The 230,686-nt window shown below is 36.5% G+C and carries 214 protein-coding genes, 7 tRNA genes and 2 pseudogenes (1 of these 223 cut by a window edge); 133 read left to right on the top strand and 90 right to left on the bottom strand.

Translation table 11 applies throughout. The features are described from left to right. The first annotated feature begins 23 nt into the window (after positions 1-23). The 3 genes from tnpA (GWJ01_RS14870) (at position 24) to drt3b (ending at position 4,830) form a co-directional block, all read left to right on the top strand. The gene (gene tnpA, locus GWJ01_RS14870; protein WP_161711248.1) at positions 24-479 is read left to right on the top strand and encodes an IS200/IS605 family transposase; all 456 of its coding nucleotides are present in this window, start codon (positions 24-26) and stop codon (positions 477-479) included. A 972-nt stretch (positions 480-1,451) separates the two neighbouring features. After that, positions 1,452-2,798, top strand: a complete 1,347-nt coding sequence (gene drt3a / locus GWJ01_RS14875; RefSeq protein ID WP_161711249.1) for an antiviral reverse transcriptase Drt3a — start codon at positions 1,452-1,454, stop codon at positions 2,796-2,798. After that, positions 2,791-4,830, top strand: a complete 2,040-nt coding sequence (drt3b, locus tag GWJ01_RS14880; RefSeq protein ID WP_161711250.1) for an antiviral reverse transcriptase Drt3b — start codon at positions 2,791-2,793, stop codon at positions 4,828-4,830. Before drt3a ends, drt3b begins: the two co-directional genes overlap by 8 nt. A gap of 561 nt (positions 4,831-5,391) precedes the next feature. On the opposite strand, the gene GWJ01_RS14885 is transcribed toward drt3b, so the two are convergent. Then, on the bottom strand, positions 5,392-6,015 hold the full coding sequence (locus GWJ01_RS14885; RefSeq protein WP_202611237.1) for an XRE family transcriptional regulator: 624 nt from the start codon (positions 6,013-6,015) through the stop codon (positions 5,392-5,394). A gap of 347 nt (positions 6,016-6,362) precedes the next feature. Beyond that, the gene (locus GWJ01_RS14890; RefSeq protein ID WP_109401738.1) at positions 6,363-6,716 is read right to left on the bottom strand and encodes a hypothetical protein; all 354 of its coding nucleotides are present in this window, start codon (positions 6,714-6,716) and stop codon (positions 6,363-6,365) included. A gap of 147 nt (positions 6,717-6,863) precedes the next feature. Here GWJ01_RS14890 and GWJ01_RS14895 point away from each other — a divergent pair, with 147 nt between their 5' ends. Together GWJ01_RS14895 and GWJ01_RS14900 are read left to right on the top strand one after the other, a co-directional pair. Next, the gene (locus tag GWJ01_RS14895) at positions 6,864-7,643 is read left to right on the top strand and encodes a nucleotidyltransferase domain-containing protein (protein ID WP_109401739.1); all 780 of its coding nucleotides are present in this window, start codon (positions 6,864-6,866) and stop codon (positions 7,641-7,643) included. After that, positions 7,627-8,679 carry a DNA polymerase beta superfamily protein gene (locus GWJ01_RS14900; protein ID WP_109393961.1) on the top strand — a complete coding sequence of 351 codons (1,053 nt, stop codon included), beginning with the start codon at positions 7,627-7,629 and terminating at the stop codon, positions 8,677-8,679. The genes GWJ01_RS14895 and GWJ01_RS14900 overlap by 17 nt, the downstream gene beginning before the upstream one ends. 128 nt (positions 8,680-8,807) lie before the next feature. On the opposite strand, the gene sra is transcribed toward GWJ01_RS14900, so the two are convergent. Together sra and cutA are read right to left on the bottom strand one after the other, a co-directional pair. Then, positions 8,808-9,041 carry a stationary-phase-induced ribosome-associated protein gene (gene sra, locus GWJ01_RS14905; protein ID WP_109393960.1) on the bottom strand — a complete coding sequence of 78 codons (234 nt, stop codon included), beginning with the start codon at positions 9,039-9,041 and terminating at the stop codon, positions 8,808-8,810. A 390-nt stretch (positions 9,042-9,431) separates the two neighbouring features. After that, on the bottom strand, positions 9,432-9,740 hold the full coding sequence (cutA, locus tag GWJ01_RS14910; protein ID WP_109393959.1) for a divalent-cation tolerance protein CutA: 309 nt from the start codon (positions 9,738-9,740) through the stop codon (positions 9,432-9,434). A gap of 371 nt (positions 9,741-10,111) precedes the next feature. On the opposite strand from cutA, the gene GWJ01_RS14915 reads away from it, so the two are divergent. The 4 genes from GWJ01_RS14915 to GWJ01_RS14930 all read left to right on the top strand — a co-directional run bounded on the left by GWJ01_RS14915 (position 10,112) and on the right by GWJ01_RS14930 (position 13,600). Next, the gene (locus GWJ01_RS14915; RefSeq protein WP_109393958.1) at positions 10,112-11,095 is read left to right on the top strand and encodes a sugar-binding transcriptional regulator; all 984 of its coding nucleotides are present in this window, start codon (positions 10,112-10,114) and stop codon (positions 11,093-11,095) included. A gap of 253 nt (positions 11,096-11,348) precedes the next feature. Continuing rightward, positions 11,349-12,104, top strand: a complete 756-nt coding sequence (gene modA / locus GWJ01_RS14920) for a molybdate ABC transporter substrate-binding protein (protein ID WP_161711251.1) — start codon at positions 11,349-11,351, stop codon at positions 12,102-12,104. A gap of 99 nt (positions 12,105-12,203) precedes the next feature. Continuing rightward, positions 12,204-12,980 carry an ABC transporter permease gene (locus tag GWJ01_RS14925; RefSeq protein ID WP_109401741.1) on the top strand — a complete coding sequence of 259 codons (777 nt, stop codon included), beginning with the start codon at positions 12,204-12,206 and terminating at the stop codon, positions 12,978-12,980. After that, entirely contained in the window at positions 12,974-13,600 is a 627-nt protein-coding gene (locus GWJ01_RS14930) for an ABC transporter ATP-binding protein (RefSeq protein WP_109401742.1), read from the top strand. The genes GWJ01_RS14925 and GWJ01_RS14930 overlap by 7 nt, the downstream gene beginning before the upstream one ends. A gap of 21 nt (positions 13,601-13,621) precedes the next feature. On the opposite strand, the gene GWJ01_RS14935 is transcribed toward GWJ01_RS14930, so the two are convergent. Together GWJ01_RS14935 and GWJ01_RS14940 are read right to left on the bottom strand one after the other, a co-directional pair. Continuing rightward, complete coding sequence (locus GWJ01_RS14935; protein WP_109401743.1) at positions 13,622-14,314, bottom strand: XRE family transcriptional regulator; 693 nt, start codon at positions 14,312-14,314, stop codon at positions 13,622-13,624. A gap of 110 nt (positions 14,315-14,424) precedes the next feature. Further along, positions 14,425-14,682, bottom strand: a complete 258-nt coding sequence (locus GWJ01_RS14940; protein ID WP_006532995.1) for a hypothetical protein — start codon at positions 14,680-14,682, stop codon at positions 14,425-14,427. Positions 14,683-15,518: 836 nt separating this feature from the next. Between GWJ01_RS14940 and GWJ01_RS14945 the strand changes: the two genes are divergently transcribed. Together GWJ01_RS14945 and GWJ01_RS14950 are read left to right on the top strand one after the other, a co-directional pair. Then, positions 15,519-15,926 (top strand): DUF4878 domain-containing protein, encoded by a 408-nt coding sequence (locus GWJ01_RS14945; RefSeq protein ID WP_109393953.1) that lies wholly within the window; start codon positions 15,519-15,521, stop codon positions 15,924-15,926. Next, entirely contained in the window at positions 15,905-16,486 is a 582-nt protein-coding gene (locus GWJ01_RS14950) for a YiiX/YebB-like N1pC/P60 family cysteine hydrolase (protein WP_109393952.1), read from the top strand. The genes GWJ01_RS14945 and GWJ01_RS14950 overlap by 22 nt, the downstream gene beginning before the upstream one ends. Before the next feature lie 67 nt (positions 16,487-16,553). Here GWJ01_RS14950 and GWJ01_RS14955 read toward each other — a convergent pair whose 3' ends face one another. Further along, entirely contained in the window at positions 16,554-17,342 is a 789-nt protein-coding gene (locus GWJ01_RS14955) for a glucose 1-dehydrogenase (RefSeq protein WP_161711252.1), read from the bottom strand. Positions 17,343-17,594: 252 nt separating this feature from the next. Between GWJ01_RS14955 and GWJ01_RS14960 the strand changes: the two genes are divergently transcribed. Then, on the top strand, positions 17,595-18,299 hold the full coding sequence (locus GWJ01_RS14960; protein ID WP_161711253.1) for an RNA ligase family protein: 705 nt from the start codon (positions 17,595-17,597) through the stop codon (positions 18,297-18,299). Then, positions 18,296-19,432: an AAA family ATPase gene (locus GWJ01_RS14965; protein WP_109393949.1), complete on the top strand. Its 1,137-nt coding sequence runs from the start codon at positions 18,296-18,298 to the stop codon at positions 19,430-19,432. The genes GWJ01_RS14960 and GWJ01_RS14965 overlap by 4 nt, the downstream gene beginning before the upstream one ends. 142 nt (positions 19,433-19,574) lie before the next feature. Here GWJ01_RS14965 and GWJ01_RS14970 read toward each other — a convergent pair whose 3' ends face one another. Then, positions 19,575-20,066, bottom strand: coding sequence for a DUF4822 domain-containing protein (locus tag GWJ01_RS14970; protein ID WP_109393948.1), 492 nt, complete (start codon positions 20,064-20,066; stop codon positions 19,575-19,577). A gap of 957 nt (positions 20,067-21,023) precedes the next feature. Here GWJ01_RS14970 and GWJ01_RS14975 point away from each other — a divergent pair. The 4 genes from GWJ01_RS14975 (at position 21,024) to GWJ01_RS14990 (ending at position 25,138) form a co-directional block, all read left to right on the top strand. After that, positions 21,024-22,244, top strand: coding sequence for a PfkB family carbohydrate kinase (locus tag GWJ01_RS14975; protein ID WP_109393947.1), 1,221 nt, complete (start codon positions 21,024-21,026; stop codon positions 22,242-22,244). A 27-nt stretch (positions 22,245-22,271) separates the two neighbouring features. Further along, complete coding sequence (locus tag GWJ01_RS14980) at positions 22,272-23,009, top strand: glutamine amidotransferase (protein WP_109393946.1); 738 nt, start codon at positions 22,272-22,274, stop codon at positions 23,007-23,009. Between the two features lie 130 nt (positions 23,010-23,139). Beyond that, entirely contained in the window at positions 23,140-24,096 is a 957-nt protein-coding gene (locus GWJ01_RS14985) for a DMT family transporter (protein WP_098942535.1), read from the top strand. 10 nt (positions 24,097-24,106) lie between these two features. Then, positions 24,107-25,138: a methylphosphonate esterase gene (locus GWJ01_RS14990; protein WP_109401745.1), complete on the top strand. Its 1,032-nt coding sequence runs from the start codon at positions 24,107-24,109 to the stop codon at positions 25,136-25,138. A 110-nt stretch (positions 25,139-25,248) separates the two neighbouring features. On the opposite strand, the gene glpX is transcribed toward GWJ01_RS14990, so the two are convergent. After that, on the bottom strand, positions 25,249-26,229 hold the full coding sequence (gene glpX / locus GWJ01_RS14995) for a class II fructose-bisphosphatase (RefSeq protein ID WP_109401746.1): 981 nt from the start codon (positions 26,227-26,229) through the stop codon (positions 25,249-25,251). Between the two features lie 206 nt (positions 26,230-26,435). On the opposite strand from glpX, the gene GWJ01_RS15000 reads away from it, so the two are divergent. The 13 genes from GWJ01_RS15000 (at position 26,436) to GWJ01_RS15060 (ending at position 38,807) form a co-directional block, all read left to right on the top strand. Then, entirely contained in the window at positions 26,436-29,510 is a 3,075-nt protein-coding gene (locus GWJ01_RS15000; protein ID WP_161711254.1) for a DUF2339 domain-containing protein, read from the top strand. A gap of 96 nt (positions 29,511-29,606) precedes the next feature. Next, positions 29,607-30,011: a GFA family protein gene (locus GWJ01_RS15005; RefSeq protein WP_109393942.1), complete on the top strand. Its 405-nt coding sequence runs from the start codon at positions 29,607-29,609 to the stop codon at positions 30,009-30,011. 305 nt (positions 30,012-30,316) lie between these two features. Beyond that, a complete protein-coding gene (locus GWJ01_RS15010) occupies positions 30,317-30,880 on the top strand; it encodes a LuxR C-terminal-related transcriptional regulator (protein ID WP_231040173.1) in 564 nt (187 codons plus the stop codon). Then, on the top strand, positions 30,864-32,696 hold the full coding sequence (gene uvrC, locus GWJ01_RS15015; RefSeq protein ID WP_109401748.1) for an excinuclease ABC subunit UvrC: 1,833 nt from the start codon (positions 30,864-30,866) through the stop codon (positions 32,694-32,696). The genes GWJ01_RS15010 and uvrC overlap by 17 nt, the downstream gene beginning before the upstream one ends. A gap of 55 nt (positions 32,697-32,751) precedes the next feature. Next, entirely contained in the window at positions 32,752-33,300 is a 549-nt protein-coding gene (gene pgsA / locus GWJ01_RS15020; protein ID WP_075674025.1) for a CDP-diacylglycerol--glycerol-3-phosphate 3-phosphatidyltransferase, read from the top strand. 141 nt (positions 33,301-33,441) lie between these two features. After that, a tRNA-Gly gene (locus tag GWJ01_RS15025) sits at positions 33,442-33,517 on the top strand. Between the two features lie 25 nt (positions 33,518-33,542). After that, positions 33,543-33,616, top strand: a tRNA-Cys gene (locus GWJ01_RS15030). 5 nt (positions 33,617-33,621) lie between these two features. Then, a tRNA-Leu gene (locus tag GWJ01_RS15035) sits at positions 33,622-33,708 on the top strand. Positions 33,709-33,833: 125 nt separating this feature from the next. Beyond that, positions 33,834-33,920 (top strand) — tRNA-Leu (locus tag GWJ01_RS15040). A 167-nt stretch (positions 33,921-34,087) separates the two neighbouring features. Continuing rightward, positions 34,088-34,174: transfer RNA gene (locus GWJ01_RS15045), tRNA-Leu, on the top strand. 153 nt (positions 34,175-34,327) lie between these two features. Next, the gene (gene tnpA / locus GWJ01_RS15050) at positions 34,328-34,765 is read left to right on the top strand and encodes an IS200/IS605 family transposase (protein ID WP_161711255.1); all 438 of its coding nucleotides are present in this window, start codon (positions 34,328-34,330) and stop codon (positions 34,763-34,765) included. Between the two features lie 768 nt (positions 34,766-35,533). Beyond that, a complete protein-coding gene (locus GWJ01_RS15055) occupies positions 35,534-35,944 on the top strand; it encodes a (deoxy)nucleoside triphosphate pyrophosphohydrolase (RefSeq protein WP_099660541.1) in 411 nt (136 codons plus the stop codon). Beyond that, a complete protein-coding gene (locus GWJ01_RS15060) occupies positions 35,937-38,807 on the top strand; it encodes a DUF3427 domain-containing protein (RefSeq protein WP_161711256.1) in 2,871 nt (956 codons plus the stop codon). Before GWJ01_RS15055 ends, GWJ01_RS15060 begins: the two co-directional genes overlap by 8 nt. A 191-nt stretch (positions 38,808-38,998) precedes the next feature. Here the strand turns inward: GWJ01_RS15060 and GWJ01_RS15065 are convergent, their stop codons facing one another. The 3 genes from GWJ01_RS15065 to copM all read right to left on the bottom strand — a co-directional run bounded on the left by GWJ01_RS15065 (position 38,999) and on the right by copM (position 41,861). Continuing rightward, entirely contained in the window at positions 38,999-40,168 is a 1,170-nt protein-coding gene (locus tag GWJ01_RS15065; RefSeq protein ID WP_109401751.1) for an iron-containing alcohol dehydrogenase, read from the bottom strand. Positions 40,169-40,410: 242 nt separating this feature from the next. Next, positions 40,411-41,322, bottom strand: coding sequence for an AraC family transcriptional regulator (locus GWJ01_RS15070; protein WP_161711257.1), 912 nt, complete (start codon positions 41,320-41,322; stop codon positions 40,411-40,413). Positions 41,323-41,489: 167 nt separating this feature from the next. Next, the gene (gene copM / locus GWJ01_RS15075; protein WP_109393937.1) at positions 41,490-41,861 is read right to left on the bottom strand and encodes a CopM family metallochaperone; all 372 of its coding nucleotides are present in this window, start codon (positions 41,859-41,861) and stop codon (positions 41,490-41,492) included. Positions 41,862-42,147: 286 nt separating this feature from the next. Here copM and GWJ01_RS15080 point away from each other — a divergent pair, with 286 nt between their 5' ends. The 3 genes from GWJ01_RS15080 to GWJ01_RS15090 all read left to right on the top strand — a co-directional run bounded on the left by GWJ01_RS15080 (position 42,148) and on the right by GWJ01_RS15090 (position 45,257). Further along, complete coding sequence (locus GWJ01_RS15080; protein WP_227003123.1) at positions 42,148-42,933, top strand: class I SAM-dependent methyltransferase; 786 nt, start codon at positions 42,148-42,150, stop codon at positions 42,931-42,933. Between the two features lie 215 nt (positions 42,934-43,148). Continuing rightward, entirely contained in the window at positions 43,149-43,568 is a 420-nt protein-coding gene (locus GWJ01_RS15085; protein ID WP_109393936.1) for a hypothetical protein, read from the top strand. Positions 43,569-44,027: 459 nt separating this feature from the next. Then, entirely contained in the window at positions 44,028-45,257 is a 1,230-nt protein-coding gene (locus GWJ01_RS15090; protein ID WP_161711258.1) for a sugar transporter, read from the top strand. Positions 45,258-45,321: 64 nt separating this feature from the next. Here GWJ01_RS15090 and GWJ01_RS18980 read toward each other — a convergent pair whose 3' ends face one another. Together GWJ01_RS18980 and GWJ01_RS15100 are read right to left on the bottom strand one after the other, a co-directional pair. Continuing rightward, a complete protein-coding gene (locus tag GWJ01_RS18980; protein WP_161711259.1) occupies positions 45,322-47,361 on the bottom strand; it encodes a GmrSD restriction endonuclease domain-containing protein in 2,040 nt (679 codons plus the stop codon). After that, positions 47,358-48,770: a DUF262 domain-containing protein gene (locus GWJ01_RS15100; protein WP_109401794.1), complete on the bottom strand. Its 1,413-nt coding sequence runs from the start codon at positions 48,768-48,770 to the stop codon at positions 47,358-47,360. The genes GWJ01_RS18980 and GWJ01_RS15100 overlap by 4 nt, the downstream gene beginning before the upstream one ends. A 242-nt stretch (positions 48,771-49,012) precedes the next feature. Between GWJ01_RS15100 and GWJ01_RS15105 the strand changes: the two genes are divergently transcribed. Beyond that, positions 49,013-49,345, top strand: coding sequence for an SMR family transporter (locus tag GWJ01_RS15105; protein WP_109393934.1), 333 nt, complete (start codon positions 49,013-49,015; stop codon positions 49,343-49,345). A 33-nt stretch (positions 49,346-49,378) separates the two neighbouring features. Next, positions 49,379-49,687 (top strand): putative hemolysin, encoded by a 309-nt coding sequence (locus GWJ01_RS15110; RefSeq protein WP_109393933.1) that lies wholly within the window; start codon positions 49,379-49,381, stop codon positions 49,685-49,687. An 84-nt stretch (positions 49,688-49,771) separates the two neighbouring features. Here GWJ01_RS15110 and dsbB read toward each other — a convergent pair whose 3' ends face one another. Both dsbB and nhaB read right to left on the bottom strand, forming a co-directional pair. Next, positions 49,772-50,296: a disulfide bond formation protein DsbB gene (dsbB, locus tag GWJ01_RS15115; RefSeq protein WP_109393932.1), complete on the bottom strand. Its 525-nt coding sequence runs from the start codon at positions 50,294-50,296 to the stop codon at positions 49,772-49,774. A 178-nt stretch (positions 50,297-50,474) separates the two neighbouring features. Further along, entirely contained in the window at positions 50,475-52,019 is a 1,545-nt protein-coding gene (gene nhaB / locus GWJ01_RS15120; protein WP_109393931.1) for a sodium/proton antiporter NhaB, read from the bottom strand. Positions 52,020-52,252: 233 nt separating this feature from the next. Here nhaB and fadR point away from each other — a divergent pair, with 233 nt between their 5' ends. The 5 genes from fadR to GWJ01_RS15145 all read left to right on the top strand — a co-directional run bounded on the left by fadR (position 52,253) and on the right by GWJ01_RS15145 (position 59,078). Continuing rightward, positions 52,253-52,972, top strand: coding sequence for a fatty acid metabolism transcriptional regulator FadR (gene fadR / locus GWJ01_RS15125; protein WP_109393930.1), 720 nt, complete (start codon positions 52,253-52,255; stop codon positions 52,970-52,972). 476 nt (positions 52,973-53,448) lie between these two features. Continuing rightward, complete coding sequence (locus tag GWJ01_RS15130; RefSeq protein WP_109393929.1) at positions 53,449-54,753, top strand: D-amino acid dehydrogenase; 1,305 nt, start codon at positions 53,449-53,451, stop codon at positions 54,751-54,753. Between the two features lie 13 nt (positions 54,754-54,766). Next, entirely contained in the window at positions 54,767-55,879 is a 1,113-nt protein-coding gene (gene alr, locus GWJ01_RS15135; protein ID WP_109401755.1) for an alanine racemase, read from the top strand. A gap of 49 nt (positions 55,880-55,928) precedes the next feature. Continuing rightward, positions 55,929-58,232: a carbamoyltransferase HypF gene (hypF, locus tag GWJ01_RS15140; protein WP_161711260.1), complete on the top strand. Its 2,304-nt coding sequence runs from the start codon at positions 55,929-55,931 to the stop codon at positions 58,230-58,232. 93 nt (positions 58,233-58,325) lie between these two features. Then, positions 58,326-59,078, top strand: a complete 753-nt coding sequence (locus GWJ01_RS15145; protein WP_109393926.1) for a MipA/OmpV family protein — start codon at positions 58,326-58,328, stop codon at positions 59,076-59,078. A 99-nt stretch (positions 59,079-59,177) separates the two neighbouring features. On the opposite strand, the gene GWJ01_RS15150 is transcribed toward GWJ01_RS15145, so the two are convergent. Together GWJ01_RS15150 and gapA are read right to left on the bottom strand one after the other, a co-directional pair. After that, positions 59,178-60,062, bottom strand: a complete 885-nt coding sequence (locus tag GWJ01_RS15150) for a D-hexose-6-phosphate mutarotase (protein WP_075673880.1) — start codon at positions 60,060-60,062, stop codon at positions 59,178-59,180. Positions 60,063-60,176: 114 nt separating this feature from the next. Next, positions 60,177-61,172: a glyceraldehyde-3-phosphate dehydrogenase gene (gapA, locus tag GWJ01_RS15155; protein WP_023581959.1), complete on the bottom strand. Its 996-nt coding sequence runs from the start codon at positions 61,170-61,172 to the stop codon at positions 60,177-60,179. 343 nt (positions 61,173-61,515) lie between these two features. Between gapA and msrB the strand changes: the two genes are divergently transcribed. Then, on the top strand, positions 61,516-61,953 hold the full coding sequence (msrB, locus tag GWJ01_RS15160) for a peptide-methionine (R)-S-oxide reductase MsrB (protein ID WP_161711261.1): 438 nt from the start codon (positions 61,516-61,518) through the stop codon (positions 61,951-61,953). An 81-nt stretch (positions 61,954-62,034) separates the two neighbouring features. Continuing rightward, on the top strand, positions 62,035-62,316 hold the full coding sequence (locus GWJ01_RS15165) for a YeaC family protein (RefSeq protein ID WP_109393924.1): 282 nt from the start codon (positions 62,035-62,037) through the stop codon (positions 62,314-62,316). A 108-nt stretch (positions 62,317-62,424) separates the two neighbouring features. On the opposite strand, the gene pncA is transcribed toward GWJ01_RS15165, so the two are convergent. The 3 genes from pncA to sppA form a co-directional block, all read right to left on the bottom strand. Further along, the gene (pncA, locus tag GWJ01_RS15170) at positions 62,425-63,069 is read right to left on the bottom strand and encodes a bifunctional nicotinamidase/pyrazinamidase (protein WP_109401758.1); all 645 of its coding nucleotides are present in this window, start codon (positions 63,067-63,069) and stop codon (positions 62,425-62,427) included. A 22-nt stretch (positions 63,070-63,091) separates the two neighbouring features. Next, positions 63,092-64,114, bottom strand: coding sequence for an asparaginase (gene ansA, locus GWJ01_RS15175; RefSeq protein WP_161711262.1), 1,023 nt, complete (start codon positions 64,112-64,114; stop codon positions 63,092-63,094). A gap of 244 nt (positions 64,115-64,358) precedes the next feature. After that, positions 64,359-66,215: a signal peptide peptidase SppA gene (sppA, locus tag GWJ01_RS15180; protein ID WP_109393921.1), complete on the bottom strand. Its 1,857-nt coding sequence runs from the start codon at positions 66,213-66,215 to the stop codon at positions 64,359-64,361. A 543-nt stretch (positions 66,216-66,758) separates the two neighbouring features. Here sppA and GWJ01_RS15185 point away from each other — a divergent pair. Genes GWJ01_RS15185 through GWJ01_RS15195 form a run of 3 tightly spaced genes read left to right on the top strand, consistent with a single transcriptional unit; the run spans position 66,759 to position 70,335 of the window. Next, positions 66,759-67,310: an NAD(P)H nitroreductase gene (locus tag GWJ01_RS15185; protein WP_023581966.1), complete on the top strand. Its 552-nt coding sequence runs from the start codon at positions 66,759-66,761 to the stop codon at positions 67,308-67,310. Positions 67,311-67,325: 15 nt separating this feature from the next. Then, positions 67,326-68,369 carry a selenide, water dikinase SelD gene (gene selD, locus GWJ01_RS15190; protein WP_109393920.1) on the top strand — a complete coding sequence of 348 codons (1,044 nt, stop codon included), beginning with the start codon at positions 67,326-67,328 and terminating at the stop codon, positions 68,367-68,369. A 4-nt stretch (positions 68,370-68,373) separates the two neighbouring features. Further along, a complete protein-coding gene (locus GWJ01_RS15195; RefSeq protein ID WP_109401761.1) occupies positions 68,374-70,335 on the top strand; it encodes a DNA topoisomerase III in 1,962 nt (653 codons plus the stop codon). Between the two features lie 68 nt (positions 70,336-70,403). Here the strand turns inward: GWJ01_RS15195 and xthA are convergent, their stop codons facing one another. Then, the gene (gene xthA, locus GWJ01_RS15200; protein WP_161711263.1) at positions 70,404-71,210 is read right to left on the bottom strand and encodes an exodeoxyribonuclease III; all 807 of its coding nucleotides are present in this window, start codon (positions 71,208-71,210) and stop codon (positions 70,404-70,406) included. 447 nt (positions 71,211-71,657) lie between these two features. Between xthA and GWJ01_RS15205 the strand changes: the two genes are divergently transcribed. Continuing rightward, the gene (locus GWJ01_RS15205; protein WP_109393917.1) at positions 71,658-72,521 is read left to right on the top strand and encodes a helix-turn-helix domain-containing protein; all 864 of its coding nucleotides are present in this window, start codon (positions 71,658-71,660) and stop codon (positions 72,519-72,521) included. A gap of 33 nt (positions 72,522-72,554) precedes the next feature. On the opposite strand, the gene GWJ01_RS15210 is transcribed toward GWJ01_RS15205, so the two are convergent. The 3 genes from GWJ01_RS15210 to GWJ01_RS15220 all read right to left on the bottom strand — a co-directional run bounded on the left by GWJ01_RS15210 (position 72,555) and on the right by GWJ01_RS15220 (position 74,255). Next, positions 72,555-72,639 (bottom strand) — tRNA-Tyr (locus tag GWJ01_RS15210). A gap of 255 nt (positions 72,640-72,894) precedes the next feature. Further along, a complete protein-coding gene (gene purU / locus GWJ01_RS15215) occupies positions 72,895-73,743 on the bottom strand; it encodes a formyltetrahydrofolate deformylase (RefSeq protein ID WP_109393916.1) in 849 nt (282 codons plus the stop codon). Between the two features lie 38 nt (positions 73,744-73,781). Then, entirely contained in the window at positions 73,782-74,255 is a 474-nt protein-coding gene (locus GWJ01_RS15220; RefSeq protein WP_109401762.1) for a YchJ family protein, read from the bottom strand. A 149-nt stretch (positions 74,256-74,404) separates the two neighbouring features. On the opposite strand from GWJ01_RS15220, the gene rssB reads away from it, so the two are divergent. The 3 genes from rssB (at position 74,405) to GWJ01_RS15235 (ending at position 77,776) form a co-directional block, all read left to right on the top strand. Then, a complete protein-coding gene (rssB, locus tag GWJ01_RS15225) occupies positions 74,405-75,424 on the top strand; it encodes a two-component system response regulator RssB (protein ID WP_109393914.1) in 1,020 nt (339 codons plus the stop codon). A 181-nt stretch (positions 75,425-75,605) separates the two neighbouring features. Further along, entirely contained in the window at positions 75,606-76,514 is a 909-nt protein-coding gene (galU, locus tag GWJ01_RS15230; protein ID WP_098942564.1) for a UTP--glucose-1-phosphate uridylyltransferase GalU, read from the top strand. A gap of 254 nt (positions 76,515-76,768) precedes the next feature. Beyond that, positions 76,769-77,776, top strand: coding sequence for an NAD-dependent epimerase (locus tag GWJ01_RS15235; RefSeq protein WP_109393913.1), 1,008 nt, complete (start codon positions 76,769-76,771; stop codon positions 77,774-77,776). Positions 77,777-78,007: 231 nt separating this feature from the next. Here GWJ01_RS15235 and hns read toward each other — a convergent pair whose 3' ends face one another. Next, entirely contained in the window at positions 78,008-78,412 is a 405-nt protein-coding gene (hns, locus tag GWJ01_RS15240; RefSeq protein WP_109393912.1) for a histone-like nucleoid-structuring protein H-NS, read from the bottom strand. 509 nt (positions 78,413-78,921) lie between these two features. Between hns and GWJ01_RS15245 the strand changes: the two genes are divergently transcribed. Then, a complete protein-coding gene (locus GWJ01_RS15245) occupies positions 78,922-79,518 on the top strand; it encodes a thymidine kinase (RefSeq protein WP_023581977.1) in 597 nt (198 codons plus the stop codon). Positions 79,519-80,744: 1,226 nt separating this feature from the next. Here GWJ01_RS15245 and adhE read toward each other — a convergent pair. Then, a complete protein-coding gene (gene adhE, locus GWJ01_RS15250) occupies positions 80,745-83,411 on the bottom strand; it encodes a bifunctional acetaldehyde-CoA/alcohol dehydrogenase (protein WP_075673957.1) in 2,667 nt (888 codons plus the stop codon). A gap of 514 nt (positions 83,412-83,925) precedes the next feature. Here adhE and GWJ01_RS15255 point away from each other — a divergent pair. After that, complete coding sequence (locus GWJ01_RS15255) at positions 83,926-84,570, top strand: YchE family NAAT transporter (RefSeq protein WP_109393910.1); 645 nt, start codon at positions 83,926-83,928, stop codon at positions 84,568-84,570. 111 nt (positions 84,571-84,681) lie between these two features. Here GWJ01_RS15255 and GWJ01_RS15260 read toward each other — a convergent pair whose 3' ends face one another. The 5 genes from GWJ01_RS15260 to GWJ01_RS15280 form a co-directional block, all read right to left on the bottom strand. Continuing rightward, positions 84,682-85,398 (bottom strand): ABC transporter ATP-binding protein, encoded by a 717-nt coding sequence (locus GWJ01_RS15260; RefSeq protein WP_193528586.1) that lies wholly within the window; start codon positions 85,396-85,398, stop codon positions 84,682-84,684. Further along, positions 85,385-86,221 carry an ABC transporter ATP-binding protein gene (locus tag GWJ01_RS15265; protein ID WP_109393908.1) on the bottom strand — a complete coding sequence of 279 codons (837 nt, stop codon included), beginning with the start codon at positions 86,219-86,221 and terminating at the stop codon, positions 85,385-85,387. Before GWJ01_RS15265 ends, GWJ01_RS15260 begins: the two co-directional genes overlap by 14 nt. Continuing rightward, positions 86,214-87,044 carry an ABC transporter permease gene (locus tag GWJ01_RS15270; RefSeq protein ID WP_109393907.1) on the bottom strand — a complete coding sequence of 277 codons (831 nt, stop codon included), beginning with the start codon at positions 87,042-87,044 and terminating at the stop codon, positions 86,214-86,216. Before GWJ01_RS15270 ends, GWJ01_RS15265 begins: the two co-directional genes overlap by 8 nt. Continuing rightward, on the bottom strand, positions 87,044-88,087 hold the full coding sequence (locus GWJ01_RS15275; protein WP_109393906.1) for an ABC transporter permease: 1,044 nt from the start codon (positions 88,085-88,087) through the stop codon (positions 87,044-87,046). The genes GWJ01_RS15270 and GWJ01_RS15275 overlap by 1 nt, the downstream gene beginning before the upstream one ends. Before the next feature lie 77 nt (positions 88,088-88,164). Continuing rightward, on the bottom strand, positions 88,165-89,730 hold the full coding sequence (locus GWJ01_RS15280; protein ID WP_109393905.1) for an ABC transporter substrate-binding protein: 1,566 nt from the start codon (positions 89,728-89,730) through the stop codon (positions 88,165-88,167). A 328-nt stretch (positions 89,731-90,058) separates the two neighbouring features. Here GWJ01_RS15280 and nirB point away from each other — a divergent pair, with 328 nt between their 5' ends. The 10 genes and pseudogenes from nirB to GWJ01_RS15330 all read left to right on the top strand — a co-directional run bounded on the left by nirB (position 90,059) and on the right by GWJ01_RS15330 (position 103,568). Then, the gene (nirB, locus tag GWJ01_RS15285; RefSeq protein WP_109393904.1) at positions 90,059-92,605 is read left to right on the top strand and encodes a nitrite reductase large subunit NirB; all 2,547 of its coding nucleotides are present in this window, start codon (positions 90,059-90,061) and stop codon (positions 92,603-92,605) included. Further along, on the top strand, positions 92,602-92,946 hold the full coding sequence (nirD, locus tag GWJ01_RS15290) for a nitrite reductase small subunit NirD (protein WP_075673950.1): 345 nt from the start codon (positions 92,602-92,604) through the stop codon (positions 92,944-92,946). Before nirB ends, nirD begins: the two co-directional genes overlap by 4 nt. A 14-nt stretch (positions 92,947-92,960) precedes the next feature. Further along, on the top strand, positions 92,961-94,343 hold the full coding sequence (cysG, locus tag GWJ01_RS15295; RefSeq protein WP_109401764.1) for a siroheme synthase CysG: 1,383 nt from the start codon (positions 92,961-92,963) through the stop codon (positions 94,341-94,343). A 651-nt stretch (positions 94,344-94,994) separates the two neighbouring features. Then, a complete protein-coding gene (locus tag GWJ01_RS15300; RefSeq protein WP_161711264.1) occupies positions 94,995-96,632 on the top strand; it encodes an ABC transporter substrate-binding protein in 1,638 nt (545 codons plus the stop codon). A 271-nt stretch (positions 96,633-96,903) separates the two neighbouring features. Further along, a complete protein-coding gene (gene oppA, locus GWJ01_RS15305) occupies positions 96,904-98,541 on the top strand; it encodes an oligopeptide ABC transporter substrate-binding protein OppA (RefSeq protein ID WP_109401766.1) in 1,638 nt (545 codons plus the stop codon). 79 nt (positions 98,542-98,620) lie between these two features. Beyond that, complete coding sequence (oppB, locus tag GWJ01_RS15310; RefSeq protein WP_069368989.1) at positions 98,621-99,541, top strand: oligopeptide ABC transporter permease OppB; 921 nt, start codon at positions 98,621-98,623, stop codon at positions 99,539-99,541. 18 nt (positions 99,542-99,559) lie between these two features. Further along, positions 99,560-100,468, top strand: coding sequence for an oligopeptide ABC transporter permease OppC (gene oppC / locus GWJ01_RS15315; protein WP_109401767.1), 909 nt, complete (start codon positions 99,560-99,562; stop codon positions 100,466-100,468). A gap of 10 nt (positions 100,469-100,478) precedes the next feature. Beyond that, a complete protein-coding gene (locus GWJ01_RS15320) occupies positions 100,479-101,465 on the top strand; it encodes an ABC transporter ATP-binding protein (RefSeq protein ID WP_075673767.1) in 987 nt (328 codons plus the stop codon). Next, complete coding sequence (gene oppF / locus GWJ01_RS15325) at positions 101,462-102,469, top strand: murein tripeptide/oligopeptide ABC transporter ATP binding protein OppF (protein WP_161711265.1); 1,008 nt, start codon at positions 101,462-101,464, stop codon at positions 102,467-102,469. Before GWJ01_RS15320 ends, oppF begins: the two co-directional genes overlap by 4 nt. Positions 102,470-102,668: 199 nt before the next feature. Beyond that, positions 102,669-103,568 (top strand): annotated as a pseudogene (locus GWJ01_RS15330) (endonuclease/exonuclease/phosphatase family protein). 82 nt (positions 103,569-103,650) lie between these two features. Here the strand turns inward: GWJ01_RS15330 and GWJ01_RS15335 are convergent. After that, positions 103,651-104,808 (bottom strand): pyridoxal phosphate-dependent aminotransferase, encoded by a 1,158-nt coding sequence (locus GWJ01_RS15335; RefSeq protein WP_109401769.1) that lies wholly within the window; start codon positions 104,806-104,808, stop codon positions 103,651-103,653. Positions 104,809-104,967: 159 nt separating this feature from the next. Next, the gene (locus GWJ01_RS15340) at positions 104,968-105,846 is read right to left on the bottom strand and encodes a LysR family transcriptional regulator (protein WP_161711266.1); all 879 of its coding nucleotides are present in this window, start codon (positions 105,844-105,846) and stop codon (positions 104,968-104,970) included. Between the two features lie 205 nt (positions 105,847-106,051). Here GWJ01_RS15340 and GWJ01_RS15345 point away from each other — a divergent pair, with 205 nt between their 5' ends. Continuing rightward, on the top strand, positions 106,052-106,666 hold the full coding sequence (locus GWJ01_RS15345; RefSeq protein WP_109401770.1) for a LysE family translocator: 615 nt from the start codon (positions 106,052-106,054) through the stop codon (positions 106,664-106,666). 62 nt (positions 106,667-106,728) lie between these two features. On the opposite strand, the gene GWJ01_RS15350 is transcribed toward GWJ01_RS15345, so the two are convergent. Continuing rightward, positions 106,729-108,771, bottom strand: coding sequence for a choline transporter (locus tag GWJ01_RS15350; RefSeq protein ID WP_075673776.1), 2,043 nt, complete (start codon positions 108,769-108,771; stop codon positions 106,729-106,731). A 209-nt stretch (positions 108,772-108,980) separates the two neighbouring features. Between GWJ01_RS15350 and betI the strand changes: the two genes are divergently transcribed. From betI to GWJ01_RS15390, 8 genes are all read left to right on the top strand, one after another. After that, entirely contained in the window at positions 108,981-109,583 is a 603-nt protein-coding gene (gene betI / locus GWJ01_RS15355) for a transcriptional regulator BetI (RefSeq protein ID WP_109401772.1), read from the top strand. Between the two features lie 24 nt (positions 109,584-109,607). Beyond that, positions 109,608-111,083 (top strand): betaine-aldehyde dehydrogenase, encoded by a 1,476-nt coding sequence (gene betB, locus GWJ01_RS15360; protein ID WP_109401773.1) that lies wholly within the window; start codon positions 109,608-109,610, stop codon positions 111,081-111,083. 39 nt (positions 111,084-111,122) lie between these two features. After that, positions 111,123-112,802 carry a choline dehydrogenase gene (gene betA / locus GWJ01_RS15365; RefSeq protein ID WP_161711267.1) on the top strand — a complete coding sequence of 560 codons (1,680 nt, stop codon included), beginning with the start codon at positions 111,123-111,125 and terminating at the stop codon, positions 112,800-112,802. A gap of 365 nt (positions 112,803-113,167) precedes the next feature. Beyond that, positions 113,168-114,418 carry a cytosine permease gene (codB, locus tag GWJ01_RS15370; RefSeq protein WP_109393892.1) on the top strand — a complete coding sequence of 417 codons (1,251 nt, stop codon included), beginning with the start codon at positions 113,168-113,170 and terminating at the stop codon, positions 114,416-114,418. After that, on the top strand, positions 114,408-115,685 hold the full coding sequence (locus GWJ01_RS15375; protein WP_109393891.1) for a cytosine deaminase: 1,278 nt from the start codon (positions 114,408-114,410) through the stop codon (positions 115,683-115,685). Before codB ends, GWJ01_RS15375 begins: the two co-directional genes overlap by 11 nt. Before the next feature lie 320 nt (positions 115,686-116,005). Continuing rightward, complete coding sequence (locus GWJ01_RS15380) at positions 116,006-116,758, top strand: DUF3944 domain-containing protein (protein ID WP_109394038.1); 753 nt, start codon at positions 116,006-116,008, stop codon at positions 116,756-116,758. 192 nt (positions 116,759-116,950) lie between these two features. Further along, positions 116,951-117,169: a hypothetical protein gene (locus GWJ01_RS15385; RefSeq protein ID WP_036912865.1), complete on the top strand. Its 219-nt coding sequence runs from the start codon at positions 116,951-116,953 to the stop codon at positions 117,167-117,169. Positions 117,170-117,171: 2 nt separating this feature from the next. After that, positions 117,172-117,516, top strand: a complete 345-nt coding sequence (locus GWJ01_RS15390; RefSeq protein WP_109393890.1) for a low molecular weight protein tyrosine phosphatase family protein — start codon at positions 117,172-117,174, stop codon at positions 117,514-117,516. Between the two features lie 103 nt (positions 117,517-117,619). Here the strand turns inward: GWJ01_RS15390 and GWJ01_RS15395 are convergent, their stop codons facing one another. The 4 genes from GWJ01_RS15395 to GWJ01_RS15410 all read right to left on the bottom strand — a co-directional run bounded on the left by GWJ01_RS15395 (position 117,620) and on the right by GWJ01_RS15410 (position 120,711). Next, complete coding sequence (locus GWJ01_RS15395) at positions 117,620-118,084, bottom strand: HIT family protein (protein ID WP_109393889.1); 465 nt, start codon at positions 118,082-118,084, stop codon at positions 117,620-117,622. 110 nt (positions 118,085-118,194) lie between these two features. Next, on the bottom strand, positions 118,195-119,172 hold the full coding sequence (hemB, locus tag GWJ01_RS15400) for a porphobilinogen synthase (RefSeq protein ID WP_072064069.1): 978 nt from the start codon (positions 119,170-119,172) through the stop codon (positions 118,195-118,197). A 242-nt stretch (positions 119,173-119,414) separates the two neighbouring features. Further along, a complete protein-coding gene (locus GWJ01_RS15405) occupies positions 119,415-119,777 on the bottom strand; it encodes a hypothetical protein (protein WP_109393888.1) in 363 nt (120 codons plus the stop codon). A 712-nt stretch (positions 119,778-120,489) separates the two neighbouring features. Further along, the gene (locus GWJ01_RS15410) at positions 120,490-120,711 is read right to left on the bottom strand and encodes a DUF2594 family protein (RefSeq protein ID WP_006536484.1); all 222 of its coding nucleotides are present in this window, start codon (positions 120,709-120,711) and stop codon (positions 120,490-120,492) included. A 278-nt stretch (positions 120,712-120,989) separates the two neighbouring features. On the opposite strand from GWJ01_RS15410, the gene GWJ01_RS15415 reads away from it, so the two are divergent. The 7 genes from GWJ01_RS15415 to GWJ01_RS15445 all read left to right on the top strand — a co-directional run bounded on the left by GWJ01_RS15415 (position 120,990) and on the right by GWJ01_RS15445 (position 125,599). Further along, on the top strand, positions 120,990-121,874 hold the full coding sequence (locus GWJ01_RS15415; protein ID WP_109393887.1) for an NAD(P)H-hydrate dehydratase: 885 nt from the start codon (positions 120,990-120,992) through the stop codon (positions 121,872-121,874). A gap of 141 nt (positions 121,875-122,015) precedes the next feature. Continuing rightward, positions 122,016-122,444 carry a universal stress protein gene (locus GWJ01_RS15420; protein ID WP_036912874.1) on the top strand — a complete coding sequence of 143 codons (429 nt, stop codon included), beginning with the start codon at positions 122,016-122,018 and terminating at the stop codon, positions 122,442-122,444. Between the two features lie 118 nt (positions 122,445-122,562). Continuing rightward, positions 122,563-122,901 carry a hypothetical protein gene (locus GWJ01_RS15425; RefSeq protein ID WP_075674296.1) on the top strand — a complete coding sequence of 113 codons (339 nt, stop codon included), beginning with the start codon at positions 122,563-122,565 and terminating at the stop codon, positions 122,899-122,901. Positions 122,902-122,967: 66 nt separating this feature from the next. Next, entirely contained in the window at positions 122,968-123,405 is a 438-nt protein-coding gene (locus GWJ01_RS15430) for a universal stress protein (protein ID WP_098942597.1), read from the top strand. A gap of 209 nt (positions 123,406-123,614) precedes the next feature. Further along, complete coding sequence (locus tag GWJ01_RS15435; RefSeq protein ID WP_109401775.1) at positions 123,615-124,028, top strand: hypothetical protein; 414 nt, start codon at positions 123,615-123,617, stop codon at positions 124,026-124,028. 303 nt (positions 124,029-124,331) lie between these two features. Next, a complete protein-coding gene (locus GWJ01_RS15440) occupies positions 124,332-125,135 on the top strand; it encodes a threonine/serine ThrE exporter family protein (RefSeq protein WP_109393883.1) in 804 nt (267 codons plus the stop codon). Beyond that, positions 125,126-125,599: a threonine/serine exporter gene (locus GWJ01_RS15445; RefSeq protein WP_109394037.1), complete on the top strand. Its 474-nt coding sequence runs from the start codon at positions 125,126-125,128 to the stop codon at positions 125,597-125,599. Before GWJ01_RS15440 ends, GWJ01_RS15445 begins: the two co-directional genes overlap by 10 nt. A gap of 4 nt (positions 125,600-125,603) precedes the next feature. Here the strand turns inward: GWJ01_RS15445 and GWJ01_RS15450 are convergent, their stop codons facing one another. Beyond that, on the bottom strand, positions 125,604-125,786 hold the full coding sequence (locus GWJ01_RS15450; protein WP_036912881.1) for a hypothetical protein: 183 nt from the start codon (positions 125,784-125,786) through the stop codon (positions 125,604-125,606). Positions 125,787-126,039: 253 nt separating this feature from the next. Between GWJ01_RS15450 and GWJ01_RS15455 the strand changes: the two genes are divergently transcribed. Continuing rightward, positions 126,040-127,023: an endonuclease gene (locus tag GWJ01_RS15455; protein ID WP_109401776.1), complete on the top strand. Its 984-nt coding sequence runs from the start codon at positions 126,040-126,042 to the stop codon at positions 127,021-127,023. Positions 127,024-127,038: 15 nt separating this feature from the next. On the opposite strand, the gene GWJ01_RS15460 is transcribed toward GWJ01_RS15455, so the two are convergent. Continuing rightward, positions 127,039-127,482, bottom strand: coding sequence for a methyltransferase family protein (locus tag GWJ01_RS15460; protein ID WP_100160255.1), 444 nt, complete (start codon positions 127,480-127,482; stop codon positions 127,039-127,041). A gap of 352 nt (positions 127,483-127,834) precedes the next feature. Between GWJ01_RS15460 and phoH the strand changes: the two genes are divergently transcribed. Further along, positions 127,835-128,620, top strand: coding sequence for a phosphate starvation-inducible protein PhoH (phoH, locus tag GWJ01_RS15465; RefSeq protein ID WP_109393881.1), 786 nt, complete (start codon positions 127,835-127,837; stop codon positions 128,618-128,620). A 100-nt stretch (positions 128,621-128,720) separates the two neighbouring features. Here phoH and GWJ01_RS15470 read toward each other — a convergent pair whose 3' ends face one another. From GWJ01_RS15470 to GWJ01_RS15490, 5 genes are all read right to left on the bottom strand, one after another. Further along, positions 128,721-129,566: a siderophore-interacting protein gene (locus GWJ01_RS15470; RefSeq protein WP_109393880.1), complete on the bottom strand. Its 846-nt coding sequence runs from the start codon at positions 129,564-129,566 to the stop codon at positions 128,721-128,723. Positions 129,567-129,958: 392 nt separating this feature from the next. Further along, positions 129,959-130,342 (bottom strand): DUF805 domain-containing protein, encoded by a 384-nt coding sequence (locus GWJ01_RS15475; protein ID WP_006536506.1) that lies wholly within the window; start codon positions 130,340-130,342, stop codon positions 129,959-129,961. 670 nt (positions 130,343-131,012) lie between these two features. Then, positions 131,013-131,174 (bottom strand): DUF2474 domain-containing protein, encoded by a 162-nt coding sequence (locus GWJ01_RS15480; RefSeq protein ID WP_161711268.1) that lies wholly within the window; start codon positions 131,172-131,174, stop codon positions 131,013-131,015. Next, a complete protein-coding gene (gene cydB, locus GWJ01_RS15485; RefSeq protein WP_161711269.1) occupies positions 131,155-132,162 on the bottom strand; it encodes a cytochrome d ubiquinol oxidase subunit II in 1,008 nt (335 codons plus the stop codon). Before cydB ends, GWJ01_RS15480 begins: the two co-directional genes overlap by 20 nt. After that, positions 132,152-133,486, bottom strand: a complete 1,335-nt coding sequence (locus GWJ01_RS15490) for a cytochrome ubiquinol oxidase subunit I (protein ID WP_109393878.1) — start codon at positions 133,484-133,486, stop codon at positions 132,152-132,154. Before GWJ01_RS15490 ends, cydB begins: the two co-directional genes overlap by 11 nt. 137 nt (positions 133,487-133,623) lie before the next feature. Between GWJ01_RS15490 and GWJ01_RS15495 the strand changes: the two genes are divergently transcribed. Both GWJ01_RS15495 and GWJ01_RS15500 read left to right on the top strand, forming a co-directional pair. Further along, entirely contained in the window at positions 133,624-135,039 is a 1,416-nt protein-coding gene (locus tag GWJ01_RS15495; RefSeq protein WP_109393877.1) for an aminotransferase-like domain-containing protein, read from the top strand. Between the two features lie 114 nt (positions 135,040-135,153). Next, entirely contained in the window at positions 135,154-135,723 is a 570-nt protein-coding gene (locus GWJ01_RS15500) for a HutD/Ves family protein (RefSeq protein WP_109393876.1), read from the top strand. A 56-nt stretch (positions 135,724-135,779) separates the two neighbouring features. Here GWJ01_RS15500 and GWJ01_RS15505 read toward each other — a convergent pair whose 3' ends face one another. Then, positions 135,780-136,391: a LysE family translocator gene (locus GWJ01_RS15505; protein WP_109393875.1), complete on the bottom strand. Its 612-nt coding sequence runs from the start codon at positions 136,389-136,391 to the stop codon at positions 135,780-135,782. A gap of 161 nt (positions 136,392-136,552) precedes the next feature. On the opposite strand from GWJ01_RS15505, the gene GWJ01_RS15510 reads away from it, so the two are divergent. After that, the gene (locus tag GWJ01_RS15510) at positions 136,553-137,017 is read left to right on the top strand and encodes an Lrp/AsnC family transcriptional regulator (protein ID WP_023582027.1); all 465 of its coding nucleotides are present in this window, start codon (positions 136,553-136,555) and stop codon (positions 137,015-137,017) included. A 103-nt stretch (positions 137,018-137,120) separates the two neighbouring features. Here the strand turns inward: GWJ01_RS15510 and GWJ01_RS15515 are convergent, their stop codons facing one another. Continuing rightward, positions 137,121-137,345: a hypothetical protein gene (locus GWJ01_RS15515; protein ID WP_109393874.1), complete on the bottom strand. Its 225-nt coding sequence runs from the start codon at positions 137,343-137,345 to the stop codon at positions 137,121-137,123. A 181-nt stretch (positions 137,346-137,526) separates the two neighbouring features. Next, positions 137,527-138,423, bottom strand: a complete 897-nt coding sequence (gene bla, locus GWJ01_RS15520) for a class A beta-lactamase (protein WP_109401795.1) — start codon at positions 138,421-138,423, stop codon at positions 137,527-137,529. 171 nt (positions 138,424-138,594) lie between these two features. On the opposite strand from bla, the gene GWJ01_RS15525 reads away from it, so the two are divergent. Beyond that, positions 138,595-139,473, top strand: a complete 879-nt coding sequence (locus GWJ01_RS15525; RefSeq protein ID WP_109394035.1) for a LysR substrate-binding domain-containing protein — start codon at positions 138,595-138,597, stop codon at positions 139,471-139,473. 70 nt (positions 139,474-139,543) lie between these two features. On the opposite strand, the gene lhgO is transcribed toward GWJ01_RS15525, so the two are convergent. The 12 genes from lhgO to budA all read right to left on the bottom strand — a co-directional run bounded on the left by lhgO (position 139,544) and on the right by budA (position 151,854). Next, complete coding sequence (gene lhgO, locus GWJ01_RS15530) at positions 139,544-140,746, bottom strand: L-2-hydroxyglutarate oxidase (protein WP_109393873.1); 1,203 nt, start codon at positions 140,744-140,746, stop codon at positions 139,544-139,546. Between the two features lie 15 nt (positions 140,747-140,761). Then, positions 140,762-141,475, bottom strand: a complete 714-nt coding sequence (locus GWJ01_RS15535; RefSeq protein WP_109393872.1) for a FadR/GntR family transcriptional regulator — start codon at positions 141,473-141,475, stop codon at positions 140,762-140,764. Further along, entirely contained in the window at positions 141,476-143,443 is a 1,968-nt protein-coding gene (locus GWJ01_RS15540) for a TRAP transporter permease (protein ID WP_109393871.1), read from the bottom strand. It lies immediately after the preceding gene. 12 nt (positions 143,444-143,455) lie between these two features. Continuing rightward, positions 143,456-144,490, bottom strand: coding sequence for a TAXI family TRAP transporter solute-binding subunit (locus GWJ01_RS15545; RefSeq protein WP_161711270.1), 1,035 nt, complete (start codon positions 144,488-144,490; stop codon positions 143,456-143,458). Between the two features lie 413 nt (positions 144,491-144,903). Further along, complete coding sequence (locus GWJ01_RS15550) at positions 144,904-145,416, bottom strand: DedA family protein (RefSeq protein ID WP_161711271.1); 513 nt, start codon at positions 145,414-145,416, stop codon at positions 144,904-144,906. A gap of 68 nt (positions 145,417-145,484) precedes the next feature. Continuing rightward, positions 145,485-146,306: an energy-coupling factor ABC transporter ATP-binding protein gene (locus GWJ01_RS15555; protein WP_161711272.1), complete on the bottom strand. Its 822-nt coding sequence runs from the start codon at positions 146,304-146,306 to the stop codon at positions 145,485-145,487. Continuing rightward, complete coding sequence (locus GWJ01_RS15560; RefSeq protein ID WP_161711273.1) at positions 146,290-147,135, bottom strand: energy-coupling factor ABC transporter ATP-binding protein; 846 nt, start codon at positions 147,133-147,135, stop codon at positions 146,290-146,292. Before GWJ01_RS15560 ends, GWJ01_RS15555 begins: the two co-directional genes overlap by 17 nt. Beyond that, the gene (locus GWJ01_RS15565; protein WP_167392445.1) at positions 147,126-147,830 is read right to left on the bottom strand and encodes an energy-coupling factor transporter transmembrane component T; all 705 of its coding nucleotides are present in this window, start codon (positions 147,828-147,830) and stop codon (positions 147,126-147,128) included. The genes GWJ01_RS15560 and GWJ01_RS15565 overlap by 10 nt, the downstream gene beginning before the upstream one ends. 2 nt (positions 147,831-147,832) lie before the next feature. Beyond that, positions 147,833-148,414, bottom strand: a complete 582-nt coding sequence (locus GWJ01_RS15570) for an ECF transporter S component (RefSeq protein ID WP_098942621.1) — start codon at positions 148,412-148,414, stop codon at positions 147,833-147,835. A 76-nt stretch (positions 148,415-148,490) separates the two neighbouring features. Beyond that, positions 148,491-148,919: a PPC domain-containing DNA-binding protein gene (locus GWJ01_RS15575; protein WP_075670997.1), complete on the bottom strand. Its 429-nt coding sequence runs from the start codon at positions 148,917-148,919 to the stop codon at positions 148,491-148,493. Between the two features lie 360 nt (positions 148,920-149,279). Beyond that, entirely contained in the window at positions 149,280-150,959 is a 1,680-nt protein-coding gene (gene alsS, locus GWJ01_RS15580) for an acetolactate synthase AlsS (RefSeq protein ID WP_109393866.1), read from the bottom strand. Between the two features lie 67 nt (positions 150,960-151,026). Then, on the bottom strand, positions 151,027-151,854 hold the full coding sequence (budA, locus tag GWJ01_RS15585) for an acetolactate decarboxylase (protein WP_109393865.1): 828 nt from the start codon (positions 151,852-151,854) through the stop codon (positions 151,027-151,029). Positions 151,855-152,219: 365 nt separating this feature from the next. Here budA and GWJ01_RS15590 point away from each other — a divergent pair, with 365 nt between their 5' ends. Beyond that, positions 152,220-153,161: a hypothetical protein gene (locus GWJ01_RS15590; protein WP_161711274.1), complete on the top strand. Its 942-nt coding sequence runs from the start codon at positions 152,220-152,222 to the stop codon at positions 153,159-153,161. 123 nt (positions 153,162-153,284) lie between these two features. Here the strand turns inward: GWJ01_RS15590 and ychF are convergent, their stop codons facing one another. Both ychF and pth read right to left on the bottom strand, forming a co-directional pair. After that, on the bottom strand, positions 153,285-154,376 hold the full coding sequence (gene ychF, locus GWJ01_RS15595) for a redox-regulated ATPase YchF (protein ID WP_072064039.1): 1,092 nt from the start codon (positions 154,374-154,376) through the stop codon (positions 153,285-153,287). Between the two features lie 184 nt (positions 154,377-154,560). Next, positions 154,561-155,145, bottom strand: a complete 585-nt coding sequence (gene pth, locus GWJ01_RS15600; protein ID WP_109393863.1) for an aminoacyl-tRNA hydrolase — start codon at positions 155,143-155,145, stop codon at positions 154,561-154,563. Positions 155,146-155,502: 357 nt separating this feature from the next. Between pth and ychH the strand changes: the two genes are divergently transcribed. Next, complete coding sequence (ychH, locus tag GWJ01_RS15605; RefSeq protein WP_109393862.1) at positions 155,503-155,781, top strand: stress-induced protein YchH; 279 nt, start codon at positions 155,503-155,505, stop codon at positions 155,779-155,781. 236 nt (positions 155,782-156,017) lie between these two features. Here ychH and prs read toward each other — a convergent pair whose 3' ends face one another. The 3 genes from prs to lolB form a co-directional block, all read right to left on the bottom strand. After that, complete coding sequence (gene prs, locus GWJ01_RS15610) at positions 156,018-156,965, bottom strand: ribose-phosphate diphosphokinase (protein ID WP_036912921.1); 948 nt, start codon at positions 156,963-156,965, stop codon at positions 156,018-156,020. Positions 156,966-157,052: 87 nt separating this feature from the next. Continuing rightward, positions 157,053-157,928 (bottom strand): 4-(cytidine 5'-diphospho)-2-C-methyl-D-erythritol kinase, encoded by an 876-nt coding sequence (ispE, locus tag GWJ01_RS15615; protein ID WP_109393861.1) that lies wholly within the window; start codon positions 157,926-157,928, stop codon positions 157,053-157,055. Beyond that, the gene (gene lolB / locus GWJ01_RS15620) at positions 157,925-158,563 is read right to left on the bottom strand and encodes a lipoprotein insertase outer membrane protein LolB (RefSeq protein ID WP_109393860.1); all 639 of its coding nucleotides are present in this window, start codon (positions 158,561-158,563) and stop codon (positions 157,925-157,927) included. The genes ispE and lolB overlap by 4 nt, the downstream gene beginning before the upstream one ends. 240 nt (positions 158,564-158,803) lie before the next feature. Here lolB and hemA point away from each other — a divergent pair, with 240 nt between their 5' ends. The 6 genes from hemA to GWJ01_RS15650 are packed head-to-tail and all read left to right on the top strand — an operon-like array spanning position 158,804 to position 164,661. Further along, on the top strand, positions 158,804-160,066 hold the full coding sequence (gene hemA, locus GWJ01_RS15625) for a glutamyl-tRNA reductase (RefSeq protein ID WP_109393859.1): 1,263 nt from the start codon (positions 158,804-158,806) through the stop codon (positions 160,064-160,066). Positions 160,067-160,094: 28 nt separating this feature from the next. After that, positions 160,095-161,177, top strand: coding sequence for a peptide chain release factor 1 (gene prfA, locus GWJ01_RS15630; RefSeq protein ID WP_161711275.1), 1,083 nt, complete (start codon positions 160,095-160,097; stop codon positions 161,175-161,177). Further along, positions 161,177-162,025: a peptide chain release factor N(5)-glutamine methyltransferase gene (gene prmC, locus GWJ01_RS15635; RefSeq protein WP_109393857.1), complete on the top strand. Its 849-nt coding sequence runs from the start codon at positions 161,177-161,179 to the stop codon at positions 162,023-162,025. The genes prfA and prmC overlap by 1 nt, the downstream gene beginning before the upstream one ends. Continuing rightward, entirely contained in the window at positions 162,009-162,818 is an 810-nt protein-coding gene (gene sirB1 / locus GWJ01_RS15640) for an invasion regulator SirB1 (protein ID WP_167392447.1), read from the top strand. The genes prmC and sirB1 overlap by 17 nt, the downstream gene beginning before the upstream one ends. A 57-nt stretch (positions 162,819-162,875) precedes the next feature. Next, complete coding sequence (gene kdsA / locus GWJ01_RS15645) at positions 162,876-163,730, top strand: 3-deoxy-8-phosphooctulonate synthase (protein ID WP_109393855.1); 855 nt, start codon at positions 162,876-162,878, stop codon at positions 163,728-163,730. Between the two features lie 7 nt (positions 163,731-163,737). Beyond that, positions 163,738-164,661, top strand: coding sequence for a TIGR01212 family radical SAM protein (locus GWJ01_RS15650; protein WP_109393854.1), 924 nt, complete (start codon positions 163,738-163,740; stop codon positions 164,659-164,661). Positions 164,662-164,806: 145 nt separating this feature from the next. Here GWJ01_RS15650 and dauA read toward each other — a convergent pair whose 3' ends face one another. Beyond that, positions 164,807-166,507 carry a C4-dicarboxylic acid transporter DauA gene (gene dauA / locus GWJ01_RS15655; RefSeq protein ID WP_109393853.1) on the bottom strand — a complete coding sequence of 567 codons (1,701 nt, stop codon included), beginning with the start codon at positions 166,505-166,507 and terminating at the stop codon, positions 164,807-164,809. 581 nt (positions 166,508-167,088) lie between these two features. Beyond that, a tRNA-Ser gene (locus GWJ01_RS15660) sits at positions 167,089-167,176 on the bottom strand. A 316-nt stretch (positions 167,177-167,492) separates the two neighbouring features. On the opposite strand from GWJ01_RS15660, the gene ghrA reads away from it, so the two are divergent. The 7 genes from ghrA (at position 167,493) to GWJ01_RS15695 (ending at position 173,023) form a co-directional block, all read left to right on the top strand. Next, positions 167,493-168,434, top strand: a complete 942-nt coding sequence (gene ghrA / locus GWJ01_RS15665; RefSeq protein WP_109393852.1) for a glyoxylate/hydroxypyruvate reductase GhrA — start codon at positions 167,493-167,495, stop codon at positions 168,432-168,434. A 254-nt stretch (positions 168,435-168,688) separates the two neighbouring features. Continuing rightward, positions 168,689-169,366, top strand: a complete 678-nt coding sequence (locus tag GWJ01_RS15670) for a hypothetical protein (protein WP_161711276.1) — start codon at positions 168,689-168,691, stop codon at positions 169,364-169,366. Further along, complete coding sequence (locus tag GWJ01_RS15675; protein ID WP_161711277.1) at positions 169,338-170,144, top strand: hypothetical protein; 807 nt, start codon at positions 169,338-169,340, stop codon at positions 170,142-170,144. Before GWJ01_RS15670 ends, GWJ01_RS15675 begins: the two co-directional genes overlap by 29 nt. Next, positions 170,116-170,436, top strand: a complete 321-nt coding sequence (locus GWJ01_RS15680) for a hypothetical protein (RefSeq protein WP_161711278.1) — start codon at positions 170,116-170,118, stop codon at positions 170,434-170,436. The genes GWJ01_RS15675 and GWJ01_RS15680 overlap by 29 nt, the downstream gene beginning before the upstream one ends. 337 nt (positions 170,437-170,773) lie before the next feature. Continuing rightward, positions 170,774-171,340: a hypothetical protein gene (locus GWJ01_RS15685; RefSeq protein ID WP_161711279.1), complete on the top strand. Its 567-nt coding sequence runs from the start codon at positions 170,774-170,776 to the stop codon at positions 171,338-171,340. Between the two features lie 245 nt (positions 171,341-171,585). Then, positions 171,586-172,194 carry a 2OG-Fe(II) oxygenase gene (locus tag GWJ01_RS15690; RefSeq protein ID WP_109402363.1) on the top strand — a complete coding sequence of 203 codons (609 nt, stop codon included), beginning with the start codon at positions 171,586-171,588 and terminating at the stop codon, positions 172,192-172,194. A 256-nt stretch (positions 172,195-172,450) separates the two neighbouring features. Beyond that, a complete protein-coding gene (locus tag GWJ01_RS15695) occupies positions 172,451-173,023 on the top strand; it encodes a TorD/DmsD family molecular chaperone (RefSeq protein WP_109402362.1) in 573 nt (190 codons plus the stop codon). A 118-nt stretch (positions 173,024-173,141) separates the two neighbouring features. Here the strand turns inward: GWJ01_RS15695 and GWJ01_RS15700 are convergent, their stop codons facing one another. Together GWJ01_RS15700 and mdtH are read right to left on the bottom strand one after the other, a co-directional pair. Continuing rightward, positions 173,142-173,696, bottom strand: a complete 555-nt coding sequence (locus GWJ01_RS15700) for a lipoprotein (protein WP_109393849.1) — start codon at positions 173,694-173,696, stop codon at positions 173,142-173,144. A 42-nt stretch (positions 173,697-173,738) separates the two neighbouring features. Beyond that, positions 173,739-174,941 (bottom strand): multidrug efflux MFS transporter MdtH, encoded by a 1,203-nt coding sequence (gene mdtH, locus GWJ01_RS15705; RefSeq protein ID WP_109393848.1) that lies wholly within the window; start codon positions 174,939-174,941, stop codon positions 173,739-173,741. Positions 174,942-175,138: 197 nt separating this feature from the next. Here mdtH and rimJ point away from each other — a divergent pair, with 197 nt between their 5' ends. The 4 genes from rimJ to GWJ01_RS15725 all read left to right on the top strand — a co-directional run bounded on the left by rimJ (position 175,139) and on the right by GWJ01_RS15725 (position 180,132). Further along, the gene (gene rimJ, locus GWJ01_RS15710; RefSeq protein WP_109402361.1) at positions 175,139-175,720 is read left to right on the top strand and encodes a ribosomal protein S5-alanine N-acetyltransferase; all 582 of its coding nucleotides are present in this window, start codon (positions 175,139-175,141) and stop codon (positions 175,718-175,720) included. Positions 175,721-176,565: 845 nt separating this feature from the next. Further along, positions 176,566-177,162, top strand: a complete 597-nt coding sequence (locus GWJ01_RS15715; RefSeq protein ID WP_109402360.1) for a TetR/AcrR family transcriptional regulator — start codon at positions 176,566-176,568, stop codon at positions 177,160-177,162. A 144-nt stretch (positions 177,163-177,306) separates the two neighbouring features. Then, positions 177,307-178,842 carry a murein biosynthesis integral membrane protein MurJ gene (gene murJ, locus GWJ01_RS15720; RefSeq protein ID WP_109402359.1) on the top strand — a complete coding sequence of 512 codons (1,536 nt, stop codon included), beginning with the start codon at positions 177,307-177,309 and terminating at the stop codon, positions 178,840-178,842. A 1,017-nt stretch (positions 178,843-179,859) separates the two neighbouring features. Next, entirely contained in the window at positions 179,860-180,132 is a 273-nt protein-coding gene (locus tag GWJ01_RS15725) for a hypothetical protein (protein ID WP_109393844.1), read from the top strand. 141 nt (positions 180,133-180,273) lie between these two features. On the opposite strand, the gene argS is transcribed toward GWJ01_RS15725, so the two are convergent. Beyond that, positions 180,274-182,004, bottom strand: a complete 1,731-nt coding sequence (gene argS, locus GWJ01_RS15730; protein WP_109393843.1) for an arginine--tRNA ligase — start codon at positions 182,002-182,004, stop codon at positions 180,274-180,276. 172 nt (positions 182,005-182,176) lie between these two features. On the opposite strand from argS, the gene GWJ01_RS15735 reads away from it, so the two are divergent. After that, positions 182,177-182,731: a VOC family protein gene (locus tag GWJ01_RS15735; protein ID WP_109402358.1), complete on the top strand. Its 555-nt coding sequence runs from the start codon at positions 182,177-182,179 to the stop codon at positions 182,729-182,731. 156 nt (positions 182,732-182,887) lie between these two features. Next, positions 182,888-183,640: a copper homeostasis protein CutC gene (cutC, locus tag GWJ01_RS15740; protein WP_109402357.1), complete on the top strand. Its 753-nt coding sequence runs from the start codon at positions 182,888-182,890 to the stop codon at positions 183,638-183,640. Between the two features lie 48 nt (positions 183,641-183,688). Here the strand turns inward: cutC and GWJ01_RS15745 are convergent, their stop codons facing one another. The 4 genes from GWJ01_RS15745 to GWJ01_RS15760 form a co-directional block, all read right to left on the bottom strand. Next, the gene (locus tag GWJ01_RS15745; protein WP_109402356.1) at positions 183,689-185,263 is read right to left on the bottom strand and encodes an ATP-binding cassette domain-containing protein; all 1,575 of its coding nucleotides are present in this window, start codon (positions 185,261-185,263) and stop codon (positions 183,689-183,691) included. Between the two features lie 609 nt (positions 185,264-185,872). Then, entirely contained in the window at positions 185,873-186,847 is a 975-nt protein-coding gene (gene cmoB, locus GWJ01_RS15750; RefSeq protein WP_109393839.1) for a tRNA 5-methoxyuridine(34)/uridine 5-oxyacetic acid(34) synthase CmoB, read from the bottom strand. Next, a complete protein-coding gene (gene cmoA, locus GWJ01_RS15755) occupies positions 186,847-187,599 on the bottom strand; it encodes a carboxy-S-adenosyl-L-methionine synthase CmoA (protein WP_075671144.1) in 753 nt (250 codons plus the stop codon). Before cmoA ends, cmoB begins: the two co-directional genes overlap by 1 nt. A gap of 187 nt (positions 187,600-187,786) precedes the next feature. After that, a complete protein-coding gene (locus tag GWJ01_RS15760; protein ID WP_075671057.1) occupies positions 187,787-188,185 on the bottom strand; it encodes an MAPEG family protein in 399 nt (132 codons plus the stop codon). Between the two features lie 266 nt (positions 188,186-188,451). Between GWJ01_RS15760 and aspS the strand changes: the two genes are divergently transcribed. Genes aspS through GWJ01_RS15775 form a run of 3 tightly spaced genes read left to right on the top strand, consistent with a single transcriptional unit; the run spans position 188,452 to position 191,457 of the window. Further along, the gene (aspS, locus tag GWJ01_RS15765) at positions 188,452-190,236 is read left to right on the top strand and encodes an aspartate--tRNA ligase (RefSeq protein ID WP_161711280.1); all 1,785 of its coding nucleotides are present in this window, start codon (positions 188,452-188,454) and stop codon (positions 190,234-190,236) included. Positions 190,237-190,239: 3 nt separating this feature from the next. Further along, positions 190,240-190,674, top strand: a complete 435-nt coding sequence (gene nudB, locus GWJ01_RS15770) for a dihydroneopterin triphosphate diphosphatase (protein WP_161711281.1) — start codon at positions 190,240-190,242, stop codon at positions 190,672-190,674. 27 nt (positions 190,675-190,701) lie between these two features. Next, on the top strand, positions 190,702-191,457 hold the full coding sequence (locus tag GWJ01_RS15775) for a YebC/PmpR family DNA-binding transcriptional regulator (RefSeq protein WP_023582074.1): 756 nt from the start codon (positions 190,702-190,704) through the stop codon (positions 191,455-191,457). 5 nt (positions 191,458-191,462) lie between these two features. On the opposite strand, the gene GWJ01_RS18950 is transcribed toward GWJ01_RS15775, so the two are convergent. Then, positions 191,463-191,591: a hypothetical protein gene (locus GWJ01_RS18950; protein ID WP_261245050.1), complete on the bottom strand. Its 129-nt coding sequence runs from the start codon at positions 191,589-191,591 to the stop codon at positions 191,463-191,465. On the opposite strand from GWJ01_RS18950, the gene ruvC reads away from it, so the two are divergent. The 4 genes from ruvC to GWJ01_RS15795 all read left to right on the top strand — a co-directional run bounded on the left by ruvC (position 191,581) and on the right by GWJ01_RS15795 (position 194,360). Continuing rightward, entirely contained in the window at positions 191,581-192,102 is a 522-nt protein-coding gene (gene ruvC / locus GWJ01_RS15780) for a crossover junction endodeoxyribonuclease RuvC (protein WP_006536599.1), read from the top strand. The two genes, GWJ01_RS18950 and ruvC, sit on opposite strands and share 11 nt — an antisense overlap. A 103-nt stretch (positions 192,103-192,205) precedes the next feature. Beyond that, complete coding sequence (gene ruvA, locus GWJ01_RS15785) at positions 192,206-192,826, top strand: Holliday junction branch migration protein RuvA (protein WP_075671063.1); 621 nt, start codon at positions 192,206-192,208, stop codon at positions 192,824-192,826. Positions 192,827-192,838: 12 nt separating this feature from the next. Then, positions 192,839-193,849 (top strand): Holliday junction branch migration DNA helicase RuvB, encoded by a 1,011-nt coding sequence (ruvB, locus tag GWJ01_RS15790; protein WP_109393837.1) that lies wholly within the window; start codon positions 192,839-192,841, stop codon positions 193,847-193,849. A 34-nt stretch (positions 193,850-193,883) separates the two neighbouring features. Beyond that, entirely contained in the window at positions 193,884-194,360 is a 477-nt protein-coding gene (locus GWJ01_RS15795) for a macro domain-containing protein (protein WP_161711282.1), read from the top strand. Positions 194,361-194,457: 97 nt separating this feature from the next. Here the strand turns inward: GWJ01_RS15795 and znuB are convergent, their stop codons facing one another. Together znuB and znuC are read right to left on the bottom strand one after the other, a co-directional pair. Further along, positions 194,458-195,243 (bottom strand): zinc ABC transporter permease subunit ZnuB, encoded by a 786-nt coding sequence (znuB, locus tag GWJ01_RS15800; RefSeq protein WP_075671069.1) that lies wholly within the window; start codon positions 195,241-195,243, stop codon positions 194,458-194,460. Beyond that, positions 195,236-195,961 (bottom strand): zinc ABC transporter ATP-binding protein ZnuC, encoded by a 726-nt coding sequence (gene znuC / locus GWJ01_RS15805; RefSeq protein WP_161711283.1) that lies wholly within the window; start codon positions 195,959-195,961, stop codon positions 195,236-195,238. The genes znuB and znuC overlap by 8 nt, the downstream gene beginning before the upstream one ends. Before the next feature lie 74 nt (positions 195,962-196,035). On the opposite strand from znuC, the gene znuA reads away from it, so the two are divergent. The 3 genes from znuA (at position 196,036) to lpxM (ending at position 199,398) form a co-directional block, all read left to right on the top strand. Beyond that, complete coding sequence (gene znuA, locus GWJ01_RS15810; protein ID WP_161711284.1) at positions 196,036-196,980, top strand: zinc ABC transporter substrate-binding protein ZnuA; 945 nt, start codon at positions 196,036-196,038, stop codon at positions 196,978-196,980. Positions 196,981-196,992: 12 nt separating this feature from the next. Further along, positions 196,993-198,318, top strand: a complete 1,326-nt coding sequence (gene mepM, locus GWJ01_RS15815) for a murein DD-endopeptidase MepM (protein ID WP_099660353.1) — start codon at positions 196,993-196,995, stop codon at positions 198,316-198,318. Between the two features lie 105 nt (positions 198,319-198,423). Further along, positions 198,424-199,398 (top strand): lauroyl-Kdo(2)-lipid IV(A) myristoyltransferase, encoded by a 975-nt coding sequence (lpxM, locus tag GWJ01_RS15820; RefSeq protein WP_109393834.1) that lies wholly within the window; start codon positions 198,424-198,426, stop codon positions 199,396-199,398. Between the two features lie 85 nt (positions 199,399-199,483). Here lpxM and pyk read toward each other — a convergent pair whose 3' ends face one another. Together pyk and GWJ01_RS15830 are read right to left on the bottom strand one after the other, a co-directional pair. Beyond that, entirely contained in the window at positions 199,484-200,926 is a 1,443-nt protein-coding gene (pyk, locus tag GWJ01_RS15825; protein WP_161711285.1) for a pyruvate kinase, read from the bottom strand. A 230-nt stretch (positions 200,927-201,156) separates the two neighbouring features. Then, entirely contained in the window at positions 201,157-201,999 is an 843-nt protein-coding gene (locus GWJ01_RS15830) for a MurR/RpiR family transcriptional regulator (protein WP_109393833.1), read from the bottom strand. A 351-nt stretch (positions 202,000-202,350) separates the two neighbouring features. Here GWJ01_RS15830 and zwf point away from each other — a divergent pair, with 351 nt between their 5' ends. From zwf to GWJ01_RS15850, 4 genes are all read left to right on the top strand, one after another. Beyond that, the gene (gene zwf, locus GWJ01_RS15835; RefSeq protein ID WP_088495462.1) at positions 202,351-203,826 is read left to right on the top strand and encodes a glucose-6-phosphate dehydrogenase; all 1,476 of its coding nucleotides are present in this window, start codon (positions 202,351-202,353) and stop codon (positions 203,824-203,826) included. A gap of 574 nt (positions 203,827-204,400) precedes the next feature. Further along, positions 204,401-204,841: a multidrug/spermidine efflux SMR transporter subunit MdtJ gene (gene mdtJ / locus GWJ01_RS15840; RefSeq protein ID WP_075671146.1), complete on the top strand. Its 441-nt coding sequence runs from the start codon at positions 204,401-204,403 to the stop codon at positions 204,839-204,841. Between the two features lie 2 nt (positions 204,842-204,843). Then, entirely contained in the window at positions 204,844-205,176 is a 333-nt protein-coding gene (gene mdtI, locus GWJ01_RS15845; RefSeq protein ID WP_023582084.1) for a multidrug/spermidine efflux SMR transporter subunit MdtI, read from the top strand. Between the two features lie 438 nt (positions 205,177-205,614). Continuing rightward, complete coding sequence (locus tag GWJ01_RS15850; protein WP_227003166.1) at positions 205,615-206,487, top strand: SDR family oxidoreductase; 873 nt, start codon at positions 205,615-205,617, stop codon at positions 206,485-206,487. Positions 206,488-206,506: 19 nt separating this feature from the next. Here the strand turns inward: GWJ01_RS15850 and GWJ01_RS15855 are convergent, their stop codons facing one another. Further along, on the bottom strand, positions 206,507-206,851 hold the full coding sequence (locus tag GWJ01_RS15855) for a RidA family protein (protein WP_098942664.1): 345 nt from the start codon (positions 206,849-206,851) through the stop codon (positions 206,507-206,509). An 85-nt stretch (positions 206,852-206,936) separates the two neighbouring features. On the opposite strand from GWJ01_RS15855, the gene GWJ01_RS15860 reads away from it, so the two are divergent. From GWJ01_RS15860 to rnd, 5 genes are all read left to right on the top strand, one after another. Then, positions 206,937-208,880: an ATP-dependent DNA helicase gene (locus tag GWJ01_RS15860; RefSeq protein WP_109402354.1), complete on the top strand. Its 1,944-nt coding sequence runs from the start codon at positions 206,937-206,939 to the stop codon at positions 208,878-208,880. A 92-nt stretch (positions 208,881-208,972) separates the two neighbouring features. Continuing rightward, complete coding sequence (gene tsaB / locus GWJ01_RS15865) at positions 208,973-209,674, top strand: tRNA (adenosine(37)-N6)-threonylcarbamoyltransferase complex dimerization subunit type 1 TsaB (RefSeq protein ID WP_109393831.1); 702 nt, start codon at positions 208,973-208,975, stop codon at positions 209,672-209,674. 87 nt (positions 209,675-209,761) lie between these two features. After that, on the top strand, positions 209,762-210,358 hold the full coding sequence (locus GWJ01_RS15870; protein WP_109393830.1) for a Slp family lipoprotein: 597 nt from the start codon (positions 209,762-209,764) through the stop codon (positions 210,356-210,358). A 302-nt stretch (positions 210,359-210,660) separates the two neighbouring features. After that, positions 210,661-212,349, top strand: a complete 1,689-nt coding sequence (fadD, locus tag GWJ01_RS15875; RefSeq protein ID WP_109393829.1) for a long-chain-fatty-acid--CoA ligase FadD — start codon at positions 210,661-210,663, stop codon at positions 212,347-212,349. Positions 212,350-212,448: 99 nt separating this feature from the next. Further along, positions 212,449-213,567, top strand: a complete 1,119-nt coding sequence (gene rnd / locus GWJ01_RS15880; protein ID WP_109402353.1) for a ribonuclease D — start codon at positions 212,449-212,451, stop codon at positions 213,565-213,567. Positions 213,568-213,940: 373 nt separating this feature from the next. On the opposite strand, the gene minE is transcribed toward rnd, so the two are convergent. From minE to minC, 3 genes are read right to left on the bottom strand one after another with little or no spacing between them, the layout of a single operon-like run. Continuing rightward, on the bottom strand, positions 213,941-214,210 hold the full coding sequence (minE, locus tag GWJ01_RS15885; protein WP_023582089.1) for a cell division topological specificity factor MinE: 270 nt from the start codon (positions 214,208-214,210) through the stop codon (positions 213,941-213,943). Positions 214,211-214,213: 3 nt separating this feature from the next. Further along, the gene (minD, locus tag GWJ01_RS15890; RefSeq protein ID WP_099660358.1) at positions 214,214-215,026 is read right to left on the bottom strand and encodes a septum site-determining protein MinD; all 813 of its coding nucleotides are present in this window, start codon (positions 215,024-215,026) and stop codon (positions 214,214-214,216) included. A 22-nt stretch (positions 215,027-215,048) separates the two neighbouring features. Further along, complete coding sequence (minC, locus tag GWJ01_RS15895) at positions 215,049-215,750, bottom strand: septum site-determining protein MinC (RefSeq protein ID WP_109393827.1); 702 nt, start codon at positions 215,748-215,750, stop codon at positions 215,049-215,051. A gap of 133 nt (positions 215,751-215,883) precedes the next feature. Here minC and GWJ01_RS15900 point away from each other — a divergent pair, with 133 nt between their 5' ends. The 6 genes from GWJ01_RS15900 to GWJ01_RS15925 all read left to right on the top strand — a co-directional run bounded on the left by GWJ01_RS15900 (position 215,884) and on the right by GWJ01_RS15925 (position 220,305). Continuing rightward, a complete protein-coding gene (locus tag GWJ01_RS15900; protein WP_109402368.1) occupies positions 215,884-216,171 on the top strand; it encodes a YcgL domain-containing protein in 288 nt (95 codons plus the stop codon). A gap of 24 nt (positions 216,172-216,195) precedes the next feature. After that, positions 216,196-217,323: a lytic murein transglycosylase gene (locus GWJ01_RS15905; RefSeq protein WP_109393826.1), complete on the top strand. Its 1,128-nt coding sequence runs from the start codon at positions 216,196-216,198 to the stop codon at positions 217,321-217,323. A 54-nt stretch (positions 217,324-217,377) separates the two neighbouring features. Then, complete coding sequence (locus tag GWJ01_RS15910; RefSeq protein WP_109402352.1) at positions 217,378-218,034, top strand: fumarylacetoacetate hydrolase family protein; 657 nt, start codon at positions 217,378-217,380, stop codon at positions 218,032-218,034. A 36-nt stretch (positions 218,035-218,070) separates the two neighbouring features. After that, on the top strand, positions 218,071-218,514 hold the full coding sequence (locus GWJ01_RS15915; protein ID WP_109393824.1) for a YcgN family cysteine cluster protein: 444 nt from the start codon (positions 218,071-218,073) through the stop codon (positions 218,512-218,514). Positions 218,515-218,572: 58 nt separating this feature from the next. Then, on the top strand, positions 218,573-219,049 hold the full coding sequence (locus GWJ01_RS15920) for a DUF6392 family protein (protein WP_109402351.1): 477 nt from the start codon (positions 218,573-218,575) through the stop codon (positions 219,047-219,049). 524 nt (positions 219,050-219,573) lie between these two features. After that, positions 219,574-220,305, top strand: a complete 732-nt coding sequence (locus GWJ01_RS15925; RefSeq protein WP_227003169.1) for a DNA/RNA non-specific endonuclease — start codon at positions 219,574-219,576, stop codon at positions 220,303-220,305. A gap of 82 nt (positions 220,306-220,387) precedes the next feature. On the opposite strand, the gene fetB is transcribed toward GWJ01_RS15925, so the two are convergent. From fetB to GWJ01_RS18955, 5 genes are all read right to left on the bottom strand, one after another. Continuing rightward, a complete protein-coding gene (fetB, locus tag GWJ01_RS15930) occupies positions 220,388-221,161 on the bottom strand; it encodes an iron efflux ABC transporter permease subunit FetB (RefSeq protein WP_109393821.1) in 774 nt (257 codons plus the stop codon). A 50-nt stretch (positions 221,162-221,211) separates the two neighbouring features. Beyond that, complete coding sequence (fetA, locus tag GWJ01_RS15935) at positions 221,212-221,862, bottom strand: iron efflux ABC transporter ATP-binding subunit FetA (protein ID WP_161711286.1); 651 nt, start codon at positions 221,860-221,862, stop codon at positions 221,212-221,214. A gap of 161 nt (positions 221,863-222,023) precedes the next feature. Continuing rightward, on the bottom strand, positions 222,024-222,227 hold the full coding sequence (locus GWJ01_RS15940; RefSeq protein ID WP_109402349.1) for an EamA family transporter: 204 nt from the start codon (positions 222,225-222,227) through the stop codon (positions 222,024-222,026). After that, positions 222,205-223,137, bottom strand: a complete 933-nt coding sequence (locus GWJ01_RS15945; RefSeq protein WP_161711287.1) for an acyl-CoA thioester hydrolase/BAAT C-terminal domain-containing protein — start codon at positions 223,135-223,137, stop codon at positions 222,205-222,207. The genes GWJ01_RS15940 and GWJ01_RS15945 overlap by 23 nt, the downstream gene beginning before the upstream one ends. 181 nt (positions 223,138-223,318) lie before the next feature. Next, positions 223,319-224,233 carry a helix-turn-helix domain-containing protein gene (locus tag GWJ01_RS18955; RefSeq protein WP_109393817.1) on the bottom strand — a complete coding sequence of 305 codons (915 nt, stop codon included), beginning with the start codon at positions 224,231-224,233 and terminating at the stop codon, positions 223,319-223,321. Between the two features lie 90 nt (positions 224,234-224,323). Here GWJ01_RS18955 and GWJ01_RS15955 point away from each other — a divergent pair, with 90 nt between their 5' ends. The 3 genes from GWJ01_RS15955 to GWJ01_RS15965 all read left to right on the top strand — a co-directional run bounded on the left by GWJ01_RS15955 (position 224,324) and on the right by GWJ01_RS15965 (position 227,605). Next, the gene (locus GWJ01_RS15955; protein ID WP_109393816.1) at positions 224,324-224,944 is read left to right on the top strand and encodes a TetR family transcriptional regulator; all 621 of its coding nucleotides are present in this window, start codon (positions 224,324-224,326) and stop codon (positions 224,942-224,944) included. Positions 224,945-225,009: 65 nt separating this feature from the next. Continuing rightward, positions 225,010-225,486, top strand: coding sequence for an NUDIX hydrolase (locus GWJ01_RS15960; protein WP_098942684.1), 477 nt, complete (start codon positions 225,010-225,012; stop codon positions 225,484-225,486). Positions 225,487-226,006: 520 nt separating this feature from the next. Beyond that, positions 226,007-227,605, top strand: coding sequence for a methyl-accepting chemotaxis protein (locus GWJ01_RS15965; protein WP_109393814.1), 1,599 nt, complete (start codon positions 226,007-226,009; stop codon positions 227,603-227,605). A gap of 89 nt (positions 227,606-227,694) precedes the next feature. On the opposite strand, the gene GWJ01_RS15970 is transcribed toward GWJ01_RS15965, so the two are convergent. Beyond that, positions 227,695-228,693, bottom strand: a complete 999-nt coding sequence (locus GWJ01_RS15970) for a 2-hydroxyacid dehydrogenase (RefSeq protein ID WP_109393813.1) — start codon at positions 228,691-228,693, stop codon at positions 227,695-227,697. 149 nt (positions 228,694-228,842) lie between these two features. Here GWJ01_RS15970 and GWJ01_RS15975 point away from each other — a divergent pair. Further along, positions 228,843-230,686 (top strand): annotated as a pseudogene (locus GWJ01_RS15975) (YdbH family protein); it runs 793 nt beyond the window's last position.

Consider the following 230,686-nt stretch of genomic DNA (forward strand, 5'->3'; position numbering starts at 1 on the left):
AACTTAAATAAGGAAAGGTGTTTATGGGCATTAAAGCACAAAGCTCAGCACATACAAAGTGGCCGTGTAAATACCATATCGTCTTTTCGCCGAAATATAGACGGAAAGTGATTTTTAATAAAATTTGTTCAAGTATAGGTGAAATCCTTCGAGACCTTTGTAAATATAAAGGTGTGGAAATAATCGAAGGGCACCTTATGCCAGATCATGTTCATATGTTAGTGAGTATTCCACCGAAGATATGCGTATCAAGCTTCATGGGATATTTGAAAGATAAAAGTTCGTTGATGATCTTTGATAGACATGCCAATCTCAAATATAAATTTGGCAACAGAAAGTTTTGGGCGGAAGGGTTCTATGTCACAACAGTTGGACTCAATGAAGCCACAATTCAAAAGTATATCAGAGAGCAAGAAAAGTCGAATTTAATCTCGGATAAATTGAGCAATAAAGAATATGAAAACCCCTTCAAGGGGTAAGCCAAAGTAGCAAAGACACTGAGCTTGAACGAAGAGAAAGTAGCGTCATTTAGGCGCAGTCGGTAACAAGCCCTTATAGGGCAAGAGCAAACCACCCACTTTACGGGTGGTTATGATTTTCGGCTGAGTTTGTGCGCTTTATCCTAACGTTTGGTTTCTTTTTCTGGTTACTCAGACTTTGCGACGTCAATTATTGATTTATTAGAACGCTCGATACTCAAGCCGGTAGCCTTTCGAGAGACTTAACCCCTTCAGATCTTGTTCGATATTATTGTAAATGCTGGTAACTCCTACAGCATCACAAGCCGATAGATAATTTGTCTATCTTCTTAATCAGACTGGCAACAGTAGCGGCGATTCTGTCGAGGTTGACTCCTTCCACCAAGCTTCCGGCCAATCTTCTAGCTATGGAGTATCCTCTGACGGAAGAGTTCCTAGTGGTGTTGGGCACAATCCGCCAGATGACAAGAAGGTAAGGCAAAAGGTGATGAACAATGAAGTAAAACGAATAATGAAGACACACTATCAAAGTGTACTGCCAGCCAGAGGAAAAGGGGCAGATCTTAGCGTAGGTAAAATGAGCTGGTATAAGTACTGCACGCTACTCACGCGAAGTCGGTCAGGGGGATCTATCTTTGGCATGATGAGGTGGTTCAGGGATTTGTCCAAATCAACGGCGACCTTGGTCACTTAGGTGGCCTATTGAAGCTATGGCTGACAGATGGCATACGTACAGCTGGAAAGATCATGGACAAAATTGTTATACCGAAGAGATGAACCATAACAGGTTGATTCAGAGCAGGTAGCCACTGTTCGTCTTTTTAACGTTAAACCAAAGAAGAATCTACCGTTGGATTTATGCCAGTATATTGATTACTGTAACGAGAATGATAAAGTAGTATACAGGTATAAATCTTTATGTTTAGTTCCATATTTATTTAGTGGGCTAGGAATGGAGTAAGGTGATCGATTATGGAACAGTCTTTTTCAGTTAAAAACTTCCGGAGTATTTATGATCTTGATATAAAAAACCGAGGAGATTTAGAGCGCGAATACTTCGAAAAAGCATATACAGAAAGATTGAAAACTAGAGATTTAAAGAAGTTTAAATATCGCATTTTATCAAGATTTAAAAAAGGTGTGATAACAAAAGAACGCTATGAGAAAAGAGTAGAATTAATCCGGAAATTGTTGGAGATTAGAAAGGGTAGATACAATAGTTTTGTAAATGATGAAATTGAAAATATTTGCAATAAGGTAAATAGGAAGGGATATAATCTTCCATTATCAAAGCTACCCATTCAGATTGCTGGTAAAGATGTATTTACAATTGGGAAAAGCGTGGAGGGGGTATTCGTTACAAGGCATTTACATAATATAATAAGAAGTACTTATAATATAAAGCAATCGCATCGTAACTTAATCGTTAGTAGAGTTAAAAGTATTTGTTTGGATAAAAGTCCTAAATATATTGTTAAAGCTGACGTAAAAGATTTTTACGAAAGTATTGAGCATGATCTAATTATAAAAAAACTGCACGCATCCACAAAGCTGTCTGTATTGCCTAAGAGAATACTTACTCAGCTTCTTAGATCATATGCTAAATTGGCGGGGTGTAATAAAGGGCTTCCAAGAGGTGTTGGTTTAAGTGCCTATTTATCAGAAGTATATATGCAAGACTTGGATGATGAGCTGGTGAATAATCCGGATTTAACTTTTTATTCTCGTTACGTTGATGATTTAATATTGATATACTCCCCAGATGTTATAAAGGATAATTCTTATTATCTTCAAGTTGTAGATGAAGCTGTTGGTAGGAAGAAATTAAAATTAAATAATAAAACAAAAGAAATTGATCTGACAGTGGATAAAGCTCAAGAGTTTGAATATCTGGGGTATAGGTTTTTATTTAAAGGTAAAGATATAACGATCCGGATTAGCAGTAAAAGGGTTGATAAATACAAAGATCGTATCAATCAGGCTTTCGATAACTATTTTAAAAAGTGCAAATATAATCCTGATAAAAAAGCTGACCTTCTAATAGATAAAATTCGGTTTTTAACTGGAAATACTCGGCTTTTGCATGCCAAAAGCAAAGCGTTTACTGGCGTCTATTTTAATAACATGTATATAAATGGCATTAGTGATCTGGAAGAGATTGATAAGCATTTGAAAAATAAGTTGCTAGCAATAACAGATCAGAGATTATATAGGCGCCTGAATAAATTTTCTTTTGTTGAGGGATTTGAAAATAAAGTATTCAGAAGTTTTACTACTGCTGACTTGAAAAATATAACTAAAGGATGGAAGGATGCCTAAGAAAACATTATCGATCAATTTCCCAATTGAGAGAGTAGTCCTTTCAGACCTGCTTCCATATGAGGTTCCAATAACATTTTCGAATAGGCATTTTTATAACTTCATAGTAGATAATCAAGTTAAGTATTCGAATGATTATTTTTACTGGAAGAAAAAAGATACCGCTTTTGATAGCCTTGTTATGCTGTTGCTTGGTCTGCCTAAAAGTAAGCAGGTTCAGAACTTTGAGAAAGAAGGTATCAAGTACAGCAAAGTTAGTGCAAAGAAGATAAACCCTTTTACTATACCTTTCACATTTAATATATCACACAAAGCGGATCAGTACAGACATTTATCTTTAATCCATCCACGGTCACAAGTTTTTGCTGTAGAATTTTACAAGAACAATAAAGATTTGATCACTTATTATTGCAATAAAAGTCAGTTTAGTCTCAGGTCGGCGAAGCGAGTTGCTGGTTGTACATATGTAGATAAGAAGTCACTTATTGAGCAGTTTGATACTGATGGTGAAGTAATAGAGGTTGAAGGCGAGAATTACGAAAATTTGAAATCGTTTTTTGTATACGATAAATATAGTAGTATCTTTAATTTTTACGAATCTGATGAATATCATGATTGCGAGGGAAGGTATAGTTTTTTATCAAAGCTTGATATCTCGAATTGTTTTGATTCTATTTATACCCACTCGATAGCTTGGGCTGTATACAGTAAAGAATATGCCAAAAATAATCTTAGCCAAACTAAATCAACTTTTCCAAATGCTTTTGATAGTTTGATGCAGCAACTTAACTATAATGAGACAAATGGAATTGTAATTGGTCCTGAACTGTCTAGAATATTTGCCGAAATTATACTTCAAGCTATTGATAATGATATTGCCTCAGACTTGGAGGGAAAGAGTGTTTTCTTTGGGGTTGACTACCATATATTTAGGTATGTTGATGATTTCTTTGTTTTTTATAATGACCAAGAGGTTTTCTCTAAAATAAAGTCTTCAATTAGCCTTTGTTTGACAAAATACAAGCTTAACCTGAATAAAAGTAAAGAATACTTTTTTGATAGGCCTGTGATAACGCCTATCACAATAGCAAAAAAGAAAATTGCTGATCTTTTGTCAGATAAGCTGAAATATAATATAGAATATATAGAGGGAACTAAGGAAATTGAGAAAGCTAGTTTGTATTTCAGAAAGTCAAGTTTAATTACAGACTTTAAATCTATCCTCCATACGTCAGATGTTTTATATGGGGATATACTCAACTACACCCTTTCTATATTAGAGAAAAAAGTAAGAAAGATCTTGCTTGTTTATACTAAGGTTCCCGAAGGTGAAAATGTTGATAAACAACTTGTAAGTGCGCTAGTTAGTTTAATTGAATTTTCATTCTTCATATATTCAATGTCTCCAAAAGTTAATGGAACCATTAAGCTCTGTAGAATTATGCAGCAGATTATTCTGTTTGTTAATGATCGCACTCTGGGGATTGAATATCGTGATGTAATATTCCGTTCTATATTTAATGGCTCTTGTTCTGTATTGGAAGACATAAAGGTAGGGAATGAAACTCCAGTTGAGACATTGTACTTGCTTGTTTTAATGCGTCAGCTAGGTAAGTTCTATTGGCTTGATGAATTTTCCTTGTGCAAATATTTTGGGATTGTAAAAAACTCTGAGGGCATTAATGTTGAAAAAGATTTAAACTACTTCTCCATTGTTGTTTTGTTGTTTTATATAGAGAATAAAAAACGGTATGATTTTTTAAAAGAACCAATTGAAGAATACGTTTTGCAAAAATATGCACAAAAAAATTCGATAATAAACATTGATAGTGAAATCACACACATGACACTTGATTTGATTGCGTGTCCATATGTGAGTGATAAACTCAAAGATGAAATTTTAGAAAAAAGTAATGTCCCTAAGGCGTGTCGAAAAAAAGTTATCAGCTATTGCTCGACTTGGTTTACTAAGTGGTCGGAGTACAATTTCGCTAAAGAGCTAGACGCTAAAGTGAGTCAAGATGTATACTGAAAAAAGCGCATCGTGCGACTTAATGGCTGTTTGCAGCTCACACACCAGCGCGCATGGGTAGACATTGTCCTACGCATGGAGATGTATACTTGAGCGGTCCGCATGAGCCGCTCGGTCTCGGCAGTTCTACCAGAAGTGAGGCGAGGCGAAAGCTAAGTCGCATGGAGGGGGGCTGCCTAGACTCTCTTATATAACCTTTGCTTGTATGACACATAGCTCAGATAAACCTTCCCTCCTTGATTTTGGCTCTGATAGAAAAGAAGCTAAGGTGCACACGCTAACCCATGAAGAGATCGTTCAATTACGGCAGGACATGGCCGAATCCTCTGCTTGGGTCAGGGTAGAACTTAAACGCCGACGAGTAGCGAAAAATCAAAAAAATTCTGAGTATGGTATAGATGAAGGTATCAAGTAAAGTTACCCTTATAACTAACTGTTATTTATTGGTAATATCCACTCATTGATATTAGAGTGGGATAAAATACCGCTTATCAGCAATAGTTGATAAAGGTTAAAAAACCAAGAGCCATCAGTAAGTTACTGGTGGCTTTTTTGTATATTTTATTCATTAGTGATAGGATTATTTTTATAAATAATAAATTCAATAAAGTTTTGAATTGATATTTGTTCACTTAAAGGTAATTTAGAATAGGCTTTTCTATCGTAATTAATAGCACTTTTATCGTTCTTAGGTATTAATAATTCATAAGCATGACGACCCATTGCTTTAGCTATGGCATCAATACTTTCAGCCGTGCCACTTGCTTCACAATTAATAATGCGGTTAACCGTTGACTGTGCAAGACCTGAGTCAATGGAGAGTTTAACTGTTGATTTTATTCCATCGTTTAACATGAATGTTGTGACGTTATCTGAGAGTATTTTGCTAATTTCTGTCGGAATGTATTCTTCTTTTTCTGATCCAGCATGACCTTCTTTCAAATGATCTACATCCATCCAATATTTACTAATTTTAGTCACGTATTCAATTTTTCGTGACATGGGATCGGTAAGTTCACGATGGCTTTTTAAATCTTTTGATGATAGATAACGAGAAATCATGCTTGGTGCCACACCTAATGCATCAGCAAGTCTTTTTTGTTTACCTTTATAATGATGTTCAAGAATATAAATTAAATTGTTTTTTCTGATTTCTGCAATACTTCTTATATCATCTGTGTTCATAGAAAACCCCAATAGATAAAAAATCATAAATAGATATTATATGGGGTAACATTACCATTTTAGCTATTTTTATCTATTGTGTTTTGAATGAACCGTGATTAAATTCATTAGCATGAATTCTTATTCCTAATAACCTTCCTTAATTCTTTTTTTATATCCTCTTCAAACCATGTACTATTATCAATAATAACTATACCTTCAGTTTTATCCGCTAAAATAATTTCTGTGTTAATATCTCTCTTATTTAATAATATCTGTATATGTTGTAAATAGCGGCGTTTACCAGTAAACCAATTTCTATTAATGGTGAGTAAATTAATGGTATCGGTATATTCGTATCCTAACCATTATTTTAAATTAAGTAATGCGATTTTGTTTTCCTTAGAAAAGGTAGGGCGAAGAAGATAAAACTGACTGCCAGCAGCTTTGGCATCGTAGATATCTTGCAGAAAATCCTCGACACTTTCCCCACTGCCAACGATATTAATTTTACCCGTAAAGGTATTCACTAAATAAGCATTTACACCAATATAACAATGCTCTAGTTGATTATAAATAACATAACGCTCAGAGTTACAACGGATTATCCAAAAGTCTTGCTTAGGCGATAACTCACAAAAATAAATAGCAAACCGCTCACCACAAGGTGATGAATGGCAGTGATTAAGAACGATATCTTGTGCTTGTTGTGAGGTTATCATTTTAATTTATAAATCACCTAATTACACATGGGTAAAATGAGAATTTGACTAAGTTTGTCTTGGCTTATGTCTGTGTTATAACCATAGAATATTAGCGTTGAGATGTAAATTAGTGAAAAAAGTCACAAATAAGGAGATAAGGACATCATGCATAATGAGATATTAAAAAAATTACCGCAAATAGAACAAGAGCATCAAGTTAAATTACTTTATGTTGCGGAAAGCGGTAGCCGAGCTTGGGGATTTGCCTCAACAGACAGTGATTATGACGTGAGAGGTATTTTTATACGTCCTCGCAATGCCTATCTTTCTATCGATAAACCTAAAGAAACCTTTGAATGGATAGAAAACAGTTGGTTTGATGTTGGTGCTTGGGATATTACCAAAGCATTGCATTTATTACGTAAATCGAACTGTATATTATTAGAGTGGCTCCAATCACCGATAATTTATCAACAATATCCTAATGTCCAAAAAGAGTTATTTGAGCTTGCAAAACTCTATTTTCAGCCTAAGGTGATTGTTCATCATTACCGAGGAATTGCTAAAGTTGTGAGCGGAAATTCTTCTGAAAATAATGCAAAAAATGAAATTAGCGCAGAACCAATAAAGTTAAAAAAATGGTTTTATATGCTACGTTCTCTTTTATCTGCTTATTGGACAGTAAAAACAAGTGATATTCCACCAATGGAATTGGATAAGCTGATAAAGATTTTAACTGTTGAAGAACAAAAAGCCATCAAAGAGCTAGTAGAATTTAAATCAGATAAAGATGAGCATTTTACTTGGATCCCAACAGATGCGATGCAATATTTAGTGATTTCTTTATGGCAAGAGACAAATGTTCAATTGGTAAAAAGAACAGTGCCAGATAATGATATTTTAAATAATTGGTTTAGGAAAAAATTAGATGAAACTGACCATTGAAGATATAAAACCTTACCTTTTATTTGAAAGTATCGCTGGAAGTCGTTCTCATAACCTTGCGACGGAAACATCAGATACGGATATTAAAGGCATATTTTATCTTCCTAAAGATCTTTTTTATGGGTTGGAATACACGCCACAAGTCAGCAATGAAACCAATGATATCGTTTATTATGAACTAGGACGATTTATAGAACTATTGTGTGCATCTAATCCTAATATCTTAGAACTACTTAATTCACCTGAAGATATGGTTATTTATCGGCATCCTTTAATGTCATTAATAAAACCAGAATGGTTTCTATCTAAAACTTGCGTTCAAACATTTGTGCACTATGCACAGGGTCAGATTAAAAAAGCGCAAGGGTTAAACAAAAAAATCGTCAATCCGGTCGAAAAAAAATTAAAAACTATTCTCGACTTTTGTTATGTGATTGAAGACGGAAAAACAATTTTAATCAATACTTGGTTAGAGAATCGACATTGGAAACAAGAACATATTGGATTAACAAAACTTGCCCATGCTCAAGATATTTATGCAATTTATTATGATGATAAAGCGACTTATCAAGGAATAATAAAAAAAGAAAGTGCTAATGATGTATTGCTAAGTAGTATTTCTAAAATAGCAAAACTAGAAGGTTATCTTAGTTTTAATAAAGAAGGTTATAGCGCATATCGAAAACAATATCATGAATATTGGCAGTGGGTTGAGCAACGTAATAATGTTCGTTACCAACAAAATATCGATCATGGGCGAAGTTACGACAGTAAAAATATGATGCATACCTTTAGATTACTCTATATTGCATTAGGGATCGCACAAGAAGGAAAAGTGAAGGTTTGGTGTGATAACCGAGATGAGTTATTAGCAATTAAAGCTGGTCAGTTTAGCTATGATGAATTATTAGAACGTAGTAAAACTCTTATCAAGAATATTGAGAATGCATTTCAACTAAGCACATTGCCTGATGAAATTGAGCCTTCAATCGCAGAAGTTGTACTTATAAATATAAGAAAAGAGCTTTATAAATAGTGGAAAAATAAACTAGCCTAGAATACTAATATCCCTTACGTAATGTAAGGGATATGCTATTTTTAATATTTTAAGTATATAAACTGAATACAAAAATATTTATCAAATAGTGTTGACGTATAACTATATTAATTGGTTGCAAGATACTCTGGATAAGCATCTACTAACTTCATATAGACACGTTTGTGCTCTGCTTTCTTTCTGAAATCCTGTTTTAAACAGACTTTAGCTGCGTTTTTTAACTCAGCAGGTATATTTTCAGCGTTTGTAGAGGCAATAATGGAAAAACGCACTTTCCTTTTAGACCGACTTAAATTATAAGGTAAACCTAAAATACGTCTTGCGACTCTGTTTGTTTTCACAACTCACTCCTTTTTGCATTTAATTTAGAGAAAGCCTGTTTATTATAACAGAAAATAAAAAGAATAAGATGTTGGTAAGTTTATTAATTTAGCATTAAAAGCTATTTAGCCTATATATATTTAAAATATACTCATGCCAACAAAATTAATAATCTTCGGTTTATTATTTAATTAACCATCTGTATTATTATTGGCTGAAATCAAAATTATTTTTATTGTAAAGTATATTTAAAATACCTGTATTATTTTAAATAAGAAATTTAATTTAACATTTACAAAGAGTTATTTGTCTAATAATTGAGATGATATAAGATAATTTTATTTACAACTTATTATCATTTTTTTGAAAAAATATTAGAAAAGAGGTCTCACTAGAAATTTAACATTGTTTTAATTCAAGGATGTCTGGATCCAATTAATATAACCTTTAAAACCATTTTCAATCGGTACTATAATTACTTCAGGAGTATCGTAAGGATGTATTTCGACAAGAGTATCAATTAAGTTTTGCTGTTTGCTCTTTTCAGATTTTATCATCATAAGTATTTCATTATCTTCAATAATTTCATTATTCCAATGATAAATAGATTTGACTTGAGGGATTAAACTTACACAAGCGGCAAGTTTCGCATTGATGAGGTAGTGAGCAATTTCATTAGCGATTTTTTCATTTGGTGCCGTGGAGTATGCAATTATCATTATTTTTCCTGTTAAAATTAATTTGATTTTTCATAGCAACAATAAGGATTGGGTGATTTTAATTTTATCAAAATAAAACTTTTTAAAACTTAAAGCTAATATTTTTATTTTTAGCAAAATAAAACAGCATTTTCAAAAAAAACTTTCTCGATATGAACTGTTTACGGCATTATTAAGGGCTTTTTACGTATTATAAGGTTCTTGTAGTAAAGAAAAATATCAGGGTGCCGATATTATTAGTAGATTAATGAAATGTATCTATTTGTGTTATAAGGCTTAATTTTGCCAAAGACATTTTTATCTTCAATAATATCTCTAATATAAAATAAATTAATTAGTCATAAGATTTATAAAAATTTGTGGGGTTTAAAATGGATAATAATTCGCTAAAAAACGCGAGTTTATTTGATAATGATCCCGTTCTCTATGCTGCATGGCTTTACTATCAGGACGGACTCAGCCAAAGTGAAGTTGCAAATATAATGGGTGTTTCTCGTGTCACTGTAGTGAAATATTTGCATCTAGCTAGAGAAAAAGGATTCGTAAATATTAACTTGGATTCATCAGTATTTTCTACGATTGATTATGCCATAAGAATAAAAGCAAAATTCGATCTTAATAATGTGCTTATTTTACCTGATGAAGAAAAGAATAAATCGCAACATACTTTAAATATGAACAGAGAAAGATTAGCGAAAGCAGGAGCGATGTATCTTTCTCAGATAATTAATGACGATGATATTTTAGGTGTTGCTTGGGGACGAACAATTTATAAATTGGGTAATTATCTTCCACCCAAGTCATTAAAAAATATTACAGTACTACAAATGATAGGTGCAGTGGCACCACAGCCGGATTTTAAAACAACAGAAGCAGCCGCGTTAATCGCAAACAAGTTATCAGGCTGCAGTATTAATTTACATGTACCTGCGGTGGTATCTAGTGCACGCCTAGCAATGGAACTTCAAGCGGAGCCTATTATTAGGCGTAATTTTTCAGCACTAAATCAGTGTAATAAAGCTCTGTTTGTTGTGGGTAATACATGTGATGACAATCCTCTGATTACAACAGGGGTTTTAACGAGCAGTGAAATGGCTCAATATCGCGATTTGGGTGCTGTGGGTGTAATTTGTGGGCGTTTTTATGATGCGCAAGGCAATCCTTTAGTTTCTGATATTGATCTTAGGATTATGGGCATAAGCCTTGCTCAGTTAAGACAAATAGCACAGCGACTTTTTATTGCAGGTGGCGTGGAAAATATTCAAGCAACAATAGGGGCGATAAAAGGAGGTTACGCCACTGATATTGTGATTGATGAAGTGACAGCATTGGCATTATTAGAGCTAGATAATTAGCAATAAAATCCTCGTGAAAGCGAGGATTTGTCGGCAAACCGCTAGTTTAATATCTACTTATCTCTGATAAAAATAAAATATTTGAAGCATTTATTTTGAGTAGTTTCTTTTGTAAAGCTTACACATAAAGAAAAAGATAAAAATGATAAGTTGTTAACATTTTTCTTTTTTTTTATATGGGTCTCTTGCCTTAAACAGTTATATCATTCATTATATAAAAAATTATATAGCGATAATTAGGGTCTCCACTTTTATGAAATGCCAATTGCTTGCTGGTTTAGGACTAGCATTAGGATTAATTTGTCATAATACATTTGCAGCCAAGCTTCATCTTTATGCTGGAGCTGGGTTAAAACAACCCGTAGAGCAAGTTGTAAGTGTATTTGAAAAAGAGACAGGAAATAAAGTCACTATTGAATATGGCGGTTCAGGTCAAATATTAACACGCTTTAATTTAACTAAGCAGGGGGATTTATTCTTTCCTGGTTCACAAGATTATGTTGAAAAGTTAGATAAAGAAGGACAAGTCGTTAATCAGTATTCTATTGTTCGTCATATTCCAGTTATTGCTGTGCGTAAAGATAAAGCGGGTGATATTAAAACACTAGAAGATCTTGCTAATAGCTCATTAAAACTAGGAATGGGTGATGCTAAAGCTATCGCACTAGGAAAAAGTGGCGAGCAACTCATTGATGCGTCAGGTCAAGGTGATAAATTACGTAATAAGGTTGTTGTGCGCACAGCAACGATTAAACAATTGCTTATATATTTATTAAATGGGGAAGTGGATGCCGCCATTATTGGATATGCAGATGCAATGAAAAACCAAGATAAACTTGTTTTACTTCCAGTTCCTGAAGGCAGTCCAGAAGAAGTGGCAACACTTGCTGTTTTAAAAACATCAGCAAGCCCAAAAGAAGCACAATTACTTGCTGATTATTTTACGCGTGCTGAAGGGATAAAGGCTTTTACTGATTATGGTTTTCTTCCTGTAATTTTGAAACCATAGATTTTTTCTCACATAAATTGTGTTTTTTCGCCACCAACTCACTGGTGGCTTTTTTCATTATTACAGCAAAATAAATATCTATCTTAAAAAGGAAATAACGTGTTTCGATGGGCATTAATTCCACTTTTTTTGTTGTTATTTCTGATCTTAGGATCGCTAATTGCACTAATATGCCAGCTTTCTTATGTTGAATTGAGGCAAGTTATTACTGATCCTGAATTCCATTTTGCTATTGGTATGTCACTTAGTACAGCGTTAACTTCTTTATGTCTGGCTATTATCCTAGGTGTGCCAGCAGCATGGGCGATGGCAAGAATTCCTTTTAAAGGACATCGTTTTATTGATGCATTATTAGATTTACCCTTGGTGACTCCTCCATTAGTTATCGGTATCGGATTATTATTATTGTTAGGAAATCAAGGGCCTTTAACAGGAGTTTTCCCTGAATTATCTCGCTCTCTCTTTTCACCATTGGGTATTATTATTGCCCAAACTTATGTCGCTAGCGCGATTATTATGAGAAATAGTCTCTCTGCTTTTAAATCTGTTGATCCTGCTTATATTCAAACTGCACAAAATCTAGGATTAACGCCAACAAAAACATTTTTCCTGATTGAGATCCCTCTATGTTGGCCAGCTTTAATGAGTGGAAGTATCATTGCATTTTCTAGAGCTTTAGGTGAATTTGGCGCTACATTAATGTTAGCTGGTGCAACAAGATTAAAAACAGAAACGTTACCTATGGCAATTTATTTAAATATCGCCAGCGGAGACTTCACTCTGGCAATAGGTTGTGCACTTGTTCTTATCGCTATCGCGATTACTTTACTATTTGCGTTACATCGTTTGCAGCGAGAAAGGAAAAGATCATGCTAGAAATTCGTTCATTAACAACGGGTATATTAAAAGATGTTTCGCTGAACGTAGAGAAAGGAACATGCTTAGGAATAAGTGGTACATCTGGAAGTGGTAAAACAACGCTTTTAAATGCGATTGCTGGATATACATCATACTCTGGTGATATCTATCTTGCAGATAAAAATATAAATAAACAACCAGTGTGGTTACGTTCTTGTCGATATTTAAATCAACGGCTTTATTTATTTCCGTTTATGACGGTGACACAAAATTTATGGCTAGCACAATATGGTGCAAAACAGAAACGAAGCAAGGAGAGAGAAACGGCGATATTAGAACAAATGGGAATTGCGCATCTCGCGGCACGTTATCCTCATCAAATATCAGGAGGGGAGCAACAACGCGTCGCATTGGCTAGAGCTCTTATTAGCCAACCCAAACTTTTACTACTGGATGAACCTTTTTCGAGTTTGGATTGGGAAACACGTTATCAGCTTTGGGATTTAATTGTTTCCTTAAAATCTAAGGAAATAACGATGATCATGGTTACTCATGAGCCTCGTGAAATCAGAGCACTAGCAGATAAAACGGTTTTATTATCTAAAGGACAAGTTGTTATTGAAAATTCTATACTATGAAATTATTGCCTTGCTTATTGATTACCATGCCATTACTGACCAATGGATAATACGGCCCATAATTTTTACAGAATCAGTTTCCGCAGATTCATCAGGAAACTCGTCTTTATTATAGCTACGTATAATCAATTTACCGCCCGGTTGACGGTAGAGCAGCTTTATTCTAAATAAGGCATCTTGTTCGATAGCATAAATGCCACCATCAACAATGCGTGTGTTACCTGTATCAACCGTAACTGTTGAGCCATTTGGAATAACAGGTGACATACTATCGCCATAAACAGAAAAGCAAATAACGTTCTGAGAAGATGCGCCATAACGGCGTAATGTGCTTTTTGAAAATCTCAATTTATATCCATTATGATCTTCGTTAGTACAACAACCGTCACCCGCTGCGAGTTCGATACTTTTAAAATAGGGAATTTCCACTTCATCAGTACCTAAAGGGGTATTACTGTCCCATTCACTTACTGGTTGCCATTCATCCTCTGGTGGAATTTCAGAATTCACATTGGGTTGTTCTTTACCTTCGAGTAGCCAAGCTAAATCACAATTTAATGCTTTTGCTAATTCAGGTAAAAAACGGGGACGTTTAGTTTTACCACTTTCTAGCTGTTCTATGGATTGCTGCGTTGTGCTTGCTAAAGTAGCAAGTTCTGATTGTGTTAAACCTAACGCAATGCGTTTATCTTTGGTACGTTTCGCAATAGACATTAGTGACTCCTAATACGTGTCCTTACATATTCAAGTACAAAGAGTATATCGTAAAAAGAAAACAAATTAAATTGTATTTTATCTTAATCATAAAATTAAGAATAAATTAATTACTTAATTTTGAAAACATCGTCTGCACTATCTGGTGGGGTGAGATAAGGGTTTTCATCAGTAACTTCAGGATCTCTCAAGACTTCTCCACAGAAAATAATAAGGTCCGGTCTTTTTTGTTTTAAGTAGTTAAGCCGTGTTGTGCATTCGTCTTTAGTATAAATTGTTTCTGTAACAGGAACTGCATCACAAGAATCATTTCCACATGGACTTACCAACAACACATAACCGACCAGCATGAGCTGTGAAGTAAACATAAAATATCCTTTTAACTATTCATGTTTGGTCATCAAAATCAGACCGCTAGATTACCTATTTGTTGATAAAAAAGCAGTTTCTATTTGTCTTAAATAGCATTAATGATGCAAAAAGGTGTATGTGATCACAATTTTTCTAGTGTTTGTTTGTATTTTTTTGCAATGTGTTATAGGCGAAAGACCCAAATATTAGGCAATAACATGCTATGATATATTGTGAAAACAAATAGAATTGTTTTTTAGTCTGTTTGGTTGTTGTAATATTGTTATTTGTAATATTAAATTGATATTCTCTATGAAATATTAATTTAAATGATGTTTGTTAATTAGATAAATTAAGATGAAATACATTATATTTAGTAAAAATTAAAGTGGTTACAGCAATAAATAGAGAATAATTTTATTTTAAGGTTATTACAAAAATAATAAAATTTATTCTTATTAACACTTGCTCTTAATTATATTCATTAAAATGAAAGTAAAAAGTCAAAAAGTAGAGATGAATTCTTTATTATCTATTGATTATAAAGGATAAAAAATAAATTACTTTCATTGTGTAACTAGTAAGTTCTCTGTGATAAATAGAGTTACTCTTTTTATAATATGTTGCAAAACTAATTAAACTTCATTTAATCGTCCCTCACAAATAGTGAGTGATATAAAAATATGCCGAAATCTATTTTTATCACGTATAATTTATCGATAAGAAAGGCGAAGTTAGCTCTCTTTATTAAATTAATTTTAAATAATGTATTTGCTACCTTATATTCTAATATGGAAAATATTTTATATAAGATTTTTTTGGCCAAAATAACTTTTTATGATGATGGTGAATTATGTTAAAGAAAATTGTAGGTTCTCTGTTTTTAATATTTACAGTCATGGCATTATCAGCTTGTGGTGATAAAACGGATGATCCAGGGCAGGCAGCAGTTGCATTTGTTGAAGCAGTTGCTGAAGGGAATGGGGATAAAGTCATTTCATTAATTCACTTAGGTGATATGGAAGGAGATCCAAGAGCTGAACAATTTAATAGCAAATTTAAAATGATTGTAGAAGAGACTGGAAAACAAGTTAAAAAGCAAGGTGGCTTGAGTAAAGTTGAAGTTATCAGTATTGAATACAGTGAAGATAAAAATAGTGCAATTGTGACATTAAAAACTGTATTAAAAGATGGTGTGGAAAAAAATCAAGCACAAGAGATGATTAATGTCGATGGTAAATGGAAAGTTGCCATCAAGTGATTGTTCGCACTTTTAATATTTTCGCTTTATTCTTAGTGGGTGCATTTTATGCACTCGCTTTGCCTCATGACTTAAAGAACGGTGATTTGGTTTTTCGGGATGGGGATGAAGTTATTAGTGAGATAATTAAACAAGTTGATAAAAGCGGGTTTAGCCACGTAGGTATGCTGTGGATCTCTGATAACGGCATTCAAGTGATCCATTCAACACCCAGTGAACATAATAATATAAAAGATGGTGTTACTGTGGATAGTCTTGAATTTTTCATTACTCGAGCAAAGCTTAATTCAGTTCGTTTTTACCAAGTAAAAGGAAGTAAAGAAGCAAGAGAGATTGCAGTGCAAACTGCATTAGAACGAGTGGGTGAAAATTTTAGTATTTACCCGAAGCAAGGTGTTTATTGTACAGAATTAGTTGCTGATGCGTGGCTAAAGGCGGGAGTATCTATTTCAACAGGAACTCAAAAATTAGATATGCCATTTATTTCAGATATTTCTTTTATTCTTCCTGAAAATTTAATCAACTCTGAAAATGTTTTTATTTATTTAGAAAAAGAATAAATCATCACACCCCCACTTCTTAGTCATTTTAATAACCAAAAAGTGGGTGTTTTATTACTCGTTAGTCTTAACCCTTACCGCCTTGAAAAGAAGAGTAAAGGGTCATTCCACCATCAATAAAAATGGTCTGTCCTGTAATATAGGTTGATTGTTCTGATGCTAACCATGCGGCAACGTTAGCAACCATTTCTGGTTCAGCTGCATATCTCATCGGGATCATATTTTCTAATTCTTCACGAAGAGTATCGTCTTGCATTTTTTCTTGATTGATAGGCGTATTTATTGCTCCTGGGCCAATCGAATTAATTCTAATGCCGTGGCTTGCATATTCAAGAGCAAGAGATTGAGTCAGCATTCTTACACCACCTTTACTTGCGGCATAACTTGCAAATGTTGGCCAAGGGATAATCTCATGAACAGACGACATATTAATGATATTGCCTTGAATGTTATTTTCTACAAAATATTTTAATGCAGAGCGGGCAGTGAGAAAATAGCTTGTTAAATTTACATCGATAATTTTACGCCAGTCAGCTAAATCAACAGCGTGAGAAGGTGTTTGTGTTTCAATACCTGCGTTATTAATAAGAAGATCTAGCTTACCAAAATGGTTTATAGCGCAATAAATAAGATTATGAGCAATATCCTCGTTACTAATGTCACCCCCAAAAATAATTGCTTTACCTGAATTTAATTTATTTAAATTAGTTGCAAGGCATTGGGCCTCTTTTTCATTAGAATGATAATTAATTACGACATTCATTCCTTCAGCGATTAATCGAGATACAACAGCAGCACCAATACCTCTTGATGAACCTGTAACAACAGCTACTTTTCCTTGGAGATCGTTGTACATGTTTCCTCCGATATTTGATGTTAAAATTAGGCAAAAAAGTAATATAAGAGATAAAAAAGTTATTTATCTAGCACTCTATTCAGCTTGAGGTTAATATAACCATCTCCTTATTTTCTCTCTCTCTTTATTGTAGGTTGTTATTATGTAATACGCATTAAGGCACTGAAGGAATAGTGCAAATACAGAAAAATTGACTTACCGAATTTCTCTTTAAATTTGGTAGACCTTCTGTTACTTAATGAGTATTAAATCATGAATAATCAATCACAAAAATATGATAGAACCTATCACTATCCTTTTTCACCAGGCACAACAAATGACGATCGTATAAATGCGCAATGGTGGCAGGATATTTGCCAAATAAAACAACTTATCCATACAGAAAAACTGGATGGAGAAAATAATTGCCTAAATAAATGGGGGGTTTTTGCTCGCTCGCATGCAGCCCCGACTCAATCAGCGTGGACATCTCAATTACGTCAACGTTGGCAAATGATGAAAAACGATTTAGGTGAGTTAGATATTTTCGGTGAAAATCTATATGCCATTCATTCTATTGAATATACACACTTAGAAGAATATTTTTATGTGTTTGCAGTTCGTTATAAAGATAAATGGCTAAGTTGGGAAGAAGTGCAGTTTTATGCTTCTCTCTTTGATCTGCCAATAGTACCAGAAATTAAACTGCCTGAATGTCAGGATAAAACTGATTTTGAAAATATGATTGTTTCACAAGCCCAACAGGCAAGTTTTTTTGAATCACAAGATGTTTTAACGCAAAAACCAAGCCCAATGGAGGGTATTGTTACACGAGATGCTCAGTCGTTTTCTTTAGATGATTTTTCACATCGTGTTTTTAAATATGTTAGAAAAGACCATGTTAAAACAGATGTTCATTGGAAAAAAAATTGGCGACGAGCCCCTTTAATTTGGGAAAAAACACAGGAGCCTCAATGATGCTTCATAAGAAATTACATACTGAAATGTCATGGGAACACCTCTGTGAACTGTATGATGAAATTAGTGATATGGCAGGTGTTATGCAGGATCCTATTCATCATGCAGAAGGTGATGTGGCGATACATACACAAAGAGTAATCAATTCAGTTAAATCATTGCCAGAATATGAAACGTTAACTGAAAGAGAACAGCAAATTTTATGGATCTCGGCACTTCTTCATGATGTAGAAAAGCGTTCTACAACACGAGAAGAAGAGGGACGAATTGTTTCACCGGGTCATGCACGTAAAGGTGAATTGACAACGCGTCTTTTTCTATATGAAAAAGTGCCTTTAAATTTTGCAGATAGAGAGCAGATCGCGGCTTTAGTTCGTTTTCACGGATTACCGCTATGGGTGATGGATAAACCTGATCCTAAAAAAGCGCTGCTTGCTGCATCATTAAGAGTAGATTGTTATTTATTGGCATTATTGGCTAAAGCTGATGTTTTAGGGCGAGATTGTGAAGATAAGAAGGCACTTTTTGATAAAATTGCGCTATTTACACTTTATTGCGAAGAGTTAAATTGTTGGCGTAGAGTCGCTCCATTTACTTCAGATGATGCTCGTTTTCACTATTTTTATACAGAGAATAGTACTGATTGCAATTATGAGCCTTATCCGGAAAAAGGAAGTGAGGTTACGGTGTTATGTGGATTACCGGGTATGGGAAAAGATACCTTTATTCGCCAACATTGTGCTGATATTCCGATTGTGAGTTTAGATGATCTCCGTCGCCAGCATAATATTAAACCTGATAATAGAGATGCTAATGGTTGGATAGCTCAGCAAGCAAAAGAACAAGCCCGTATTTATTTACGAGAGCATAAACCTTTTGTTTGGAATGCCACCAATATTACGCGAAAAATGCGAGATCAGCTTATCTCTTTATTTTATCGCTATAATGCTAAAGTCACCTTGGTTTATATTGAAGTTCCTTATGCGCAATGGCAGAGGCAAAATAATGCACGAAATGAAGCTGTGCCAGTTAAAGTAATGGAACGCATGTTGAGTAAATTGGAAGTACCCACACCAGAAGAAGCGCATAAAGTGATTTATTGGATTGAAGGGCAATCTCAGACCATACTTTAATAATTTGATTAATTTCAGTGAAATGACAAGTAGGTTATAAAAATAAAGTGAGGGTTACTTATAAAAATAAGCAACCCTTTTTTATTTATTAAGCAGGACTAATTTAGTAGGGTTAATTTGCAGGTAAAACAACGCATTAAATTTATTTTTTAACGTGATGAATAATATCAAAATAGGTATTACGATCATCCGCATTTGGATAAATACGATAGGTATACTCGTCATTTTTAACCGTGATATTTTCTACATCTCGGGTGAAGAGCGTTTTGCCTTCAGTATCTTTCGCAACTAAGGTACGTATTTTTCCATCATCTGAGATTGACCAGTCACCTTGCATTTTTTGTTTACCTTCAGGTGTAAACATAATAAACGTGCCATTAGGGTAGTATTCAGCAAGGCCAAAATAATTGGTTACTTGCGCATTATCTGCAGTTGTTTTATTACCTTTTTCATCGATAGCATCTGTCGTTACCCAGACTTTTTCTATCATGATTTTTTCATAATCATTAAGCTCTTTTTGAGCCTGAATAACACCTTGAGTTTGAATATTGGTAGATGGTGTTGAACTCTCTGCAGCGAAAAGAGAAAAGCTAGCGCTTAATAATGAGATTGCGATAAGTGATTTTATTTTCATTGATATATCCTTATTTTATATTGTGCTTTTGTCAGGTATTTATGTTGTGTCTGACGGTATGAATAAATTTAAGTCTAAAATAGGCAAAGTGCGAGGAAAGAAGTATGTCTAAATGTTTCTGATAAAAAGACTTTTTGACAAAAACAAATAGTTTAAAATATCGATATATTTATTTTTATTGACATTATTATCTGCATTTATTCTTATTCTAGATGTAATTACTGTGAATAAAGTGGTTAAAAAAACAAATCATATTTATAGATGGTATAGAAAATAGATAAAAACCATTCTTGATTTACAATATGAACTCAAAGATTGACTTACATGTGAACTAAATAGACAAAGGTGATGACTTTTTTATCTAACTAAATGTTACTTAGATCACAAAAATGAAAGATGAAAAATGAGTATGTTTTAAGCATTGCTTTTGCATTACTTAAGTAATTTACGTCCTTTGTCAAAAGGGTATCGTTTTCTTTGGTGTTTAATGATTAGAATTCCTTTATGGTAAATTCTGACTAAAAATCAGAGATGATAAAAATAATTAATGCATTGCTCGATTCAATTAGATTGTGTTTTATTTAAGCATTATTACGATTACTTTACAGAAATATAAAGTGATTTTTTTGTAATGTCTTATTTATAAAAGTAAATTTTATTCTTGTATGTGGAAATTTAATATTATTTCCTGAGGATAGGTAAAAAGTAATATTAAATTTATTTATACTAAATAAGTTAAGGTTACGTTATTTAATAACTCTATTTTTTATAAAAAATGAATAAATCTCAAATTTATTTATTAAATAATCTTACGGTTTTCATTGTTTATTTCTGTTTCTTTTTGTTTTTTATTTTTGTATTTCTGCTTTTTTTTGCTTTTAATAAATAACATATGATTGTAATCACAATCCAATAACAACTAATAAACTAAAGTTGTTGCCATAGAGGTAACATTAAATGAAAGCAGAACGTCATAAGAAAATAATTAATCTGATCAAAGGTAATGGTGCAGTAAAAGTTTCTGTTTTGGCTAAAGAACTTAATGTTACCAAAGAAACAATACGATCAGATTTAAATACACTAGCAGAAAAGGGAATTATAAAAAGATGCCATGGTGGCGCTTTTATAGAATTTGAAACATTAGACAAAGTAGCTAAGAAAGAAATTATACAATTTCTAGAATGTAATGATCAAATTGATAAAAACGATTTAGCAAACAAGACGGCAATAAATAAGGTGTGCGTACTGGGTTCATTTAATGTTGATATGATTAGCTATCTTCCTAGATTGCCAGAAGCCGGGGAATCCTTATTATCGAATAAATTTATCTTCTCACCAGGAGGTAAAGGCTGTAACCAAGCACTGGCTGCGAGTTATGCTGATGCGCAGGTACATTTTATTACTAAGATAGGCACTGATCAATTTAGTGATTATGCAGTTAATTTTATATCGTCATCAAGAATAAAAACATCAACGATATATCAAACTGAAAATTACCAAACAGGAACAGCTTCTATTTTTGTTTCGGAAGAGAGTGGGGAGAATATTATTTCTATTTACTCTGGTTCTAATATGGATATTTCTGCTGATGAAGTAAAAATACAGAAAGATAAAATTATTGATGCAGATATAATTTTACTACAATTAGAAACAAATATTGAAGCATTAAAGGAAATTATTGCTATTGGAAATGAGAATAATATTCCTATTATTCTTAATCCAGCACCTTATAACAAAATAGTTAATGAATTACTTCCAATGATAGATGTATTAACACCTAATGAAACGGAAGCGAGTTTATTATCTGGAATAGAAGTACTTGATTTAGAGTCCGCAAAAAATGCTGCGGTTTCTATTTATCAGCAAGGCGTAAATAAGGTGGTTATTACGCTGGGTAGTAAAGGTTCGTTAGCTTATGACGGATATAAGTATATTTACTCGCCGGCATATCCGGCAGTTGTAAAAAATACAGCAGGGGCAGGTGATGCTTTTAATGGTGCGCTCGCTGCCTCGTTGGCAAAAGGAAAGCAGTTTTCTTATGCGTTACGCTATGCATCAGCTTTTTCATCATTAGCTGTTGAGACGAGTAATGCTTCAGAAATGCCTGAAGATATTAATGTCATGCATCGCATCAATCAAACAACATATTCACAGATTGTCACCCAATCCCCTGAATAAATAATCTTTTTTGAAAGAGGAATAAAAATGAAAATCTTATTTATTGGTGAGTCATGGCATATTCATATGATCCACTCCAAAGGCTACGACAGTTTCACTTCCAGCAAATATGAAGAAGGTTCAACGTTCTTATTAAGTTGCTTAAGAGAAAAGGGTGTTGAAGTTGATTATATGCCTGCTCATACCGTTCAGGTTGCATTCCCACAAACGGCTGAAGCATTAGCTAAATACGATGTCATTGTCATTAGTGACATTGGTGCAAATACGTTCCTTCTGCAAAACGATACTTTCTATAACATGAAAGTTATTCCTAACGCATTAGGGTTAATTAAAGAGTTTGTAGTTAATGGCGGTGGTTTATTAATGATTGGTGGTTACCTGTCATTTATGGGTATTGAAGCTAAAGCAAACTACAAAAACACATTACTTGCAGAAGTTCTGCCTGTCGAAATGCTGGATGGTGACGATCGTGTTGAAGCGCCTGAAGGTGTATTTGCAAGTGCTGTGAATGCTCAGCATGCATCAGTAAAAGGTTTTGGTGAATGGCCTATGTTCCTTGGCTATAACAAAGTTTCAGCTAAAGAGAATACAGAGACGGTATTGAATATTGGCGAAGATCCATTGTTGGTATTTGGTCAATTTGAAAAAGGGAAAACGGGCTGCTTTATGAGTGACTGTTCTCCTCACTGGGGTAGTAAAGAATTCTTAGCATGGCCTCATTATGCAGATATGTGGGTCAACATTCTTAAACAAATTGCCCGTTAATTTGCATTAAGAATAACTGTCATAAAAAGTAAAAAAGCGCAGAGTTGCCGCTCTGCGCTAATAAAAAACCGATTACTTGAAAAATAAAAAAAGAAATCACTCATAGCCAATAATCCAAAAGGAACATCTTATGAGTACAAAAAATTTATCAACACCATTGCTGATGTTAGCAACTGTGTTAGCAGGTATGCTATCACCAATGCAGTCTGCGGTGAATGGGCAGTTAGGGCATGTTTTAAAAGATGGTAACGCGAGCGCAGTTATTTCTTTTGCCAGTGGTTTAGTGGTGATGTTTTTTATCATCATGTCGAAAAAACAGTATCGCCAGCAATTTGCTTCAATTCCAAGTTTAATTAAAACGCGCAAAATTCCATTATGGAACTGGTTTGCAGGTCTTTGTGGTGCAATGGTTGTTTTCTCTGAAGGGGCTTCTGCAAGCGCATTAGGGATCGCAACATTCCAAACAGCATTAATCTCAGCACTCTTATTATCAGGCTTATTGTGTGACCGCTTTGGTGTTGGTGTTGATGAGAAAAAATATTTCACGCCATATCGTGTATTAGGTGCAGTATTAGCCGTTGTTGCAACTTTATTTGTGGTTTCTCCACAATGGCACTCAACCTCATTTATCTATCTAGCAATCTTACCTTTCCTCGCAGGTTTATTAGCCGGTTGGCAGCCAGCAGGTAACTCTAAAGTTGCAGAAGCAACCGGTTCTATGATGGTGTCTATTACTTGGAACTTTATTGTTGGCTTCACTGTTTTAACCATTGCTCTTATTGTTCGTATGGCATTAGGCCATATCACTCTTGAATTACCAGGTACTTGGTGGATGTATTTAGGTGGTCCTTTAGGACTCATGTCTATCGCATTAATGGCTATTTTAGTTCGTGGTTTAGGCTTGCTGATGTTAGGAGTTGCTTCAACAGCGGGTCAATTATTAGGTTCTGTATTAATTGACTTATTATTACCTTCATTAGGCAATACCGTTTATTTAGTGACAATCATCGGTACATTATTTGCGCTAGTAGGTGCGATTGTAACCACAATCCCTGAATTCAGAGCCACTAAGTCAGTAAAAGCGTAGGAGTATCGTAATGAAAGGTTATATTCAAACCGTAACTGGCCCCGTGAAAAAAGAAGATATGGGGCTAACATTGCCCCATGAACACCTCTTTAATGATCTCTCAGGTGTTGTTGATGAACCTTTTTATGAATTCTCGCACGTGTTAGTTGATAAAAAAGTGAGTGCAGATATTCAGTGGGGGCTTAAATACGATCCATATTGCTGCTGCGATAATATGGATAAGAAACCAATCGAAGATGTTATTTTTGAATTAAATAACTTCAAAGAGTTAGGTGGAAGAACAATTGTTGATGCAACTGGCTCTTCATCTATTGGACGTGATATTAGAAAACTAAGACAAGTTGCAGAGATAACAGGCATTAACGTTGTGGCTTCTTCCGGGCTTTATATTGAGAAGTTTGAAGGAAAACGACTAGCTGATGATATTGATGCAATGGCAAAAATCATTGATGATGAATTGAATGTAGGTATCGATGGTACTGACATTCGTGCAGGTATGATTGGTGAAATTGGTGTTTCTCCCTTCTTTACTGATGGTGAGAAAAATAGCTTAAGAGCAGCTGCTATTGCACAAAATAGTAATCCTCATGCATCGATGAATATTCATATGCCGGGTTGGCAGCGTCGTGGTGATGAAGTTTTAGATATTCTATTAACTGAAATGGGATGTAATCCCGCTAAGATTTCATTGGCACACTCTGATCCATCAGGCAAAGATATTGATTATCAATGCAAAATGTTAGATCGTGGTGTTTGGCTTGAGTTCGATATGATTGGCCTCGATATCTCTTTCCCTAAAGAAGGGGCTGCACCAAGTGTTATGGATACCGTAGAAGCTGTCGCAAGCTTAATTGAAAGAGGTTATGGTAGCCAAATCGTATTAAGCCATGATGTGTTCTTAAAACAGATGTGGGCAAAAAATGGGGGAAATGGTTGGGGATTTGTTCCTAATGTATTCCTTTCATTATTGGCTCAGCGTGGCATTGATAAATCTATTATCAAAAAATTATGTGTTGAGAATCCAGCCAATTTATTGGCTTAAATCTGAAGTGAATAAATAACAATAAATATACCCCTTGAAATAAATTTAGCGGCACTTTAATCGAGTACCGCTTTTTTTATGTCTCAAGGAAAGAAAGACAAATTGAGGTATTAACGTAAATGGTAATTCTCAATATAACGTAATGAATGTGTTGAACCATTAATCACTAAAGAGTGTGTTTGTAGGTATTGGGTTTGTTGATTAACACCCGATAAGAAATCACCAGCAGTAATTGCGGTTGCTGCAAACATAACATCTTGGTTACGTACTAATGTGTCTAATGACAATTTGGTATTTACATCAGTCCCCATTTTATGACAACGAGCAATTTCAGAGACGGCATATTCTCTATTTTCTGCACTGTTTCCTTTTGCGATATCACGAGTAATTAAACGTGCTTGCATATCACCGCCTAATGCCTTAGCAATCGCAGCACTAATAACACCTTCAGGTGCTCCACCAATGCCGTACATAACATCAATACTGTTATTAGGCATTGTGGCATATAAAGAGGCTAAAACATCACCATCAGGAAGTGTAATAACATTAATGCCTTTAGCGCGTAGGTCTTTAATAATATCGTGGTGACGTGGTTTATCTAAAATAGCGAGAGTTAATTGCTCAATAGATTTATTTAATGTTTGTGCAATAGCATCAAGGTTATATTCAAGACAATGGTTAAGGTCAATCACGCCGGCAGCTTGCTTACCAACAATTAATTTTTCCATATACATGTCGGGAGCTTGTAAAAAACTGCCTTCAAAGCCAGCAGCTAAAATTGCTAGGGAATTATTTTCACCTGTTGCTACCATACGAGTACCGTCAATTGGGTCAACAGCAATTTCTATTTTATCGCCTTTCCCATTACCGACTTTTTCGCCAATATAAAGCATAGGTGCTTCATCTATTTCACCTTCACCAATGACAATTTCACCATTGATATTTAGGCTATTCAAACGTTCACGCATAGCACTGACAGCGGCATCATCTGCTGCATTTTTATTTTGTTTTCCAATCCAAGGCATTGCTGCAATAGCTGCAGCTTCTGTTACAGAAGCGATAGCGTTAGTTAATTCGTCATTTAATTTCATATTATGAGTGTGTTTTGCGATATAAATGGAAGATTAAGATAGGTTACCGATCATACCTTTTTTTCGAAATTATGTGCTAGGTTTAAATCAAGAGTTCTCGAAATAGGTTATTTAGGAATAAACTAAGATAAATCTGTGAAAATTAAAGTATAACTAAGGTTAAGAGATTAAAACCATATGATGCTTAATGCAAAAGGATTAGGTTTATGGACGACTTTTTGGTGCTCATCGTTACAATATTTGTCGTGGTGTCTTTGTATTGGCAATACCACTCTTATACAAATAGCAATTCATTGCTGTATCGAATTAAACAGCTTGAAGAAAAACTTATTGAGCAACAAGAGAAATTATTTAAGTTATTAAATAAAGACAAAACTGTGGATATTCTCACAGAGTGTGACGCTCAGAAAAGCGAAGTTAAGGATTTATCTCATGATATAAAAAGAGAGCCTCAACCAACAGTTTCAACCGATTCAACTTATCAACCCAAAACCGTTGACCCTAAAACAGTTGAACCTACTAAGACAACAGAGCATGTGCAAAATAAGGCGGAGAGCAAAGAAACGCCAGCATATCAACGCGCACAAGCATCACAAGAAACGGCATTTAATAAAGTTTCTCCTAAAGAAGAAAAACCAGTTGTTCAATCTTCTATGGTTAATGATATTAACCTTGAAAACAAACAATCTAATAAGACAGAAATATCAACAGTTCCTACACCTAAAGAGCCTGAATCTTATCAACCTAAGGTAGCAACGAGTCGTTTTGCTCATCATTATCAAAAAGAAGCGAAACAAACATCTATTGAACCTGTATCAGAACCACGTGTGGAAAATAGAGCAAATGTGGCAAGTGCTAGCCTTGCGGGATCTGAAACAGGTCATTTAAAAAGTGCTACACCTCAATCAAATAGACCAGCATCGCAATATAGACCTGCTTTAAATTCTCGCCCAAAACGTCAACAGAAATCGATTTTGGGACTTATTTGGAATTGGGTAGTAACAGGAAATCCGCTGGCTAAAATAGGGATGTTATTGCTCTTTTTTGGTCTGTCTTATTTACTTAAATACAGTATTGAGAATGAGCTTATCTCAGCATCAACACGCTTAATGATGGCTGGAACAGGATGCTTGGCCTTATTAGGTATTGGCTGGTGGCTTAGAAAGAAAAACTTGATATATGCATTAATTTTGCAAGGTGGTGGCATTGGTGGGTTTTATATTACTATTTTTGCCGCAACTAAAATTTATGATTTTATTCCTATTGGTATTGCTCTCGCGATTATGGTGTTTATCTGCTTGGTCAGTGTAAGTTTGGCAGTTATTCATCGAGCCATTAGTTTAGCCATATTAGCCTCGCTTGGCGGTTATTTAGCACCTGTTTTATTGTCTACTGGTGATAACAATTATGTTGGGTTGTTTAGCTATTATCTTATCCTTTCAATTGGCATTCTTATTATCAGTCATTGGCAAGTTTGGCGTTTATTAAATCTTATTGGTTTTGCTTTTACTTTTGGTATTGGTTTTATATGGGCGATACCTAATTACACTCATGCCGATTATTTACCTTGCCAGCTATTTTTAATTGCAAATTGGTTGATTTTTGGTGTTGCAACGGAGCTTTCAACATTAAAAAACAAACTGAAACTTAATATTTCTTTTGATGCCACATTACTATTTGGTACACCATTAATTGGTTTTATCTTCCAACATCAATTAGCTTCAGAATGGGAATATGGCGTTGCTATTGCTTCATCGCTTTGTGGATTAGCATATTTCGCACTAAGTTGGTTTGTGCTTAAGCGTTATCGTGAAGAGGGTAAATTGCTGGCGATTGCCTTCTTTATGCTCTCTGCTACTTTTGCCACTTTAGCTGTACCATTTGCATTCTCTGCTGAATGGACATCGATTGTATGGGCTATTGAAGGGGTGATGATCCTTGCATTTTCTGTTTTACAGCAGCAAAAGAAACCCGCTATTGCAGGGACTCTTTTAGTTGCAGTTTCCTTTATTTTATTGTTCAACATGCCTGTTACCTTGTTAGGTGATTGGCTAATGATCGTAATACAAGTAATCGCTGTATTTGCTGTTGCAGTACTGTGGTATCGAGCTAAGTTTACTAATATTGATAATCAAACTATTGGATATGTAGCACTATTTATCTCTGTTGTAAGTTGGGGATATAGCGTTTTACTTTTACAAGAGTATGGCGAATATTGGCTCTATCCAGAGGTAAAATCCATTACCTTTGCATTTATTCTTATTAGCTGTTGGGGCATGTTCTTTGCGGGTAAGAAAACCCTATTTTCTGAGTTGGCAAGTTGCTCTATTTTATTATGGCCAATGTCAGCACTTATTATGTTGGTCTACATCTATCTCGCAGGTTCGCTAATTGATAATTGGTTAAGTGCGATTATCTGGATTGCAATTTTTGCAAGTGGTTTCTACTTGCTTAAAGTAAATACGTTATTGCCGAAACAAAGGATCAATAAAGCGTTGATCCATATTATGCATCTTGTCTTTATTGGTATTTTCTTATTTACTGAAATTATTTGGTTGCTGGATGTTACGTACCTTTATGTGAGCTTACATTTTGCAAGCGTTATTCTTGCTATAAGTTTATTTATTGCAATAAGCTATATGTTAGCAATGGGAGTTAATTGGATAAAAGAGTACCAAAATACTTATTGGTTAGTTACTTTACCGGCTTTAGGATTACTGGCACTTTCTTTAATCTTTGCGAACTTTAATAACGGTACTGAAGGTGGAATTAAATTTATTCCATTATTTAACTTGATGGATCTAATGGGTATTGTTGGAATATGGGTTGGCTATAAATTTATTTCAGTAATAAAACAGTCACCTAAGTATCAAGCATTATTGCAAAATAACTTACCGGTATTTAATTACATTATTCCTGCTATGATTTTCTGGTGGGCAAACGGTATTTTATTAAGAGGGTTAGTCTTTGCAACAGATATTGATTGGTCGAGTTATGCAATCATTAATTCCAAAGTGATCCAAACAGTATTAGCCATTATTTGGGCGATTACGGCATTAGTGACTATGGTAATGGCGACACGTAAGAAGTCACGCTCACAATGGTTTATTGGTGGTGTACTATTGGCTGTGGTTATCGCTAAACTCTTCCTAATTGATACATCATTAAGTAGTGGATTGCTGAGAGCATTGGCCTTTATTGGTGTTGCAATATTGATTTTATTAATCGGGTATTTCTCACCATTACCGCCGAAAAAACAAACTAACAATACAAGTGTGTAAGTCATGTTTTAGCTTGTGTTGTGTTTATTTTATTAATTAAATCATGCATATAATCTTAAATGGTTAGTGCATGATTTAACGAAAAGGAGAGTTATAATGCATCAAGGTCAATGTTTATGCGGTAAAGTTAAACTATCGACAGCACAAGATATATCTGCGCTCAGTGTTTGTCATTGTAGTATGTGTTTGCGTTGGAATGGTGGTCCTGGTTTTTCAATTGATTGTAAATCAGATTTGAGGATTGAAGGTGAAGAAAATATAACACGCTATGATTCATCTTTATGGGGAGAACGAGCATTTTGTAAGCATTGTGGCTCTCATCTTTTTTATCATTTAAAAGAAACCAATACTTACTATGCATCAGCAGGATTATTCCCTGATGCAAAAGAAAGTAAACTAACAATACAAATTTATATAGATAGCAAACCTCTTTATTATAATTTTGTAGAAAAAACACCAATGCTAACAGAGCAAGAGATTATTAGTATGTTTAATAAATAATATTTTAATTTATTAGTTTTTTGGATTTTTTATTCTTTTAAGACTCTTTTCTATATGAGTCTTTTCTTATGATTTTATTAAATAAATATTAATTAATGCTAAGGAAGAGGTAGGTTGCTATTTTTTATTATAGTATGCTCTTTTCTTTAAAATTTATAACAAGTTAATCTAATTTTTTTGTTATGTTTTGATTTAAAAGGAGAGTGTTATTGATAAATACATTGATAATAAGTCGAGTTGAAATATTTAGCTTGGGAATAAAAACACTTCTTAGTCAGATTAAAAAAATCAATATCCGAAAGGTGATGAATGATGAAAGTGATGCATTTCGTTATTGTCGACAATTTTCGGTTAATCTTATTATTATTTATTCAGCACCTTCAGTATCATTAATTGATTCTATAAAAAGAATAAAGCGATCATCTTTATCAATTAAAATTATTGTTATTTCACCAAAAACAGACTCTATATTATCAATAACGCTTCTTCAATTAGGTATTGAAGGCTTTATTGTCGTTGATACTTCTTGTGAAAATATTCTGCAAGCTATTCGGCAAGTTTGTATCGGTCAACGATATATAAGCCAAGAGTTAGCTATGGAAATCGCACTCACAAAATTACAGCAAGAATTAAATCCGTTACATCATCTATCTGAACGAGAATTGCAAATTATGTCGATGATCATCAGAGGAAAAAAAATCGCACAAATTGCAAGAGAGCTGAATATTAATACAAAAACAGTAAATAGCTATCGTTATCGAATGTTTAGTAAACTTAAAATCTCAGGTGATGTAGAATTAACACATATAGCAATACGTTATGGGTTAATTGAGATAGAGAGTCATTTACAAAGTGGAAGACAAATTTGACGCCAAAGCATTCTTAAGCCGAGTCACAAATAAACCGGGTGTTTATCGGATGTATGATGCGACAGACACAGTAATTTATGTTGGCAAAGCTAAAGATCTGAAAAAAAGGCTTTCGAGCTATTTCCGCACACAAGTAAATAGCCGTAAGACCGAAGCTTTAGTGAAGTGCATCACCAATATTGATGTCACGATCACCCATACAGAAACAGAAGCTTTATTGCTTGAACATAGCTACATCCAGCGTTATCAACCTCGCTATAATGTGTTGTTACGCGATGATAAATCCTATCCTTATATCTATTTAAGTGGTGATAAACACCCTAGACTTGCTAGTTACCGCGGTGCAAAACATGCTAAAGGGGAATATTTTGGGCCTTTTCCTAACTCCTTTGCAGTGAGAGAAACATTGGCATTAATGCAAAAATTGTTTCCTATTCGTCAATGCGAAGACAGTGTGTATCGCAATCGTTCAAGGCCTTGTTTGCAATATCAAATTGGGCGCTGTCTTGCACCTTGTGTAAAAGGCTATGTTTCTGATGAAGAATATGCCCAACAAGTTAATTATGTGCGGCTTTTTCTTTCAGGTGATGATTCGCAAGTTATTGACGGATTGGTTAAACGTATGGAAGAAGCAAGCCAAGATCTACGTTTTGAAGAGGCGGCTCGCATTCGTGATCAAATCCAAGCGGTAAGGCAAGTGACTGAAAAACAATTTGTCGCCAATATTGGTGATGATCTTGATGTGATCAGTGTCGCTTTTAATGGTGCGATTGCTTGTGTTTATGTGCTCTTTTTCCGTCAAGGTAAAGTGTTAGGAAGTCGGAGCTATTTTCCTAAAGTCCCCGCAAATACCTCAATTGATGAAGTTGTTCAGACTTTTATTGGCCAATTTTATTTACAAGGTAGTGCAATTCGAACTTTACCAACTGAAATCTTGCTTGATTTTAATTTAGAAGATAAAGCCATTCTTTCTGAGTCAATTTCTTCAATAGCGGGGCGAAAAATTCAAATTCAAACAAAACCGCGTGGTGATAGAGCTCGTTATTTAAAATTAGCCAGAACAAATGCAGCAACAGCATTGGCTTCAAAACAAGTCGAACAATCGACAATTTCACAACGTTATACCTCGTTGATGTCTCTTCTTGGTATGAAAGAGATAAAACGAATGGAATGTTTTGATATTAGTCACACTATGGGAGAGCAAACTGTGGCTTCATGTGTAGTATTTGACATGAATGGCCCATTAAAATCTGAATATAGGCGCTATAATATCAGTGGTATTACTCCTGGTGATGATTATGCGGCGATGAATCAGGTGCTCACTCGACGTTATGGTAAATCATTAGAAGAGACTAAGGTTCCAGATATTATCTTTATCGATGGTGGTAAAGGGCAATTAGCACAAGCAATAGAGGTATTTGATTCTCTTGATGTTGATTGGGACAAATCACACCCGAAATTAATAGGTGTCGCAAAAGGGAGTGATCGTAAAGCAGGGCTTGAAACCTTGTTTTTTGTGCCTGAAGGTGAAGGAATGGCATTACCTTCTGATTCACCTGCGTTGCATTTGATCCAACATATTCGTGATGAATCGCATCGTCATGCAATAACGGGACATCGTCAGCGTAGAGCAAAAGTGAAAAATACCAGTTCGTTAGAATCTATTGAAGGTGTAGGGCCTAAGCGCCGTCAAATGTTGTTGAAATATATGGGAGGGCTACAAGCTTTGCGAGACGCAAGTGTTGAAGAAATTGCGAAAGTCCCCACAATTTCGACTGCATTAGCAGAAAAAATTTTTAATGCGTTGAAACACTAAGTGTATTGATGCACCATATTAATAACTCTCACTTTTCTAGGTCGTGTAGAACGCTATGCAACTAAATATCCCAACTTGGCTAACTCTATTTCGTGTCGCACTAATCCCATTCTTTGTTTTGGTGTTTTATTTACCATTCAAAGATGCTCCATTAGTTTGCGCTATTATTTTTATGGTAGCAGCTGCAACTGACTGGTTTGATGGTTTTTTAGCACGTAGATGGAAACAAACTACTCGCTTCGGGGCTTTTCTTGACCCAGTAGCGGATAAAGTAATGGTTGCAACAGCACTTGTTTTAATTACTGAATACTATCATGAGTGGTGGATAACCTTACCCGCAGCAACCATGATTGCTCGTGAAATTATCATCTCTTCACTAAGAGAATGGATGGCTGAATTAGGAAAGCGTAATAGTGTTGCAGTTTCTTGGATAGGAAAAGTGAAGACGACCGCACAAATGGGTTCACTGGTTGTGTTATTATGGCGTCCTACTGTTGAAGCGGAGTGGTTTGGATTCGCTTTATTATATATTGCAACCGTGCTGACATTCTGGTCAATGTTTCAATATTTGAGCGCTGCATGGTCAGATTTGCGTGAAGGTTGATCGAAATGACTGAAAATTCACCGAACAGTCAAAAAGATGCAAATATAGTGTTGACTAGATTCAGGAAATCAGTAGAATGCAACGCATCGAAAGGCACAACGGTTTACGGAAATAAATAAGTAAATCAGCAAGTTCGGTAAAGCGGGAATAGCTCAGTTGGTAGAGCACAACCTTGCCAAGGTTGGGGTCGCGAGTTCGAGTCTCGTTTCCCGCTCCAATCTCTAATGAGATTGAGTAGTTGAGGCGCGTTGGCAGAGTGGTCATGCAGCGGATTGCAAATCCGTGTACCTCGGTTCGATTCCGGGACGCGCCTCCATTAATGCCCAGGTGGTGAAATCGGTAGACACAAGGGATTTAAAATCCCTCGGCTGTAAGGCTGTGCGGGTTCAAGTCCCGCCCTGGGCACCAACTCTTCTAGATGAGAGTTTGGTGCAAAAAAGTCCATTATCAATGGCATTGGGAAATAAGTAATAAGTCGTCCATACCAGTATTTATCTTAGTAATAAGAATTTACGGGCGCACCACAGAATTTAGCCCAGGTGGTGAAATCGGTAGACACAAGGGATTTAAAATCCCTCGGCTGTAAGGCTGTGCGGGTTCAAGTCCCGCCCTGGGCACCATACAAATAGCGGACCTTAACTTAGGTCCGTTTTTTCTTCCACTAGCGACCAAGTTGGTGAGAGAAGAGCAAAAACTAAAGTTAGTTTAGAAGTAAATGCTTAAAATTTATTTGTTATCTATCTTGTTTGATAAACGGGTATTAAGCGTAACAAGTAAATACAATTTAGCCCAGGTGGTGAAATCGGTAGACACAAGGGATTTAAAATCCCTCGGCTGTAAGGCTGTGCGGGTTCAAGTCCCGCCCTGGGCACCATATAAAAAACGGACCTCAATGAGGTCCGTTTTTTTATTGTCAGCCTTAAACCACCTCCTAAGGAGGTGGTGATTGACCCTGTGAGGCTATAGCCTGAAGGAAACCCATGTTAAAAAACTATCTCTTACTCACCACAAGTAAAGAGGAAATAACATGGGTTTATACAGAAGTTCATCACATGTGTATTGGCGTTGCAAATATCATCTAGTTTGGACACCTAAATATCGTTATAAGATATTGAAAGATAAAGTAGGAAAAGAGCTTTATAGAACAATTTATATTCTCTGCAATATGAAAGACTGTGAAGTATTGGAGCTAAATGTTCAGCCAGACCATGTACATTTAGTTGTAATGATCCCACCTAAACTATCAATATCAACACTAATGGGAGTCCTGAAAGGACGTAGTGCGATAAGGTTATATAATCGATTTCCGCATATACGTAAGAAACTTTGGGGTAATCATTTTTGGGCTAGGGGATATTTTGCTGATACGGTGGGGGTTAATGAAGCCATCATTAGGCGTTATGTAAGGCATCAGGATAAAGTTGATCAAGAGCTCGACCAACAAATGGAATTGTTGGAGGATTAATAAAGAATATAGCCCCCTTATAGGGGGCCCAATTTAAAGCCACCTCTTTTAGAGGTGGTATTTTACTTATGGATAATATTTTTCTCTTCATATTGGCACGGCAAAAACTTTAACCGTATCAATCGATAAGCTGATAAAAAGTGATATTTAATACTATCTTGAGCAACATGTTTGGATGGTCAATCAAACATGGTTAGCTCTGTTTAAAGTCTATCAGATATGGCTTGGTTGCTATACCAAAGTAAATTAAATTCTTTATCCATAATAATCACTTCTACCGGGTAAGCCATTTACACCTTCAATTATTCTTATTCTGGATATTTATTAGCTGCTTAGTTAAAAGTAGCATCATTTGATGAGTATCGAGTAAGCGTCAGAGTATTTCATTCGACTCCTTATTAGCAATATCCCAAACTATTATTTCTATTTGGATCCTGCATTTTTGAACCGTGTCTGTTGTCCTTGCATCCATCAGATATTCATCGGTGATCTTAGAGAAAATAAGATACAAGAGTGAGATGGGTAAATAGTTCGAATGACCCGAAGGAATAGCATAAAAAAGAAATCGGAGTGGATTAGAAAATCTTACACAACTATCAGAGCGATCAATGATCCTTACTTGTTTGAAATTAAGCCATTGACCATTTTTGTTGTTTAAAAAATTATTTTCAATAATTTTCAAAAAGAGATGAATATAAGGAATATATGGTAAATAAATGTATATACTGAGGGTATTCAAATAAATGTTGTATTAGGTATTCCAGATTTATGACTAAAAAAACTATTTATGTTGTTGCAGCTGCAATGTATAACGAAAAAAATGAAATATTTTGTGCCTTAAGATCTCAAAAAATGAGCTTACCAGGATTATGGGAATTCCCTGGAGGTAAAATCGAACCCGGTGAAACTCCTGAAGAGGCACTTAAACGAGAAATTCAAGAAGAATTAGGATGTGAAATACTGGTACAAGCACATATCGATACTCATTTACACGAATATGAAAATATAAATGTTAATTTAAGTGTTTATAAGTCAGTTCTTCAAAGTGGAAAGATTCAATTATACGAACATGAAAAAGGAATGTGGACTCCTATTTCTGAGCTACTAACTTTAAATTGGGCCCCCGCTGATATCTCTGCTGTTGAAAAAATCTTAAAAGAAGAGAGTCGCAATGCATAAAGATTTTAAGCAGTCTATTTTACACAGCTTTGTAGATCATCAGATACAAGCGAAAGATCACCTTAAAGCTGAGGTTTTTACAAATCAAAGTTATGATGATCAATTGTTGTCAGGCATTATTGATCGATTAAAAAATGTAAAATCATTTGATATTGCGGTCGCTTTTGTGACTAAATCGGGCTTATCTCTACTTAAAACAATCTTGTCAGATTTGTCTCTTAGAGGAATTACTGGCCGACTTCTAACATCAGATTATTTAACATTTAACCATCCTGATACATTTAAAGAATTACTAAAAATCTCTAATTTAGAAGTGAAGATTTCGACAAAACAGGGATTCCATGCCAAAGGCTATTTTTTTCATTATGAAAATTACTCAACTACAATTATTGGTAGCTCAAATCTAACGGCAAATGCATTAAAGATAAATTATGAATGGAATCTCGCTATTACGAGCTATCAAGATGGTGATATCTACAAAAAATTACGAGATATATTTGAAGATGAGTGGGGAGCTAGTGAGTTATTAGATTTGGTTTTTATCAATAAATATACGATTGAATATCAGAAAAATAACAAGCTATACCAGCAAGATAACTCAATATCTGAAGTAGTTAATACAGACATAATTAAACCAAATAAAATGCAGCAAGATGCTTTGCTAAATCTTAAGGCTTTAAGAGATCAAGATAAAAAAAAAGCGCTTATTATTTCTGCTACCGGAAGTGGTAAAACATATTTATCTGCCTTTGAAATACAAAATGCTAAACCCAAGAGAATGCTGTTTCTGGCACACAGAGAACAAATTTTATTAAAGGCATCCGAAAGTTTTAAAAAAATTATTCCCGCCTCATCAGAGATTGAATATGGTATTTTTTCGGGCAATCAAAAAAATTTAAACGCTAATTATCTTTTTGCGACAATACAAACTTTGTCACAGACAGAATACTTAGATAAGTTTTCAGCTGATCATTTTGATTATATTATTATTGATGAAGTCCATAAAGTTGGTGCTACTTCATATCAAAAAATTTTAGATTATTTTAAACCGAAATTTTTACTTGGTATGACTGCTACGCCAGAAAGAACAGATGGATTTAATATTTTTGAAATGTTTAACTACAACGTTGCATATGAGATCCGCTTGAAAGACGCATTAGAAATGGATTTAGTTGCGCCTTTTCATTATTTTGGCGTGGTGGATTATGAGCTTAATGGCGAATTAATTGATAATTTATCCAATCTGAAACATTTAGTTAGTGACGAGCGAGTCGATTTTCTAATTGAAAAAATAGAATATTATGGGTATTCAGGTGATTCACCCAAAGGTTTAATATTTTGTCGTTCACTAGATGAAGCAAGAGATCTTTCAGATGAATTCAATAATAGAAGTTATAGAACTGTAGCATTGTCGGGAGAAGATCCACAGGAATATAGAGCACACACTATTAAGCGGCTTGAGGTTGGAGAAATTCAGTATATTTTTGTTGTGGATATATTTAATGAAGGCATTGATATTCAATGTTTAAATCAAGTGATTATGATGAGACAAACGGAATCAAGCATCATATTCATTCAGCAACTAGGTAGAGGATTGCGCAAATTTCCAACTAAAGAATATCTAGTTGTTATTGATTTTATAGGGAATTATCAGAAGAACTATTTGATCCCAATAGCCTTGATGGGTGATAACTCATTGAATAAAGAAACTATCAGACGAGCAGCTATTGATCCTGGTAATTTGTATGGTTTGAGTAATATTAGCTTTGAAAAAATAGCACAGGAGAGAGTGCTTAAGGCTATTTCTTCCGTCAAACTTGATAGTGTTCGATCCATCAAAAAGGCTTACATTGATTTAAAAAACCGTATAGGCCGTATCCCATTATTGTTGGATTTTATTACCAATAATAGTGTAGATCCTAGTGTTATAGCCAGTTCATATAAAACATATGATGACTTTATTGCCTCAATGGAAGGACAACCCATAAAAACTTTTGGGGTATATGCGGATGCCGTTTTGTTGTTCTTAATGAGGGAGTTATTAAATGGTAAACGCTTACATGAAGTTTTATTATTAGAAACTTTATATATCCAATCTACATTATTACATGCTAATTATTTAAAAGTTTTAGATGATAATCAAGTTAGTTATACAGTAGAAACTATAATTTCTGTCCAAAGAATATTGAATTATGATTTTTGGGGAGAGATTGAACGAAAAAGGTATGGTGGATCTTCTTTAGTTATTTATGATGAGGCATCAGAAAATTATATTCTGGCATCAGAAATAAAAAATCTATTAGAATGTAATCAAGAGTTTAAAAATCGCTTCTTAGATATTATAAATGTAGCAAAAGCGAAAAATAAAAAATACTTTTCATCTACACCATTAAAACTGTATGAGCGTTACAGTAGAAAAGATATATGTCGATTATTAAATTGGCATAAGGACGAATCAAGTACTATTTATGGATATCGCCTTAAACATAACACACTGCCTATTTTCACAACTTATCAAAAAACGGAAGATTTGAATTCCAAGGTGCATTATGAAGATAAGATATTAAGTCCAGATCTTATCAAATGGTATAGTAAGTCTAAGCAAACACGAAATTCAGGACCAATGCTTGAAATATTTCAATCTCAAAAAGATAAAACAGCTGTAATACATTTTTTTATTAAAAAAGATGATTCTGAAGGTACAGAATTTTATTATTTAGGCCCAGCTGATATCGTTGAAGATTCGATTATGGATGAGCAAGCAACAGAGATCGATGGAGGAAAAACACACTCTATTGTATCAATGCATTTGCGTTTACATTATTCGATAGAATTAAGTTTGTATCATTATTTAATTGCCTAAAGAGGCTTTTATTTTGTTTAAAAAGAGTACTAGCTGACACTTACTGGGCTATATCTTAAATTACTGTGAATATAGCTATGTTAATAAGCTCAGTGTTTTAGAGCCGTACAAAATATACTCGACAAGTTTTCTTTGGGAACCATATAAAAAACGGACCTCAATGAGGTCCGTTTTTTTATATCTGCTTAATATTAGAAACAAGCTTCCAAAATATCGAGGACATCTTTAGTGGTTAGCTTTTTATAGCCTCTACCAATAATTGTGGTTGATTGTGCAATCTCAGGAAGCATCTCTCTTGTTGCACCTAAGTCTTCTAATGAAGTCACAATACCGCACTCTTTTGTGAAATGTTCTAGTGCATCAATACCTTCAAGTGCAATTTGATCTTGTGTTTTTCCCTCTGCGGAAATTCCCCATACTTGAGTTGCAAATCGTACAAATTTCTCAATACCAAACTTATAGATAAAACGATAATAAGGTAGAGAAATTGCAGCAAGTCCCATTCCATGTGCACAGTCTGTATAAGCCCCTAATTGATGCTCAATCATATGGACTTGCCAATCTTGTGTTTTTGATAATCCTGTGAGGGTATTTAGTGCAAGTGTTGCATTCCACATAAGATTACTTCTTGCTTCGTAATCACTTGGATTTTTAAGTGCGATACGTAAATTATCAATCGAAGATTTTAATAAACTTTCAATTAAGTAATCTGTTGTGTTTGCACCTTGATCAGAAAAATATTGCTCCATCAAGTGCGACATCGTGTCAAAAACACCACTTACCATCTGATACTGAGAAACAGAAAACGTATATTCTGGATTTAAAATCGAAAATTTAGGGAATACATTTGCAGGAAATACACGTCCAATTTTATATTTAGTCTCTTCATGGGTAATGACTGAGCCACCATTCATTTCAGAGCCTGTGCCTACCATGGTAAGAATTGATGCGACAGGGACAATTTTATTGGTCACATCTTGATATTCAACCCAGTATTTTTGAAAAGGATCTTCATCTTCACAATAGGCTGAAATGGAAATGCCTTTTGCACAATCAATAACAGAGCCACCACCGACGGCTAAAATTAAGCTGACGTTATGCTCACGAACTAATTGAGCGCCTTCCATCATTTTTGCATAAGTTGGATTAGGCATCACACCTGATAACTCAACCACTTTTTTTCCTGCATGTTTGAGTATTGCAATCACTTCATCATAAAGGCCATTAGATTTGATTGCATTACGACCGTACATCAGCATGATGGTTTCACCATAATGTGATAATTCATCATTTAATTTAGCAAGAGAGTTCTTACCAAAATGAATAGTTGTCGGGTTGTAGTAAGTAAAATCGAGTTGCATTTTGATATCCTATTGCAATATTAATTTGATAGCTATCTCATTGAAGTATAGTTTGTTCTTTTAACTTCAAGAAATATTGGTCTATTTTTGTTTAATAGAGATGCTATCGCTTCTACATTGAGATATGAATGTCCGATCTTCTTAGTCTCTTGCCTAATTTTCCAAAAGATAAAAGAGTGATAATAAATAATATAAATAGGTAAAAAAGATAAAACGATTGGACTTATAAAAAGTGGTTGTATTCAAATATTGTTAGATTCTTTGAGCATCTTAATATCGGTTGCTGGAGGTGATCCAAATAATCGACTATATTCACGACTAAATTGAGAAGGGCTTTCATAACCAACTCGGAAAGTGGTTGTTATTGCACCTAGATTTTCAGTTAACATCAATCGACGGGCTTCACTGAGTCGTAATTTTTTTTGGAATTGAAGCGGAGTCATTGATGTCATTGTTTTAAAATGAGTATAAAAAGCAGATTTACTCATTCCTGAACATGAAGCCAATTCATTGATGTTTAATGGTTTTATATAATTACTTTTTAGCCAATCAATCGCTTTAGCAATTTGATGACTATGGCTACCTGCTGTGACAATTTGATTCAATCGCTCACCTTGCTCGGTAATCAGTAGACGATAGAAAATTTCACGTTTTATACCAGAAGCAAGGATTTTAATACTATCAGGCTCATCAAGAAGAGTGAGTAAGCGAATAAACGCATTGACTAAAGGTTCTGATAATTCACCAACAGCAATGCCTTTTGGGGTATTCGAATCTGAGCTAAATGTTAATTCACTATCAACGATAAGTTGTGATATTTGTTGCAGATCTAACTCCATAACTAGCCCTAAAAACGGTTTCTCGTCGCTGGCTCTCATAATATTTGCCATAACAGGGAGTTCTATTGAAGAAATTAAAAAATGGTTGGCATCGTAAATAAAGCTTTCTTCTCCTAAGATCACTCTCTTTTCGCCCTGGGCAATTAAACAGATCCCTGATTTATGAGTATGGCTGGTAATTGGTGTAGGAGAAGTCCAGTGTGTTAGTGTTAATCCCGGAATTTGAGTTTCAAATTGATTAGTATTGTGAGTCCATTTTTTAATTTGCATGGCTAGCTTTTGAGTTAATGACGCCATGTTTTCTAATTTATTCATATGGGCTCCATACGGGATAAAGCGATTAATGTTGCGATAGTTATAAAATTATAATGTATGAGATGAATATTAGAAAATTATTTGATTTATCTTTAATAAGAAATTTGGAAGGTAAACATTAAAAAAAAGACAGGCTGCGCCTAATAAATCACAGCCTTATAAATTTATTATTTATCGGTTCTATTTTTTTCTAACCATTTTTGCATTTGTTCTATTTCAGGGCCTTGCGCATCAATAATAGCTTGAGCTAGTTTACGCATTTCAGGATCAGTACCATATTTCAACTCAATTTTAGCCATATCAATAGCGCCTAAATGGTGGGCTATCATGCCATCAGCAAAAGCAACATCTGCATTATCAGTATTCATTCCTTTTGCCATATCAGCATGCATTTTATTCATGGAATCATTGAGTTCCTTTTGCATTGGTGAGCTGTTATGAGGTGTATCCATATTCATGGTCATATGTGTATTATTTGCCATTGCACCAAAAGAGATAGCACTCATTAAAATAACCGCAGCAGGTAAAATCTTTTTCATAACAGTTTCCTTTAATTTATCGTGAAATTGTTATCACTCTAAAGATTCCCCCTAGGGGAAGGTCAATGTTGTTATTCAAAGTTTAATATTCTTTACCTTTAATGACGTAATTACAAAAATAGTCTTTTAACATATTTTATTTCAATTGGTTATATATCAATATCTAATTTATACCTCTTTGCAGGCTCGGAATTTCTTTATAAAAAAAGAAAATTAATGATAACTATTCCCATTAAAGCTATTTTGCTATAAAGTTGTATTAATAATGCAACTTTAAGGTGGCTATATGGATAATCAAATTACAACGCAATCTATGTCTCAAGAACCATCAAAAGCAGGGCATACCTTTTTAGCGAGTTTAGGGAAAACACGTTTAAGACCGGGCGGTGTAGAGGCATCTGATTGGTTAATTAATAATGCACATTTTACATCATCAAGCCATGTTCTTGAGATTGCTTGCAATATGGCGACAACTTCGATCGAGATTGCCAAGAAATACGGTTGTCATATCATTGCTATCGATATGGATGATAATGCTTTGTCTCATGCGAAAAAAAATGTCGATAGTGCTCAATTATCACATTTGATCCAATTAACAAAAGCCAATGCGTTATCTTTGCCTTTTCCTGATAATACTTTTGATATTGTGATAAATGAAGCGATGCTGACAATGTATGCAGATAAAGCCAAAGCAAAACTAGTTAAAGAGTATTACCGCGTTTTAAAACCAGGTGGCTTATTATTAACCCACGATATTATGAAGAAAAATGATGAGGTTAATAGAAACAACTTAATCGATGTAGTGAAATCAAATGTAGCACCTATGTTTCTGCAAGAGTGGCACGACTTATTTATTAATGTTGGTTTTTCAGAAGTAAAAATAAAATCAGGTAATATGAGTTTAATGTCACCTATTGGTTTCATTCGTGATGAAGGATTATTTAGGACTGCAAAAATAATTAAGAATGGGGTGATAAAAAAGAGAAATAGATCACGATTCTTATCAATGTTCCGTTTTTTTAGAGAGAATCGACATGTTTTAAATTATATTGCATGTTGTTCTAAAAAATAATTTAATCAAGAAAAATTTATATATTAATTAATGGCACCTAAGTAAAACTAGGTGCTTGTTTTCTTTTATAAATAAGAATAAATAGAACTGTATACCTCCGTAATAAAATGTAAAAAATAAAAAGAATCGTAATCCAGATTGAACCCAATTTATTTTGACTATATATATTAAAAAAGAAATATTAAAATAGAAATAATTTATATGTGGAGTTTAATATGAAACAGATACTTATTATTGCTGGGGGGATATTGTCGCTGACTATTATACTGGCTATTCTTGTTGCTATTTTAATTGTTTCTGTCATTAAAGAAAATACTGCTGAGTTTTGGAATGAAAGCCGCGAAGTGATTGAAAGTTCGTCATCTACCGTACGTGAAACTGTTTCTAGCGTAGATGCAAAACGCGATACGCTTATGGCTATTTATCAATCTAAAAATAACAATGGAAGCTGTCAGCAGTTAGCTGAAAAGCTAAATGATGTTGAAAAAGCACTTTCTAATGGAAATTTAACGTTACCACGATCTGCAAAAGAACAAATTTCGACTGTCAAAAATGCTTTCGATGGTTCAACATCATCTACGAAAAATATTGCTTGCGAACAGGCACTTCAAGTTATTAATGACTTGAGTCAGTAATCTCAATATCCTTTCTATTTTTATTTATCTTTTGTCCAACAGTAAGATTATTTCTGACTATTAAATTAATATCTCTTAACTTAATTCAATGAATATGCGATATATTTTTCTTGAAAAGAGCATATTTTTACTCTTCAACCTAAAATAGTGATAGGTCATTTATATCTATAATCTCTCTATTAGAAGATTATGTTAACGTTAAAAAGAAGTTGCGGAGGGGATTCAAAATCATGATATGAGATGCTAAAATTGATAGCTGATTCGCTTTAGCAATGAGATTTAGTGATGATTTGGTTTATTTTTTGTTTCTAATAAAATGCATTTTTATCTTTATGTTATTTTTTTATTTTCAATATAATAAATCCATTTTAACTCAAGTAAGAAAAGTAAATCAGACAAAAGCTTCTGTAAAAAGCATGGCATATATATCAATATAATTTAAGAAAACATCGATTAATTATGAATATAGCAGCATCAAATATAACTGAAGTTAGCCGTCAAACAGCGTGGATCAGAGTAATAATATTATCATTTGCAGCTTTCGTTTTTAATACAACAGAATTTGTTCCGGTTGCACTGTTAAGTGATATTTCTGAAAGCTTCGGCATGGTTCCAGCTCAAACAGGTTTAATGATCACAATATATGCTTGGGTTGTTGCTTTAATGTCTTTGCCTTTAATGATAATGACAAGCAAAATTGAGCGACGTAAGCTACTTATTATTTTATTTATTCTCTTTATTTTAAGTCATATTTTATCTGGTATAGCATGGGACTTTAAATCGTTGATAGCAGGGCGTATAGGTGTTGCGTTTTCTCATGCCGTATTCTGGTCTATTACTGCATCACTGGCTATTAGAGTCGCGCCTGCGGGTAAACGAGCTCAAGCATTAGGTTTATTAGCGACAGGAACTGCATTAGCAACTGTACTTGGTTTGCCTTTAGGTCGCGTTGTTGGACAATGGTTAGGATGGCGTGCAACATTTATGGGAATTGGTGTTTTAGCTTTAATTACCATGTTTGCATTAATGCGCTATTTACCTTTATTACCAAGTGAGCATTCGGGATCATTAAAAAGTGTGCCCGTGTTATTAAAACGTGGACCATTAATGGGTATTTTTCTGTTAACCGTAATCGCGGTTACTGCACACTTTACCGCTTATAGTTATATAGAGCCTTTTGTTGTTGATATTGCCAATTTAGATCAAAACTTTGCCACCTTGGTTTTACTTATTTTTGGTGGTGCAGGTATTGTGGGAAGTATTTTATTTAGTCGTTATAGTACCAAAATGCCAACATCATTCTTGTTCTTTGCCTTAATTTTGCTGACATTCTGTTTAAGCTTATTAATGATGAGTAGCCAAAGTTTAATGACATTTATTGCACTGATTATATTTTGGGGCATCGGCTTTATGTGCATTTGTCTTGGAATGCAAGTCAAAGTGATTGATTTAGCCCCTGATGCAACAGATATCGCCATGTCCATTTACTCGGGTATTTTTAATATTGGTATCGGTGCTGGAGCACTGATTGGTAATCAAGTTATCTTACATGCCGGCATGACAAACATCGGCTATGCAGGAACAATATTAAGTGTTATCGCTGTGGTTTGGTGTGGTTTTATCTTTAATCGCTATCGTGTTTCCATGGGCGGAAAGCCTCGTCAAAAAAATCAGCTTCATCAACACTAAATAAGTATTTCCACGATATAAAGGCATCTATTCAATATGAAAGATGCCTTTTTTATTAATAAATTTATATATCTAGCGATGAGATTAGTGTGGATTTCATTTCGTTATAGTGTGAGTCTAAGCTATCATAATTCCAAACTTTTTCTTTCATCATTAAGTATTGTTTAATACTGTCAATATCATTGTTATGATAATAACTTTGTTTTGCTTCAAACATGAGATTACTTAATCGTGAGTTTTTACTATGACTAATTAAACATAAGTTGCCGAAACTATTTAGCTTATTTGTTTCCCATTTTTCATACCCATTCATAGGGGTTTGTGGGTAATAGTGTTCAACAGAACTTCGAAATGTAAATTCAAATTTTTTTATGGCGTCATCGCTACTATAATATTTTTTCCATAATAGATAATCTAAGTAATTGAATATAAGATTATGTGCTATTTTTCCATAAGATAAGCGGTTTTCTAGATGTTTGATTTCTTTATTGGGCAAGTTTTCACATAAGTTGCTGAAATATTTTTTATTCTTATCAATGTTCTTTTCTATTTCACTTTCAGAAGAATAAATTATTTTTTGATAAGAGAGAGTGCTAGGTACTAACCAAAGATCAAAAACGAATCTATTTGTCATCTTTTCTAAATAAGTTAAATAGAGCTCTCCTTGTACCTTATGGGTATTATAAAGCCAATTTAATGCACCATTGAGCCAATATTTATATGCTTGTGTAGGGGTCGACACATGAAGTGCAGAAAGTATCATTATAAGTGAATGATGGGTCATATCATTGTGATCTTCTTTACCATGAGTATTAGCATAATAATGCGTTTTGCTAGTACTTTTACGATAAGTTTTTAAACTCCAGCTATCTTTATTTTCAATATATTCTCGTTTAATAATCCATTGGTCAAAAAGATATTTACATTTTAATAATGACCAAATAAAATTTCTTACATTATTGATGATATTTTCATCACTTGAATTTATTTCCGAGGGTTTCAAAAGAAATTGATCAAAAAAATCTAAAAGTCGTTTATCATCTAATGCAATTTTTTCATCTTTAGTGACAATATTAAGAACATGGATTAGAAAGTTCGGAAATGAAATAACTGAATGGAAACGTTCAGAGCCTTCACTATTAGGAGAGTTTTGTTTATTTTCTTTGATAAAAGGTAATTGGATTAATTCAGTTAAATTGAATTTTTTTGATGTGTTATCATTAGTATCGATTTTTTCATTATTCTCATTATCAGTCGATGCATTTTCTAAAGATTGAATAAATGAATTTATATCTGATGGTAATAAATTATCCCAATTTTCACCGAATATATGTTGGCGTTGCGTAGAGTCAAAACCAGATTGAATGTAACTATTCATATCAGCACAAGCATTCCAAACTAGATCTAATGCTAATTTACTATATTTTTTATCTTTTTCATTTTTTATTCTATCAAGGATACTTAATAACTTAGCTTTCAAAATTTCATGTTTTTCTAATTGTTCTCCTCGATTATTCATCACTTCAAAATAGTGATTTAAATCAGTTTGTGCAGGCACTTCAACCCGAAGAATTTGTACTTTGTTGATGAGGTAATCAGTAAATTTTTCTAAACTTACACTCCGCTCGTTAAGGATTTTAATAAGAGAATCATTAATTATTTTATAACCATTTACAATAGCATTATTGATAGGAAAAATATTTCCTGCCTTTAAATCGTCACTATTTTTCTTTAAATTAAAAAGGCTATTAATGGTGTTTTTTGAACTCTCTCGACACTCAAATTCAATATTAGGTGAAAAGTAAAAGCCTTTGTTTTTTAATTCTTTTTGTATCCAAATCATTAATAGTGATAATGTCGTTAAACGTTGTTGACCATCAATAACTTCATAGATTTCTTTTTTATTATGTTGTTCATGCTTAAAAACAACAAGAGTACCAATATGATAATAATTAGCATTTTTATGTTGTAGGTAATCTAATATATCATTGATTAATTGTGATATTTCGCCTTTTTCCCAAGAGTAATTACGCTGATACATAGGGATCATGTAATGAGCATGTTGGAGTAGATCTTTAACAGAAAGAGAAATAGGTTGGCTCACGACATATACCTCATTTTCTTAAATAACGCTTCAATAGAATTTGTCTTACTAGAATAATTTTTTTCTACAATAGGTAAGTAAAATTGTAAAAAATCTGTGGGCTCAATTGAGTTTCTCAATAATTTAAAAAGATTTTTTTTTAGTACATAATTATCCATACTGGCTAATGGTAATACTTGATAATTTAAGCGTAAGCTGTAAGCCCATATAAAGATCTTTTCAATGGCCTCAGAAATTTGTTCAATACCGAATTTGTCATAATAGTAGAGTAGTAGGCAATTAAACATCGTTCGAACATAACTATCACCAATACGATGTCTTGCATTATAAGTGTTAATCGTGGTTAAAATATTTTTAGCATTTTCTGTAAGATGCACTTTATCCATAACTGAAGTGCTTTTTAAATGAGGTAATAGCATTTGATAATAGCTAATCATTTCAAAAAAACGACGACCATTAATAATTTTTTGTTCAAGTTGAAATGGATACATCATCGATTGGTGATCAATTTTTCTTGTGTAGTGAGCATTATAATCATCAACAACATGATGTATCATTTGAAGAGCTTTAACACAGGGATAAGAATGGCTTTTTTCTAGATTAACACCTTTAAATAAGCCTATATCGTTTTTAGTAAACTCACGAGCAGATTCCCCATTTATCCATTTTTTTATTCGATAAAGGTATTCTCCAAATAAGTTACTTAATGTTTCACTATTACTATTTTCCCATAAATGTACGGTATGTTCTTTTAACACACTATCCTCAGTATTAAATTCACGTAAATGAAATGCCTTTAGAAGATCATGAGGAACAAGATCTCGTCCTCGAGCATTTTGTGAATCAAAGAATTGGAACGCTTCTGAGATATTATCAATAGTTACTTGAACTAATTCACAATTATTCAATAAAAAAACAATTTGTTCTTTACCAAATGTGGGACGATTAATATGTTGACAAATAAGTTGGTAGTTAATCTGAATATTGTATTGAGAAATCTTATTATCAAAAATAGGATTAAAAATAACTTTATCTAATTCTAAAAGTTGTTTTTTTAGTTTTTTATCGATTTCATTGTTGTCATTGAATAAATTGGTCTCTAATCGTTCGTAGATAAATGCTTTAATTATCAGTATTAAAGTAATAATTCTTTGCTGTCCATCGACAATATCGTCTATTATTTTTTCATTTAAGCAATGTCGATGAATTACTAATGTACCAATTCGCCAAGCCTCCTTATCTTGATGATGAAATAAATCAATAAAAAATTGTTCAACATGCTGTGTTGTCCATTTATAGGGGCGTTGGTAATCAGGGATGGAGAGATGGGGATTGAGTAAGATGTTCTGTATTTTTGTAATCTCAGGCTTTATTTTAAATACATTATTAGAAGATGTTTGTAAATTCATGGTTTTTAATTTAGATAAAAATATTTTTATAAGATGAAAATTTAAATTATACAATAATTATAAATTGTACCTAATTTAGATAGATGAGGGTATAGAAATCATTCAAAATAAGTCATTGTACTTAGTGCTAAATCTAAATAATCCTCAAATAAGCGGATTGAGTCTTAGATTGCATGAACTGTTTGAGGATAGCTTGTGATAGAATTCACAAAATTGACTTTGTATAGGATTAAGACGAAAAAATGAATGGATTAACTTACCTAATATTGGCAATTATATCGGAAGTGATTGCGACAACAATGCTAAAAGCTTCTGATGGTTTTAGCCGATTATATCCATCTATTGTGGTCGTCATTGGTTACTGTCTTTCTTTTTGGGCACTTTCTCAAGTGGTAAGAGTTATGCCATTAGGTATTGCTTATGCAATATGGAGTGGGTTAGGGATAGTTTTAGTTTCTGTTGCGGCGGTGTTTCTCTATCAACAAAAACTTGATTTACCTGCCATTGTTGGTATGACTTTAATTATTGCTGGTGTTTTAGTTATAAATCTACTTTCAAAAAGTGCTTCACACTAATAGGAATAACTGGAAGAAATTAAGGTGTCTTTGATGCAAAAGAAATTTAAAACGGCTTGTTATCTGTTTATGTTAACTAGCTTTGCTTTTATTGCAGGATGCAGTAATTCAGCGCAGACACAATCTTCATCTACACAAGTGGTTAGTAAAAGTCGAACAATACCGACAACCAGCCTTGATATTCCCTTAGATGAATCAGCCAAGGCAACTTGTGTCTTTTCAGGTGGCGTGCCTTCTTTAAACTATGAATTACATGGTGGTCAGACACCTGTGTGTCAATTTGCTAATGGTAAGCGTTGTAGTGAACAAGCTTTAATTGATGGGGTTTGTATTCCTGGTTAAAGCTTATTTTGGGTTGAATGTTTAATCATCAATTTTCTATTATTAAAATAGCCCTTAGTTTATCGCTAAGGGCTATTTTCTTTTTTATTCTTTTGTTTTAAAAGAACTTGTTATTTGGCTCATTAATACTAATAAACCTACAACAAAATAAGCTGAGAAAATAATAAGCATCCATTGTGGCATTTCTAAAGTTAAGAATTGCCATTGGCTGACAGAGCAATCACCAGTTGCTTGGAATACAGAAGGGAACCAATCTTGCAGAGCAAACCAAGAGGGTAAAGTGACAAAAAAGTCACAGGTTGCAAAAGGTGATGGATTCAGAATAAGTTGTGTATGCTCCCAAGAAAGTTCAATTCCTCGGTATGCAGAATAAATCCATAAGAAACCACCTGCCATTCGCATAAGTGCCATTTTAGGTGCAGTCGCCCCAATCAATGCGGCAACTAATATTCCCAACACCGCGATACGTTGATAGACGCACATTACACAAGGCATTAATTCCATTCCGTACTGAAAATACAATGCAGCGCCTTCAAGACCTATTGCTGTTAATGCAAGCAACAGCCATGAAAAACGGCTTTGTGACCAGTGACGAAGAGAAGTCAGCATAATAATATCCATTTAAATATTAAATAAAATAAGTGTATATTCTGCCCAAAAATCAAGCACAAAAAAAGTTGAAACCTGTTATTTCACAAATATTTACATTCAAGCTTCTTTTAAAGAAGAAAATAGGACTTTCATCAAATAAAAGTCCTATTAATGTGGTGTAACTGTGGATCTATTGTTATGGAATAGCAACTAAACCAATTTCATAGAACCAATGTGTTGCAGGAACAAGCCAAAACTCAACAGCCAGTAAACCAAGTAATGTCATTACAATCGTGTATGGCAGTGCCATTATTACCATTCGGCCATATGATAAACGGATGAGCGGTGATAGTGCTGATGTTAATAAGAACAGGAATGCAGCTTGACCATTTGGGGTCGCAACAGAAGGTAAGTTTGTACCTGTATTAATAGCAACACCAATATGTTCATATTGTGATTGGCTAATTAATCCATCTTGCAATGCGGTTAAAGCTTCACTGATATAAACCGTACCTACAAACACGTTATCAGAAATAGCAGATAGTAGACCATTAAAGAGGTAAAAAAGGGATAGTTGTGAGGATTCTGAAGCTTGAAGAACAAACTGAATAATAGGGCCAAATAACTGTTGGTCAATAATAACGGCAACGATAGAGAAGAATACGGTCAATAATGCAGTAAAAGGTAAGGCTTCTTCAAATGCTTTACCAAGAGCATGTTCTTCTGTGATCCCACAAAATGCAGTGGCAAGAATAATAACAGATAAACCGATAATACCGACTTCTGCTAAATGGAGCGCTAAAGCAACAATCAACCAAATACCAATTAATGCTTGGATCATTAGTTGAGCTTTTTCTTGAGATGTACGTTTTTCACTGTTTTTTCTGTCGTATTCAGTTAGAACTTTACGAACTAAATCAGGCAATTCAGCGCCATAACCAAAGAGCTTAAAGCGTTCTACTAAGTAGCACACTGCAAGACCAGCAAAGAAAACAGGAATAGTGACAGGTGACATTCTGATGAAGAAGGTCACAAAATCCCATTCTAAATGTTTTGCAATAATCAGGTTTTGTGGTTCACCTACCATGGTCATTACGCCACCTAACGCAGTACCGATACCGGCATGCATCATTAAGCTACGTAAAAAGGCACGGAATTGTTCTAAAGTTTGTTTTTTTTCTGCGGTATCAATAAATCTATCATTACTTAATTCTGCACCTGATTGATTAGAGGCAAAATTATGATAAATAGAGTAGAAACCGAGAGAGACACTGATTACAACCGCGATTACAGTTAAAGCATCTAAAAAGGCAGATAAAAAGGCACTTGCAAAGCAAAAGGCAATAGATAACATTCGTTTAGAACGAATGGATAACAGCAGTTTAGTAAAAGCAAACAGCAATAATTGCTTCATAAAATAGATACCTGCAACCATAAAGACAAGAAGCAAAATCACTTCAAGGTTGTTGGCAATTTCATGACCAATCTGTTTTGGGCTAGTCATACCAATGATGACAGCCTCAATGGCAAGTAATCCTCCGGGTTGTAATGGGTAACACTTTAGCGCCATAGCTAGTGTAAAAATAAATTCTACAACTAATAGCCAACCGGCGACAAAAGGGTCAACAAAGAAAAAAATCAGTGGGTTGATAATTAAAAAAATAAGAATAGCAAGCTTATACCAATCTGGGGAATTTCCCATAAAGTTCTTTAGTAGTGCTTGTCTTATACTCATATCCATTAGGTTTCTCATCCTCCAAATAGAGATTTTAAGCGCAATGATACGCAATTGAACCATAGTACGCGCTAATCGCTGTGAAATTAAGCGCATTAGTAATAATAAATTGATAAAACTACATCAAGTTTTATGATGCCATTCACTATTTAATGATGGTTGAGCTATATCAAAATTACGCATTCTGATATTATCTTTTTCATTATTAGCAGAAAAATCGCTTCGGAAGAAATAAAAATATGGTTATTAAGGCTCAAAGCCCCGCAGGTTTTGCGGAAGAGTATATTGTTGAAAGCATCTGGAATAATCGTTTTCCTCCTGGATCTATTCTTCCAGCGGAACGTGAGCTCTCTGAATTAATTGGTGTTACAAGAACCACATTAAGAGAAGTGTTACAACGCCTTGCTCGTGATGGTTGGTTAACTATTCAACACGGAAAACCAACGAAGGTAAACAATTTCTGGGAAACATCTGGCCTTAATATCCTTGAAACAGTTGCTCGTCTTGATCATGATCGAGTACCACAGTTAATAGATAATTTATTGGCTGTCAGAACCAATATTTCAGCTATTTTTATACGGACAGCATTTAGAAATAGCCCTGAAAAATGTATTGAAGTTTTAAACCATGAGCTTACCACTGAAAATAGCGCTGATGAGTTTAGTGAACTGGATTACAACATTTTCCGTGGATTAGCGTTTGCGTCAGGTAATCCAATTTATGGTCTTATCTTAAATGGTTTAAAAGGGCTTTATACGCGCGTAGGTCGTTATTATTTCTCAAATATTCAAGCCAAAGAACTCGCGTTAGCATTCTATAAAAAACTGGCTACATTATGTGAGCAAAAAGATGTCGAGCATGTCATGGAATGCGTTCGCCAATATGGTAAAGACAGTGGTATTATCTGGCAAAGTTTACAGTCACCACTACCTAGTGATCTAGAAGAAGTAAAACGCTAATTACGATTGTTGCTTTATCACAATAGAAAAAACCAGTATTCATATAATTTGTGATACTGGTTTTTTTATGCTTTTAAAAAGCGAAAAAGTGTCATTTTTTAGGCAATGCTTTAAATAGGTTATTTTTAGTAAAAAGAGTAACCAAAGTGAGTTAATTAAAGATTTATCATCTTAAATTAAGTCTATTATTGGGTTTTAATAAAATCTCAATTTTATCTTCTTACATCTTAAACTCTTTTCAATTTTAAATAATTTACTAATCAATATTATTATAATTTATGGTGATAATTATATCTTGTTGATTTCATGCGTTAATTCAATAATTATTTTTGAAAATTACTTGTCGAATAGCAATCAAATGTGACTCAACTCTAAAATTTGCTTTTTTATTGGTCTAGATGATTATTCTATATTGGCTTTTTGTGTATGGAATATTATTCTTATGTTATATCAATGTAAATTATTGGAGTCTTGCCATGAAAGTGATCATCTTAGGTGGCGGCGTTATTGGTGTAACAAGTGCGTGGTATCTTGTGCAACAAGGCCATGAAGTCGTTGTTGTTGATAGACAAAGCAGTGCAGCAGAAGAGACTAGTGCAGGTAATGCAGGCCAGATATCTCCAGGGTATGCAACGCCTTGGGGAGCACCAGGTATTCCATTAAAAGCAGTTAAATGGATGTTCCAAAAGCACGCACCATTAGCAATTAAACCTGATGGCTCACTTTTCCAGTTACGTTGGATGTGGCAAATGTTACGTAATTGTGATGCGTCACATTACACCATGAATAAAAGTCGTATGGTGCGTATTGCTGAATATAGCCGTGATTGTATTCGCCAGTTACGCCAAGATACTGGTATTGAATATGAAGGGCGTCAAGGTGGCACTCTGCAACTTTTTCGCGATCAAAAGCAATTTGATAATGCAGCCAATGATATTGCTGTATTAAAGCAAGAGGGTGTTGCTTATGAATTGTTAACTGCGGATCAATTAAAATTAGCAGAGCCAGCTCTTGAGCATGTTAGTCACAAATTGACAGGTGGTTTACGTTTACCGAATGATGAAACGGGTGATTGCCAAACTTTTACGAAAAAACTCGCTAAAATGGCAGAGGATGCCGGTGTTACGTTCCTATTTAACAAAGAAATCAAACATTTGTTATTTGATGGTGATAAAGTAGCGGGTGTTCAATGCCATGATGGATTATTAACAGCCGATCACTATGTTGTTGCCATGGGTTCTTACTCAACAGAGTTTTTGAAAAACAAAGTCGCCATTCCAGTTTATCCTCTTAAAGGTTATTCACTTACGATGCCGATTATTGATGCATCAAGAGCACCAACATCCACTATTTTAGATGAAACCTATAAAATTGCAGTAACACGTTTTGATGAACGAATTCGTGTCGGTGGAATGGCGGAGGTCGTTGGTTTTAATCTGGACATTTTAAAATCGCGCTGTGAAACATTAAAAATGGTTGTACAAGATCTCTATCAAGGTGGCGGTGATATTGAAAAAGCCACATTTTGGACGGGTTTAAGACCTATGACGCCTGATGGTACGCCTATTGTAGGGCCTACGGCTTATCGTAATTTATCTTTAAATACAGGGCACGGCACATTAGGTTGGACAATGGCATGCGGCTCTGGCCAATTATTGGCTGATTTAATTTCAGGAAACAAACCTGCTATTGCTGCTGATGATTTATCTGTGTTTCGGTATATCGATGGCTTTAATACTAAATTGCTCTTACCGGGGCAAAAACTTGATGCAGCTTATTAATTGAGGAAAAACCATGTCCAGACCCACAAAAGTAACCATTAACCTCGATGCATTAAGCCATAATCTGTCTGTTATTAAAGAGAGAGTCAAGGGCAGCAAAGTGTGGTCTGTTGTGAAAGCAGATGCTTATGGACATGGATTATCCTGTGTTTGGCCTGCATTAAGTCATACCGATGGCTTTGCATTAATTGAGCTAGACAAAGCTGTCATGCTAAGAGAGCAGGGGTGGGTAGGGCCTATCCTTTTGCTGGAAGGTTTTTTTAAGCCAGAAGATGTTTATTTATTAGAACGTTATTCCTTAACGACAACAATTCATTCTGATTGGCAATTTGATGCTATAGAAAATGCACAATTAGAAAGGCCCATTAATATCTATCTTAAGCTTAACAGTGGAATGAATCGGCTAGGCTACCGACCTGACACTTATAAGCAAGCAATTGCTCGTGCAAAAAGTATCAAAAATATTGGTTCTATTATTCAAATGTCGCATTTTGCTAATGCAGATACGGGATTGAATATGGATGTACAAAAGGCCGCTATTAATCAGGCAATGGTAAATGAATTACCTCGGTGTTTGGCAAATTCAGCCGCAACACTGTTTGATCCTGAAACTTATCAAGATTGGGTGCGCCCGGGCATTATTTTATATGGTGTTTCGCCTTCAGGTGTTTGGCAAGATATTGCTGATTTCGATTTACAACCCGTAATGACATTTAATAGTGAGATATTAGCTATTCAACAAGTCAAAAAAGGTGAGCAAATAGGCTATGGTAGCCGATATACTGCTGAGCGTGATATGCGGATCGCTGTTGTTGCCTGTGGTTATGCTGATGGTTATCCAAGACATGCGCCAGACGGTACACCCGTTATTGTTAATGGGCATAAAACACAATTGGTCGGGCGTATTTCTATGGATATGCTAACCGTTGATGTAACGGATTTTCCTGATGTGAGTTACGGTAGTCCGGTTGAATTATGGGGAGAGCAATTGCCTGTTGATGATGTCGCAACGGCATGTGGCACTATTGGTTACGAATTATTGTGTGCAATTGCACCAAGAGTGACTGTTGAAGTGATGATAAATCTACCTAATTCCACTTTTTCTGATCTAAATGAAAGTTGTTGATAATCACTAAACTAGAATAAGCTTAAATTTATTTTGATTTGGTGATCCTATGAGTAACGGCATTGCATTGCGTGTGAAAGGAAAGGTTCAAGGCGTTGGATTTCGCCCATTTGTTTGGCAACTAGCCCATCGTTTTGGTTTATTAGGGCAAGTAAGTAATGATAGTTTAGGTGTATTGGTACATTTAACCCCTTCACCTAAAAATGCGCTCTTTATCGAAGCATTAAAAGCAGAATGCCCCCCACTAGCACGCATTGAACGAATAGAAGAATCGCCCTATCAATGGGAACAGCTACCCACAGACTTTATTATTGTAAAAAGTGGTGGTGGCGAAATGGATACACAAGTTGTTCCTGATGCAACAACTTGCCAAGCTTGTATTAATGAATTGTTTGATCCTCAAAATCGTCGTTATCATTATCCTTTTATCAACTGCACACATTGTGGCCCTCGTTTTACTATCATAAAAAAAATGCCTTACGATAGGCCTTTTACTTCAATGTCTGAGTTTCCATTCTGTCCTGAATGTAAACATGAATATGAAGATCCCGCAGATAGACGGTTTCATGCTCAGCCTAATGCATGTCCTGTCTGTGGACCCCATATCTGGCTTGAAGATAATCAGAGTAAAGAGCTAGCAACAAAAGAGCTCGCATTAACTCAAACTTGTGAAGCATTACTTGCTGGAAAGATTATTGCCGTTAAAGGTATTGGTGGTTTTCATTTAGTATGTGATGCACGCAATAATGAGAGTGTTGCATTATTACGAGAGCGCAAATATCGACCTGCGAAGCCTCTCGCTGTGATGCTCACAGGAATTGATCAAATTAAAGCAGATAAGCAAGAACCAGATTTTCTTTCAACTGCTATCCAAGCGTTGCAAAGCACTGCTGCCCCAATTGTATTAATCCCCAAAACAGTTGCACCTAAACTTGCGGAGCTTATTGCGCCAGGATTAACTGAAATTGGTGTTATGTTGCCAGCCAATCCATTGCAACATCTATTAGCGCATGGCACAAATATTCCACTTGTTATGACATCAGGCAATACGTCAGGTCATACGCCGGCATTAAGTAACGAAGATGCCTTAATGCAATTGAAAGATATTGCAGATTTATTCTTAATGCACAATAGAGAGATCATACAAAGAGCTGATGATTCACTTGTTCGCATTGAGGGTAAAAAGAGTGTGATGATCAGACGATCTCGAGGTTATGTCCCAGATGCGATTTCATTACCTGAAGATTTTGGAGAACAACCCTCAGTACTCGCGATGGGGGGTGATCTCAAAAATGTATTTTGCCTATTACGCCAACATCAAGCCATTATGGGGCCTCATTTAGGGGATCTTGATGATTTAAGTGTGCGACAGCAGTTGATAAAATCGTTGGCTCTCTTTCAGCAAATTTATCGTTTTACGCCTAAAGCGATTGTGGTAGATGCACATCCTAACTACATTAGTCATCAACTGGGTAAACAATTTGCTCAAGAGCAAAATATTCCTCTTATTGAAGTTTTTCACCATCATGCGCATATTGTTTCTTGTCTAGCTGAACATGGTCATACACACCAACAAGGTGCTGTCATTGGTATTGCGCTTGATGGATTAGGCTTTGGACAAGATGGCACGTTATGGGGAGGGGAGTGTCTGCTGGTGGACTATCAAAAATCAGAGCGGATTGGTGGGCTTCCTGCTGTTGCGATGCCAGGAGGTAATCTTGCCTCTATTCAACCTTGGCGAAACTGGTTCGCACATTTAGCTACTTTTTCTGAAGATTGGCAAGGTAGTGTAATCGCCCAAATGGTGCCTAGCAATGATTTGCAGATATTAAGTAAGGCTGTAGAGCGTGGCTTAAATTCACCTAAAGCCTCTTCTTGTGGACGTTTTTTTGATGCGGTTTCAGCATCATTAGGATTAGCCCCTAAAGAGATAAGTTGGGAAGGTGAAGCGGCTTGCTATCTACAAACAGCAGCATTAGCGTGCCATCAAGAAAAACAGGCAGAAATAATTAAGCAATATGGGCATCTAATGCCGGTAAAAAATAGTGTGCTTGATTTGTCGGTTTTTTGGTCTCTTTGGGAAAGTGTAGCGCTGAATGTCAGTGAAAAAGCATGGTTATTTCATTATCTATTAGCTGAAGGTTTAGGCGATATTGCATTGCAATATGCAGATAAATACCAGATTGACACCATTGTACTGACGGGTGGTGTGTTAAATAATACATTACTCAAACATCTGTTTAAGAAAAAGTTAAACAATAAAAAAGTAATTGCCCCTATGATGTTACCAGCTGGAGACGGTGGTATTGCATTAGGGCAAGCGCTGATTGCTACACATTTAATGCATAACTAAAATGATATAGGTAAAATAATACCAGTTTTAGTTATTTGTGACTGAAATAGGTTTTTGGTTGCTACTTTATTAATGACAATATGGAAAATCATCGTGAGTAATAAGAAGATTATCATTTCTTTAGCCGTTATCGCAGGGCTTAGTACACCAGTAGCATTTGCTGGCGAATGGTCAATAGGTGGTTCAGTCTTAGCGCAAGTCACTCCTTATAAAGGGGCTAAATCAAAAGATTATTTATTACCAGTACCACAAGTTAACTACCAGTCAGAAAACTTTTATTTCGCAACGTTAGCTGCGGGATATTACCTGTGGAATACACCTAAAGATCAACTTTCTGTTGATTTGCACTATTATCCTCAGGCTTATAAACCAAGTGATAGTGACGATGAGCAAATGAAAAAACTGAATCGTCGTCGTGACACCATGATGGGTGGCTTTACTTATAAACACCACGAATCATGGGGTAGCTTAAGAGCAATCGTATCGGGTGATATGTTAGGAAAAAGTAACGGTATTATCGCTGATGCTGCTTATTTATATCCTTTCGAATTCGGTAACTGGTCTTTACAACCGGGTGCTGGTGTTGTTTGGGAAAATAAAAAGCAAAACCGTTATGCTTATGGAATTAGTCATGCAGAATCACAACGCAGTGGTTTAGCAGAATATACGCCAAATGATAGCTGGAGACCTTATGTTGAAATCTCCGCTAATTATAAATTTGCTGAAAAATGGAATTTCTTTGCAATGGGCCGTGTTGACCATTTACCAAGTGAAGTGAAAGACAGCCCAATGGTGAATAAATCTGTTACTGCGATTGTGTGGACAGGTGTGACTTACACATTCTAATTAGCAGAAATTTGGTTAGAATTTAGTGAGATTAATGATGATAAAAAAGCTTCGATTTAAATTCGAAGCTTTTTTATTGTGTAAGATGCCAGCAATACTTTATTTTTCAGCAATATTCTTACGAACACGGACTACCAAAGATAAACGGCCGGGATGAACGTTATCTGGTTTTAATGGCTGGTGGATACGTGCGGTTTCTACACAAGCCATTTTACGATAACCACCAGAACTCATATCTTTCATTGAACTTGCAAGCTCTGCGCCGGGGTTCCAACACACGACATCACTATGGTGATAATGATGAACTTCAATTGTGCGATCCCAACCATCATCATGAATGAGATTAAAATCATCAGGCTCCGTATAAAGCCTGTCAGTGCGTCCATTAAAGCGTAATGAGGTTTCATCAGTGTAAACCTCTTTATCTGCCACTGTGTCAATGTAGTGGCCTCCTAGGCCGGTTACAGAGACATTATCGATATCACTCACATTAAAATAAGAGTGAAGAGCAGCTGTCGCTTCATAATCACCATAAGATTCTAATTCAACCTCACAGGTTGCTCCTAATTTAAAACGAGCAATAACAGTAAAGGGATGAGGCCAATATTTTTGCGTTTGTTGACTCTCTTTTAATGTCATGGTGATGAGGACACCATCATCTTGTTCTGTATGAGCACTAAATTCCCAAGGAAGAATACGTGCAAATCCATGACTTGGTGTACCTGCTGAAGCAAACCAAGGCCAGCAAATAGGGATACCACCACGAATGGCTACACCTGGAGTGAAGAGAGAGGCTTCACTTACCCAAAATACAGGATGTTCTTGTGCAGGTTGCCAAGCAATTAAATGTGCGCCTTGAAGGCTGATAGCTGCGCGTACTTTAGGATGTGAAATAACAAGGATAGGAAGTTCGCCTAATTGCCGACGACTTAAGTAAGGTGATATCTGTTCAATAATCGGCAAAGAAAAAATTTTCTCATTCATTATCTTATGACCTTATGTCACTGACTATTTCAATACAATAAACTGACTGGCTAAAAAATAAAAGAGCCACCGAAAAGGTGGCTCTAAAAGAAATCGTGACTTTCTAAACTCTAATTATTTAGAGATATGAGAAATCAGATCCAGAACTTTGTTTGAATAACCAACTTCGTTATCGTACCAAGCAACTAATTTAACAAAGTTGTCATTCAGAGCGATACCTGCTTTAGCATCAAATACTGAAGTCAGAACTTCGCCGTTGAAGTCAGTTGAAACAACTGCATCTTCAGTGTAACCCAGAACGCCTTTCAGTTCGCCTTCAGCTGCAGCTTTGATAGCGTCACAGATTTGAGCGTAAGTTGCTGGTTTTTCCAGACGTGCAGTCAGGTCAACAACAGAAACGTTAGGAGTAGGAACACGGAAAGACATACCAGTCAGTTTGCCGTTCAGTTCAGGGATAACTTTACCTACAGCCTTAGCAGCACCAGTTGATGATGGGATGATGTTCTGAGAAGCACCACGACCACCACGCCAGTCTTTTGCAGATGGACCATCAACAGTACGTTGAGTTGCAGTTGTAGCGTGAACAGTAGTCATCAGACCTTCAACGATACCGAAGTTGTCGTTGATAACTTTAGCTAAAGGCGCTAAGCAGTTAGTAGTACAAGATGCGTTAGAAACGATATCTTGGCCTGCGTATGATTTATGGTTTACGCCCATTACGAACATTGGAGTGCTGTCTTTTGAAGGACCAGTCAGAACAACTTTTTTCGCGCCAGCTTGGATGTGTTTACGAGCAGTTTCGTCAGTTAAGAACAGACCAGTTGCTTCTGCAACAACGTCAGCACCGACTTCGTTCCATTTCAGATTTGCTGGATCTCTTTCTGAAGTTACGCGGATGGTTTTACCATTAACAACGAGGTGGCCATCTTTTACTTCAACAGTACCGTTGAAACGGCCATGAGTTGAATCGTATTTCAGCATGTATGCCATGTAGTCTGCGTCTAACAGATCGTTAATACCTACGATTTCGATATCTGAACGTTCTTGAGCAGCACGGAAAACGATGCGGCCGATACGACCAAAACCATTAATACCTACTTTGATAGTCATATGTATTCCACCAGCTTTAATTTAGTGAATTAAAAAGTTGCTTCTAAAGTTACCAAAACCGCGCCAATCGTCAAGCGGAATCGTGTCAATAATTGCAAAAAATCAATTAAAAAAACACTTTTCGCTTAAGGATTGGTCGTTTTAGCCAAATGTTACGCTGTGTATTATCGGGATCAACGCCGATAAATGAAGTTACCTTTGCTCCGTTATGTGAAATTCATCACATTTCAAAAACTAAAGATTACTCTTGATGATTTTAGACTATATTTTTCAGATTTGTTGTTAAATCTTTGTTATTATTCACTGTTGTTTTAAAAAGCATTTTTCTGGGCAAGAGGTCGATATGGCAGATAATGAAAAGAAAGTGAATATTTCAAGCAATAACAATCACCTTGATTTATCAACACTCAACGAAATGCAACGTTATGTGACGCAACAGCAAGGCACAGAACCTCCGTTTAGTGGTAAATTATTACACAATCGTCAAACAGGGATTTATCACTGTTTATGTTGTTCGGCTCCTTTGTTTTATTCAGAGACGAAATTTGATGCAGGGTGTGGTTGGCCTAGCTTTTACCAACCCGTTAGTGATAATGTAATTCGCTATATTGATGATTTTTCTCATAATATGAAAAGAACTGAAATACGTTGCCAGCAATGTGATGCACATTTAGGCCATGTTTTTAATGATGGCCCAGCCCCTACAGGGGAGCGTTATTGTGTTAATTCAGCATCTCTTTCATTTACGAATAGTGAAACAGGCGAAAAACAAGTCGGTTAATCCAGTTAAATTAACAAAATAACAACAATGGAAAAAACGATTCAGCCATTTCAAGAGATTATTTAGCTTATGGAGCAATCAATGGAAGTTAATGAACTTATTTCGATGGTAACCCCTGAAATTTACCAACGTATTTCAACCGCAGTTGAACTAGGTAAATGGCCTGATGGCGTTACATTGACTGATGAGCAAAAAGAACATTGCATGCAGATTGTTTTATTATGGCAGGCGAAAAATAACCATACACCTGAGCATATGACAGTGGGAACTAATGGGCAAATTACCATGAAGAGCAAACAAGAATTAAAAGCTCAGTTTCAATCTGAACGTTTAGCAACACTAACACCAATGGATGATGACTAAAACGTGTATTGAATGGATAGAATAGAGATAAAAAAGGGTTAATTATTAACCAGACTGGTTGGCAATTAACCTTTTTTTTGTTTTATGAAGATGAAGAAAATAACGAACCTATTGATTGTTACGATTAAGCCAATGTGCTGAATCAATTAATACCGCACCTTTTGCCCGCATCTCTTCTAGTGCTTTTTCGCTATCATCATCTTGAATATTTACGCCGCGACAACCATCTGTAATCACCGTCACTTGATAACCTAACTGTAAAGCATCCAGTACCGTATATTTAACGCAATAATCCGTAGCAATTCCTAAAATATAAAGATGTTTTATATTCAGTGTTTGCAAAAGAGTATGTAAGCCCGTCTGATATTCATGGTCGTTATCAAAAAAGGCACTATAACTATCAATAAGGCGATTTTGCCCTTTGTAAATAATATGGTTTATTAGTGCTTGGTTTAATTCAGGGTGAAATGCAGCACCATAAGAATTTTGTACACAATGCACAGGCCACCATACTTGTGGTAATCCATTAAGCGTTCCAATTTCCCCTACAACAGTGTCTGAATTTTCAGCAAAGCTAAGATGATCGGCTGGGTGCCAATCTAAACTGGCAATAATGGGATTTTTAGATAGCTTAAAATCATGAATAAGTTGGTTGGCTGTTTGTATCACTATATCGCTTTCATTAACAGCTAATGCACCACCAGTACAAAAGTCGTTTTGTATATCAACCAATAACAGTGCGGAATTTTTCACCAATTTTACCTTTAGATTAAGCTTAGTTGTTATCGTCTAATGTCATTTCACCGCGAAGGTTTTGTTGCATTAGTCGGCAGATCTCAGTGTAATTATATTGTTGGCTAAGGAGATAATGCAGTTTAGTTAATGTTGCTTCAAATGTCATATCAAAGCCACTGATCACACCCACTTCCGCTAATGCTTGACCTGTTGCATAACCTTCCATATTCACTCGACCAGAAATACATTGCGTAAGGTTGATAACAACAATTCCACGCTCAGTTGCTTCACGTAGGGTTGAGAGTAGGGCAGGATGCGATGGCGCATTACCGACACCATAAGAGCGCAAAATTAAGGCTTTTACAGGTTGCATCAGGATATTTTTAACAACTTCATCTGAAAGACCTGGATAAATGGTGACAACGCCGATCGGCTGAGGTGTAATATTATGTGCAATAAATTCCCCTTTCCCTTTTGGAAATGAGTTAATTTTAAATTGTTTAATATTAATACCCGCTTCTAACAGTGGGGCGCTATTTGGTGATGCAAAGGCGTTAAAACCATCTGCATGCGCTTTTACTGTGCGGTTTCCACGATACAGCGTATTATTAAAAAATAGCGCCACTTCATTAATTGGGTGATGTGCTGCGAGGTAAAGCGCATTTAATAGGTTTGTTTGCCCGTCAGAACGTAAGGCTTCTAAAGGAATTTGAGAGCCAGTAACGATAATTGGTTTGCTAAGATTCTCAAACATAAAAGAGAGTGCTGATGCGGTAAATGCCATGGTATCTGTACCATGAAGAATAACGAACCCATCATAGTTGTGATAATTTTCATTAATATCATCAGCAATGGATTGCCAATCTTCTGGTGTGATATTTGAAGAATCAATTAAAGGAAGGTGCTCTTTGATTGTGAAATCAGGCATCTCCTCACGGTGGAATTCTGGCATTTTAGCTAATTGGCGTTGTAAATGTCCTGATACAGGAATATAGCCATGTTCAGAATGTTGCATACCAATAGTACCGCCAGTATAAACAACGTAGATTGATTTCTTTTGCATCAGAAAAAGCACTCTTATTAAGCTGTGAGAAATACCTGATTATAGGGGGTTTGCAGAATAAAAAAAGGAAAGGATGCTAAAAAAAGAAAATGGAGACTGACTAATATCTACTTTAAATCATTGTGTTAAAAATAGTTTGAATATAGACGAACAAAAATCATTCATCAGAATATCATTCTATCAAAAGCCAGAAAAAAGAGAGAAATACACCTGCTCAGTGTGAACAGGTGTATCAGTGGAAAGACTATTGAATATCACCACAAGATAAACAATACGCATAGCGATTTAGCGGATCGTTCATATTGCGATAAAACTCTGTCTGTGTTTTAACTTCTTTTAAAACAGGCGCAGGAATATAAGCTTGTAACGGATCAGGAAGAAGTGCTTTTGCGTTAGACGACAAGCTCATTATGATCTGCTCTGACAGGCTTAGTTCTGGTTTCATCCAATCAATAACAGGTTGGTCAATTTTTGCCATTTTAGCAACGGCATCAATAGCATCATCAAAATCACCAAACTCATCGACTAAACCCACATTCTTTGCATCTATTCCTACCCACACTCGGCCTTGAGCAATGCGATCAATTTGAGCGGGTGTTTTTTTACGAGATTCTGCTACTAAATTAAGAAACGTTTTATAGCCACTTTCGATATTGAGCTGTAAAAGCTCTGCAAATTCTTCAGGTAGTTTATTTGTGACAGATAATCCGGCTAATGGTGATGTTGTGACACCATCAGTATAAACACCAATAGACTCTAAGCTATTTTCGAAAGTATTAATAACGCCAAAAATACCAATCGAGCCAGTTAATGTTGATGGGCTAGCAATAATCTTACTCGCAGGAGTTGAGATCCAATACCCACCTGATGCAGCTAAACCACCCATTGAAACAACCACATATTTTTTCTGTTGCTTAAAGGCAGCAACTTCACTACGTATTTGCTCTGATGCAGACACACTACCACCAGGGCTATTTACACGTAATACAAGTGCCTTAATATTTGGATCTAAACGTGCTTGACGAATTTGATTAGCAATGGTTGACCCTCCCGCAGAGCCCGGGATACTTTCACCATCAATAATGGCACCTTGAACAACGACTACGGCAATATTACCTTCATCACTTGCAGGTAATGATGAGGTTAGCGTATCGGCATAATCATAAATGCTGATATTGTTAAATTGCTGGTTCTCTTTATCCCACTGAAAGGTTTCTGTCATATCTGCTTCAAATTGAGCGTATGAGCTTACAGAATCCACTAATTTACGATTTAGTGCATAAGTTGCGTTATTCCCATCTGCATTACGTAGCTGTGCAATCATCTCTTTTGCGCCAGGGAAAACATCTTCTGTGGTAATGCTACGGTTTTCTGCAACTTGGGTTAAATATGTAGACCATAGTGCATTAACTAAACGTAATGACGCATCTCGAGATTCAGCAGACATGTCATTACGCATTAATGGCTCAACCGCAGATTTATACGTTCCGACACGGAAAATATGAGTACTAATTTTTAAGTTTTCTAACAGTGTTTTGTAATAGAGATTTTGAAAGCCATAACCATAAACACCCACAGCACCCTGAGGGGTGAGATAAATTTTATCTGCATAAGAGGCGAGATAATATTGTGGCTGACTGTAATAGCCACTCACTGCAAAAATCGGTTTACCTGTCTTTTTAAATTCATTAAGTGCTTTACCAATATAATTTAGCGAGGGCTGATCTGCGCCTGCAAATTCATCAAGTTTAAGCACCATACCTTTAATTTTCGGATCTTGAGAGGCTAGGCGTAGCGTATCGACAACTTCAAATAATGAATTTTCTTGAAGCTGGCTACTAGAAACACCTAAAAGCTCCCGTCCAACTTCTCCTAAAGGATTTTGGGTTGCAGTTTGGTCAACAATCACACCTTTCAGATCAACAAGAAGGGCACCTTCATAATCCACTGGTTTTTGTGCTTCTTTGCTAATTAAGAAAATACCAATGACCATAAAGAGAAGGAAAAAGAAAATAACGTTTAAGATTAATTTCCTGATAAAGTTAATGGCTTGCCAACTGAATTTTAATATTGCGCCGATTAACTCCATAATTTTATTCATATTATCTCCACATCATGTAAAGCTAAATTTTAATCCTAAACAGTCATGCTAGAATTATTAGTAAGCAGGCTACATCCACATAATCTCATACTATTAAAACAAAAAATGTTGTTAGCAATAGAGAGAATAGCAATAACAATGAAGGAATATTCTAATATAGCTCTTATTGAATGTCTGTCATTGATTTTTAGGAAACCACTAATGATAAATTTTGCTTAAGATGTTATTAAGTAAACACTTATCTTACGTAAAAATAGCTAAATAATTTCACACAAAAAGGCATCAAAGTAATATAGGAATTCATCGAATTAAAAAGAAAGTAGGATCAAAATAAGCTTAAATTAACTTAGTAAGCCAAGATTAATCATTTTATGAACAGTAAATTACGATTAAATAACCACACAGCTGATTTTTAGAAAAATTCCCGCCTAAATCTATGGATGGTGGTAATATAACAGTTTGTTATACTGCGAATTGATAAGAACTGTCCATCCCCATAAGAATGGGATCTTGCTAAAATAAAATGCTGACAGGAGAATAAAAATGGATGCATTAACACTGCTTTTGAACCGCCGTTCAGCTTCTCGACTGACTACTCCAGCCCCTGATAGTGAAGCCCTCAATACTATTTTACAAGCCGGTATGCGCGCACCTGATCATGGTGCACTTAAGCCTTGGCATTTTGTTGTGATGCAAAATGAAGGCATAGAGCGTTTTAGCCAATTACTGCATAAAGCCGCGGTTGTGGGTAATTTAGGGCCAGAAGTTGAAGAAAAAGCAAAAAATGCACCTTTTCGTGCCCCATTAATCATCACTGTTATTGCGAAAGTGAAAGATCATCCAAAGGTTCCTGAATGGGAGCAAGTTGTCGCTGCTGGTTGTAGTGTTCAAGCAATGCAAATGGCGGCGGTTGCTCAAGGATTTGGGGGAATTTGGCGTTCAGGTTCTTGGACTCATGATGCAGTGGTAAGAGAAGGACTTGGCTGTGGTGAACACGACCAGATTATTGGTTTTCTTTATTTAGGCACGCCAGCCCTGAAAGCGCCAATGACGGTTTCTCCTGCTGACTTAACTGATTTTGTGACTTATTTTTAAAAAGGATGGCATGTTATGTCTGAAGCAATTCGTTTAACACAGTACAGTCATGGTGCAGGTTGTGGTTGTAAGATCTCACCAAAAGTTTTAGAAACCATTTTACATAGCGAACAAGCTAAATTTCATGATCCTCATTTACTCGTAGGTAATGAAACCAAAGATGATGCTGCTGTTTATGATTTAGGAAATGGTACAGGTATTATCAGCACTACTGATTTCTTTATGCCAATCGTTGATAACCCTTATGATTTTGGGCGTATCGCTGCAACAAATGCAATCAGTGATATCTTCGCGATGGGTGGTAAACCTATTATGGCGATTGCTATTTTAGGTTGGCCTATTGATAAACTAGCACCTGAAATCGCGCGCGAAGTGATTGAGGGCGGCCGAGCCGCTTGCCAAGAAGCAGGAATTTCACTAGCTGGTGGTCACTCAATTGATGCACCAGAACCTATTTTTGGCCTTGCAGTAACAGGTGTTGTGCCTGTCAGCAAAGTGAAGAAAAATAGTGAAGCTAAAGCTGGGTGCCAGCTCTTTTTAACGAAACCTTTGGGTATTGGTGTATTAACAACCGCTGAGAAGAAAGGTCTGTTAAAACCAGAGCACCAAGGTTTAGCGACAGAAATTATGTGCCGCATGAATAAAGCCGGTTCTGATTTTTCTGATATCGAAGGCGTCACTGCAATGACTGACGTTACAGGATTTGGTTTATTAGGGCATTTAAGTGAAATTTGTGACGGCTCTGGTGTACAAGCCACTATTCATTTCTCACAAGTACCAAGATTACCAGAAGTAGAGTCTTATATTGAACAAGGCTGTGTTCCGGGTGGTACTGGGCGTAACTTTGAAAGTTATGGTCATTTAATTGGTGAGATCACTGAAATGCAACGTAAATTACTCTGTGATCCGCAAACATCAGGTGGTTTATTATTAGCAGTATTGCCTGAAGCGGTTGAACAAGTGAAAGAGGTTGCCTCACGTTTTGATATCGAATTAACTTCTATTGGTGAGCTAACAGCGCCAGTAGCTGGAAAAGCGTTGATTGAAGTGATTAACTAACGTAATGAGATTATTTATTGCAGAAAAACCCAGCCTTGCTCGTGCTATTGCTGATGTATTGCCAAAACCTCATAAAAGGGGCGATGGTTTTATTCTTTGTGGTGATAACCAGTATGTGACGTGGTGTGTTGGTCACTTACTTGAACAAGCTGAGCCGGATGCATACGACCCGCGGTACGCCCGCTGGTCGTTAGATGATTTGCCTATTATTCCTGAAAAATGGCAACTCAAGCCCCGAGCTGATGTTAAAAAGCAGCTAGAAACTATCAAAACACTACTTAAGCAGGCAAAAGAAGTGATCCACGCGGGAGATCCCGATCGTGAAGGTCAGCTTCTAGTCGATGAAGTGCTTAACTATTTAAATATCAGCGAAGACCAAAGAAAACAGGCGCGTCGTTGCTTAATTAATGACTTAAACCCAGCGGCAGTGACGCGTGCTATTGATAAGCTACGTTATAACCATGAGTTTGTACCATTGTGTGTATCGGCTTTGGCACGAGCAAGAGCAGACTGGCTTTATGGTATTAACATGACTCGAGCCTATACGCTTTTAGGTCAACGCAATGGTTATCAAGGTGTATTGTCCGTGGGGCGAGTACAAACACCCGTATTAGGCTTAGTGGTTCGTCGTGATGAAGAAATTGAAAATTTTGTGCCTAAAGATTTCTTTGAAGTTAAAGCTCATGTTGTAACACCTGCCGATGAACGCTTTACCGCGATTTGGCAGCCAAGCGAGCACTGTGAACCTTGGCAAGATGAAGAAGGGCGATTATTAAATCGTAAGCTTGCAGAGCATGTTGTTGAGCGAATTAAAGATAAACCTGCCAATGTAACGGATTATCAAGATAAGCAAGAATCTGAAATAGCACCGCTTCCTTTTTCGCTTTCCGCATTACAAATTGAAGCCGCAAAACGCTTTGGTTTAAGCGCACAGCAAGTCTTAGATACATGCCAAAGACTATATGAAACGCATAAATTAATCACTTATCCGCGTTCTGACAGTCGTTATTTGCCTGATGAGCATTTTGCTGGTCGCCATGCTGTTATTAATGCGATTAGCACACATGATGCAAGCCTATTACCGCAAGATACCTTAGATATTGATAAAAAGAATCGTTGCTGGGATGACAAAAAAGTTGATGCCCACCATGCAATTATTCCAACGGCAAAAACAGGTAATATCTCATTAAGTGAAAATGAGAAAAATATTTATTATCTCGTGGCTCGCCAATATCTAATGCAATTTATGCCTGATGCTGTTTATCGTAAATGCGTTATTGAACTTGATATTGAGAATGGCAAATTTATCGCTAAAGCGCGTTTTTTAGCGCAAACAGGATGGCGAATATTATTAGGTGCGAAAGAGCAAGATGCCGAAAATGATGGTTCTGCATTGCCAGTAGTGGCGAAAGGTGATGAGTTGCTGTGTGAAAAGGGAGAGATTGTTGAAAAGCAAACGCAGCCACCAAGACCTTTTACTGATGCGACATTGCTTTCTGCTATGACAGGAATTGCGCGCTTTGTTCAAGATAAAGAACTTAAGAAAATCCTAAGAGCGACGGATGGATTAGGTACTGAAGCGACAAGGGCGGGAATTATTGAGCTGTTATTTAAGCGAGGCTTTTTGCAAAAGAAAGGACGAGCCATTAACTCAACTCCAGCAGGTAGAGCATTAATTCATGTATTGCCAGATATGGCAACTTTACCGGATATGACTGCACATTGGGAATCGATACTCACGCAAATTAGTGAGAAGCAATTTAAATATCAAGATTTTATGATGCCATTAAATAACACCTTGATAGAGTTGATTACTCAAGCGAAACGTCGCCCGAATATTCAAGCTTTCAGAAATCTTCCCGCACCGGCGCATAATAAAAAGCGTAAGGCTGCAACTAAAGGAAGTAACAAAGCAGGCGCTACAAAAAATAAAGCGCAGAATAAAGCAGCAACAACGGATTATTAAGCACAAATAAAAAGCACTTCCTGCGTTATCTCAGGTAAGTGCTTTTATTGAATTAAAATTTAATTTAATTATATTTTAAATTCAGCCCAAACTGGCGCGTGATCAGAGGGTTTTTCCATTCCTCGGATCTCGTAATCAATTCCTGTTGAAATACAATTATCCGCTAAGTCGCGACTTGCTAGAAGTAAGTCAATACGTAAGCCTCGATTATCATCGAATCCTTTAGAACGATAATCAAACCACGAGAATTTATCATCAGTTTCAGGATGTTGTTGGCGGAATGTATCTGTTAATCCCCACCCCATTAATGTTGCCAGCCATTCCCGCTCTTCTGGTAGAAAAGAACATTTGCCTGTTTTTAACCAGCGCTTCATATTATTTTCGCCAATACCAATGTCTTTATCTGTTGGGCTGATATTTAAATCACCCATAATAAGCACTGGAGAGGTCGGTTTTAAGCTGGTGGTTAGGTAATTTTGCAGATCAGCATAGAATTTTTCTTTTGCCGGGAATTTAGTTTCATGATCACGGCTCTCACCTTGAGGAAAATAGCCGTTCATGACCGTTAATAAACCCGCTGGTGTTTCTATATCAGCCATGATCATTCGGCGCTGAGCATCGTCATCATCACCCGGAAAGCCTTTACGCACTGCAACGGGCTTCTCTTTTGTGAGTAAAGCAACGCCATAATGCCCTTTTTGACCATGATAGAAAACGTGATACCCCAAAGCACCCACTGTATCTAATGGAAACATATCATCATGAACTTTCGTTTCTTGAAGTCCAATAACATCCGGCTGATTTTTTTCTATGATAGCTTCAAGTTGGTGAGGACGAGCGCGTAAACCATTAATATTGAAAGAGACAAATTTCATGTGACTGTAACCATTTATATATTGAATAATAGGATGTCTTATACTAGCAGGATCATAAAATGAATGTAAGCAAATCACTGAAATGATGGCACGGCTTATCAAGAGAAAGATAAAATTAGATAAAAATAAAAGTCATTAAATAGACTGTGTTAATTTAATAAAAATAATTAATTGCATAACAAAAAATATTAATTAAACAAACTAGAAACATAAACTAATCTTTGATAGAAGAATATAAGTATTATTATTCTTTATATGTGAAGAATGATGACATAATAAAAATAATATTGTAGTTATAAATTGCATTCATTAAAAGGAGGTAAAGGAATATTTATATAAAACTGCTTTTATATAAATTTAAATTTTAAATTAATTAATCACTATTTTATTTACATTAAATGAATTGATGAAATTATTTTATTCTACACAGCAAAGGAATGGTGAATTATGTTTTTTTCTCGTAAGTTAGAAGCCTTTATGGCTGTAGTCGAAAATGGCTCGTTAAGTAAAGCCGCACGCGTGATGAATCGCACGACACCCCCCGTCGCTAAATCTATCAAAGACTTTGAGGCCGTATTAGGAAAGCGTTTATTTAAGCGAGAGAAGTTCGGTATGAGTTTAACTCAAGAAGGACTTGAGCTTTATAATGATTTGAAATCGCTTTATCTTCAGGAGAAAGAGATAACTAAAAAACATATCTCGGGGATCATAAACAATAGCATTCATGTTTATTATGATTGGGGGAAAAGTCAGTATTTAACTCAGTTTTATCAGGCAGCAAATAAAAATTATTCCCATATAAATATCATGCGATTTTCAAAAGAAAATTTTGAAGAAATACCCGACTATGATGGTAATACATTAATATTAAGCTCTGAGAAAATTATTAGTGAAAAATTTAGCCTTCTTCATAAAATAGAAAATAAACACTTAGGTATTTGTTGTCAAAAAATACTTGTGAATAGTGTGAATAATAATATTGATAGGCTTTTAAGTGAAAATATTTGGTTATGTGATCCGGCATTATACAAGACAACTAAGATAAAAAAATTAGAGAGCGAAATCGGGAATAGAGGGAAAACCGTGTGTGTCAGAATAATGGATGATCTTAATTGCTGTTTACGTTTTATTCAAACACATCATTCTCTTTTATTAACTGACGAAAACCCATTGAAAAATGAGTACGAAGCAGACTTATGTTTTATACCATTAACGAAACCTGAAATACGGTATAGCTGTTATATCTATAAATCTAAGTATCATTCAAGTGTATTGAATCGATTTTTGGATTTAATTGATAAAATGGAATAAAAAGAATTTTTATAGAGTAAAGCTAAGAGGAGATGGTGGTGGGAGAAGGATTCGAACCTTCGAAGTCTGTGACGGCAGATTTACAGTCTGCTCCCTTTGGCCGCTTGGGTATCCCACCAACATTAAATTGTTTTGCTGTCCGTGACAGCGGGCGCAATAATACCAAATACCTGAGATCTGTAAAGCGCTATTTTGCTAAAAATCTACTGACTGATGTAAAAATGTTCGTATTGTTCAAGCTTTATGCGCTATCGTATTGATTTTAAGCAATATGATCTATGTTAATAAGGGGGGAAAAATAAACCGCGATATGCTTTATATCGCGGTTTACATTTAGATAGCCGTAATGTGTACGTTATTAGTGACAGAAAACTTATAAAATGATGGTTCTGTTACCGTAAACGAAAACTCGTTGTGAAAATACCCAATATAAAGCATGGCTAAGAACATTCTTTTCAACATCTCGACCCGCTCTCATCATATCTTCAGCAGAAAACGTATGGTCAACATTAATCACGTTTTGAGTGATGATTGGACCTTCATCTAAATTATCATTTACGTAGTGTGCTGTTGCACCAATGATTTTAACACCGCGCTCATAAGCCTGATGGTAAGGACGGGCACCAATAAAGGCCGGTAAGAAAGAGTGGTGAATATTGATAATTTGATTTGGGAAATTTTGTACAAATGCAGGTGTTAATACACGCATATATTTTGCGAGTACAACATAATCAGGTTTGTATTGATTAATTTGTGCAATTAATTTTTCATCATGCTGATCACGAGTTAAGCCTTCATGGCTAACAAGATGGAAGGGAATACCAAATTGTTCTACTAAATGTTTTAACGTGTCGTGGTTACCAATGACGGCGGCAATTTCAACATCCAAATCACCAAATGCACTTTTCATTAATAAGTCACCCAAGCAGTGTGCTTCTTTTGTCACCATAATGACAATGCGACGACGGCCTGCGGTATTTAATTCGCGTTTTGAGCCTTGTGGTAAAGCATCATCTAAATCCGCAAGAAAGGTTTCATCATTAAAGATACCTTCCAGCTCGGTGCGCATAAAAAAGCGACCTGTACGATGATCAACAAATTCACTATTTTGAACAATATTTAATTGATGTTTGTAGCAAATATTCGTGATTTTAGCGATAAGTCCTTTTGCATCAGGGCAAATAGTACGCAGTATTTTTTTTTGAGTATTTTGGTGTTGCATGTATGGATAAATCCTTTCTTTTACTTCTGTGTTTGCAGTTATTTGATGTTATTTTCACAACATTTTTTGTATTTACGTCCTGAGCCACAAAGGCAGGGATCGTTTCGTCCCACTTTCGGTTTCACACCGTCAATATAAAACCAACAGTCATCTATTTTTAGAAAACGAGAGCGTTCATGTAAGTACCGTTTATCATCGGCATTTCTTTCAATAAAGCAAGCCGAGAATTCAACATATGCCTCATTTTTATTTGTGCTCGCTTGCGATGAGATAATATTGAGTCCAAGCCATTGTGTATTTGGAAAGCCTGAAACTAATTCATCATGCAGGGAGGCAACACGGCAAGAAGGATGCCACGTCTTTATTAAGTAATCAGCATTATGTTTAACGAACGCGCTATAACGCGAACGCATCAATGCTTCTGCTGTAGGAGCGTTTTTTTGACCTAAATGGTAAGGCTCACAGCAATCAGAGTAGAGTAATTGGCTATTGCAGGGGCATAAACTCGACAAAATAATGTCCTAACTCACGTTATCAGTATGACGATTTCCCATAGATTGAAAAAAGTAACGATTGGGAATAATTAACGTCAATGTTGAATTAAACTGATAATGTAGCGCTAATTAATCAGCATGTGAAACGATAGTTACCGGAGTCACCAATGAACAAAGCCTTAGTAGGTAAAAAAATCTTAATAATTGATGATGAGGTCGTTTTTCGCACAATGTTGACGGAATATTTCTCACATGAGAAGGCTTGTGTCTATACAACAGATAATGGTAGCCAAGCATTATCTTTATTAGAGGAAGGATTGCTCCCTGATCTTATTTTATGTGATATCCGTATGCCGGTAATGAATGGACCCACTTTTTTGTGTCATCTTGAACAACGAAAACTGGCTATTCCTGTTATTGCTATTTCATGTACAGATAATATGGCTGAAATAGATGATATGTTGCGTTTAGGGGCACAAGAGATTTTCCTTAAGCCAATAACACATCTTGATAAATTAAAACAAAAAGTTATTGAAGTATTATGCCCTGGCTTTTTTGAATCAGTATTAATAGAAGGTATACATTTAGAGCCACTTTGGAATAGCTTACGAAAAGATACCCATTATATTCAGTCGTTCATAAAACAGATGCAACCTCAGGTTAAGCAAGTTGTTGCGGGATATTGTGTTAATTATCGTCAATTAAATGATATCGCTAAAATGGGGTTATTATTTGATATTGCGGCTTTATCAGAAGATCAAATTATTTTCTATTGTGTCGATATTTCTAGAGATGATGAAAATGGGCTTTTAGTCGCTTTACTCTTACGAGTTGTTTTTAATGATGTATTAAAATCATCAGAAAAAGTACGATCTTTACCAAGTATGTATAATATGTTGAATAAGCTAAATAAAATGCTTAATGAGATTGGGGTAAAAGGACAATTTCCTATTATACTCGGTTATTATCATACTCAGAAAAAAAATATACTATTAGCATCAGCAGGTTTAAAAGCTGAAATAAAAACAGAAAGTAAAAAATTTGAATTAAATAGTGGTGTCCCCTTAGGTACATTGCAACTTTTATATATTAATCAAGTAAAATGTGAGGGAACAAATTGGCAATGCAAAATTTGGGATAACACAAATCAGATAAGATTAATGTTTTCTCCTATCTATAAAAGTTAAATTTAGATTAAATAAAAAACAGAATATCGTGCATATATTAAACATAAATGAAGAACTATCTCAATTAACGGATAGGCCTCTGTTTATCCTTAGATATTAGCTGGTATACTCTGGCGATTATTTTTTAATTGTACCCATTCATATTTGAAAGTAGAACGGTACGAATTGCAGGAGAAGTATAATGTCATCAGCAGTGCGTAAAGTTAGAAAAGCGGTGATCCCTGTTGCAGGATTAGGAACGAGAATGCTACCTGCAACCAAGGCAATTCCAAAAGAGATGTTGCCAGTGGTTGATAAGCCTCTTATTCAATATGTAGTGAATGAATGTATTGCAGCTGGTATTAATGAAATTGTGCTTGTCACACATTCATCTAAAAATTCAATTGAAAACCATTTTGATACGAGTTTTGAATTAGAAGCGATTTTAGAAAAACGCGTTAAACGTCAGTTATTAGAAGAAGTACAAGGTATTTGTCCAAGCCATGTCACGATTATGCAAACTCGTCAGGGAATAGCAAAAGGATTAGGCCATGCTATTTTATGTGCTAAGCCACTAATTGGTGATGAACCTTTCGCTGTTATCCTGCCTGATGTTATTTTAGATAGATACAGTGCGGATTTAACAAAAGTTAACTTAAAAGAGATGCTTTCTCACTTTGAACGTTCAGGCGCAAGTCAAATCCTTGTTGAACCTGTTCCTGAAGATGAAGTCTCTAATTATGGTATTGTTGATTGCATGGGCGAAAATTTATGCCCAGGTGATAGCAAACCAATTACTCGTGTTGTTGAAAAGCCTAAGAAAGAAGAAGCACCTTCGAATTTATCTATCGTAGGGCGTTATGTGTTATCTGAAAGTATTTGGCCTCTATTAGCGAAAACCGCACCGGGTGCCGGAGATGAAATTCAGTTAACTGATGCGATCGCAATGCTGATTGAAAAAGAAGCTGTTGAAGCTTATCACCTACAAGGGAAAAGCCACGATTGTGGTAATAAACTAGGATATATGAAAGCTTTCGTAGAGTACGGAATACAGCACGAAGAGTTTGGCGAAGATTTTGCACAATGGCTAAAATCATTAAAGATACAGTGAGATAAAGCCTATTAATAATCATTTATATGGTTAATTTCATTGTATAATTTCCGTAAATGCATGTTGCGTATTTTATGGGAAAAGCTAGATAAAGCGGTTGTAAGAGATTAAGGTATGGCTCAATACATTTAGTATTGAGCCATGTTGATTTTGTAATGCATGACGATGTTAAGCGTTATGATGTTTAATCAAGGTGATATTAAGCATGATAACGTTGACATAAAAATAAATTATTGGGTTATTTGAGTGATAATATGAAAATATTGGTAACAGGTGCTGCGGGTTTTATTGGCTATCATATGAGTCAGCGTTTAATCGAAATGGGTTATCATGTTGTTGGAATAGATAACTTGAATGACTATTATGATGTGCGCTTAAAAGAAGCTCGATTAGCTAAATTACAACAGCTAGAAAATTTCCATTTTGAGAAACTTGATATCGTTGACTCAGCAAAAGTGGCTCAATTATTTGCATCACACCAATTTGACCGAGTTATTCATTTAGCAGCTCAACCAGGAGTTCGCTACTCGATTGAAAATCCAATGGCATATATTGATGCGAATATCGTTGGTCATATTAATATATTAGAAGGATGTCGCCATAATAAAGTTGGACATCTTATCTACTCATCTTCAAGCTCTGTTTATGGTTTAAATCAGAAACAGCCTTTCTCAACAGAAGATAGTGTTGATCATCCTGTTTCATTATATGCTGCAACAAAGAAAGCCAATGAGTTAATGTCTCATAGCTATTCACATCTATATCAATTACCAACAACTGGATTACGTTTCTTCACAGTATATGGCCCTTGGGGCCGCCCTGATATGGCATTATTTAAGTTCACTAAAGCAATGTTAGCGGGTGAACCTATTGATGTTTATAACGGTGGAAATATGACGCGTGATTTCACTTATGTTGATGATATTGTGGGATCAGTGGTTCGATTAGTTAATGTTGTACCAGAAGCAGATGAAAACTGGACAGTAGAGAAAGGTGAAACATCTTCAAGTTCTGCACCTTATAAAATCTATAATGTGGGTAATGGGCAACCAACTAAATTGATGGCATTTATTGAAGCAATAGAAAAATCACTCAATATTAAAGCTAAATTGAATTTAATGCCGATGCAAGACGGTGATGTTCTTTCTACTTGTGCTGATTGCCAAGATTTGTCTGAGACAATCGGTTTTTCACCGAATACAGCAGTAGAATATGGCGTAAAACAGTTTGTTGATTGGTATTTAAGTTATTATAAAAATTAATAACATTAGTTTAATTAAATCAAAGAAAAAAGGAGCTATAAAAGCTCCTTTTTCATTATAAATAAAAATAAATAACGAAGTTATTACATTTTTTATTTTTGCTTACCTACATCTAATACAAACAACATCAGCACATATTAAAATTAAACGCTTGTTTAATTAAATGAAGTAAACAAGAAAATACCCTTTTAAATAATTAAAAGGGTATTTCAAATAGAGTATTGACTTAAATTACAGCAGGAAATCGTCTAATGATTTGCCTTCTTCATCAATAGCACGTTTGATTACAGCTGGTGTACGACCTTGGCCTGTCCAAGTTTTAGTATCACCATTATCATCAACGTAAGAGTATTTAGCTGGGCGAGCGGCGCGTTTAGCACGGCCAGTTTTATTAACAGCACTTGCTTCAAGTAAGTCTGTTGGATCAATACCGGCTTCTTCTAACATTTCGCGGTATTTTTGTAATTTCTGAACACGTTCTTCTTCAGCTGCTTTTTCTAATGAGAATTCTTCACGACGCTCATTAACGACAACTTCGAGTTTCTCCAGCATTTCTTCTAAAGTTTCTAAAGAAGTTTCTCTTGCTTGTGCGCGGAGAGTACGGATGTTATTTAATATTTTTAAAGATTCGCTCATTTTCCTGGTCTCAAATAAATGTTGTTGGCTGATGTAATACTAATAATAGATTGCTATTTAAATTTCTGCAATACCTAAATACAAACCTTACGTAAAATTTCTTTTTTTTAAACTAATATCTCAACGAAAAAAATAATAAAAGTAGAGGTATCTTTAGTCAATAAAGGAAATATTAGTAAGGAAATGCATCTTTTAACTGATGATAGCGCTAATGCTAAAGAATAGAAAGCTTTGTTCATTTTTTTATAATAACGGACTTTTTTCTAAAAATGGAATCGGACTAACTTTCATACTTTAATAAAGGTATATCAAGGTGTGTTTTAATATGTTAAGTACTTATTAAAGCTATTTATTTTTTAAGCAAAAATTAGCATTAACAACGAACTTCATCTTTCGATGGTATATCTAGAATAGAAATAAAGGTAATAAATACTTGTTATGGATAACTTGTAGATTGTTTATGTTAGACTGTCGCTCGTGAAAATAAACACTATTTAAGGAGAGAGCTGATGGCTCAGCTTTACTTTTATTATTCAGCCATGAATGCTGGAAAATCAACATCTTTATTGCAATCCTCTTATAACTATAATGAACGAGGAATGCGCACATTGATTTTCACTGCTGCTATTGATACACGCTTTGCAAAGGGAAAGATTAGCTCAAGAATAGGATTAAGTGCGGATGCATTACTCTTTAGTGATGATATGAATATTCGTGACGTTATTGTTGCTGAGCATAACAAACAGCCTATTCATTGTGTATTGATTGATGAGTGCCAATTTTTAAGTAAGGCACATGTCGAACAACTTTGTGAAATAACGGATACCTATGATATTCCCGTTCTTACATATGGGCTAAGAACGGATTTTAGAGGTGAGTTATTTACAGGTAGTGCTTATTTATTAGCATGGGCTGATAAGCTTGTAGAACTTAAAACAGTATGTTACTGCGGTAGAAAGGCGAATAAAGTATTACGCTTAGATGATAAAGGAAATGTACTAAGTGATGGTGCTCAAGTTGAAATTGGTGGAAATGAAAAATATGTTTCAGTTTGCCGTAAGCATTATACGCAGGCAACACTAAAAGGGTGTATTGAACAAGAGTAGCCTTTTCATTTTCCCTCTTTTACTAATTTGCTGGGGCGAAAGAGGGGATGAAATAATAATTTAAATAAAGAGTTATATTACGTAATACTAAAAAATGTTTATATTTTTTTAAATTTTAGCCAATTTATTGGCTTTTTTTATATCAAATTGCGGTGAGTTTGATTTTCTTCTGTAAAGATATGTTGTTTTTTTTATGGGGAAATTTATTTATTTCATCGATTTCATTATCATTAATCAAAAAAGACATAATCAAATATACGTAAGGTGTTTGTTTTGTGATGTCGATATTGTTTTTTACAAATGATAAGAGAGAGAGACATTTGATGCATTTATATTATTCATAGTTTAATAAAATTGAATAAAGATAGTCATGAAATACTAAGAAATATTTCTTTTATCTATGGTTGGTATAATGAAACATTTATATCGAATTTTATAGATGTCGATTATGAGGTGCTTAAGTTGTTATTGAAGAAATAAAATACTTCACTTTATGCTTGTTAATACGGATAAATAGGCTACTTTTATACTCCTAAAGGAGTAACTTCTAAGTGGAATGCACAAATAGCGACCTTTATTACGTTATTACTTTAGCAGACTCAAACTAACAAACCTCATTTTGATAATATTTTATTGAAACTATGTTTCTTATAAACTCAAGATAGTTAGAGATATAAAATATTTATATTTCTTTATTTTGAGCACTAATTAATAATCAATGTGATTAAGTCTATTTATTTTTTATCAGATAAGAATAAAAGTACGATTGCAAATCGTAACGTGAACACGATGGTTTCAAATAACATTTCGTTATAGTCATTTTATGAGGGAAATAAGGTAAGAGTGAAATAATTATACCAACTAATGAAAGAGGAGAAGAGTTTGATACGCTCTGTAATCACTCATAAGGCACTTTCTATAACGTGGTAATGCAATGATGCAACTTAAGAGATAAGTTGCTCAGTGCCTTTTTTAGAGCCAATTATAAACATACAAAGAAAGGCACTATTTTTATAGTAAAAATAAAACTCACTAATTAAGTATAAATACTTATGATTTATGACTAAATAGTGACTTATTGTGACTTGTTTCTCAATCTTAAAAATCAGTAGCAAAATGTATATAGATAAGTAAGAAGCATAAAAACACCCAGCCATAAGACTGGGTGTTTATTTAAGAACAAATAACCGAAATATTGAGGATCACACTAACACAGCGTGTTTCGATTATTTTTTACTGCTTTTTTTAGCAGGTTTTGTCTCTTCTTTCACTTCAACAACGGGATGTTCATTAAATTCACGACCGTAGTAAGAATCTAATAACAGTTGTTTTAATTCAGAGATCAGTGGGTAACGTGGGTTAGCACCAGTACACTGATCGTCAAACGCATCTTCAGATAATTTATCAACTCTTGCTAAGAAATCACTTTCTTGAACACCAGCTTCACGAATAGAAGATGGAATTCCTAATGAAGATTTCATTTCTTCTAACCAAGCTAACAATTTCTCAATCTTAGCAGCAGTACGATCACCCGGTGCTGAAAGTTCTAAGTGGTCAGCAATTTCTGCATAACGACGACGTGCTTGAGGGCGATCGTATTGGCTAAATGCCGTTTGTTTAGTTGGGTTGTCATTAGCGTTATAACGAATAACGTTTGAAATTAATAACGCATTAGCTAAACCATGAGGAATATGGAACTCAGAGCCTAATTTATGCGCCATTGAGTGACAAACACCCAAGAATGCGTTTGCAAAAGCGATACCAGCAATAGTTGCCGCATTATGAACACGCTCACGAGCAACAGGGTTTTTAGCACCTTCATGATAACTTGCTGGCAGATATTCTTTCAGTAATTTTAATGCTTGCAGTGCTTGTCCGTCAGAATATTCGTTCGCTAATACAGAAACATAAGCTTCTAATGCGTGAGTTACAGCATCTAAACCACCAAATGCACACAGAGATTTAGGCATATTCATAACAAGGTTTGCATCAACGATAGCCATATCTGGTGTTAATGCATAGTCTGCTAATGGGTATTTCTGACCTGTTTCATCATCAGTTACTACTGCAAATGGTGTTACTTCAGAACCAGTACCTGATGTTGTGGTGATAGCAACCATTTGTGCTTTCACACCCATTTTCGGGAATTTGTAAATACGTTTACGGATATCCATAAAGCGTAATGCTAATTCTTCAAAGTGAGTTTCTGGATGCTCATACATAACCCACATGATTTTTGCAGCATCCATTGGTGAACCACCACCTAATGCGATGATCACATCAGGTTTAAAGCTGTTCATCTGTTCTGCACCTTTACGCACAACGCTTAATGTTGGATCGGCTTCAACTTCAAAGAAGACTTCTGTTTCAACACCAAATTTTTTCAGTACACGAGTGACTTCATCAACATAACCATTGTTGAATAAGAAACCATCGGTCACGATAAAGGCACGTTTTTTACCATCAGTCGCAATCTCTTCCAGTGCGATAGGTAAACAACCACGGCGGAAGTAAATAGATTTAGGAAGTTTATGCCACAACATATTTTCTGCTCTTTTCGCCACGGTTTTGGTGTTGATAAGGTGTTTTGGCCCTACGTTTTCAGAAATGGAGTTACCACCCCATGAACCACAACCTAATGTTAGAGAAGGAGCAAGTTTAAAGTTATATAAGTCACCAATACCACCTTGAGATGCTGGAGTATTGATTAAAATACGAGATGTTTTCATCTTGTCGCCGAAATAGGCAACATGTTCAGGGCAGTTATCTTGATCTGTATATAAGCAAGAAGTATGACCGATACCACCCATCTCAACTAATTTTTCAGCTTTTAACACTGCATCTTCAAATGATTGAGCATGATACATTGCTAATAGTGGAGATAATTTCTCGTGAGCAAACGGCTCAGCTTCGGTTGTTTCTTTTACTTCACCAATTAAAATTTTGGTATTTACTGGTACTTCAATGCCGGCCATTTCAGCAATTTTTGTTGCAGGTTGACCCACAATAGCTGCGTTTAAGTTACCATCTTTTAAGATGATATCTTGAACAGCTTTTAATTCTTTACCTGTCAGCATGTAACCGCCGTGGGTAGAGAAACGCTCACGAACTTGTTTATAAATGCTGTCAACAACGATAACAGATTGCTCTGACGCACAAATTACGCCGTTATCGAAAGTTTTAGACATTAAGATTGAAGCCACTGCACGTTTGATATCAGCAGAGTCATCAATAACAACTGGCGTATTACCTGCGCCAACACCAATAGCTGGTTTACCAGAACTATACGCTGCTTTAACCATGCCTGGACCACCTGTCGCTAAGATCAGGTTAATATCATCATGGTGCATTAATGCGTTAGATAGAGCGACTGAAGGCTCATCAATCCAACCAATAATATCTTTTGGTGCGCCTGCTGCAATAGCTGCATTTAAGACGATTTCAGCAGCACGGTTTGTCGCTTCTTTTGCACGAGGGTGTGGAGAGAAGATAATACCATTACGTGTTTTTAAGCTAATTAATGCTTTAAAAATCGCAGTAGAAGTTGGGTTAGTTGTTGGTACGATACCACAGATGATCCCAATAGGTTCAGCAATGGTAATTGTGCCGTAAGTCAGATCTTCAGATAAGATCCCGCAGGTTTTTTCGTCTTTATACGCATTGTAGATATACTCAGAAGCAAAGTGGTTTTTAATCACTTTATCTTCAACGATACCCATACCAGACTCTTTAACAGCCAATTTTGCAAGGGGAATACGGGCATCAGCGGCAGCTAATGCAGCAGCACGGAAAATAGCATCAACTTGTTCTTGAGAGAAGTTAGCAAATTCACGTTGAGCTTTTTTTACACGAGCAACCAAATCATTGAGTTCAGTAACGTTAGTTACAGACATAAAGAGACTCCTGATAAAATGTTAAATTTTTTAAGCAAATTAGCCGTTTTCATCATAACTAATAAGAATAGCCTAGATAGATGATAATGTGCTTATTTCAGTAATAATTATTAGAGGGCATAATTTGCTTAAAAAACTTAAAAAAAACAATAATAAAGGCAAATATATTTTCGAAGTAACTCTCTTTCTTCGAATGATAACAGCTTACCATCTTTCTAATTAATTAACGTGATATATGTCACAAAAATAGCAAGCTGACACCTTTCAGCATGGCTATTTGTGAGAATGATTCTCATATGCAATAAATGTTCAACGATTTTTTTGTCGTACAGTTTATTTCGATATAAAATTAAACCTCTAGGTTTTGATCTATTTACAAGAGAATATTTTAGGTAAAAACTTGTTAACTAATAGAATTAACTGGTTTATTGATTTAAAGTAACGCGCATTTTTTGGAGTTACTCTATCTTTTATAGAATAATTCGCATGTTTATTAGCCAAGAAGGGGCTTTTCATGGGGTCACTGCTGGATTTATCCGGTTATATTAAATTTTTTGTCGGTCTTTTTGCGATTGTAAACCCAATTGGTATTTTGCCTGTCTTTATCAGTATGACGAGTTATCAAACTGATGCAGGGCGTAACAAAACAAACTTAATTGCGAATGGCTCCGTTGCAATTATTTTAGTTTCTTCTCTGTTAATCGGTGATTCTATACTGAGTGTTTTCGGTATTTCTATCGACTCGTTTCGTATAGCAGGGGGAATGCTGATTGTTACTATTGCGATGACCATGATAAATGGACGTTTAGGAGAAGATAAACAAAACAATCAGGAACGAAACGAATCCGCAGTACGTAGTAGTGTTGCTGTTGTGCCTTTAGCATTACCATTAATGGCAGGACCCGGAGCAATCAGTTCTTGTATTGTGTGGAGTTCTCGCTGGGAAGGTTTTACTAACTTTTTAGGATTAGCCGCAACCAGCATCTTTTTTGCATTTTGTTGTTGGTTGCTGTTTCGCAGCGCAACACTATTAGTGAAATATTTAGGGCAAACTGGCATTAATGTAGTTACTCGTATAATGGGCTTATTATTAATGTCGTTAGGTATTGAATTTATTGTGACCGGATTACGTTCTATTTTCCCGGGCTTATTAGTTTAAACACAGCGCAGAACAATAAAAAACGGTACGATTAAACAGTAATATTAAAAACGAGCAGTATTAATAACGTAATGCTGCTCGGCTCCTTTCTTTTATCTATTCTCTTTTATCTCAATCAATACGATGTATCCCTTTTGATAACGCATCTCGATCATAATGTTGTGTTAATTCACCATTTTCCATTAATGCAGCTCGATCCGACATATGTGCGATAACATCTGCATCATGACTGACGAGTAAATAAGTCATGTTATGCTGTTTTTTTAGTGTGTTAAGCAGATTTAAAATCTCGGCTTGCACTGACATATCTAGCGCTGAAGTTGGTTCATCTAAAAGTAATAGTTGAGGTTGCAATAAAAGGGCTCTTGCAATGGCGACACGTTGACGTTGCCCACCCGAAAGTTGGTGTGGATAACGACTCGTCACATCGGCAGGTAAACCAACTTGGGCTAATGCTTGTTCAATTGTCTCTTTATCAAAAGGAATTTGGTGGATTTTTAAAGGCTCAGAGAACGCTCGCTCAATACGGTGTTGGGGGTGTAAAGAGGCGTAGGGATCTTGAAATACCATTTGTATATTACGGCGCAAAGTCCCTTGAAAACGTTGTTGAGGTTTAATTGTTTGTCCTAAAAGCGATATCTCACCTTGCCAATTCGGTAATAACCCTGCGATCACACGCAAAACAGTCGATTTGCCACAGCCAGAACGGCCAATCAAGCTAAAGGTTTCGCCTTGTTGAACATGTAGATTGATCCCTTTTACAACGTGCTTTGCTTGTTTACCTTGTTTGAATTGAACGTGTAAATCATGAATATCAATTAGCATGATGTAGCCCCTTAAAATTAAGCGTTCTATCTAGTACTGGCAATTGAGTGCCATAAGTGCTTGCATTAGGTCTACATGTCCAAAGTGTACGAGTATAAGGATGTGAAGCAGTCGGTAGCGCTTTAGCATCAAGTTCATCAACTTGTTCGCCTTGATACATCACCATGACGCGCTCACAATATTCAGCAACAAGGGGTAAATCATGGCTAATCAGTAATAAACCCATATTACGCTGTTCACACTGAATAGTGATCAGTTCAAGGATTTGATGACGTAACTGAGCATCCAGTGCAGATGTCGGTTCATCGGCAATTAAAATAGTAGGGTTATTAATTAGCGCAATCGCTATCATTGCTCGTTGTCCCATACCACCTGATAATTCACCAGGATAACGATAAATATTCTGTTCAGGTAAGCCGACAGACAGCAGGGTATCGATGATAAGTTGACGCCTATCTTGACGTGAAAGTTTTTGATGTTGTTTTACGGTTTCTTCTACTTGCTGATAAATGGTTTTTACAGGATTTAATGCATAGCGAGGATCTTGTAATACCATTGAAATCGTATTTCCGCGGATGTTATTCCATTGGCGAGATGAAAAATCTAATAGATTATTTCCTTGTAAGTTCAGTATCTCTGCACTGACTTTTCCCGGATGACGAACAAGCCCCATTAATGCACGAGCGGTCATTGATTTGCCAGAGCCAGATTCACCAACAATCGCCAAACGCTCTTGCCCCAAAGTAAAAGAGATATTATTGACAACTCTTGCCTTTGGAAAATCGATGCAGAGGTTGTTTACCTCAATTAATGGTGTTTTATTCATGGGTATCTCCCAATACATCACGTAATCCATCACCTAATAAATTAAATGCCAGACTGCTGATTAAAATTGCCGTACCCGGAATAGCTGCAATCCACCATTGATCAAAAATAACGGGCATACCTTCTGCGATCATCGCTCCCCATTCCGCCATTGGTGGGCGTGCACCTAATCCAAGGAAGCCCAATCCGGCTGCTGCGAGAATAATTACGGCTAAGTTAAGTGCTAAACGCACAATGGCTGAAGGTAAACATAGTGGTAAGATATGTCCCCATAACAGTCGAAGACCTTTAATACCCATCATTTCGGCAGCAGCAAGATAATCGCTATTGCGTAAATGTTGAATTTCACTACGAGATTGTCGTGCATAAGCCGGCCATGCAGTTAAAGCCAGTGCTAACGCGCCATTTAGCAGGCCAGGTCCTAACATTGCGACAAAGGCGAAGGCGAGAATAAGAGAAGGCATCGACATTACAATATCAGTGAATCGCATTAAAATACGCTCAGTCCAACCACCGTAATACCCAGATAAAATCCCAATTAATAATCCTAAAGGTAGCGTAATAAGCGCCACCAGCCCCACTAAGCCTAGCATTGGGCGAGTACCATAAATAAGTCGAGAAAGAATATCTCGCCCATAATTATCTGTCCCTAGCCAATGTTCAGCATTGGGTGCTAATAAACGTTGGGCAGCATGTTGCCAATTCGGATCGTAAGGGGCTAACCAAGGTGCAAAAATAGCAATAATTAACAGTAAAATGAGCAACGATAAACCGATAAATGCAGAAGGCGAACGCGCTATTTTTCTTAAAAATGGAGATGACATTAGCGGAGCCTCGGATCAGTCAAACGAATAACGATATCGGTCATATTATTGATAAAGACAAAGCATAAGCCGATAACTAAAGTACCGCCCATAATGGCTGTGGTATCACCTGCAAAAAGTGCTGTTGTGAGATATCGACCAATTCCCGGCCAAGAAAAGACCGTTTCTGTTAATACGGCACCTTCTAACATACCAGTATAAGATAAGGCGATAATGGTCATTAAAACACCACGAATATTAGGCAGTACGTGATAAAAAAGAATACGTAATTCACCAATACCTTTTGCTCTTGCTAACGTGACATACTCTTTATTCATTTCGTTTAAACAGGCTGAACGAGTTAAGCGAGTAATAGAAGCAAGGGCAAAATAAGCTAATAAAGAAACTGGTAAAATAAGGTGTGATAACGCATTAAAAAAAGCATCTTTATCGCCAGCTAATAACGTATCAATTAGTGCAAAACCCGTTACGGGTTCAATGGTGAATTGATAAATATCGTCTAATCGCCCGGGGCCTGCTGTCCATTGTAAGGTGGCATAGAAAAGCAATAGCAAAATCAAACCTAGCCAGAAAATAGGAACAGAGCTACCTAATAACGTCAAAATTCGCAAAATAAAATCGAACGGTGTTCCCACAAAACGCGCACATAAAACGCCAAATAAAATACCAAGGCTGGCACCAATCAGTAATGCAACAGTTGCTAATTCCAATGTGGCGGGAAAAGTCGCTAACAAATCATCAAGAACAGGTTGACCTGTTGATGTTGCTGTACCTAAATGCCCTTGTAACAGCGCTTCTACATAATGAAAAAACTGCATGTAGATAGGTAAATCTAGTCCTAATTCATGTCTTACTTGGTTATAGGTTTCGAGGCTTGCGTGATCACCAACAATTTGTAAGACAGGATCGACAGGTGAAAGAGCTGAAAGCGTAAAAGTGATGACAAGAAGTCCTAAAAGAGTCAGCACCAGAGTCAATATTCCTTGAGCAAAGGTAATTAACTGATCTTTTAGACGAATAGGTAACGTCATAGCAGTATTCATACAGCAATAGCCTAGTGAAATGGCAAAAAATAGACCATCCACAGTAACATGGCTGTGGATGGTTTCAGGAAAAAATATTACTTAGTTACTTTGTCATAATAGACCATATCTGCATTTAGACCTTGCGCATAACCGTTAACGTTATCGCGCATGACTATCTGGTTTTTGCCTTGGTCAATAAACACATAAGGTGAACTACGCTGTAACTCTTTTTGCATTTCAGTATAGAGCGATTGGCGTTTTACTTTGTCCGCTTCATTAAGTGCAGATAATGTCTGCTGACTTAACTCAGGAATTTTCCAGCCATTTAACCAAGCAACAGTATTGGATTGTCCATCATTATAAGCGAAGGCACTGGCATTTGAGTGCGCATCAAAATAATCAGGGATCCAAAAACGAATGGCTGCTTGATGCTGTTTAGCGCGTACACGGCTATACACTTGGCTACCTGCTGCGGGCAATAAATCAACTTGTACACCCGCTTGAGCAAAGCTTGCTTGAATGGATTGCGCCACAGTGATGTAAGGAACTTTGTTCTCAACATCTAATGTAAAGCGTGCATTGGTAATACCCGCTTTGGCTAAAATTGCTTTGGCTTTTTCGGGATCAAAAGTAAAAGGATTATCTTTTAATGCACCCGGTAAGCCTATTGGTAAGAAGCTTTGATGAATAAAGTACTGACCACGCATTAAATCTTCAGTAATGCCTTTGTAGTCAATTAAATAACGAGATGCTTCCCAAAATGCGGGGTTACTCAGCGCTGGGTTTCCACTGGCGGTATTAAAAGCCATATAAACTTGCTCAGCAGAAGGAATATCTAAAATTTTGATACCAGTTTTGCCCGCTAAAGCTGCAGTTTGATCGGTACCTAAGTCACGCGCAATATCCGCATCACCTTTTTCAATTAATAAACGACGAGATGCCGGATCGGGCACGTTTTTAATAATAATATTGGCTATTTTAGGCGCACCAGTTGGCGAGAGTGGGTTAGCTTCTAACACAATAGCTTGACGTGGTTGATAAGCACGCATTTTGTATGCGCCACTTCCTGCTGAGTTCATCTTCAGCCAGCTATTCCCAAAGTCATTATTTTTAACATGAGCGGAAACCAGTTTTTCATCAACAATAGACGCAATTGGAGTTGAAAGGATATTTAGCACAACATCAGGGCTGACATCCGCTGTCCAACGCACTTCTAATTCATTATCACTGACCTTTTTCAGCAGTGAATTAATGTTATCAGTTTTCCAACCCAGCACATTTAGAATAAAAGCAGGTGATTTGTTCATGGTGATCGCACGCTGATAAGAGAAGATAATATCTTCAGGACGTACAGCGTTACCAGATGCAAATTTTGCATCTGGCTTAATTTTAAATACGATCGTTTTTTGTTCAGGGTTCGCTTGCCAGCTTTCAACTAAAATCGGTTCATTAATTTCTGGATTATCACGATTAGGTTGAACAATACGTTGATATAAACTAGGCACAGTTTGAATACTGGATAGTTCATTACTTTCAGCAGGATCAAGGCTGACAATATCATCAAGCCCTTGTACCACAATTAATGTATTAGCAGGTGTTGCTGCAAATGCCGGTACGGAAAGGGCACCCACAACGAATAATGATAATAATTTTGCTTTCATGAGACGCTCCCTGAAACGGTGTAGCCAAAATCGTTATGTCAATAACTTATTAGTTATTACTTTGTGAAATTAACTTAGGCAAAACGTGACCAATGCGCAAAGTTTTAATTACGCTTACATATAACTCTTCGTTATAAGTGGCTAAAATTAATTATGGTAGAAGAATAATTAACCGCAAGAACATGATGATGAAATACTCCTTTAGTAGTAACTCATTGACTATTAAGTTGTAGTAGCTGAATTGATTAAGCTGTATTTGATATCCATCAATATCTCTTATGAGTAGTTTCGTATTTTAGCCTTAGAAATCTTTAAATCTGAGGCAAAAATGAGCAAGAAAACACTCGCAATCATCGGTAACGGTATGGTGGGACACCGTTATATCGAAGAGTTGATTGATAAAGGTGGCAATGAAGAATTTAATATTGTTGTCTTTTGTGAAGAACCTCGCGTTGCATATGATAGAGTCCATCTCTCCTCTTACTTTTCACATCACACCGCTGAAGAGCTCTCCTTAGTTAAACAAGGTTATTATGAAAAATACCAAATAGAGGTATTAATTGGTGAGCGCGTGATAACCATTAATCGTGACGAAAAAGTGGTACACACTAATACCGGACGTTGTGTCAGTTACGATAAATTAGTGATGGCAACAGGCTCTTATCCGTGGGTTCCTCCAATTAAGGGAAATAACTCGCCGGACTGTTTTGTCTATCGAACTATTGAAGATTTAAACGCTATCGAATCTTGCGCACGTATTAGTCGTAAAGGGGCGGTGATTGGTGGTGGGTTGTTAGGTTTAGAAGCAGCCGGTGCGTTAAAAAGCTTAGGTATTGAAACTCACGTCATCGAGTTTGCTCCAACCTTAATGGCAGAGCAGCTGGATACATTAGGTGGTGAGCAACTTAAACGAAAAATAGAGCGTATGGGTGTAAAAGTGCATACCTCTAAAAACACCCAAGAAATATTATCAACTGGGGAAAGTGCGCGTAAAACACTGCAATTCGCGGATGGTACTTTTCTTGAAGTTGATTTTATTGTGTTTTCCACAGGTATTCGCCCGAAAGATAAGTTAGCTCGTCAGTGTGATTTAGATATTGCCCCACGAGGCGGCATTGTTATTAATGATTATTGCCAAACAACAGATCCTGATATTTATGCTATTGGTGAATGTGCATCTTGGCAAAATAAAACCTTCGGTTTAGTGGCGCCTGGCTACAAAATGGCACAAGTTGCGGTCGATAATTTATTAGGCCATCACTCTGTTTTTCAGGGTGCTGATTTAAGTGCAAAATTAAAACTTCTTGGTGTCGATGTCGGCGGTATTGGTGATGCTCATGGGCAACAAGCAGGGTGTCGTAGCTATATTTATCTGGACGAAGGCAAAGAAATCTATAAACGCCTGATTGTTAGTGAAGATAATAAATATCTATTAGGTGCTGTATTAGTGGGTGATACCGAAGATTATGGCAATCTTTTACAACTATCACTCAATACCATTGAATTGCCAGAGCACCCAGACTCTTTGATTTTACCTTCACATGCTGGAAGTAAGCCGGCAATAGGTGTTGATTCACTACCCGAAACCGCACAAATCTGCTCTTGTTTTGATGTTACAAAAGGCGACATTATTCAAGCAATTGAACAAGGTTGTCATACAGTCGCTGCAATTAAGGCAGAAACCAAAGCGGGTACAGGATGTGGTGGCTGTATTCCTCTTGTGACTCAAGTCTTAAATGCAGAATTAGCCAAACAAGGTATCGAAGTTAATCACCATCTTTGTGAGCATTTCCACTATTCTCGCCAAGAGCTTTATCATCTTATTCGTGTAGAAGGACTGAAAAGCTTTGATGAGTTATTGAAAAAACACGGTCAAGGCTATGGTTGTGAAGTGTGTAAACCAACCGTCGGTTCATTGCTTGCTTCATGTTGGAATGATTATATCTTGCGTGATGATTTAGTTTCTCTGCAAGATACTAACGATAACTTCCTTGCGAATATGCAAAAAGATGGGACTTATTCCATCATTCCTCGCTCTCCTGGTGGTGAAATTACCCCCGCAGGCATTATTGCTATTGGGCAAATCGCTCAAGAATACAATTTGTATACCAAAATTACGGGATCGCAACGAATGGCGATGTTCGGTGCGCACAAACAGGATTTACCCGCTATTTGGGAAAAACTGATAGCGGCGGGTTTTGAAACTGGTCATGCCTATGCGAAAGCACTGCGAATGGTAAAAACATGTGTAGGCAGCAGTTGGTGTCGTTTCGGTGTTGGTGACAGTGTCGGTTTGGGCGTTGCACTAGAGCATCGTTATAAAGGCATTAGAACACCTCATAAGATGAAATTTGGTGTCTCGGGCTGTACTCGTGAATGTTCTGAAGCACAAGGAAAAGATGTCGGTATTATCGCCACAGATAAAGGCTGGAACCTCTATTTCGGTGGAAATGGTGGTATGAAACCACGACATGGAGATCTCTTTGCTTCCGATCTTGATGAAGAAACCTTAGTGCATTATATCGACCGTTTTATGATGTTCTATATTCGTACTGCCGATAAGTTACAACGCACTTCAGTGTGGTTAGATAATTTAGAAGGCGGTATTGAATATTTACGTGATGTCATAATTAACGACAAATTAGGTTTAAATGCACAACTGGAAAAAGAACTTAAAACCTTACAAGAACGCGTTGCTTGTGAATGGAAAGAAACAGTTGATTCTCCAAAAGCATTAAAACGGTTTGCCCACTTTATTAATAATCCAATGCCTGATCCAACAGTGCAAACAGTAAAAGAACGATTTCAGCATCGTCCCGCACGTTTACATGAACGTATTGATATCAAACAGATCACTGAGGAGGCGCAATCATGAGCCAATGGATAGCTGTTTGCCAATTAGATGATATTACTCCGGGAACGGGTGTTTGTGCGCTGGTGGAACAAGATCACGTTGCCATATTTCGTCCTTATTCTGATGCGCGTTTATATGCGTTAAGCAATATAGATCCCTTTGCACATTCGAGTGTTCTATCACGAGGATTGATTGCTGAACATGAAAATGAGCTGTATATCGTCAGTCCGCTAAAAAAACAGCATTTTCGTTTAACGGATGGTTTTTGCCTTGAAGATGAGAATTTCTCGATCACTCATTTTGATATCAAGGTTGAAGGTAACACCGTTAGCGTGCGTAGTCGTAATAAGTCATCACAATAAATAGGGGAACGGATATGGATTACTTTCCAATATTCTGTCAGCTAAAAGATAAACCTTGTTTATTAGTAGGAGGTGGTGAGATTGCTGAACGTAAAGCGAGATTGCTGATGGAGGCAGGCGCCATTATTTCTGTTGTTGCCCCTTCATTTACTGGGCAATTTATGCAGTGGCATACAGAGCAAAAACTAAATTGCATCACAGGAATATTTAATGAGGCTCATTTGTCTGGTAAATGGCTTGTTATTGCTGCAACAGATAGCGAGCAAGTGAATCAACAGGTTTTTCAAACAGCAACAGAAAAACAGATATTTTGTAATGTGGTTGATTCACCAGAGCAAGCTAGTTTTATTATGCCTTCTGTTATCGATCGCTCTCCTATCGTGGTGGCAATTTCATCGGGCGGAAAAGCACCTGTACTCGCTCGTATTTTGCGAGAAAAAATTGAGCAGTTACTCCCTAATTATCTTGGTGCACTAGCACAACTTGCCGGAAAGTTACGAGAGCAAATAAAACAACGTTTTTCATCGATGAGTGCCAGACGTTATTTTTGGGAGCAATTTTTCGAGGATAAATCATTACAAGCTGAAATAGAAGCGCAAAGAGATGACGGTATTGAGCGACGTATTAGCGCACTGTTATCTGAAAATCAGCAACCTCAAGGCAGCGTTGTTTTAGTCGGAGCAGGACCGGGTGATGCTGGGTTAATGACCATTAAAGGTTTGCAGCAGTGCCAGCAAGCTGACGTGGTGGTTTACGATAGGCTAGTGTCTGATGAAGTAATGGCATTAGTTCGTAGAGATGCACAACGTATTTATGTTGGTAAGCAAGCGGGATTTCACTGCGTTCCTCAAGACGAAATCAATCAAATCTTAATCAAAGAAGCCATAGCAGGAAAACGAGTGGTGAGATTAAAAGGGGGCGATCCCTTTATTTTTGGCCGAGGCAGTGAAGAACTAGAAGCTTTGATTGAACATCAGATCCCATTTTCTGTGATCCCCGGAATTACGGCTGCATCAGGTTGTACGACTTATGCGGGTATTCCTTTAACGCATCGAGATTATGCACAAAGTGTTCGCTTTATTACGGGGCATGGGAAAGGATTAAATGAAGCACAGTGGCAATGTATTGCACAAAAAAATCAGACCTTAGTGTTTTATATGGGATTAAGTAAAGCCCATTATATTCAGCAAATGCTACTTAGCCAAAACATGTGCGCGACTATGCCTGTCGCCATTATCGAAAAGGGGACGTTAACAACACAAAAAGTGATTGTTGGTCAATTACGTCAACTGGCAGAGATGGCAGAAACAATGGAAAGCCCAGCACTGATTATCGTGGGAGAGGTCGTCTCATTGAATGAGAAGCTACAATGGTTTCAATCAAAGTCAGCTCAATAGCTGAAAAAAATTGAAGTTATAATTTTAAAATTAAAAACCTCTTTAATATTCGAGATGTATATTAAAGAGGTTTTTTTATCTAACTCATAGAAATATAAATGAAAAATTTTTTATTTTTATTTCTATTAAACATTTAGATTAAATTTTAAAAATAAACAATAAAAGTGAATATTTAATAATCTATAAATATTTTTAGATTAGAATTGTTATTCAGCCTAAAGATGAATTTATTATTATTTGTAATTAATTTCAAAGAGAAACTCTTTACAAATAAAGCATCATAAAATTCTGCTAGTCAGTTAAAAGCCATCCTAATTATATTAATTTTGTGAGCTAAGTAGGTTTTCTATCTATAAAACTTGCATGATGTTAATTTAATGTTTATTTGTTGTTTTGCCTCTCTTGATATGTATTTTTTATTTTCTCAAGATAGAACGCTAGAGGGCTCAATAAAGTTAAGTGATAAGAATACCGCATTAATTGACAAAATTTACGATAAGTGTAAAAAAGAAGTGTGTTGTTATCATTTTTATCTCGTTAATATCAGCAAATATCTAAGAGCCATAAATATTACAATCAAAATTTAACAACGATACTTATCGTTAATTGATCGGCCCCGCTATAAATTATTGTTTATTAGGAGAGGTACCCATGAAAAATAAAGTTACGTTAAAAACAGTGTTTCCACTCAGTATTATGTCACTTGTCTTTACCTCCTTTTTTTCTCATGCCGTCACTCTTCCTGAAGGTACTATTCTGGCAAAACAACAGAATATTGTGATTAATAACGGAACTGAAGTTTCATCACTTGATCCACATAAAGTAGAAGGTGCACCAGAAACTAATATTATTTTAAATTTATTAGAAGGGCTGACTTATGTTGGGCCGAATGGTGAAAGTATGCCGGGCGTTGCACAACGCTGGGAAACTGATGATAACAAAGTGTGGACATTCTATTTGCGAGAAGATGCAAAATGGAGTGATGGTTCTCCAGTTACAGCTGAAGATTTTGTTTATAGCTGGCGTCGAGTGGTAGATCCTAAAACAGGTTCACCTTATGCCAGCTATCTCGAATATGCTTATGTTGAAAATATTACAGATATTCTTAGTGGCAAAAAATCCCCTGAAACATTAGGTGTGAAAGCGATTGATCCTCATACTTTTCAGGTGAGTTTAACAAAGCCAATTCCTTATTTAATCGATATGATCAGCCATACGCCATTAAAGCCCGTTAAAAAAGAGATTGTTGAAAAATATGGCGTGAATTGGACTCGCCCTGAAAACTTCGTTGGCAATGGTGCTTATGTTATTGAAAATTGGGTTGTAAATGAAAAGGTGACTTTAAAGCGTAATCCACTTTATTGGGATAATAAAAATACCATTATTGAACAAGCCATATTTTTACCAATAAGCTCGGAAACTAGTGATGTTAATCGCTATCGCAGTGGTGAAATCGATATCACTAATAGCGCTATTCCTCCTGTTCTTTATAGAAAAATGAAGCAAGAGCAACCTGAAAATTTACATGTCACACCGTATTTATGTACTTTCTATTATGAATTAAATAATCAAAAAGCGCCTTTTGATGATCCGCGAGTTCGAGAAGCGGTAAAGCTTACTCTTGATAGAGAAGTGATTGCCGAAAAAATAATGGGGCAAGGACAAATACCTGCTTACTCTTTTACACCTTCTTTTATTGGTAACGGTAATTTTAAAGCTCCTAAATGGGCTTATTGGACGCAACAACAACGTAATGAAAGGGCGCGTGAATTATTAAAAGAAGCGGGGTTTAATAGTCAAAATCCGTTGACTTTCACATTGCTCTACAATACTTCAGATCAAAATAAACAGCAGGCAATAGCGGCCGCATCAATGTGGAAAAAAAGTATTGGTGCAAATGTAACGTTGCAAAATCAAGAATGGAAAACGGCATTAGAAAACCGTAATCAAGGAAATTACCAAGTTGCAAGAGCAACATGGTGCGCAGATTACAATGAACCTACCTCATTTTTAAACTCGTTTCTTTCCACCAGCAGTCTAAATACCGTTTTTTATGAAAATAAAGATTACGACGATGCATTAAATAATGCCTCAATTGCTGTTGATAAAGGGGCACGTCATCAACTCTATCAACGGGCTGAAGCCTTGCTAGACAAGGATTCGGCGATAGTGCCTGTTTATTATCGTGTCAGTGTTAGATTAGTTAGTCCCAAAGTAGGCGGATTTACAGGTAAAGACCCCTTTGATTATACGGACTTAAAGCGCTATTTTATAAAGGCAGATAACTAAAACTGGTAAATTATCGATATTCTATAGTTATGTGCGATTTTGAATCATTAAAAGTGATTTAAAAAGTAGTAACACAATAAAAAGCTACACAAAAAAGCTACCGGCATAAAAAATTATAATGCTATCAGGCAATTAAGCACTGATAGTAAATAAGCAAGATTGATTTATTTTTTGTAAAAACAATAAGTTGTGTAAACCGTTCTAAAACACAACTGAACATCACAGAATGGTTGTCTAACAACCAACTCACTAACTGGGAGTATTTTATAAGATGAGTAATTTAACTAAAAAGAGTGCGTTGGCGATTGCTATAAGCGCAATCTTTGGATTATCAGCATTAACAGCTAATGCTGCTGTTGTTCCTGATGGAGTAAAATTAGCTGAAAAACAAGTACTTGTACGTAATAACGGCTCTGAACCACAATCGCTTGATCCTCATAAAATCGAAGGTGTTCCTGAATCTGCATTAGCGCGTGATCTTTTCGAAGGCGTGACGATTGTTGGTCCAGATGGTGAAATTTTACCGGGCTCTGCAACTAGCTGGGAAAATAAAGACTTTACTGTTTGGACATTCAAAATTCGTGAAGGTGCTAAATGGTCAAATGGTGAACCTGTTACAGCACAAGATTTCGTCTATAGCTGGCAACGTTTAGCTGATCCTAATACGGCATCTCCTTATGAAAGCTATCTGCAATATGCGCATATCGTAAATATCGACGATATTATTGCCGGTAAGAAAAAAGCCACAGAATTAGGTGTTAAGGCATTAGATAACAACACATTAGAAGTCACTTTATCTGAAGCGGTGCCTTATTTACCAAAATTATTAGCTCACTCCTCCATGTCGCCAGTAAACCAAAGAGTCATTGAAAAATTTGGGGAAAAATGGACGCAACCTGCTAACTTCGTCGGCAATGGTGCTTATAATTTAAAAGACTGGACAGTCAACGAACGTATTGTTTTAGAACGTAGCCCAACTTATTGGGATAACAAAAGTACCGTTATTGACCAAGTCACTTTTTTACCTATTTCATCAGAAGTCACTGACGTAAACCGCTATCGTGCGGGTGAAATTGATATGACATACAGCAATTTACCGATCGAATTTTTCCAAAAGCTGAAAAAAGAGATCCCAGATGAATTGCGTATAAGCCCATATTTATGTACTTATTATTATGAAATTAATAATGAGAAAGCACCGTTTAATGATCCGCGTGTTCGTGAAGCACTTAAGCTTTCAATGGATAGAGATATCATCACTTATAAAGTGAAAAACCAAGGTGATATTCCAGCTTACGGCTTTACCCCTCCATTCACAGACGGTATTAAAGAGAGTAAACCAGAGTGGTTTGCGACTTGGACTCAAGAACAACGTAATGAAAAAGCACGCCAATTATTAGAAGAAGCAGGCTATAACAAAGCAAATCCACTGAAATTTAAGCTTCTGTACAATACATCCGACTTACATAAAAAAGTCGCGATCGCCGCTTCTTCAATTTGGAAGAAAAACTTAGGTGCAGAAGTGTCTCTTGAGAACCAAGAGTGGAAGACATTCTTAGATACACGTCACCAAGGAACTTATGATGTTGCACGCGCTGGCTGGTGTGCGGATTATAACGAACCTTCTTCATTCTTGAACATGATGTTGTCTTACAGCAGTAACAACACCGTTCACTATAAAAACACAGAATTTGACGCATTGATCAAAGAGTCTTTACGTGTGAAATCTGATGATGAACGTGCCGCTATTTATCAAAAAGCGGAAGGCGTATTAGATAAAGATTCGGCTATTGTTCCACTTTACTACTATGTAAACACCCGTTTAGTTAAACCTTATGTGGGTGGTTATTCAGGTAAAGATCCATTAGATAATTTACATACTAAAGACTTGTACATTATTGCTAAGTAATCGGGCGAGACCTTGTCTTTTTTAAGGCAAGGTCTTTTTATCGTCACGCCTGAATAGGTTTGTGTTATAGGAACGGGCAATGCTCAAATTTATTTTTCGTCGCTTTTTAGAAGCGATACCGACTCTATTTATTCTAATAACGATTTCGTTTTTTATGATGCGCTTAGCACCCGGCAGCCCTTTTACAGGGGAAAGGAAACTTCCACCGGAGGTTATGGCAAACATTGAAGCGAAATATCACTTAAACGATCCCATTTATAAACAATACTTCGATTATTTAATTCAATTGTCGAAAGGGGATTTAGGGCCTTCTTTTAAATATAAAGACTACAGTGTAAACACCTTAGTCGGTAAAGCATTCCCTGTTTCAGCTAAATTAGGGCTGTCGGCATTTATTTTTGCTGTCATTTTGGGTGTGGGGGCAGGCGTGATAGCAGCACTGAATCAAAACACCAAATGGGATTATACCGTCATGACTTTTGCCATGACGGGGGTTGTAATACCGAGTTTCGTTGTCGCACCACTGCTAGTTCTTATTTTCGCTATCTCGCTAAGGTGGCTACCGGCTGGTGGTTGGAATGGCGGTGCGGTGCAATATATGTTGCTACCGATGATTGCGCTGTCGCTTTCTTATATCGCCAGTATCTCGCGTATTACCCGTAGTTCAATGATTGAAGTGTTACATTCAAACTTTATCAGAACGGCAAAAGCGAAAGGCTTGCCGATGAAAAGAATTGTACTACGTCATGCTTTAAAACCTGCGTTGCTACCTGTTATCTCTTATATGGGGCCTGCATTCGTCGGTATTATTACGGGCTCAATGGTTATTGAAACCATCTTTGGATTGCCGGGTATTGGACAATTATTCGTTAATGGTGCTTTAAACCGTGATTACTCATTGGTATTAAGCTTAACCATTATCGTAGGTGCATTAACGATTTTCTTTAATGCGATTGTCGATATTTTATATGCCGTTATTGATCCGAAAATTCGTTATTAATAGACACTGGAGCGCGTTATGTTATCACTGAAGGAAAACAGCGAAGCTCTGGGGAATTTCTCGGAGCAGCTAGATATTGAAGGCCGTAGTTTATGGCAAGACGCTCGTCGTCGTTTTATGCACAATAAAGCGGCTATCACGAGCCTTGTATTACTTTTCTTTATTTTATTATTTGTTATTTTTGCCCCAATGTTATCGCCCTTTGTTTACGACGATACTGATTGGGAAATGATGTCAATAGCACCTGATTTTGCCTCTTCTCACTATTTTGGTACTGACTCATCTGGGCGTGACTTATTAGTCCGTGTTGCGATTGGTGGGCGTATTTCATTAATGGTCGGTATCGCCGCCGCCTTTGTTGCTGTTATTGTGGGTACGCTGTATGGCGCAATGGCAGGTTATATTGGTGGGCGTGTTGACTCCGTGATGATGCGTTTACTGGAAATCTTAAACTCATTCCCATTTATGTTCTTTGTTATCTTATTGGTGACATTTTTTGGTCAAAATATCTTACTGATTTTCGTTGCGATTGGGATGGTATCTTGGCTGGATATGGCACGTATTGTAAGAGGACAAACCTTAAGTCTAAAACGTAAAGAGTTTATTGAAGCCGCATTAGTCTGTGGTGTGTCATCACGCAATATTGTGTTAAGACATATTGTACCTAACGTATTAGGTGTGGTGGTGGTTTATGCCTCTCTATTAGTGCCTAGTATGATTTTATTTGAATCCTTCTTAAGCTTCTTAGGTTTAGGAACACAAGAGCCACTAAGTAGTTGGGGCGCACTATTAAGTGATGGTGCAAACTCAATGGAAGTTTCTCCTTGGCTGTTACTTTTCCCGGCTTCGTTCTTAGTTGTCACACTGTTTTGCTTTAACTTTATCGGTGACGGCTTACGTGACGCATTAGACCCGAAAGATCGTTAAGGAGAACAAAATGACAAATTCAACAAGTAAGTCGTTATTAAGTGTTAAAGATCTCTGTGTGACTTTTGGTACACCGGATGGAGATGTTACTGCCGTTAATAAACTCAATTTTGAATTAGCTGCAGGTGAAACCTTAGGGATCGTCGGTGAATCGGGTTCAGGTAAATCGCAAACAGCTTTCGCATTGATGGGATTATTAGCGAAAAATGGTCGCACAGCGGGTAGTGCTAATTTTAATGGCCGTGAGATCTTAAATCTTCGTCAGAGCGAATTAAATAAAATGCGCGCTGAAGAAATATCCATGATATTCCAAGATCCAATGACTTCATTAAATCCCTATATGAAAGTCGGTGCACAGCTTATTGAAGTCTTAATGCTACATAAAGGCATGAGTAAAAATGATGCTTATGCAGAATCTGTGCGTATGTTAGATGCCGTAAAAATGCCTGAAGCTCATAAACGTATGAGCATGTATCCTCATGAGTTTTCAGGTGGTATGCGTCAACGTGTCATGATCGCGATGGCATTGCTTTGTAAGCCAAAACTTTTAATTGCAGATGAACCCACAACGGCACTCGATGTGACGGTTCAAGCACAAATCATGACCTTACTCAATGAGCTTAAGAATGATTTAAACACCGCGATTATTATGATCACCCATGACTTGGGCGTGGTTGCAGGGATTTGCGATAAAGTATTGGTGATGTATGCAGGGCGTACTATGGAGTACGGTAAAGCGCGTGATATCTTCTATCAACCTTCACATCCGTACTCTATCGGCTTATTACAGGCGGTTCCGCGTTTAGACGGTGAAGATGAGCGACTCGCTACCATTCCCGGTAATCCTCCTAACTTATTGCGTTTACCAAAAGGCTGCCCATTCCAACCTCGTTGCCAGTATGCAACAGAGCAATGCTTAACGAGTGAACCTCAATTAGAGCAATTTGCACAAGGGCGATTACGTGCCTGTTTTAAAGCAGTGGAGGAATTGGTATGACTCAAGCCACATTACAAGATAGAAAAGTTATTCTTGAAGTGAATGACTTAAAAGTTTATTTCGATGTTCAAGATAATAAACAGTGGTTTTGGCAACCTAAAAAAAGCCTCAAAGCCGTTGATGGTGTCACACTGCGTTTATATGAAGGTGAAACACTCGGCGTTGTTGGTGAATCTGGTTGTGGTAAATCGACATTTGCTCGAGCCATTATTGGATTAGTCAAAGCCTCTGGCGGTACAGTCACTTGGTTAGGTAATGATTTACTGGGAATGGGAAATAAACAATGGCGCGATATTCGCCAAGATATCCAGATGATTTTCCAAGATCCGCTGGCTTCTCTAAACCCAAGAATGACGATTGGCGATATCATTGCCGAACCGCTTAAAACTTATCATCCTAAAATGAAACAGGTTGAAGTTGTTGAAAAAGTGAAAGCAATGATGATGCGAGTCGGATTATTGCCAAACTTAATCAACCGTTACCCTCACGAATTCTCAGGTGGGCAATGCCAGCGTATCGGTATTGCGCGTGCGTTAATTTTAGAACCCAAATTAGTGATTTGTGATGAACCTGTTTCAGCATTAGACGTATCAATTCAGGCTCAAGTGGTTAACTTGCTGAAAGATATTCAAAAAGAGATGGGATTATCGTTAATCTTCATTGCGCACGATCTGGCAGTGGTAAAACATATTTCAGATCGTGTGTTGGTGATGTATTTAGGACATGCAGTGGAGTTAGGAACCTATGATAAAGTTTATCATCATCCATTACATCCTTATACTAAAGCGTTGATGTCAGCAGTGCCTATTCCTGATCCCGATAAAGAACGTAATAAGCATATCGATTTATTAGAGGGGGAATTACCTTCACCGATTAATCCACCATCAGGCTGTATATTCCGTACACGTTGTCCGATGGCTGATGAAGAATGTGCAAAAACACGTCCTTTACTAGAAGGGAGCTTCCGCCACGCAGTCTCTTGCTTAAAAGTGGATCCGCTTTAAGACTTCATTTATTTAAATTGAGTGACTAATGCCTGATATTTATCAGGCATTTTTTATGGGTAAAAGATAAAAATTTAATATTAGGTTGATTTTTTGCATCTCGAAATAACTTTGTGGATTGTATCACTGCGTCATATTTTCAGTGTGATAGTTTATTGTTGATCATCCATTAGCATTCTGTTTATTTTTCGGGGAAATTATGAAAAAAAGTGCAATATCTATCCTAGTTAGCACGGGTGTATTATTGTCATCAATGGCAGTAGCAAACACCACAGGCTCAGAAATCCTTGCTGTACAATCAGGCGGTACACCTAATAAGGTGTATCAAAATAATAAACCGACACTGAAAGTAGCTACCTATAATATTGGTAAAAATGAAGTTTCAGCGGATGTCACCAATTTTGATAAGCTAAACTAAGCAATCAAAAATATCGATGCCGATGTTATTGTTGTCACTGAAGTTGATAATAAAACAGCACGTAGTAAAAATATTAACCAGCTGGAAGAGTTAGCAAAAGCCAATAATATGCAGTTTGCTTTTGGCAAAGCGCTCGATTTTGATGGTGGGCAATATGGTGTTGGCATTTTATCAAAATACAAAATTGATAAATCACAGGTCGTTAATCTGCCTTCAGGGAATGCAGAACAACGTATTGTTTTATTATCGCAAATTACTAAACCAGGGTTTGATTCACCGATTATTATTATGGGAACACACCTTGATTGGCAAAAAGATCCCACTATTCGTATTGGTCAAGTAAGACATATCCTAGATGCTGCAATTGGCGATACAGAGACAGGCTTTGATAATATTTCAACATCAATAAAAATATTGGCGGGTGATTTTAACTCTACAGCCAATGAACAACCAATCCAAGAAATTAACTATTTTTGGAATCCTGTTGAAAAACCAAATAGCGACAAACGTACATGGCCAGCAATTAATCCAGCCATAGATATTGACCATATCTTTACGTTTAAAGGACAAGTTTGGGATATCAAAAATATGACAATCCCACAAGATTCAGCAACATTTAAATGGTCAGATGCGAGTGATCATCTTCCTGTTATTGCTGAGTTAGAATTACAAGAACAGTAATAAATAACGGTAATAAAAACGCCCTTGATATTATTTTCAAGGGCGTTATTTCATCAACCAATAAAATAAGCGTTAAATCAGATCAAATCCAACCTTTAGCCCTAAAGGTTTTTAATGTAGCTACAAAATAACGCATCTCTTCTGGGGTCCCTAACGTTAAACGGCTCCAACCAAAAGTAGGCGGAAATTCGCGGCCCACCATAATATTCGCGTCTTTCATTCTATTTTGATAGGTTTTTACATCACCTTTAACTTTATGAAAAATAAAGTTTGCATGAGATGGTGCATATTCAATATTGAGCTCTTTTAATACATCCACAACCATCTGACGTGAAACATCAATCGACTTACGGCTATATTCCACATAAGCTTTATCTTTTAGTGAGGCTAATGCGGCAACTGCACCTGCAGTATTAGTATTATCAATAGAAACAAAGGCATCAATTTGTGAGATTACTTCTGGGACGGCAACGCCATAACCTACACGCAGTCCTGCTAAAGCATAAATTTTAGAGAAAGTACGGGTCACAATCAGGTTTTTATAACCTTCCGCTACTAATGTAATAGCACTGATAAATTCAGGTGTTGAAACAAACTCAGCATAAGCTTCATCAATAATAAAAAAGACATTCTCTTTTGCTGATTTTACCCAATTCGATAAATCTGCACTAGGAGTTAACATTGCGGTTGGGTTATTCGGATTGCACAAATACACCATGCTAATACCATCAAACTCTTGCGCTTTTTTCTGCATAGTTGCCAAATCGAAAGCTAGAGTATTATCAACAGGCACTTTAACGATTTTTACACCTAAAGGTTCTGCATAAAGTTCGGCATAATTAAATGTTGGATCAGGAACAATAAGTTGAACTGATTTACCTTCTTTTTGTGCTTTATTTGCCACAAATTGAACTGCTACTTGAATTGTTTCAGATGAACCGTTTCCCAAGGTGATATGTTTATCTGAAAGTTTAAATTCTTTCCCTAATTCGCTAATTAATTTGCTACGCGCCTCATCTGGATATCTAAATGCATTGGGTAAAGCATCAATAATGGCTTTTTGAGCGTTAGGCGACATGCCTAATGAGTTTTCATTGAAATTAAGCAGTAACGGATTTTCTGCATTAAATACTAATTTATTTTTTAGTACTTCATTGGCATAAGCTGAACTCACAAAAGAACTTAATGATAATCCGCCAATAACAAGGCTTGATGATGTTAAGAATGAACGACGATTCATGTTATGTTTCCCAAGTAAATTATTCTATGTTTTATTAGTTCTCATAGATTACTAAAAAAATGATAGAAGTAAATAAATATGATAGAAAAATAATTATTTATTCACTTTGTTTTCATGGGAGTAAACGGGTAGCTGAGTGTTTTTGAGATAAGAATAGAATTATCCCTGTGATCTTTCAGTCTCTATTGCGCATTTTTCCGCTTCAGCAATGATCCAGTTTTTAAACTTATCTTGCTTTGAGTCAGGCATGATTTCACTTGGAGAGAGCAAGTAGTAGCTTGAGTTATCTTTAACAAAGCCATGTGTAGCGATAAGCTGTTGATCTTTTAATTCATCTTGCACCATAAGAAAAGAGGCGATGGTCGTACCTAATCCAGCAAGAGTAGCCTGAATAGCAAGATAAAAATGCTCATATTGGCTGGTATGAGTATAAGTAGATTGTTGCATACCTGAATATTGATACCAATCTTGCCAAGCTTGAGGGCGAGAGAGCGCTGTTAATTGCTTATCTGAATAATGGATATTATTAGGCTTTACGACAGCACCAATTCGCTCATCACATATTTTTGTTGCATAAATATTCTTATGCCATAAGAAATCATTCCGCCGAAATGCTAAATCGACACCTTCTTTATTGAAATCAATCGCACCACCCGCGGCAACTAAATGCAACGTGATTTCAGGGTGTAATGCATAAAAGTGAGATAAGCGAGGAATAAGCCATTTCATCGCAATAGTGGGTTCACAAGAAACCGCTAACACCGGATTATTTAAAGGGGAGCGCAGATGCGAGACAGTTTCTTCTAGCTGTTCAAAAATTGAAGAAGTTGTTTTATATAAATATCGACCCGCTTCATTTAAATAAACTGCGCGATTGCGCCGTTCAAATAAAGGAATACCTAATTCATCTTCTAATAATCGTATTTGGCGACTTACTGCGCTGTGAGTGACATGAAGTTGTTCCGCTGCATTAACAAAACTACCTGTTTGAGTGGCACTATTAAAAAAACGCAATGATGTTAAAGAGGGTGTTTTCATAAAGATAAGCGATAAAGTTGAGTTGTAAAAATAGACGATGAAAAGTCACAGATATACTGCAAGATAAATCGCTTTTTATTTTTAGTCAAGACAGCAAAATAGGGTAATTGGTGGTGAGTTAAATAGGTTTTTATTAAAAGAAGAACATATTTTATGTCACTTTTTATTACTTATTATTGATTCAAAAGTGAGAGTGAGAAGAACAATGAGTGAACTAATTGCTGTGGCGATGATTACAATATTGGCGGTTATTAGCCCGGGGCCAGATTTTGCTATGGTGACAAAAAATAGTTATTCCTATGGTGTAAGAGTAGGATTAATGACGGCAATTGGTATTGCGATTGGAGTACAAGTGCATGTTTTTTACACCGTATTTGGTATCTCTTTTATTATTATGGGATCACCAACGCTCTTTTTTATTATGAAATTATTAGGTGTTGGATATTTAATTTATCTTGGGGTTAAATCGTTAACGAATAAAACACAATTGACCATTGAGAATGCGGTCAATTTAGCACCCAATATGTTTCAAGCATTACGTGTTGGTTTTTTTACTAATGCTTTAAATCCTAAAACGATGTTGTTTGTTATTGCACTTTATACGCAAGTTGCCAACTTAAGTAATCCACTTTGGATAAATCTTTCTTATGGTATGTTTATCTCTGTTGCTCATTGGGTTTGGTTTAGTTGTGTTGCGTTATTTTTTTCTACGCCTTTATTACGCACAAAAATACTTTCAAATCAAAAAGTGGCAGATAAAATTATTGGTGTATTATTAATCCTTTTGGGTATTGGGTTGTTGTTTATTTCAGTGAAGTAGAAAATTAAACAAATAAAAAGGAGATCAAATAATGATCTCCTTTCTTTATTTTAAGTGAGGATTTAATTTGATTCAGGGAACGTTAATGTTGCCCCTGGTGCTTCACGACTAAGATGAATAAAATTTAGGTGCTTTTCATATTGATCTAAAATATCTGTAATGACCTGCTCTTTGGTGTAATCCATTAAGTCATTTCCTTGGGAGCCTTCCCATAAATAAGTCTCTAAACGGTAATAATCTGATTTACCTCGACGAGCACGATAAGTAAATGCAGGTACTGAATATTTTTGTGGCCAAATCTGATAAATAAAATTTTGCTCTTGGTCAAGATCGACCACAAGCTCTAAATGATGTAAGCGTTCATTATCTTCAATTGGGTAATAATTGAATTCGACTTTGGCTCCTCGTAATAACAGCTCTTTAGCCACATCTTGCATTGCTGGCATACAAGTTAAATCTAACATCCGTTGTGTATAGGTCGTTCCTGGGAAATTCATTACTCGCCCTAAACGCTGTTTCCAATTCATCGTAGTATTGCCATAAAGTGGTGCTGGCGCATTGGTATTTAGCGAACTAACACGTCTAAAATCTTCGACTTTTAATGATTTATAAAGTCCGGCCATAATAAAGAAAATAACAAAGCTAAAGGGTAATCCCATTATTATGGTTGTGTTTTGTAAGGCCGAAATACCATCTGCCATTAACATACCTAACGTTAATAAACCAATAGCAATAGACCAGAAAATGCGAAGCCAATTGGGGGCGTCATTATTAACATGGCTTAATTGAGAGGTGAAATTACCTAATACTAATGAACCAGAGTCGGCAGAAGTGACATAAAATAATAATCCAGTAATTGTGGCAACAGACGCCGTTAAACCAAAACCAGGATAGAGTTCTAATAATGAATAAAATCCTTTTTCGGGAGCTTCCAATACTGTTTTTGCGAGTTCTTTATTACCATGGATCACTTCATATAAAGCACTATTACCAAAAATTGACAACCATAGTAGTGTAAAAACAAAGGGAATAATTAAGGTACCTATGACGAATTGTCGAATTGTTCGTCCTCTTGAGATCCGTGCCAAAAATAGACCAACAAAAGGTGACCATGCAACCCACCAAGCCCAGAAAAAGAGTGTCCAGCTATTCATCCAATCGGTTGGTTTATCAAATGCAAAGCTATTTAATGTCATACCTAAAAAACGATTAGTATAATCACCGACATTTAATACTAGCGCATTTAATAAAAACTCAGTATCACCTGCAAATAAGATAAATAAAATAAGTCCTATTGCAAGTAATACATTGAGTTCAGATAAAATCCTGATCCCTTTATTAACGCCAGATGTTGCCGAAATAACGGCCATAATTACAGATAATAGAATTAACCCGCCTTGAACGCCTAGCCCTTGGGGCAAATCAAAAAGAACTTTCAGCCCATAATTAAGTTGTACAACACCAATACCTAATGTTGTCGCAATACCAAAAATAGTTCCCAATACCGCTGCAATATCAACGGTATGGCCAATTGGGCCATAAATGCGGTTTCCAAAGATAGGATAAAGTGCAGAGCGTATGGTCAAGGGCAAATTATAACGATAGCTAAAATAACCGAGTGCTATACCAATAAGTGCATACATAGACCAGCCCGTCAGGCCATAGTGGAATAAAGTCCACACCATCGACTGACGGGCTGCTTCTATTGTTTCACCTTCGCCTGTTGGCGGTAACATATATTGCGTAATGGGCTCCGCCACAGAGAAAAACATCAAATCAATCCCAATACCTGCTGCAAATAACATCGCAGACCAGCTTAAAACACTAAATTCAGGTTTCGATTGCTCAGGCCCTAATTTGATATTTCCAAAACGAGAAGTGGCAACAAAAATAACAAAAACAATGTATAGCGTTGCTGCTAATAAATAGTACCAACCAAAGGTTTTTGATACCCATCCTAGCGTTGACACGATCCATGTATTTGCTGTTTCTGTCATCAAAATAGTGAAAAAAGAAAACGCTAAAATCAGCGTTGCTGAAGCGAAAAAAACAACAGAATTTAGCTTGTCTTTCTGTGGTTTTTTTGTGCTGTTAAGAGTTGTCATCAGAAATTCCAAAAATTTATTTATCTAAAAGTTAAAAGTTGCATTCTTTGTTAACTAATTGAATTAGTTGCAAAGATTCAAATTTTCACAATGTCCTCCTATATAAAAATGTAAATTAATTGTGATAAACAATAGTTAATATTGATTGAATGTTCAATTAAAAAAACGTTTAATAAAAGCGTTCAATGTATTTTTTAGGTCTTTAAAACATGCCGAAGATAGGAATGCAGTCGATACGTAAACAGCAATTAATCCAAGCAACGTTAGCAGTGATTAATGAGGTTGGAATGCAAGAGGCGAGCATCGCATTGATAGCTCGAAAAGCCGGTGTTTCTAACGGCATTATTAGTCACTACTTTCGTGATAAAAATGGATTGTTGGAAGCTGCTATGCGCCATATCCAGTATCAATTGGGTTTTGCGGTGGCGATACGTTTAAGAATGTTAAGTGATGCAACACCTAAGCTACGTATCCAAGCCATTGTTGAAGGTAACTTTGATACAACTCAAACTAGTGAAGCCGCAATGAAAACATGGCTAGCATTTTGGGCGAGTAGTATGCATCAGCCTAATTTGAATCGCTTACAAAAAGTCAATGATAGAAGGCTTTATTCCAATTTAAGTTACGAGTTTGGGCGCGTTCTTACTAAAGATCAAGCTCGTTTGGCTGCAAAAGGTTTAGCTGCATTAATAGATGGTTTATGGCTACGAAGTGCATTAAGTCATGCACCATTTTCTCTTGAAGAGGCCAAAACCATTACTAATGAGTATATCGATATGCAATTGACAAATCGGAGTCAAATAAAGACTTAAGAAACTAATAATAAAGGAGAAATTATGCCAAACCCACCGTTACAGAAACTCTATATTCATGGTGGATATGTTGATTGTGCACAACCGGAATGTGAGCAATTTGAAGCGATTAACCCAGCTAATGGTGAAGTGATCGCACATTTACAATCTGCAAGTGAAGAAGATATCAATTGGGCGGTCGAGAGTGCGAAGCAAGGGCAAAAAATTTGGCGTGCAATGACCGCAATGGAACGATCTCGAATTTTGCGACGCGCTGTTGATATTTTACGTGAACGTAATGATGAATTGGCTCATTTAGAAACTTTAGACACAGGTAAACCGCTATCTGAAACGCGCTATGTCGATATTGTGACGGGCGCTGATGTTTTAGAGTATTACGCAGGTCTGATCCCCGTACTTGAAGGGGAGCAAATTCCGCTTAGAGAAACCGCTTTTGTTTATACGCGACGTGAGCCTTTGGGAATTGTTGCTGGTATCGGTGCTTGGAATTACCCCATTCAAATAGCGTTATGGAAATCTGCGCCTGCACTTGCCGCAGGTAATGCCATGATCTTTAAACCAAGTGAGATGACTTCATTAACAGCATTAAAGCTTGCCGAAATATACACTGAAGCAGGATTGCCAAATGGCGTTTTTAACGTTGTTACAGGGAAAGCTAATGTGGGGCAATGGTTAACACAGCATCCTGATATCGCGAAGGTTTCTTTTACTGGCGGAATTGAAACGGGTAAAAAGGTGATGGCAAATGCTTCTGCTTCAAGTTTAAAAGAAGTAACCATGGAGCTTGGTGGAAAATCACCTTTAATTATTTTTGATGATGCGGATTTAGATACCGCCGCTGATATTGCGATGATGGCGAATTTTTATAGTTCAGGCCAAGTTTGCACCAATGGAACGCGCGTATTTGTACCAGAAAAGTTAAAAAAAGCATTTGAAGCCAAAATCACTGAGCGTGTCTCCCGTATTCGAATAGGTTCTCCTCTTGAAATGGACACCAATTTTGGTCCTCTGGTCAGTTTCCCTCATCTTGAAAAAGTCTTGAGTTATATTGAGTTAGGCAAAACCCAAGGGGCGAGATTACTTTGTGGTGGTCATCGTTTATTAGAAGGCAATTTTGCTCAAGGTGCTTATGTTGCACCGACAGTTTTCACAGATTGCACCGATGATATGAATATCACGCAAGATGAAATCTTCGGCCCTGTGATGAGTATTCTTAGTTATCAAACTGAAGATGAAGTGATTTTACGCGCAAATAATAGTGTTTATGGTTTGGCCGCAGGTCTTGTCACCAAAGATCTCACAACAGCTCATCGCGTTATTCACCAATTAGAAGCTGGAATTTGTTGGATTAATACATGGGGCGAGTCTCCAGCAGAAATGCCAGTTGGTGGTTATAAACATTCTGGGGTGGGACGTGAAAACGGGCTTGTTACACTACAGAATTATACTCAAATAAAATCTATTCAAGTTGAACTTGGGGAGTTTTCATCCGTTTTTTAATCCATTCTTTTTTTAATGACTGAAACAGAGGAGATAACAATGGTCTATGACTACATTATTATCGGTGCTGGTTCAGCCGGTAACGTTCTTGCTACCCGCTTGACAGAAGATCCTGAAGTTACTGTGCTGCTCCTTGAAGCTGGAGGTCCGGACTACAGGTTCGATTTTCGTACACAAATGCCAGCGGCATTAGCTTATCCGTTACAAGGTAGGCGATATAATTGGGCTTATGAAACAGAGCCCGAACCTTATATGAATAACCGACGCATGGAGTGTGGTCGTGGAAAAGGGCTAGGTGGATCATCATTAATTAATGGTATGTGCTATATCCGTGGTAATGCAATGGATTTTGATGGGTGGGCAAAATTACCTGGTCTTGAAGAGTGGGACTATTTAAGTTGCTTGCCTTATTTTCGTAAAGCTGAAACTCGTGATATTGGTGCTGATGATTATCATGGTGATAAAGGGCCTGTAAGTGTAACAACACCTAAAAAAGGCAATAATATTTTATTTCAAGCGATGATTGAAGCCGGTGTACAAGCAGGATATCCAAGAACGATTGACCTTAATGGCTATCAGCAAGAGGGCTTTGGCCCAATGGATAGAACAGTCACACCGAAAGGTCGCCGAGCAAGCACCGCAAGAGGTTATCTTGATCAAGCTAAAGCACGAAAAAACTTAACGATCAAGACTCACGCTATAACAGATATTATTGAGTTTGAAGGAAAAAAAGCAATTGGTGTGCGTTATCTTTTAGGAGAAAATACCACTCTTCATTATGTAAAAGCCCGTCGAGAAGTATTGCTTTGTGCGGGGGCAATTGCCTCACCTCAAATATTGCAACGTTCTGGTATTGGGCCTGAAGAAATATTAAATGAATTTGATATTTCTCCTGTGCATGTATTACCGGGAGTTGGGGAGAATCTGCAAGATCATCTAGAAATGTATTTGCAGTATGAATGTAAAAAGCCTGTTTCACTTTATCCTGCTTTAAAATGGTATAACCAACCTAAGATTGGTGCACAATGGTTATTTCAAGGAACAGGTATAGGTGCAAGCAATCAATTTGAAGCTGGCGGATTTATTCGCTCTAGCGAAAAATATGCGTGGCCCAATATTCAATTCCACTTTCTGCCCGTTGCCATTAATTATAACGGCACCAATGCGGTAGATGTTCATGGTTTCCAAGCACATGTAGGATCGATGCGTTCACCCAGTCGAGGGAGAGTAAAATTAGCCTCTACAGATCCTCATCAACATCCTAGTATCTTGTTTAATTACATGTCCACAGAACAAGATTGGGAAGAGTTTCGCGCTGCAATTCGGATCACACGGGAAATAATGGCACAACCGGCATTAGATGCTTATCGTGGAGAAGAGATTAGCCCAGGGAAACATATTCAAAGTGATGAAGAGCTTGATGCTTTTGTCAGAGAACGTGCTGAAACAGCATTCCATCCTTGCGGCACGTGTAAAATGGGAACAGATGAAATGGCAGTTGTCGATGAGGAAGGTCGAGTACACGGCATAGAAAACTTAAGAGTTATTGATGCATCTATCATGCCACTAATAATCACTGGGAATTTGAATGCAACTACAATTATGATGGCAGAAAAGCTAGCAGATAAAGTGAAAGGAATAAACCCTTTACCTAAAAGCCAAGCTGACTATTATGTTGCAGGTGATCAACCTGTAAGAAAAATAAATCTAAGCCTATAAATTAGGGTAGACAAAAGAGGAATGTAAATTCCTTTTTTGTCTTTTTATCATTATTTCCTCTTTGTTGATATTGAATTTATATAAAAATACTTTATATAAAGTCTAAATATTCAGGAAAAAATATGATTAATTTTTATCATAAATATTTCTAAATAAAATTACTTTATAAAAGAAATTCAAAGTAACGAGATAAATTCAAGTAAAACAACGGTTTTACTGTCATTTTTGTGATAAATGTCAACTCTCCATAACTGAAGCATCCCATTAATTATCGTAAACAGACAACGAAAACGTTTGCATAATATTTTTATGCAGATAGAATTCGTCAGATTTTTTTGGCCTGGTGAAATTAATAGGGGGTTAAAGTGTCTCAGGATAACAATTATAGTCAGGGCCCAGTGCCCATATCCGCAAGAAAGGGTGGATTGGCGTTAACCTTTGTGATGTTGGGATTAACGTTTTTTTCAGCCAGTATGTGGACTGGCGGCGCTCTTGGTACTGGTCTTTCCTTTAATGATTTCTTCCTCGCAGTTCTAATTGGTAATCTTCTTCTTGGTATCTACACCGCATTTCTTGGTTTTATTGGTTCAAAAACAGGTCTTACTACTCATCTCCTCGCGCGTTACTCTTTCGGTATTAAAGGTTCTTGGCTTCCCTCATTTTTACTCGGTGGTACTCAGGTTGGTTGGTTTGGTGTGGGTGTGGCAATGTTTGCCATCCCGGTAGGAAAAGCTACTGGTATTGATATTAATCTCCTTATCGCCGTTTCCGGCATTTTAATGACCATCACAGTATTCTTCGGTATTTCCGCTCTCACTGTTCTCTCTATCATTGCTGTTCCTGCTATCGCAATCCTTGGAAGTTACTCTGTTTACCTTGCTATACATGATATGGGGGGGCTTTCAACGCTAATGGCCGTTAAACCTGCTCAACCATTAGATTTTAATTTAGCGCTGGCGATGGTTGTTGGATCCTTTATTAGTGCAGGTACGCTGACGGCTGATTTCGTACGCTTTGGACGAAACCCTAAAGTTGCAGTGATTGTCGCAATTGTTGCCTTCTTCTTAGGAAATACCTTGATGTTTGTCTTTGGTGCTGCAGGTGCTGCTTCACTAGGAATGGCAGATATCTCGGATGTGATGATTGCGCAAGGATTATTACTTCCTGCTATCGTGGTGCTGGGGTTAAATATCTGGACAACGAATGACAACGCGTTATATGCATCAGGATTAGGTTTTGCCAATATTACTGGTTTATCAAGTAAGAAACTTTCAGTCATAAACGGTATCATCGGTACGCTGTGTGCTTTATGGCTATATAATAACTTTGTAGGTTGGCTTACCTTTTTATCTGCAGCAATTCCACCAGTAGGAGGTGTTATTATTGCAGATTATCTGATGAATAAAGCACGCTATAACACCTTTAATATTGCTACAATGCAATCGGTTAACTGGGTAGCGCTACTTGCTGTTGCAATAGGTATTGTTGCAGGGCACTGGTTACCGGGTATTGTGCCTGTTAATGCTGTGCTAGGGGGAGCAATAAGCTACGCTGTGTTAAATCCAATATTAAATCGTCGTACAGCTCGACAAGCGGAGATAAGTCATGCTGGGTAAGAATATCGAACAAATTAATCATGCTCGTCTAGTTGGAAAAGAAGGTTTGTGGCGCATTACGCTTAAAAACAACAAAATTGAAGTGATAGAGCCACAACCTGAACATAATTTTCATCCTGAAGCATTAGATGCGCAAGGTGGTTTAGTTCACGCTCCTTTTGTTGAACCTCATATTCATTTAGATACAACACAAACAGCAGGACAACCGAATTGGAATCAATCGGGGACATTATTTGAAGGTATTGAGCGTTGGGCTGAAAGAAAAGCACTGTTAACTCATGATGATGTTAAACAACGTGCATGGCAAACGCTACAATGGCAAATTGCTAATGGTATTCAACATGTTAGAACCCATGTGGATGTTTCAGATGCTTCACTAACAGCATTAAAAGCAATGCTGGAAGTGAAAGAAGAAATTAAACCTTGGGTTGATTTACAAATTGTTGCTTTTCCACAAGAAGGTATTTTGTCTTACCCTAATGGTGAAGCATTATTAGAAGAAGCATTAAAATTAGGTGCTGATGTTGTAGGTGCTATTCCACACTTTGAATTTACGCGTGAATATGGTGTTGAATCACTGCATAAAACCTTTGCATTAGCACAAAAATATGATCGTTTAATTGATGTTCATTGTGATGAAATTGATGATGAACAGTCTCGCTTTGTTGAAACTGTTGCCGCTTTAGCACATAAAGAGAATATGGGTTCACGAGTGACAGCCAGTCATACAACTGCAATGCATTCTTATAATGGCGCTTATACTTCACGTTTATTCCGACTATTAAGAATGTCTGGAATTAACTTTGTGGCAAATCCTTTAGTTAATATTCACTTGCAAGGTCGTTTTGATACCTATCCAAAACGTCGTGGTATTACTCGCGTAAAAGAGATGCTAGAAAGTAATATTAATGTCTGTTTTGGTCATGATGATGTTTTTGATCCTTGGTATCCATTAGGCACAGCAAATATGCTCCAAGTTTTACATATGGGATTGCATGTTTGCCAATTAATGGGCTATGGTCAAATTGATAACGGATTACAGTTAATTAGCCACAACAGCGCAAAAACACTCGCTTTAACGGATTATGGTGTTGAGGTAGGCAATAGTGCAAACTTTATTATTCTGCCAGCGGATAATGGATTTGATGCTTTACGTCGTCAAGTACCTGTGCGTTATTCTATTCGCCAAGGTAAAGTCATTGCACAAACAGAGCCAGCAAAAACAGAAATTATGTTAGATAAGCCAATGTGGATTAATTATAAATAATAACCAAATAATTGTAGCAAAAGTCATCTTTATTTAGGATGACTTTTTTATATAAGTAAATTAATGAATTGAATAATAAATAGGCATCTAATGCTTAATTATTTTATGTTTTTTTTATTTGTATTACTTAACTTAAAAATAGATATTTACCTTATGGTTGTGAAATGCAATCCCCAAACACAAATAAATATATTTAAATTATTATTATCTCATATTTGGTGTTTTATATAAAACAAGAAGATATTTAATCTGTTTAATTTCCTATAAAATCCAATTAAATAATCTTATTTATAAAACATAATAAAAGGAGATAGATGTTTATGGCATATCGTTATGATGAAGATCTAGTTTTTCTCTCAGAATGTTCAAATGAAGAATTGAATGATCTTGTTTATTTATTAACACATGATAAAGATGGCGAAAAACGTTGGACAGAAGAGTTAACAAATAATTCTAATTATAAAGCATTTTATCCTAATCATAGTTTATATTGGGAAGAAATCGCCGCTGAAATACAATGTTTTGGCGGTAATACTTTCGCCACCATGTTTAGAGGGGGAAAAGGTGTTTTATATCGAGAAGTATTAATTGATGTCTGTGATAAATTAAAAGTTAATTATAATAAAAATTCTACTATTGAAATTATTGAAAATAATCTTTTGATGAAAATAGTAACAGATGCACTAGGTTCTATGACACCAGAACAAATTAAACAACTAGGTGGAGAATTAGGTGTAAAAAATACATCTGGCCTAACAGCACAAACACTAACAGCTGGTTTTCAGGCAATATTTAGAGCTGGTGGATTTAAGTCGTATCAGTTAACGGCGATTATCGTAAACCAAATAATGAAAGCCTTAATTGGTAGAGGATTAAGTTTTGCTGCGAATGGCACATTAATGAGAACAATGTCAATCTTAGCTGGGCCTGTTGGTTGGGCTATTACAGGAATATGGACGGCAATTGATATTGGTAGTACTGCTTATCGCGTAACAATTCCTGCCGTAATTCAAGTCGCATTTTTAAGAACACAATCTTCTGCTAAATTAGCGAATGAGATTAGTTTTGATTAAGAAATAATGAGTTTTTCAGTTAGAACAACAAATCTATAATACTCTTTGTTTGCTTATTAAAATATTTATTGAATGAAAATGAATCATTGCTGTATTTATCATTGCAGATTTACCTAATTCAACTAAAATAAGACACTGTTAGACCCTCTCCGTATTACTGCGGCTGCTATCCCTTTAATCTGAGAGGTTTTTATGTCTACACAAAGAGATCGTGGTTGGCGTCAATGTGTTAACCGCAAAAATAAACATCAAGAAATGGGTTGTTCACGAGTGATGTTTAAACCAGAAAAAAAATGGTCTAATTTATATACTCGATCACTTAAAATGACCAGAGCTGCACAATTAGGAATTGAATACCCAAGAATTTCTCGTAGTCAGCGCCGATTAAATGCGTTATCTGATAGTGAGTAATGATGAATATCTTATTTATTTGCAGTAAAAATCAATGGCGAAGCCCAACCGCAGAACTGTTGTTTGCAGATAGAGAAGGCATTAATACACTTTCGGCGGGTACGCGCAAAGATGCGCAATGTGTGGTTGATAACGAATTACTTAAATGGGCTGATTTAGTGCTTGTCATGGAATCTAAACATTTAAATCGATTATCTGCACATTTTCCTGCAACTATGCGCTATAAAAAAGCGCATGTATTGGGAATACCTGATAATTATCGTTTTAACGATCCGGCATTAATTGAACTCCTTGAACAGAAAGTTCAGCCTTATTTACCAATGGAAGCAAAGCTTTCAACTAAATAATGTTTTTAATCTTGATAAAAAAACGCTCAGCTTAAAATAAGACTGGGCGTTTTTTATATCTAAAATTTTTATGCAGGTATAAAAAGAGTAGGTTGGGCTTTTACTATTGGTTATTTTTTCTGATCAGTGCCGCAAGTTGTGCAAGCTCTTCATCACTTGCTCGTTCAAAATCGTGAGATGAAAGATAACCCGGATATTTATCAAAGAAAATCTTCTGCTTATTTTCAATAGGTGCCCATTTTGTCATATCACCAGTGCCATGCATTGGGCTAAGTTTACTATGAACATGATCAACACCAAATCCTTCAAAAAACATTCCTGAACGTGAAACATCAGGAAATGTTTTATCTAAGATTTTTGCCACTTTTTTCGTCGCAATCACTAACAACGCTAAGGCTTCATCACTGAGATCAAAGGCATAACTTGGATAGTGTTTTTTAGGAATAACAACCGTAAAGCCTTTGGTATTCGGAAATATAGAAAGAAAAGCAAGGTGGTGTTCGTCTTCCCAAATTTTATGGCAAGGTGCTTTTCCAGCAACGATTTGACAGAAAATACAGTTATCCATATTAACCTCATAATTAAGTACTCATTATACTTCAAGTTGCAGCGTTGTTAGCTGAGCATTATTGCAATTGCCATTTAGCTGCATCTTGAATTATTCAGAGTATAAGATGGTTAAAGTAGGTTTCTTTCAGCTAAATCCAGTGCGAAGTAAGATAGAATTAAATCTGCACCAGCGCGTTTAATTGAACCTAAAGTCTCCATTACTACACGATCTTCATCGATTGCACCGGCTAATGCTGCAAATTTAATTTGAGCATATTCACCGCTGATTTGATAAGCCGCTAAAGGTAATAAAGTACGTTCACGTACATCGCGAATAATATCTAAATAAGCACCAGCAGGTTTAACCATCAGCATATCAGCGCCTTCTTGCTCATCAATTAATGATTCGCGGATCGCTTCACGGCGGTTCATTGGATTCATTTGATACGTCTTACGATCACCAATTAAGCGAGAGCCTGCTGCATCACGGAAAGGACCATATAAGGCTGAAGCAAATTTAGTCGAATAAGAAACAATACCAGTATCGCTAAATCCTGCTTTATCAAGTGCTGCACGAATAGCGGCGACTTGGCCGTCCATTGCAGCAGATGGTGCGATAAAATCTGCGCCAGCTTGTGCCGCAGCAACAGCTTGAAGACCTAAATTATAGATAGTTTCATCATTATCAACATGTTCGCCATGTAAAACACCACAGTGACCATGTGATGTGTATTCACAAAAACAGGTATCAGACATGACAATCATTTCTGGTACTGCATCTTTACAAATACGAGACATGCGAGAAACTAAGCCATCACTTTTCCAAGCATCACTCCCTGTTTCATCAAGATGATGCGATACCCCAAAAGTCATGACAGTTTTAATGCCTGCTTTTGCAATACGTTCAATTTCATAAGCAAGACGCTTTTCAGGAATACGAACGACACCTGGCATACTTTTAATAGGTTGGTAATCATCAAGCCCTTCTTCTACGAATATAGGTAGAGCGAGATCATTTTTAGTTAAGGTTGTTTCTTGAAAGAGCGCGCGCAGGTTTTCGGACTGGCGTAGTCTTCTTAAACGCTGGATGGATTGTTCGTTGCTCACAATATCTCCTTTTTATGGCCAGTACTAACAAGTATTTACCGAGGTATTATAAACCTTAATATCGATAGATAGATACTCTATAATTGATACTCGTCATACTTCCGCACCTTGAATTATTTAGGGTATAGAGAAAGAGAAAAAAGCAAAAAGGAAAAGAATAAGTGATGGAGAGGGGAAATAAAAAAGAGCAGGATAATTTCTACTCTTTAAATTGATTGCTACTCTCATTACTAATGAGATAGTTATTTTTTCTGCTCTTCTAACGCTGAGACCAATTGAATTTTACAAGCGGCAACAATTTGAGTTAGGCCTTCTTGGAATTCTGCTCGAGAACCAATTTCAGCTTTTGCGTCACGTAAAGAGTTAACAACTTCGATAGTACCTTCAGTAAATTGCGCTTCAGTTGCTTCTAATTTTGCAAAATCAAATTTCTTTGCATTTAAAGAGGCTACTGCATCTTTAGCAATTTTCTCTGCTGGCTCTTTTGTGTCATAAGCTTTAATTGAGATATCTTTAAAAGTATCGCAGTAATCATCAGCCATTTTTGTTGGGTTAGCAAAAGCAACAGCAGGTAATAATAGCAGAGATAAGAGAAGTGGTTTCATTTTAGCCTCATGTTTATTTTTTAGTACGTACTTATTGAGTGTAACATATAAACAGGAGTGACGATAAATCAGAATAAGTGTAAAAATATAAATAGTTAATATTTTTAATTCAATGGGTTTTAACCAGTATTGTTATAATTGTGTTTAGGGACAATAAGCTAGCATTTTTTGACTGAATAAAAGTTCACAATTTACAACAACGGAAACAACTCAAAATATAATAATATTAGGATTTATCTTTATTTACATTTCATAAGGTGGTTTTTTATTTGTGTTAAAAATAACAAAAAATCCGTTTTAAATATAAAAATAAGAATAAAAAAGAGTTAAGTAACTATCTGTTAACATTAAGATAATTTTAATATATTGTATTTAGTAGGTTGATTTGTAATCGTGTTAGTTATGACAAGAAAACTTTTAATACTGCGATTTAATTTAAATAACATTAAAAACATTAAACAAAAAGAGGTTTTGATATAAATCCTTAGATAAAATTATCGAAAATAATTCAAATAGGAAAATCGAGGATGGGTAAAAGAGAAAAAAATCCCCTCTACAAGGATAGAGGGGTAGCTAAATGAATAAAGAATGGTTTATTTCGAGATTGAGTATATAGGAAGTTTGAAACTAAAATTTGTTTATTTGTGCAGCACAAAAAGTTTAGAAAATAGGATAAAAATATGTGTAAGTACTTAACTCGAAAATAAACATATTATTGGCGATAAGCTGTCTTAATTTGGCTAATTGTATTACGGAATGTCTCTGCTTGTTTTTCGTCATCAACTTCTGCAATAGCACGTTCAATATTTAAAATAACACGTCCAGCATCTGCTTGACCTAATGCTTTTAACATATAGGTGACTAGTGTTTTTAAGCAAGCCACTTCTTCTGCTAATGTTTCCACATCTGCTTGTGTTTTAAACTTCTCGTTCATTATCTACGTTCCTTTGTCTTTAATTTATAAATCATATCAGGCTAGGTCATTAGAATAGCAAAGTCTCAGCAAGGTATGAATAGTGATAATGAAAGCATTTTATCATATTGAAATTGTTAGCATGATAAAGAGACAAAATAGTTAGTGATCCCATTTATTTGTTAAAACCACGCTATACTTTGAACATTATGTTTTGAACGTTAATACAAACAGATGTGGTACAGCAACCATTGCCAGCAATAAGAAAAAATGCAGAAAAAGGAGGGAAGGGAAATAATATGAATGAAGAACAACTATTACACGCGATCACTCATTATCCCGCACTTTATCAGCGCAAGTCAGGGAATACACATAAAGGAACATTTGGCACATTAGGCATTGTAGGTAGTGCAGAAGGAATGAGTGGCGCGATTGTATTAGCCGGTAAAAGTGCATTAAAAGCAGGGTGCGGAAAGGTATTTCTTGGTTTTGCTCAGCCACAACTTCCTGTTCCTTTTATTGATAGTGCGCCAGAGCTTATGCTCAAAACAGCACTGACATTGATGAATCAACAAGATATTTCTGCTTGGGCGGTTGGATGTGGATTAGGATTATCTGCAAATTCTGAAGAGATCTTATCAATAGCTTTGGCACAACGTAATGAAAATATACCCTATGTTTTTGATGCAGATGCATTAGTGTTAATGGCTAAATTAAAATCAGAATTCTCACTTAATCAGCATTGTGTATTAACACCACACCCTAAAGAAGCCTCTATTTTGCTTAATTGCACACTAAATGATATTCAAAATAATAGAGAAGAAGCGGCAAAAGAGATTGCAAAGCTTTATCATTGTTGGGCAATAATCAAGGGGCAAAATACTGTAGTGACATCCCCGAAAGGGGAAATCACAATTAATAAAACCGGTAATAGTGGATTATCAACCGCAGGGAGTGGTGATGTGCTAACGGGTGTTATGGGCAGTTTTTTGGCACAAGGAATGACAATGTCTGATGCTGTAAAAAGTGCGGTTTGGATACATGGAATGGCGGCGGATATCTTAGTTGAAAAAGGTATTGGGCCAATAGGATTAACTGCATCAGAATTGATTGATACTATCCGAAATATTCGTAATCAAATATGGACGTTAGCACAGCAACATAATGCAAACTATTTTGAATGATCACTTTTATTTTTAGCTTAACGTATTAATAATTAAAGTAGGTTTATATTAAGATTAGATTGTTTTTAGTTAATTCACTCACAGTAATCTTTGGGTTATTGCGATAGGATTAAGGCAAATGGAGAGTTGAGAGGAGTTATTATGTATAAAACGATTTTAGTGCCTATTGATATTGTAGAAGAAGAGTTAACCAGTAAAGCGGTACGACATGCAGTGTATTTAGCAAAAGAAACGGGAGCTAATTTACATTTAATTCATGTTCTTCCTATCTCTTCAGCAATCATTAATGCTTATTCATTGGGTTATCCAGAAATTAAAGATAAAGCGACAGTGAAGGCAGAGAATGATATGCAAATGTTGGTAGATTCGGTGGATTTGCCTGCTGAAAAGGTCGCTTATACGGTTACTTTTGGCTCACCGCGTGATGAAATTTTAGTTACAGCAAAAGATATTCAAGCTGATTTAATTGTGATTGGTTCACGTAGACCTAATATCAGCACTCATTTATTAGGCTCAACCGCTGCGGGTGTTGTTCGCTATGCTGAAATTTCAGTATTAGTGGTTCGTTAATATATTACTAATATGCTATGAGCATCTCTCATAGCATATTTTTTAGTTTTTTTGTGTAGCTTATCTTATTTATTCAATAAGCCATTTATTGAATAAACACTCTATAGAGTGAATAAGAATGGAAAAATTTACCCAAGAACTTTTAAGGCTCGATCATTTTATTCTACGCATCTTACGCTATTATGTAATAGGCTCTATTTTCTTTTTTTTAGGATTATTACCCGGCGTATTAGGATTTTATTTAATTGAAGGACATAGTTTTATGGAATCTTCATTAAATGCAATCTCTATGTTAAGTGGTCAACCGGTAGAGCCGGCACCTGCAACCCCAACAGGGCGCTTTTTTATTGCAATTTATGGTTTATTTCTTCAGTGTGTTTTTATTTTATCAATTGGGCTTGTAGTGACACCTTTTATTCATCGACAATTGCATAAATGGCATCTAGAGGAAGATTAAATAAGCAAGCTGTGGGATTAACGCTACAATAATAAACAGACAATAATCTGATAATGAGGAGTTGCTATGTACAAGACAATTCTAGTACCTGTTGATATTTCAGAAGATGAGTTAACGACTAAAGCCTTACAACATGCTGTTTATATTGCCAAATTAGAAGGCGCAAAACTACATCTTTTCCATGCCATTCCTGATATTTCACGTTTCTCTATTAGTTATAGCTATCATTATGACATGCTCAGCTCTTTTGCAAATAAAGCACTTGAGCGTGTACAAGAACAACTGCAAGAATTAGCTGATGGCATTGATTTGCCAAATGAACAAGTCGAATTTTCAGCCGTATTTGGTTCTGCAAGAGATAAAGTTTTAGAACTCGCTGAAAAAATTCATGCAGATTTAATTGTAATAGGTTCTCGTCGTCCTAGTATTTCAACCCATCTATTGGGTTCAAATGCATCAGGTATTGTTGCTTATGCTAAGCAATCTGTTTTAGTTGTTCGCTAAAATTTTTATAGAAGTTAGAAAATAGTATGCAACCCCTAGATCTCGATTTAGGGGTTTTTTATTTTTAAATTTAAGCATTGCCATTTTAAATTGTAGGTGAATGTGATTGCTTATTAATGCGGTTTTATTTTAAATACTCGGATCTTTATTGATTGAGAATGATAGTCATTCTAAAGTGTAACGATTGTTATTAATTAGAGATGAGTATTATGTTGAATAATAAAACTTTTACCGTTATGGGTGTTGAGCAATTTCCTGTTATTACGATGAAAATATTTCCAGAAACACTGGAAGATGCCAATGATTGGACTGCTGAAATGGATATTGTATTAAACGAAAAAAGAAAATTTGTTCTGGTTTACCCTTCCATCAATAAAAAGGATAAAGAGCATAAAAAAGAAGATATGGAAGGGATGAAGGCGGTTAGACGTTGGCTTAAAGAGGGGAAAAAGCTTCTTAGTGAATATTGTGTAGGTATGATAATGACTGCCGATCCACAAAAAAATGATAAAGAGCAACTGGTACAACTCTCTTCTGTTATTTCTGCTGTTTATGGTGTTCCTGTATTTGTTGCAGAAACTCTGGGAGAGTCTTATATTCAAGCTAATGAATTGGTGAAGTAATTAAACCTTACTAATTTTCTTAATTAAATTAGTTTATAAAGCACTTATTTGAGTGCTTTTTTATTAAAACAGTGATTGCTATTTGATGATGTAAGTTAAAAATAAGGAACGGATATTTAATCACTGTAGTGTAACTTTCTATAACAATATTTATGACTATCCACCTATAACATTGATCTGCCTACAGCCTTAAATATTTTATTTGTTCATAATAGTATTGAAAGATAATAGAGCGAGAAACGAGCTATGCTGATAAACTTTATATTAGCAATGGCTCGTTTTTGATTAAAACTAAGGCATAGTATGGATAATGAGATAATGGCGGATTGTACTGCCATTTCACAAGATAAACAGCGTGAAATTACCAAGTTATGTATTCAAACTGCGTTGTTGTTATTGCAGCATGGTGCAGAAAGTATGCTGGTTGAACAGCTTTCAACCCGCCTAGGTTTAGCTTTAGGTGTACATCAAGTCGAAAGTGCAATTTCTGCTAATGCAGTGGTATTAACCACCATTGTTAATGGGCATTGCCAAACTTCAACACGTAAGATTGTCGATCGCGGTATTAATATGCATGTTGTCACTGAAGTGCAGCATATTGTTATTTTGGTCGAACATCACCTTGCAGATATTCATGAAGCAAGAAAACGCTTTGAGCATATAAAACCGTTACGTTATCCTCGTTGGGCGATTATTTTTATGGTTGCCTTATCTTGTGGCTGTTTCTCTAAATTAAATGGTGGTAATTGGGATGGCTTTTTAGTTTCTGCCATTGGTGGTGGTCTTGGTATGTTTGTTCGCCAAGCATTAACACATCGCCAAATGAACCCATTAATTAATTTCTGTATTACTGCATTTGTGGCAACTTCAGTCTCTGGTCTATTATTAAAGCTCTCTTATTTTCAAACCACGGCGACTATTTCAATGGCAGCCAGCGTTTTATTACTTGTTCCCGGGTTTCCTTTAATTAATGCTGTTGCTGATATGTTTAAAGGGCACGTTAATACAGGCTTAGCGCGTTGGGCAATGGCAACAATGTTAACTTTAGCCACCTGTTTAGGCGTTATTTTAGCTATGGCAGTATGGGAGTTAAGAGATTGGGCATAATAACGATACTTCTCACCCTAATTGAAGATATGATCTTAGCTGCTATTCCCGCAGTAGGTTTTGCGATGGTATTTAATGTACCTTTAAGGGCATTAAAATATTGCGCACTATTAGGAGCAATAGGGCACGGCTCTCGTACTGTTTTAGTAATGAGCGGGATGAACATAGAATGGGCAAGTTTTTGTGCTGCCATTTTAGTGGGTTGCATTGGTATTCAATGGTCACGTTGGTGGCTTGCACACCCTAAAGTTTTTACTGTTGCCGCGGTTATTCCGATGTTCCCAGGAATAAATGCATATATAGCGATGATCTCAGTGGTGAAGTTAACACAAATTGGTTATAGCGCAGAAATTTTTGAAGCTTTAGTTACTAATTTCCTTAAAGCTTCATTTATTGTCGGTGCGCTCTCTATCGGGCTATCCTTGCCGGGATTATGGTTATATCGCAAGCGTCCGAGTGTATAATGACTTACATCGCGTGTTGTAATGAATTTAATGTAATATCCAGTTCATTTTTGTCAGAAATAATAATCTGAATTCGTAATTTATTCTCAGACTCTAAACTAGCATGCGCTTTAACATCTTCGTTATTCGCATGTTTTTTTGTTATCTCGACTAATTCGTCCATCAAATTCAGCATATTCTCATTCATTTTTAAATTTCTCCAAATCATTGATGGACTAAACCATAGCAAATCCCTTTTACGTTAATGTCGAGAATAACGGCTTTTTCTATCACCATTCACGCTTATTGTTTTATTTTTTATACAAAAAATAGCAAGAAAGATTGCCCAAAATAAATAAAAAAAAGGTAAGATTAGGCTAAATAAAAATAAGATTATCAGTTGGTTATTAAAAATAATTCTTATTGGGTTTAATAAAACAAAGAGTAAGGCAGATACCACTTTGAGAAAAATATTACACTATACCGCGGTTGTGTTGGGTTTGTTTTTTATTACGCTAAAAGTGCAAGCACAAGCCCCCGAAAATTTTACAAAAGCGAAAGAGGTAGCAAAAGAACGTATTTATTATGATCAAAATCAAAAATCACAAGGCACTATTTATTGTGGTTGTGATTGGGAATGGGTAGGTAAATCTGGTGGACGTGTTAATTTAGCCAGTTGTGGTTATAAAATCAGAACCCAACAAACAAGAGCAGAACGTATTGAGTGGGAGCATATTGTTCCCGCATGGGTTTTTGGTCATCAACGCCAATGTTGGCAAAATGGAGGCAGAACTAATTGTGTGAAAAACGATCCTGTATTTGGCAAAATTGAAGCTGATTTACACAATTTAGCGCCATCTATTGGTGAAGTTAATGGGGATCGTAGCAATTTTAGTTTTGGACAATTACCAGCACAAGCACCTTATCAATATGGTCAATGCCGTAGCCGTGTTGACTTCGCGTCACGTACTTTTGAACCTCGCAATGAAGTTAAGGGGCAAGTAGCAAGGGTTTATTTCTACTTACATGATCGCTATAACCTCTCTATGTCACGCCAACAACAACAGTTATTAATGGCTTGGGATAATGCTTATCCACCAACAGCTTGGGAAAAAGAGCGTGATAACCGTATTGCTCGTATTGTTGGATATCATAATCCGTTTGTGACGGGTGAAGTGAAGTGGCAATTAGGACATAAAAATAGCGGTGCCGGATTATCTGCAACAAATAGTGCACCAGCCACTAAAGCTAAAACTGAAACGCCTAAACAAGTAAATACATCACAATCTGAAGATATTAAAGGTAATGTTAATAGCAAGATCTACCATTTTGCACATTGTTCTGGTTATAAAACAATGTCAGATAAAAATGCGGTTTTGTTTAAAACAGAGAGTGAGGCTATTAAGGCAGGTTACCGTTTAGCTAATAACTGTAAACAGCCTTAATCGTAATTATTTAGGTCACATCCAACGACGAACGTGGCGACAATATTGTTGCCACGCTTGTGGAAATAATTCACTTAAGATTTTCTCTTCACGTACTATCGTATAGCGATCAGTAATAAAGTAAAACGCAATTGCAGCTCCTAAAAAACCCCAATTACCAAAAATAAAAAATAACCCGATACTGATATCTAAAAAACCAAGATACATAGGATTGCGACTTATTTTATAAGGACCACTTGTCACTAATTGTCGAGGTGTGTGATTGGGATTAGGAGATGTTTTTTGTTTAATAAAAAAGGAGAGGCAATAAAAAAGCCAGATCCCAGAAGTCGTAATAGTGAGTAAACCGAGATAAAAAAAGAAGCCCATTTTAAGAGAGCCAGAGTGAAGTTCAAAACCAATAAATGGAATGAGGTTAAGTAGTAACCAATAAACAAAAGGCAATCGTAAGAAATTCATTTATTCCCCCCAAAAAATAACACTTATTGTTATTTTTATGTTAAGTCCATCTCGTTATAAATCATCTCAGTATTGAAAATATTTTTATTTTGTCATTATACTGTCATAAAGCTTCGTTAATTTTCACTCTAACTCCATGATGGGGAATATGAATGACAGAAGCAATGGAAATATCTCGTTACTCACAGAAAACCGGCAACAACCCGTTCATTGATGTTTAATGTTCAGGATTGTGACCGGTTTTTTGTTTTCTGCGACTAAATAGAGTCTGAAGGGGACTCACCGGTAAGTGAATGGAATAAAAACAGAGATGTCGATGACTTTTTGAAGACTAACAAGGGTAAATACCACTATGAGTAGACAAAAAGCAGCAACACGTTTACGCCGAGAAAATAAACGCACCTCACGTAAAGAACAACGTAATGGAGCACATCGAGATAATGTTATGGTTTTACCGGGATTTGGGGATATTGATACCATTGGCATGGCGAGAGAAAAACGCGATGAACGTGTGTTATCTCCTCGCAACGAAGCACAGCGCCAATATATGAATGCAATTAAGCATCAAAATCTTATTTTTGCCACAGGCGAAGCTGGCTGTGGTAAAACCTTTCTTAGTGCCGCAATGGCTGCCGAAGCTTTAATTAATAAAGAAATAGAACGTATTATTGTTACTCGACCAGTATTGCAGGCAGATGAAGATCTCGGTTTCTTACCCGGCGATATTGCTGAAAAATTCGCACCGTATTTTCGTCCGGTTTATGACGTATTAGTGAAACGCTTAGGTGCTTCATTTTTACAATATTGTTTACGACCTGAAATCGGTAAAGTTGAAATTGCACCTTTCGCTTATATGCGGGGGCGTACTTTTGAAAATGCATTTGTTATTCTAGATGAAGCGCAGAATGTTACGGTAAATCAAATGAAATTATTTCTAACCAGAATGGGTGAAAATGTCACCGTTGTGGTTAATGGCGATATTACCCAGTGTGATTTACCTACTAATGTACCGTCTGGATTAGCAGATGCACTGATTCGATTTGAAGCTAATAATCGAGTAGGAGTGATTAAATTTATGCAAGAAGATTGTGTGCGCTCTACATTATGTCAGCATGTATTAGCTGCTTATAATGATTAAATAGGCGTAGGGATTTTTGTATAAAATAAAAAAGGCTGCATATTATTGAAGGATTTAATATGCAGCCTGTACAGCCAACACTTGATCTTTAATTTATCACTCAGTTTACGTCTTCGTTATCCATAACATGATGACGTTCAGCATGATAACCTTCTTCGTCATAACCAAAACGCCAATAAGGAATGGCATAAATTAAACTACGATCGTAACCGTTATCACGACGAATATGGCGTCTTAATGCACGAATAATTTTGTCTTCACCCGCAATCCAAAATGCCACATCTTCAGCAGGCAATTCCCATGATATAAATTCATTAATTAAGTTCTGGGTTTGTTCTTCTACTGAGCCAATTAACCAGATTATCTCTAAGCCGCTAGGGTGTTTAATTTCTTGACGATGTGTTTCGTCTTCTACTCGTATAACAACTTTTCCTTGAACATTAGGCTGCATGGTTTCAATTAAAGCCATTAAAGCTGGTAATGAACTTGGGTCAGCTGCCATATAGTAATGTGACGCAGGTGCTAATAAAGGATCAGGGCCACCCGGATTAGTGATCCCAATATAGTCGCCTTGCTTAGCATTTAGCGCGAAATCAATAGCAGGACCTGCATCGTCATGTACGGCAAATTCAATATCTAACTCTTTTTGCTCAGGACGAATAGCACGAACACTATAAGTACGTACAATCGATCTTGGTTCGCCTTCAGGCCATTTAGGGCCTTTTTCAGAAAAGCCCGGTACGGTAGGTTTAACTTGGCCTTCTAAAGGTAAGAATATTTTTAAATGTGCTCCCGCAGTATCTGCTGGATAAGTATCTAAATCATCGCTAGTAAAGGTAATACAGCGCATTCCTGGAGTGACATCAGTAATACGTTTTACTTGAACTAGGCGAGGAGGTGCTGGTTTATAAATATTTTTTTCTTGAGGTGTTTTTTGGTTACTCACGTTTTTTTACCTGACTCATTTAATTGTTTTATCGACGTAGATATTATCATTTTCAATTAATAATGATAGTCATTATCAATATTAACATTGATTTAGTAAAGGAAAGCGTATTTTTTACTTATATTGTGTGACTAAGTTCAAACTCATAACAAAGAAAAACTTAAGGATCAATGCAATAAGCATAGTGTAATAACGTGATGGCGTTAATTAGAAACGTTAGAAGCAAGTAAAAATACCAAAGTACAATGCGGGAGGAGATGAGCCAGTGTTATTTTATTTAAAGAAAGGAATGTTTTTAGATCTTTGTAACAAAGGTAGGAAAATCAATTAATACAGTGAGTATACTTAATCTAGTTACACTCACTGTATTGTTATATTCATTCAGTAATAGATTAAGCTTTAGGATCTGGGCCGAATCTGTTGTCACCTTTAGTACCTTCAAGGCACATAAAGACAAAAACAATTAATCCACCAACAGCGGGAATAAATGCAAGTAAAAACATCCAACCTGATTTATCTTGGTCGTGGAAGCGACGAATAGTCACTGCAAGGCTAGGGATAATAATAGCTAAAGAGTAAATACCTAAAATGATACCAACAATTGAACCTAATCCACTCATTTCACCCGTATTCATGTCTATTGATGAAATCACAATAGCATATAGGATGGTAATAATAATGGTATTTACTAGAGTAAACATCCAATATTCTTTTCTGCGAGCACGTCCTGAAAAGTTAGCATAATTATTTTTAATGACTTCCAAATACCAATTCATGATTTCATCCTTAATTTAGTAGCAACAATGAGTAAGCCTAGTGTAAGTGATCTTTCTTAGCAATTAAGATAAATCTAAATTATCAAAATATGTATTTTGAACAGACATCATCAATTATCCATCCTTTTTTAATAGGGAGTGGATTTAATTCTTGAATTAATCATATGGCATATCTAAATGACACATTTGGTGTGTCTTTATAAAATAATACAGATATGAACCTGCTAGGCGGCGATATCATAATTACTTTGGAAACTTAATTCAACATTCATTCCATCTTATTTATAGAGAAGATAGCTTTTTATAGGATTTTTTATATCTTTATTTATCGTAATAAATGCCTAAAAAAGATTTTATCTCTTATTTTTAATCAAAAATGATGTATTTAAAATGATTTTATCAAGGTGTTTGATTTAAATTTAGTTAATTATGGATAAATGAAAATATTTGCTTTTGTGTTTTATTTTTATAACAAAGAAATTTATATAAAAATTAATTACTAAAAGAGTATTTAATAAGAATAGGTTAAGTTTTAATGACATTAAAGAGTCGTTCACTATCTTAAATAAAGATAAAAGGGCTGAAGATAACTTCAGCCCTTTTTTTACTTCTATTCTATAGTTTACCGTATTCGGTGCTAGTTGATTATATTGCTGTATGTATTTTGCCTTTACTTGACTTTCATTCCGGCTAACGTCATTAAAAAACGAAAGAGGGAAGAAACTGCGAATAAGGCTAAAACACTACAAAACCAAATAGTAATCAACCATCCCCATCTTTTTAATAACGAGTGTTTGCTTTGTATTTGTGGATCAGTGATAACCTTCTTCATAATTTGTTTTTCCTCTAAAAACGTAATAACTCCAGAATGTGTACACGAGAATAATTGGAATAATAAACAGTGCGCCAACTAGCATAAATCCTTGGCTTTCTAGCGGTGCGGACGCTTCTACAAAACTAATTGCAGGTGGAATAATGTTAGGCCAAATACTGATCCCTAATCCTGCAAAACCTAAGAAAATTAAGGCCAGCACACCAAAGAAAGGCAGGTAATGTCCTTGTTTTTTCACTGAGCGTAAAATTAACCAAGTGCTATACAACACTAAAAGAGGAACAGGTAAAAAGAAGAACAGGTTTGGTAATGTGAACCAACGTTCAGCAATTGCAGGTTGTGCTAATGGTGTCCATGCACTAACCGCTGCAATGACTGCAAGCATAACAAGTGTAAGAGGTTTAGCGACCTTATATAGACTCTGCTGTAAATGACCTTCGGTTTTCATAATTAGCCAGCCACATCCTAATAAGGAATAGGCGATAACTAATCCAAATCCACAAAAGAGTGCAAAAGGGGATAACCAGTCAAAATAGCTACCTGCAAAAGTGCGATTAACAACTGGTAAACCTTGAACTACGCTACCAACGACAACGCCTTGCATAAAAGTGGCTAAGATAGATCCAAAGATAAATGATTTATCCCAAAAACCTTTGTGATTTTCATCGGCTTTAAAACGAAATTCAAATGCGACACCACGAAAAATTAAGGCGACAAGCATTAATGTTAGAGGCATTGCTAAAGCATCAAGAATAACCGCGTAAGCTAATGGAAAAGCACCAAATAATGCGGCTCCTCCTAGAACTAACCATGTTTCGTTGCCATCCCATACTGGAGCAACGGTATTCATCATTAAGTCACGATCTTGGTCGCTTTTAATAAATGGATAGAGCATACCGATACCGAGATCGAAGCCATCCATTACAATATACATTAATGTACTAAATACGATGATGACGAACCAAATAACGGGTAAATCAATTCCCATGATGAACCTCCGGTGTACCTTTACGGATCAGTTTTAACATATAGGCATATCCAACACCGAATACAGAGCTATAAACAACTAAGAAGATCAGCAAGCTTATACTCATATGCATTTCGCCGTGTGCTGATACGGCATCTCGTGTTCGTTGTATGCCATAAACAACCCAAGGTTGACGTCCTACTTCAGTTGTAAACCAACCGGCAAGAATAGCGATAAGTCCTGAAGGCGCCATTAGAAAAGTTAGGCGTAAGAAAGCTTTAGATTCATAAAGTTTCTTTTTATATCGTAGCCACGTTCCCCAAACACCGACTAAAATCATTAACATACCAAGGCCAACCATAATGCGGAAAGACCAGAAAACGATAGGTGAGTTAGGTCGGTCTTCTTTTGGAAACTCTTTTAATGCAGGAACTTGTTTTTCTAAGCTATGGGTTAAGATCATGCTGCCAAGATAAGGAATTTCTATCTTATATTTAGTTTCTTCAGCATCCATATCCGGCATACCGAAAAGGATCAGTGGTGTTGCTTCACCCGGTTTATTTTCCCAATGGCCTTCAATAGCAGCAATTTTTGCAGGTTGATGTTTTAAGGTATTTAAACCATGAATATCACCAATGAGTGCTTGAATGGGGGCTAAAATTAAAATCATCCACAACGACATTGAAAGCATCTTTTTCATGGCTGATGTTTTATGGCCTTTGAGCAGGTGCCACGAGGCAGATGCAGCAATAAAGAAGGCCGAAGCAAGGAAAGCAGCAACACCCATATGAGCAAGGCGATAAGGGAATGATGGATTGAAAATAACCGCGAGCCAATCTACAGGAACAACTTGGTTATTTATAATTTCAAACCCTTGTGGTGTTTGCATCCAGCTATTTGAAGCCAAGATCCAAAACGTAGACATTAATGTACCTAATGCCACCATACAGGTTGCGAAAAAGTGAAGTTTTTCGCCTACTTTATTCCAACCAAACAGCATCACACCTAAGAAACCAGCTTCTAAGAAGAAAGCGGTAAGAACTTCATAAGTGAGTAGAGGGCCTGTAATTGAGCCCGCAAAATCAGAGAAAAAACTCCAGTTGGTTCCGAATTGATAGGCCATGACCAAACCAGAGACAACGCCCATAGCAAAGTTAACAGCGAATATTTTTGACCAGAAATGAAATAACGCTAAATAATCCTTATTGCGAGTTTTTAACCATAAACCTTCCAATACGGCTAAAAAGCTAGCCAGTCCGATGGTAATCGCAGGGAAGATAATATGAAAAGAAACTGTGAACGCAAATTGGATACGCGCCAAATCAAAGGCACTTAACCCAAGCATAAAAAACCTCGTTTTATTGATATGTAAATATAAATTGCAGGTAAATCGTGTGGATTAGTAGACCATATGACAGTAAGCTATAATAGTGACAATAAGTTTAAAAATGACTATAACAGTTTTGAGGTGAACAGTTTTATATGACTCGATATGAACAGCTTGCAGCGCAAATACGCCAACAGATTGAAGATAATATCTGGCAATCTGGTGACCGTTTACCTTCATTGCGGGATACGGTGAAACAATCAGGTTTAAGTTTAATGACTGTTTTACAATCGTATCAGTTATTAGAAAGCCAAGGATGGATAACCGCACGACCACAATCAGGTTATTACGTTGCTCATCGTAATACACGCTTTGGTCAAGTGACAGCCAGTAAAGGGCTACACATGAGTGAAAATGTTGAGATAAGCACCTCTATTTTCAATGTCCTTCAAGCATGTAAAGATCCTGAAATTATTCCTTTTGGTTCCGCTTTCCCCGATCCGAGTTTATTTATTCAACCTAAATTAAGTAGTGCATTGGCTTCTGCTGCAAGACATCTAGCGCCCCAAAGTTCGGTGATCAATCTGCCTCCGGGAAATGAAAAGTTACGCCGTAACATTGCACAACGCTATGCATTACAAGGAATTCATGTCTCTCCAGATGAAATTGTGATTACTGCTGGTGCAATGGAATCATTAAGTTTTAGTTTGCAAGCTGTTACCGAACCGGGTGATTGGGTTGTGATTGAGTCACCTGCATTTTATGGTGCATTACAAGCCATTGAACGTTTGCGATTAAAAGCGATTGCCATTAGAACAGATCCTGTAACAGGAATTTGTTTAGATGAACTCGAAAAGGTAGTGGAGCAATACGATATTAAAGCCTGTTGGTTGATGAGCCATTGTCAAAACCCATTAGGTGGAACAATGCCCGATGAGAATAAAATAAGGCTGGTGGAAATATTAGCGAAGAAACAGATAACGCTAATTGAAGATGATGTCTATGGCGAACTCTATAACAGCCAGAAAGCACCGATGCCAGTAAAAGGTTTTGATAAAACAAATAGCGTTTTACATTGCGCTTCTTTTTCTAAATGCCTTGCACCAGGATTTCGTGTGGGCTGGGTTGCGGCAGGAAAACATGCAACAAAAATACAGCAGTTGCAAATGATGAGTACAGTTTCTGCCAGTATGCCAACACAACAAGCTATAGCCGATTATTTATCACAAAGTGGTTATGATACGCATCTTCGCCGATTAAGATTATTGTTAGAACAAAGGCGTTATCGGATGTTGCAAGCGATACAAACGCATTTACCTGAAGATGTAAAAGTGAATATTCCATCAGGAGGGTATTTTCTCTGGTTAGAGTTTGAGTCAACATTTGATGCCAATAAACTCTATCACTTTGCATTAGAACGAGGTGTCAGTATTGCGCCGGGTTCAATGTTTTCCACCAGTTCCCAATTTAATCATGCATTCCGTTTAAACTCTTCTTTTCAATGGAATAGTCGTACTGAAAAAGGAATGGAAATTATTGGTGAAGGATGCAGAAAATTACGACGTAAATAGCTGACGTCAGCGCACATTTTTAAAAGTTAGCTATTGATTTATTGACGGTAATCTCCAATGATTAATCCTTAACCTCATTATCAGACTGATAGCCAGATATTGCAGGAGGATACAATGAAGCTACGTTGTTTTGATCAGCAAGAGTTACCGTTTATATCATGGAATAATCAAAAAGGCACAACGCAAGAAATTGTGTGTTGGCCGGTTAATAATGATTTTTCATGGCGAGCGTGTTTAACCTCTATCGAAGAGAATAGCTCATTAGGACAGTTCCCTGACATTGAACGGCAAATAGTGCTATTAGAAGGTAATGGCGTCAATTTAAATAGCCCTGGTTTTCTTAGTCATTCCGTTACAGACTCTTATCAGCCTTTTGATTTTTCAGGTGATATCCATGTTAAATCTGAACTTATTAAAGGTGGCGTAAAGTGCCTAAATATCATGGTACGTCGGACGTGTTGGAAAGCAGAAACGACCTTAGTAACACGGCCACTTATTTTGCCTAGTTCTCATGCAGGGTTAATTTATGTCACTCAAGGCGAATGGACTTTAATAGGCGCGACTTGTCAGCGTTTGTCAAAAGGCCAAGGCGCTTGGTGGTTGCCTGATATTCGTGAAGGTGAAATAAGACCGTTAACCACAAATTGTCAATTACTATGGGCAGATATTCGACCACTTAAATAGAGGCATTTTTGTGGTCAAATACTGACTAGAATAATAAATAGTGCTTAGGATTAAGGCTAATTTAAAGCCAGATTAATAGCTGCAAAAGTGAGTAATCCTCCTGCAATGCCATCGTTATAGCGGCGACGTTTTTCACTTAAACCACCTTTTAAGCCAATATAAGCAAAAAAGGTGCCGAGCAGACCATAAATAATTAAGCAAGTCGTGATAAATATCCCAGATAACAGCAATGATTGTGTTGCTACATCATTATGATTATCAATAAAGTTTGGTAAAATAGCGAGATAAACGAGTAGTCCTTTAGGATTAAGAAAACTGGTTAAAAAACCTTTACGAAATAGATGTGAGGTTTTTGAGGCATCTAGGGCTAATTGACCTTTTTTACAGGCTGATATCAGCATTCTGATTGCAAGATAACTAATATAGAACACACCAACCCATTTGAGTAAATGAAATAAAATGGGTGATGCTGATACTAAGGCGGCAAGCCCTAACGCACTCAGTAATGCATGGGTTAAATAGCCTGATATAACGCCAGTATTGGCAATCCATGCTGATTTCATACCGCCAGATAGCCCTTGAGATGAGATAAAAAGAATATCGGGTCCAGGCGTGCAGATAAGCGGTAGAACAGTCAGTGCGAATAATAATAAAGTGTTAAATTCCATCTTTTCACCTGATAGAGATAGTTTAAGAGAAATATCGTTTTTGCTGTGAAATTTAGCGGAAAGATTATATGATGTTTTCGAAAAAATCGGGTTGCTTTGTTGCTAACAAAAAGAATTAATTGGCAATAAAATTCCACAAATAGAATTAAGGTTAATCTTTGATGTCAATAAAATTAGATAAGATAGATAAACATATTTTGCAGGTGCTTCAACGTGATGGCAAAATCCAGAACATTGAACTGGCAAAAGAGGTTGGACTCTCACCTTCTCCTTGTCTTCGTCGCGTGCGTTTACTCGAAGAGTCTGGTGTGATCACTCGTTATGTTGCTGTATTAGATGGTAGTAAGGTTGATGCAGGGTTATCTTTATTTGCAAGGATTTGGTTTAGAGCACAAGATGCTGAAACTATTGAAGAGTTTGTAAAAGCTATCAAGGTATTACCTGAAGTGGTTGAATGTCATTTAATGGCTGGTGAATGTGATGCTCTTATTCGCATCGTTACTAAAGATTTAGCAACGTATCGTCGTTTTCATGCCGATTATTTAACACAAATTCCAAGCATCCAAAGTATAAAAACAGAAGTACCAATGGAAACAGTAAAAGTGAGTTTTGCTTTACCACTTTAATTTTCTACACATTTAGATTTAGTTAATTTAAATCATCACACGAGATATTTTTAATAGAGAAAGCCTCTAGTTAATTTAACGGAGGCTTTTTTATAACTGTAAATTAAACTATCCAGCTTTTAATAAACCGATATATCTCGGGTGTATAAAGCAACATACATAAAAATAATGAAGCACCAATAAAATAGAGCTCAAATGACCAAGTACATAAAGAGACAATAACTAACATTAATAGGGTAAGAATAACGATACAAAGTCGGATCTGAGTGAGTGTAATTTGACCTGCACAGGATAGTAATTCACCTATTAATTCAAATAGATCAGACATCTTACTTCCTTAAAATAAATCCATTTAATAGAAGCCAGTATATTATGCTTGTTTATTACAGTCTAATTGTTTTGCCTGTATGTTATTTTATTTATATTATTATGTGTGTTTGTAATAATAGAGCCAATTAATAACTCTATTATTACATTTAATTTCTTATCTAGATTATCAATAAAGAAATTTATTTTGTTTGAGGTGGATTAGATATCTCTTTTGTCACAATTTCAGCAGCTTTAGCAATAATATCTTTACGATATTTTGCATCTTGTTCTTGTTGTGTGAAATAAATGACTAAAATTAATGGCGCATGATTTTCAGGCCAAATGACGGCAATATCGTTAGTTGTACCATAATCACCACTGCCAGTTTTATCCCCAACAACCCAGTGTTTTGGTAAACCAGCTTTAATACTGTGATCACCCGTTGTATTGCCTTTTAACCAAGTAACAAGTTGTTGACGTTGAGATTGACCTAGCGCGTCACCTAATGTCAGTGCTTGAAGACTTTTAGCCATTGCAATTGGAGAGGTAGTATCACGAGGATCACCATGAATTGCTGTATTTAATTCAGGTTCTTTCCGATCTAGGCGATAAGTTACATCATTAATTGAACGTGCAAATTGAGTGACTTTGGCTGGACCTCCTAAATAATCTAATATCTTATTCATTGCTGTATTATCGCTATATTGCAATGTAGCAGCACTTAATTCAGCCAGAGTCATTCCTATTGTTAAATGTTTTTCTGTAATAGGGCTGTAAGCAACTAAGTCAGATTTTTTAATCGTAATATTCTTATCTAATAATCCGGCTTGTTTTTCACTCGCTTTTAAAACGGCAGCAACTGCCATAACTTTACTTGTACTTGCCATCGCAAAGCGTTCTTCACCACGGTATATTATTTGTGAGTTATCTTCCGTGTTGATTAATGCCACGCCTAAACGACCTTGGCTATATTTTTCAAGCGTATTTAATTGCTCTTCAACTGTATTATTGTTGTCAGCCCATAACATTGGTGATGCTAATAGAGATATTAATGAAACTGCGATCGCGGCTATTTGGCGAAATGTTGTTTTAAACATAGTCATTGTTGCTCATATTAAGTTAATAAAGAAAATCTCAATATAAATAGACAGTTATTGGGTAGATATAGAGCCGTTTATTTATAAGGTGCAATATCCTATTTAATTGATTTATTGACAATCGATAATAAATCACCTTAGCCTATAGAAAATCTAATGGCTAAGAATATTATGCGAACACATCTCCCCTTAAATGCATTGCGTGCATTTGAAGCTTCTGCAAGACATCTTAATTTCACCAAAGCGGCATTAGAGCTGTATGTCACTCAAGGTGCTGTTAGCCAACAAGTGAGAATGTTAGAAGAGCGACTTGGTGTTGTTCTTTTTAAGCGTTTGCCTAGAGGCTTAGAAATGACGGATGATGCTCAAATCTTATTTTCTGTATTAACAACAGCTTTTAGTGATATTGAGCGTGTATTTAAGCAATTTGAACGTGGTGAATATCGCGATGTTGTTTCAATTGCGGCTGTCGGCACATTTGCAGTGGGATGGCTATTACCTAGGTTAGCCGAATTTAGGCAGTTATATCCAAGAATAGAAGTGAATTTAAGAACAAATAATAATGTGGTCAATTTGGCTACTGAAGGATTAGATTTTGCTATTCGATTTGGTGAAGGTTTATGGCCATTAACACATAACAAAGCATTATTTTCTGCGCCATTAACGGTATTGTGTTCATCGGGTACGGCGAAACGTTTACAACATCCAACTGATTTAATAAATGAAAACTTATATCGCTCTTATCGAGAAGATGAGTGGTTACAATGGTTTGCAAAAGCAGATATGTCGCCTATCAAAATAACGGGCTCTATTTTTGACTCTTCACGCTTAATGATTGAAAGCGCTATTTATGAAGGAGGCGTTGCATTAGCACCAGCAAAAATGTTTTCAAGAGAAATTGAAAATGGCCAGTTAGTGCAACCGTTTAAAATAGAAGTTGAAATGGGCAAATATTGGCTAACATATTTAAAATCAAAGCCAATGACAGCATCAATGGAAATATTTCAGCAATGGTTAATGAATGAAGCGTTAAAAGAATGCAGTGAGTAATATAAAAATAAAAAAGCACTGATTAATTTCAGTGCTATTTGTTATTTTTACTCACAGTATATTTTTTCAATTACAAAGAAAAATGCTCTTTTACTATTTCTCTGCCTATTTCAATAGACGCTGTTGCAGCTGGTGATGGAGCATTACAAACATGCAGTGAACGTTTACCTTTTACAAAATGGAAATCATCTACTAATTTCCCTTCGCGAGTTAATGCTTGGGCTCGAACACCGGCAGGGCCCGGATGAATATCTGCTTCGCGTAAATCAGGAATGAGTTTTTGTGCATTTGCGGTAAATAATTTACGTGAATATGAGCGTCGAAGCTCTGCCATTCCTTCACCTAAATAATTTCCAGCAATTTTCCAAAATCCTTTATAAGTGAGAACTTCGGCGAGATCTTTTAAGTTAATGTCGCTTTTTTTATAACCTTCACGCTTAAAAGCTAATACCGCATTAGGTCCAACGTCACGATGTCCGTTATACATGCGTGTAAAGTGCACACCTAAGAAAGGAAAATCAGGGTTAGGAACAGGGTAGATAAGATGATTTACTAAGTAGTTTTTATTGGTATTAAGCATAAAATATTCACCACGGAATGGGACTATTTTCATACCTGTGTCATAACCTGCCATTTTAGCAATACGGTCACTAAATAAACCGGCACAATTAATTAACCATCTGCCTATAAATTGGTTATTGGATGTCGTAACCGTGACAGTGTCATCGGTTTCATTAATTGCTGTAACCGCTTGTCCAAATGCAAATTCGCCACCACGAGATTGAATAATTTCAACGTGTTTTGCTGCAATTTCAGGATAATTCACAATACCCGCATCAGGGACTAATAGGGCAGCAATACCATTAACATAAGGCTCTCTGACTTTAAGCTCTGCTTCAGTCATTTTGATAACTTCAAGTCCGTTTTCAATGCCACGTTGATAAATATTTTCTAAGGCTTGTAACTCTTTTTCATTAGTAGCAACAATGACTTTGCCACAACGATCATAATAGAGATTATGTTGTTGGCAAAATGCATACGTTGTGATGTTGCCTTGTTTTGCTAACCTCGCTTTAAGACTCCCTGGCGTGTAATAAATACCAGAATGAACAACATTACTGTTATGCCCACTTTGGTGAACAGCGGGGCCAGATTCTTTATCAATCACTAGTAATTTCAGTTCGGGGTGACTCTCTTGTAGTGCACTTGCAACCCCTAATCCGACTAATCCCGCACCAATAATAATCACGTCATAAGTCATAATATTATCCATTTTATAAATTTAAAATTAACAGGGTTCTTGTTTTAAGCGCTTTAATTTGCCTCTTACATTGGTCAAATGAAGACGCATTCTATGGCTTGTTTCATCGTGATCTTGTTGGCGTATTGACTCGAGAATTGCCTCATGTTCTGCGATAACACGCTCTGTTTCTGCCTCTCGCCCTTTATTTTGACTTAATGAATACATTAAGACACCAAGATAAAGCTCATGCATATTATCTAAGATCCTGACAAAAAAAGGGTTGTGTGCGGCAACCATAATCGAACGATGAAATTGATAATCTTCTTTATGACCAATGCTTTTGTTTTGTCTTGTCGCCAAAACAAAAGCGTCGTGGGCGTTTTCGATAGCGCGTAATTCTTCTGGTGTTCGACGTAAAGCGGCAATAGCTGCCGCTTCATGTTCAATGACCTCACGCATTTCAAGCAGTGAATCTATCTCTTCAGGGCAAGCTATTTCCATAACTAATGGCTCATATTTACTGAGTATAGAATGGTCAATTACACGGCGGCCGCCCCCTTGGCGTGAAGTTACAATGCCACTGGCTTCTAAGACACCTAATGCTTCTCTGATGGGGACTCGACTGACGCCAAAGGCGTCAGCAAGTACATTTTCAGAGGGTAACTTTTCACCAATAGGGTATGTCCCGTTACTAATATTTTGCTTTATCTGCTCAAGAATTTGATGTGACGCTTTTTGGCGTGAGATCTTTTGTATCATCTAGTTTTCTCCAGATGCATGCCTCATATTGGCTAACTGTTTTTTAGACCGTAATAAATGGAATGCACCGGTTAATAGGATCAAGGCGACACCTAAAAGGTCGGTATATAAGCCCGGTTTAATCATTAGAATTGCCGCTACTGCAAATGCAATACGCTCAAACCACGTTGTTTTAATCATCCAGAAGTTTGCCGTTGCGATACTTAGTGCATAAATTCCGATTAATGCACTAATAATCATTAATCCAATAGAAAGTACACCTAAATTATCACCTTGCATCAATAAAGCAGGGTTATAAACTAAAATAAATGGAATGATAAAACCAGGAAGTGCTAAACGAACTGCATCCCATGATGTTTGCATAGGATCGGCTCTTGCAATACTGGCTGCGGTATAACTTGCTAATGCCACAGGTGGTGTAATATTGGATAAAGCACCAAACCAGAAAACAAAGAAGTGAGCCGCTAAAGGCATTACACCCGCTTTAATTAAGATAGGTGACACTGTAACAGCTACGACAATATATAATGCTGTTGAAGGTAAACCCATACTTAATACAATACACACTAGCATAACGACTAATAAGATCATCCATAATGTGTTATCTGTCATTGAGACAATATTAAATGCTAATGTTGCACCGATACCTGTCATTGTAACAACACAGATAATGACACCTATGGCAGCACAAGCGATAGTCACTTGAACAGATCCACGAGCAGCTTCAGCCAAGGCGTCGGCCACTTTAGTTAACGTCATACGGACTGATTTATCAGGTGTAATCCAGCTTGCAACAATAATGGTTAGAATACCTAAGAAACCTGCATAAATAGGTGTTTTGCCCACTAATAAGGTGCCAATAACAATAACTAAAGGCAGTAATAATAAACCACGTGCTTTTAATACCGCTTTAACTTGTGGGATATTCTCTTTACTTAAACCTTTTAATCCTTGTTTTTTAGCTTCGATATCAATCGCCATAATTAATGCTGCGTAATACAACAACGCTGGAATAATCGCGGCAATAACAATCGTGGTATAAGAAATCCCTAAAAAGCCCGCCATAATAAATGCGGCAGCACCCATAATAGGTGGCATTATCATACCGCCTGTTGATGCAGTTGCTTCTACGGCGCCTGCAAAGCGAGGTGTTAATCCAATGTTTTTCATTAAAGGAATGGTAAAGGTACCAGTTGTCGCTACGTTGGCGACGGCACTTCCACTTAATGAACCAGTTAATGCAGACGAAATAACAGCAACTTGGGCAGGACCACCACGACGACGACCCGCAAGAGCAAGTGCTAAATCATTAAATAGTGCTGTTGCGCCACTCACACTTAAGAACGAGCCAAAAAGAATAAAGACAACAATTGCTGTCGAGGCTGTTGAAAGGGTGATCCCAAAGATACCTTCACTGGTCATAAATAAGCGGTATAACAATCTTTCTACAGAAAATCCTGCATGACCGAAAATCCCCATAAAATACTGACCAAATAAAGCGTAGATAATGGCAAATGTAGCAAGTCCTGGAATAAAGTAGCCAGTGGTTCTTCTTGCTGCTTCAAACAGTACAATAATTCCTAATATTGCCATGACATAATCGGTCGTATTTGGAATACTTTTTCTCACAACGTGAAGATCGACATAATTAAAGAAAAAGTAGCCATAACTGATTAATGTTAAAGCAATAAAAAGATAATCCCATCCATTAAATTTAGGCGTTGAAAAACGCTTAGAGAATGGAAACAAAATAAAACCTAAAATTAAAATACCGCTAAGAAAAATAGTATTACGGTAAAACTCTTGAGTATTTGATAATGCGTTGGAATAAATAGCATAAAGCGAAATTAATATTGCAAGAGTTGTGGTAATTTTCAGGTAAATACCTGCAAGTTGGCGATTGCCGGAGCTTGCTTCTTTATCTAATGCAGGTGGCTCTACCGGAGTTAGGTGGTCATTGTTAGTCATAACTCACTCCTGTTATTTATTATTAGTCTGCGTTTGAGCTTCTGGCGGAATAAGATAATCAGGGATCTCTAATCCGATTTCTTTGTAGTAGCGGTAAGCCCCTAAATGTAATGGTACAGAAACACCTTTTAATGCATTTTCTGTGGTGATGTACTTGGCTGCGCTATGAACTTGATGAACTTCAGGCAGGTTCTCAAACATGGTTTTTGTCAGCTCATAAACTAAATCATTATCAATGCTGGTTGTGGTCATTAAGATATTAGGTTGAGCAATCGTATTGACCATTTCAGCTTGACGAGGGTAGGTGTTGGCGGGTATTTCAAATCGAAACCATGAATTTGCCACATGATTGATATCATCAAGTTGCTTATCTGTGACTTCGAGTAATTTTGCACTGACACCACTTGCATACATATCAGTTACCGCTGAAGCAGGCACACCAGCAGGTAATGCGCCACCATCAAGGCGACCATCCCGCATGGCAGAAACCGTATCACCGTATCCAAGATATTCTGGAGTGATATCTTTCTTGGTTAAATTAACGCCTTTAAGAATAATAATTGTAGATTGTTCAGTACCGCTGGCTTGAGGGCCAACAGAAAAACTTGTTGTACGAATATCGTCTAATGTGCCTGTTTTTACTTTGTTGTCCATTAAAACAAAGTGCTCAACATTGGGCCATAACATAGAGATTGAACGAAGATTTTTTTCTGGTTTACCTTCAAAATTACGCACACCTTCATAGGCTTCTACGGCTAAAAGGCTTTGTAATATTGAAAGTTGAGCTTCATTTTTCTGCATTAAATAGATATTTTCTATTGAACCAGCAGAAGATTGCCCAGTGACTTGAATGCCTCTATCCTTAAGATGCGTACTCCATACGTTTGCTAAACCCACTCCCATCGGATAATACGTTCCTCCTGTTGAAGCGGTTGCTACAGAGAGAAATTGTTTATTCGCATTCTCTTTTTTGCCGATTACTGCTAATGAGATAACAGCAATAACAGCAACAAGACCGATGGCAAGCTTTGTTTTTCTTATTCTCATGATGTTGTTCCTGTACATAAAAACGCAGGTGAATGTTTCACACTAACTTGTATACAACATGACAACTTTTATAGAAACAAGGAACGTTAAGAAATTGTGAAGTAGCGTAATGAATTTAAAACAATAAAATAACAATTTGTGATCAACGTAGTAATTATGCAATTTTTAATCATAATTATGGTGATAATCATAAAACACAAAAGAAAATATCAATAACTTGCTAGAGAAACGATAAAATGAGCTAAAAAACAACCTATTTATCGATAATAAAAAATAAAATGAAAAAATAAAGGATCAGAAAATCGTTAAATAATTCGATAAAAAAGAGGATAAATAGACCATTTTTAGTGTTAAGAAGATAAATAAAGGTTAGCAGTAAAGCTTGGTAGTAAGCTTAGTCGTAATTAAAACACTTATAAGGTAATGGAAAGCACGCCTGTTGCAATCAGTACAAACATCGCTGACCAAATTAATGCAGAAATAGCGCTGGTGATGTAAATACCGTATGTGGGTAGTTTTAATAGGCCAGCACTAAAAGGCGTTAAATAACGAAATACAGCGAGGAATCGAGAGATAAATAAAATATAGTGGGTCTTATTTTTTAATAACTGTTGAACTCGATTAATTTTTGATTGATAACGCTTAACCCATGCCTTGAGTCGAGGAAATCGATAAATAGAACGACCTAATTCATAGCTAATAATCGAGCCTAATAGTGCACCACAACTGGTTGCTAGCCAAAGAAAGATAGGTGAGTAAAGAGGCAAACAGGCACCAAAAATAAAGATTAGCATTAAAGATGCAGGAGGTAAGAATGAAGAAATACCAATAGTCGATTTTCCTGCCGTGATTAAGGTAATGGAGAGAAAAAGTGTAAGAGGAGATAAATGACCTAACGAGTCTAATAGAGTGTGAATAATTTCCATTTTATTATCTCCAGCAACAAAATAAACAACATCGAACGCTAATAATAGAGAAATAAACCTTAAGATTATTATGAGTTAATTTTATGATTTTTATTTATTTCAACTAACATTTTAGCCCATTCAATAGGGGAATTTTTTGTTGGTAATTTTAATTTTTGGCTTAATGAGTATAGCGTAGGTGCAGGTATATCTGAAAGAGATTGCAATGTTGAGTTCATTAATACCTTTTCAGGTACGTCATCAGCAATTAATTTACCTGAAGATAAATGAATGACTCGCTGAAAATGGCGTGCAGTAAAGTCCAGATCATGGCTAATAGCAAGAACAGATGTCCCTAATGTTTTTTGTACTTGAAGCCAATTTTTAAAACAAGTTAGCCAATGCGCATCAAAATCGCGAGTAGGTTCATCAAGCAGTAATATTTGAGGGGATAGAATACTTAAACTGGCGACGGCAACCATTCTGCGCTGGCCAGCGTGTAAATCTAAAGGATGAACATCAGCAACATCACTTAAACCACAAAGTATTAATGTTTCATCTAAACGTTTTTTAATTTCATCTTTAGAAAACTTGCGTTGTTTCAGGCCAAAAGCGACTTCTTTTTCTACTGTATTATGAAATATTTGTCGTTCAGGCTCTTGGAATAATACACCAATATATTGAGCACGTTGCTCGGCTTTCATTTGAGATAATGACTGATTATTGAGTTTTACCTCACCTTCATTGGGTGTTAATAATCCCGCAATTAAACGTAATAAGGTTGATTTACCCGCACCATTATCACCAACGAGTGCTACCCATTCACCTTGATCTAACGTTAAAGATAATTGAGAAATACAGGATGGAACATCTTCACTCCAACGATAGGACACTTTATCCAGCTGTAGCATAAAACTCCTTAAAAGCCTTAAGCAAAGCTTTATCGTTATTTACAATATTTTTGTTCCAATAATGGTTTTCAACTAACCAATTTAAAGCTTGCCATGAATCAGGAGCATTAATTGTTGAAAATAAGAAAGGAAATATATCTTCTAAGGTGCCTGTTGCTTTTGTTTTTCCTACTTCTAACAATAAAAATTGTTCACTAAGCGTTATTGCAGGTAATAAGTTACGTTCAAAAATAATCACACTGCATTTATGTTCTTCTGAATATTGTTTTATACGTTGTTGTAATTGTTGTGTCGCATTAGGCGTTAAACGATTAAATGCTTCATCAAGTAATAATAATTTGGGGTGCATGGCAAGGGCACTTGCAATCACAACTCGCTGAGCTTCTCCGCCCGAAAGTGTAGAAGGGTGGCGAAAACGTAAACTGTCGCATTGTGTTAATACCATTGCTTCTTTTACACGAAATCGAACTTCATTATCGCTTAATCCTAAGTTTTCAGGACCAAAAGCAATCTCTTGTTCTACAGTAAAAGCACAGCCTGAGAGCTGTAATTGGGGGGATTGTTGAACGAGTTGTCGTCCTGGGGCCAGCGACACTAATCGGCTTTTATCTAGAGCAATATTTTGTACAATTCCCAAACCTTGCACTGAGCCTGTTAATAAATCGGGATACCAACCTGCTAGTAATTGGGCAAGAAGGCTTTTTCCACTGCCATTACCTCCCAAAACAACAAGCCATTCTCCTTGTTTTAATTGCAAATCAATAGGGCCAATAATCGGTTGCTCATCGCCTTTAAGGGTAAAACTAAATTGCTGAAGACTTAGTACCATAGCCAAATAGCTCCTTCAACAAAGATAAGCAGTAAAATCAAATAGCGAAACATCTCTTGTAGTGGGGTATCAGCAGGAGGATAAAGGGTAGTTCGTTTTGCAATAATACGAAACCCTCGCATATCTAATGCAGCACTACGAATAGTTAAGTCACTTAATACATGGCTAATAAGTGGCAAGATAATGGCAGGCAATGTTATTAGACGTTGCCAAAATGAACCATCAAGAGGAACACCTCGCGCTAATTGTGCTTCTCTTATATTATGTAATTGTTGGCGTAATTGTTCTACAAGCAGTAAAGGCCCTGCTAATAAATAGGAAAGGCTCATAGGTAGGCGACTAGCAAATAAAGCTCTGATAAATTGTTCGGTTGAAGTGTACTGCAACCACAATTGAGCACTGCTTATTATTGCTAATAATCTTAGCCATAGCGTTATTGCCATAGTTTGTTTACTGGTATCTAAAATGCCACCTGTTAACCAATATGCAAGCCAACCGCTATGAACTAACCATAAGCCTATTGCCATTGGGATCATCAACCATATGATAAAGCGCCAACGCCAGCGAGAGGCTTTCCAAAGTAATAAGCTAATAAAAGTACCACTGCTGATAATCAGCAGTGGTAAGCTTAATGATAAAAAAAGCACACTAGCACTTAGCCAAAGCCATAATGCCAATGAGGTAAAGGGATGCATTATCAGCGAACCTTAGCCATTGCAGGGAAATTACGTTGTGTTCTTTGTGGTAATTGACGTACTAATAACCAAGCAATAATTGCTGATAATATTTTATCGGCAAGATTTGCACCTAATACAGTAATTGCAACAGATTCAATAAGCCCTTCACCAACAGCATGAAAATAAGCGACAAAGAAATCTGCGCCACTTCCAGTTGCACCACCAAATAAATAAGTACGAATTGGAACAGCGACAATCATCAGCGCTAAAGTAATGACAACGCCTGAGCCAATAACACGAATTAAAGAGCGAAAACCGCCTGCACGCGCTAATAAACCTGCACTTAATCCTATCATCATGGCAACAGGTGCAAATGCGGCAGCCATTGGACCACTAATTAACCCCCATAATAGGTTGGTTAATAATCCAGTAAATAATGCAACCCACGGCCCACCTAATAATGCACAGATAAGTGTGCCAATAGAGTCTAAAAAGATAGGAAGTTTGACCATAGAGGTGATTTGACCACCGATCATATTTATTGCAATAGAAACAACAATGAGCACAAGAGTACGGCTCGAAATTTGAGGAGTTGTAGACATAGTTTAAAAACCTTTACAAAGGATAGTGACTATTGGTTTTATTATTTTGCGTCAATAGTGCTTTTTTATAAAAAGGCTATTTACGCGGTGTGATGACCAACTCCTCATAACCAGAGTGTTCACAAGGCTGACGGCTAAAAGTCACTTGCTCTAACTCACCAATAACGAGCTCTAGCGTCGTGCGCACTGTACAACCTGGCATCATATGTCCACCACACATTAATCCATTTTCATCTGAAACCGCTAAATGCAAATGTTCACCTTGGTCATCTAATGTTCCAATCAGTGAAACAATTTCAAATTTACCTGTAAGATAGCGATTTTCTTCGCGACCTGCAAAGCGTAATACCACATCTGTTAAACTTCCCACACAACCTGCAATAAATGCCGATTTCAGATTTTGTTCTTTAATAATCTGTCGTAATGCCATAATCACATCCTCATTAGGGAGAAGGCGAAGTGCAATAAATCGAGCATGAGAAGAAAGATGAGGTGATTGTAGCATGGTGTTATCCTAAACGATTGACGGGTGTAAATAGGAAAAGCGATACTTAAATCAAATAAGTAAAAGATTAATTATTTCGCTAATCATTGTTATTTTAGGTTTATTTTTCAAGAAAGAAAAGATTGGACCTGTATCAGGTGGGGCTAGCAAAAATACAGAATAGACTTTATTACTGTTCGAAGGTGAACTTGTAGATATAAATATCCAATCAGGAAAATAAATTTATCAAGGAGTGAGCATAAAAATATTGAAACTCGTGTCACTGAATATTTAAATAAAAACAAACAGTAGCGCTACATTAGAAAGCCCTCAGTGATATTTTATATTGCTGGGGCTTTTATATGATTAGTTTAAAATACACTAAATAATTAAATTGTAATCAATATGTTCCATTAGTTTAGCGTTATCTCGATAGTCAACAGGAATAGCAAGTACTGCTGGACCATCTACAGCTATTGCTTCATGTAAAACAGTACGTAATTGAGAAGCACATTCAACAGAAAATCCTTTAGCACCAAAGGATTCAGCGTAACGTTTAAAATCAATTGCCCCAAATTTTACACCAGAATAACGACCATATTTTTCTTGCTCTTGCATTTCTACCATATTATAAGCGTTGTCCACCCAAATAATATGCAAGATATTGGTATTTAAACGAACTGCGGTTTCTAATTCCATGGACGATTGCATAAAACCACCATCACCAGAAACAGAAATAATTTTATCGGATGGACGAACAAAAGAAGCGCCAATTCCCCAAGGTAATGCAACCCCCATTGTTTGTTGTCCATTTGAAATCAGCATTTGTCTTGCTCTAAAACTATAAAGATAACGAGCGAGCCATATATGAAAACTCCCCATATCAATGCAGAGTGTTACATCGTTATCAATAATATTTTGCATCTCATGGATGATGGTTAAAGGGTGAATAGGAGAACCATGCCGAAAATAACTATTTTGTTGCAGAATTTCTCTTTGGTGACGAATTTTCTCTAAAACCTGACGAGTATTATTTGAGAGTGTAATTTGAGATGCGGATTGCTTAGTAAAATAGTGAGTTAAATTATTAATTGTTAATTTGATGTTGCCTGTTAATTCTAAATCAGGGCAGTAAGCTAAATCAATTTCAGCGGGGATCTCATCAATATGAATAATACTGGCATTATTATGATTCCATAATGACGGCTCATATTCGATAGGGCTATAACCCAGAGTAATGACTAAATCAGCGTGAGATAATAACTCATCACCCGGTTGATTATTAAATAAACCAATACGACCAGCAAATAAAGGAAAATGGCGCTGAGCAATCGCACCTGCTGATTGATAAGTACCTACAATCGGGAGAGGGCAAGTATCAAGTAGCATTTGTAATGCTAATGCATTTTCAGGGTAACTAGCTTGTAGTCCTAATAAAATAACGGGGCTTTTGGCATTCAGTAGTAATTTAACAGCTTCTTGGATGGCATCATTATTTGCACTACCAATATTGGATTTTGATTTAGGTACTAATATTGGGCTACTCACTTCATTATTTAAAATATCCATTGGGAAAGTTAAAAAAGCGGAGCCCGGTCTTCCTGATTCTGCATGGCGAAATGCATTAGCCAAAGTTTCGGAAATTGATTTTGAAGAATCAATTTCAGCACAAAATTTAGTAATAGGATTAAACATGGTAACGGTATCCATGCTTTGATGAACCAGTTTTAATCTATCGGAGGATTTTACTGATCCTCCCAATGCAACTAATGGATCACCTTCAGACGTTGCTGTTGCAATGCCTGTCGCAAGATTAGAGCATCCTGGCCCTGATGTTGCGATAGCTACTCCCGCTTTACCTGTTAAACGACCAACCGCAGCTGCCATAAATGCGGCGTTAGCTTCATGACGAACAACCACTGTTTCAATGCTGGAATCAACAAGAGAATCAAATACACGATCAATTTTTGCCCCCGGAATACCAAATACTTGTTTAATGCCATGTTGTTCTAACTGTTTGACAACTAAATCTGCACCACATTTCCAATGAGGAGTATTCATATAACCTTCTTTGATTTTGCAAGTGAATAAAAAATTGGATTGAGAATAAAATGAAGTGACTTTTAAATTAATTTTCGGCTTTTTCTATTGCTTGATGGAGATTGTCTGGCGTTAAGTTAGCTTGTAGAAAAGCGGATTGGCTGGGTAAATCAATGGTAAGGCGAGAAATGATGCCGATTTGTAATGTGCCCTTTTTTAAGTAGTAATCAAGAACATGACCACCGCCTTGGCGTTGTTGATTAATATAATGTTCATGAAACCCTGCAACATTTATTCCTTGAGTAAATTGTGGTGAGCGAAAACCCGCAATAGTCCCTGTTTCATTGTGAAAGGTAAAAATAGGCTGATTCTCGATAGCCTCTAACATCGGAAGGTAGGGAGGCTCTTGGCGAGGAACGGTGCGTGTTTTAACTAATTCAAATTCGCCTTCAATTCTGATTGCACAAAATAAATTATCGGAAGGAACATATTGATTAATTACATTGTGTATTTCTTTTTGTGATGCACCATAAGAAAAGTGATGTTCAATATCACAATTAAAAAATGTCATTACAGCAAAAGGAGATTTTTGAGAATTTAATGCCTTTCGCGCACTACCATCAGAGCGTAGCTGAAAAACATTACTGTCGAATGCAACTAATTCACCATCAAGTTGATTGAATGTTCCTAAACCAAAATCACCATGCTTTAATAAATCAGCAATAGTGATATCACTGTCATATACACCCGCAATTAAACTACTCATTAATGAATTTTGATAAATAGTACATTCGGGATGATTATTAATATAATTATTTAAGTTGTTTATTATTTCTTGCCCACATAGGCAACCACTCTCTTTATTCTGTTTAATATCGCTATTATCTCGCATGTTATATTTAAGACTGCTATTCATAATAAAACCGATCCTTATTAAATAAAGATAGCCATTGCTTGACTATCAAATTTATTATTAAACCAACACATGAATTTTTCAAATGTTTTAATTGTTATTGAATAGCGTGTGATAGTTGTGTACTTAAAAAATAAGTATAGATTATTTTTTGTTGTGATTTAATAAACCTTATTAACTTAATTCGTTCTGATATTTAATGTGGTTATTGATGGGGTTTATTAAACTCTTTTATATCAAAGTAAAGTTAAAAATAGTTAATTTTATGATTTTAAAATCGAATCATTTGTGTGGGTAAATAAATTTTCCATCATGATTTCTACAATTTTTAGAACGATAAATCTGATTGTGGTAGTTTTATTAAATTAATGACTTTATCTCTTTATCATGATGATGAAAAAATTAGAGAGAAAGCTAGAGTTTTATATAACAGATATCTTGAACTTAAGGAAGTAAAGCCTTTTGTGGGAAAAACTAATTTTAGTAACGGGTGTTATCGTGTTAACTGGGGAAGTAAAGAATATAATAATTACATTTTTATTAGTAAAAATAATGCTATGATAATTAATCATGAAAATATAACTAAAATGCTATTTAATAAATATATGGAGTGTGATGTAAAATGGAATAAGTATTTTAATTATATTAATGAAAAGTATGTAAAAAATAATCATATTAACAATAATTATTTATTTGGTGAGGTTTTTAAAGTTTTCAGAAATAATTATAATATGTCTGTTAATAAAATTAAAATTGATAAGTTTTTATCGTTACTTAAGCTTAGTGACTATCAAAAAAAATTCCAATCAAAATGGATGGGCATACCTACAGCTTCTCAGGAAGATTTTCTTGATACTGAAAAGTATAAAGATATATCAATAATATTTGAAAATTTATTACTCATTCCAGAGGATAAAAAAGAAAAGATTTTACTTAAGCCTGAACATTATGAAGATATTTGTAAGGTTTTTGAATTGACGTCGTTAGATAATAAAGAAAAATCTAAATATTTACTAAGTCTTGCTATATTGTTCATTGATTTTGTATATAATTTTACTTTTGATGTATATATAAAAGAATACTATCAACCTATGTTAAGTTATGCATGTGCATTAATAAATAAAGCAAATGAATTAAATGTAGAATTGATGGGTAATAAATATACAAAATGGATTGATACATTTTCTGAATACAATATGTACAGGTATTCTAAAATTAAAGGTGCTTTACTGAAGATGAAAAAATATGCAAATAAACACTTTGAGCCAATTTATCGAAAAATAGTACCTTTACAGTGGCTAAATCAATAAAGATAAATATTTATTTTAAGAAAAAATGGAATATATATTTTATCTTATTATTTATTAACTAATAGAAAACCACGTATTTGAGTTTTCCTCAAATTACGTGGTTTGTCATTATATGGGAAATATTTAGACGTTGAACAAGAAGTTCATTACATCGCCATCTTGAACGATATATTCTTTACCTTCTGCACGCATTTTTCCTGCTTCTTTAGCGCCTTGCTCACCACCGTAAGTGATAAAATCGTTATAAGCGATAGTTTGAGCACGGATAAAGCCTTTCTCAAAGTCAGTGTGGATTTTACCTGCCGCTTGTGGTGCCGTTGCACCTACAGGAATAGTCCATGCGCGTACTTCTTTAACGCCAGCAGTGAAGTAAGTTTGTAAGTTCAATAATGAGTAACCTGCGCGAATAACACGGTTTAAGCCAGGCTCTTCAATACCTAAATCTTGCATAAACTCTTCACGTTCTGCATCTTCTAACTCAGCAATATCTGCTTCGATAGCGGCACAAACAGGAACAACTACAGAGCCTTCTGCTTCTGCTATTTTGCGAACAGTTTCAAGATATGGGTTATTTTCAAAACCATCTTCATTAACGTTTGCAATATACATTGTTGGTTTTAACGTTAAGAAGCTTAAATAACGAATAGTTGCTTTTTCTTCTTCAGTTAAATCTAAAGCGCGTAACATACCTGCATTTTCTAAATGCGGTAAGCATTTTTCTAACACTTCCATTTCTGCTTTAGCAATTTTATCGCCACCTTTTGCTTTTTTCTGATTACGGTGCATTGCACGTTCACAGGTATCTAAGTCAGAAAGGGCTAATTCAGTATTAATGGTTTCGATATCTTCAGCAGGATCAACTTTACCTGCAACGTGAATGATATTGTCATTTTCAAAACAACGAACCACATGGCCAATCGCTTCAGTTTCACGAATATTTGTTAGGAATTGGTTACCTAAACCTTCACCCTTAGATGCACCTTTTACTAAACCTGCGATATCAACAAATTCCATTGTTGTTGGTAAAATACGCTGTGGTTTAACAATTTCAGCTAGTTTATCTAAGCGAGGATCAGGCATTGGAACAACACCTGTGTTTGGCTCGATAGTACAGAATGGGAAGTTGGCTGCCTCAATACCTGCCTTAGTTAAGGCATTAAACAGTGTAGATTTCCCTACGTTAGGCAGACCGACGATACCACATTTAAATCCCATAAACGTTCACCTTGTCACATAAAAACAACAGGAGGGAGTATTCCTGTTGTGTGCTGTTAAAAAAATTTGGCGCTATTATAGAGCAAATCCCTGTTTGATTAAATCATCAGGGATTAATCGCACAAAAGAAGAGGGGCGTTTTAGCCTCTGAATATTAAAATTACTTAATTTATCAATATAATGATTACGCCTTAAAGCTATGTAAGCGGTTTATTGCTTTCTCATAACCATCACGCATTAAAATGTCTGTGCATGAAAGAGCTTCATCAATAGCGTCATCAATTAATTTTTGTTCATTCATTGGTGGCTTGCCTAATACAAAACCAACAACTTTATTTTTATCACCAGGGTGACCAATACCAATGCGTAAACGATAGAAGTTCGGATTATTAGCAAACTTACTTTGAATATCTTTTAATCCGTTATGACCGCCATTGCCACCACCTAACTTCATTTTGACAACACCGGGCGGTAAATCCAGTTCATCATGTGCAACTAAAATTTCATCAAGCTCGATACGATAGAAATTTGCCATCGCCTGTACCGCTTTACCACTTAAGTTCATAAAAGTTGTAGGTACTAATAGTCGAACATCATTACCGTTCAAATTAATGCGAGCGGTGTAACCAAAGAATTTACTCTCTTCTTTTAGAGATTGTTGATGACGTTGAGCCAATAAATCAACATACCAAGCTCCCGCATTATGGCGAGTCTGGGCATAATCTGCACCGGGGTTTGCTAACCCGACGATAAGTTTAATTTTACTCACAATAGCCTTTCACTGTTATCGTCTTAAAAGAAAGGCCATAGTTTACCTGTCTAAGCTCAGAAGCACAAAATAGATTACATAGAATGTTTTTTGGGAATGATAAGTGGAGGGAATGACTGCTTTTTGATTTAACAAAAAGAGCTAAAATGACAAAATTGGCGTCATTTCCTTCTTTTAAAAGAAAAAAACACATTTTTTGTTAAGATTTGTCAATAAATTTCGGAGCGATGTGATCCCTTCGACAATAACTCCTTAGTATTTATGGCTATAATAACTGCAAAGAACGAAAGGTTATTCGATAGGTTATTTGATGTATTTTGTTGTTGAATCGTCTGACGACGCGCTTGGAGGTGCAACATGAAATATAAACATGCATATGCAATTGGTAATTTATGTATGGCTACGGGGATGATTGTTATGCTCGGTAGTCTCGGTTATACGCTTCTTACTCATATTTTCCCATTAGGACTCCCTGAGTTTTTATCAGATATCTCTTTAATGGGGATCTTTATTGGTGCTTTGGTTTGGTTAGCTGGCGCCCGTATTGGTGGTAGAGAAACAATAGCAGAAAGATATTGGTGGTTACGTAACCATGATGAACGTTATCGTCGTCATGACAATCACCGTTACCCATAATATTATTATCACAAGTAAATATCAGATTAGATAAAAATAATAATGAAGTTAATAACTGATATTAAGTGAATAATAGTTATCATTATGTGTTGTAATACACACCTATAGACCCGTTTAATGATAACGGGTTTTTTGTTGCCTAAAATTCTTATTCTAGAAAAAATAACAAAAAACCCGCTATAGCACAGGCTATAGCGGGTTTAGTTATCTCAAATTGCAATGAATGTTATAACAAATTAATGTTCAAACATCGCAGAAATTGACTCTTCATTGCTAATACGGCGAATTGCTTCAGCTAGCATGCCAGAAAGGGTCAATGAGCGGACTTTATTTAATGCTTTGATTTCTGCTGATAACGGAATTGTATCGCAGACAACCACTTCATCAATAACAGAGCTTTTGATGTTCTCAACAGCATTACCAGAGAAGATTGGGTGAGTCGCGTAAGCAAATACACGTTTAGCACCACGTTCTTTAAGCGCTTCAGCTGCTTTACACAATGTACCGCCTGTGTCGATCATATCGTCAACAAGGATACAGTCGCGGTTAGCAACATCACCAATAATATGCATAACTTGAGAAACGTTAGCACGAGGGCGACGTTTATCAATGATAGCCATATCAGTGTCATTCAGAAGCTTAGCGATAGCGCGAGCGCGAACAACACCGCCAATATCTGGAGAAACAACAATAGGGTTGTCCAAATCTTTTTGAAGCATATCTTCTAAAAGAATTGGGCTGCCGAAGACATTGTCAACCGGTACATCAAAGAACCCTTGGATTTGTTCTGCGTGTAAGTCACAGGTTAAAACACGGTCTACGCCTACACTAGATAAGAAATCCGCAACAACTTTTGCCGTAATAGGAACACGGGCTGAACGAACACGGCGATCCTGACGGGCATAACCGAAGTAAGGAATAACAGCAGTGATACGACCAGCGGAAGCTCGACGTAATGCGTCAACCATGACCACTAATTCCATTAAGTTATCATTAGTAGGTGCACAGGTTGATTGAATGATAAATACATCACCACCACGTACGTTTTCGTTGATTTGCACACTGACTTCACCGTCGCTAAAACGACCTACAGCCGCGTCTCCTAGGCTAGTGTAGAGTCGGTTGGCAACACGTTGAGCCAGTTCCGGGGTTGCGTTACCAGCAAAAAGCTTCATATCGGGCACGAGAAAAACCTCAGGCTTGCGTCCAGAGAGAGATATTGTTGACCAGTAAAGAACGTGTTTATGAACATAAGGTTTGTAAACATCATCTTACGGGTGCAATAACACAGGTATCCTTGAGCGGAATAAATGCAGAGGAGAAATGTTGGCGCCTTGCGCTACAAATCCATGCACCCACTCAGGGGCGTTAACTAACACTTCACTAGCGGCAACTTGTGAGTCGAACTCACCGAACACACAGGCACCTGTCCCAGTTAAGCGTGACGGTGCATATTCTAACAGCCACGAAAGCAGATATTCAACCTCACGAAAACGTTTTCTTGCGATCATTTCACAGTCATTTTCGAACGGAGCCTTTAATAATGCGCCAAGAGAGCGAATAGGAGAATTACGTTTTAATTCTGGATCTGTGAAGATTGTCGGTGTTGGAATGGAAATTCCGGGGTGTGCGACCAAATACCATTGCTCTTTTGGCTCTGCTGGGGTCAAAATTTCACCAACGCCTTCGGCAAACGCGGCATGACCTTTTACAAAAACAGGAACATCTGCACCTAAACTTACCCCTAATTCGGCTAAGGTTTCATCACTTAGACCCGCTTGCCAGTGGTAATTAAGTGCAATTAATGTCGTTGCTGCGTTAGAGGAACCTCCACCTAAGCCACCTCCCATAGGAAGTTTTTTATCAATACTGATATCTGCGCCGTGATACTGCAAAGGAATATTATGTTGGTGGCAATAATCACGAAGTAATTTAGCGGCTTTAATAATTAAATTATCTTTATCTTCTACACCATCAATCGGCGTCAAGATAGTTAACTGGGTATCATCACGAGGTGTAATAGTGAGTGTGTCACCATAATCTAAAAATTGAAATAACGTTTGTAAATTATGATAACCATCAGGGCGTTTCCCCGTGATGTAGAGAAAAAGATTTAATTTGGCGGGAGAAGGCCAACTTAGAGTCATTGCTGTATATCCCAGTTATCCATTTTTAATTTGATAGTGCGTTCACCTTGTTTTAGCTCAAGGCGCTGTGGCAGATTGGGTGTGGTACTTGAATCATAAGCTTGGTAAGTCACAATCCAATCGCCTTCAGGGGCAGGTAATGTAACAGATTTTAGTAAGTGATTAGCATCTAACGTGAAATCAGTTGCGTCACCCGGTAAACCAATGAGCCAAGCACGCAGGTTTTTGAGTGGGATAACCATACCTGTGAGCTGGTAAATCATCTCAGCAGGGTTATCGCTATAATATTTTTTACCATTATTATCGGTAACTTCAATCACACCAGGCATGACATTTAAATCGAGTTCTGTTGTGCCTAAAGGATTAGTAAGCAATAAGCGATAACGCTCATCGGCTCTGTCTTGCCAATAGAATCGGGCATAGGTTTTGTTTGTATCTTCGATATAAGCAAAAGCACCTCGGGTTTCATATTGTGAAATTTGTTTTAATGCTTGTTGGCGAGCTTGCCATTGCACATCGTTATCAGATGCCGAGCCTTGAGTCTTTATCTGATTTAGATTACAGGCACTCAGCAACAACGCCGTTAGCGGGATAAGGCGCAGCAGTTGTTTGGTTGAAAAAAAGCGTGAACGCATAGCTGAGACATTCCTTTAATTCGTTATTAGTTGAAAAAAAGAGTATCATAAACCTTATGATATAACGATATTTCGTTAAATTGTGTATAGAAATCTCCTATCACTCAAGTAAGCTCTTTTATTGAATCTGTTCATCAAGTAGAATGGCGGAAATGAAGAGTCCATACTAAATGCGCTGTTTTAGGTTTACACTAAGTCAAGTCGCGAGGCGGTATTTATTCATAACTCGATATAGTTGATATGACGTTATTAGCATTAGGTATTAATCATAAAACAGCCCCCGTTGCTTTACGTGAGAAAGTCTCTTTTTCTCCCGATACCATGGGTGATGCCTTGAATAACCTCTTACAGCAACCCGCTGTCAGAGGTGGTGTCGTGCTGTCTACTTGTAACCGTACTGAGCTCTATCTTAGTATGGAAGACAAAGAAAATAGCCATGAACAGCTTATTCGCTGGTTATGTCAATATCACCAAATAGAGCCAAATGAACTGAAAAGCAGTGTTTATTGGCATCAAGATAATCAAGCTGTCAGTCATTTAATGCGAGTGGCAAGCGGTTTAGATTCTCTCGTATTAGGTGAACCTCAAATTTTAGGGCAAGTTAAAAAAGCCTTTGCCGATTCTCAAAATTATCACTCGCTCTCTTCAGAGCTGGAACGCCTGTTTCAAAAATCTTTTTCAGTTGCGAAAAGAGTGAGAACAGAGACTCAAATTGGTGCTAACGCAGTTTCTGTTGCTTTTGCGGCTTGTACATTAGCGCGTCAAATCTTCGAATCGTTATCTTCTTTGACTATTTTATTAGTGGGGGCCGGTGAGACAATAGAGTTAGTCGCTCGCCATCTTCGTGAACATCAAGTCAAAAAAATCATTATTGCTAATCGAACAAAAGAACGTGCTCAGCGTTTAGCAAATGAAGTTGATGCTGAAGTCATTACATTATCAGATATTGATGAATGTCTTGCACAGGCTGATATTGTCATTAGTTCTACAGCAAGCCCATTACCGATTATTGGTAAGGGAATGGTTGAAAGAGCGCTTAAAAAACGACGTAATCAACCAATGTTACTGGTGGATATCGCGGTTCCTCGTGATATTGAACAAGATGTCGAAAAGCTTAATAACGTTTATCTTTATAGCGTTGATGATTTAGAAGCGATTATTCAACATAACCGTGAACAACGCCAAGCAGCTGCGGTTCAAGCTGAACATATTGTCCAGCAAGAAAGTGGGCAATTTATGGATTGGCTGCGAGCACAAGGTGCTGTGGGTGCAATTCGAGAATATCGAGACAGTGCTGAAATGTTACGTGCAGAAATGACAGAAAAAGCCATCACATTGATACAAAACGGAGCGGATGCAGAAAAAGTCATCCAACAGCTCTCTCATCAATTGATGAATCGTCTTATTCATACACCAACAAAATCTCTTCAACAGGCTGCCAGTGATGGTGATATTGAACGCCTGAATCTATTACGTGAAAGTTTGGGTATTACCCATAATTAACTTTGTCTAACAGGATCTTAATCTACGAATGAAGCCTTCTATTGTCGCTAAGTTGGAAGCTCTACAAGAGCGTTATGAAGAAATTCAGGCACTTCTGTCAGAAGCTGATGTTATTGCCTCTCAGGAGCGTTTTCGTGCGCTTTCAAAAGAATATTCTCAATTAACTGACGTCACGGCTTGTTTTAGCCAATGGCGAAAAGTGCAAGACGACATTGAAGCATCAGAAATGATGCTTGATGATCCTGAAATGAAAGAGATGGCACAAGAAGAGCTGAGAGAAGCACAAGCATTAAATGATGATTTAGAACAACAGTTACAAGTGCTGTTACTGCCTAAAGATCCTGATGATGAATTTAACTGTTTCCTTGAAATTCGTGCGGGAACAGGGGGAGATGAAGCGGCATTATTTGCTGGTGATTTATTCCGTATGTATAGCCGTTATGCAGAGTCACGTCGTTGGCGTATTGAAGTCATGAATGCTAACGAAGGTGAGCATGGTGGCTATAAAGAAGTTATCGCAAAAGTGGTTGGCGATGGCGCTTATGGTGTATTGAAATTCGAATCAGGTGGTCACCGTGTTCAACGTGTTCCTGAAACGGAATCTCAAGGCCGTATTCATACTTCTGCTTGTACGGTTGCTGTATTAGCAGAAGTACCAGAAGCTGAATTACCTGAAATCAGTCCAAGTGACTTGCGTATTGATACATTCCGTTCTTCAGGGGCGGGTGGTCAGCACGTTAATACCACCGATTCTGCTATCCGTATTACGCATATCCCAACAGGAATTGTGGTGGAATGTCAGGATGAGCGTTCACAGCACAAAAACAAAGCCAAAGCGATGTCTGTATTAGGTGCACGTATTCGTGCGGCTGAAATACAAAAACGCCAAGAAGCGGAAGCTTCTGAACGTCGTAACTTGTTGGGTTCTGGTGACCGTTCTGACCGAATTAGAACATACAACTTCCCACAAGGTCGTGTAACTGATCACCGTATCAACCTCACGTTTTATCGTTTAGATGAAGTAATGGAAGGAAAATTAGATCCATTAATTCAGCCTATTGTAACTGAGTACCAAGCGGATCAACTTTCTGCACTTTCTGAGTTGAATTAATGAATTATGAACAATGGCTGCGTGAAGCAGCCTTGCAATTAATTGAAAGTGACAGCCCTAAACGTGATGCTGAAATTCTACTTGGGTACGTGACACAACGTACCCGCACTTATTTAATTGCCTTTAATGAAACAGTACTTTCGCCAGACGAATTAACACAATTATCGCAATTGCTGACTCGACGTATTAAAGGTGAACCTATTGCTTATTTAGTCGGTGAAAGAGAGTTTTGGTCACTACCTTTAAAAGTCTCACCTGCAACATTAATTCCTCGTCCAGATACAGAATGCCTTGTTGAAAAAGCATTAGAAAAACTACCTTCAGAGCCGACCCGTATTCTTGATTTAGGAACAGGAACTGGTGCTATTGCGTTAGCAATGGCATCAGAACGTCCAGATTGCCATATTATTGGTGTGGATTTTCAACCTGAAGCTGTGGCATTAGCGCAAGAGAATGCGACCAACTTAGCATTAAACAACACAGAATTTATGGAAAGTTGTTGGTTTAGTTCACTCTCTGGGTATCAATTTGGTATGATAATCAGTAATCCTCCTTACATTGATGAAAATGATGAGCATATTCATCAGGGGGATGTTCGTTTTGAACCTTTAACCGCATTAGTTGCTGGTAAAAATGGTTTTGCTGATATTGAGATTATCATTGAAAGTGCTCGTCAGTTTTTAACTGATAATGGCTGGGTGTTACTGGAACACGGCTGGCAACAAGGCGAAGGTGTACGCAATATTTTTATTGATAAGGGTTACTGCTGTGTGGAAACTTTCCGTGATTATGGCGGTAATGAGCGAGTGACAGTAGGTCGTTGGAATTATGATAGAAACCATAGCTGATTACGAATTTAATAAAGCCCCTTTAGTTAAGGGCATGATCCTTATCTCTCAGGCTATTCGACCTGATTTTCCGACCACTTCTGTTGGTTATCAACTAGCGCAGTTAGTTGAACAGGCAGAAGCTGAAATTCCCCAACAAGGAAATACCAAAGAGCAGATAGAAGCACTGCTCAAACTGTTTTATAAACAGTGGCACTTTAGTGGTGCAAGTGGCAAATACTGCCTTTCTGATACGTTATGGTTAGATAAAGTATTAGCAACACACGTAGGCTCTCCTGTTTCACTGGGTTCGATTCTTATTTATATCGCACAAGCGTTAAATTTACCGTTAGTGCCAGTTATCTTTCCTACACAACTTATCATCAGAATAGATATTCCTAATGAACAACCGCTATTTTTAAATCCAATAAATGGTGAATATCTATCACAACATACCTTAGAAGTTTGGTTAAAAGGGAATGTAGGTAGCGCCTCTGTATTATTAGAGGCAGATTTAGAAGAATCAGAATACAGTTCTATTATTCGTAAACTTTTGGATACATTAAAAGTTTCTTTAATGGAAGAAAAGAATATGGAGCAAGCATTAAAAGCGAGTGAAACGGTGTTAATGTTTGATCCTGAAGATCCCTACGAAATACGTGATCGTGGACTTATTTTTGCTCAGTTAGAGTGCAACCATGTGGCGATTTCTGACTTAAACTATTTTATTGAGCAATGTCCTGAAGATCCTATTTCAGAAATGATCAAAATCCAAATTCATTCGATAGAACAAAATCCTATTGTTCTACATTAAAAATTTAAGAAACGTACTTAATTAACACAGTACATTACAAACAGTATAGGGATAAATATGCAACATAAAGTGGTGAATATTGGTGATATCAAGGTAGCAAACGACCTGCCATTTGTGCTTTTCGGTGGCATGAATGTATTAGAATCGCGCGATTTAGCCATGCGTATTTGTGAGCATTACGTCACTGTAACTCAAAAACTGAATATTCCTTATGTATTCAAAGCTTCTTTTGATAAAGCAAACCGTTCTTCAATCCACTCTTACCGTGGTCCAGGCTTAGAAGAAGGAATGAAAATTTTCCAAGAGTTAAAAGAAACTTTTGGCGTTAAAATTATTACTGATGTTCATGAAGCTGCACAGGCTCAACCAGTATCAGAAGTTGTTGATGTTATTCAGTTACCTGCATTTTTAGCGCGTCAAACTGATCTTGTTGAAGCGATGGCTAAAACTGGCGCTGTGATCAACGTAAAAAAACCTCAGTTTGTAAGCCCTGGTCAAATGGGAAATATCGTCGATAAGTTTAAAGAAAGCGGTAACGACCAAGTTATTCTATGCGATCGCGGTAGTAACTTTGGTTACGATAATTTAGTTGTTGATATGCTAGGTTTTCATGTCATGATGCAGGCCTCTCAAGGCGCACCCGTTATTTTTGATGTCACGCACTCACTACAATGCCGCGACCCATTTGGTGCTGCATCAGGCGGACGTCGTGCGCAAGTTGCAGAATTAGCACGTGCAGGGATGGCTGTTGGTCTTGCTGGATTATTCCTTGAAGCTCACCCAGATCCAGATAATGCGCGTTGTGATGGCCCATCAGCGTTACCACTGGCAAAATTAGAGCCTTTCTTAGCGCAAATCAAAGCCATTGATGACTTAGTTAAAAGTTTCCCTGAGTTAGATACCAGCAAATAAAATTGTTATGCAATTGCATACAGTTGTGAATATGTTCGGCGCTGATCTTCAGCGCCGTTATCACGAAAAAATTCATAAAATCACCCTTCATGGCGGTTTCAGCTGTCCTAATAGAGATGGCACATTGGGGCGGGGAGGCTGTACTTTCTGTAATGTTTCCTCTTTTGCTGATGAGCAAACACAATATCATTCGATAGAAGAACAAATTGCATTGCAAGCCCAAAATATTAACCGTGCGCATCGTTATCTTGCCTATTTTCAAGCCTATACCAGTACTTATGCCGAAGTAGAATACTTACGTACGTTATATGAAACCGCATTATTACAAGCGGATATGGTTGGGTTATGTGTCGGAACTCGGCCAGATTGTGTCCCTGTTAGCGTATTGGATTTATTGCAAGGTTATCGCGATAAAGGCTATGAAGTATGGTTAGAACTTGGTTTACAAACGGCTCATGATAAAACATTGAAGCACATTAATCGTGGGCATGATTTTCAATGTTATCAAGCGACCACTCGAGAAGCTCGTCGGCGTGGTTTAAAAGTGTGTACGCACCTTATTGTTGGACTGCCACGAGAAGATCATCTATTTAATATGCAAACATTAGAGCGTGTGGTAGATACAGGTACTGATGGGCTTAAATTACACCCATTACATATTGTTGAAGGCAGCACGATAGCTAAAGCATGGAAAGCAGGGCGTATTAATGCATTGACGCAAGATCAGTATGTTTATACTGCGGGTGAGATGATCCGCCATACTCCTCCTGAAATTATTTATCACCGAGTGTGTGCTAGCGCTAGAAAACCCACCTTATTAGCTCCTGAATGGTGTGAGAATCACTGGTTGGGAATGAATGCACTTTATCAAGATTTATTAAAAAAGGGTGTGCAAGGAAGCGGGATTGGTAATGCGTTTATTCCTAATTAAGTGAATTATTTTTTATATTAAGAATGAGCGTTGAAATTAATAATTTCTCAAATTAAATCTTATAATTATTCATAATTAAAAACGCCTTTAATCTTTATTTAATATTGATTAAAGGCGTTAATTTTTTATCTGAAATTCTAAACCGCTACTGAATTAATTCCAAATCATCCAGTGCTTTTTGTAATGAAGGATAGAAATTCAGAGTATCTTCAATTGGTGTGACTCTTGCTCTGGCCAACGTTTTTAAAGGCTGGAAAGGAATATCACAAACAATCACATGGGTATCATGTTTAACATCAGTGACAAAATGCTGGAATGCATGTAATCCACCTGCATCTAACACAGGAACAGCATCCCATTGCATAATAACGGTTTTATAACCTTTACTACGCTCACGTAACTCATTAAAGATACGCTCAGCGGCGGCAAAGAATAATGGACCATTAACACGCACAACTAATAATTGTTTATCATCATCAGTATAAGGGGATTCAGTTATTTTGGTCATATTGGCAATACGACGCATAAATAACAGTGAAGCCAACACAATACCGATAGTAATGGCAATAACCATATCAAAGAGAACGGTGAGCGATAAGCATAATACTAAGACAATAATATCGTCTTTAGGAGCGTGTCGAATAAGATCAATAACTTTACGTGCTTCACTCATATTCCATGCAACAATTAACAGCAGTGCGGACATTGCGGCTAAAGGTAAATAAGAAAGAAAAGGGGCTAATACAAGTAAAGTTAGCAACACCAATAATGAGTGAACAATAGCAGAAACAGGTGATGTTGCACCTGCACGTACGTTAGCAGCAGAACGTGCAATCGCCGCGGTTGCTGTAATACCACCGAAGAAAGGTGCGACAATATTACCAACACCTTGTCCGACTAACTCACCATTAGAGTGATGCTTTTTGCCTGTCATACCATCAAGTACAACTGCACATAATAATGATTCGATAGCACCTAACATTGCCATTGAAAAGGCTGCGGGTAATAAAGCAGAAACAGTGCTCCAATTTAATTCAAGAGATGTACCTGAACTTGGTAAATTCCAAGGTAAAACAAACTGAGGCAAAATAGGTGGGATACCTTGCCCAGTTGTTCCATTAGGAAGCATATAACTAAATTGTGAGCCAATAGTTGCAACGTCATGACCGAACATATTCACAATACCCATTACTGCTGTACCTGCGATTAAAGCGGGTAAGTGTCCGGGTAAGCGTAAATTCAGCTTAGGCCAATAAATTAAAACTAACAGTGTTGTCAGGCCAATAAGTGTATCACCAAGATGAATAGTCGGTAATGCAGAGCCTAGAGCAATTACTTTATCAATATAAGTTTCTGGCACATGCGCTAATTCAAGACCAAAAAAGTCTTTTACTTGCATTGTGGCAATAGTGATAGCAATTCCCGAAGTAAATCCAAGTGTTACAGAAACAGGAATATACTCAATAAGCTTGCCAAAGCGAGCTAATCCCATAACCACTAAGATAACGCCAGACATGAGCGTAGCAATCAATAGGCCACTCAAACCAAACTGTTGTGATACAGGATAAAGGATCACAACAAAAGCGGCAGTAGGCCCTGACACGCTGTATCGAGAGCCACCAGAAACAGCAATGACTATACCGGCAATAGCTGCGGTATAAAGACCGTATTGCGGAGGAACACCGCTACCAATTGCCAAAGCCATGGCTAAAGGTATCGCGATAATTCCGACGGTGATCCCTGCAATAATATCTTTTAATAAACGCGCAAAAGAGTAAGGCTCTTTTACACATGCATCAATAAATGCACTAAAGGGGCGAACCCGGTTAACTTTATGAGTTTTCATTTAGGATTAAACCAAAATAAGAAGTCAGATGCCGAATAACGGCGATAAGGAAAAGAGAGGATATCGCTTTTATTCGCTGATAATAATGTGATATATCAAATTATTAATGCATATCTTAAAGCTTAGTAAAAATAAAATCAATTAAACTAATAAGTTAACCTAAATAGATAACGCAATGTATCTTATTGTATTTATTCTGTTGCTTGCTTGAAAATAAAGTTTAAATTTATTTTAAAATTATAAAAAGCGTTTTATTTTAGAATAAATGTCGTTTAGAGATAGAGTAATAAAAATATTTTTACGTCATAAAAATCGGATAGACATAAATAACAATTACATAAGTTTTTTTAACTCATTAAAATTAATTATCAAAGCTTATTAAGCGATGAGAAATTATTAAATAAAACGATTAAGTAAAAAATAAAATAAAAAATGTGTTGTATACTAACAATAATATCATCAAAAAATGAAAAGTTGCTGGATATAAACAAGTCAGTGAAGAGAAAACGAGACTAAAAGTGTAGATAATTTCGGACAAAAAAATAGAGCCTAGCTGAAAAACTAGGCTCTATCTTAGAATATGGCGGTGAGAGAGGGATTCGAACCCTCGATACGTTGCCGTATACACACTTTCCAGGCGTGCTCCTTCAGCCTCTCGGACATCTCACCGTATTGTCGTTGGATATGTACTTAACATCTCTCAACGGGGCGCTACTATATGGAAAAGGATCATAGGCGTCAACAGCTAAATGCATTTTTCCTTTAACTTTTGTATCAAGCAGTCAAATAAAAAACAATATGCACAAATGCTAGGCAAATTATGCAGTAAAGCAATACTAATATGGATTGTTGTACTGAACAGAGAATTAAGAATTTCGTTAACTGGTTAACATTCTCAACATTTTTATTAACAACTTATTCAAAGAGACTTGAAATCAGAACGTAACCCTCGCACCCTATGATAAAAATGCTGGAGGAAGGCAAAATGAATATTATTTATTATCATCCTTTTTTTGACGCAGAAACATGGATCAATGGTATGAAGGCGCGTTTACCGAATGCCAATATACGCATTTGGGAACCTGGCGATAATCAACCTGCAGATTACGCTATGGTTTGGCTTCCTCCTTATGAAATGCTAGCCAGTCGCAATCACCTTAAAGGTATTTTTGCCTTAGGAGCAGGGGTCGATGCTATTTTAAAACAAGAACAACAAAAGCCGGGTACATTACCAACAGGTGTTCCTGTTATGCGTTTAGAAGACACCGGGATGGGGCTTCAAATGCAAGAATATGCGATTGCTAAAGTGATGTATTACTTTCGTCGAATGGATGATTATAAACGCCAACAATCACAACGTTTATGGAAACAACTTCCTGCACATTCTTATGATGATTTTGTTATTGGTGTTTTAGGGGCTGGTGCTTTAGGTGGGAGTGTTGCGACTAAACTTGCTGAACTTGGTTTTAAAGTGCGTTGCTGGAGTCGCAGTGAAAAACAAATTAAAAATGTTGAAAGCTTTTATGGTAAAGAACAACTCAATGATTTTCTCAAAGAGTGTAATTTGCTAATTAACTTATTACCTTATACGCCAGAAACACATGGTATTTTGAATTTTTCACTCTTTGAGCAACTTAAACCTTCTTCTTATTTGATTAATTTAGCACGAGGTGCGCATTTAGTTGATCAAGATTTATTAGAAGCGATAGATCAAGGGCATATTGCTGATGCCACTTTGGATGTTTTTGCTCAAGAGCCATTAGCGGGAATGCACCCCTTTTGGACACATCCTCGTGTTTCAATTACGCCACATATTGCTGCTTTTACAATTCCTAATATTGCGATGGATACGATTGTTGAAAATATCCAACGAATTGAGAAAGGAGAAACTCCTTTTGGTGTGGTAGATATGAAAAATGGTTATTAAGTTTATTCTATTTATATTCTAATTTTAGAAAATTTAGAAAAAAGGCGATAAATTTTAGTATATTGCCTTTTTTTTTATTCTGAATTTCAAAAAAATCATTTTTTCCATTATTTATATAATGTAATAAAAATCTGACTGCAAATAGATATCTCTTGCAGATTATCTTATTGAATATTACCTCAAATTTTAATTTTTGAGGTGGTAAATGACTAATAAAGTAATTATGGCCAATCTTGTTCTTTCGGGAATTTATGGTGATAAAAAAGAAACTAAAAATTGGAATTAAACGAATAGATGAACATGTTGATGAAAATAAAGAGACGAATAATAAATTATACAAAATAAAGTTTAATAAAATTGAATGTGATTATAATTTAAATGAAGATAAATTAGATGATTGCTCAGAGAGCATTTATATTGAATATGAAGAATACATACCAAAGTATACTGAAGAGCATTGCTTATCTAGTATGGATAACATGGTGTGGCAACAAGAAGAAAATATATTAAAACTTAATAGGAAAGATTTGAATTTTACAATGAGGTTGGAAGATGGAAAAGTTTTTGTTTCTAATTTACCAGCGAGTTTATCTGCAGATGTAGTGGATGCAAGGAATAATGAGCATCAACTTGATTTAAAATTAAGTGAAAATAAAAAAATAAAATCAATTAAACCCATAAGTAATGAAATTCAAGTCAAAATAAGTGAGGAAAATAGAACAAAAATGTTTTATATGGATTCTTCTTTCATATCTTCAACCGAGAATTATATGTATAAAATTAAAGATCTAAAAGATAAACCACCATTATCATTTCATTCATTAGTTGGGGAAAATAATTATAATAATTATCATTCAGGACAACCATTTTCTTCTCAAAGTCCTAGTCATTTCAGTAGTCGTCATGTTCCATTTTTTTTCATCCATAATTGATAATGTAAGAATACATTTAGCCAAAGCTAAACAACAGCGAATACAAAAAGAATATAAAAAAATGGCATCAGACATTGCTAAAAGTATTGATCCCGGTTTTAGAGGATTTCTTTCTAATATAAAAGGGCTCACAAATACTTCAACATCACCATGTAATAACAAATATAAAGCTTCACATAGTGCTAAAGAAAATAAAAAGTTACATTATGCGGTGTTAAACAGATATGTTAAAGGAATCAATAATGGAAAAACTCAAGGAGAAGTTGTTTATTCTATAGTTAAAGATCTAAAAGAAAAAGATAGTATCACTATTACACATTTTAATGGCATTCGTGCGTTTTTTGGTATAGATGCATTTAGTTTAATTCCCCAAGTTAAAGCTAATTTATTTTTATTAGCAAATTATTCAAAAACACATTCAATAACATTTTCAAAAAGTGAAAATAATAGGGTGAAATTTTCGTTTATAAACAAAAAAGAGGAAAATATATCTGCTGGCTTATCTGCAGGTATTGGTAGTTATAAAAGAAGATGGCAAAATAATAGTATAGATTATGGTTTTAATTCACCATTAACGGCGAGTATATATCTTGATTTAAACCATAATAAAAAATCTAATTTTTCATTTGAAATTGACTTGGATGATGTTGTTGAGTTTATTGATAAAGGTTTAGATTTTAGTTTAAATCAATTGAAGGATAATACCACATTGAATAATAACGAGAATATTTCTTTGGGACTATTTGCTAATGTCAGAAGTGAATTTAGAGCTCAATAATGAAACTGAAGTCGCAATACCGAGAAATGCAGTAGGAATAAATGTGATTGCATCATTATTAAAATTAAACATTAATATTAATAAATTTTTTGATTATGGAAAAATAAAATTAAGTGAAAAAGACAAAGTAATTGATTTAAAATTATTTGAAATGCTCTTTGATGTCTATAGGGATTTAAAATTTTCACCATCAAGAACACGTTCTACTCATGAGGTTCAGTGGTATCCACTTGCAACAATGAAAAACATTGAAATTATGATTCAAAAAAAATTAATAGTTTATTTAAAATAAATATTTTTAATAGTAAAAAGCTAAAAGCTCAACAAGAATTTGAAGAGCAAAAAAAAGGTTTAAAAGAAATATATAGGAGGATTTTGAAAATAAATAACTTGTTTGATAAGCATCCTACAACTCTTAATCTTAATCAGAACATAAAAAAATTGATAGCATTTATCTAACAGTATTACCAAATAAAAAATTTGCAGATAAAATAGTTAAAGATCCTTTTTTTAATGATGATGATCCTAAATATTTAGAAGGTTTAAGTGTTAGAGAACATAAATTACAAAAAATTTTATTGGATTTAGAAGGGAAAAAGAAAATTTTATCTTCACAAGAAAAAAGTAATATGAATGAGAAATTTAAACCTTATTCTGTTTTTAAATATAAACTGAACGAAAGAAGTGAGGATATTTATAAAAACACTAGAGATAAATTTGCTGAAATGATGGAAAATATAAAAGGAAATGAAAGTTTCTCATTAAAAAATATTAAGGATGAGCTAGATAAATTATTTAACGATTGTAAGAATGAGTTGAGTAAAATGGAATATAAATTAGATGATATAGATATAATGTCTATCAGTGAAGTATCGGATAAAATAAAATCAATACCATTAGTACTTCTAGAGCTAGAGAATAAAGAAGGAATTATCTATCGCCAAGTAAAAGGTGAAATTGTATTCCATCGCTATAATAATATTGATGATAAAATTAATGTTAGTGATGAAATTGATATTAATGATGAAATTGATATTAATGATGAAATTGATATTAATAATAAAATTGATATTAATGGCGAAATTAATATTGATGGTGAAGCTAATATTGATGGTGAAGCTAATATTGATGGTGAAGCTAATATTGATGATAATTCTAAAAAATTAAAAAGCATATCGGCAAAATATTATTTTTAGTTAAATATTGATTTATCTTATATAACTTTGAATAAAAATAATGATATTAGCTGATAACGCTATGTTTTTAAAAGATCCCCGTATATTTTAAAAGCGTAATATATTGTAAATACTATAACTTTCTGGTTATATGGAGTTTCTCACTAATAAAATGAGGTTATCGAAAAGATAAGTTTATTAAATTGTAGTTTTACTTAATTTGGTGATATAAAGTAGTTTCCCATGTTAATAAGACAATATACTTAATGAATATAGCAGAACTTCTTGAGCAAATAGCAGAGAAAGGATGGTGTGTATGGGATGATTTCCTTACACCTGAGGCTGTTCAACAACTACGAGCTTGTTTTGGTGACAACGCACAACAAGCTCGTATTGGGCGTCACGAAAATCGGCAGGCAGAGACGGCGATACGCAGTGATAAAATCAGTTGGTTAGAACCAGAAATGGGAATACCTGTTCAGCATTATTTAATGCAAATGGAGTCTATTCAACGTGCTGTAAATCGTGAGTTTTTTCTTGGCCTTTTTGAATATGAAGCACATTTTGCTTGTTATGAAAAAGGCGCTTTTTATAAAAAACATCTGGATGCGTTTAAAGAAAATGTAACTCGGCGATTAACGACTGTATTGTATCTTAATGAGGATTGGAAAAAAGAAGATGGCGGCGAGTTAGTTATTTATGATTTGGACGATAATAAACTTGCAACAATGGCTCCTAAAGGTGGGCGTTTAGTTGTTTTCCTTTCAGAACAGTTCCCTCATGAAGTACTTCCTACTAATAAAGAGAGAATAAGTATTGCAGGATGGTTTCGTGTGAATGGTGTAAGAGATAATTTTCTCGATATAGCTAGTTAAAAAATGCAATAAAATGCTGTTGTCATAAAGTTGTTTTTAATATTTTATTATAAAACTGCTTTAGAAGATAAGTAGCATGGGATTAGGCGCGTTTCTTATATTAAGTAAAGACTTAATAATAAGAGCGCGCTTTTTCTGTTTTAAGCGGTTAAAGATAGTAAAATTAATATTAACAATAGATGAGAAATGACGAAAAACGTTGATTTTCTTACCAGTAAAAGCACAATAACGCGAAACTTTTTAGGATAAAAATACAATGAATGAATTCTCAATAGTTTGCCGACTTTTAGGCACATTATTTCAACGTGACCCTAAAGATCCTATTTTATCACCAATTATTACAATGATTGGTGAGGGGAAACTTAGTCAGCTATGGCCATTAGAGCAAGATGAGCTCTTTAATACATTAAAAAGCAGTGTTAAAGATTTGGATATTGTTGAAGCTGATTATCAATCCCTTTTTGGTGGCGAAGCGCCAGCTGTATCTGTTTATGCCCATGATTATGAAAAGATCAAAGAAGACGATATTCGTCAATTTTTAGTCACAAGGGGTATGCCTGTTACTGATAATGCAACAGACAGCTTTGGTGCTTTATTACTTGCTGCTTCATGGCTTGAAGATAATTCAGCGGAAGATGAAGTATTAGCTCAAATACAATTATTTGATGAATATCTGCTACCTTGGGCTGGCGCATTTTTAGGTAAGGTTGAAGCTCATGCAACAAGTGGCTTTTATCGTACACTAGCAGGTATTACCCGTGGTGCATTATCAGCATTACGTGAAGAACTCTCTGATGATGAAGAGAGTGATGAGACAGAAAATATGTAAGCTGAGTAATATAAATATTTCTTTGTAAAAGTATTTTTTTATTCATAAAAAAGGCAAACCATTGGGTTTGCCTTTCTCATTAATGACGATAAATATTTTTAATCAACTCGCGTAACTATTAGAGTTGGATGACGAATTTACCCGGTTTAACTTCAATTCCTTTAGCCAGTTTAAACGCGGCAGCTTCAGCACTGTTTTTTTCTGGGTTAAGAACATAAACAGGGTGGTTATCAAAGTAAGTCGTAATAGTTGTATCTAAATAAGGTTTTAGTGCCACAACTACTGCATCCATTTTTTCTGGAGAGACTTTGTAACTATCAATAGTCATTGATTTTATGTATATCGCCCCTTTATCAGCTTGATAAAAAGGTTGGCCTGATAACGTAAGCTCAACTTTAGCGCTTGTCTTACCAAAGAATGAATTAATTATCAGATCAGTTGTACCAGAAAGACTTATTTTACCTGGCTCAGTACGACCAATTTGAATAGAAAGATTGCTTAATTTAATATCAGCAGATACAACCTCATCTTCACCAATATGTTTCTGAAGATTTATCTTTTGACTGATATAGTCATTGATGAGGTTTTCACTCACATCAAATTGCTTGAGCTGTTCACACCCTGTGATTAAGCTTGTTAATACTAATATACTGGTTAGAAAAATTGCTTTCATAAACACTCCTTGATCATTGATAACTAAGAGTTTACCTGATCTCTAGGGAGTAAGCATGGCTGTTTCTATTTTTTTACGATTAAATTGGCGATGTAACGCATAAAGTGTTATTAAACCTACAGTTCCTAGTAAGAACCAAGGTAATTCAGGCATATCGAATTGATTACCTAAATCATACATCCATCCGCCACCTGTATATCCAATAGCTCCCCCAAATGCCAAGCCTAAGCGGCTAAAACCCATATAACTACCACGAGCGCGAGGGTCAGCAAGTGATGCACTTAATGTTTCGCGTGCAGGCTCTGCTGTAATAGTACCAAGATAAAACAGGCCAATAATAAAGAAGATACTTTGTAATGAATGGATCATACCAACAGGGAACATGCTGATGCTCATTAAAAATAAGCCAGCCATTAAACGCTGTTCTAATTTGAAACGTTTCTCACTCCAGCGAGCAATAGGATAAAGCAACGTTAACGAAAGTAGAGCTTCGATGGCATACATCCATTTTACTGCCGTTGGTGTACCCGCAATATCATTGACGATAATAGGAAACATCAACATAACTTGAACAGATAATACAAAATAACCTGTCAGTGTTAAGACATAGCTGACAAAGCGCTTATCAAGGAATACTCGTTTTAGCCCCTCTTTAATTGGTGTTCGGGTTGTTGAGATACGATAAGCAGGTAATAACCAAGCATTAAATAAGGCTGCGATAACAAAAACACCCGCACCAACCCAGCACACTAAATGAAAATCATACTGTAATAGCCAACTACCAATGAGTGCACCAATAACGGCACCTGCACTATCTTGCATTAATAATAAAGAATAAAAACGACCGCGTTCATAAGGGCGGGTTAATTTTATAACCAGCGCTGTGCGAGGTGGATCAAATAAAGTTCCACCTAATGCGGATAAAATGCAAGATAACCAAAGTATCCAGGGTTGATCTGCCATTGCCATTAAAGCAAAACCTAAAGCTCGTAATAACATGCCTGTTATTATCATTGGTTTTGCACCAAAACGGTCTGCAATGGCGCCACCAAAAATGCCAAGGCCTTGTTGTACTAATTGTCTAAGCCCTAAAGCAAAACCGACAATAACACCAGCCCAACCTAATTGTTCGACGAAACGAATAGAAATAAGCGGAAAAACAACGAAAAAACCTAGGACAACTAACATATTGTCAACTAGGAGGAAGTATTTACCCAAAGTACGGGCTTGTGTTACCAGCGCCATTACTCACCATCAATAAGTAAATAATTTAAATAAGATAAGGGGGGAATGAAATAATTTATTTCTTCGACTATTCTGTCTCTAAATGTGCATAATTCCTAGTAAATTAAAGATGATATTTTTTTATTAAGGTTAGTGGCAGAATAAGAAGAGTTGCTTCAGAATTAGACTTATTTATATCAAAGGATAATGAGATCGTAATGTTTGGTTATCGTGGCGGAATTCCTAAAATTCGTTTTGAAACACAAAGAATAGTCATTCGTTTGGCATACGAGCGAGATGCTGAAAGATTGGCTGATTATTATACATTAAATCGTCGTTTTTTAATTCCGTGGGAACCTGTAAGAGATAAAACACATTATATACCCTCTGGTTGGGAACACCGTTTACAATATATGAATGAATTACACCGGCAAGAAAGTGCTTTTCATTTTCTGCTGTTGACACAAAAAGAAGATGAAATTATTGGTGTCGCTAATTATAGCAATGTTATGCGTGGTGCTTTTAATGCCTGTTTTTTAGGCTATTCAGTCGGTGAAAAATGGCAAGGCCAAGGTTATATGTCTGAAGCTTTAACGGAAACACTTCGTTATATGCAACGGCAGCAGGGAATGCATCGTATTATGGCGAATTATATGCCCCATAATTTACGTAGTGGAAACTTATTAGCTAAACATGGTTTTGAACGTGAAGGATATGCCAAAAACTATCTGCAAATTAATCAAGAGTGGCGAGATCACGTACTGACTGCATTAACAACGCGAGCTTATTTTAAACGTTAATATTGGTCATTATGGAAGGAAAGCACTGTTTATAATTATATTAAAAACGTCGTTACGTCAGTGCTTTTAGCCTCTTTTTTAATGATAACCGTAATATTTAATAAGTCATCTGATCCGTTTTTTTTTAACATATAGTACCAATGCTGAATATGGAAAATAGACTGTGTTAAGCGTGAGGACTCTTCTTTTTCAATATAAAATCTATTCTTTCGATACAAATCAAGCGCACCTTCATAATGAGTATCGACATAAAGTGATAAATACGCTTTTTTCAGAACATCTTTACTATATTAGGTTATCCACTCAAGTATAGCGTGGGCAATACCGTGTTTTTGATATGGTGATAATACGGCAATATGTGCCAAGTAAACTTCATTTTTATTTGGCGTATAATCAAATAAAGAAAATCTTTTGCTTAATATGATGAATAATACCAAAACGCCAATAATCTAAGGATGGTGTTTTAATAAAGGGATTTGCAATAAAGTCGTTTTCTTTTATTACTAAACAAAATGTTGCGATAATTTTTCCATTATTAGTGACAACAAATTGTTGGCTATTTTTTTACAGGCTAATGAATTCCAAATAGCTTCTAATTGCTGACGCTGATTAGGATTAGTGCTATCAATATTAAAAGCATTTAATTAAAAAACGAAATGCGTGTGCAAATAATTGAATAATTTCAGGAATATCTGAAGTCTCTGCAACACGAAGCTGATAGTGTTCATTAAGTAATTGCATGATATCGTTACTCTGCAATAATAGGGTTAACTTTTTAGACTGTTTGGTCTAGTTTTTTGTAGGCTAATCAGTCTAATTTATTTTGTCCAGAGATTTTTAATGTTATGAACAAGACTGTTACTGAAAAACAAAAAGTGAAAATGAAGCATATTATTGATGCTGCAATACGTTGCTTTGCTGTAAAAGGTTTTCACTCCACATCAACAGCAGAAATCTGTCGTGAAGCCGGTATGAGCCCAGGAAATGTATTTCATTATTTTCCGAATAAAAATTCGATTATTGAAGCGATAGTATTAGAAGATGCACAGCTATTTGACGATATTTTTTGTCGCTATGAAGCTGAAGAAGGGTGTATTCAGGCAATTATCGATTTAATGAAGGAAATTATAGAGCTCTATAATCAACCGGAATATGCACGTATTAGCATTGAAATTTTTGCTGAGGCTTCACGTAATGCGAGCATTCACGAGATTTTTATTGAAAATGAAAGAAACAACAAACAGCGTTTGATTGCAATGCTGAAAAACGGTATTAAAAGAGGGCTGATAGACTCAACACTTGAGCCAGAAAAAATTGCAACATGGCTGTTAGTTATCGCAGATGGTTCAATGAGAAGAAATATTATTGATCCTGAATTTAATGAAAGAGAGAACAAAACTATGCTGGAAGTGATGTTGAGAAAAATGCTCACAAAGCCATAAGTTGCTATTTTTTAATCGCTTTGGTTAGTCGTAGATAAACAGAGACAGTGTATTCTTAGCTAATTGAAGATTGATTTTTCGATGTTAGAGACGGAGTATAGTCCCTTTCTTTTTATTCCATTCAACAAAAATTAGAATAACTTTATGAATTTACTTAAATCACTCGCTGCAGTGAGTTCTATGACCTTATTTTCACGGGTACTAGGATTTATTCGTGATGCAATTATTGCGCGTATTTTTGGTGCAGGTATGGCAACTGATGCCTTTTTTGTTGCTTTTAAATTGCCAAACTTATTACGTCGTATTTTTGCAGAAGGAGCATTTTCTCAAGCATTTGTTCCAATTCTGGCAGAATATAAAAATCAGCAAGGTGAGGAAGCAACGCGAACTTTTATTGCTTATGTTTCGGGTATGCTGACGCTTATTTTAGCCGTGGTCACTGTGATTGGTATTATTGCTGCGCCTTGGGTAATTTATGTTACAGCACCGGGTTTTAGTAGTTCACCTGATAAATTTCAATTAACGACTGATCTATTACGGATCACTTTTCCTTATATTTTTCTTATTTCATTAGCTTCATTGACGGGCTCTATTTTAAATACTTGGAATCGGTTTTCAGTACCAGCTTTTGCACCGACGCTCCTCAATGTCAGCATGATTTTTTTTGCTTTAGTGGTCGCCCCATATTGCAATCCTCCTATTATGGCCTTAGCGTGGGCTGTTGTTGCGGGAGGAATATTACAACTTGGGTATCAATTACCACATTTGAAAAAAATCGGTATGCTTGTTTTACCGCGCGTCTCATTTAGAAATAGCGGTGTTTGGCGTGTAATGAAATTGATGGGGCCTGCTATTTTAGGTGTTTCAGTTAGCCAAATATCATTGATTATCAATACTATTTTTGCTTCCTTTTTAGTTTCTGGTTCTGTTTCCTGGATGTATTACGCAGACCGCTTGATGGAGTTACCGACAGGGGTATTAGGGGTTGCATTAGGTACAATCTTACTTCCTTCATTATCTAAGAGCTTTGCCAGTGGCAATACTGAAGAATATAGAAAACTGATGGATTGGGGGTTAAGACTGTGCTTTTTATTAGCACTGCCTTGTACTATTGGTTTAGCGGTACTATCAGGGCCCTTAACTGCATCTTTATTCCAGTATGGTAATTTTAACGCTCATGATGCATTAATGACACAACAAGCGCTAATTGCTTACTGTGTTGGACTAATGGGGCTGATTATCATAAAAATCTTAGCGCCAGGTTTTTATTCTCGTCAGGATATTAAAACACCCGTAAAAATTGCGATTGCCACATTGATCCTCACACAATTAATGAACCTTGCATTTATTGGTAGCTTAAAACATGTGGGCCTTGCTCTTTCAATTGGTATTGCGGCTTGTTTCAATGCTTCTATGTTGTTTTGGCAAATCCGTAAGAAAGATATCTATCAGCCTTTAGCCGGTTGGCCAGTGTTCTTATTGAAACTTGTTATTGCACTTGCCGTAATGGGTGCTGTATTAGTTGGAATGTTGTGGGTCATGCCAAGTTGGGATATTGGCAGTATGCCAATGCGTATATTACGCTTGTTGTTGGTTGTAGTCGTCGGAGCAGGGAGTTATTTTGTTGCGCTGTATGTATTAGGTTTTAGGCCTCGTCATTTCTCACTACGTGCGTTATAACTGAAAACAGAGACTCCTCGCTTTTTGTATAAACGCGAGGAGTTGCAAAATTAACAATGTTTTTATCAACACAACTCTCCCCATCTAGAATTTTTCTCTATTTTTAGACTATTTATAATGCCACATTGATCACACTTCTAGCATTTAGTTACGCGAATTCAGTGACTCTTAAAAAGAAAAAAAGAAGCAAAAAATATTTTTCTTGCTCTTTTTTTTATTAAATTTTTTTCCCAATTTTTAAATGATTTATACAGTTTTTAGGCATTGGAACACACTTTTTAATGGTTATTAATAAATTTATCTAAACATTAATCATATCGAATATCTTTAGACAATTTGTTTACTAGTAATGGGATTCTACATAAAGTAAAAAAATAGACACTATATTCTAAGCACTTATGGTTTGACGAATTATCTTTTTTTAGATAAACTCTCTTGTGTTGTATGGGTTTAAAAATTGACACATCTGTTAAATATTTCTTACTTAATGATGAGATATTGCAAATATTTCAAAATATTGCAGTATATTTTAAAATATTTGATTTTTTTGATTTAAGACATATTATTATTTCTTTATTCAGGTAGATTAACCGTGACTGTAAAGTTATTTGCTTGTTATCGTTCAGTACTACTGAAAGTGATCATATCTATTTTGTCTGCGCTTCGAATAGGTAACACGATTGCTGGGGATAAGCAGTAAACAATAAGTCGTGTGAATAATGAAATTAATGCTAAATCTATTTTTAATAGATAATTAGATTACTGAGAATTCAGTATGGTACACTAATTATTGCTTTCATTTGTCCGCCGTTGTTTTCTGTTTTTCCCTCTCTTTTCTATTCCTTCTCAATGTTTCTTGTTTTTTCATTAATAGCTCAATAACTCAAATATTTTTCCATTTATTCGTTATACTCAAGTCAGTTACAAGGCATGTTTAGTTTCTAGTTTAATGACTACTAAATAATCGACTAACGATTGTTAGTAAAAATAAAAATAAAAGAGTGTCAAGGAGTTACTATGAAAAAAGCACTTATCCTTTCTGTATCTTTAGCTACATTGTTTCTTGCAGGTTGTACTGCTGATGGAAAAATTAAAACTTCAAGACTAACTCCAGTGAATTGTGTGGGCGTTTTTGATAAAACAAATGAGAAAGTTAGCTTTACAGCTAAAGATGTTGACCAGCGCTTATACAGCCCCGATAAACCTATTGATAGCGTTGATGGTTGGATTGAGAGCAAAGATATTTCAGGATTATTGTGCCAGGATGTTATTACGGCTAACGAAGATTAATTATTCAGTCGTATTGGAAGTTTGATTGAGCAAATTTTTTATAAGTTATATTGGCTAAATAATTTAGAACTGATAAATAAAAAAACCGATGGTGAATTGCCATCGGTTTTTTTATCGCTGTTATTTGAAAACAGAGATGAATTACATTCTATCTACGGTTTCAATGCCTAAAGTATCTAAACCTTGTTTTAAGGTTCTCGCGGTTAAACGAGCCAGTTTTAAACGGCTTTGACGAGTGTTTTCATCTTCAGCAGATAAGATAGGGCAGTTTTCATAAAAGCCAGAGAAGGTTTGTGCAAGATCATAAAGATAAGCACACATAACGTGAGGTGTTCCTTCACGGGAAACTTGCATAATGGTTTCATCAAACTGGACTAAACGTAATGCAAGCTGTTTCTCATGAGATTGTGTTAGTGCGATAGGTTGTGTTAACGCATTTTCATCAATTTCTGCACGTTTGAAGATTGAAGCAACACGAGTATAAGCATATTGCATATAAGGTGCTGTGTTACCTTCAAAACTTAACATCAGATCCCAATCAAAGATGTAATCTGTTGTACGGTTTTTTGACAAGTCAGCGTATTTAACAGCGCCGATACCCACAACGCGAGCAACATTATTTAACTCGTCTTTATCCATATCTGGATTTTTTTCAGCGATTAATGTACGCGCTCTTTCTTGAGCTTCATCAAGTAAATCGGTTAAACGAATAGTGCCACCAGAACGAGTTTTAAATGGGCGACCATCTTTGCCTAACATCATACCGAACATATGGTGTTCAAGTGACATTGAATCAGGGATGTAGCCTGCTTTACGAACAATCGTCCAAGCTTGCATTAAATGCTGGTGCTGACGAGAGTCAATATAATAAAGTACGCGATCAGCGTGTAATGTTTCGTGACGGTATTTTGCACAAGCGATATCAGTTGTTGTATATAGGTAGCCACCGTCTTTTTTCTGAACGATAACACCCATAGGTTCACCTTCCTTGTTTTTATATTCATCAAGGAAAACAACCGTTGCACCTTCACTTTCTACTGCAAGGCCTTTTGCTTTTAAATCAGCAACAATACCCGCTAACATTGGGTTATAAAGACTTTCCCCCATAATGTCATCTTCGGTTAATGTGACGTTAAGGCGTTGATAAGTTACTTGGTTTTGTTGCATAGTGATATCAACTAATTTACGCCACATTGTACGACAGTATTCATCACCACTTTGTAATTTCACAACATAATTACGGGCACGCTCTGCGAACACTTCATCTTCATCATAGTGTTTTTTCGCTTCACGATAGAACTCTTCAAGATCAGATAATGCCATATCAGCGGCATTTTCATTTTGTTTTTTCTCCAAATACGCAATTAACATACCAAATTGCGTACCCCAATCACCAAGGTGATTGGCACGAACAACATTATGACCTAGGAAAGATAAAGTACGCGCACTTGCATCACCAATAATGGTTGAGCGTAAGTGGCCAACATGCATCTGTTTTGCAACGTTCGGAGATGAATAGTCGATAACAATAGTTTGAGGCTCAACGGGTGTTACGTTTAGATGTTCATCTGCTAACGCGTATTCAGCTTGCATTGCAACCCACTGTGGAGATAAAAAGATATTGATAAAACCCGGGCCTGCGATCTCAACTTTATCTGCAACATCTGTAATATCGAGCTTTTCTAGGATCTTTTCTGCGAGTTGTCGGGGTGGGATCCCCATTTTTTTTGCAGCTCCCATGACACCATTTGCCTGATAGTCACCAAATTGTACTTTGGCTGACTGACGGACAAGAGGTTCGCTATCAGCGGGTGCACCAGCAGCACACATTGCCACACTGATTTTTTCTGAAAGAAAAGCCTGAATATTCACCGGGTTACCTTAAATTATTGAGAAAATAAAACCTGACGACAAAAGTCTGACAGGTTTCTTATAAAGAATTAGGATTAACCTTGAATTTATAACATATTCCGGCTAGAACATGCTACCATCTCGGCCTTATCTTTAAGGTTTTTTCTCTGTTTTTTCATTAAGGTTATTCAAAATGGTGTTATTTTCTTCAATTCCTCAATTAAATGATTTAACTCACGAGCTTTCTTTGTTTGAAGAAAATATGACATTATTTGCCGATACTCTGGGTATAGATTTATCACTCTATCTCACGGATCATGTATCGTTACGTTGTCACGATTTAACATTAGCAGAGCAGTGGCGAGCAGGGTTAAGCCAGTGTGGAAAGTGTATTTCTGATAATGTGATTAATGGGCGGCCAATATATCTATTTCAATTAGAAATACCATTAACTATTTTAAATCAATCAGTTTCAATCGTTGAGTTACCTTTTCCCACAAACAAAAAATATGAATACCAAGGTTGGGAGCATATTGAGCAAGTGATCTCTGTTGAACCCGATGATTTAGTGAATAAAGTTATGTCATTTTTACCTCAAACGCTACCTGAGAGTGTTAGCTTAAAAATCAGTGAACCTAAAGGTGAGAAAGAGCGTTTACCTAATCCAACCGTGGCTATTTCTAATGGAAAAGTCACGGTGAAGTATCATCCTTATTCGTTACTTGAAATCGTAGAAAGTGAGTGTTGAGCGACACTTTCAGAAAATAGTTTGCTTGTGTCAGCACAAAATTCTGATGGCGGAATTGAATGAATAACGAGATTCGACAACTATTGTTAGTAATCGCTAAGAAATGATATTTATTTTCTGATTACTTTCTTTATATTAAGGATGGAGAGGGATGATATGGCTACGTTGGAGATTTGTTGTTTTGGCGCTGAATGTGCGTTGGTAGCAGAACGAGCAGGTGCAGACAGAATAGAACTGTGCACGAGTCCGGCAGAAGGTGGTATTACGCCAAGTTTTGGAATGCTACGACAAGTCAGAGATCTGGTTCGTATTCCCGTTCATCCTATTATTCGCCCTCGTGGTGGCGATTTTTGTTATACACAAGCTGATTTTTCAGCAATGAAAAATGATATTAGTTTGATCCGTGATATGGGGTTTTCAGGGGCAGTTGTTGGCCTTTTAAATGAAGAAGGGCATATTGATTTGCCTAAAATGGAAATTTTAATGGAGCTTGCAGGCCCATTAGCTATTACTTTTCATCGCGCTTTTGATATGTGTATTAATCCATTGTTAGCGCTAGAACAACTGACTCAACTAGGTGTTTCTCGTATTCTAACGTCAGGACAACAGGCAAACGCGGAATTAGGTTTGCCGTTATTACGAACGTTAAATGAAAAAACACAAGGTCCTATAATTATGGCGGGGGCTGGTGTAAGACTTAGTAATATCCAAAAATTCCTAGATATGGGATTAAAAGAAATACACAGTTCAGCAGGAAAAGTGGCACCTTCAACTATGATTTATCGTAAAGCTGGTGTAACAATGAGCTCAGACAGTGAAGTGGATGAATTTACGCATTACTGTGTGGATGAAGATACGGTTGGAGCGATGAAGGATATTATGAGTATTCATGCGCCATTAGCATCTTAATTAGCACAAATTAAAGATTTTAGAACTGCGCCTTTATGGCGCAGTTTTTTATATAATCTCGTCTAATAACAACGTATGTGTAATACCACAGCGTTCCACAAAAGCTTCATCATGCGAAACTAGTAATAATGTACCCTGATATTCAACGAGCAAATTTTCCAATAGTTGTTTGGACTCGATATCAAGGTGATTATCTGGCTCATCAAGTAATAATACCGCAGGTGGTTTTGGACTATGTGTTAAAGCCAATAACGTTGCTTTTAATTGCTCGCCACCACTTAGCTTTTCAAGCGGTAGTAAAGATTTATCACCTCTAATTCTCAACATTCCAAGACGTGTCCGCCATTGCTCGATAGAAATGGCGGGCTGATATTGATGTAGTGCTTGTGCAACAGGCAATGTTTTATCAAGTAAAGCAAGGTGTTGATCGAGATAGCAATAGTCTTTGTTTAGACGAAACTCACCAGAAAGTGGTGCAATTTGTTTGATCAAACATTTTAATAATGTTGATTTTCCACACCCATTCTTACCCTTAATATGCCAATGTTCATTACCGTAAGCTGAAAATGAAATAGGGTGCTGATAACCATAGGGAAGTTGAAGATTATCAACAAATACATTTAAACGGTGACCATCACTTTGATAATTCAATACTATTTTTTGTTGATGAACATGTGATTTTTCCTCATCGACACCTTGTTTTTGAGATTGCATATCATCAATTACGCGCTGATGACGCTTTGCAACCGCTGATTGTCTCTGTTCAGCCCGATTTGTCTGCATATCCAATAAAAGTAAACATTGAGAGCCACTTTGCCTAATTGATTCGCCTTGTCGTTTCCGTTGTGCCGCTTTTTGCAATGTGGCTTGTTGTTGGCGTTTTTCATTTTTAATTTGGCTGTTTAGTCGTTCACTTGCGGCTTCCAATGATGCTATTTCTGTACTTTTTTGTGCCTCATATAAAGTATAATTTCCTCCATATTCAGATAAACCTTTCTCACTTAATTCAAGAATAGTGTCTGCATATGAGAGCAAGTTTCGACTGTGACTAACAATAAGAGAGCCAGCTTTGTGCTGGGCTAATTGTTTTATTAGCCATTGTTGTCCTTGATAATCAAGATGATTATCTGGCTCATCTAAGAGCAGAAAGCTCTGCTCGCATAAAAAAGCACGACAAAGTGCTAAACGAGTTTGCTCTCCACCACTTAGATGTGCAATAGGGGTATCTAATGCGACTGGGAGTTGTGCTGAATCTAATAAATTCTGCCACGTAACCGGAAGTTGCCATTTGCCATCGAGTAACTCAATATCTTCTAATGTAGCAATACCTGCATCAACGCGTTGGAATGCTTGATAAATTTCATGAATATCTAACGCTTGAGCAAGTGTATCGCCTTGTAATCGGGTTAATTGATCAACGTGAACAAAAGGCATATTCCAATTAACTTGACCTGATGTTGGTAATATTTTTTGTGCTAATAATCTTAATAGTACAGATTTTCCTTTACCATTATGACCGATTAATGCATTTTGCTGACAAGCCAATGAGCGAGTTAATGGTGGAAAAAGAGCTTGTTGATTAAATTCAATAGTAAGTTGTGAGAAGTGACAGGCTATTGTCATATTAATACCTCCTAAACAAAATAGGTGGCAGACAGCCGTGATCTTTTTTAGATGCGACGAAATAAATTATTGTCTGCCAGTAACAGAAAATAAATACTCAAAAAGGTATTTGAAAAAATTTTCTGGCAGAATTTAATTCATCGTAGGGAAGTGCCTTCTTAAAAATAAAATAGGATAGGGAATGTGGCGTGCTCATTATAGCGATAAACATGCCTAGATCAATAGATGATTAACGTCGTGATCCGCGTGTTGCTTTTTCTCTGTTATAACTAAATTTAATTTTTCTATAAAGAGGTGAAAACATTGTAATTGTCAGAAAAATAAAGGGAATGGTATATAAAAGTGTTCCTAACGCCATACCAACATGAGGTGCATTAAAATATTCACTATGTGAGGTGATTAAATTTAAGTAATTTACTTTATCTAAATATTCAGGTGTTAATCCACCATAAGGAACAATAAAGCGAATTATTGCAATTAAGAAGATGCAAAATAGAAAAGTTAGAATAAGTGATTTTAAAACATTTAGATTGATATAGAAAAAAGGATATCTCTATAAGATACCCTTTTTGTAATGATTATCTGTAACACACTTAAAATAAATAAAGCCTAGGGTTTAGTTGCAATTAATATCGCCCGTTTAGGTGCGGGATAACCTTCAACTGTTTTTGTTTTATCATTAGCATCTAAGAATGCATCTAATGAATCCGTCACCATCCAATCTGTTTTGCGTTGTTCATCAAGAGAGGTTGTGTTTTCATCAACAATGCGTACATCTTTAAAGCCACATTTTTCTAGCCAAACTTTCAGCATTTTTGCAGATGGAATAAAGTACACATTACGCATTTGAGCATAACGCTCTCCCGGGATCAGGCATTGGAATTCATCACCATCAACAACGAGGCTTTCTAATACTAATTCGCCACCAGAAACTAATTGGTTTTTTAATTGCCATAAATGATCGAGAGGTGAGCGGCGATGATAAAGTACCCCCATAGAGAATACGGTATCGAAGGCATTTAATTCTGGCATTTGTTCAATACCAACAGGAATTAAATGTGCGCGTTGGTCATTACCTAATAATTTTCTGACAGCTTCAAATTGACATAAGAAAAGTTGAGTAGGGTCGATCCCAACAACAAATTCTGCGCCTTCACCTAGCATGCGCCACATGTGATAACCACTGCCACAACCAACATCTAAGATTAAACGGCCTTCAAGTGGTGAAAGATGGGGTAAAACACGATCCCATTTCCAATCTGAGCGCCATTCTGTATCGACATCGACGCCATAAAGTGAAAATGGACCTTTACGCCACGGCATTAAATTTTTTAAAACGTTGCTTAATCCCAGTTGCTCGCCTGCGCTTAACGCTGGTGTATGTTGAGCAATTACGCCATTCTTCAAATCAATCTCAGTAGGGGTTATCTCAGGTAAACCATCGAGCATTCTTTCCCATGAGGAAAAGTGACCGTGTAACGCATTTGAGCGCCATTCTGATAATTGAGCAGGTAATGTATCTAACCAATGAAATAAGCGCTCATCTTGCGCAATAAGTTGATAAAACGAGCCAAAATTAATCATTAATTATTGCCTTTAATCGCTAAAAGAGAGCCGAAATTAAAACATTGGAACCAAACTTCCGCATGAGGGAAACCTGCATTATGTAAGCGAGTTTTATGTGTTTCAACAGAATCGGTCAGCATGACATTTTCTAACATGCTGCGTTTTTGACTAATTTCTAATTCGCTGTAACCGTTAGCACGTTTGAAATCATGGTGCATATTAAACAATAACTCACCAATTTCTTTATCTTCAAAACTGAATTTTTCAGAAAGTACTAACACTCCGCCGGGATTAAGACCTTGGTAAATTCGGTTTAATAATATTTGACGATCGTTTGGCGCTAAGAATTGCAAAGTGAAGTTCAGCACGACCATTGAGGCGTTGTTGATCTCGATATCAAGAATATCACCTTCAATAATATCAACGGGTGTATCTGCTTTATAGGCATCAATATGGCGCTGACAGCGTTCTACCATTGCAGGTGAATTATCAACACCAATAATTTTGCAACCAGCAACATCAATATTACGACGCATGGAAAGGGTTGCTGCACCTAAAGAACAGCCTAAATCATAGACTTGGCTATTGGGTGTAACAAAGCGACCTGCAAGCATGCCAATCATGGAAATAATATTAGAGTAGCCTGGTACTGAGCGTTTTATCATATCAGGAAACACTTCAGCGACTTTTTCATCAAAGCGCCAGTCACCAAGATTAGCGATAGGTGTCGCAAATAAGCTGTCTTGTTGTGATGATTTTGAATTCGACATAACTAAAATAGGTTTAAGGAATAAAAGAAGCAAGCATTCTACCAGAAGCGACGGTGCTCACAAAGTTGCATTATTTAGAAAGAAATTGGAAAAAATGAATAAACCTTTTTGATACCTTGCCGTTATTAGACACAACAGCAAGGATGTCGGTTTTGATCATGGATGATCATGTTATTCCCGCGAGGACTTAGTAATAAAAGGAAAAGATTTGTATCCAAGGAAGGAAATAAATATTAGCAATGACCATCAATGCCATTGATAAGTAAGTGGCAGCCATGCCTGAACGACGCCAGCGAAGTTCACGGTGTTTTAATCCATAAGAGTGTAAAAAACGACCTACGATTAAAATTGAGCCACAGATGTGTACCATCCAAACAAAAGCACCATTCATTTCCATGACCAGTAATAAGATCATGGAAATTGGAATATATTCTACCGCATTACCGTGAACACGGATGGCAGTTTGTAATTCATAAAAGCCACCATCACCATAAGCAACCCGATATTGTGTTCTGAGTTTTACGACATTGAGGGACAATTTAATCAATAATAGTGCGCCCAGTACGATATAAAGCGAGCTAACCATCTTTTCTCCATTGCCAAAGCCAAAAAACGGCAAATTTAATGATAAACCTCAAAGCGACTTCTGTCGCTATAAATAATTATTATTAATTAATTGTTTGGGGATTAGCAAATCCTTGAAAAGATGTATCATATAAACTAGGTCTATACTCTTATCTCCGGGAAGAATTTTCGTTATAATGTCTGCCTTTTTTTTGACACTACTCGAAAAAGACTATTGCCAAAATTTCCGCAGCAGAAAGCACAACAAGCTGAGTAAAAGGATATTGTATGCGTACTAATTATTGTGGGCAGTTGAATAGCGCCCATGTGGGCCAAAAAGTGACTCTTTGTGGTTGGGTTAACCGTCGCCGTGACTTAGGTGGACTTATCTTTATTGATATGCGAGATCGCGAAGGTATTGTTCAAGTCTTCTTTGACCCAGAGCAGAAAGAGGCATTTTCTCAGGCTTCAGAACTGCGTAATGAATTTTGTATTCAAGTCACAGGAACAGTACGCGCTCGTCCTGATAGCCAAGTTAATAAAAATATGGCAACAGGTGAAATTGAGTTAGCGGCAGAATCTCTGTCTATTTTTAACCGTTCAGAGCCATTACCGTTAGATAGCAATCAAACAAATACTGAAGAGCGTCGTTTAACTTATCGTTATTTAGACCTGCGTCGCCCTGAAATGTCAGATCGCTTAAAAATCCGTGCTAAAATCACAAGCTTTGTTCGCCGTTTTATGGATGGTGAAGGTTTCCTTGATGTTGAAACCCCAATGCTGACAAAAGCGACACCAGAAGGTGCGCGTGACTATTTAGTTCCAAGCCGTGTACATAAAGGTAAATTCTACGCATTACCACAATCACCGCAGCTTTTTAAACAGCTACTGATGATGTCTGGCTTTGATCGTTATTATCAAATCGTAAAATGTTTCCGTGATGAAGACTTACGTGCTGATCGTCAGCCTGAATTTACACAAATCGATGTTGAAACCTCTTTCATGAGTGCGGACCAAGTGCGCGAAGTGATGGAGCGCATGATCCATGCATTATGGTTAGATATTCTGAATGTCGATTTAGGTGCGTTCCCAGTAATGACTTTTGCTGAAGCAATGCGTCGTTATGGTTCAGACAAACCAGATTTACGTAACCCAATGGAACTTAAAGACATCGCTGATTTAGTCAAAGATGTTGAGTTCAGTGTATTTGCACAAGCGGCAAATGATGAAAGATGCCGTGTTATCGCATTGCGTGTACCGGGTGGCGCATCATTAACCCGTAAAAATATCGACGAATATACACAGTTTGTTGGTATTTACGGTGCTAAAGGCCTTGCGTGGATGAAAGTCAACGAAAGCGCGAAAGGCATTGAAGGTGTACAAAGTCCAATCGCTAAATTCCTGACTAACGATGTTGTTAACTCAATTTTAGAAACAACAGGGGCAACAGACGGCGATTTAATTTTCTTTGGTGCAGGTCGTAAAGGCACAATGAGTGATGCGATGGGCGCTCTGCGTCTGAAAGTGGGTCGTGATCTTGAGTTGACCGATTTAAATGCATGGAAACCATTGTGGGTTATCGACTTCCCAATGTTTGAAGAAGATGAAGAAACAGGTAGCTTAAGTGCGATGCACCATCCATTTACTTCTCCAAAAGACTTATCACCAGCTGAATTGACTGCTCACCCAGTAGGTGCTGTGGCAAATGCTTATGATATGGTTATTAATGGTTATGAAGTGGGTGGCGGTTCAGTGCGTATTCACCGTAATGAAATGCAACAAGCAGTATTTAGCATTTTAGGTATTGCACCGAATGAACAACAAGAGAAATTTGGTTTCTTATTAGATGCGCTTAAATTTGGTACTCCACCACATGCAGGTTTAGCATTTGGTTTAGACCGCTTAGTGATGTTGTTAACGGGTACTGATAACATTCGTGATGTTATTGCTTTCCCTAAAACAACTGCCGCTGCGTGTTTAATGACTAATGCACCAAGCTTTGCTAATGAAGACTCTTTAAAAGAGTTAGCAATTGCAGTAACTCAAAAAGAAGTTAGCGAAGATAAAGAGTAAATGATGAAATATAAGCGCCCGATATCCGTTTTAGTTGTTATTTATGCAAAAGAGACCAAACGGGTGCTTATGCTGAAGCGTCGAGATGATCCTGATTTCTGGCAATCTGTGACCGGCAGTTTAGAAGCGGAAGAAACGCCTTTTCAAACGGCATTGCGCGAAGTGCAAGAAGAAGTTGGAATTGATATCATAAAAGAAAATCTTGAGCTGGTGGATTGCCATCGCTCAATTCTTTTTGAGATTTTTGCACATTTTCGGCATCGTTATGCACCAGATGTTACACATTGTCAGGAACATTGGTTTACATTAGCACTACCCGCAGAGCGAGATATTGTGCTAACTGAGCATTCGCAATACCAATGGCTAGACGCATCACTGGCGGCAAAACTAACAAAATCCGCCAGTAATCAGCAAGCAATTGAAGAATTTGTTATTTAATGATTAGACCACGTTTGGAGATATTTCATGGCAGGTCATAGTAAATGGGCCAATACAAAACACCGTAAAGCAGCACAAGATGCGAAACGCGGTAAAATTTTCACTAAAATCATCCGCGAATTAGTTACAGCAGCACGTTTAGGTGGTGGTGATCCTGCAACTAACCCGCGTTTACGTGCGGCAGTTGATAAAGCATTATCGAACAACATGACTCGTGATACCTTAAACCGTGCAATTGCACGTGGTGTGGGTAATGATGAGAACGATAATATGGAAACCATCATTTATGAAGGCTATGGCCCAGCAGGTACTGCTGTGATGGTTGAATGCTTAAGTGATAATCGTAACCGTACTGTTTCCGATGTTCGCCATGCATTTACCAAAACAGGTGGTAACTTAGGAACAGATGGTTCTGTATCTTATCTATTTACCAAAAAAGGTGTTATTTCATACGCACCGGGTGTTGATGAAGATGCTGTTATGGAAGCTGCGTTAGAAGCCGGTGCTGACGACGTTGAAACTTTTGATGATGGCGCTATTGATGTTTACACTACACCAGAATCTTTTGGTGAAGTAAAAGATGCGATGGATGCAGCAGGTTTTGTTGCTGAATCAGCAGAAGTTTCAATGATCCCATCGACTAAAGCAGAATTAGATATTGAAACTGCACCAAAATTAATGCGTCTTATCGATATGCTAGAAGACAGTGATGATGTGCAAGAAGTGTATCACAACGGTGATATCTCAGATGAAGTTGCAAAACAACTGGAAGATATCCTGTAATCGTTCTAGCGATTATCGAAAATAACGGTGTTTAACGCTGTTATTAAAAGTGCGAAGAGAAGAGCAGAGCAGATTTTTTGCTCTTTTCTCTCGCCATCGACCATATCGGCAACAGGAATTGATATGGCTATCATTCTCGGTATAGACCCCGGCTCGCGTGTTACAGGCTACGGCGTAATTCGACAGCAAGGGCGACAACTTATCTATTTGGGAAGCGGTTGTATTCGCACACAAGTTCCCGACCTTCCTAATCGACTTAAACGTATTTATGCAGGTGTTAGCGAAATTATTACTCAGTTTTCGCCAGATGTGTTTGCGGTTGAGCAAGTGTTTATGGCTAAAAATGCTGACTCTGCTCTCAAACTTGGGCAAGCGCGCGGTGTAGCAATACTTGCGGCAGTTAATAATGACCTACCTGTTTTTGAATATGCTGCTCGCCAAGTCAAGCAAACTGTTGTGGGTACAGGGGCTGCTGAAAAAAGCCAAGTGCAACATATGGTGCGTTCAATATTAAAATTATCCGCCGCACCACAATCGGATGCTGCTGATGCATTAGCCATTGCGATAACACATTGTCACTTTAACCAAAATTTATTACGTGTAGGTGATCCGCGTCTGGTTTTAACGCGAGGTCGGTTAAGATAAGTTGTTATCTTGGCAAATGTCTTTGGTTTTTCACAAGCTGGATATACGTCCAGCTTTTTTTATGTTATAAACTTGACGTAATTATTTTTGCGGAGGCGTTAGGGTGATAGGTCGTATCAGAGGAATTATTCTTGAAAAACAGCCACCAGTGGTGCTGATCGAGGCAGGTAATGGTGTAGGTTATGAAATCAATATGCCAATGACCTGTTTTTATGAATTGCCTGATATTGGTCAAGAAGCCATTATCTACACGCAATTTATTGTACGTGAAGATGCACAATTACTTTATGGTTTTAACCAAAAACAAGAGCGTGCACTCTTTCGTGAATTAATTAAAGTAAATGGAGTGGGGCCTAAACTCGCTTTAGCCATTCTATCTGGTATGTCTGCTCGCCAATTTGTGACTGCTATCGAAAATGAATCTATCACTTCATTAGTGAAATTACCGGGCGTAGGTAAGAAAACCGCTGAGCGTTTAGTGGTTGAAATGAAAGATCGCTTTAAAGGTCTTAATGGTGATTTATTCGAAAATAGTGATATCGAGCTACCAGAAAGCACTTCACCTAAAGCGCCAAAAGCAGCTGATATTGAAGCTGAAGCCTCTGCTGCATTAATCGCATTAGGCTATAAACCACAAGAAGCTGCAAAAATGATCAGTAAAGTGGCAAAACTGGGTACAGATAGCGAAACGCTTATTAAAGAAGCGTTGCGTGCGGCTATTTAGGAGTAACACATTGTGATTGAAGCAGATCGCCTGATTTCAGCAGAAATTCAACAACCTGAAGAAGAAATTATTGATAGGGCTATTCGCCCTAAATCTCTTGCCGAATATGTTGGGCAACCGCAAGTTCGAGAACAAATGGAGATTTTTATTCAGGCGGCTAAATTGCGTCATGATGCACTCGATCATTTGCTTATTTTTGGACCTCCCGGATTAGGTAAAACCACATTAGCAAATATTATTGCTAATGAAATGGGCGTTAATCTACGCACGACATCAGGCCCAGTACTTGAAAAAGCGGGTGATTTAGCGGCTATGCTAACTAACCTTGAACCTCATGACGTGCTGTTTATTGATGAAATCCATCGTCTTTCACCTGTTGTTGAAGAGATCCTTTACCCTGCAATGGAAGATTATCAACTCGATATCATGATTGGTGAAGGACCGGCTGCTCGTTCAATTAAAATTGATTTACCTCCATTTACCTTAGTGGGGGCAACTACCAGAGCGGGCTCTTTAACGTCTCCATTGCGTGACCGTTTTGGTATTGTTCAACGTCTTGAGTTTTATAATGTTGACGATCTTCAGCATATTGTCTCTCGTAGTGCCAGTTTTATGGGATTAGAAATGACAGACGAAGGTGCTCGTCAAATTGCTATGCGTTCACGAGGCACCCCTCGTATTACTAATCGATTATTGCGCCGTGTGAGAGACTTTGCTCAAGTAAAGGGCAATGGTGCCATTGATGAAGAGATTGCTTCTAAAGCGCTTGATATGTTGAATGTGGATGCGGCAGGTTTTGACTATTTAGATCGTAAGCTCCTTTTTGCCATCATCGATAAATTTATGGGTGGCCCAGTAGGATTAGATAACCTTGCGGCAGCTATTGGTGAAGAACGAGAAACTATAGAAGACGTATTAGAACCTTATTTAATTCAGCAAGGTTTTATTCAACGCACACCAAGAGGTCGAGTTGCGACTAATCACGCCTATCGTCATTTTAATCGTATTGTAGAAGAGCCTTAATATTTATATCAGTATGAGGCTGAAGGTGATTTAAATGATAGAACTGACTCAAGGTAATCTTTTACATGCAAACACCGAGGCGATTGTAAATGCCGTTAATTGTGTTGGTGTAATGGGGCGTGGTATCGCCTTACAGTTTAAAAAAGCATGGCCTGATAATTTTAAAGCTTATGCTTTAGCGTGCAAAAATAAAGAACTGACACCTGGTGTGATGTTTATTTATGAGATACAAAAAACGACTTATCCTCGTTTTATTGTCAATTTCCCAACAAAACGACACTGGCGAAATGCAAGTTGTATTGAAGATATTGAAGCTGGATTAATTGCACTGGTTGATGAAATTAAACAGCGCAATATTAAATCTATTGCCATCCCACCTTTAGGGGCGGGTTTAGGTGGCCTAGAATGGTCTGTGGTGTATGAAAAAATTAAAAGCGCAATGGAACCTTTAGCGGATGTTCATGTGCTAATTTATGCTCCCATAGACGAAACTGAATTAAGCAAAAAGTAGAAAAATTAATTTTCAGATATTCACTTATAAAAGATAAAAACAAACCCCAAGAACATCGCGTTGTTGGGGTTTTGTTTATCTAATGTGTGGGAAATAATTACTGTTTAGTGGGTGCAAATAAACTCAAGATAAATAGGCAACTTGCGGCTAAAACAACAGAAGGGCCAGCAGGGGTGTCATAGAAAGCAGAGAATGTTAAACCGCCCGTAATTGCCAACATACCAACAGCGATCGCAATCAGAGCCATTTGTTCTGGAGAACGAGCAAAACGACGTGCTGTTGCCGCAGGAATGATCAGTAAAGAGGTAATGATCAGCGCACCTACAAATTTCATGGCTAAACCAATAGTTAACGCGGTGATCATCATTAGTTTTAAACGTTCTCGCTGAATATTCACACCATCAACAAATGCCATATCTTGATTGATAGTCATGGAGAGCAGTGGGCGCCATGAGCGAATAATGACAAATAAAACAATTACAACACCAATAAAAATACTGATAACGTCTTGATAGTTTACTGACAGCAAATCACCAAACAGATAAGCCATTAAATCAACACGCACATTCGACATTAAACTGACGACCACTAGCCCTAAAGAAAGTGCACTGTGCGCCATGATCCCTAAAAGCGTATCGACAGAGAGTTGAGGTTTTAATTCTAACCAAACCAATAGAATAGCGAGAAGAAGGGTGACTGCAATAACAGCGTAAAAAGGCTCGATATTAAACAGCAAACCAAATGCAACACCAAGTAGTGAAGCGTGCGCTAAGGTATCACCAAAATAAGACATACGACGCCAAACGACAAAAGAACCCAAAGGGCCTGCCGCCATTGCTAAGAGCATACCGGCAATCCAACCCGGTAACAGCAACTCAATCATGACGACACTCCTTACTATGCTGGTGATGATGACGATAAATACCAAGTTGCTCAGCACCACGACTTCCAAACATGGCAATAAATTCAGGATGAGAAGAAACAACGTCAGGTGTGCCTGAACAGCAAATATGACCATTTAAACAGAGGACTTCATCTGTTTTTGCCATCACAAGATGAAGATCATGAGAAACCATTAAGATGGCGCAACCTAATTCGTGACGAAGCTGATTAATCAAATCATAAAGTGCTAATTGACCATTAACATCAACACCTTGAGTGGGTTCGTCTAAAACTAAAAGTTGGGGTTGATTAAGCAATGCTCTTGCTAACAAGACACGTTGAGACTCACCACCAGAAAGTTTCTGCATAGGCTGATCGATTAATTTCGCCGCATTAACTCGTTCTAAAGCTGGGAGAATATCTTTATCATGAACACCTGGTTTTAGTGTCATAAACCGTTTAACGGTGAGTGGCATTGTAGGATCGAGATAAAGTTTTTGTGGCACATAGCCCACTCGTAGCGCATTTTGACGCTCAACTTTTCCTGAGGTTGGATTTAATAAACCAAGAACTAAACGGATAACCGTAGATTTACCCGCACCATTAGGGCCAAGTAAAGTAAGAATACGGCCTGCTTTTAGATCAAAAGAGATATCTTTTAAAATTTCTCTTTCACCAAAAGAAACACAAACCGATTTTAAACAAATGAAGTCAGACATAAAATTAGCACTTGCAGAATCATTGAAACGTTATAATATAACATTTCCAATGATGATTCACGAGAATTCTTCCTATGTTACATAAAAACAACAAATTTGCGCACCGTTTTTTATTGAAATCATTTTTAGCGACAGCGATGATAAGTTCATTCAGTGCTTCAGTGAAGGCTGATGTCGTCGTTTCTATTAGGCCATTAGGATTTATTGCTGCTGCCATCGCTGATGGAGTAACACCAACGGACGTTTTATTACCAGATGGGGCATCTCCACACGATTATGCATTAAAACCCTCTGATTTGAAAAAAATCACCTCCGCAGACCTGATGGTATGGGTAGGGCCTGATATGGAAGTGTTTTTAGATAAGCCATTAAACAGACTTACTGACAATCATAAGTTGGCTTTAGCGGAAACTGACGAAATAAAGTCACTTTTATTGAAAGATGATGATGACAATGTGCATAAACATGAGGAAAATCACGAACATCATTCTCACGGTGATTATAATATGCACATCTGGTTATCACCAGAGATTGCGTTGTCGTCTGCAAAACAGATCCACGAAAGGTTAATTGCACTGTATCCAGATAAAAAAGAACTTCTGGACGTAAACCTAGGTAAATTCAGCGAACAACTCAAGCAAACTGATAAGAATCTTGTTAATATTCTGTCGCCTGTGAAAAATAAGGGTTATTTTGTCTTTCATGATGCTTATGGCTACTTCGAAAAACATTATAATTTAAAGCCGTTAGGTCATTTTACGATCAACCCTGAAATACAGCCGGGTGCGCAGAAATTACATCAAATACGAACACAGTTGGTTGAGCAAAAAGCAACTTGCATTTTTGCTGAGCCACAATTTAGGCCGACAGTAATAGAAACAGTGGCGAAAGGCACTGGGGTTAAAATGGGTGTATTAGACCCCCTAGGAAGTGGGATTGCTCTGACTCAAGAGAGCTATATAAAATTCCTTACCCAACTAGCTAACCAATATGAGAGCTGCCTGAATGAAACACAATAAGGAATTAAGAACGTGCAGCAGAAGAAATCCATTGCACAGGTATATTTAAGTTTACCACTCCCACATAAGATCATGCTCGGTTCGTTAACTGCAGCAACACTGGCCGTCGCAATTTGGCGGCCAGTGGTTCTTCAAAATGAGCAAACCCGAGAAGTTCCTGTCAGTATCCAAATGCCACTTGCCAATCAAGGTGAAAATACGGATGACATTATCACTGATAGTAGTGATCAACTTACCGATGAAGGCTTAGTTGGTGCGGAAGATGGTACAGATACAAGTACTGCAGTTGCACAAGTCCCTCATACTTATATTGTCTCTAGTGGTGATTCATTAAGTTCAATATTGACTCAGTTTGGTATTGATTCTGCTGATATCGCAACTATCTCTAATCAAAATAAAGACCTTAGAAATCTTAAAATTGGGCAATCTATTAGTTGGGAGCTTGATGATAATGGGTTGCTAAAAGAGTTAAGTTGGGGTGTTTCTCGCCGTGAAACTCGTATTTATACCCGTACAGAAACGGGCTTTAAAGAGACTAAAGAGTTTCAAAAAGGTGAGTGGAAAAACAGTGTCACCACTGGTGTTATTCGTGGAAGTTTCTCTGTTAGTGCAACGAATGCAGGTTTAACTAATTCAGAAGCACGTGCAGTGACTAAAGCATTGCAATGGCAAGTAGACTTTAAAAAACTACAAAGTGGCGATCAATTTGCAGCACTCTTCTCTCGAGAAGTGCTTGATGGTCGTACAGAACAAAGTGAACTTATTGGTGTACGTTTACGCAGCGCTGGTAAAGACTACTACGCTTTCCTTGCTGAAGATGGTCGTTTTTATGATAGCCAAGCTGGTGGATTAGAACGTGGATTTATGCGATTCCCAACAGTGAAACAGTTTAGAGTTTCCTCCCAATTTAACCCTCGTCGTATTAATCCTGTTACAGGTCGTTTAGCTGCTCATAAAGGTGTCGACTTTGCTATGCCAGTAGGTACACCGGTATTAGCAACAGGGGATGGCGAAGTTATTGTGGCTAAATACAGCGGTGCCGCAGGTAACTTTATTGCTATTCGCCATGGTAGCCAATACACAACACGTTATATGCACTTACGCCAGTTACTTGTAAAACCTGGGCAACGTGTTAAGCGTGGAGATAGAATTGCGTTGTCAGGCAATACAGGACGTTCTACGGGGCCTCATTTGCACTATGAGTTGTGGATAAACCAACAAGCAGTTAATCCACTAACAGCCACATTACCTCGTGCTGATGGTTTAACAGGCAAAGATAAACAAGAATATCTTGCTAAAGTAAAAGAGATTAAGCCGCAATTAGTGCTAGCTGATTGACAATAAATATGATTTTAAAGACATAAAAGCGGATGGTTGATATCATCCGCTTTTGTTTTAATGTTTTTTACGCCTCTTTGGGGTATCAGTTCAGAGAGTTATCTGATGAATAAAGAAAAAGATACAGATAGCAAAGCGGGTTATGTACCTACTTTTCACCGTGCATATTTGCATCCTCGTCATTGGGGAACATGGTTAGGTGCAGGTGTATTAAGTGCATTAGCTTATATGCCAGTAAAATGGCGTGATCCATTTCTTGCTTCTATTGGTCGCTTTGTTGGACGTAAAGCGAAAAGCGCAAGACGTCGTGCAGATATCAACTTGAGATACTGTTTTCCAACATGGAATAAAACACAACGTGAAACAGTTCTTGATAATATGTTTGAAACTGCGCCTCAATCCTTTGTGATGTTAGCAGAGCTTTGTTTAAGAGGCCCTGAGCGTATATTAAAGCGCACATCTTGGCAGGGACTAGAAATTATTGAGCGTTTTAAAGAGCAAGGTCGTAATGTCATTTTTATGGTGCCTCATGGATGGGCGGTTGATATTCCTGCAATGCTGTTAGCATCAACAGGTCAGAAAATGGCTGCGATGTTCCATCATCAAAAAGATCCCGTTGCTGATTATTTATGGAATAAAGCACGTCATCATTTTGATGGTCGATTACATTCACGCGAAGCAGGTATTAAGCCTTTTATTTCTTCTGTGCGACAAGGTTACTGGGGCTATTATCTGCCAGATCAAGATCATGGTGCAGAGCATAGTCAATTTGTGGATTTTTTCGGTACTTATAAAGCGACATTACCCGCGATTGGACGGTTAATGAAAGTATGCCGAGCGGCTATTGTGCCGTTGTTCCCAGTGTATTGTCATAAAACACATCAGCTTAGTATTATTGTTCGTGAACCAATGGATGATATTGAAGATAAAGATGATGCGTACATTGCGCGTAGAATGAATGAAGAGTTAGAAGCACTAGTGACACCAACACCAGAGCAATATACGTGGATCTTAAAATTATTGAAGACACGTAAAGAGGGCGAAATAGAGCCTTACGCTCGTGAGAATATTTTGGATTAGTCCTTGCACGAAAAAGAAGTAAATTAAAAATAAAACGGGCACTTAATAAAGTGCCCGTTTTGTTATTAAGGTTTAGGATTCTGTATTATTCAACCGTCAGAATACGGCATGTATTGGTGCTACCCACAGTGCCCATTTGGTCACCTTGAGTGACTAACACTAAATCACCAGAAACCAAGAAACCTTTATCACGTAAACGACCAATAGCCTCATTAGCAGCTGCAATACCATCAGTGTGAGTACTGCAATAAACAGGCGTTACGCCACGATAAAGTGCGGTTTGATTCAATGTTTTCTCATGACGAGACATTGAGAAAATCGGTAAACCTGTACTGATACGAGACATCATGCGTGCAGTACGACCGGATTCAGTCATCGCAATAATCGCATTAACGCCTTTCATGTGGTTAGCTGCATACATTGTAGACATCGCAATAGCTTCTTCCACTGTATCAAAAACCATATCTAAACGGTGCTTAGAAACATTGGCGGCTGGCATTTTTTCGGCACCTAAGCAGACCTGCGCCATTGAAGCGACCGTTTCTGCTGGATATTGTCCTGCTGCGGTTTCTGCTGAAAGCATAACAGCATCAGTGCCATCTAATACGGCGTTAGCAACGTCCATTACTTCAGCACGAGTTGGCATTGGATTTGTTATCATTGACTCCATCATTTGAGTAGCAGTGATAACGACACGATTAAGCTGACGAGCACGACGAATTAATTTTTTCTGTACACCCACCAACTCAGGATCACCAATTTCAACACCTAAATCGCCACGAGCAACCATCACCACATCAGAAGCAAGAATAATTTCATCAATGATTTCATCATTAGCAACTGCTTCAGCACGTTCTACTTTAGAAACGATTTGGCATTCACAGCCTGCATCACGGGCTAAACGGCGAGCAAGGTTAAGATCTTCACCTGTTCTTGGGAATGAAACGGCAAGGTAATCAACACCGATTTTTGCCGCAGTGATAATATCTTGCTTATCTTTTTCTGTTAATGCATCAGCAGAGAGGCCTCCACCAAGCTTATTAATGCCTTTATTGTTAGATAAAGGACCACCAACCGTCACTTCAGTAAAGACTTTTAAACCCTCAACTTTGAGGACTTTTAACTGAACTCGACCATCATCAAGAAGTAAAATATCGCCTGGAACCACGTCGGCAGGTAAGCTTTTATAATCGATACCTACTTGATTTTGGTTGCCTTCGCCTTTTTCAAGCGCTGCATCAAGTAAGAATTTATCACCGACATTCAGGAAAACTTTTCCGTCTTTAAAGGTAGATACACGGATTTTAGGGCCTTGTAAATCCCCGAGAATAGCAACATGGCGACCTAATCTTGCGGCAATTTCACGCGTACGATTAGCGCGAGCAAGATGATCTTCCGCAGAACCATGAGAGAAATTTAATCGAACAACATTTGCGCCAGCAATAATAATTTTTTCTAAGTTATTATCACGATCTGTTGCTGGGCCTAAGGTGGTAACAATTTTTGTTCTTCTGAGCCGTCTGGACATGTATTACTCCGTTGACCTTGAACGAAAGGTGTTGGCAATTGGATAAAACAGAAATCAGACTGTGTTTTATCCAATATGTTAATTGAAACGCTTCAAGCTAATTGCAACATACACTACAGTTTTCATAATTTGCAGAGTTAGCTCGCAGATATGCTACCATTTTTCAAAAACTTATCTAGTCAGGGGCACAATCGTAAGTGTGACAATACTAACAGAATAATTAAAAACGGTTACTTATCAAACCGTGAATCACGTAAAGCTTCTTTGACGCGCTTCAAGTTATCTCTGAATTTTGGTCCTCGACGTAAAATAAATCCTGTTGTAAGAACATCAATAATAGTGAGTTGTGCAAGGCGGGAGATCATCGGCATGTAGATATCAGTATCTTCAGGCACATCAAGCAAGATGGGAAGGGTAGCTTCAGAGGCTAAAAGAGAATTCGGAGTTGTAATGGCAATAACGGCTGCATCGTTTTCGCGTGCGATCTTAGCAATTTCAACTAAATTTTTAGTACGCCCTGTATGAGAAATAATAACAACTACATCGCCATCACTACTATTTATACAACTCATACGTTGCATAACAACATCATCAAAATAAGTGACAGGAATATTAAAACGAGAAAATTTATTCATGGCATCGTGAGCAACAGCGGCTGATGCACCTAAACCAAAAAAAGAGATTTTTTTAGCTTGTGTCAAAATATCAACTGCACGATTGATAGCAGCGATATCAATATTATTTTTAACGTTTTCTAGTCCTGCCATTGCGGACTCAAAAATTTTATTGGTATAAGAAGAGACAGTATCGGAATCATCAATATTACGATTTACATAAGGCGTGCCGTTGGCAATGCTTTGTGCTAATTGTAATTTGAAATCAGGAAATCCTTTTGTTGCCATACGTCGGCAAAATCGATTAACAGTGGGTTCACTGACATCAGCCGTTTTAGCCATTAAGGCAATACTTGAATGGATAACTGTTTGTGGCGCAGTTAAAACAGCCTCTGCGACTTTTTTTTCTGATTTACTCAAGATGTCCAGATTAGACTGAACCCTTTCCAATATATTCATTAAATATACAGATCCTTGGCTTTGCCAATTTCAATAAAAGGAGAAATCTATAACGGTTTTATGAAAATATACTACGCAAAGAACAAGGCTTGCAGTGTAAACCATCGGTAAACAGGGCTTTTTTCGTTAAAGTATGACGTGTGTCTAACTTTCAAAGCTGAAAACAAGAAACAAAACTGTAGTAAAGTTACAAGAAAGGATAAAACACTAGGCATAAAATGAAGCATTATAATATGTGTGGTAAGTTAGAGACTAAAATGTGCAAGTGTATTTACTGAATACATCCAAAAGAGTACATTAATACAAAATTCTGTAACAAAATTACAAAATCTCATCATGAGGAGACGTTCTATGGCAGCGATATCGACTGCTCAGGCCTGTGATCTGGTTATCTTCGGTACGAAAGGGGATCTAGCACGCCGTAAGCTCATTCCATCATTATATCAATTGGAAAAAGCAGGATATATTCACCCTGACTCTCGCATTATTGGTGTCGGTCGTGCTGATTGGGATGTTGAGGCATATAAAAATGTCGCTCATGAAGCGTTAAAAACCTTTTTAAAAGAAGAAATTAATCCTGAAATTTGGCAACGCTTAAGTGATCGCTTAGATTTTTGTAATCTTGATGTTAATGAAACCGACCATTTCATTGAGTTATCAAAGCATCTAAAACAAGATAAATTACCGGCTATTTATTACTTTGCTATGCCTCCAAGCACCTTTAGTGCAATGTGTCAGGGATTAGGGCATGCAAAATTAAATAAAGAGCCTAATCGTGTCGTAATGGAAAAACCATTAGGGACAGATTTAGCGTCTTCAGTTTCTATTAACGATAGTGTGGCGAAATACTTTAAAGAGACACAAATTTATCGTATTGACCACTATTTAGGTAAAGAAACCGTTTTAAACCTATTAGCACTGCGCTTCGCAAACTCATTATTTGTCAACAACTGGGACAATAAAACGATTGATCATGTCCAAATTACGGTTGCAGAAGAAGTGGGTATTGAAGGGCGTTGGGGATACTTTGATCAAGCTGGTCAAATGCGTGATATGGTGCAAAACCATCTATTACAAATTCTGACTATGATAGCGATGTCACCCCCCGCTGATTTAACGGCTGACAGTATTCGCCAAGAAAAAGTGAAAGTCTTACGTTCATTACGCCGTATTGATAACACCAATATTCGCGAAAAAACGGTTCGTGGACAATATACTGGTGGTTTTGTACAAGGCAAAAAAGTACCTGGTTATCTTGATGAAGAAGGTGCGAATAAAACCAGTAATACAGAAACATTTGTGGCAATCCGCGCTGATATTGACAACTGGCGTTGGGCAGGTGTTCCGTTCTATCTAAGAACAGGTAAACGCCTACCAAGTAAATGTTCAGAAGTTGTAGTTTATTTTAAAAAGCCTGCGCTGAATATCTTCAGTGAGACTTATCAAGAGTTACCACAAAATAAGCTGACTATTCGTCTACAGCCAGATGAAGGTATCGATATTGAAGTGCTAAATAAAGCGCCGGGACTCGATCATAAACACCGTTTACAAACAACCAAGCTGGACTTGAGTTTCTCTGAAACATTCAATCAAACGCATTTAGCGGATGCTTACGAGCGTTTATTATTAGAAGCCATGCGCGGTATCCAAGCGTTATTCGTGCGTCGTGACGAAGTGGAAGAAGCATGGAAATGGGTTGATTCAATTATCAATGCATGGGAATGCGATAATGAGCTACCTAAACCATATCAAGCAGGCACTTGGGGACCAGTGGCATCTGTTGCAATGATCACGCGTGATGGTCGTTCTTGGAATGAAATTGAATAATTGATTTTAATTATCCATTCTAAAGAAAAAATACCCAGCAATGCTGGGTGTTTTTTTATCAACTAAATACCTTTAAGCATAATTACAACAATTTAGATGAATAAAACTACTGAAGGATAGTAAAACCACTGATTAACTATGCAATCTGATTTTGGTTAGAAACTAAAACTTAAATGAAACCAATCAATTAAAAAAAATATTTTGCTGAAAGGCATTGCTTTAAATAATTCGGCATGATAGAAATATCATGTAACATTTAACCATCTTATATGAGGGTTCGGAGTATATCGTGCGGATGGTCTGTGCGATGAAAGAATAAATAATCATGACTAGCGCCAAAAGCGTCAAAGTTAAACGTTCTACTTATAAGTTATTCCTTTCTGCTATTTTATCCAGCGAACACTACTGGTGTGGCGCATTATAGAAACCTCTCATCTTAATTCCTGAGTTATCAGGAAACGACGTTGCCTTAACGTTCGGCTACTATTGTCGCCAGAAAGACTATCTACATATTCTCTATCTTCTGCGCAAGAAACGTTTTGGCGTATTTCTAATGTGTATGAGAGATGAAAAAATGATTTATTGGATATTTTTAGCATTAGCTATTGTTTGTGAAGTTATCGGTACTTTATCTATGAAGTACGCCAGTGTCAGCGGTGGTTACACCGGTATGATTGTGATGTGGTTAATGATTGCCACTTCCTATATCTTTTTAGCCATAGCCGTTAAGAAAGTGGCATTAGGTGTAGCATATGCACTGTGGGAAGGTATTGGAATTGTCATTATTACGACATTCAGCGTTCTATGGTTTGGGGAATCACTATCACCATTAAAGTTAGGTGGTCTAGCAATGTTAATTGCAGGGATCACGCTTATCAAATCAGGTACTAAAAAATCGGCTGTTGCTAAGAAAACAACAGAATCGGTAAAAAGTATTGCCGGTAAAGCTAAGCATGTTGCCAGTGCTGTAAAAGGAGCGAATAAGCCAATTCCTGCCAATATTAAGGAGGCTTAATTATGTTAGCTCAATTTGAATGGTGGCACGGTGCATTTTTAATACTTGCTGTAGTGCTCGAGATCGTCGCGAATATATTCTTAAAAATGTCGAACGGCTTTAGTCGAATGGGATTAGGGATATTATCACTGTTTTGTGTGTTAGGTGCTTTTAGTGCACTGGCAATGGCTGTTAAAGGGATAGAACTTTCGGTAGCTTATGCACTTTGGGGAGCATTCGGAATTATTGCAACTATCGCTGCCGGTTGGATTTTATTTAATCAAAGACTCAATTATAAAGGATGGGGTGGAATTATATTATTACTGGTTGGTATGGTAATGATTAAATTTGCTTAAATCTCAGTAAGTTAATAAGTACCATTTTGGTAAAAATAGAAATTTAATAATCACAGCAAGAATAAATTATATTAAAAAAGCTGAATTCATCTGAACTCAGCTTTTTTGTATCTACTGTTTAATCTCTTTAGAGCGATATAAATTAAATTTAATTTTTGCTTCATTGTCCTAAAAGTTATTTTATATACAAACCGATTACGATATAAAACATAATGACAATAAATTTAAATAGTAGAAAAAGGTATCTAAAATTGCAGACTGATAGTCTGTTGACATTTCAAAGGTTATAAGTTGAGATCAAAACAGCAGTAAAATTAAAATATTCTTTATATCTTTAATAATAGTGAATGTGCAGAGTTTTTATGGAAAAACACTATTGTTATTATTTTCTTATTGATGTTATTTTTTACTGATAACATGGAAAAAATAGGAATAAAGATGAAACGGATATTAGTTGCAGGTGCAACAGGTTATTTAGGGCGATTTCTTGTACAAGCATTAAAAACACAAGGCTATTGGGTGCGTGTTTTAGTCAGAAGTCGCTCGCAAGCAACACTGTTTACTGATGTTGATGATATTTTTATTGGTCAAATAACAAAGCCTGAGCAATTAACAAATAGTACAAAAGATATTGATTGTGTTATTTCCACAGTAGGGATCACTCGACAAAAAGAGGGGTTAACCTATATGGATGTTGATTATCAAGCTAATCTAAATTTGTTAAATGAATCAACAAAATCATCAGTTAAACAGTTTATTTATATTTCGGCGATTGATGGCGATAAATATCGTCAGTTAAAGATCTTTGAAGCTAAAGAACGGTTTGTTGATAAGTTAAAACAATCTAAATTGCCTTATTGTATTATTCGACCTAATGGCTATTTCAGTGATATGGGGGATTTTTTGCAAATGGCTTCTACAGGAAAAATCTATTTATTTGGTTCTGGAGAACAGCAAATAAATCCTATTTCTGGAAAAGATCTAGCCGAATTTGTGATTAAAATGATAGGGCATGATACGAAAGAAATTTCTGTGGGTGGACCTGATATTTTGTCATTAAATCAAATTGCTGAACTTGCAAGTATGGCATTAAATAAAAAAATAAAAATCATCCACTTACCTGATGCATTAAGAAAAATGACTATTTTTATATTACGTCATTTTACTTCTCAAAAATTTTATGGGCCTTTTGAGTTTTTCTTAACATTTATGGGTAAGAGTCATATTGGTGAAGTATATGGTAATGAGCATTTGTCAGAATACTATCTTGATTTAGCCAATAAAGTTAATTTAAAAAATAAGCACCTTTAAAGGTGCTCATTAAATATTTTTACATTGCCGCAATAATCTTAATTTCAACTTTATATTCAGGGTGCATTAATTGTGCTTGCACAGTACAACGCACAGGTGCGCTACCTTTGGCAACCCATGCATCCCACGCTTTATTCATACCTTCAAAATCGGCTTTATCAGCTAAAAAGATTGTCGCATCAAGAATTTTAGTTTTATCAGAACCTACACGTTGTAACAAAACGTCAATTGCCGCTAATGTGTCTGCTGTTTGTTCAATAATATCGCCTGATAAGTTTTCTGGTACGGCAGTGTAATAAATGGTGTCGTTATGAATAACGGCTTCAGACCAGCGATCTTCAGGGTCGATACGTTTAATTGTCATTATGAGTTCTCCTTTGTATTAACGGCATAGGTGGTACTTTTGGTTATCCACTGGCATAATTTACGTCTTATTTTATAAAAAGAGTATGCCTGTGTCAGACGATTTTGCAGAAAACGGGATTTTAACCCGAACTATTCCAGGATTTCATCCCCGTGAAGCTCAACGACAAATGGCGAAATCAATAACGGAAACTATTGATAAGCAAGGTGTACTTATTGCTGAAGCGGGTACAGGTACTGGAAAAACGTATGCCTATCTTGTACCTGCATTGCGTTCGGGTAAAAAAACTATTATCTCAACAGGCTCTAAAGCCTTGCAAGATCAATTATATAGTCGAGATTTACCTACGATCATTGAAGCGATTAATTATGATGGTAATACGGCGTTATTAAAAGGGCGCTCTAACTATCTCTGTTTAGAACGACTTGATCAGCAAATGCTCAGTGGTGGTGATCTGGAAGCTGAAGTTTTGTCTGACGTCATGTATGTGCGCCAATGGTCAACACAAACAGAAGATGGTGACGTTAGCCGTTGTCATAGTGTTGCTGAAGATAGTCGAGTTTGGCCTTTAGTCACCAGCACTAACGATAACTGCTTGGGGAGTGATTGCCCTCGTTATAAAGAGTGCTATGTTTTAAGCGCACGTAAAAAAGCAATGGATGCGGATGTCGTGGTGGTTAATCACCATTTATTTATGGCGGATACTGTCGTTAAAGATACCGGTTTTGGTGAGCTAATTCCGGAAGCTGAAATTATGATCTTTGATGAAGCTCATCAAATTCCAGATATTGCTAGCCATTATTTTGGCCAACAACTTACCAGTAGACAGTTGTTTGATCTCGCCAGAGATATGACCGTTGCTTATCGCACAGAAGTGAGAGACCAAGTTCAGTTACAAAAAAGTGCTGATAGATTAACGCAAATGGTGATGGATTTTCGCCTAGCGTTAGGGGAGACAGGTTATCGAGGAAACTTACGTGAGCTATTGCAAGGTGGTGAAACAAAACGTTTTCTAACGTTACTGGATGATGCCTTAGAACTGAGTTATGACGTAATGAAACTCTCGTTAGGGCGAAGCCAATTACTTGATAGTGCTTTTGAACGTGCCACAGTTTACCGCAATCGCTTAAAACGCCTGATTGATACCACAATTCCGGGTTATAGTTATTGGTTTGAAAGTTATGGTCGCCATTTCTTATTAGCTATCACACCACTATCTGTTGCGGATAAATTTCGCGAATTAATCAAATCGCATAAAAGCAGTTGGATATTTACCTCAGCAACACTTTCTGTAAATGAGCAGATGTCTTATTACACAGATAGATTGGGCTTAGAAAATGCGACAACCCTGATCCTAAACAGCCCATTTGATTATCAACATCAAACATTACTCTGTGTGCCACGTTATCTGCCACCATTAAATCAGCCTTATACGGCGAAACGTTTAGCCACTATGCTAACGCCAGTTATTTTAAAAAACCAAGGTCGCTGTTTTTTCCTCTGTACCTCACATGCAATGATGCGTGGACTTGCTGAAGAGTTTAAAGCCAATTTGCCATTACCTGTATTGATGCAAGGTGAAATGAGTAAGACGCAATTACTGCAAAAATTTATTTCATCAGGAAATGCGCTTTTAGTTGCGACCCAAAGTTTTTGGGAAGGTGTTGACGTGCGTGGCGATACGTTGTCTTGCGTGATTATTGACAAATTACCATTTACAGCACCTGATGATCCTTTATTAAGAGCACGCATTGAAGATTGTGAATTGCGAGGCGGAGATGCTTTTAGAGACGTCCAAATTCCTGATGCTGTTATTAGTTTAAAACAAGGTGTCGGGCGATTAATTCGTGATGTACACGATTATGGTGCAATTATAGTTTGTGATGATAGGTTAGTTTCTCGTGCTTATGGTGAAGTTTTTTTAAGTAGTTTGCCTCCATCACCTCGCACGCGTTCACTCGAAAAAACAATGAAATTTTTGAGCCAACGCGCACAGCAGAATGAAATACAAGAAATATCGGATTCATAATAGCGATTGCACAGAATGTGTGTTTATTCTGTTGAACACTATTATGATATTATTCTTCCTCTTTTAATTATCGAATTTGCCGGAGTTATGGCGTGTCACTGCGAATTTTAGCAATTGATACTGCAACAGAATCTTGTTCAGTTGCAGTTTGGAATGAAGGCGTTGTTGCTTCACGTTTTGAAATCTCACCTCGTGAACATACACAAAAGATTTTGCCTATGGTGAAAAGCGCCTTAGAAGAAGCAAACATCACATTGCAATCATTAGATGCACTTGCTTTTGGACGAGGTCCCGGAAGTTTTACAGGTGTTCGTATTGGTGTAGGTGTTGCGCAAGGTATCGCGCTAGGTGCAGGGTTACCAATGGTTGGTATTTCATCACTTGCCACAATGGCTGAAGGTGTCTTTAGAACAACGGGCATCAAACAAGTTCTTGTGGCAATAGATGCGCGTATGGGTGAAATTTATTGCGCTCAATATCAGCGTAATGATGCAGGTATTTGGATAGGCGAAGACACTGAAGCTGTGATGAAACCTGAGCAATTTATTGAAGCATTACAATTAACAACAGGAACATGGGCGATGGCAGGTACAGGATGGCAAGCTTATCCTGATTTAAAAGAGGCACTGCCTTTTACTGTCGTTGAAACTGAGATTACGCTTCCTGCTGCACAAGATATGTTACCTCTCGCTGTAACCGCTTGGCATGAAGGTAAAGCAACGAAAGTTGAAGACGCCGAGCCAGTTTATTTACGTAATGAAGTGACATGGAAAAAACTGCCTGGCCGTGAATAGATTTAGAAGTATCTATTAGATGCGGAAGAGTGAAGCTATAATATTATTATAGAGTAACGTTAATATTGACTTGCAATGAGGTGGTTTATGAACAGACAATTAAACTACCGTTTGGTAAGCAAAGCGCTATTTTTATCTGGTGCTTTGTTTCTAGCGGGATGCGTCTCTATACCTGAATCAATAAAAGGTACATCAGCAACGCCAGTGACTAATTTAAATGGTGTTTTTGTTGCGCCTGAACTTTATATTGGTCAAGAAGGGCGTTTTGGTGGACGTGTGATTGATGTTAAAAATCTTCAATCATCAACGCAGCTAGAAATTGCCGTTATGCCTCTTTCTCAATACGATGCTGCGCCCGAATTACATCAACCTTCTGTTGGGCGTCTCTATGCTAATGTTATGCATTTCTTAGATCCCTCTGATTATAAAAATCAATACGTAACCGTTGTTGGTACTATCAAAGGTGTTGAAACTGGCAAAGTTGGTGAGGCTAGTTATCCATTTTTACGTATTGATGTGACAGGTATGAAACGCTGGACACTGACACAGCAAGTCATTATGCCCGCACCAGTTATGACATGGGGATATTATGGCGATGGCCCATATTGGGGTTATCACCATGGATATGGCGGTTATGGTGGATATCCATATGGAACTGGTCAGGTTGTGCCCGTTTTAGAATAAAAAGTGGGTATTAGATCGCATGACGATATAATATTTCACCTCCATTTGTGTAAAACGGTGTATAATCGATATCTATAATATATTAGGTAACTATCTAATAGAGTTATTAAAGTTGAATAAAAAATAAAAGAGAGGGCGGTTTTGACCGCCTTCTTTTTTGTTAATCTAAAAATAAAATATTTAGTGACACACTTCGCATCTTCACAACAGAAAATTGTTTGTGCTGGTAGGATGAGTTAATACTTTGTTAAAAATGAAACATAATATTAACCCAAGAAGTGCGATTAATCAGGAGTACTACTTTGGAAAAAGTCTGGCTTAAACGTTATCCGGCAGATGTTCCGGCTGAAATTGACCCGGACCGTTTCGCATCCCTTGCTGAGATGCTTGAAAACGCTGTCGCAAATTACGCAGATCAACCCGCCTTTATCAATATGGGCGAGGTCATGACTTATCGCAAACTTGAAGAGCGTAGCCGTGCTTTTGCAGCATACCTGCAAAATGGCTTAGGATTGAAAAAAGGTGATCGTGTCGCCTTAATGATGCCTAATTTACTGCAATATCCTATCGCGCTTTTCGGTATTCTTCGTGCAGGCATGGTTGTCGTAAACGTAAACCCACTTTACACACCAAGAGAACTTGAACATCAATTAAATGACAGTGGTGCAAGTGCCATTGTAATAGTCTCTAACTTTGCGCATACGCTCGAAAAAATTGTGTTTAATACCAGCATTAAGCACGTTATTTTAACTCGAATGGGCGATCAATTATCTCGTCCTAAAGCAACACTCGTTGATTTTGTTGTTAAATATATCAAACGATTAGTGCCTAAATATAACTTGCCTGATGCCATTTCATTTCGTAGAGCAATGCATTTTGGCTATCGTATGCAATATATTAAACCTGAAATTACAGGTGAAGATTTAGCCTTCTTGCAATATACAGGAGGCACAACGGGAATTGCTAAAGGTGCAATGTTAACGCATCGCAATATGTTAGCGAACCTTGAGCAAGCGAAAGCAGCTTATGTACCAGCGCTAAACGTTGGTAAAGAGCTGGTGGTCACTGCATTACCGCTGTATCACGTTTTTGCTTTAACCGTTAATTGTCTACTCTTTATTGAAATTGGTGGTAAAAACTTACTTATCACTAACCCTCGTGATGTGAAAGGTACAATTAAAGAACTAGGACGTTACCCTGTCACGGCAATCACTGGCGTAAATACTTTATTTAATGCTTGGTTGCAAAATCCAGAATTTCGTCAACTCGATTTCTCCAAATTGAATCTCTCCGTTGGCGGCGGTATGCCTGTTCAAAGTAGTGTTGCTAAAGAGTGGGAAGAGTTAACAGGTAAGCATTTATTAGAAGGTTATGGCTTGACGGAATGTTCTCCTTTAGTCACCGGTAACCCTTATAATCTGAAAAAATACAGTGGCAGTATTGGATTACCTGTACCTTCAACGGATGTGAAGTTTATGGATGATGAAGGTAACGAAGTTGACCGCACTGTAGGCGGTGAAATGTGGGTTCGTGGCCCTCAGGTAATGAAAGGTTATTGGAATCGTCCTGATGCAACTGATGAAGTCCTACATGATGGCTGGGTTGCAACAGGTGATATTGCCACAATGGATGACGAAGGCTTTATTCGTATCATTGACCGCAAAAAAGATATGATCTTAGTTTCGGGTTTTAATGTATACCCTAATGAAGTCGAAGAAGTCGTTACGGCACATCCTAAGGTTTTGGAGTCGGCTGCAATTGGTGTACCAAGCAAAAACTCAGGTGAAACAGTTAAAGTTTTCGTTGTGAAAAAAGATCCATCATTAACGGAAGATGAGATAAAAACGCACTGTCGTCGTTACCTAACAGGTTATAAAGTCCCTAAAATTATTGAGTTTCGTGATGAATTACCAAAATCAAATGTTGGTAAAATTTTACGCAGAGAGTTAAGAAATGAAGAAAAAGAGTTGAAAACCTCAACTGAATCTTGATACAACACTCAATAACCTTTTTCAATTTCGCCGGTTTATACCGGCGTTTTTGTGATTACATAAAAAAGTCATTAGACATAAAAACAAGAGAAACCTGTTTTGAATTATCAATTGATTACGACAGACACTGCACTAGATTCCGCCTGTAAAGCTGCTTCAGAGGCTTCAAAAATTGCTTTAGATACAGAGTTTGTCCGCATACGTACCTATTATCCTCATCTTGGTTTGATCCAGATGTATGACGGTAAACAGATCTCTCTTATTGATCCGTTAGCAATTAAGGATTGGGCTCCTTTCGTTGAGCTATTAACTAACCCGAGCATCATGAAGTTTCTCCATGCTGGAAGTGAAGATCTCGAAGTTTTTTCTCACCAGTTTGGTTGTGTTCCAACACCGATGATTGACACTCAAGTGGTGGCTGCATTTTTAGGGCATCCTATCTCTTGTGGTTTTGCGACATTAGTTGAGAAATATGAAAATATTGCACTAGATAAAAGTGAATCCCGAACAGACTGGTTAGCGCGCCCTTTAACTGAAAAACAGTGCCAATATGCCAGTGGTGATGTTTTCTATTTGCTACCTTTAGCTGAAAAATTAATTGAAGAAGCTGAAGAAGCAGGCTATATGGATGCGATCGCAGATGAATGTAAAATGATTGCAGAACGTCGACAAGAAACGGTTGTACCAGAGCTCGTCTATCGTGATATTAGCAATGCATGGCAATTAAAAGACCAACAATTAGCATGCTTACAAATGCTTGCTCAGTGGCGCTTAAATCAAGCCAAAGCTCGAGATATGGCATTAAACTTCGTTGTAAGAGAAGAACATCTATGGTCTGTTGCTCGTTACCTTCCATCCTCATTAGCAGAACTCGATGCATTATCGCTTTCAGGCCAAGAAATTCGTTGTCATGGTCGTCGTTTATTAGATTTTGTTGCTAAAGCTAAAGAAATTAAAGATGAAGATTGCCCAGAGCCTATTGGTAATTTAATTGAACAACCAAACTACAAAAAAGCATTTAAAGCGATTAAAGCGGTTATTCAAGAAATTAGTGAAGATAAACGCTACAACCCTGAACTGTTAGCTTCAAGAAGACAGATTAATCAGTTATTAAGTATTCATTGGAAAATAAAAGAAGGGCAACCTGAATTAACTTCACGTTGGCGTAAAGCATTATTAGAAGAAAAAGTGACAGAAATTCTGGCGCAATATCCATAGTCTTGCTGATTGTTTATTTTCTAATATTTAATCTCCTTAAAATAAAAAGGAATTGTTAGTTCCATAAATAAACAAAACAAAGAATAACAATAGGAGTCTCTTTTGAGGCTCTTATTTTTTGCACACAAAAAACACCTAAAGAAGGTGAAGGTAGAAATAGACTAAATAGATTATTGGTAAATGTAAGTATTATGACAAAATAATCGCTCTCCTGTGACTTATCACCAATGATTAAAATAGCAACAAGATATAGCGCTATTTGCGCATTCAGGTGTTTTCAATATGTATATAATTAAACACAGAGCCAATCAAATTGATTATAGTTTATGGCTGGCTCTGTGAATAATGACTTAGATAAAGCGTAAAATATGATTTACTTTGTAGGCTCTTCACTCTCAGGTAAAGTCACATTTAGCTCTAATACAGAGATATCATCGCCTTTTTGTTCAAATTGAACAGAAAGCATCTCTGGATCAATCTGTACATATTTACAGATGACACCTAATAAATCTCTTTTCATATCAGGTAAATAAGCTGGCTCGCTATCACCACGGCGACGTTCTGCCACGATAATTTGTAGACGCTCCTTGGCAATATTAGCTGTCGACTTTTTACGCGACAGGAAAAAATCTAGTAAAGCCATCTTTTACCCCCCAAAAAGGCGTTTCAGAAAGCCTTTTTTCTCTTCTTCAATAAAACGGAATGGATGTTCTTCACCTAACAAACGATTTACTGTATCTGAATAGGCTTTACCTGCATCAGATTCGCCATCTAAAATAACAGGTTCACCTTGGTTAGATGAACGTAAAACAGATTGATCTTCTGGAATAACACCCAATAGTGGAATGCATAGAATTTCAAGGACATCTTCCATACTTAACATATCACCACGGCTAACGCGGCCAGGATTATAACGAGTTAATAGAAGATGTTCTTTAATTGGATCTTGACCACGCTCAGCGCGGCGTGATTTAGAAGCAAGAATTCCTAAAATACGGTCGGAGTCACGTACTGATGATACTTCAGGGTTTGTTGTAATAATGGCTTCATCTGCAAAATAAAGGGCCATTAATGCGCCACTTTCAATACCCGCAGGAGAGTCACAAATAATAAAATCAAAACCCATCTCATCGAGTTCATCTAATACTTGTTCTACACCATCACGGGTGAGAGCGTCTTTATCTCTTGTTTGTGAAGCAGGGAGAATAAACAGATTTTCTGTACGCTTATCTTTAATCAATGCTTGATTTAAAGATGCATCGCCCTGAATAACATTAACAAAATCATAAACAACTCTACGTTCACAACCCATGATAAGGTCTAAATTACGTAACCCAATATCAAAGTCGATAACAACCGTCTTATGACCTTTTTGAGCGAGGCCGGTAGAAATGGCCGCGCTGGAAGTTGTTTTACCAACCCCACCTTTACCTGACGTAACAACAATAATGCGTGCCATGGAGTGATTCCTTGTCGATGCTCTAAATTAAGTTCTCGATTGTTAATTCATTCTCTTGCAGGCTAAGTTGTACTGATTTACCAACAAAGTCTGTAGGAATTTGGTCGCTTAGCCAATATTGACCAGCAATAGAAACAAGCTCAGCAGACAGATGTGTACAAAAAATATGGCTCTCTTTATCACCCGATGCGCCAGCAAGTACACGTCCACGCAATACACCGTAGATATGAACATTACCATCAGCAATTAATTCAGCGCCTGCACTCACATTACTAATAACAACTAAATCGCTATTTTGAGCATAAATGCGCTGACCTGAACGAACAGGAGTATGGATGATTTTTGTTTTTTGACGAACAGCTGTCGGTGCTTCATTCGTTTTATCGTTATTTGCCTGAGTGCTCGGCTTAACTATTTTACCTTCATTTAAGATAGGTAACTGTGCGGCAATTATCGCTTCTTTCTGTTGAGCGTCTGAACTACCACTAATTCCCACGACTCGTAAGCCAGCATCTTCTACAATTCGCCTCAGTTTTTTAAAATCAATATTTTCATCTGCTAAAGCAGAGACATTGATAACCACAGGTGCATTTTTCAGAAATTGAGGCGCTTGTGCAATTTTTTCTGAAATTGCCTGACGAATAACTTTCGGTGTTCCATCGTTTAAATGGAGTACTGAAAGGGTAAAATTACTGCCTTTTAACTCAATGGGCGTGTTTGACATCTATCTGACTCAGTAAATTTTTTATAATCTGGCACAAAAAACCAGAGACGATATTACGAAAGTATATAAGCATGTTATATTTACTAAAATATTCAGGCAAGTCGCTTATTTTAATAATTAGAGTTTAATGAAAATGATTTGTGCAATTTACCGTAGTACCAAACGTGATCAAACTTATTTATACATCGAAAAAAAGGGTGATTTCTCTCGAATTCCGGACGAATTATTGCAAAGTTTTGGCGAACCACAGTTTTCAATGTTGCTTAATCTCGCGGATAGACAGCGTTTAGCGCATGCTGACATTGAAAAAGTCAAAAAAGCATTAGTTGAGCAGGGTTTTTATTTACAAGTTCCGCCACCTGTCGAAAGTATGTTAAATGCTTATTTAGATGAATTAAAAAAATCAGAAAAAACTGAATAAATCATCGAGATAAAAGGAGCATAAATGTTCAAATATTCATTCATCGCTGTGATTGTTTCCGGTTTAATGTTATCGGCGTGTACTAATAGCCAACAAAAATTGGCTGAAAGACAAATTACTGCACCAGAGGCAAAGGCAGTTGAAACACAAAAAACGCCTCGATGGAAACAAGTGGATGTTGCATCGTTAGAACAAGCATTTCCTAAAGAAACTCGTATTTCTGCACAATTTCCTGCTTATGTTGAAGCTCTGAAATTGAAAGCTGCTCAGTTGGGATATAAACAAGAAACAATAGATTTTGCTTTTTCAGAAGCGCATTTTATTGAACGAGTGATTAAATCAGACCGTAATCAGCCGGAAAAGAAAATCACACTCGATGTTTATTTACCACGCATTGTCACTAACGGCCGTTTAAACCAAGGGGCTAAGCTCTATCAAGAGAATCAAGATACTCTAGAACAAATCAGCAAGAGATATGGTGTGCCTGCAAACTATATTGTTGCGCTATGGGGACTTGAGAGTGGCTTTGGTAAAGTGCAGGGCAAAGAAGATGTTGTTTCTGCACTTGCAACACTCGCATTTGAAGGTCGTCGAGAAGAACTCTTTACACGCCAACTAATGGCAGCATTGGAGATTATTGAGGAAGGGTATATTCCTCAAGGACAACGTCTCAAAGGCTCTTGGGCAGGAGCTATGGGACAAACTCAGTTTATGCCATCTTCTTTCCTAACTTATGCCGCAGATGGCAATGGTGACGGAAAAATTGATATTTGGAACACCCAAGAAGACGCATTTGCTTCGGCAGCTAACTATTTAGCGACGGAAGGTTGGAAAAGTGGACTTCCTTGGGGAGAACAGGTTACTTTAGCGGTAGATTTTAACCAACAGCTTGAAGGTATTAAGACCGAACAGAAAAAAACGGTCGCTCAATGGAAAGCATTGGGTGTTCAATTGCCTGCAAATAGTCAATTGAACGATGCTATGTCAACATGGTTAATTATTCCTGATGATGATTTGCACAGAAGCTATTTAGTGACACAGAACTTCCGTACGATTATGCATTGGAACAGCTCTTACTTTTTTGCTCTCAGCATCGTTACTATGGCTGATGGCGTTGCTAATAAAATAAATTCACTACCTAACGCGAGTTAATCGCGTTTTTTACAGTGAAATAAAACACAGCAATCTACCTAAAAGGAACACATTATGTATCAACATCGTGATTGGGAAGGTGCATTACTTGATTTTCCTGTCAATAAAGTGATTTGCGTTGGTAGTAACTATGCAAATCACATTAAAGAGATGGGATCCGTTCGCTCAGAAGAGCCTGTGATTTTTATCAAACCAGAAACAGCTATGTGTGATATTCGCCAACCTATTGCTATCCCAAAAGATATGGGTGCGGTTCACCACGAAATTGAATTAGCAGTACTGATTGGTCAGCCACTTAAACAAGCTAATGAAGATAGAGTTGATCGCGCAATTGCGGGTTTCGGTATTGGCCTTGATCTCACATTACGTGACTTACAAGGTAAATTGAAAAAAGCAGGGCAACCATGGGAAAAAAGTAAAGCGTTCGATGGCTCTGCACCATTATCTGGATTTATCCCTGTCAATTCATTTGGCGACCCACAAAACGCAAATTTAATGTTACGTGTTAATGACGAGATTCGTCAGCAGGGTAACAGTCGTGATATGCTAACCCCTGTTTTACCCCTTATCAGCTATATGTCTCGCTTTTTTACCCTACGTCCTGGTGATGTGATTTTAACGGGAACTCCGGAAGGTGTTGGCCCTCTAGAATCAGGCGATATGTTGGTATTAAGTGTTAATGAACATCAGCTGACAACGCGGGTTATTTAATTCGTATTAGATGAGCAATAAGGTAATAACGTAGAGATGACACAGGCTTTTTGGCAGACTAAAACATTAGATGAAATGAGTGATGATGAGTGGGAATCGCTCTGTGACGGGTGTGGGCAATGTTGTTTACACAAGTTAATGGATGATGATACTGACGAGATATATTTTACCAATGTCGCTTGTAATCAGCTAAATATTAAAACCTGCCAATGCAGTAATTACGAAGATCGTTTCCGTTATGAGCCAGATTGTATCAAGCTTACACGGTATAATTTACCGACATTTGAGTGGTTACCAATGACATGTGCGTATCGTCTGTTAGCAGAAGGCAAAACGTTACAAAGTTGGCATCCACTTATTGCAGGTAATAAAGCAAAAATGCACCAAGGTAATATTTCTGTAAGATATATTGCGGTGCCAGAAGCTGAAGTTGAAGATTGGGAAGATCATATTCTTAATCGTCCGAAAGGGCGTGGTTAATTTCTTATTTTCATTAAAAAGCTCCTTTATAGGAGCTTTTTATTAAGGAATGTAAGTAATGACAATAGATATTGCTGGGCTAATTGCCCAATTAGGGAAGAAGTATCAAGATGTTTACGATCAAAATTTAATTCCTTATAAGTCCAAACCTAAAAATGGCAGTTTGGCGATGAAAAAAGAATCTCTTCACTTATATTTTGAGCCCTATGGTGTCGGTTTAAGTGAAATCACGCTGACGCTATTTGATGAAAAAACAAAGCAATTTCATTTCCCCCATGCACTTCCTTTCGGGTTACAGCCATTAATGACACAAGAGTGGTTACATGCTCATTATGGAAAACCAATCCGCTTTGCTAAAAAGAAAATTGTGATGTCACTTCATTTGGGTGAAGCTGAAGTCTTTGAGTTACCCAATAATAATCAGGTTATTTTTATCGCCAGATACCCCTACATTGGTGAGAATGTGGTGATCTCGCTTACTTTCGAATTACGCGAAAGTTTAGAAAAACGGTGGGATGTTAACTACATAGCTTGATATTGCGTTAGTAACAAAAAACTCCCCTTTTAAGGTTAATAAGAGAATAAATCATTCACAAAATAATCTTTTTAAGAAAAACTATTGACTAAATGGGAAATGTAGTTCACTATTATTCTCATGGTGGGAAATTTGAATTTCACCAACCAGATGAATAAATGCCTCGCTTATGCGGGGCTTTTTGCATTCTAGGGTTGTGAAAATATCTGCCATATTTCGTAGCAAAATTCTGAGTCATATTCAGTGATTGAAACGTACATCATTATTAAAATGATGCGTTTTTCTTCGCCGTTTATTACCTGAATTTACTGAAAGAGAAGATTGGATTTTCTCTTATTTAAACATCAAGACTCGCTGCGGCGAGTTTTTTTGTTTCTTTATTTTATAAAAAGGAATTTTATATGAAACGTATTACTCCAATTGTTTTATCACTGCTTATGGTTTCAACCAGCTATGCTAATTCAGAAATGATGGTTGTGCCTGAACTTGAAACTCAATCATCTGTTGTTGCTCGTGATACTTCAATGCGTGCAATGAACGATGAAAATTGTGGTATTGGTTGTCCATTAGGAGGCAGTGAAACCACTATTCAACGCGATGTTTACACATTAAATAATAATAGTGAGAGCAAGTTTGCAGACTGGGTTGCTTATTTAGTGACTAAAGACAGCATTGGTAGTGGTAAAGCACGTAACTGGAAAAAAGATCCGGCTTTAGGTAATGATGAAACCTTATCGCCAGCGGATTACAAAAACGCTAATGCCACATTAAAAGTTGACCGTGGTCATCAAGCTCCTCTAGCTTCATTGGCTGCGTTACCAGGCTGGAATGCGCTTAACTATCTTTCTAATATTACACCGCAAAAAGCAGACTTAAACCAAGGTGCTTGGGTACGACTAGAAGATCAAGAGCGTAATTTGGCAAAAGAAGGTCACAAAGTCTTTACTGTTACAGGGCCTATCTACGAAAGAGATATGGGTAAGTTGCCAAGTACAGATAAAGATCACACAATTCCAAGTGCTTATTTTAAAGTGGTTTTTCTAAATGATTCACCAGAAAACTCCTCTTATGCGGCATTTATTATGGATCAACAAACACCGAAAAAAGCAAATTTCTGTGAATTCCAAGTAACGGCAGCAGAAGTGGAAGCTCGTACCGGTTTAACACTTTGGAGTCAGTTACCAGAAAGTGCTCAAGGTGTGAAATCTCAAGCAGGTGAGTTAGTCAAAAAAATGGGATGTACGGTATTAAAATAAGCTTTTAAACCGACTTCTCAGTAAGTAATAAAAAAGGTCACTTAATAAAGTGACCTTTTGTAATATTACTAAATAGCTATATTTAGCGGTTTTCAAAATTAATAAGCTGGTGGCGCTGATTAAAAAACTTCGTGTAGGTTAAATAGCAAGCAATAATAGTTGAAATACTGGCTGTTGCCATCAACATAAAAGTCACCATAATTTGATATTTAACAGCTTGTAATGGATCAACACCGGCAAATATAAGCCCTGACATCATACCCGGCAAACTCACAATACCGACAGTCTTTGCGGCATCAATAGTTGGTATTAATGAAGATTTAATGCTATCTCGAATAATACTCATTGAGGCTAATTTAGGTGTTGCACCAAGGCTTAACATCTCTTGCAATTGTTGCTGCTGATTTTGAAAACGTTGACCTAAATTATTATAACAAAGTCCCGTTGCTATCATTGCATTACCCGCAATCATCCCCGTAATAGGAATGATTTGAATGGGTGTAAAAGCAATGGAACTGGTGAGCAATAAAATAGTTAAAGTTAATAATGCCCCAGTTGTAATAGCAGTAAAAGAGATCAGAAAGATATCTTTGACGTATTTGCTCCGCTTTTTGGCGTTATGGGCTGCGTTATAGCAGATAAATAACACCATTAAGAAAGTAAGAATAAAATGGTCAACATGGAAAATATAGGTCAAGACATAGCCAACAATTAACAGTTGAACAATGGCTCTTGCTGTACTCCAAATGATATCTTTTTCTAAAGCTAGCTTTTCTTTGCGACTAATAAAAATAGCCACGAGAACTAATAAAAGCGAGAAAATCAGAGATTCATTGCTTATCGTATGTTCGTTCATAATATTATGTTCGCTCATAACAAAAGGGTGACTGATAAAGAAATAAAAAATCAGGCATCATTGTGAGAAGGTAATAAGATCACATCATCAGCATGTTTTATTTCATTTTGATCGTGAGTGACCCATAATACGGCGAGATTTTGATCTTTAACGTAGTGGTGAATAACATCATTCACTTTCGTTTTATTATCTTCATCTAATGCACTTGTTATCTCATCAAGTAATAAGATTTTTGGCATAAATTGCAGATTTCTTATCAGTGAAATACGTTGTTTTTCTCCTCCCGAAAGTTCATTAATTCCTTTTTTCATAATGGATGCAGGTAAACAAAAATAATCCAAATCATGCGCAAGTTTCTTATCATCCACCGAAAGTTTTCGTAAGAAATAAGGAAATTTAAGGTTATCGTAAACAGTCTCACCAAATAACATCGGTGTTTGAGTACAATAAGAAACCTGTTGGCGATATTCTTCGGGTGAAAACGTTAAATAGTCTTTATCTTCAAAGAAAATTGAACCACTGGTAGATGATAGTAGAGAAGCGACAATCTTGAGTAAGGTACTTTTACCACAACCTGAAGGGCCTGTGATAAGTTTAAATTCAGAAGGTTGAAGTTCAAAATTGATGTTATCAAGGATAGTTTTGTTATCGACCCGATAACCTATTTTATCAAGACGTAAAAGTGCAGTCGTGCTTTCCATTCTTATCCCAAACTTAAAAGAGAGAATAATTACCATTATATAGAATTAACGATATAAAGATCCTGCTTTAAATCAGTTAGTAAGCAATTTTGTTACTATTTAAGTATAGGATAATAAGAATGTTAGCCAATAAAAAAGATAAATTTATTTTTCTCGATTGCCTAAAAAAATACCAAATTGAATTTTGTTAAGAATAAAATAAAGAGCAGGCAGATAGTCGCGATAACAAAGCGTAATGTAGCAAGTAATAAACCATCAATTTCAGGTGAGATAACTCGCCTCGCAATAAAAGTCCCACCCCAAACGATAGAGACTAAGGCTAGTAATAAATAAGCCGTTAAATCACTCTTTGGATTGTTTTTCATATTGAGAGTACCAATGCTTTATATCATTGATTATTTCACTCGTTAAACGCTCGCCTTGTTCATTATAAAACCCATGATCTAACTTATCGTATTTAATAAACTTCACATTAGGTTGGTTGATATCTTGGCTTAATTGGTTAAATGCATCGACATTTACATTCGAGTCATTAAGTGTCTGAATAATTAAGATAGGAGTATATTGATTACTTTTAATAACATTAAGTAAATCAATAGCAAAATATTGTTGCCACCATGATTTACTATGTTCACTGACAAATTGCTCATCATCTATTTGATTATTTTTTATTGCATCAGCAAATTGCTGAAAGCCATTTAGCGCATCTTTAATGTGTTCTTTAGGTGTGGTAAGACGGATATTATAAAGAACATCATCAAGAAAAAAACGCCCCCCACCATTTAGCGCAATAGCCGCTTTTATATCATTGCGTTTAGCTACCACTAAATGCACCATCGTGGCACCTTCACTTCCACCAATTAAAATAATATTCGGATACTGTGACGATAATTTATCTAACACTGCTTCATAATCTTCAGTTCGCTGTTTAGGATTATCATGAAGCTTATAGCTTTTAGGGCAATCAACACGTTCACCATCATATTGAAAATAAGGTAATTGAGCGGTAATACCGTATTTTTCTACCATTAAAACATCACTATTGGGTAACCACTGACCGAAGATTTCTTGAGTAAATGTATTATTTTTAATGCTGTTACAGTCAGAGCCTTGCATTAACACCAATAGAGTTTGATTTTTTTCAGCTCGTTTATCCAAGTAATAGCTAATTTCACTGCCATCTTTACGTGAGAGTGAATGTGTCGATATTTCTGCATAACTAGCAAACGAAGGAAGCAAAAAAGTAGAGAGTAAAAATAGAAGTGAAGTGCGCATGATCGCCTGTTTGTTTTTGTAGGGGTGCAATAAAAAATTTTATTTTAATAATAAGTAAACAGCTAATTTAGTGAATTATTGTATAGAAACAAGTGATGTAAAATTTATCGCACAGATAGTCTCTATAAAATTAATCCACTCTTAATATAATAGCCTGAAAATTCAGGCTATCTGGAGATCTTTAATGAATAGGAACGAAATAATCAATCTCTAAGGTTTTTGGCAATTCCATTAAATCAACATCAGTTTCTATACTGACATATCTTTCAATATCAGCACCTAAACGACGACATAAACCTAATGCGGGAAGGGTATAAAAATAAATTTTCATCGCAAACTGTTTATATTCTTCTAGAGTTCCCTTAAATTGGAATCTGACATAACGTCCTGCCTCAATCACTCTTTTTCTAAAACCACTGGTTTTTGTAAAATGATCTAAGCTATTTAACCCAATTTCATAATCAATCTGGATTTTATTTTTACGCAATGTGTTCGGTTGGTATGAGATAAGCACAGTACTTTCTGTAAAGTTTTTATCCGTATACAGTAAAAAATCATTCCAAAATTGGTGACGAATATCTTCGTGTAATTTACCTATATCTTCGATAGAGCAAAAATACTGATATTGCATCCCATAAACATAACTTTCAGGTAAATCCATAATTTTAGGAATAGGCAAATCAACAACATCAAAATTGATTGGTGGCTGAAAGTTATCACCACAAAGATTATCTAGTTTACGATATTCTGTGGGTGTTACACCAAAGGTCGCTTTAAAACGACGCGTAAATGATTGCTGGGAATCGAACTGATAACGTAATGCTACAGTCAGAATAGGCAATTTAGTTAATCGTAATTCGGTTGCCGCTTTTGTTAAACGTCTTCCTCGAATATACGAAGCAAGTGTTAATCCTGTTGCTTGTTTAAACACGCGTTGTAAATGCCATTTGGTATAACCAGAACGGATCGCAACATCATCAAGTAGCAACGGTTTTTCCAGATTCACCTCAATCCAGAGAAGGAGTTCTTTGATAATTTCTATATTAAAAGTGGATAAGGTATTTGAGGGGATAAGCCCATTGTACTGAGATGACATGATAATTTCCTGAAAATATTTTGTTCAGTTTACACGAAACTGATACCCATATATTATTACATACTTATGGTATGTTTTAAGGGTTTTATCATGAAAATAAAATCACGGCAACAAGAGAATTCAGAGCAAACGCGCACTGCATTACGTGAAGCTGCACAAGAATTATTTATAAATCAGAACTATTGTGATGTTTCCGTTGATGAAATATCACGTCACGCAAGAGTAACGAAAGGGGCCTTTTATCACCACTTTAGTAATAAGAAAGCACTATTAAAAGAGTGCTACCTTTTTCAGGTTGATAAGGTCGTCGAAAAACTGGTTCAGATTCCTACCTATGATGATAAGTGGCAAGAGTTAGAGGTTATTTTTAACTTCTGTGTTGATCATATTTATCAACATAAAGATAAGCTGATTCCCTTACAAGAAATAATTTCCGTTCTAGGTTGGAAAGAATGGGATGAAATTGATTCACAAATTCTTATTCCTCGAATTAAAAAATGTGTAGATACCCTCTATAACAAACAAGAAATTTGTACCTATTCTCCTGATATTGTCGTAAATTTAATTTATGGATTTGTCACGCATATCGCGATTAATTTAAAGAATGAAGCTACATTACCTGAAAATGCCTGTAAGGAGTTTAAAACGATATTTTCTGATTTTTTAATGGGCATAAAACAATCTTCAATAAATGCAAAAAATCATAAATAGCACAAAAATAGTGATAGGTTGATGTACATTGGATCAAAATACACAAAACAAAGGTTCAGAACATTATGACAATAGAAGTGCCTAAGAGCCATTTCACCGCAACGGGCATTGTATTCAATGAGCAAGGCAAATTCCTTCTCCATTTGCATTCTAAAATAGGCTGTTGGTTACCACCAGGTGGTCATATAGAAGAAAATGAAGAGCCACAAGATGCAGTATTAAGAGAAATAGAAGAAGAAACAGGCTTACTGTGTGAGTGTCTTTGTTATCAACCTGAATTTAGTCTTAACCTAAATAACAATGATGTTATTGAACTTGTAAAACCCCTCGCCATTTTAAAAGAACCCATCCACGATAAAAAACAAGGATTTCATTATCACATCGATATGATTTACCTTTGTAAACCGTTAAAAAATAGCCAATTAACAAATAAATCTTTTCAATGGCTTTCTTTGGATGAAGTTAAAAAATTAGAAACCCCATTAAATGTGATAAGACTTATTGAACTAACTGAAAAACTATTAATAAAAAAAATTATTTAAATTTCTAAATAAAACTAAATTACTCATAATAAATAAACAATAAAAGCAGTTTTTAGAAACTGCTTTATTTTTATTGGAAACAAATTATTTTTAAAACTCACTATAAACTAACTTTGAAGTTAAATAAATTAATGTTAATAGGTGAATATACCTATTAAATATTAATGTAAAAATACACGAATAAAATTTCAAAAACTAAAAAATAATTAATAAATTATCTTTTTCTGAGTAAAATTATCGTCATCGCAGGATATTGTATAGTTAATTTTTATCTAGGTGGATAAAACAATCGTTTATTTCATAAATGAAAAATGATTTCCACTGGACTCTAAAGTTTTTCCTCATTATTACCGACATTATAAACAAAGGCAGATCCTACGTGCCTTTATATTCTAATGAATAAATTTTAGCCTTATTTTATTTACACCAGGGAATATGCTCTTTGTCAGAGAAAGAGTGCATTCTGATATCTTACAAATGTACAGATAAAAAATTCTGTATATTTTGATGGAATATGACCATGTTTAAAAATATCAGTATAGAAAAGACCGTTAAGGTCATGCTGGCCATTTTATTTGCGTTGATAATGAGCATTATTTATTTTAGTTATGATGCTTCCACTCGATCTTATAATAATTTCGTTTCATCAAATAACCTAAGCCAGCAAATGTTACTTATGGGCAAAGCGCGATATCAAATGGCCGTGATCAGGGCAAATATTAATGGGTTAGATGGACAATTACGGGTTAATGAAAAACCTTCAGCAAAATATTTTCATCAAACCACAGAATATATTGAAATAACGCGTGAAGAGATCCACCGTTGGGCGGATGCTGAAAAGCTGACAATAGAAGGGCGTGAGTTGGCCGATGAAATGACAAAGCGTTTTGATGAATTGCTTGATATTTTCACTGGTGCACTAGAGAGATTGCGTAGAGGTGAGCTAACAACACACTCTGCCAGTGTTAAAATGGATGAGCTCAATGATATCACGATGCAATATTACGCCGTGGCTAATGGTATCGAAAATAGCTATATCGATATTGCAAAAACATCTCAAGAACGTTTAATGCTGGTATCAATCACGACAGGCGTTATTGTTATTCTCTTATTTTTCATTATATTACGTTGGTTTTCCCATACCTTTATTGGCAATATTAAAATATTAATCAATATTTTTAGTAAGATGAGCCAAGGCGATTTAAGTATGCGTGTAGATAATCACGGTACTAATGAGTTTGGTCAGTTATTCAATGAAATGAATAAAATGAAAAACTCATTAAGCCATATGATCTCTTCCGTGAAAAATGCCGTTAATACTATCAGTGTTAGTGCAAGCGAAATCGCGACAGGAAATACAGATTTATCATCTCGAACTGAAGAGCAGGCTAGCGCATTACAAGAAACTGTTGCCAGTATGGAGCAAATTAAAACAACAGTTGAGAAAAATGCGGATAACTCGCGTGAAGCAAGCAAATTAGCACTAACAGCAACGGCATCTGCTCAAAATGGCGAAAATGTGATGGATAGCGTGGTAGAAACCATGTCTTCAATCTCTGAAAGTGCGAAGAAAATTGCAGACATCAATGACATTATTAATAGCATTGCCAATCAAACAAATATTTTGTCATTGAATGCGGCAGTTGAAGCGGCAAGAGCAGGTGAGCAAGGTAGAGGATTTACCGTTGTGGCATCTGAAGTGCGTAGTTTAGCGAGTCGTAGTGCGGAAGCTGCGAAAGAGATTAATGACTTGATCACACATTCTGTTAATAAAGTGCATGTTGGCTCTCAGCAAGTTGCTCAAGCTGGACGCTCAATGTCAGAGATCGTCACGACGATAAACCAGGTGAATGACTTTATGCAACAGATTGCCCTTGCTTCAAATGAACAAAGTATGGGGATTAATCAAATCGCATTAGCTGTTAGTGAAATGGATACTGTTACTCAGCAAAATGCGGCATTGGTTGAAGAGTCAGCTGCTATCACAGCGAATATGGATGATGAAGCTCATCAATTAGCTAAATTAGTTTCACAATTCAAAGTAGACGAAGAGAAAGAAACACTTTCACGCTTTGAATCAACGCAATCAGCAGAAGCTATCGATACTCAACAAAAATAAGTGGCGTATCGCTAATCAATAAAATAAGCCCCCTTTGCTAATTTATGGCTAAGAGGGCTTTTTGTTACATATCTTCTTAATGCTTAAAATTAAGCTTTGATCTGATTAACGCATTCATTACCTGAAGCAACGTCTTTAATATTGTGCAGTGTTGTTTCGCTAATACTAATTAATGCTTCTTCCGTTAAGAAAGCTTGGTGTCCTGTAAATAACACATTATGACAAGAAGAAAGACGACGGAAAATATCATCTTGAATAACATCATTTGATTTATCTTCAAAGAAAAGGTCACGCTCATTCTCATAAACGTCCATTCCCAAAGCACCAATCTTACCTTGTTTTAATGCATTAATAGCAGCAGCAGAATCCACTAAAGCACCACGACTGGTGTTAATAATCATCACGCCATCTTTCATTTGTGAAAAAGCGGTTTCATTTAATAGATGATGATTATCTGCGGTTAATGGGCAATGTAACGAAATAACATTAGAATTTGCATAGAGTGTTGCTAGATCGACATATTCGGCACCTAAATCAAGTACTGCTTGATTTGGATAAGGATCATAAGCAAGTAATTTCATGCCAAAGCCTTTTAATATGCGCAATGTTGCTAATCCTATTTTACCTGTACCAATAATACCAGCAGTACGATTATGCATATTAAAACCAGTTAGGCCTTCTAATGAGAAGTTTGCATCACGAGTACGTTGATAAGCTCTGTGTATACGACGATTAAGTGATAGCATCATACCAACAGCATGTTCTGCAATAGCCTCTGGTGAATAAGCCGGCACACGAACAACTGTTATTCCTAATTCAGCTGCAGCTTCTAAATCGACGTTATTGAATCCTGCGCAGCGTAATGCGAGGATGCGTATATTAAGGCTAGCAAGCTCTTGTAAAACCGCTCGATTTGCATCGTCATTGACGAAAATGCAAACAGCATTAGCACCAACGGCATTTTTTGCGGTTTGTTCTGTCAAATTAAAATCGAAATATTCAATATCATAATGGTATCCATTATGTTGATTGACCCATTCCATGTGCTTACGATCATAATGTTTAGTACTATAGGAAACGATTTTCATCCAGTCTTCTCTACTCTCGATTAAATTTTTATTCAGAGGCTGGAAAAACAAGAATTATCCAGCCCCAATATGAAAGAAATTAATATTATCATTATAAACAATTTAGCGAGGTAAGTGGATGATTCAGGTTTGTTTAAAAGGAATATGATGTGTTGTTAAGAAAAACAATCAAATGGACAGGGACGATACTACTAGGCACAGGTCTAATTGGCACTGCTTTATGGGCATCTATTCCTCGTTGGTTGCCCGTGGTTGCTCACTATTACTTGCCTGAAGGTGTAACACTTTCTTTATCACAGCCCAAGTTACAGCGCATAGGCGTTTCAATTGAAAATATCGCATTAAAGGCAGAAAGTTGTACTTTAGCTAGTCTTGATAACTTTGTTTTTACTTATCAAAAAGAGCAAATTGACAAACTTCAATTTAATAGCCAGCAACTCGTCATTGATGAACAATGTTTTTCAATGATGCCAGCAAGTAAACAAGAAGAAACGGCCACTGTTCCACTTGATATAAATTCTCTATTAACTTCAATACCTTATTTATCCGTCAATATCGATAATGTACTCTTAAAAGAAAATGCTCGTTATCAAGGAGCATTACAACTAAAAACACAAAATAATGGGCGACTAATTACTTACCAAGGAGAAAATGCTCAACTTGGTATTTCTATTAGAGATAACCAGTGGCTTGATATTAAACAGCTTAAAGTGAATTTACCTGATGATAATAATATCGAATTGGCAGCCGAAATAGCGCTTCCTCTAGATATCGCGTCATTACCTGAAAAAGGTACCATCGATGCAACGTTATTAACTTCTCACTATGAACATCCGTTAGTTTTTGTTCTTGAATGGGTTGGACAATCTGGCACTATTTCAATTGCTGAACAAGGTGGAGGCCATGCACTGGCTTTATTACCTTGGACAGTCACTCCTGAAAATATCGTTATTAAGCAAGGTCGTTGGGAATGGTTTGGATTAGACCAACCTTTACGAGGTGGTGTAAATATTAATATCGCACAATGGCAAAAAGGATTAACGGATTTAAGATTAACTGCACGATTAAACGTGATGACGGAAGGTAAAGCAGGGAAAGGAAATTTGGTGATATCGATCCCCGAAACGACAGTAAATTGGATAGATGCACAAATCCCTATTCAAATCACCGGTGTTGTTAATAAAGAATTAATGCAAGCCAGCGCGCAATTACCTGTTAAAGTCACTGGCATGTTGACAGATCCTACTATTGAATTTCAACCCGGATCTTTGTTTCGTTTTAAAGGGCCAGTTACTGAAACACTGACTGTAACAGATGCTCGTTTACCTTTAGCTGGAACCACCTTTTCATCAAAAGGCTTTAATGGACGTTTAAATGCGATAGTCGTCGCCCAAGACAGTATTTGGGGAGATTACCGCATTCATTTTCAAGGTAAAGCAATTGATTTCTTACCTGATAATGGAACTTGGCAATGGCGTTATTGGGGAGATGGAAATTTACTACCGTTAAAAGCGCATTGGGATATTGCAGGAACAGGTTATTGGGCTGATAAATTAGTGAGTTTTGAGAAACTCAATACAGGTTTTGATGTTTTAAAATATCAACATACTACAATGACTGCGCCACGATTATCTTTATTAAGCCCATTTCGTTGGTTCAGAGATGATAAAAAGCCAACATTTAATGGAAAGCTAAAATTAACGAGTCAACGTATTGATTTCCCTGCTGGTGGTTTTTTAGATAAGGCGGATTTTATTGCTACGGTCAGTGGTGAATCACCTTTTAATTTTAATGTAAAAGGTGAGTTAAACGCTAAACCTAATATAGGACCAATTGCAATTAATACACGTTGGGATGGTGCTAGACTAAGAGGGCAAATGCGTTGGCCTTCACAACCAATTAATGTTTTTCAATCACTAATACCTGCAGATTTAGGCATTACCCTTGATAAAGGTGAATTGTATACACAAGCTGATTTTTCTATTGCACCAGA

This window comes from Proteus sp. G2618 (assembly GCF_009915995.1).
GTDB lineage: Bacteria > Pseudomonadota > Gammaproteobacteria > Enterobacterales > Enterobacteriaceae > Proteus > Proteus terrae.

Coding starts and splice junctions, on each gene's coding strand:
- GWJ01_RS15500 (WP_109393876.1), top strand. CDS start 135,154: ATGAAGCTACGTTGTTTTGATCAGCAAGAGTTACCGTTTATATCATGG.
- GWJ01_RS15695 (WP_109402362.1), top strand. CDS start 172,451: ATGAATGAATTCTCAATAGTTTGCCGACTTTTAGGCACATTATTTCAA.
- GWJ01_RS15535 (WP_109393872.1), bottom strand. CDS start 141,475: ATGATACAAAAGATCTCACGCCAAAAAGCGTCACATCAAATTCTTGAG.
- GWJ01_RS15860 (WP_109402354.1), top strand. CDS start 206,937: ATGCCTGTGTCAGACGATTTTGCAGAAAACGGGATTTTAACCCGAACT.
- GWJ01_RS15910 (WP_109402352.1), top strand. CDS start 217,378: ATGTATCAACATCGTGATTGGGAAGGTGCATTACTTGATTTTCCTGTC.
- galU (WP_098942564.1), top strand. CDS start 75,606: ATGTCATCAGCAGTGCGTAAAGTTAGAAAAGCGGTGATCCCTGTTGCA.
- GWJ01_RS14930 (WP_109401742.1), top strand. CDS start 12,974: ATGCTAGAAATTCGTTCATTAACAACGGGTATATTAAAAGATGTTTCG.
- cmoA (WP_075671144.1), bottom strand. CDS start 187,599: ATGTCGAATTCAAAATCATCACAACAAGACAGCTTATTTGCGACACCT.
- GWJ01_RS15390 (WP_109393890.1), top strand. CDS start 117,172: ATGAATATCTTATTTATTTGCAGTAAAAATCAATGGCGAAGCCCAACC.
- GWJ01_RS15460 (WP_100160255.1), bottom strand. CDS start 127,482: ATGAATTTCTTACGATTGCCTTTTGTTTATTGGTTACTACTTAACCTC.
- GWJ01_RS15480 (WP_161711268.1), bottom strand. CDS start 131,174: ATGAAGAAGGTTATCACTGATCCACAAATACAAAGCAAACACTCGTTA.
- drt3a (WP_161711249.1), top strand. CDS start 1,452: ATGGAACAGTCTTTTTCAGTTAAAAACTTCCGGAGTATTTATGATCTT.
- ansA (WP_161711262.1), bottom strand. CDS start 64,114: ATGCAAAAGAAATCAATCTACGTTGTTTATACTGGCGGTACTATTGGT.
- glpX (WP_109401746.1), bottom strand. CDS start 26,229: ATGAAATTAAATGACGAATTAACTAACGCTATCGCTTCTGTAACAGAA.
- purU (WP_109393916.1), bottom strand. CDS start 73,743: ATGCAACACCAAAATACTCAAAAAAAAATACTGCGTACTATTTGCCCT.
- GWJ01_RS14970 (WP_109393948.1), bottom strand. CDS start 20,066: ATGAAAATAAAATCACTTATCGCAATCTCATTATTAAGCGCTAGCTTT.
- oppF (WP_161711265.1), top strand. CDS start 101,462: ATGACTCAAGCCACATTACAAGATAGAAAAGTTATTCTTGAAGTGAAT.
- lhgO (WP_109393873.1), bottom strand. CDS start 140,746: ATGGATAATATTATGACTTATGACGTGATTATTATTGGTGCGGGATTA.
- GWJ01_RS15970 (WP_109393813.1), bottom strand. CDS start 228,693: ATGAAAATCGTTTCCTATAGTACTAAACATTATGATCGTAAGCACATG.
- GWJ01_RS15300 (WP_161711264.1), top strand. CDS start 94,995: ATGAAAAATAAAGTTACGTTAAAAACAGTGTTTCCACTCAGTATTATG.
- GWJ01_RS15440 (WP_109393883.1), top strand. CDS start 124,332: ATGGATAATGAGATAATGGCGGATTGTACTGCCATTTCACAAGATAAA.
- GWJ01_RS15100 (WP_109401794.1), bottom strand. CDS start 48,770: ATGAATTTACAAACATCTTCTAATAATGTATTTAAAATAAAGCCTGAG.
- GWJ01_RS15105 (WP_109393934.1), top strand. CDS start 49,013: ATGAATGGATTAACTTACCTAATATTGGCAATTATATCGGAAGTGATT.
- GWJ01_RS15525 (WP_109394035.1), top strand. CDS start 138,595: ATGCGAACACATCTCCCCTTAAATGCATTGCGTGCATTTGAAGCTTCT.
- GWJ01_RS15915 (WP_109393824.1), top strand. CDS start 218,071: ATGACACAGGCTTTTTGGCAGACTAAAACATTAGATGAAATGAGTGAT.
- GWJ01_RS15515 (WP_109393874.1), bottom strand. CDS start 137,345: ATGTCTGATCTATTTGAATTAATAGGTGAATTACTATCCTGTGCAGGT.
- GWJ01_RS15090 (WP_161711258.1), top strand. CDS start 44,028: ATGAATATAGCAGCATCAAATATAACTGAAGTTAGCCGTCAAACAGCG.
- GWJ01_RS15545 (WP_161711270.1), bottom strand. CDS start 144,490: ATGAGAATAAGAAAAACAAAGCTTGCCATCGGTCTTGTTGCTGTTATT.
- rimJ (WP_109402361.1), top strand. CDS start 175,139: ATGTTTGGTTATCGTGGCGGAATTCCTAAAATTCGTTTTGAAACACAA.
- GWJ01_RS15925 (WP_227003169.1), top strand. CDS start 219,574: ATGCGTGCAATGAACGATGAAAATTGTGGTATTGGTTGTCCATTAGGA.
- GWJ01_RS14885 (WP_202611237.1), bottom strand. CDS start 6,015: ATGAACACAGATGATATAAGAAGTATTGCAGAAATCAGAAAAAACAAT.
- mdtI (WP_023582084.1), top strand. CDS start 204,844: ATGTTAGCTCAATTTGAATGGTGGCACGGTGCATTTTTAATACTTGCT.
- ychF (WP_072064039.1), bottom strand. CDS start 154,376: ATGGGATTTAAATGTGGTATCGTCGGTCTGCCTAACGTAGGGAAATCT.
- cutC (WP_109402357.1), top strand. CDS start 182,888: ATGGCTACGTTGGAGATTTGTTGTTTTGGCGCTGAATGTGCGTTGGTA.
- GWJ01_RS15955 (WP_109393816.1), top strand. CDS start 224,324: ATGAAAATAAAATCACGGCAACAAGAGAATTCAGAGCAAACGCGCACT.
- GWJ01_RS15425 (WP_075674296.1), top strand. CDS start 122,563: ATGGAAAAATTTACCCAAGAACTTTTAAGGCTCGATCATTTTATTCTA.
- GWJ01_RS14940 (WP_006532995.1), bottom strand. CDS start 14,682: ATGTTTACTTCACAGCTCATGCTGGTCGGTTATGTGTTGTTGGTAAGT.
- GWJ01_RS15450 (WP_036912881.1), bottom strand. CDS start 125,786: ATGAATGAGAATATGCTGAATTTGATGGACGAATTAGTCGAGATAACA.
- GWJ01_RS15335 (WP_109401769.1), bottom strand. CDS start 104,808: ATGAATCGTCGTTCATTCTTAACATCATCAAGCCTTGTTATTGGCGGA.
- GWJ01_RS15320 (WP_075673767.1), top strand. CDS start 100,479: ATGACAAATTCAACAAGTAAGTCGTTATTAAGTGTTAAAGATCTCTGT.
- sppA (WP_109393921.1), bottom strand. CDS start 66,215: ATGAATAAAATTATGGAGTTAATCGGCGCAATATTAAAATTCAGTTGG.
- GWJ01_RS15150 (WP_075673880.1), bottom strand. CDS start 60,062: ATGAATGAGAAAATTTTTTCTTTGCCGATTATTGAACAGATATCACCT.
- dsbB (WP_109393932.1), bottom strand. CDS start 50,296: ATGCTGACTTCTCTTCGTCACTGGTCACAAAGCCGTTTTTCATGGCTG.
- GWJ01_RS15550 (WP_161711271.1), bottom strand. CDS start 145,416: ATGGAAATTATTCACACTCTATTAGACTCGTTAGGTCATTTATCTCCT.
- GWJ01_RS15280 (WP_109393905.1), bottom strand. CDS start 89,730: ATGAAAGCAAAATTATTATCATTATTCGTTGTGGGTGCCCTTTCCGTA.
- drt3b (WP_161711250.1), top strand. CDS start 2,791: ATGCCTAAGAAAACATTATCGATCAATTTCCCAATTGAGAGAGTAGTC.
- mdtJ (WP_075671146.1), top strand. CDS start 204,401: ATGATTTATTGGATATTTTTAGCATTAGCTATTGTTTGTGAAGTTATC.
- alr (WP_109401755.1), top strand. CDS start 54,767: ATGTCCAGACCCACAAAAGTAACCATTAACCTCGATGCATTAAGCCAT.
- GWJ01_RS14985 (WP_098942535.1), top strand. CDS start 23,140: ATGAGTACAAAAAATTTATCAACACCATTGCTGATGTTAGCAACTGTG.
- GWJ01_RS15340 (WP_161711266.1), bottom strand. CDS start 105,846: ATGAAAACACCCTCTTTAACATCATTGCGTTTTTTTAATAGTGCCACT.
- GWJ01_RS14980 (WP_109393946.1), top strand. CDS start 22,272: ATGAAAATCTTATTTATTGGTGAGTCATGGCATATTCATATGATCCAC.
- GWJ01_RS15110 (WP_109393933.1), top strand. CDS start 49,379: ATGCAAAAGAAATTTAAAACGGCTTGTTATCTGTTTATGTTAACTAGC.
- fetA (WP_161711286.1), bottom strand. CDS start 221,862: ATGGAAAGCACGACTGCACTTTTACGTCTTGATAAAATAGGTTATCGG.
- GWJ01_RS15735 (WP_109402358.1), top strand. CDS start 182,177: ATGGTGTTATTTTCTTCAATTCCTCAATTAAATGATTTAACTCACGAG.
- cysG (WP_109401764.1), top strand. CDS start 92,961: ATGGATTACTTTCCAATATTCTGTCAGCTAAAAGATAAACCTTGTTTA.
- ruvC (WP_006536599.1), top strand. CDS start 191,581: ATGGCTATCATTCTCGGTATAGACCCCGGCTCGCGTGTTACAGGCTAC.
- GWJ01_RS15555 (WP_161711272.1), bottom strand. CDS start 146,306: ATGCTACAGCTGGATAAAGTGTCCTATCGTTGGAGTGAAGATGTTCCA.
- GWJ01_RS15430 (WP_098942597.1), top strand. CDS start 122,968: ATGTACAAGACAATTCTAGTACCTGTTGATATTTCAGAAGATGAGTTA.
- GWJ01_RS15435 (WP_109401775.1), top strand. CDS start 123,615: ATGTTGAATAATAAAACTTTTACCGTTATGGGTGTTGAGCAATTTCCT.
- GWJ01_RS15870 (WP_109393830.1), top strand. CDS start 209,762: ATGAACAGACAATTAAACTACCGTTTGGTAAGCAAAGCGCTATTTTTA.
- gapA (WP_023581959.1), bottom strand. CDS start 61,172: ATGACTATCAAAGTAGGTATTAATGGTTTTGGTCGTATCGGCCGCATC.
- GWJ01_RS15375 (WP_109393891.1), top strand. CDS start 114,408: ATGCTGGGTAAGAATATCGAACAAATTAATCATGCTCGTCTAGTTGGA.
- budA (WP_109393865.1), bottom strand. CDS start 151,854: ATGAATAGCAGTCTTAAATATAACATGCGAGATAATAGCGATATTAAA.
- betA (WP_161711267.1), top strand. CDS start 111,123: ATGGTCTATGACTACATTATTATCGGTGCTGGTTCAGCCGGTAACGTT.
- GWJ01_RS15725 (WP_109393844.1), top strand. CDS start 179,860: ATGAAAAAAGCACTTATCCTTTCTGTATCTTTAGCTACATTGTTTCTT.
- GWJ01_RS15760 (WP_075671057.1), bottom strand. CDS start 188,185: ATGGTTAGCTCGCTTTATATCGTACTGGGCGCACTATTATTGATTAAA.
- znuA (WP_161711284.1), top strand. CDS start 196,036: ATGTTACATAAAAACAACAAATTTGCGCACCGTTTTTTATTGAAATCA.
- GWJ01_RS15490 (WP_109393878.1), bottom strand. CDS start 133,486: ATGCTTGGGTTAAGTGCCTTTGATTTGGCGCGTATCCAATTTGCGTTC.
- GWJ01_RS15960 (WP_098942684.1), top strand. CDS start 225,010: ATGACAATAGAAGTGCCTAAGAGCCATTTCACCGCAACGGGCATTGTA.
- GWJ01_RS15715 (WP_109402360.1), top strand. CDS start 176,566: ATGAACAAGACTGTTACTGAAAAACAAAAAGTGAAAATGAAGCATATT.
- kdsA (WP_109393855.1), top strand. CDS start 162,876: ATGCAACATAAAGTGGTGAATATTGGTGATATCAAGGTAGCAAACGAC.
- GWJ01_RS15940 (WP_109402349.1), bottom strand. CDS start 222,227: ATGAAAAACAATCCAAAGAGTGATTTAACGGCTTATTTATTACTAGCC.
- GWJ01_RS14950 (WP_109393952.1), top strand. CDS start 15,905: ATGGAAAGTTGCCATCAAGTGATTGTTCGCACTTTTAATATTTTCGCT.
- GWJ01_RS15195 (WP_109401761.1), top strand. CDS start 68,374: ATGAGATTATTTATTGCAGAAAAACCCAGCCTTGCTCGTGCTATTGCT.
- GWJ01_RS15690 (WP_109402363.1), top strand. CDS start 171,586: ATGAATATAGCAGAACTTCTTGAGCAAATAGCAGAGAAAGGATGGTGT.
- nirD (WP_075673950.1), top strand. CDS start 92,602: ATGAGCCAATGGATAGCTGTTTGCCAATTAGATGATATTACTCCGGGA.
- GWJ01_RS15130 (WP_109393929.1), top strand. CDS start 53,449: ATGAAAGTGATCATCTTAGGTGGCGGCGTTATTGGTGTAACAAGTGCG.
- GWJ01_RS15775 (WP_023582074.1), top strand. CDS start 190,702: ATGGCAGGTCATAGTAAATGGGCCAATACAAAACACCGTAAAGCAGCA.
- tnpA (WP_161711248.1), top strand. CDS start 24: ATGGGCATTAAAGCACAAAGCTCAGCACATACAAAGTGGCCGTGTAAA.
- phoH (WP_109393881.1), top strand. CDS start 127,835: ATGAGTAGACAAAAAGCAGCAACACGTTTACGCCGAGAAAATAAACGC.
- GWJ01_RS15185 (WP_023581966.1), top strand. CDS start 66,759: ATGGATGCATTAACACTGCTTTTGAACCGCCGTTCAGCTTCTCGACTG.
- dauA (WP_109393853.1), bottom strand. CDS start 166,507: ATGAAAACTCATAAAGTTAACCGGGTTCGCCCCTTTAGTGCATTTATT.
- GWJ01_RS15275 (WP_109393906.1), bottom strand. CDS start 88,087: ATGAATACTGCTATGACGTTACCTATTCGTCTAAAAGATCAGTTAATT.
- GWJ01_RS15000 (WP_161711254.1), top strand. CDS start 26,436: ATGGACGACTTTTTGGTGCTCATCGTTACAATATTTGTCGTGGTGTCT.
- betI (WP_109401772.1), top strand. CDS start 108,981: ATGCCGAAGATAGGAATGCAGTCGATACGTAAACAGCAATTAATCCAA.
- GWJ01_RS15700 (WP_109393849.1), bottom strand. CDS start 173,696: ATGAAAGCAATTTTTCTAACCAGTATATTAGTATTAACAAGCTTAATC.
- GWJ01_RS15830 (WP_109393833.1), bottom strand. CDS start 201,999: ATGAATATATTGGAAAGGGTTCAGTCTAATCTGGACATCTTGAGTAAA.
- GWJ01_RS18955 (WP_109393817.1), bottom strand. CDS start 224,233: ATGTCATCTCAGTACAATGGGCTTATCCCCTCAAATACCTTATCCACT.
- GWJ01_RS14945 (WP_109393953.1), top strand. CDS start 15,519: ATGTTAAAGAAAATTGTAGGTTCTCTGTTTTTAATATTTACAGTCATG.
- GWJ01_RS15385 (WP_036912865.1), top strand. CDS start 116,951: ATGTCTACACAAAGAGATCGTGGTTGGCGTCAATGTGTTAACCGCAAA.
- hns (WP_109393912.1), bottom strand. CDS start 78,412: ATGAGCGAATCTTTAAAAATATTAAATAACATCCGTACTCTCCGCGCA.
- ghrA (WP_109393852.1), top strand. CDS start 167,493: ATGAATATTATTTATTATCATCCTTTTTTTGACGCAGAAACATGGATC.
- znuC (WP_161711283.1), bottom strand. CDS start 195,961: ATGTCTGACTTCATTTGTTTAAAATCGGTTTGTGTTTCTTTTGGTGAA.
- GWJ01_RS15350 (WP_075673776.1), bottom strand. CDS start 108,771: ATGACAACTCTTAACAGCACAAAAAAACCACAGAAAGACAAGCTAAAT.
- GWJ01_RS14975 (WP_109393947.1), top strand. CDS start 21,024: ATGAAAGCAGAACGTCATAAGAAAATAATTAATCTGATCAAAGGTAAT.
- GWJ01_RS15680 (WP_161711278.1), top strand. CDS start 170,116: ATGTCAGAAGTGAATTTAGAGCTCAATAATGAAACTGAAGTCGCAATA.
- minD (WP_099660358.1), bottom strand. CDS start 215,026: ATGGCACGCATTATTGTTGTTACGTCAGGTAAAGGTGGGGTTGGTAAA.
- hypF (WP_161711260.1), top strand. CDS start 55,929: ATGAGTAACGGCATTGCATTGCGTGTGAAAGGAAAGGTTCAAGGCGTT.
- GWJ01_RS14890 (WP_109401738.1), bottom strand. CDS start 6,716: ATGATAACCTCACAACAAGCACAAGATATCGTTCTTAATCACTGCCAT.
- nudB (WP_161711281.1), top strand. CDS start 190,240: ATGAAATATAAGCGCCCGATATCCGTTTTAGTTGTTATTTATGCAAAA.
- GWJ01_RS15265 (WP_109393908.1), bottom strand. CDS start 86,221: ATGAATAAAACACCATTAATTGAGGTAAACAACCTCTGCATCGATTTT.
- GWJ01_RS14935 (WP_109401743.1), bottom strand. CDS start 14,314: ATGTCTATTGCGAAACGTACCAAAGATAAACGCATTGCGTTAGGTTTA.
- fadR (WP_109393930.1), top strand. CDS start 52,253: ATGGTTATTAAGGCTCAAAGCCCCGCAGGTTTTGCGGAAGAGTATATT.
- GWJ01_RS15855 (WP_098942664.1), bottom strand. CDS start 206,851: ATGACAATTAAACGTATCGACCCTGAAGATCGCTGGTCTGAAGCCGTT.
- ychH (WP_109393862.1), top strand. CDS start 155,503: ATGAAATATAAACATGCATATGCAATTGGTAATTTATGTATGGCTACG.
- GWJ01_RS15745 (WP_109402356.1), bottom strand. CDS start 185,263: ATGACAATAGCCTGTCACTTCTCACAACTTACTATTGAATTTAATCAA.
- adhE (WP_075673957.1), bottom strand. CDS start 83,411: ATGTCTGTAACTAACGTTACTGAACTCAATGATTTGGTTGCTCGTGTA.
- GWJ01_RS15905 (WP_109393826.1), top strand. CDS start 216,196: ATGTTCAAATATTCATTCATCGCTGTGATTGTTTCCGGTTTAATGTTA.
- cutA (WP_109393959.1), bottom strand. CDS start 9,740: ATGATAATTGCATACTCCACGGCACCAAATGAAAAAATCGCTAATGAA.
- GWJ01_RS15685 (WP_161711279.1), top strand. CDS start 170,774: ATGAATGAGAAATTTAAACCTTATTCTGTTTTTAAATATAAACTGAAC.
- GWJ01_RS14960 (WP_161711253.1), top strand. CDS start 17,595: ATGAATAATCAATCACAAAAATATGATAGAACCTATCACTATCCTTTT.
- GWJ01_RS14900 (WP_109393961.1), top strand. CDS start 7,627: ATGAAACTGACCATTGAAGATATAAAACCTTACCTTTTATTTGAAAGT.
- GWJ01_RS15060 (WP_161711256.1), top strand. CDS start 35,937: ATGCATAAAGATTTTAAGCAGTCTATTTTACACAGCTTTGTAGATCAT.
- GWJ01_RS14895 (WP_109401739.1), top strand. CDS start 6,864: ATGCATAATGAGATATTAAAAAAATTACCGCAAATAGAACAAGAGCAT.
- GWJ01_RS15420 (WP_036912874.1), top strand. CDS start 122,016: ATGTATAAAACGATTTTAGTGCCTATTGATATTGTAGAAGAAGAGTTA.
- znuB (WP_075671069.1), bottom strand. CDS start 195,243: ATGATTGAGTTGCTGTTACCGGGTTGGATTGCCGGTATGCTCTTAGCA.
- lpxM (WP_109393834.1), top strand. CDS start 198,424: ATGAATAAAGAAAAAGATACAGATAGCAAAGCGGGTTATGTACCTACT.
- GWJ01_RS15795 (WP_161711282.1), top strand. CDS start 193,884: ATGATAGAACTGACTCAAGGTAATCTTTTACATGCAAACACCGAGGCG.
- rssB (WP_109393914.1), top strand. CDS start 74,405: ATGAACAAAGCCTTAGTAGGTAAAAAAATCTTAATAATTGATGATGAG.
- GWJ01_RS15410 (WP_006536484.1), bottom strand. CDS start 120,711: ATGAACGAGAAGTTTAAAACACAAGCAGATGTGGAAACATTAGCAGAA.
- GWJ01_RS15270 (WP_109393907.1), bottom strand. CDS start 87,044: ATGTCATCTCCATTTTTAAGAAAAATAGCGCGTTCGCCTTCTGCATTT.
- modA (WP_161711251.1), top strand. CDS start 11,349: ATGAAATGCCAATTGCTTGCTGGTTTAGGACTAGCATTAGGATTAATT.
- oppC (WP_109401767.1), top strand. CDS start 99,560: ATGTTATCACTGAAGGAAAACAGCGAAGCTCTGGGGAATTTCTCGGAG.
- GWJ01_RS15010 (WP_231040173.1), top strand. CDS start 30,317: ATGAATGATGAAAGTGATGCATTTCGTTATTGTCGACAATTTTCGGTT.
- GWJ01_RS15165 (WP_109393924.1), top strand. CDS start 62,035: ATGGAAGTTAATGAACTTATTTCGATGGTAACCCCTGAAATTTACCAA.
- nhaB (WP_109393931.1), bottom strand. CDS start 52,019: ATGGATATGAGTATAAGACAAGCACTACTAAAGAACTTTATGGGAAAT.
- GWJ01_RS15055 (WP_099660541.1), top strand. CDS start 35,534: ATGACTAAAAAAACTATTTATGTTGTTGCAGCTGCAATGTATAACGAA.
- hemA (WP_109393859.1), top strand. CDS start 158,804: ATGACGTTATTAGCATTAGGTATTAATCATAAAACAGCCCCCGTTGCT.
- prmC (WP_109393857.1), top strand. CDS start 161,177: ATGAATTATGAACAATGGCTGCGTGAAGCAGCCTTGCAATTAATTGAA.
- msrB (WP_161711261.1), top strand. CDS start 61,516: ATGGCAGATAATGAAAAGAAAGTGAATATTTCAAGCAATAACAATCAC.
- GWJ01_RS15415 (WP_109393887.1), top strand. CDS start 120,990: ATGAATGAAGAACAACTATTACACGCGATCACTCATTATCCCGCACTT.
- GWJ01_RS15255 (WP_109393910.1), top strand. CDS start 83,926: ATGGGGTCACTGCTGGATTTATCCGGTTATATTAAATTTTTTGTCGGT.
- GWJ01_RS14955 (WP_161711252.1), bottom strand. CDS start 17,342: ATGTACAACGATCTCCAAGGAAAAGTAGCTGTTGTTACAGGTTCATCA.
- GWJ01_RS15570 (WP_098942621.1), bottom strand. CDS start 148,414: ATGTCTACAACTCCTCAAATTTCGAGCCGTACTCTTGTGCTCATTGTT.
- GWJ01_RS15205 (WP_109393917.1), top strand. CDS start 71,658: ATGTTTTTTTCTCGTAAGTTAGAAGCCTTTATGGCTGTAGTCGAAAAT.
- GWJ01_RS15070 (WP_161711257.1), bottom strand. CDS start 41,322: ATGAATAAATTAGAAAACATGGCGTCATTAACTCAAAAGCTAGCCATG.
- GWJ01_RS14965 (WP_109393949.1), top strand. CDS start 18,296: ATGATGCTTCATAAGAAATTACATACTGAAATGTCATGGGAACACCTC.
- GWJ01_RS15540 (WP_109393871.1), bottom strand. CDS start 143,443: ATGACTAACAATGACCACCTAACTCCGGTAGAGCCACCTGCATTAGAT.
- GWJ01_RS15235 (WP_109393913.1), top strand. CDS start 76,769: ATGAAAATATTGGTAACAGGTGCTGCGGGTTTTATTGGCTATCATATG.
- oppB (WP_069368989.1), top strand. CDS start 98,621: ATGCTCAAATTTATTTTTCGTCGCTTTTTAGAAGCGATACCGACTCTA.
- betB (WP_109401773.1), top strand. CDS start 109,608: ATGCCAAACCCACCGTTACAGAAACTCTATATTCATGGTGGATATGTT.
- cydB (WP_161711269.1), bottom strand. CDS start 132,162: ATGGGAATTGATTTACCCGTTATTTGGTTCGTCATCATCGTATTTAGT.
- pgsA (WP_075674025.1), top strand. CDS start 32,752: ATGCAACTAAATATCCCAACTTGGCTAACTCTATTTCGTGTCGCACTA.
- cmoB (WP_109393839.1), bottom strand. CDS start 186,847: ATGATTAATTTTGGCTCGTTTTATCAACTTATTGCGCAAGATGAGCGC.
- minE (WP_023582089.1), bottom strand. CDS start 214,210: ATGGCTTTACTAGATTTTTTCCTGTCGCGTAAAAAGTCGACAGCTAAT.
- ispE (WP_109393861.1), bottom strand. CDS start 157,928: ATGACTCTAAGTTGGCCTTCTCCCGCCAAATTAAATCTTTTTCTCTAC.
- GWJ01_RS15245 (WP_023581977.1), top strand. CDS start 78,922: ATGGCTCAGCTTTACTTTTATTATTCAGCCATGAATGCTGGAAAATCA.
- GWJ01_RS15850 (WP_227003166.1), top strand. CDS start 205,615: ATGAAACGGATATTAGTTGCAGGTGCAACAGGTTATTTAGGGCGATTT.
- GWJ01_RS15065 (WP_109401751.1), bottom strand. CDS start 40,168: ATGCAACTCGATTTTACTTACTACAACCCGACAACTATTCATTTTGGT.
- prfA (WP_161711275.1), top strand. CDS start 160,095: ATGAAGCCTTCTATTGTCGCTAAGTTGGAAGCTCTACAAGAGCGTTAT.
- GWJ01_RS15085 (WP_109393936.1), top strand. CDS start 43,149: ATGAAACAGATACTTATTATTGCTGGGGGGATATTGTCGCTGACTATT.
- GWJ01_RS18950 (WP_261245050.1), bottom strand. CDS start 191,591: ATGATAGCCATATCAATTCCTGTTGCCGATATGGTCGATGGCGAGAGA.
- fetB (WP_109393821.1), bottom strand. CDS start 221,161: ATGAACGAACATACGATAAGCAATGAATCTCTGATTTTCTCGCTTTTA.
- GWJ01_RS15505 (WP_109393875.1), bottom strand. CDS start 136,391: ATGGAATTTAACACTTTATTATTATTCGCACTGACTGTTCTACCGCTT.
- alsS (WP_109393866.1), bottom strand. CDS start 150,959: ATGAATACTCCTCATTGGAAATGTGGTGCAGATTTAGTTGTCAAACAG.
- minC (WP_109393827.1), bottom strand. CDS start 215,750: ATGTCAAACACGCCCATTGAGTTAAAAGGCAGTAATTTTACCCTTTCA.
- zwf (WP_088495462.1), top strand. CDS start 202,351: ATGGCAGCGATATCGACTGCTCAGGCCTGTGATCTGGTTATCTTCGGT.
- nirB (WP_109393904.1), top strand. CDS start 90,059: ATGAGCAAGAAAACACTCGCAATCATCGGTAACGGTATGGTGGGACAC.
- bla (WP_109401795.1), bottom strand. CDS start 138,423: ATGTTTAAAACAACATTTCGCCAAATAGCCGCGATCGCAGTTTCATTA.
- GWJ01_RS15965 (WP_109393814.1), top strand. CDS start 226,007: ATGTTTAAAAATATCAGTATAGAAAAGACCGTTAAGGTCATGCTGGCC.
- GWJ01_RS14915 (WP_109393958.1), top strand. CDS start 10,112: ATGGATAATAATTCGCTAAAAAACGCGAGTTTATTTGATAATGATCCC.
- GWJ01_RS15005 (WP_109393942.1), top strand. CDS start 29,607: ATGCATCAAGGTCAATGTTTATGCGGTAAAGTTAAACTATCGACAGCA.
- GWJ01_RS15650 (WP_109393854.1), top strand. CDS start 163,738: ATGCAATTGCATACAGTTGTGAATATGTTCGGCGCTGATCTTCAGCGC.
- selD (WP_109393920.1), top strand. CDS start 67,326: ATGTCTGAAGCAATTCGTTTAACACAGTACAGTCATGGTGCAGGTTGT.
- GWJ01_RS15575 (WP_075670997.1), bottom strand. CDS start 148,919: ATGCTACAATCACCTCATCTTTCTTCTCATGCTCGATTTATTGCACTT.
- lolB (WP_109393860.1), bottom strand. CDS start 158,563: ATGCGTTCACGCTTTTTTTCAACCAAACAACTGCTGCGCCTTATCCCG.
- GWJ01_RS15920 (WP_109402351.1), top strand. CDS start 218,573: ATGACAATAGATATTGCTGGGCTAATTGCCCAATTAGGGAAGAAGTAT.
- GWJ01_RS15495 (WP_109393877.1), top strand. CDS start 133,624: ATGACTCGATATGAACAGCTTGCAGCGCAAATACGCCAACAGATTGAA.
- GWJ01_RS15560 (WP_161711273.1), bottom strand. CDS start 147,135: ATGGTACTAAGTCTTCAGCAATTTAGTTTTACCCTTAAAGGCGATGAG.
- GWJ01_RS15565 (WP_167392445.1), bottom strand. CDS start 147,830: ATGCATCCCTTTACCTCATTGGCATTATGGCTTTGGCTAAGTGCTAGT.
- GWJ01_RS15590 (WP_161711274.1), top strand. CDS start 152,220: ATGACTTTATCTCTTTATCATGATGATGAAAAAATTAGAGAGAAAGCT.
- GWJ01_RS15900 (WP_109402368.1), top strand. CDS start 215,884: ATGATTTGTGCAATTTACCGTAGTACCAAACGTGATCAAACTTATTTA.
- GWJ01_RS15475 (WP_006536506.1), bottom strand. CDS start 130,342: ATGAATTGGTATTTGGAAGTCATTAAAAATAATTATGCTAACTTTTCA.
- GWJ01_RS15675 (WP_161711277.1), top strand. CDS start 169,338: ATGTTCCATTTTTTTTCATCCATAATTGATAATGTAAGAATACATTTA.
- GWJ01_RS15510 (WP_023582027.1), top strand. CDS start 136,553: ATGTCAATAAAATTAGATAAGATAGATAAACATATTTTGCAGGTGCTT.
- copM (WP_109393937.1), bottom strand. CDS start 41,861: ATGAAAAAGATTTTACCTGCTGCGGTTATTTTAATGAGTGCTATCTCT.
- oppA (WP_109401766.1), top strand. CDS start 96,904: ATGAGTAATTTAACTAAAAAGAGTGCGTTGGCGATTGCTATAAGCGCA.
- GWJ01_RS15945 (WP_161711287.1), bottom strand. CDS start 223,137: ATGCGCACTTCACTTCTATTTTTACTCTCTACTTTTTTGCTTCCTTCG.
- xthA (WP_161711263.1), bottom strand. CDS start 71,210: ATGAAATTTGTCTCTTTCAATATTAATGGTTTACGCGCTCGTCCTCAC.
- mdtH (WP_109393848.1), bottom strand. CDS start 174,941: ATGGCGCTGGTAACACAAGCCCGTACTTTGGGTAAATACTTCCTCCTA.
- GWJ01_RS15395 (WP_109393889.1), bottom strand. CDS start 118,084: ATGGATAACTGTATTTTCTGTCAAATCGTTGCTGGAAAAGCACCTTGC.
- tnpA (WP_161711255.1), top strand. CDS start 34,328: ATGGGTTTATACAGAAGTTCATCACATGTGTATTGGCGTTGCAAATAT.
- pyk (WP_161711285.1), bottom strand. CDS start 200,926: ATGTCCAGACGGCTCAGAAGAACAAAAATTGTTACCACCTTAGGCCCA.
- aspS (WP_161711280.1), top strand. CDS start 188,452: ATGCGTACTAATTATTGTGGGCAGTTGAATAGCGCCCATGTGGGCCAA.
- GWJ01_RS15345 (WP_109401770.1), top strand. CDS start 106,052: ATGAGTGAACTAATTGCTGTGGCGATGATTACAATATTGGCGGTTATT.
- GWJ01_RS15080 (WP_227003123.1), top strand. CDS start 42,148: ATGGATAATCAAATTACAACGCAATCTATGTCTCAAGAACCATCAAAA.
- murJ (WP_109402359.1), top strand. CDS start 177,307: ATGAATTTACTTAAATCACTCGCTGCAGTGAGTTCTATGACCTTATTT.
- GWJ01_RS15405 (WP_109393888.1), bottom strand. CDS start 119,777: ATGAAACCACTTCTCTTATCTCTGCTATTATTACCTGCTGTTGCTTTT.
- GWJ01_RS15380 (WP_109394038.1), top strand. CDS start 116,006: ATGGCATATCGTTATGATGAAGATCTAGTTTTTCTCTCAGAATGTTCA.
- GWJ01_RS14990 (WP_109401745.1), top strand. CDS start 24,107: ATGAAAGGTTATATTCAAACCGTAACTGGCCCCGTGAAAAAAGAAGAT.